224 protein-coding genes, 7 tRNA genes, 1 pseudogene and 1 riboswitch (2 of these 233 cut by a window edge) are annotated in these 224,788 nt (G+C 65.9%); of the genes and pseudogenes, 85 read left to right on the top strand and 147 right to left on the bottom strand.

Annotation, left to right across the window (positions count from 1 at the left end):
* Together lpxK and kdsB are read left to right on the top strand one after the other, a co-directional pair.
* Positions 1-399, top strand: partial view of a tetraacyldisaccharide 4'-kinase gene (lpxK, locus tag DFR31_RS01410; RefSeq protein WP_245971057.1) — the final stretch only. The gene continues 636 nt to the left of window position 1, outside the view; the window shows 399 of its 1,035 coding nt (coding positions 637-1,035); its start codon lies off the left edge, out of view; the stop codon is at positions 397-399.
* Between the two features lie 13 nt (positions 400-412).
* Positions 413-1,180 carry a 3-deoxy-manno-octulosonate cytidylyltransferase gene (gene kdsB / locus DFR31_RS01405; protein ID WP_121440877.1) on the top strand — a complete coding sequence of 256 codons (768 nt, stop codon included), beginning with the start codon at positions 413-415 and terminating at the stop codon, positions 1,178-1,180.
* Positions 1,181-1,224: 44 nt separating this feature from the next.
* Here the strand turns inward: kdsB and DFR31_RS01400 are convergent, their stop codons facing one another.
* A complete protein-coding gene (locus DFR31_RS01400; RefSeq protein ID WP_121440876.1) occupies positions 1,225-1,488 on the bottom strand; it encodes a hypothetical protein in 264 nt (87 codons plus the stop codon).
* 106 nt (positions 1,489-1,594) lie between these two features.
* Between DFR31_RS01400 and DFR31_RS01395 the strand changes: the two genes are divergently transcribed.
* A complete protein-coding gene (locus tag DFR31_RS01395) occupies positions 1,595-2,098 on the top strand; it encodes a low molecular weight protein-tyrosine-phosphatase (RefSeq protein ID WP_121440875.1) in 504 nt (167 codons plus the stop codon).
* Between the two features lie 82 nt (positions 2,099-2,180).
* On the opposite strand, the gene rne is transcribed toward DFR31_RS01395, so the two are convergent.
* Positions 2,181-5,393, bottom strand: coding sequence for a ribonuclease E (gene rne, locus DFR31_RS01390; RefSeq protein ID WP_121440874.1), 3,213 nt, complete (start codon positions 5,391-5,393; stop codon positions 2,181-2,183).
* 435 nt (positions 5,394-5,828) lie between these two features.
* On the opposite strand from rne, the gene DFR31_RS01385 reads away from it, so the two are divergent.
* Entirely contained in the window at positions 5,829-6,779 is a 951-nt protein-coding gene (locus DFR31_RS01385) for an RluA family pseudouridine synthase (protein WP_121440873.1), read from the top strand.
* A 9-nt stretch (positions 6,780-6,788) separates the two neighbouring features.
* Positions 6,789-7,730: a S49 family peptidase gene (locus DFR31_RS01380; protein WP_121440872.1), complete on the top strand. Its 942-nt coding sequence runs from the start codon at positions 6,789-6,791 to the stop codon at positions 7,728-7,730.
* Here DFR31_RS01380 and DFR31_RS01375 read toward each other — a convergent pair.
* Entirely contained in the window at positions 7,727-8,332 is a 606-nt protein-coding gene (locus DFR31_RS01375) for a Maf family protein (RefSeq protein WP_121440871.1), read from the bottom strand. The two genes, DFR31_RS01380 and DFR31_RS01375, sit on opposite strands and share 4 nt — an antisense overlap.
* A 118-nt stretch (positions 8,333-8,450) precedes the next feature.
* Here DFR31_RS01375 and DFR31_RS01370 point away from each other — a divergent pair, with 118 nt between their 5' ends.
* From DFR31_RS01370 to DFR31_RS01310, 13 genes are all read left to right on the top strand, one after another.
* Entirely contained in the window at positions 8,451-8,972 is a 522-nt protein-coding gene (locus tag DFR31_RS01370; protein ID WP_121440870.1) for a YceD family protein, read from the top strand.
* Positions 8,973-9,031: 59 nt separating this feature from the next.
* On the top strand, positions 9,032-9,211 hold the full coding sequence (gene rpmF, locus DFR31_RS01365; RefSeq protein ID WP_121440869.1) for a 50S ribosomal protein L32: 180 nt from the start codon (positions 9,032-9,034) through the stop codon (positions 9,209-9,211).
* Positions 9,212-9,290: 79 nt separating this feature from the next.
* Complete coding sequence (plsX, locus tag DFR31_RS01360) at positions 9,291-10,319, top strand: phosphate acyltransferase PlsX (RefSeq protein WP_121440868.1); 1,029 nt, start codon at positions 9,291-9,293, stop codon at positions 10,317-10,319.
* The gene (locus tag DFR31_RS01355) at positions 10,316-11,287 is read left to right on the top strand and encodes a beta-ketoacyl-ACP synthase III (RefSeq protein ID WP_121440867.1); all 972 of its coding nucleotides are present in this window, start codon (positions 10,316-10,318) and stop codon (positions 11,285-11,287) included. The genes plsX and DFR31_RS01355 overlap by 4 nt, the downstream gene beginning before the upstream one ends.
* Positions 11,288-11,359: 72 nt before the next feature.
* Positions 11,360-12,304 carry an ACP S-malonyltransferase gene (gene fabD, locus DFR31_RS01350; protein ID WP_121440866.1) on the top strand — a complete coding sequence of 315 codons (945 nt, stop codon included), beginning with the start codon at positions 11,360-11,362 and terminating at the stop codon, positions 12,302-12,304.
* Between the two features lie 21 nt (positions 12,305-12,325).
* A complete protein-coding gene (gene fabG, locus DFR31_RS01345; protein ID WP_121440865.1) occupies positions 12,326-13,081 on the top strand; it encodes a 3-oxoacyl-ACP reductase FabG in 756 nt (251 codons plus the stop codon).
* A gap of 128 nt (positions 13,082-13,209) precedes the next feature.
* Positions 13,210-13,449 (top strand): acyl carrier protein, encoded by a 240-nt coding sequence (gene acpP / locus DFR31_RS01340; RefSeq protein ID WP_121440864.1) that lies wholly within the window; start codon positions 13,210-13,212, stop codon positions 13,447-13,449.
* Positions 13,450-13,576: 127 nt separating this feature from the next.
* Positions 13,577-14,815, top strand: coding sequence for a beta-ketoacyl-ACP synthase II (gene fabF / locus DFR31_RS01335; protein WP_121440863.1), 1,239 nt, complete (start codon positions 13,577-13,579; stop codon positions 14,813-14,815).
* A gap of 27 nt (positions 14,816-14,842) precedes the next feature.
* Positions 14,843-15,700, top strand: coding sequence for an aminodeoxychorismate lyase (pabC, locus tag DFR31_RS01330; protein ID WP_211328214.1), 858 nt, complete (start codon positions 14,843-14,845; stop codon positions 15,698-15,700).
* Positions 15,697-16,713: an endolytic transglycosylase MltG gene (gene mltG / locus DFR31_RS01325; protein WP_121440862.1), complete on the top strand. Its 1,017-nt coding sequence runs from the start codon at positions 15,697-15,699 to the stop codon at positions 16,711-16,713. The genes pabC and mltG overlap by 4 nt, the downstream gene beginning before the upstream one ends.
* Positions 16,710-17,363 (top strand): dTMP kinase, encoded by a 654-nt coding sequence (tmk, locus tag DFR31_RS01320; protein ID WP_121440861.1) that lies wholly within the window; start codon positions 16,710-16,712, stop codon positions 17,361-17,363. The genes mltG and tmk overlap by 4 nt, the downstream gene beginning before the upstream one ends.
* Positions 17,363-18,382: a DNA polymerase III subunit delta' gene (holB, locus tag DFR31_RS01315; RefSeq protein ID WP_121440860.1), complete on the top strand. Its 1,020-nt coding sequence runs from the start codon at positions 17,363-17,365 to the stop codon at positions 18,380-18,382. Before tmk ends, holB begins: the two co-directional genes overlap by 1 nt.
* Before the next feature lie 87 nt (positions 18,383-18,469).
* On the top strand, positions 18,470-18,832 hold the full coding sequence (locus DFR31_RS01310) for a PilZ domain-containing protein (protein ID WP_121440859.1): 363 nt from the start codon (positions 18,470-18,472) through the stop codon (positions 18,830-18,832).
* A 50-nt stretch (positions 18,833-18,882) separates the two neighbouring features.
* Here the strand turns inward: DFR31_RS01310 and DFR31_RS01305 are convergent, their stop codons facing one another.
* On the bottom strand, positions 18,883-20,028 hold the full coding sequence (locus DFR31_RS01305; protein WP_121440858.1) for an aminotransferase class V-fold PLP-dependent enzyme: 1,146 nt from the start codon (positions 20,026-20,028) through the stop codon (positions 18,883-18,885).
* A gap of 130 nt (positions 20,029-20,158) precedes the next feature.
* On the opposite strand from DFR31_RS01305, the gene DFR31_RS01300 reads away from it, so the two are divergent.
* A complete protein-coding gene (locus DFR31_RS01300; RefSeq protein WP_245971056.1) occupies positions 20,159-21,169 on the top strand; it encodes a zinc-dependent alcohol dehydrogenase family protein in 1,011 nt (336 codons plus the stop codon).
* Between the two features lie 191 nt (positions 21,170-21,360).
* Here the strand turns inward: DFR31_RS01300 and DFR31_RS01295 are convergent, their stop codons facing one another.
* The gene (locus DFR31_RS01295; RefSeq protein ID WP_121440857.1) at positions 21,361-21,987 is read right to left on the bottom strand and encodes a TetR family transcriptional regulator; all 627 of its coding nucleotides are present in this window, start codon (positions 21,985-21,987) and stop codon (positions 21,361-21,363) included.
* A gap of 143 nt (positions 21,988-22,130) precedes the next feature.
* Here DFR31_RS01295 and DFR31_RS01290 point away from each other — a divergent pair, with 143 nt between their 5' ends.
* From DFR31_RS01290 to DFR31_RS01280, 3 genes are read left to right on the top strand one after another with little or no spacing between them, the layout of a single operon-like run.
* Positions 22,131-23,282, top strand: coding sequence for an efflux RND transporter periplasmic adaptor subunit (locus DFR31_RS01290; protein WP_121440856.1), 1,152 nt, complete (start codon positions 22,131-22,133; stop codon positions 23,280-23,282).
* A 5-nt stretch (positions 23,283-23,287) separates the two neighbouring features.
* Entirely contained in the window at positions 23,288-26,464 is a 3,177-nt protein-coding gene (locus DFR31_RS01285) for an efflux RND transporter permease subunit (RefSeq protein ID WP_121440855.1), read from the top strand.
* Positions 26,457-27,941: an efflux transporter outer membrane subunit gene (locus DFR31_RS01280; RefSeq protein WP_121440854.1), complete on the top strand. Its 1,485-nt coding sequence runs from the start codon at positions 26,457-26,459 to the stop codon at positions 27,939-27,941. Before DFR31_RS01285 ends, DFR31_RS01280 begins: the two co-directional genes overlap by 8 nt.
* Positions 27,942-27,956: 15 nt before the next feature.
* On the opposite strand, the gene DFR31_RS01275 is transcribed toward DFR31_RS01280, so the two are convergent.
* Genes DFR31_RS01275 through DFR31_RS01255 form a run of 5 tightly spaced genes read right to left on the bottom strand, consistent with a single transcriptional unit; the run spans position 27,957 to position 31,831 of the window.
* The gene (locus DFR31_RS01275; protein WP_121440853.1) at positions 27,957-28,544 is read right to left on the bottom strand and encodes a class I SAM-dependent methyltransferase; all 588 of its coding nucleotides are present in this window, start codon (positions 28,542-28,544) and stop codon (positions 27,957-27,959) included.
* 37 nt (positions 28,545-28,581) lie between these two features.
* The gene (locus DFR31_RS01270; RefSeq protein ID WP_121440852.1) at positions 28,582-29,502 is read right to left on the bottom strand and encodes a LysR family transcriptional regulator; all 921 of its coding nucleotides are present in this window, start codon (positions 29,500-29,502) and stop codon (positions 28,582-28,584) included.
* Positions 29,502-30,041 carry a c-type cytochrome gene (locus DFR31_RS01265; protein WP_121440851.1) on the bottom strand — a complete coding sequence of 180 codons (540 nt, stop codon included), beginning with the start codon at positions 30,039-30,041 and terminating at the stop codon, positions 29,502-29,504. The genes DFR31_RS01270 and DFR31_RS01265 overlap by 1 nt, the downstream gene beginning before the upstream one ends.
* A 4-nt stretch (positions 30,042-30,045) precedes the next feature.
* Positions 30,046-30,819 (bottom strand): SDR family NAD(P)-dependent oxidoreductase, encoded by a 774-nt coding sequence (locus DFR31_RS01260; protein ID WP_121440850.1) that lies wholly within the window; start codon positions 30,817-30,819, stop codon positions 30,046-30,048.
* A 49-nt stretch (positions 30,820-30,868) separates the two neighbouring features.
* Complete coding sequence (locus tag DFR31_RS01255; RefSeq protein WP_121440849.1) at positions 30,869-31,831, bottom strand: 2-hydroxyacid dehydrogenase; 963 nt, start codon at positions 31,829-31,831, stop codon at positions 30,869-30,871.
* Positions 31,832-32,194: 363 nt separating this feature from the next.
* Between DFR31_RS01255 and dusB the strand changes: the two genes are divergently transcribed.
* Positions 32,195-33,181: a tRNA dihydrouridine synthase DusB gene (gene dusB / locus DFR31_RS01250; RefSeq protein ID WP_121440848.1), complete on the top strand. Its 987-nt coding sequence runs from the start codon at positions 32,195-32,197 to the stop codon at positions 33,179-33,181.
* Between the two features lie 50 nt (positions 33,182-33,231).
* Here the strand turns inward: dusB and DFR31_RS01245 are convergent, their stop codons facing one another.
* Together DFR31_RS01245 and DFR31_RS01240 are read right to left on the bottom strand one after the other, a co-directional pair.
* Positions 33,232-34,026 (bottom strand): OmpA family protein, encoded by a 795-nt coding sequence (locus DFR31_RS01245; RefSeq protein WP_121440847.1) that lies wholly within the window; start codon positions 34,024-34,026, stop codon positions 33,232-33,234.
* A gap of 4 nt (positions 34,027-34,030) precedes the next feature.
* On the bottom strand, positions 34,031-34,834 hold the full coding sequence (locus DFR31_RS01240) for a motility protein A (protein WP_121440846.1): 804 nt from the start codon (positions 34,832-34,834) through the stop codon (positions 34,031-34,033).
* A gap of 384 nt (positions 34,835-35,218) precedes the next feature.
* On the opposite strand from DFR31_RS01240, the gene DFR31_RS01235 reads away from it, so the two are divergent.
* The gene (locus DFR31_RS01235) at positions 35,219-37,117 is read left to right on the top strand and encodes a propionyl-CoA synthetase (protein WP_121440845.1); all 1,899 of its coding nucleotides are present in this window, start codon (positions 35,219-35,221) and stop codon (positions 37,115-37,117) included.
* Between the two features lie 61 nt (positions 37,118-37,178).
* On the opposite strand, the gene DFR31_RS01230 is transcribed toward DFR31_RS01235, so the two are convergent.
* Entirely contained in the window at positions 37,179-37,955 is a 777-nt protein-coding gene (locus DFR31_RS01230; protein ID WP_121440844.1) for a M90 family metallopeptidase, read from the bottom strand.
* A gap of 138 nt (positions 37,956-38,093) precedes the next feature.
* On the opposite strand from DFR31_RS01230, the gene DFR31_RS01225 reads away from it, so the two are divergent.
* The gene (locus tag DFR31_RS01225) at positions 38,094-39,287 is read left to right on the top strand and encodes a TraB/GumN family protein (RefSeq protein WP_121440843.1); all 1,194 of its coding nucleotides are present in this window, start codon (positions 38,094-38,096) and stop codon (positions 39,285-39,287) included.
* 16 nt (positions 39,288-39,303) lie between these two features.
* Here DFR31_RS01225 and DFR31_RS01220 read toward each other — a convergent pair whose 3' ends face one another.
* Positions 39,304-40,878, bottom strand: a complete 1,575-nt coding sequence (locus DFR31_RS01220; RefSeq protein WP_121440842.1) for a peptide chain release factor 3 — start codon at positions 40,876-40,878, stop codon at positions 39,304-39,306.
* A 122-nt stretch (positions 40,879-41,000) separates the two neighbouring features.
* Between DFR31_RS01220 and DFR31_RS01215 the strand changes: the two genes are divergently transcribed.
* Positions 41,001-41,609, top strand: a complete 609-nt coding sequence (locus DFR31_RS01215) for a hypothetical protein (RefSeq protein ID WP_147436917.1) — start codon at positions 41,001-41,003, stop codon at positions 41,607-41,609.
* Between the two features lie 22 nt (positions 41,610-41,631).
* On the opposite strand, the gene DFR31_RS01210 is transcribed toward DFR31_RS01215, so the two are convergent.
* Positions 41,632-42,171 carry a hypothetical protein gene (locus DFR31_RS01210; RefSeq protein WP_121440840.1) on the bottom strand — a complete coding sequence of 180 codons (540 nt, stop codon included), beginning with the start codon at positions 42,169-42,171 and terminating at the stop codon, positions 41,632-41,634.
* A gap of 85 nt (positions 42,172-42,256) precedes the next feature.
* On the opposite strand from DFR31_RS01210, the gene DFR31_RS01205 reads away from it, so the two are divergent.
* Genes DFR31_RS01205 through DFR31_RS01195 form a run of 3 tightly spaced genes read left to right on the top strand, consistent with a single transcriptional unit; the run spans position 42,257 to position 45,265 of the window.
* On the top strand, positions 42,257-42,724 hold the full coding sequence (locus tag DFR31_RS01205; protein WP_121440839.1) for a YcgN family cysteine cluster protein: 468 nt from the start codon (positions 42,257-42,259) through the stop codon (positions 42,722-42,724).
* Entirely contained in the window at positions 42,721-44,607 is a 1,887-nt protein-coding gene (gene dxs, locus DFR31_RS01200) for a 1-deoxy-D-xylulose-5-phosphate synthase (RefSeq protein WP_121440838.1), read from the top strand. The genes DFR31_RS01205 and dxs overlap by 4 nt, the downstream gene beginning before the upstream one ends.
* 37 nt (positions 44,608-44,644) lie before the next feature.
* On the top strand, positions 44,645-45,265 hold the full coding sequence (locus DFR31_RS01195; RefSeq protein WP_121440837.1) for a trimeric intracellular cation channel family protein: 621 nt from the start codon (positions 44,645-44,647) through the stop codon (positions 45,263-45,265).
* 37 nt (positions 45,266-45,302) lie between these two features.
* Here DFR31_RS01195 and DFR31_RS01190 read toward each other — a convergent pair whose 3' ends face one another.
* The 3 genes from DFR31_RS01190 to DFR31_RS01180 all read right to left on the bottom strand — a co-directional run bounded on the left by DFR31_RS01190 (position 45,303) and on the right by DFR31_RS01180 (position 50,258).
* On the bottom strand, positions 45,303-47,273 hold the full coding sequence (locus DFR31_RS01190) for a transglycosylase SLT domain-containing protein (RefSeq protein ID WP_121440836.1): 1,971 nt from the start codon (positions 47,271-47,273) through the stop codon (positions 45,303-45,305).
* 74 nt (positions 47,274-47,347) lie between these two features.
* A complete protein-coding gene (locus tag DFR31_RS01185; RefSeq protein WP_121440835.1) occupies positions 47,348-48,763 on the bottom strand; it encodes a sigma-54-dependent transcriptional regulator in 1,416 nt (471 codons plus the stop codon).
* A gap of 4 nt (positions 48,764-48,767) precedes the next feature.
* Complete coding sequence (locus DFR31_RS01180; RefSeq protein ID WP_121440834.1) at positions 48,768-50,258, bottom strand: sensor histidine kinase; 1,491 nt, start codon at positions 50,256-50,258, stop codon at positions 48,768-48,770.
* A gap of 215 nt (positions 50,259-50,473) precedes the next feature.
* On the opposite strand from DFR31_RS01180, the gene DFR31_RS01175 reads away from it, so the two are divergent.
* The 5 genes from DFR31_RS01175 (at position 50,474) to DFR31_RS01155 (ending at position 56,646) form a co-directional block, all read left to right on the top strand.
* Positions 50,474-51,055: a DUF4168 domain-containing protein gene (locus DFR31_RS01175; protein ID WP_170153559.1), complete on the top strand. Its 582-nt coding sequence runs from the start codon at positions 50,474-50,476 to the stop codon at positions 51,053-51,055.
* A gap of 137 nt (positions 51,056-51,192) precedes the next feature.
* Complete coding sequence (fabA, locus tag DFR31_RS01170; RefSeq protein WP_121440832.1) at positions 51,193-51,723, top strand: bifunctional 3-hydroxydecanoyl-ACP dehydratase/trans-2-decenoyl-ACP isomerase; 531 nt, start codon at positions 51,193-51,195, stop codon at positions 51,721-51,723.
* Positions 51,724-51,778: 55 nt separating this feature from the next.
* The gene (gene fabB, locus DFR31_RS01165) at positions 51,779-52,996 is read left to right on the top strand and encodes a beta-ketoacyl-ACP synthase I (protein WP_121440831.1); all 1,218 of its coding nucleotides are present in this window, start codon (positions 51,779-51,781) and stop codon (positions 52,994-52,996) included.
* Positions 52,997-53,196: 200 nt separating this feature from the next.
* Positions 53,197-54,588 carry an oxygen-independent coproporphyrinogen III oxidase gene (hemN, locus tag DFR31_RS01160; RefSeq protein WP_121440830.1) on the top strand — a complete coding sequence of 464 codons (1,392 nt, stop codon included), beginning with the start codon at positions 53,197-53,199 and terminating at the stop codon, positions 54,586-54,588.
* Positions 54,589-54,606: 18 nt separating this feature from the next.
* A complete protein-coding gene (locus DFR31_RS01155; protein WP_121440829.1) occupies positions 54,607-56,646 on the top strand; it encodes a BCCT family transporter in 2,040 nt (679 codons plus the stop codon).
* Positions 56,647-56,652: 6 nt separating this feature from the next.
* Here DFR31_RS01155 and DFR31_RS01150 read toward each other — a convergent pair whose 3' ends face one another.
* Positions 56,653-58,470, bottom strand: coding sequence for an ABC transporter transmembrane domain-containing protein (locus DFR31_RS01150; RefSeq protein ID WP_342767641.1), 1,818 nt, complete (start codon positions 58,468-58,470; stop codon positions 56,653-56,655).
* A gap of 167 nt (positions 58,471-58,637) precedes the next feature.
* Between DFR31_RS01150 and DFR31_RS01145 the strand changes: the two genes are divergently transcribed.
* Together DFR31_RS01145 and DFR31_RS01140 are read left to right on the top strand one after the other, a co-directional pair.
* A complete protein-coding gene (locus DFR31_RS01145) occupies positions 58,638-60,830 on the top strand; it encodes a HoxN/HupN/NixA family nickel/cobalt transporter (RefSeq protein ID WP_147436916.1) in 2,193 nt (730 codons plus the stop codon).
* 1 nt (position 60,831) lies between these two features.
* A pseudogene (locus tag DFR31_RS01140) lies at positions 60,832-61,703 on the top strand (SDR family NAD(P)-dependent oxidoreductase).
* Here the strand turns inward: DFR31_RS01140 and DFR31_RS01135 are convergent.
* The 9 genes from DFR31_RS01135 to DFR31_RS01095 form a co-directional block, all read right to left on the bottom strand.
* Positions 61,696-62,325, bottom strand: a complete 630-nt coding sequence (locus tag DFR31_RS01135) for a MarC family protein (RefSeq protein WP_121440827.1) — start codon at positions 62,323-62,325, stop codon at positions 61,696-61,698. The pseudogene DFR31_RS01140 and the gene DFR31_RS01135 overlap by 8 nt on opposite strands.
* Positions 62,326-62,405: 80 nt before the next feature.
* Positions 62,406-62,771, bottom strand: a complete 366-nt coding sequence (locus tag DFR31_RS01130) for a hypothetical protein (protein ID WP_121440826.1) — start codon at positions 62,769-62,771, stop codon at positions 62,406-62,408.
* Positions 62,772-62,801: 30 nt separating this feature from the next.
* Positions 62,802-62,887 (bottom strand) — tRNA-Leu (locus DFR31_RS01125).
* 53 nt (positions 62,888-62,940) lie between these two features.
* Positions 62,941-63,014: transfer RNA gene (locus DFR31_RS01120), tRNA-Cys, on the bottom strand.
* Positions 63,015-63,158: 144 nt separating this feature from the next.
* A tRNA-Gly gene (locus tag DFR31_RS01115) sits at positions 63,159-63,234 on the bottom strand.
* 98 nt (positions 63,235-63,332) lie between these two features.
* Positions 63,333-63,884 (bottom strand): CDP-diacylglycerol--glycerol-3-phosphate 3-phosphatidyltransferase, encoded by a 552-nt coding sequence (gene pgsA / locus DFR31_RS01110; RefSeq protein ID WP_121440825.1) that lies wholly within the window; start codon positions 63,882-63,884, stop codon positions 63,333-63,335.
* Between the two features lie 4 nt (positions 63,885-63,888).
* Positions 63,889-65,724, bottom strand: coding sequence for an excinuclease ABC subunit UvrC (uvrC, locus tag DFR31_RS01105; RefSeq protein ID WP_121440824.1), 1,836 nt, complete (start codon positions 65,722-65,724; stop codon positions 63,889-63,891).
* Positions 65,717-66,364: a uracil-DNA glycosylase gene (locus tag DFR31_RS01100; protein WP_425452490.1), complete on the bottom strand. Its 648-nt coding sequence runs from the start codon at positions 66,362-66,364 to the stop codon at positions 65,717-65,719. The genes uvrC and DFR31_RS01100 overlap by 8 nt, the downstream gene beginning before the upstream one ends.
* On the bottom strand, positions 66,361-66,993 hold the full coding sequence (locus tag DFR31_RS01095) for a response regulator (protein WP_121442122.1): 633 nt from the start codon (positions 66,991-66,993) through the stop codon (positions 66,361-66,363). The genes DFR31_RS01100 and DFR31_RS01095 overlap by 4 nt, the downstream gene beginning before the upstream one ends.
* Before the next feature lie 96 nt (positions 66,994-67,089).
* Here DFR31_RS01095 and DFR31_RS01090 point away from each other — a divergent pair, with 96 nt between their 5' ends.
* Positions 67,090-67,911, top strand: a complete 822-nt coding sequence (locus tag DFR31_RS01090) for a RibD family protein (RefSeq protein WP_121440822.1) — start codon at positions 67,090-67,092, stop codon at positions 67,909-67,911.
* Between the two features lie 27 nt (positions 67,912-67,938).
* On the opposite strand, the gene DFR31_RS01085 is transcribed toward DFR31_RS01090, so the two are convergent.
* On the bottom strand, positions 67,939-69,327 hold the full coding sequence (locus tag DFR31_RS01085; protein WP_121440821.1) for a class II fumarate hydratase: 1,389 nt from the start codon (positions 69,325-69,327) through the stop codon (positions 67,939-67,941).
* A 210-nt stretch (positions 69,328-69,537) separates the two neighbouring features.
* Between DFR31_RS01085 and purB the strand changes: the two genes are divergently transcribed.
* The 3 genes from purB to DFR31_RS01070 are packed head-to-tail and all read left to right on the top strand — an operon-like array spanning position 69,538 to position 72,222.
* On the top strand, positions 69,538-70,905 hold the full coding sequence (purB, locus tag DFR31_RS01080) for an adenylosuccinate lyase (RefSeq protein WP_121440820.1): 1,368 nt from the start codon (positions 69,538-69,540) through the stop codon (positions 70,903-70,905).
* Positions 70,906-70,942: 37 nt separating this feature from the next.
* Complete coding sequence (locus DFR31_RS01075; RefSeq protein ID WP_121440819.1) at positions 70,943-71,440, top strand: DUF7931 domain-containing protein; 498 nt, start codon at positions 70,943-70,945, stop codon at positions 71,438-71,440.
* Complete coding sequence (locus DFR31_RS01070) at positions 71,437-72,222, top strand: hypothetical protein (RefSeq protein ID WP_121440818.1); 786 nt, start codon at positions 71,437-71,439, stop codon at positions 72,220-72,222. Before DFR31_RS01075 ends, DFR31_RS01070 begins: the two co-directional genes overlap by 4 nt.
* A 23-nt stretch (positions 72,223-72,245) precedes the next feature.
* On the opposite strand, the gene DFR31_RS01065 is transcribed toward DFR31_RS01070, so the two are convergent.
* From DFR31_RS01065 to rpoE, 17 genes are all read right to left on the bottom strand, one after another.
* On the bottom strand, positions 72,246-72,854 hold the full coding sequence (locus DFR31_RS01065; RefSeq protein ID WP_121440817.1) for an NUDIX domain-containing protein: 609 nt from the start codon (positions 72,852-72,854) through the stop codon (positions 72,246-72,248).
* A complete protein-coding gene (gene rlmD / locus DFR31_RS01060) occupies positions 72,854-74,194 on the bottom strand; it encodes a 23S rRNA (uracil(1939)-C(5))-methyltransferase RlmD (protein ID WP_121440816.1) in 1,341 nt (446 codons plus the stop codon). Before rlmD ends, DFR31_RS01065 begins: the two co-directional genes overlap by 1 nt.
* Positions 74,184-74,972: a 3'-5' exonuclease gene (locus tag DFR31_RS01055; RefSeq protein WP_121440815.1), complete on the bottom strand. Its 789-nt coding sequence runs from the start codon at positions 74,970-74,972 to the stop codon at positions 74,184-74,186. Before DFR31_RS01055 ends, rlmD begins: the two co-directional genes overlap by 11 nt.
* A gap of 2 nt (positions 74,973-74,974) precedes the next feature.
* Positions 74,975-75,868 carry a cysteine synthase CysM gene (cysM, locus tag DFR31_RS01050; protein ID WP_121442121.1) on the bottom strand — a complete coding sequence of 298 codons (894 nt, stop codon included), beginning with the start codon at positions 75,866-75,868 and terminating at the stop codon, positions 74,975-74,977.
* Between the two features lie 27 nt (positions 75,869-75,895).
* Positions 75,896-76,294: a holo-ACP synthase gene (gene acpS / locus DFR31_RS01045; RefSeq protein ID WP_121440814.1), complete on the bottom strand. Its 399-nt coding sequence runs from the start codon at positions 76,292-76,294 to the stop codon at positions 75,896-75,898.
* Positions 76,291-77,028, bottom strand: coding sequence for a pyridoxine 5'-phosphate synthase (gene pdxJ, locus DFR31_RS01040; RefSeq protein ID WP_121442120.1), 738 nt, complete (start codon positions 77,026-77,028; stop codon positions 76,291-76,293). Before pdxJ ends, acpS begins: the two co-directional genes overlap by 4 nt.
* 33 nt (positions 77,029-77,061) lie before the next feature.
* The gene (gene recO, locus DFR31_RS01035) at positions 77,062-77,814 is read right to left on the bottom strand and encodes a DNA repair protein RecO (protein WP_121440813.1); all 753 of its coding nucleotides are present in this window, start codon (positions 77,812-77,814) and stop codon (positions 77,062-77,064) included.
* A gap of 4 nt (positions 77,815-77,818) precedes the next feature.
* Complete coding sequence (gene era, locus DFR31_RS01030; RefSeq protein ID WP_425452489.1) at positions 77,819-78,766, bottom strand: GTPase Era; 948 nt, start codon at positions 78,764-78,766, stop codon at positions 77,819-77,821.
* Entirely contained in the window at positions 78,756-79,442 is a 687-nt protein-coding gene (gene rnc / locus DFR31_RS01025) for a ribonuclease III (protein ID WP_121440812.1), read from the bottom strand. Before rnc ends, era begins: the two co-directional genes overlap by 11 nt.
* Positions 79,442-79,816: a DUF4845 domain-containing protein gene (locus DFR31_RS01020; RefSeq protein WP_170153558.1), complete on the bottom strand. Its 375-nt coding sequence runs from the start codon at positions 79,814-79,816 to the stop codon at positions 79,442-79,444. Before DFR31_RS01020 ends, rnc begins: the two co-directional genes overlap by 1 nt.
* A gap of 50 nt (positions 79,817-79,866) precedes the next feature.
* The gene (lepB, locus tag DFR31_RS01015; protein ID WP_121440810.1) at positions 79,867-80,640 is read right to left on the bottom strand and encodes a signal peptidase I; all 774 of its coding nucleotides are present in this window, start codon (positions 80,638-80,640) and stop codon (positions 79,867-79,869) included.
* 12 nt (positions 80,641-80,652) lie between these two features.
* Positions 80,653-82,452 carry a translation elongation factor 4 gene (lepA, locus tag DFR31_RS01010; RefSeq protein WP_121440809.1) on the bottom strand — a complete coding sequence of 600 codons (1,800 nt, stop codon included), beginning with the start codon at positions 82,450-82,452 and terminating at the stop codon, positions 80,653-80,655.
* A 125-nt stretch (positions 82,453-82,577) separates the two neighbouring features.
* Positions 82,578-84,023, bottom strand: a complete 1,446-nt coding sequence (locus tag DFR31_RS01005) for a DegQ family serine endoprotease (RefSeq protein ID WP_121440808.1) — start codon at positions 84,021-84,023, stop codon at positions 82,578-82,580.
* 67 nt (positions 84,024-84,090) lie between these two features.
* Complete coding sequence (locus DFR31_RS01000) at positions 84,091-84,528, bottom strand: SoxR reducing system RseC family protein (protein ID WP_121440807.1); 438 nt, start codon at positions 84,526-84,528, stop codon at positions 84,091-84,093.
* Positions 84,525-85,487, bottom strand: a complete 963-nt coding sequence (locus tag DFR31_RS00995) for a MucB/RseB C-terminal domain-containing protein (protein WP_170153557.1) — start codon at positions 85,485-85,487, stop codon at positions 84,525-84,527. The genes DFR31_RS01000 and DFR31_RS00995 overlap by 4 nt, the downstream gene beginning before the upstream one ends.
* Positions 85,488-85,524: 37 nt before the next feature.
* Positions 85,525-86,256, bottom strand: coding sequence for a sigma-E factor negative regulatory protein (locus tag DFR31_RS00990; RefSeq protein ID WP_121440805.1), 732 nt, complete (start codon positions 86,254-86,256; stop codon positions 85,525-85,527).
* Between the two features lie 19 nt (positions 86,257-86,275).
* On the bottom strand, positions 86,276-86,851 hold the full coding sequence (gene rpoE, locus DFR31_RS00985) for an RNA polymerase sigma factor RpoE (protein WP_121440804.1): 576 nt from the start codon (positions 86,849-86,851) through the stop codon (positions 86,276-86,278).
* A gap of 281 nt (positions 86,852-87,132) precedes the next feature.
* On the opposite strand from rpoE, the gene nadB reads away from it, so the two are divergent.
* Positions 87,133-88,770: an L-aspartate oxidase gene (gene nadB, locus DFR31_RS00980; protein ID WP_121440803.1), complete on the top strand. Its 1,638-nt coding sequence runs from the start codon at positions 87,133-87,135 to the stop codon at positions 88,768-88,770.
* Positions 88,771-89,209: 439 nt separating this feature from the next.
* On the opposite strand, the gene DFR31_RS00975 is transcribed toward nadB, so the two are convergent.
* The 6 genes from DFR31_RS00975 to DFR31_RS00950 form a co-directional block, all read right to left on the bottom strand.
* Positions 89,210-89,452 carry an FAD assembly factor SdhE gene (locus DFR31_RS00975; protein ID WP_170153556.1) on the bottom strand — a complete coding sequence of 81 codons (243 nt, stop codon included), beginning with the start codon at positions 89,450-89,452 and terminating at the stop codon, positions 89,210-89,212.
* A gap of 7 nt (positions 89,453-89,459) precedes the next feature.
* Positions 89,460-90,236 carry a succinate dehydrogenase iron-sulfur subunit gene (locus DFR31_RS00970; protein WP_121440802.1) on the bottom strand — a complete coding sequence of 259 codons (777 nt, stop codon included), beginning with the start codon at positions 90,234-90,236 and terminating at the stop codon, positions 89,460-89,462.
* An 18-nt stretch (positions 90,237-90,254) separates the two neighbouring features.
* Complete coding sequence (sdhA, locus tag DFR31_RS00965) at positions 90,255-92,045, bottom strand: succinate dehydrogenase flavoprotein subunit (RefSeq protein ID WP_121440801.1); 1,791 nt, start codon at positions 92,043-92,045, stop codon at positions 90,255-90,257.
* Positions 92,046-92,049: 4 nt separating this feature from the next.
* Positions 92,050-92,433 (bottom strand): succinate dehydrogenase, hydrophobic membrane anchor protein, encoded by a 384-nt coding sequence (gene sdhD, locus DFR31_RS00960; RefSeq protein ID WP_121440800.1) that lies wholly within the window; start codon positions 92,431-92,433, stop codon positions 92,050-92,052.
* Positions 92,433-92,825 (bottom strand): succinate dehydrogenase, cytochrome b556 subunit, encoded by a 393-nt coding sequence (gene sdhC, locus DFR31_RS00955; RefSeq protein WP_121440799.1) that lies wholly within the window; start codon positions 92,823-92,825, stop codon positions 92,433-92,435. The genes sdhD and sdhC overlap by 1 nt, the downstream gene beginning before the upstream one ends.
* 173 nt (positions 92,826-92,998) lie before the next feature.
* On the bottom strand, positions 92,999-93,181 hold the full coding sequence (locus DFR31_RS00950) for a DUF1674 domain-containing protein (RefSeq protein WP_121440798.1): 183 nt from the start codon (positions 93,179-93,181) through the stop codon (positions 92,999-93,001).
* A gap of 73 nt (positions 93,182-93,254) precedes the next feature.
* On the opposite strand from DFR31_RS00950, the gene ygfZ reads away from it, so the two are divergent.
* Positions 93,255-94,244 carry a CAF17-like 4Fe-4S cluster assembly/insertion protein YgfZ gene (gene ygfZ / locus DFR31_RS00945; protein ID WP_121440797.1) on the top strand — a complete coding sequence of 330 codons (990 nt, stop codon included), beginning with the start codon at positions 93,255-93,257 and terminating at the stop codon, positions 94,242-94,244.
* 75 nt (positions 94,245-94,319) lie between these two features.
* On the opposite strand, the gene DFR31_RS00940 is transcribed toward ygfZ, so the two are convergent.
* Genes DFR31_RS00940 through DFR31_RS00920 form a run of 5 tightly spaced genes read right to left on the bottom strand, consistent with a single transcriptional unit; the run spans position 94,320 to position 97,734 of the window.
* Entirely contained in the window at positions 94,320-95,057 is a 738-nt protein-coding gene (locus tag DFR31_RS00940) for an S-methyl-5'-thioinosine phosphorylase (protein ID WP_121440796.1), read from the bottom strand.
* Positions 95,054-95,650: a hypoxanthine-guanine phosphoribosyltransferase gene (locus tag DFR31_RS00935; RefSeq protein WP_121440795.1), complete on the bottom strand. Its 597-nt coding sequence runs from the start codon at positions 95,648-95,650 to the stop codon at positions 95,054-95,056. Before DFR31_RS00935 ends, DFR31_RS00940 begins: the two co-directional genes overlap by 4 nt.
* Positions 95,651-95,680: 30 nt before the next feature.
* Positions 95,681-96,727, bottom strand: a complete 1,047-nt coding sequence (gene nagZ, locus DFR31_RS00930; RefSeq protein ID WP_121440794.1) for a beta-N-acetylhexosaminidase — start codon at positions 96,725-96,727, stop codon at positions 95,681-95,683.
* Complete coding sequence (locus tag DFR31_RS00925; RefSeq protein WP_121440793.1) at positions 96,727-97,260, bottom strand: L,D-transpeptidase; 534 nt, start codon at positions 97,258-97,260, stop codon at positions 96,727-96,729. The genes nagZ and DFR31_RS00925 overlap by 1 nt, the downstream gene beginning before the upstream one ends.
* A gap of 3 nt (positions 97,261-97,263) precedes the next feature.
* The gene (locus DFR31_RS00920) at positions 97,264-97,734 is read right to left on the bottom strand and encodes a CYTH domain-containing protein (protein ID WP_121440792.1); all 471 of its coding nucleotides are present in this window, start codon (positions 97,732-97,734) and stop codon (positions 97,264-97,266) included.
* 106 nt (positions 97,735-97,840) lie between these two features.
* Between DFR31_RS00920 and DFR31_RS00915 the strand changes: the two genes are divergently transcribed.
* From DFR31_RS00915 to moaC, 5 genes are all read left to right on the top strand, one after another.
* Positions 97,841-98,293 (top strand): YiiD C-terminal domain-containing protein, encoded by a 453-nt coding sequence (locus DFR31_RS00915; protein WP_170153555.1) that lies wholly within the window; start codon positions 97,841-97,843, stop codon positions 98,291-98,293.
* A gap of 198 nt (positions 98,294-98,491) precedes the next feature.
* Positions 98,492-99,181, top strand: coding sequence for a 2,3-diphosphoglycerate-dependent phosphoglycerate mutase (gene gpmA, locus DFR31_RS00910; RefSeq protein WP_342767659.1), 690 nt, complete (start codon positions 98,492-98,494; stop codon positions 99,179-99,181).
* 97 nt (positions 99,182-99,278) lie between these two features.
* On the top strand, positions 99,279-99,998 hold the full coding sequence (locus DFR31_RS00905; protein ID WP_121440789.1) for an SDR family NAD(P)-dependent oxidoreductase: 720 nt from the start codon (positions 99,279-99,281) through the stop codon (positions 99,996-99,998).
* A gap of 45 nt (positions 99,999-100,043) precedes the next feature.
* Positions 100,044-100,187, top strand: coding sequence for a DUF3096 domain-containing protein (locus tag DFR31_RS00900; RefSeq protein WP_121440788.1), 144 nt, complete (start codon positions 100,044-100,046; stop codon positions 100,185-100,187).
* The gene (gene moaC / locus DFR31_RS00895) at positions 100,187-100,687 is read left to right on the top strand and encodes a cyclic pyranopterin monophosphate synthase MoaC (RefSeq protein WP_121440787.1); all 501 of its coding nucleotides are present in this window, start codon (positions 100,187-100,189) and stop codon (positions 100,685-100,687) included. Before DFR31_RS00900 ends, moaC begins: the two co-directional genes overlap by 1 nt.
* 56 nt (positions 100,688-100,743) lie before the next feature.
* Here moaC and DFR31_RS00890 read toward each other — a convergent pair whose 3' ends face one another.
* Positions 100,744-101,034 carry a 4a-hydroxytetrahydrobiopterin dehydratase gene (locus DFR31_RS00890; RefSeq protein WP_245971054.1) on the bottom strand — a complete coding sequence of 97 codons (291 nt, stop codon included), beginning with the start codon at positions 101,032-101,034 and terminating at the stop codon, positions 100,744-100,746.
* Between the two features lie 74 nt (positions 101,035-101,108).
* Complete coding sequence (locus tag DFR31_RS00885) at positions 101,109-102,404, bottom strand: glycerate kinase type-2 family protein (RefSeq protein WP_121440785.1); 1,296 nt, start codon at positions 102,402-102,404, stop codon at positions 101,109-101,111.
* 75 nt (positions 102,405-102,479) lie between these two features.
* Here DFR31_RS00885 and DFR31_RS00880 point away from each other — a divergent pair, with 75 nt between their 5' ends.
* From DFR31_RS00880 to glpK, 4 genes are all read left to right on the top strand, one after another.
* Positions 102,480-103,298, top strand: coding sequence for an IclR family transcriptional regulator (locus DFR31_RS00880; protein WP_121440784.1), 819 nt, complete (start codon positions 102,480-102,482; stop codon positions 103,296-103,298).
* 43 nt (positions 103,299-103,341) lie between these two features.
* A riboswitch (TPP riboswitch) is annotated at positions 103,342-103,433 on the top strand.
* 65 nt (positions 103,434-103,498) lie between these two features.
* Positions 103,499-105,394 (top strand): phosphomethylpyrimidine synthase ThiC, encoded by a 1,896-nt coding sequence (gene thiC, locus DFR31_RS00875; RefSeq protein WP_121440783.1) that lies wholly within the window; start codon positions 103,499-103,501, stop codon positions 105,392-105,394.
* Between the two features lie 142 nt (positions 105,395-105,536).
* A complete protein-coding gene (locus DFR31_RS00870) occupies positions 105,537-105,824 on the top strand; it encodes a hypothetical protein (protein ID WP_121440782.1) in 288 nt (95 codons plus the stop codon).
* Between the two features lie 119 nt (positions 105,825-105,943).
* On the top strand, positions 105,944-107,431 hold the full coding sequence (gene glpK, locus DFR31_RS00865) for a glycerol kinase GlpK (RefSeq protein ID WP_121440781.1): 1,488 nt from the start codon (positions 105,944-105,946) through the stop codon (positions 107,429-107,431).
* A gap of 46 nt (positions 107,432-107,477) precedes the next feature.
* Here glpK and DFR31_RS00860 read toward each other — a convergent pair whose 3' ends face one another.
* The 4 genes from DFR31_RS00860 to DFR31_RS00845 all read right to left on the bottom strand — a co-directional run bounded on the left by DFR31_RS00860 (position 107,478) and on the right by DFR31_RS00845 (position 112,825).
* The gene (locus DFR31_RS00860; protein ID WP_121440780.1) at positions 107,478-108,374 is read right to left on the bottom strand and encodes a universal stress protein; all 897 of its coding nucleotides are present in this window, start codon (positions 108,372-108,374) and stop codon (positions 107,478-107,480) included.
* A gap of 70 nt (positions 108,375-108,444) precedes the next feature.
* Entirely contained in the window at positions 108,445-109,605 is a 1,161-nt protein-coding gene (locus tag DFR31_RS00855) for a lipocalin-like domain-containing protein (RefSeq protein ID WP_121440779.1), read from the bottom strand.
* Positions 109,605-112,136, bottom strand: a complete 2,532-nt coding sequence (locus DFR31_RS00850; protein ID WP_211328213.1) for an ABC transporter permease — start codon at positions 112,134-112,136, stop codon at positions 109,605-109,607. Before DFR31_RS00850 ends, DFR31_RS00855 begins: the two co-directional genes overlap by 1 nt.
* Positions 112,136-112,825 carry an ABC transporter ATP-binding protein gene (locus DFR31_RS00845; protein WP_121440778.1) on the bottom strand — a complete coding sequence of 230 codons (690 nt, stop codon included), beginning with the start codon at positions 112,823-112,825 and terminating at the stop codon, positions 112,136-112,138. The genes DFR31_RS00850 and DFR31_RS00845 overlap by 1 nt, the downstream gene beginning before the upstream one ends.
* Positions 112,826-113,005: 180 nt before the next feature.
* Between DFR31_RS00845 and DFR31_RS00840 the strand changes: the two genes are divergently transcribed.
* From DFR31_RS00840 to msrA, 3 genes are read left to right on the top strand one after another with little or no spacing between them, the layout of a single operon-like run.
* Positions 113,006-113,713, top strand: a complete 708-nt coding sequence (locus DFR31_RS00840; RefSeq protein ID WP_121440777.1) for a sulfite exporter TauE/SafE family protein — start codon at positions 113,006-113,008, stop codon at positions 113,711-113,713.
* A 17-nt stretch (positions 113,714-113,730) separates the two neighbouring features.
* On the top strand, positions 113,731-114,708 hold the full coding sequence (locus DFR31_RS00835) for a sigma-54 interaction domain-containing protein (RefSeq protein ID WP_121440776.1): 978 nt from the start codon (positions 113,731-113,733) through the stop codon (positions 114,706-114,708).
* A 31-nt stretch (positions 114,709-114,739) separates the two neighbouring features.
* Positions 114,740-115,279 carry a peptide-methionine (S)-S-oxide reductase MsrA gene (gene msrA, locus DFR31_RS00830; RefSeq protein ID WP_121440775.1) on the top strand — a complete coding sequence of 180 codons (540 nt, stop codon included), beginning with the start codon at positions 114,740-114,742 and terminating at the stop codon, positions 115,277-115,279.
* Positions 115,280-115,319: 40 nt separating this feature from the next.
* On the opposite strand, the gene DFR31_RS00825 is transcribed toward msrA, so the two are convergent.
* Both DFR31_RS00825 and DFR31_RS00820 read right to left on the bottom strand, forming a co-directional pair.
* Positions 115,320-117,077, bottom strand: coding sequence for a SulP family inorganic anion transporter (locus DFR31_RS00825; RefSeq protein WP_121440774.1), 1,758 nt, complete (start codon positions 117,075-117,077; stop codon positions 115,320-115,322).
* 114 nt (positions 117,078-117,191) lie between these two features.
* Positions 117,192-117,560, bottom strand: coding sequence for an ArsR/SmtB family transcription factor (locus tag DFR31_RS00820; RefSeq protein WP_245971053.1), 369 nt, complete (start codon positions 117,558-117,560; stop codon positions 117,192-117,194).
* A gap of 311 nt (positions 117,561-117,871) precedes the next feature.
* On the opposite strand from DFR31_RS00820, the gene yqeC reads away from it, so the two are divergent.
* Genes yqeC through DFR31_RS00805 form a run of 3 tightly spaced genes read left to right on the top strand, consistent with a single transcriptional unit; the run spans position 117,872 to position 119,627 of the window.
* Positions 117,872-118,630, top strand: a complete 759-nt coding sequence (gene yqeC, locus DFR31_RS00815; protein ID WP_121440773.1) for a selenium cofactor biosynthesis protein YqeC — start codon at positions 117,872-117,874, stop codon at positions 118,628-118,630.
* Between the two features lie 22 nt (positions 118,631-118,652).
* On the top strand, positions 118,653-119,273 hold the full coding sequence (gene mobA, locus DFR31_RS00810) for a molybdenum cofactor guanylyltransferase MobA (RefSeq protein ID WP_121440772.1): 621 nt from the start codon (positions 118,653-118,655) through the stop codon (positions 119,271-119,273).
* Positions 119,274-119,279: 6 nt separating this feature from the next.
* Positions 119,280-119,627 (top strand): carboxymuconolactone decarboxylase family protein, encoded by a 348-nt coding sequence (locus DFR31_RS00805; RefSeq protein WP_121440771.1) that lies wholly within the window; start codon positions 119,280-119,282, stop codon positions 119,625-119,627.
* A gap of 125 nt (positions 119,628-119,752) precedes the next feature.
* Here DFR31_RS00805 and DFR31_RS00800 read toward each other — a convergent pair.
* The 5 genes from DFR31_RS00800 to folE all read right to left on the bottom strand — a co-directional run bounded on the left by DFR31_RS00800 (position 119,753) and on the right by folE (position 122,559).
* Positions 119,753-119,828 (bottom strand) — tRNA-Ala (locus DFR31_RS00800).
* Between the two features lie 127 nt (positions 119,829-119,955).
* Positions 119,956-120,031 (bottom strand) — tRNA-Ala (locus tag DFR31_RS00795).
* Between the two features lie 55 nt (positions 120,032-120,086).
* Positions 120,087-121,508, bottom strand: a complete 1,422-nt coding sequence (gltX, locus tag DFR31_RS00790; protein WP_121440770.1) for a glutamate--tRNA ligase — start codon at positions 121,506-121,508, stop codon at positions 120,087-120,089.
* A gap of 87 nt (positions 121,509-121,595) precedes the next feature.
* Positions 121,596-121,976, bottom strand: coding sequence for a dihydroneopterin triphosphate 2'-epimerase (gene folX, locus DFR31_RS00785; protein WP_121440769.1), 381 nt, complete (start codon positions 121,974-121,976; stop codon positions 121,596-121,598).
* Between the two features lie 16 nt (positions 121,977-121,992).
* A complete protein-coding gene (gene folE / locus DFR31_RS00780) occupies positions 121,993-122,559 on the bottom strand; it encodes a GTP cyclohydrolase I FolE (protein WP_121440768.1) in 567 nt (188 codons plus the stop codon).
* A 375-nt stretch (positions 122,560-122,934) separates the two neighbouring features.
* Here folE and DFR31_RS00775 point away from each other — a divergent pair, with 375 nt between their 5' ends.
* The 5 genes from DFR31_RS00775 to DFR31_RS00755 are packed head-to-tail and all read left to right on the top strand — an operon-like array spanning position 122,935 to position 127,201.
* The gene (locus DFR31_RS00775; protein WP_121440767.1) at positions 122,935-123,471 is read left to right on the top strand and encodes a 4Fe-4S dicluster domain-containing protein; all 537 of its coding nucleotides are present in this window, start codon (positions 122,935-122,937) and stop codon (positions 123,469-123,471) included.
* Positions 123,472-123,473: 2 nt separating this feature from the next.
* A complete protein-coding gene (locus DFR31_RS00770) occupies positions 123,474-125,324 on the top strand; it encodes an aldehyde ferredoxin oxidoreductase family protein (RefSeq protein ID WP_121440766.1) in 1,851 nt (616 codons plus the stop codon).
* Positions 125,325-125,344: 20 nt separating this feature from the next.
* Positions 125,345-126,625 (top strand): NAD(P)/FAD-dependent oxidoreductase, encoded by a 1,281-nt coding sequence (locus DFR31_RS00765; protein ID WP_121440765.1) that lies wholly within the window; start codon positions 125,345-125,347, stop codon positions 126,623-126,625.
* Entirely contained in the window at positions 126,625-126,894 is a 270-nt protein-coding gene (locus tag DFR31_RS00760; RefSeq protein ID WP_245971052.1) for a MoaD/ThiS family protein, read from the top strand. The genes DFR31_RS00765 and DFR31_RS00760 overlap by 1 nt, the downstream gene beginning before the upstream one ends.
* Before the next feature lie 37 nt (positions 126,895-126,931).
* Positions 126,932-127,201, top strand: coding sequence for a hypothetical protein (locus DFR31_RS00755; protein WP_147436915.1), 270 nt, complete (start codon positions 126,932-126,934; stop codon positions 127,199-127,201).
* A gap of 69 nt (positions 127,202-127,270) precedes the next feature.
* Here DFR31_RS00755 and DFR31_RS00750 read toward each other — a convergent pair.
* From DFR31_RS00750 to DFR31_RS00735, 4 genes are all read right to left on the bottom strand, one after another.
* A tRNA-Ser gene (locus DFR31_RS00750) sits at positions 127,271-127,360 on the bottom strand.
* Between the two features lie 100 nt (positions 127,361-127,460).
* Positions 127,461-127,883 (bottom strand): secondary thiamine-phosphate synthase enzyme YjbQ, encoded by a 423-nt coding sequence (locus tag DFR31_RS00745; RefSeq protein ID WP_121440762.1) that lies wholly within the window; start codon positions 127,881-127,883, stop codon positions 127,461-127,463.
* Between the two features lie 74 nt (positions 127,884-127,957).
* Positions 127,958-128,416 (bottom strand): small multi-drug export protein, encoded by a 459-nt coding sequence (locus DFR31_RS00740; protein WP_121440761.1) that lies wholly within the window; start codon positions 128,414-128,416, stop codon positions 127,958-127,960.
* Positions 128,416-128,697 carry a hypothetical protein gene (locus DFR31_RS00735; RefSeq protein ID WP_147436914.1) on the bottom strand — a complete coding sequence of 94 codons (282 nt, stop codon included), beginning with the start codon at positions 128,695-128,697 and terminating at the stop codon, positions 128,416-128,418. The genes DFR31_RS00740 and DFR31_RS00735 overlap by 1 nt, the downstream gene beginning before the upstream one ends.
* Positions 128,698-128,885: 188 nt before the next feature.
* On the opposite strand from DFR31_RS00735, the gene DFR31_RS13825 reads away from it, so the two are divergent.
* Positions 128,886-130,826: a methyl-accepting chemotaxis protein gene (locus DFR31_RS13825; RefSeq protein ID WP_170153554.1), complete on the top strand. Its 1,941-nt coding sequence runs from the start codon at positions 128,886-128,888 to the stop codon at positions 130,824-130,826.
* Between the two features lie 20 nt (positions 130,827-130,846).
* On the opposite strand, the gene DFR31_RS00725 is transcribed toward DFR31_RS13825, so the two are convergent.
* From DFR31_RS00725 to DFR31_RS00680, 10 genes are all read right to left on the bottom strand, one after another.
* On the bottom strand, positions 130,847-131,344 hold the full coding sequence (locus DFR31_RS00725; RefSeq protein ID WP_121440758.1) for a DUF6505 family protein: 498 nt from the start codon (positions 131,342-131,344) through the stop codon (positions 130,847-130,849).
* Between the two features lie 107 nt (positions 131,345-131,451).
* The gene (locus tag DFR31_RS00720; RefSeq protein ID WP_121440757.1) at positions 131,452-132,561 is read right to left on the bottom strand and encodes a formate dehydrogenase subunit gamma; all 1,110 of its coding nucleotides are present in this window, start codon (positions 132,559-132,561) and stop codon (positions 131,452-131,454) included.
* A 17-nt stretch (positions 132,562-132,578) separates the two neighbouring features.
* Positions 132,579-132,806 carry a hypothetical protein gene (locus DFR31_RS00715; RefSeq protein WP_121440756.1) on the bottom strand — a complete coding sequence of 76 codons (228 nt, stop codon included), beginning with the start codon at positions 132,804-132,806 and terminating at the stop codon, positions 132,579-132,581.
* 5 nt (positions 132,807-132,811) lie between these two features.
* Positions 132,812-133,402, bottom strand: coding sequence for a formate dehydrogenase FDH3 subunit beta (gene fdh3B / locus DFR31_RS00710; RefSeq protein ID WP_121440755.1), 591 nt, complete (start codon positions 133,400-133,402; stop codon positions 132,812-132,814).
* Between the two features lie 30 nt (positions 133,403-133,432).
* Positions 133,433-136,327, bottom strand: coding sequence for a formate dehydrogenase subunit alpha (locus DFR31_RS00705; protein ID WP_121442115.1), 2,895 nt, complete (start codon positions 136,325-136,327; stop codon positions 133,433-133,435).
* Positions 136,328-136,394: 67 nt separating this feature from the next.
* A complete protein-coding gene (locus DFR31_RS00700) occupies positions 136,395-136,610 on the bottom strand; it encodes a twin-arginine translocation signal domain-containing protein (RefSeq protein ID WP_121440754.1) in 216 nt (71 codons plus the stop codon).
* A 60-nt stretch (positions 136,611-136,670) separates the two neighbouring features.
* The gene (locus DFR31_RS00695) at positions 136,671-137,294 is read right to left on the bottom strand and encodes a TorD/DmsD family molecular chaperone (RefSeq protein ID WP_121440753.1); all 624 of its coding nucleotides are present in this window, start codon (positions 137,292-137,294) and stop codon (positions 136,671-136,673) included.
* Entirely contained in the window at positions 137,291-138,979 is a 1,689-nt protein-coding gene (locus tag DFR31_RS00690; RefSeq protein ID WP_121440752.1) for a 4Fe-4S binding protein, read from the bottom strand. The genes DFR31_RS00695 and DFR31_RS00690 overlap by 4 nt, the downstream gene beginning before the upstream one ends.
* 101 nt (positions 138,980-139,080) lie before the next feature.
* Positions 139,081-139,698 (bottom strand): DUF3306 domain-containing protein, encoded by a 618-nt coding sequence (locus tag DFR31_RS00685; protein WP_121440751.1) that lies wholly within the window; start codon positions 139,696-139,698, stop codon positions 139,081-139,083.
* Complete coding sequence (locus DFR31_RS00680) at positions 139,698-140,225, bottom strand: DUF3305 domain-containing protein (RefSeq protein WP_121440750.1); 528 nt, start codon at positions 140,223-140,225, stop codon at positions 139,698-139,700. The genes DFR31_RS00685 and DFR31_RS00680 overlap by 1 nt, the downstream gene beginning before the upstream one ends.
* A 242-nt stretch (positions 140,226-140,467) precedes the next feature.
* On the opposite strand from DFR31_RS00680, the gene moaA reads away from it, so the two are divergent.
* The gene (gene moaA, locus DFR31_RS00675; RefSeq protein ID WP_121440749.1) at positions 140,468-141,466 is read left to right on the top strand and encodes a GTP 3',8-cyclase MoaA; all 999 of its coding nucleotides are present in this window, start codon (positions 140,468-140,470) and stop codon (positions 141,464-141,466) included.
* Positions 141,467-141,507: 41 nt separating this feature from the next.
* Here the strand turns inward: moaA and DFR31_RS00670 are convergent, their stop codons facing one another.
* Positions 141,508-141,720 carry a DUF6494 family protein gene (locus DFR31_RS00670; RefSeq protein WP_211328212.1) on the bottom strand — a complete coding sequence of 71 codons (213 nt, stop codon included), beginning with the start codon at positions 141,718-141,720 and terminating at the stop codon, positions 141,508-141,510.
* A gap of 47 nt (positions 141,721-141,767) precedes the next feature.
* Between DFR31_RS00670 and moeA the strand changes: the two genes are divergently transcribed.
* The 3 genes from moeA to DFR31_RS00655 all read left to right on the top strand — a co-directional run bounded on the left by moeA (position 141,768) and on the right by DFR31_RS00655 (position 144,684).
* Positions 141,768-143,030: a molybdopterin molybdotransferase MoeA gene (moeA, locus tag DFR31_RS00665; protein WP_121440748.1), complete on the top strand. Its 1,263-nt coding sequence runs from the start codon at positions 141,768-141,770 to the stop codon at positions 143,028-143,030.
* 63 nt (positions 143,031-143,093) lie between these two features.
* Positions 143,094-143,693 (top strand): NAD(P)H:quinone oxidoreductase, encoded by a 600-nt coding sequence (gene wrbA / locus DFR31_RS00660; protein WP_121440747.1) that lies wholly within the window; start codon positions 143,094-143,096, stop codon positions 143,691-143,693.
* Positions 143,694-143,718: 25 nt separating this feature from the next.
* A complete protein-coding gene (locus DFR31_RS00655; RefSeq protein ID WP_121440746.1) occupies positions 143,719-144,684 on the top strand; it encodes a glutathione S-transferase family protein in 966 nt (321 codons plus the stop codon).
* Between the two features lie 24 nt (positions 144,685-144,708).
* Here the strand turns inward: DFR31_RS00655 and DFR31_RS00650 are convergent, their stop codons facing one another.
* Positions 144,709-145,680: an SLAC1 anion channel family protein gene (locus DFR31_RS00650; RefSeq protein WP_121440745.1), complete on the bottom strand. Its 972-nt coding sequence runs from the start codon at positions 145,678-145,680 to the stop codon at positions 144,709-144,711.
* Positions 145,681-145,834: 154 nt separating this feature from the next.
* Between DFR31_RS00650 and DFR31_RS00645 the strand changes: the two genes are divergently transcribed.
* Positions 145,835-147,217, top strand: coding sequence for a hypothetical protein (locus DFR31_RS00645; protein ID WP_121440744.1), 1,383 nt, complete (start codon positions 145,835-145,837; stop codon positions 147,215-147,217).
* Here DFR31_RS00645 and DFR31_RS00640 read toward each other — a convergent pair.
* Entirely contained in the window at positions 147,202-148,500 is a 1,299-nt protein-coding gene (locus DFR31_RS00640; protein WP_121440743.1) for a nucleoside recognition domain-containing protein, read from the bottom strand. The two genes, DFR31_RS00645 and DFR31_RS00640, sit on opposite strands and share 16 nt — an antisense overlap.
* A 118-nt stretch (positions 148,501-148,618) precedes the next feature.
* On the opposite strand from DFR31_RS00640, the gene DFR31_RS00635 reads away from it, so the two are divergent.
* The 3 genes from DFR31_RS00635 to DFR31_RS00625 all read left to right on the top strand — a co-directional run bounded on the left by DFR31_RS00635 (position 148,619) and on the right by DFR31_RS00625 (position 151,065).
* On the top strand, positions 148,619-149,392 hold the full coding sequence (locus DFR31_RS00635) for a hypothetical protein (protein WP_147436913.1): 774 nt from the start codon (positions 148,619-148,621) through the stop codon (positions 149,390-149,392).
* Positions 149,393-149,428: 36 nt separating this feature from the next.
* Entirely contained in the window at positions 149,429-150,094 is a 666-nt protein-coding gene (locus tag DFR31_RS00630; RefSeq protein ID WP_121440741.1) for an energy-coupling factor ABC transporter permease, read from the top strand.
* A 131-nt stretch (positions 150,095-150,225) separates the two neighbouring features.
* Positions 150,226-151,065, top strand: a complete 840-nt coding sequence (locus DFR31_RS00625; RefSeq protein WP_121440740.1) for a DUF2189 domain-containing protein — start codon at positions 150,226-150,228, stop codon at positions 151,063-151,065.
* Positions 151,066-151,190: 125 nt separating this feature from the next.
* Here the strand turns inward: DFR31_RS00625 and DFR31_RS00620 are convergent, their stop codons facing one another.
* From DFR31_RS00620 to DFR31_RS00600, 5 genes are all read right to left on the bottom strand, one after another.
* Positions 151,191-152,030 (bottom strand): thiosulfate oxidation carrier protein SoxY, encoded by an 840-nt coding sequence (locus tag DFR31_RS00620; RefSeq protein WP_121440739.1) that lies wholly within the window; start codon positions 152,028-152,030, stop codon positions 151,191-151,193.
* 84 nt (positions 152,031-152,114) lie between these two features.
* Positions 152,115-153,176 (bottom strand): YeeE/YedE family protein, encoded by a 1,062-nt coding sequence (locus tag DFR31_RS00615; RefSeq protein ID WP_211328211.1) that lies wholly within the window; start codon positions 153,174-153,176, stop codon positions 152,115-152,117.
* A gap of 85 nt (positions 153,177-153,261) precedes the next feature.
* Positions 153,262-154,575, bottom strand: a complete 1,314-nt coding sequence (locus DFR31_RS00610) for an NAD(P)/FAD-dependent oxidoreductase (RefSeq protein ID WP_121440738.1) — start codon at positions 154,573-154,575, stop codon at positions 153,262-153,264.
* Between the two features lie 48 nt (positions 154,576-154,623).
* Positions 154,624-154,983 (bottom strand): c-type cytochrome, encoded by a 360-nt coding sequence (locus tag DFR31_RS00605; protein WP_211328210.1) that lies wholly within the window; start codon positions 154,981-154,983, stop codon positions 154,624-154,626.
* Between the two features lie 216 nt (positions 154,984-155,199).
* On the bottom strand, positions 155,200-156,312 hold the full coding sequence (locus DFR31_RS00600) for a sulfate/molybdate ABC transporter ATP-binding protein (RefSeq protein ID WP_121440736.1): 1,113 nt from the start codon (positions 156,310-156,312) through the stop codon (positions 155,200-155,202).
* A gap of 207 nt (positions 156,313-156,519) precedes the next feature.
* Between DFR31_RS00600 and cysP the strand changes: the two genes are divergently transcribed.
* From cysP to cysW, 3 genes are read left to right on the top strand one after another with little or no spacing between them, the layout of a single operon-like run.
* On the top strand, positions 156,520-157,536 hold the full coding sequence (gene cysP / locus DFR31_RS00595) for a thiosulfate ABC transporter substrate-binding protein CysP (RefSeq protein WP_121440735.1): 1,017 nt from the start codon (positions 156,520-156,522) through the stop codon (positions 157,534-157,536).
* Between the two features lie 32 nt (positions 157,537-157,568).
* Positions 157,569-158,420 carry a sulfate ABC transporter permease subunit CysT gene (gene cysT / locus DFR31_RS00590; protein WP_121440734.1) on the top strand — a complete coding sequence of 284 codons (852 nt, stop codon included), beginning with the start codon at positions 157,569-157,571 and terminating at the stop codon, positions 158,418-158,420.
* Positions 158,421-158,424: 4 nt separating this feature from the next.
* Positions 158,425-159,288, top strand: coding sequence for a sulfate ABC transporter permease subunit CysW (gene cysW, locus DFR31_RS00585; protein WP_121440733.1), 864 nt, complete (start codon positions 158,425-158,427; stop codon positions 159,286-159,288).
* Between the two features lie 32 nt (positions 159,289-159,320).
* Here cysW and DFR31_RS00580 read toward each other — a convergent pair whose 3' ends face one another.
* The 15 genes from DFR31_RS00580 to DFR31_RS00510 all read right to left on the bottom strand — a co-directional run bounded on the left by DFR31_RS00580 (position 159,321) and on the right by DFR31_RS00510 (position 171,523).
* The gene (locus tag DFR31_RS00580) at positions 159,321-159,854 is read right to left on the bottom strand and encodes a gamma-glutamylcyclotransferase family protein (protein WP_121440732.1); all 534 of its coding nucleotides are present in this window, start codon (positions 159,852-159,854) and stop codon (positions 159,321-159,323) included.
* Complete coding sequence (gene pncA / locus DFR31_RS00575; RefSeq protein ID WP_121440731.1) at positions 159,847-160,518, bottom strand: bifunctional nicotinamidase/pyrazinamidase; 672 nt, start codon at positions 160,516-160,518, stop codon at positions 159,847-159,849. Before pncA ends, DFR31_RS00580 begins: the two co-directional genes overlap by 8 nt.
* Positions 160,519-160,587: 69 nt before the next feature.
* Positions 160,588-160,887: a DUF2288 domain-containing protein gene (locus tag DFR31_RS00570; RefSeq protein WP_121440730.1), complete on the bottom strand. Its 300-nt coding sequence runs from the start codon at positions 160,885-160,887 to the stop codon at positions 160,588-160,590.
* Between the two features lie 139 nt (positions 160,888-161,026).
* Positions 161,027-161,683 (bottom strand): adenylate kinase, encoded by a 657-nt coding sequence (gene adk / locus DFR31_RS00565; RefSeq protein ID WP_121440729.1) that lies wholly within the window; start codon positions 161,681-161,683, stop codon positions 161,027-161,029.
* A gap of 160 nt (positions 161,684-161,843) precedes the next feature.
* Complete coding sequence (locus DFR31_RS00560) at positions 161,844-162,620, bottom strand: NRDE family protein (RefSeq protein ID WP_121440728.1); 777 nt, start codon at positions 162,618-162,620, stop codon at positions 161,844-161,846.
* 3 nt (positions 162,621-162,623) lie between these two features.
* Positions 162,624-163,775 carry an outer membrane protein assembly factor BamB gene (bamB, locus tag DFR31_RS00555; RefSeq protein ID WP_170153553.1) on the bottom strand — a complete coding sequence of 384 codons (1,152 nt, stop codon included), beginning with the start codon at positions 163,773-163,775 and terminating at the stop codon, positions 162,624-162,626.
* Between the two features lie 49 nt (positions 163,776-163,824).
* A complete protein-coding gene (locus tag DFR31_RS00550) occupies positions 163,825-164,454 on the bottom strand; it encodes a YfgM family protein (protein ID WP_121440726.1) in 630 nt (209 codons plus the stop codon).
* Positions 164,455-164,456: 2 nt separating this feature from the next.
* The gene (gene hisS / locus DFR31_RS00545; protein ID WP_121440725.1) at positions 164,457-165,746 is read right to left on the bottom strand and encodes a histidine--tRNA ligase; all 1,290 of its coding nucleotides are present in this window, start codon (positions 165,744-165,746) and stop codon (positions 164,457-164,459) included.
* 77 nt (positions 165,747-165,823) lie between these two features.
* A complete protein-coding gene (locus tag DFR31_RS00540) occupies positions 165,824-166,837 on the bottom strand; it encodes a RodZ domain-containing protein (protein ID WP_121440724.1) in 1,014 nt (337 codons plus the stop codon).
* A 3-nt stretch (positions 166,838-166,840) separates the two neighbouring features.
* Positions 166,841-167,593 carry a type IV pilus biogenesis/stability protein PilW gene (gene pilW, locus DFR31_RS00535; RefSeq protein WP_121440723.1) on the bottom strand — a complete coding sequence of 251 codons (753 nt, stop codon included), beginning with the start codon at positions 167,591-167,593 and terminating at the stop codon, positions 166,841-166,843.
* On the bottom strand, positions 167,590-168,672 hold the full coding sequence (gene rlmN / locus DFR31_RS00530) for a dual-specificity RNA methyltransferase RlmN (RefSeq protein ID WP_121440722.1): 1,083 nt from the start codon (positions 168,670-168,672) through the stop codon (positions 167,590-167,592). The genes pilW and rlmN overlap by 4 nt, the downstream gene beginning before the upstream one ends.
* A gap of 34 nt (positions 168,673-168,706) precedes the next feature.
* Complete coding sequence (gene ndk / locus DFR31_RS00525; protein WP_121440721.1) at positions 168,707-169,132, bottom strand: nucleoside-diphosphate kinase; 426 nt, start codon at positions 169,130-169,132, stop codon at positions 168,707-168,709.
* A gap of 176 nt (positions 169,133-169,308) precedes the next feature.
* The gene (locus DFR31_RS00520) at positions 169,309-169,635 is read right to left on the bottom strand and encodes a HesB/IscA family protein (RefSeq protein ID WP_121440720.1); all 327 of its coding nucleotides are present in this window, start codon (positions 169,633-169,635) and stop codon (positions 169,309-169,311) included.
* A gap of 116 nt (positions 169,636-169,751) precedes the next feature.
* Entirely contained in the window at positions 169,752-170,615 is an 864-nt protein-coding gene (cysE, locus tag DFR31_RS00515; protein WP_245971051.1) for a serine O-acetyltransferase, read from the bottom strand.
* 146 nt (positions 170,616-170,761) lie between these two features.
* Positions 170,762-171,523: an RNA methyltransferase gene (locus tag DFR31_RS00510; protein WP_121440719.1), complete on the bottom strand. Its 762-nt coding sequence runs from the start codon at positions 171,521-171,523 to the stop codon at positions 170,762-170,764.
* Between the two features lie 136 nt (positions 171,524-171,659).
* Here DFR31_RS00510 and suhB point away from each other — a divergent pair, with 136 nt between their 5' ends.
* Entirely contained in the window at positions 171,660-172,460 is an 801-nt protein-coding gene (suhB, locus tag DFR31_RS00505; RefSeq protein WP_121440718.1) for an inositol-1-monophosphatase, read from the top strand.
* Positions 172,461-172,490: 30 nt separating this feature from the next.
* Here the strand turns inward: suhB and DFR31_RS00500 are convergent, their stop codons facing one another.
* The 30 genes from DFR31_RS00500 to queA all read right to left on the bottom strand — a co-directional run bounded on the left by DFR31_RS00500 (position 172,491) and on the right by queA (position 204,823).
* Complete coding sequence (locus tag DFR31_RS00500) at positions 172,491-173,711, bottom strand: O-succinylhomoserine sulfhydrylase (RefSeq protein WP_121440717.1); 1,221 nt, start codon at positions 173,709-173,711, stop codon at positions 172,491-172,493.
* A gap of 7 nt (positions 173,712-173,718) precedes the next feature.
* Positions 173,719-175,233, bottom strand: a complete 1,515-nt coding sequence (purF, locus tag DFR31_RS00495; protein WP_121440716.1) for an amidophosphoribosyltransferase — start codon at positions 175,231-175,233, stop codon at positions 173,719-173,721.
* Between the two features lie 19 nt (positions 175,234-175,252).
* A complete protein-coding gene (locus DFR31_RS00490) occupies positions 175,253-175,846 on the bottom strand; it encodes a CvpA family protein (protein ID WP_121440715.1) in 594 nt (197 codons plus the stop codon).
* 77 nt (positions 175,847-175,923) lie between these two features.
* Positions 175,924-176,610: an SPOR domain-containing protein gene (locus DFR31_RS00485; protein ID WP_121440714.1), complete on the bottom strand. Its 687-nt coding sequence runs from the start codon at positions 176,608-176,610 to the stop codon at positions 175,924-175,926.
* A 31-nt stretch (positions 176,611-176,641) separates the two neighbouring features.
* Positions 176,642-177,949 (bottom strand): bifunctional tetrahydrofolate synthase/dihydrofolate synthase, encoded by a 1,308-nt coding sequence (gene folC / locus DFR31_RS00480; protein ID WP_170153552.1) that lies wholly within the window; start codon positions 177,947-177,949, stop codon positions 176,642-176,644.
* Between the two features lies 1 nt (position 177,950).
* Positions 177,951-178,868 carry an acetyl-CoA carboxylase, carboxyltransferase subunit beta gene (gene accD / locus DFR31_RS00475; protein WP_121440712.1) on the bottom strand — a complete coding sequence of 306 codons (918 nt, stop codon included), beginning with the start codon at positions 178,866-178,868 and terminating at the stop codon, positions 177,951-177,953.
* Positions 178,865-179,689 carry a tryptophan synthase subunit alpha gene (gene trpA / locus DFR31_RS00470; RefSeq protein ID WP_121440711.1) on the bottom strand — a complete coding sequence of 275 codons (825 nt, stop codon included), beginning with the start codon at positions 179,687-179,689 and terminating at the stop codon, positions 178,865-178,867. The genes accD and trpA overlap by 4 nt, the downstream gene beginning before the upstream one ends.
* The gene (gene trpB, locus DFR31_RS00465; RefSeq protein WP_121440710.1) at positions 179,686-180,921 is read right to left on the bottom strand and encodes a tryptophan synthase subunit beta; all 1,236 of its coding nucleotides are present in this window, start codon (positions 180,919-180,921) and stop codon (positions 179,686-179,688) included. The genes trpA and trpB overlap by 4 nt, the downstream gene beginning before the upstream one ends.
* Complete coding sequence (locus DFR31_RS00460; protein WP_121440709.1) at positions 180,902-181,546, bottom strand: phosphoribosylanthranilate isomerase; 645 nt, start codon at positions 181,544-181,546, stop codon at positions 180,902-180,904. The genes trpB and DFR31_RS00460 overlap by 20 nt, the downstream gene beginning before the upstream one ends.
* Positions 181,547-181,611: 65 nt before the next feature.
* Positions 181,612-182,397: a tRNA pseudouridine(38-40) synthase TruA gene (truA, locus tag DFR31_RS00455; protein ID WP_121440708.1), complete on the bottom strand. Its 786-nt coding sequence runs from the start codon at positions 182,395-182,397 to the stop codon at positions 181,612-181,614.
* Positions 182,398-182,422: 25 nt separating this feature from the next.
* Entirely contained in the window at positions 182,423-183,094 is a 672-nt protein-coding gene (locus DFR31_RS00450; protein ID WP_121440707.1) for a hypothetical protein, read from the bottom strand.
* Positions 183,095-183,099: 5 nt separating this feature from the next.
* Positions 183,100-185,520, bottom strand: a complete 2,421-nt coding sequence (locus DFR31_RS00445) for a motility hub landmark protein FimV (RefSeq protein ID WP_170153551.1) — start codon at positions 185,518-185,520, stop codon at positions 183,100-183,102.
* A gap of 97 nt (positions 185,521-185,617) precedes the next feature.
* A complete protein-coding gene (locus DFR31_RS00440; protein ID WP_121440705.1) occupies positions 185,618-186,640 on the bottom strand; it encodes an aspartate-semialdehyde dehydrogenase in 1,023 nt (340 codons plus the stop codon).
* A 51-nt stretch (positions 186,641-186,691) separates the two neighbouring features.
* On the bottom strand, positions 186,692-187,777 hold the full coding sequence (gene leuB / locus DFR31_RS00435) for a 3-isopropylmalate dehydrogenase (RefSeq protein WP_121440704.1): 1,086 nt from the start codon (positions 187,775-187,777) through the stop codon (positions 186,692-186,694).
* Positions 187,778-187,810: 33 nt separating this feature from the next.
* On the bottom strand, positions 187,811-188,467 hold the full coding sequence (gene leuD / locus DFR31_RS00430; RefSeq protein ID WP_121440703.1) for a 3-isopropylmalate dehydratase small subunit: 657 nt from the start codon (positions 188,465-188,467) through the stop codon (positions 187,811-187,813).
* Between the two features lie 7 nt (positions 188,468-188,474).
* A complete protein-coding gene (locus DFR31_RS00425; protein ID WP_121440702.1) occupies positions 188,475-188,606 on the bottom strand; it encodes an entericidin A/B family lipoprotein in 132 nt (43 codons plus the stop codon).
* A gap of 73 nt (positions 188,607-188,679) precedes the next feature.
* Positions 188,680-190,095, bottom strand: a complete 1,416-nt coding sequence (gene leuC, locus DFR31_RS00420; RefSeq protein ID WP_121442112.1) for a 3-isopropylmalate dehydratase large subunit — start codon at positions 190,093-190,095, stop codon at positions 188,680-188,682.
* Positions 190,096-190,223: 128 nt separating this feature from the next.
* Positions 190,224-191,369 (bottom strand): MFS transporter, encoded by a 1,146-nt coding sequence (locus DFR31_RS00415; RefSeq protein WP_121440701.1) that lies wholly within the window; start codon positions 191,367-191,369, stop codon positions 190,224-190,226.
* Positions 191,369-192,469, bottom strand: a complete 1,101-nt coding sequence (gene aroC, locus DFR31_RS00410) for a chorismate synthase (protein ID WP_121440700.1) — start codon at positions 192,467-192,469, stop codon at positions 191,369-191,371. The genes DFR31_RS00415 and aroC overlap by 1 nt, the downstream gene beginning before the upstream one ends.
* A 9-nt stretch (positions 192,470-192,478) precedes the next feature.
* Complete coding sequence (locus tag DFR31_RS00405; protein WP_170153550.1) at positions 192,479-193,039, bottom strand: GNAT family N-acetyltransferase; 561 nt, start codon at positions 193,037-193,039, stop codon at positions 192,479-192,481.
* Positions 193,040-193,099: 60 nt separating this feature from the next.
* Positions 193,100-194,668 (bottom strand): SpoVR family protein, encoded by a 1,569-nt coding sequence (locus tag DFR31_RS00400; RefSeq protein WP_121440698.1) that lies wholly within the window; start codon positions 194,666-194,668, stop codon positions 193,100-193,102.
* Positions 194,665-195,957, bottom strand: a complete 1,293-nt coding sequence (locus tag DFR31_RS00395; RefSeq protein ID WP_121440697.1) for a YeaH/YhbH family protein — start codon at positions 195,955-195,957, stop codon at positions 194,665-194,667. Before DFR31_RS00395 ends, DFR31_RS00400 begins: the two co-directional genes overlap by 4 nt.
* 19 nt (positions 195,958-195,976) lie before the next feature.
* Positions 195,977-197,923 (bottom strand): PrkA family serine protein kinase, encoded by a 1,947-nt coding sequence (locus DFR31_RS00390; protein ID WP_121440696.1) that lies wholly within the window; start codon positions 197,921-197,923, stop codon positions 195,977-195,979.
* 107 nt (positions 197,924-198,030) lie between these two features.
* Positions 198,031-198,468, bottom strand: a complete 438-nt coding sequence (locus DFR31_RS00385; RefSeq protein ID WP_121440695.1) for a CBS domain-containing protein — start codon at positions 198,466-198,468, stop codon at positions 198,031-198,033.
* A gap of 258 nt (positions 198,469-198,726) precedes the next feature.
* Complete coding sequence (secF, locus tag DFR31_RS00380; protein ID WP_121440694.1) at positions 198,727-199,671, bottom strand: protein translocase subunit SecF; 945 nt, start codon at positions 199,669-199,671, stop codon at positions 198,727-198,729.
* Between the two features lie 10 nt (positions 199,672-199,681).
* Entirely contained in the window at positions 199,682-201,547 is a 1,866-nt protein-coding gene (gene secD / locus DFR31_RS00375; RefSeq protein WP_121440693.1) for a protein translocase subunit SecD, read from the bottom strand.
* 27 nt (positions 201,548-201,574) lie between these two features.
* A complete protein-coding gene (yajC, locus tag DFR31_RS00370; RefSeq protein ID WP_121440692.1) occupies positions 201,575-202,072 on the bottom strand; it encodes a preprotein translocase subunit YajC in 498 nt (165 codons plus the stop codon).
* Positions 202,073-202,149: 77 nt separating this feature from the next.
* Entirely contained in the window at positions 202,150-202,488 is a 339-nt protein-coding gene (yajC, locus tag DFR31_RS00365; protein ID WP_121440691.1) for a preprotein translocase subunit YajC, read from the bottom strand.
* Between the two features lie 147 nt (positions 202,489-202,635).
* Positions 202,636-203,793: a tRNA guanosine(34) transglycosylase Tgt gene (gene tgt / locus DFR31_RS00360; RefSeq protein WP_425452485.1), complete on the bottom strand. Its 1,158-nt coding sequence runs from the start codon at positions 203,791-203,793 to the stop codon at positions 202,636-202,638.
* Positions 203,786-204,823, bottom strand: a complete 1,038-nt coding sequence (gene queA, locus DFR31_RS00355; RefSeq protein ID WP_121440690.1) for a tRNA preQ1(34) S-adenosylmethionine ribosyltransferase-isomerase QueA — start codon at positions 204,821-204,823, stop codon at positions 203,786-203,788. Before queA ends, tgt begins: the two co-directional genes overlap by 8 nt.
* A gap of 81 nt (positions 204,824-204,904) precedes the next feature.
* Here queA and DFR31_RS00350 point away from each other — a divergent pair.
* Both DFR31_RS00350 and DFR31_RS00345 read left to right on the top strand, forming a co-directional pair.
* Positions 204,905-204,989 (top strand) — tRNA-Leu (locus DFR31_RS00350).
* A 141-nt stretch (positions 204,990-205,130) separates the two neighbouring features.
* A complete protein-coding gene (locus DFR31_RS00345; protein WP_121440689.1) occupies positions 205,131-206,309 on the top strand; it encodes a YbfB/YjiJ family MFS transporter in 1,179 nt (392 codons plus the stop codon).
* A 37-nt stretch (positions 206,310-206,346) separates the two neighbouring features.
* On the opposite strand, the gene DFR31_RS00340 is transcribed toward DFR31_RS00345, so the two are convergent.
* The 7 genes from DFR31_RS00340 to DFR31_RS00310 all read right to left on the bottom strand — a co-directional run bounded on the left by DFR31_RS00340 (position 206,347) and on the right by DFR31_RS00310 (position 215,886).
* Positions 206,347-206,580 carry a hypothetical protein gene (locus DFR31_RS00340; protein WP_147436912.1) on the bottom strand — a complete coding sequence of 78 codons (234 nt, stop codon included), beginning with the start codon at positions 206,578-206,580 and terminating at the stop codon, positions 206,347-206,349.
* The gene (locus DFR31_RS00335; protein ID WP_121440687.1) at positions 206,577-207,332 is read right to left on the bottom strand and encodes a competence/damage-inducible protein A; all 756 of its coding nucleotides are present in this window, start codon (positions 207,330-207,332) and stop codon (positions 206,577-206,579) included. The genes DFR31_RS00340 and DFR31_RS00335 overlap by 4 nt, the downstream gene beginning before the upstream one ends.
* Complete coding sequence (locus tag DFR31_RS00330; RefSeq protein ID WP_245971050.1) at positions 207,325-210,555, bottom strand: efflux RND transporter permease subunit; 3,231 nt, start codon at positions 210,553-210,555, stop codon at positions 207,325-207,327. The genes DFR31_RS00335 and DFR31_RS00330 overlap by 8 nt, the downstream gene beginning before the upstream one ends.
* Complete coding sequence (locus tag DFR31_RS00325; protein WP_170153549.1) at positions 210,552-211,808, bottom strand: efflux RND transporter periplasmic adaptor subunit; 1,257 nt, start codon at positions 211,806-211,808, stop codon at positions 210,552-210,554. The genes DFR31_RS00330 and DFR31_RS00325 overlap by 4 nt, the downstream gene beginning before the upstream one ends.
* 40 nt (positions 211,809-211,848) lie before the next feature.
* Positions 211,849-212,829 carry a YbgA family protein gene (locus DFR31_RS00320; protein ID WP_121440685.1) on the bottom strand — a complete coding sequence of 327 codons (981 nt, stop codon included), beginning with the start codon at positions 212,827-212,829 and terminating at the stop codon, positions 211,849-211,851.
* Between the two features lie 86 nt (positions 212,830-212,915).
* Positions 212,916-214,280 carry a glutamate--cysteine ligase gene (locus DFR31_RS00315; protein WP_121440684.1) on the bottom strand — a complete coding sequence of 455 codons (1,365 nt, stop codon included), beginning with the start codon at positions 214,278-214,280 and terminating at the stop codon, positions 212,916-212,918.
* Between the two features lie 64 nt (positions 214,281-214,344).
* A complete protein-coding gene (locus tag DFR31_RS00310; RefSeq protein ID WP_121440683.1) occupies positions 214,345-215,886 on the bottom strand; it encodes a bifunctional aminoglycoside phosphotransferase/ATP-binding protein in 1,542 nt (513 codons plus the stop codon).
* A gap of 133 nt (positions 215,887-216,019) precedes the next feature.
* On the opposite strand from DFR31_RS00310, the gene DFR31_RS00305 reads away from it, so the two are divergent.
* From DFR31_RS00305 to DFR31_RS00270, 8 genes are all read left to right on the top strand, one after another.
* Positions 216,020-217,141, top strand: coding sequence for an ABC transporter permease (locus tag DFR31_RS00305; RefSeq protein ID WP_170153548.1), 1,122 nt, complete (start codon positions 216,020-216,022; stop codon positions 217,139-217,141).
* Positions 217,138-217,911, top strand: a complete 774-nt coding sequence (locus tag DFR31_RS00300) for an ABC transporter ATP-binding protein (protein ID WP_121440681.1) — start codon at positions 217,138-217,140, stop codon at positions 217,909-217,911. The genes DFR31_RS00305 and DFR31_RS00300 overlap by 4 nt, the downstream gene beginning before the upstream one ends.
* Position 217,912: 1 nt before the next feature.
* Positions 217,913-218,845 (top strand): MlaD family protein, encoded by a 933-nt coding sequence (locus DFR31_RS00295; protein WP_121440680.1) that lies wholly within the window; start codon positions 217,913-217,915, stop codon positions 218,843-218,845.
* A 1-nt stretch (position 218,846) separates the two neighbouring features.
* Positions 218,847-219,473, top strand: coding sequence for an ABC-type transport auxiliary lipoprotein family protein (locus DFR31_RS00290; protein ID WP_121440679.1), 627 nt, complete (start codon positions 218,847-218,849; stop codon positions 219,471-219,473).
* Between the two features lies 1 nt (position 219,474).
* On the top strand, positions 219,475-219,903 hold the full coding sequence (hisI, locus tag DFR31_RS00285) for a phosphoribosyl-AMP cyclohydrolase (protein WP_121440678.1): 429 nt from the start codon (positions 219,475-219,477) through the stop codon (positions 219,901-219,903).
* A 128-nt stretch (positions 219,904-220,031) separates the two neighbouring features.
* On the top strand, positions 220,032-220,679 hold the full coding sequence (locus tag DFR31_RS00280; protein WP_121440677.1) for an ABC transporter ATP-binding protein: 648 nt from the start codon (positions 220,032-220,034) through the stop codon (positions 220,677-220,679).
* On the top strand, positions 220,676-221,980 hold the full coding sequence (locus DFR31_RS00275; protein ID WP_121440676.1) for an ABC transporter permease: 1,305 nt from the start codon (positions 220,676-220,678) through the stop codon (positions 221,978-221,980). The genes DFR31_RS00280 and DFR31_RS00275 overlap by 4 nt, the downstream gene beginning before the upstream one ends.
* Before the next feature lie 16 nt (positions 221,981-221,996).
* Positions 221,997-222,818: an Ig-like domain-containing protein gene (locus DFR31_RS00270; RefSeq protein WP_170153547.1), complete on the top strand. Its 822-nt coding sequence runs from the start codon at positions 221,997-221,999 to the stop codon at positions 222,816-222,818.
* Positions 222,819-222,838: 20 nt separating this feature from the next.
* Here DFR31_RS00270 and znuB read toward each other — a convergent pair whose 3' ends face one another.
* The 3 genes in view from znuB to DFR31_RS00255 are tightly spaced (each overlapping or abutting the next) and all read right to left on the bottom strand, a layout consistent with a single transcriptional unit that may run on beyond the window.
* Positions 222,839-223,660, bottom strand: coding sequence for a zinc ABC transporter permease subunit ZnuB (gene znuB, locus DFR31_RS00265; RefSeq protein ID WP_121440674.1), 822 nt, complete (start codon positions 223,658-223,660; stop codon positions 222,839-222,841).
* Entirely contained in the window at positions 223,653-224,438 is a 786-nt protein-coding gene (locus tag DFR31_RS00260; RefSeq protein WP_121440673.1) for an ATP-binding cassette domain-containing protein, read from the bottom strand. The genes znuB and DFR31_RS00260 overlap by 8 nt, the downstream gene beginning before the upstream one ends.
* Positions 224,426-224,788, bottom strand: partial view of a Fur family transcriptional regulator gene (locus tag DFR31_RS00255; RefSeq protein ID WP_121440672.1) — the 3' portion only. It continues 141 nt past the right edge of the window; only the last 363 of its 504 coding nucleotides appear in the window; the start codon falls outside the window, past its right edge — the gene reads right to left on this strand; it ends in the stop codon at positions 224,426-224,428. Before DFR31_RS00255 ends, DFR31_RS00260 begins: the two co-directional genes overlap by 13 nt.

Here is a 224,788-nt window from a genome sequence, read left to right as displayed (position 1 = left end):
GGGTACGCGCCGGAGTTGACGCCCTACTGGTTTGACCTGGTGCCGGGCGCGATGCGCCCGGTCGCCGCTCAGGCAGTGGGCGCCCCACGGCCAGCGCCCGGGGAAACGGTGAATGCGGTTGCCGGAATAGGGCACCCGGAACGCTTTTTTGCCACCCTGGAGGCGATGGGCTACCGGGTGATCCGGCACAGCTTTCCGGATCACCACGCCTACCGCCCCGATGACCTGGCGTTTGCCGGACAATGGCCCGTGGTGATGACTGAAAAAGATGCTGTCAAATGCGCCGGGTTCGCGGGGGAAAACAGCTGGTATCTCCCCGTAGAGGCCCGCCCGGACGCGCAGACGGCCAGCCAGTTGGACGCCTGTCTGGCGCGACTCAACCGCTGCCAGAGCCGATAACCCGGAGGTCCCGATGAACAACGCCCCCTTCACCGTAATCATTCCTGCGCGTTACGCATCCAGCCGGTTCCCTGGCAAGCCCCTGGCCAGTCTCCAGGGGCGCCCGATGATCCACCACGTCTGCCGGCGGGCGGAGGAGAGCGGGGCAAGTGCCATCTATGTGGCTACCGACAACCGGGAGATTGCGCACGCCTGCGAGCAGGACGGCCAAAAGGTCATCATGACCCGTCACGACCACCGTACCGGGACCGATCGGCTGTCGGAGGCAGTGCAGACACTGCGCCTGGCGGATGAGGAGATCGTGGTCAACCTGCAGGGCGATGAGCCGTTGATGCCCAGCCCACTGATCCGACAGGTGGCACTGGACCTGGCGGCGCATCCCGAGGCGGGGATCGCCACCCTGGCCACGGTGTGCCACGGTAGCGACGAGGTCCGCAGCCCTCATACGGTTAAAGTAGTGCGGGACCGGCAGGGCTATGCGCTCTACTTCAGCCGGGCGACGATCCCGTGGGATCGTGATCGGTTTGCGGAGTCACCGGAGCAGGTACATGAGCCGGCCCAGTGGCTGCGTCACCTGGGCCTGTACGCCTACCGGGCGGGCTTCCTCCGGCGCTATCCAGACTTGGAGCCCGCCCCGCCAGAGGAGTTGGAGGCGCTGGAGCAACTCCGAGCCCTCTGGCACGGCGTGCGAATCCATGTAGGGCTGGCCAAGCAACTCCCCGGACCCGGCGTGGACACGCCGGAGGACATTGTCCGAGTGGAGGCCAAACTGCGGGAATGAGGCCCCGGCGGCGAACTGGTTAACCGACGGGTAAGGTACGGCCGTTACGCCAAGACGATCTCATCCAGCAGCGGGTTGGGGGAGACCCCATCGCGGTCGTGCACCGGTAGCGTCCAGATGCGAGGCGCACGCCGGTGAGCCTCCCCGAATTGGTCCGCTTGTACCTGGCGACCTATCCACTCGCACTCCTCCAGAACCAGTCTGGCGTCCGGTATATCCTCAAGCAACTCGACCACACGCAGCCTCCGCCCCTGGTAAAGCACATCGCGGCCCACCCAGGAGCGCAGTGTTTCCAGTGCCGTTGTCATACTGTGGTTCCTCTGTGAGATACACTCTGTGAGCATAGCCGGGCACCGCGAAAACGGTACTCAAGCGGCAGCATCAACACACACTTGAAGTAAGGGAAATAACCTGATGAGTAACGGCGTAAAACACCGCGTCCTGTTCGTTTGCATGGGCAATATCTGCCGTTCCCCCACCGCTGAGGGGGTGTTCCGGAACCTGATCCGGAAGCAGGGGCTGGATGCCTCTATCTATCTGGACTCCGCTGGCACACACGACTACCACACCGGGAAGTCACCGGATCCCCGAGCAGTGGATGCCGCCAAACGGCGAGGGGTCGATATTACGGATCTGCGGGCCCGACAGGTGAGCATTGAGGACTTCGAGATCTTCGACTTCATCCTGGCGATGGACCACGCCAACTACGCGGACCTCATGCGGGAATGCCCCAAGGTGCACCGCTCGCGGATCAAGATGTTCCTGGATTACGCGCGCAACCACCCAGAGCGGGAAGTCCCCGACCCGTACTTCGGCGGGGGGCAGGGCTTCGAGCACGTGCTCAACCTGGTAGAGGACGCCTCGGAGGGACTGCTGGAGGCCCTTTCCGCGTGCGAGGCCGCTGACACAAAGGCCTGATGGAGGAGGGCAGCGCCTAGATCAATCCGCGGGCCCTGGCGCCGCGCTCCTCAGGAGCGCGGCGCCGCCTTTAGTAAACGCCTCAGCGTCCGTCCTCCGGGGTATCACCCCTGGAGGTTTCCGTTGCCTCCGCCCGTTTATCCGACTTCCCGGGCTGGTTCTTGTCTTCAGACCGTTCCTGGGGCTCCTCAGTGGACGCTGGCTCGGGGGCATCCGACACCGCCGATCCACCTCCCTTGGCGGCGGAGTCACTATCACCCGCAGGGTCCTTACTCTGAGGCGCCTGGGCGGGCTCCGACGCCGCAGAACCGGACCTACCCTGGTTGTCGTTCCCGTCGTCGGCGGGCGCGATGGCCTCACGACTGCTTTCCGGCTCATGCTCAATCCAGGCGGTCGCCTGACCCTCTGTGGGCTCGGGCTCTTTCCGCTGGACCGCCGTCTCTGGCTTGGGCTCATCACTGGGCTTTTCGCTCAGGGCCGGTTCGACCGGCTCAGCATCAGCATTCGACGGCTGCTGCGCTGCAGGCACCTCGGCGTGCCCGGATGAGGTTTCTGCAGAAGACGGCTGCGGAGCGACGGCCTGTTCGGCCTGCGGCTGCTCCGGCGTTGCGGTGGCGGCACTGGCGGCCGGCTGCTGGTCATCGGGCACCGCAGCAGCAGGTTCGCTCTCGGTCGGTTTCACCCGCGGCCGACCGGCACGGACCGGGGGCTCGTTCGGGCCGATGTCCTGCGGCACGACCGGCGGTGCTCCAGAGGGCTTACTACCGGCGGACTTGCGACGCTTCTGCGCTGGCTTGGCTTCGGCAGTCTGCTGCTGGCCATCGGTTGCCGATGCCGGCGTTTCGCTTGCCGGCTCTGCCTGGGAACTGGAGGCCACCTCACTCTCGGGCGCACTCGGCTTTTCACCTTGCGCAGCGGCCTGGGCCTTGACCTTGTCCGGCGCGTTCTTTGTCTGCGGCGGCCAGTCCTTCAGCTGGGGTGTCGCACTCCCCTGGATGTCCTCCTCGCGGACCGTGGGCAGGGCAGGGGCCTGTTGCCGCTTGTCATCGCCTTCGGCCTGCTGCTTCTGATCGGTCGCAGCTTGGGCCGGCTCATCGGAAGCGGCCTTTCCTCTGCTCTCGGGGCCCTTGGAGTGCTGGGCCGCGCTGTCTTTTGCCGGAGTATTCTTGGCCGCCTCTGGCGCCGATTGCTGCTGAGACGCCTGACCCTCGGCGGACTCGTCCTGGCCGCTCCCACCGCTGCGGCGGCGCCGGCGGCCACCCCGGCGGCCCCGGCGGGACCGCCCGCTGCGGGCCGCGGTCTCACCGGCCTCCTGGGCCTCCTGGCTGTCACCACCGGGCTTGCCGCCATCGCCTTGTTTCTTCTGCTCGGCGGACTTGTCCTGGCCCGTGGCTTCGCCGTTCTGGCGGCCCTTTGCGCCATTGCGACCACCCCGGCCCCGGGGTGCCTGCTCGCCCTGCTTTTTGCCCGACCCATCCTGCGTCGGCTTTGCGGTACCGGCGGCCTGCTCGGCGCTGTCGTTATCCGCCTCGCGGCCAAAGAACCCGCGCAGTTTCTGGAACAAGCCGGTCAAACCAGAGTTGGCCTCCGCACCGCCGGCAGCGGGGGCACTCGGGGCCTGGGGCTGAGGCTGTGGCGTCTCCGCCGATGGTGTTTTAGCCGGGGGCTCTGCCGCAGCGGGGGGCGGCGCCGCAGGGGGTTGCACCCGCTGCACTGCCGGCTGCTCGCTACGCGGCGCGCTCTCGCGCTGCATCCAGGTCGGGGAGGGCTCGGGGTGCTCTTCCTTCGCCAGCCGGTAACTCGGATCCTCCGCCGCGTCGTCATCCGTCCGCACCCGCTGCACGTCGTAGTGCGGGGTTTCCATGGTGCGGTTGGGGATCAGCACCACGTCCACCTTGTGGCGCTCCTCGATCTCCGCGATGGACGCCCGCTTCTCGTTGAGCAGGAAGGTGGCCACGTCCACGGGTAGCTGGGCCGTCACAATACCCGTCTTCTCCTTCATCGCCTCTTCCTCGATGATGCGGAGAATGGACAGCGCCAGCGATTCCACGCTGCGGACCGTGCCCTGGCCACCACAGCGGGAGCAGACCTCCTGGTGGGACTCCCCCAGAGAGGAGCGCAACCGCTGCCGCGACATCTCGAGCAGACCGAACCGGGAGATACGCCCGATCTGCACCCGGGCGCGATCCGCTTTCACCGCGTCGCGCAGGCGGTTTTCCACCTCGCGCTGGTTGCGGTTGGGGCCCATGTCGATGAAGTCGATGACGATCAGGCCGCCGAGGTCGCGCAGCCGGAGTTGCCGGGCGATCTCGTCAGCCGCCTCGAGGTTGGTGTTGAGGGCGGTCTCCTCGATGTCCGAGCCCTTCGTGGCCCGCGCCGAGTTGATATCGATCGAGATCAGCGCCTCGGTATGATCAATGACGATGGCGCCACCGGAGGGCAGCCGCACGTCGCGTTGGAACGCCGACTCGATCTGGCTCTCGATCTGGTAGCGGGTGAACAGGGGCACCCGGTCGTCGTAGTATTTCAGCTTCTGCCGGTTATACGGCATCACCTGCTCAATGAACTCAACAGCCTTTTCAAAGACCTGGGGATCATCAATGAGAATCTCCCCGATGTCGGAGCGCAGGTAGTCGCGCAGGGCGCGGATGATGACATCGCTTTCCTGGTAGATCAGGAACGGGGCGGGGTGGCTCCCGGCGGCCTTCTGAATGGCATCCCACAGCTTGATCAGGTAGTCCAGATCCCACTGGAGCTCCTCGACCGAGCGGCCCACGCCGGCGGTGCGCACGATCAGCCCCATGCCCTCGGGCACCTCGAGCTGGCGCAAGGCTTCGCGGATCTCCGCGCGGTCAGAACCTTCGATGCGGCGGGATACACCCCCGGCGCGGGGGTTATTGGGCATGAGCACCAGGTAACGGCCGGCGAGGCTGATGTAAGTGGTCAGCGCCGCGCCCTTGTTACCGCGCTCTTCTTTATCGACCTGAACGACGACCTCCTGCCCCTCGCGCACCGCGTCACGGATGCTGGGGCGGCCGCCGTTGGCCTGAACGCCCTCCCGGTAATACCCCGGGGCGATCTCCTTGAAGGGCAGGAACCCGTGGCGCTCCGCCCCGTACTGGACGAACGCCGCCTCCAGGCTAGGTTCTACGCGGGTGATCGTGCCCTTGTAGATGTTGGCCTTTTTCTGTTCCCGGGAGGGGGTTTCGATATCTAGGTCGTAGAGCTGTTGCCCATCTACCAGGGCAACGCGCAACTCTTCCGGCTGAGTTGCGTTGATCAGCATTCTTTTCATAGGTTTGATGTCTCCGGCATCCCCGCAGTGCCACAAAGGGCCGCTCGCGCTCGAACCGGGACGGGCGCAGCTCGGTATATACCGGGGTACGTACCGGATGGCAGGCCTGGGCCATGGGGGCCAGGATCAGTGCCAGGTAGTGCGTCACCAGCAGGTTCGTCGCGTTCATTCGGGTAGCGATGCGGGGTAGTGTCATTTGGCTTGGCTGAACAGTGCGGCAGTGTTCGGCCGCCGCTGTTCTCATTCGTCCGTTCCCCCGCCTCTTATGTCACGGGCAGGAGAAGCAGGAATCTCTAGGCGCTGCGATGGCATAGCCAGGGCCGACAGGGGCCCAACACAGCGTCTCGGCACTATAACAGTGTCCCCAATTAGCGGCAAACCGGCGCGGCCCGCTCTGGTATCATGCCGGGCCATGTCTGAAGGTCCCGAGGAACGATGAGCGGTGTAAAGCAGGTCCGTATCGGCCCAGAGCAGGCCGGCCAGCGGGTGGACAACTTCCTCATGCGGCAGCTGAAGGGCGTGCCCCGCTCGCTGGTCTATCGCCTGTTGCGCAGCGGACAGGTGCGGGTGGATGGCCGGCGCGTCAAGCCCCCGCGGAAGCTCAATGAGGGCGAGACCGTGCGGATCCCACCGGTTCAGACCCGCGCGGCGCGGGACAGCCAGCCACCGGAGGCGGTCCAGCGCGAGCTCGGGCAGCGCATCCTCTACGAGGACGAGCGCTTACTGGTCGTTGACAAGCCGTCGGGACTGGCGGTTCACGGGGGCAGCGGCTTGCCCTGGGGGCTGATAGAGGCATTGCGCCAGGCCCGCCCGGACGCGCAGTTCCTTGAGCTTGTCCACCGGCTCGACCGGGCCACCAGCGGCTGCTTAATGCTGGCCAAACGCCGCAGCGCGCTCCGTGATCTCCACCAGCAACTGCGGGAGGGCGACGTGCGCAAACGCTATCTCGCCCTGCTCAGTGGCGCGCTGGGCCGGGGCCCCGTGCCCGTCGAGGTGCCGCTGGAGCGGCGGAGCGGCCCGGCAGGCGGGGTGCACGTGTCCAGCGTGGGCAAGGCGGCAAGAACGGTCTTCCGGGCGGTCGAACGCCCCGCTGGGCTCACGCTGGCTGAGGCGGATATCGCCACCGGGCGCACCCACCAGATTCGCGTGCATGCGGCGCATCTGGGCCTGCCGGTTGCCGGTGATGACCGGTATGGCGACCGGGCGATCAATCGCGACCTGAAGCGCCACGGGCTGAAGCGGCTTTTCCTCCATGCCAGCCGCCTGGAACTGACGCTGCCCTGGTCAGGTCAACCGTTGACGATGGATTCACCGCTGCCGCCCGATTTGCAGGCGGTGCTGGAACAACTGGCGGACCAGCCCAAGTTAATAAAGCGCAAGGGGTAATACTGGAAAATGAGCGAACATGACCGCTGGGAACGGGATGCGCTGCGGGAGATCGCGCTGGAGGGTATCAAGGAGCGACGTCGCACCCGCCGCTGGGGGATCTTCTTCAAGCTGGCATTCCTGCTCTACCTCGTCGCCCTGCTGGGCATCTCCACGGGCGGCTTTGACTTCTCCCGGGACCGGCCGGTAAGCGATCACCTGGCACGGGTGGACGTAACCGGAATGATCAGTGCCAACGACCGGGCCAGTGCGGACACGGTCAGCGAGGGCCTGCGCGCCGCCTTCGAAGCCCCCGGCGCCCAAGGGGTCGTGCTCTACATCAATAGCCCCGGGGGCAGCCCGGTCCAGGCCAACCGGATCTTTGTCGAGATCGAACGCCTGCGGGAGAAACACCCGGACACCCCGGTCTACGCGGTCATCGATGACCTGGGTGCCTCTGGCGCTTATTACATCGCGGCGGCGGCCGATGAGATCTTCGTGAACCCCTCCAGCCAGGTGGGTTCCATCGGCGTCATCGCCGGCGGGTTTGGCTTTACCGAGGCCATCGATAAATTGGGCATTGAGCGGCGAGTTTACGCCGCCGGTGATAACAAGGCCTTCCTCGACCCATTTTCGCCCGAGGATGAGACTCACATCGCCCACCTGGACGAGATGCTCGAAGAGGTGCACCAGCAGTTCATCGAGGCGGTGCGCTCGGGACGGGGCGACCGCTTGGTCGAGGAGGAAGAGCTCTTCAGCGGCCTGATCTGGAGCGGCGAACGCAGTGTTGAGCTCGGCCTGGCAGACGGGTTCGGGGACGTCGCCTATGTAGCCCGCGAGGTGGTCGGCGTGGACGACGTGCGGGATTACACGCGCCAGCCGGACCTTCTCCGGGCGCTGGCCGATCGACTGGGGACACGTATAGGCCAGGCCATGGCGGAGGTGCTGGGGGGCGACCGGGAGCTGCGCTAAGCGCTGCCCGGGTCGCTGACCAGCGGATAGCCAAAAGACAGCAGGAAATCGAACAGGCGGATCAGCGGCAGGCCGATCAGGGCATTGGGATCGCCACCCTCCATCCGCTGGAAGAGGACGATCCCCAGCCCTTCGGACTTGAAGCTTCCCGCGCAGTCCAACGGCTTTTCCCGGGCCACGTAGCGACGGATCGTCTCCTCGTCCAGGTTGCGGAAGTGAACGCGATAGGGGACGACATCCGCCTCACGCCGGTCTGTGGCCCCGTGCACCACGGCCAAGCCGGTGAGGAATGTGACACAGCGCCCCGACGCGGCCGCCAGCTGCTCCTGCGCGACGGCCTCGGTGCCCGGCTTGCCCAGCACCCTGTCCCCGAGTACGGCCGCCTGGTCGGAGCCAATCACCAACGCGTCCGGGTGGTCCGCCGCCACGCGTTCCGCCTTGGCCTTGGCCAGCCGGATCACGTAATCATGAGGTGCCTCATCAGGGTGCCGGCGCTCATCAACATCAGCGGGAACCGCCTGGTGGGGGAGTCCGACCTGCCGGAGCAGCTGCTGCCGGTAGGGGGAGCGGGAAGCGAGGATTAGGGGGGGCAATGCGGCCACGGGGCATCTCCTGCGTATCGGGGTAGCAGAACGGGTGAAGGCGCAAAGGCTAGGCAGAGTGCCTCTGGCTGGCAAGCGCTTTGACACCACCGGGGGCCCCAATTATGATTGCGGGCTTATGTCCAACAGCCGATTGCCCGAGCACCTGGTGCACGATATGTTCACCGAGGCTGGCACGCCACTGGAAGGTCGCCTGCCCAGGGCGTTGCTTGCGCGCCTGAGCAAGGCCTCGATGACCGAGGATGCGGGCAGCACCGTCTCGATTGCGCTTCGCGCCTGGCGTGATGACCAAGGCCGAAAGCGACTGTCGGGCTCGGTGCAAGGCCATGTCACACTGCTCTGCCAGCGCTGCCTCCAGCATTACGAACAGCGTCTGGAGGCGGATGTTGAGCTTGCCTTGGTGGCCAGCGAGAAAGAGGCAGAAGCGCTGCCGGTGGAGTTTGACCCTTTGGTCATGGAAACCGGCAAATTGATGCTCGCCTCGGTGGTTGAGGATGAGCTGCTGCTGGCCATGCCGGTCATCGCGCGGCACGCGGACGGCGAATGCACGCCCCCGGGCCACCCGGCAGAACCGTTGTTGGAGACAACACAGGACAACCAGAACCCGTTTGCTGTTCTTGAACGCCTGAAGAAATCCTGAGGTGTCAGCAGCGAGCAGGTTCCGAACCCAGACCCACTTGCTTTTAAGGAGACTGCACCATGGCAGTTCAGCAGAACCGGAAGACCCCCTCCAAGCGCGGCATGCGTCGCTCCCACGACAGCCTGTCTGGCCCGACCCTGTCGGTCGAGCAGCAGACCGGTGAGACCCACCGTCGCCACCACGTGAGCGCGGACGGCTACTACCGCGGTCGCAAGGTCATGCAGGGTCGCGAGGACTGATCACCTCGACAGGGGAAACCCGCCCGCCGTGCCGCCCCGGCACGGCGGGCGGTTTCTTTTTGGTGCACACGACAGCCCAATGACAGAGACGGTAACCATCAGCCTGGATGCGATGGGTGGCGATCATGGCCCCGACGTGGTTGTGCCCGCCGCGCTAGGCGCACTCAAGCGCAACCCGGACCTCAGGCTGATTCTGGTCGGCCAGGAAGAGCCTCTGCGGGAGGCGCTTGCCCGTCACGGTGCCCAGCAGCAGGAGCGGCTCCGGGTCCATCCCGCCACTCAGGTTGTGGGCATGGATGAGGCGCCGTCGCACGCGTTACGCACCAAAAAGGACTCCTCGATGCGGAGCAGCATCCAGCTGGTCAAAGAGGGGGAGGCGGACGCGAGCATCAGTGCCGGCAATACCGGTGCACTTATGGCCACGGCCCGCTACGTGCTAAAGACCCTCCCGGGGATCGACCGCCCGGCTATCATGAGCACCATCCCCACACTGGGTGGGTACGTCCACATGCTCGACCTGGGCGCCAACGTGGACTGTACCGCCGAGCATCTCTTCCAATTCGCTGTCATGGGTTCGGTCTGTGCCGAGGCCATTGATGGCGTCAGCCATCCCCGCGTCGGCCTGCTCAACGTCGGCGAGGAAGAGATCAAGGGCAATGACCAGGTGAAGCGCGCTTGCCAGATGCTCACCGACTCGCCACTCAACTACGTGGGTTACGTGGAAGGAGATGGGGTTTTCAAGGGCATGGCAGACGTCGTGGTCTGCGATGGCTTCGTGGGTAACGTGGCCTTGAAGAGCAGCGAGGGCGTCGCCGGGCTGATCTCGCATTACATGCGCGCCGAGTTCCAGCGCAACTGGTTCACCCGCCTGGCCGGGCTGGTGGCCTTACCAGTGCTCAGGTCATTGCGCCGCCGTATTGATCCGCGCCAGTACAACGGCGCCAGTTTGCTCGGATTGCGTGGTATTGTGCTGAAAAGCCACGGTGGTGCCGATGCCTTCGCGTTCGGTCGTGCCATCGAAACGGCAGTGCTTGAGGTACGCAAGGGCGTGCCCAGCATGATTGATCAGCGCCTCGAGAGCCTGTTGGCCGCGAAGGAGACCCAGTGAGCTACGCGCGCATCATCGGTACCGGCAGCTATATGCCGGACGAAGTGATTACCAATCACGATCTCGAGCGGATCATCGACACCTCGGATGCGTGGATCCGCGAACGCACGGGTATCGCTGAGCGCCGGCGCGTGGCCCCCGACCAGACCTGCGGAGATCTGGCCGAACAGGCCGCGTTGCGCGCATTGGAAGCCGCCGGGGTGCCTGCCAGCAGCATCGACCTGATCATCGTCGGTACCTGTACGCCCGACCGGGTGTTCCCAAGCACGGCCTGCCTGCTGCAGCAACGCCTGGGCATGCGGCACGGCTCGCTGGCGTTCGACCTCTCTGCGGCCTGCTCCGGCTTCGTCTATGGTCTCGGGGTAGCGAACCAATTTTTCCGCACCGGTAGCGTAAAGCGGGCGCTCGTTATCGGCGCGGAGACCATGACCCGCATCCTTGACTGGACAGACCGCTCAACATGCGTTCTGTTCGGGGACGGCGCGGGTGCCACTGTACTGGAAGCGAGCGACGAGCCCGGCATCCTCTCGGCGCACCTGCACTCGGACGGACAGTATTCTGACTTGTTGGGCGTGCCCTGGGGACCAGGGCAGGGTTACGAGAAGCGGGAGCAGGTGGGCCCCTACATCACCATGCAGGGGAACGAGGTATTCAAGGTCGCCGTCCGCACCCTCAGTCGCATCGTCGATGAGAGCCTCGCCGCTAATGGGTTGAAAAAAAGCGATATTGACTGGCTGGTTCCGCACCAGGCCAACATCCGGATCATCCAGGCCACTGCGCGCAAGTTGGAAATGCCCATGGAGCGCGTGGTTGTCACGGTCGACAAGCAGGGCAACACCTCGGCGGCCTCCATCCCCATGGCGCTGGATACCGCCATCCGGGACGGTCGGATTAAACCGGGCGAACTGCTGCTCCTGGAAGCCTTCGGTGGCGGTTTTACCTGGGGCTCCGCCCTGATTCGTTACTGATCGCGGCACGGCAGGGGATGCGCCCTCTGCCGATGCTGGACGCCAAGTAAATCTTCAGAACGAAAGCGACTTATGAGCAATAACAAGGCCAACCTGGCGTTTATCTTCCCGGGGCAGGGGTCCCAGTCCGTCGGCATGATGGACGACCTGGCCGCCCACACCCCGATCATCGAGGAAACCTTCAAAGAGGCCGGTGACGCCCTAGGCACCGACCTCTGGGGCCTTGTCTGTGATGGCCCCGAAGAGACCTTGAACCAAACTGACCACACCCAACCGGCCATGCTCGCCGCTGGCGTGGCGACGTGGCGCGCCTGGAATGAGGCGGGGGGCGCACGGCCGGCGATCATGGCCGGGCACAGCCTGGGCGAATACACGGCCCTGGTCTGCGCCGGTGCGATGGGATTCGCCGATGCCGTCAAACTGGTAGCGCAGCGGGGCCGTTTCATGCAAGAGGCGGTACCGGCAGGGGAGGGTGCCATGGCGGCCGTCCTCGGCCTGGACGATCAAGCGGTGGTGGATGCCTGCGAGAGCGCCAGCGAGGGTGACGTGGTGGCCGCGGTCAACTTCAATGCCCCCGGCCAGGTGGTGATCGCCGGCGCCCGTGCCGCCGTCGACAGGGCCATGGAAGCGTGCAAAGCGGCCGGTGCGAAAAAAGTAATGCCCTTGCCGGTCAGTGTCCCGTCCCACTGCGCGCTGATGGCACCGGCGGCCGAACGCCTGGCCGACGTGCTAAAGGACATTACGCTCGATGCTCCGGCGATCCCTGTGCTGCACAACGTTGACGTACAAAGCACCGATGACCCCGAACAGATCCGGCAAAGGCTCGTCGCCCAACTTTACAGCCCGATACGCTGGGTAGAGACCATACAATCCATGGTGGACCGAGGCGTTGAGCAGATGGTTGAGTGCGGCCCCGGCAAGGTGTTGGCCGGCCTCAACCGGCGCATTCAGCGCCGACTGCCCATCGTCGCCCTTGCGGACACCAAGAGCCTGCAAAAAGCCGCGGAAAATCAATAAACAACAAGGAGCACTTCAGACATGTTCAGTAATCAGGCGCTGCAAGGCGAAGTCGCCCTGGTCACTGGCGCGAGCCGAGGGATCGGCCGGGCCATCGCGCTGCAACTGGGCGCCATGGGCGCTACCGTTATCGGTACCGCGACGTCCGAAAAGGGCGCGCAGGCGATCAGCGACACCCTGGAAGAACAGGGCATCCAGGGCGGGGGCCGGGTGCTGGATGTCACCGATCCGGACCAGGTCAACGAGCTGGTCAAGGCCGTCGCCGCTGATTTCGGCGCGCCGACGGTGCTGGTCAACAACGCCGGCATCACCCGGGACAACCTCATGATGCGCATGAAAGAGGAGGACTGGGGTAGCATTCTGGACACCAACCTCAGCTCCGCTTTCCGGATGGTGAAGGCCTGCATGCGCGGGATGATGAAGGCCCGCAAGGGGCGGATTATCAACATCGGCTCAGTGGTCGCCTCGGCGGGTAACGCCGGCCAGGCCAACTACTGTGCCGCCAAGGCGGGCCTGGAGGGGCTGACGCGCTCCCTGGCCCGTGAACTGGGCAGTCGTGGGATCACGGTCAACACCGTGGCACCCGGCTTCATCGAAACCGACATGACCCGGGACATGCCCGAGGCGCAGCGTGAGGCCCTCGTCGGCCAGATCGCCCTGGAGCGCCTGGGGCAGCCCGAGGACATTGCCGCCACCGTGGGCTATCTGGCCTCACCGGCGGCCGGTTATATCACCGGTAGCACTTTGCATGTCAATGGTGGCATGTACATGGGCTAACGATTCACTCTAGTTTGTGTTAGCGTGCGCGTGGTCGCGGCTGGTGGCACCGCTGGTGGAGTTCACATACAATACCGGCCCGCAGCCTAGCGACTGCGCCAGGAAACCCTTTCGGAGGACGCATCAAAATGAGCAGCATCGAAGAACGCGTTAAGAAAATCGTCGTCGAGCAGCTTGGGGTCAAAGAGGAAGAGGTGAGCGGTGAGGCCTCCTTTGTTGACGATCTTGGCGCTGACTCGCTGGACACTGTTGAGCTGGTGATGGCCCTCGAAGAAGAGTTCGAGTGTGAGATTCCGGATGAAGAAGCCGAGAAGATCACCACCGTTCAGCAGGCAATTGATTACATCAACAAGCACCTGGGTTCCTGACTCGAACCCAGGCTGGCTTCAGTCGTAATCGGCGCCTCAGGGCCGGCCATGCGCCGGCCCTGATTTTTTCTGGCGTCCCCCTGGCCCCGTGCATTGGGAACGGCTGATTGGCTTGAGGGGTGCAACTGTGTCCAAACGTCGCGTAGTAGTTACCGGGTTGGGCCTGGTCTGCCCGCAGGGCAATACCGCGGAGCAGGCCTGGCAGAATATCATTGCCGGAAAGCCGGCGGCCCGAAGCATTGACCGCTTCGATGCCAGTGAATTCTCGGTTCAATTCGCCGCCATGCTTCAGGATTTCGACGTCAGTCAATATCTGACGCCGAAGGAAGCCCGGAAAATGGATCCGTTCATCCATTACGCTATCGCGGCCGGGGTCCAGGCCATGGAGGATGCAGGGCTCGAGGTCACCGAAGCGAACGCGGCACGGATCGGCGTCTCCATCGGTTCCGGCATCGGGGGCATCAGCGGCATCGAGGCCAACATGGCGGTGCTCAGCAAGAGTGGCCCGCGAAGGATCTCGCCGTTCTTCGTGCCCAGTAGCATCATCAATATGGCCTCGGGCCACCTATCCATCCGCTACGGGCTGCAGGGGCCGAACCTGGCCACCGTAACGGCCTGTGCCGCGGGTACGCACAATATCGGCCAGGCCGCGCGGGCCATCGCCTACGGGGATGTGGACGCGATGCTGGCCGGAGGCTCGGAGATGCCCATCTCGCCGCTGGGCCTGGCAGGCTTTGCGGCAGCGCGCGCGCTCTCCAGCCGCAATGATGACCCGAGTCAGGCCAGTCGCCCTTTTGAGAAGGGGCGCGACGGGTTTGTGCTCGGTGAAGGTGCCGGCATTGTCATGCTGGAAGAGATGGAATCCGCGAAGCGTCGTGGAGCGACCATCTACGGTGAACTGGCCGGGTTCGGTATGAGCGGTGACGCCTACCACATCACCCTGCCGGCCGAGGGGGGCGACGGGGCGCGCCGGTGCATGGCGCACGCGCTGCAGGACGCCCGAATCGACCCCGACCAGGTGGACTACATCAACGCCCACGGCACCTCCACGCCCGCCGGAGACCGGATTGAGGTGGAGGCCGTCCAAAAAGCCTTTGGTGCGCACGCCGACAAACTCGCCATGAGTTCCACCAAGTCGATGACCGGGCACTTACTGGGAGCTGCCGGCGGCGCCGAGGCCGTGTTCTCGCTGCTGGCAATACGTGACCGAGTCGCACCGCCCACCATCAACTACGATGAGCCCGATCCGGACTGCCAGCTCGACTTTGTGCCCAACGAGGCGCGGGCAATGGATATGGACGTCGTGCTCTCGAACTCCTTCGGCTTCGGGGGCACCAACGGCAGCCTGGTCTTCCGGCGGGTATGACCCGACGAATACCCGGGCCGGCGCGAAATGATCGCCACCTGGATCAACGGTAAGCCGGCCGACAGGATCAGTTGCGGTGACCGCGGCCTGGCCTACGGTGATGGGCTTTTCGAAACCATCGCCGTGGTGGGCGGCCGGCCACAACTCTGGGACTGGCATATCGAGCGCCTGCTGGAAGGTTGTCGGCGGTTGCGCTTGCCTCCCCCCGACACCGGCCTGCTATGGGAAGAGAGCACACGCCTGTGCCAAGAACTAGACGGCAGCAGTGGTGTCTTGAAGCTCACTTACACCCGGGGCACCGGCGGCCGCGGTTACGCTCCTCCCGGCAACACCACCCCCACGCGTATATTGGCCTTGTCGGCCTGGCCGCAATGGCCTGCAAGCCGTTGGGAGGAGGGCGTTGCGCTGTTCCTCTGCCAGACACGGCTAGCGGAGCAGCCGCAACTGGCCGGGCTCAAGCACTTGAACCGTCTTGAGCAGGTACTTGCCCGCGCGGAGTGGGACGACCCGCAGTGGGCCGAGGGCCTGGTCCGAGACCCCTCGGGCGGTCCGGTGGAAGGCGTATCCAGCAACCTGTTTGCCGTCGTCCATGGACGGCTGATTACCCCGCCTCTGGACCGGTGTGGCGTCGCCGGTGTAATGCGGCGTAATATCATGCAGTTGGCAGATAAATTGGGTGTGCCGGCCGAGGTGCGTGCGCTGAGCCTCCCCGTACTACGCACGGTGGACGAGGTCTTCATGAGCAACAGCCTGGCAGGGATCTGGCCGGTACGGGCGTTATCCGATCGCACGACGTGGACAGCACCAGGGCCGGTTACCCGGCGCCTGCAGTCGGCGCTCCGGCGCCAAGGCGTCGTCCCAGGTCCCGCGCAGGGTGAAAAATGAGCTGGAAGCGTCTGACAATCCTGGCGTTATCGGTCACCATGCTGGCTGCGCTGGCAGCGGCCGGGGCGGCATGGCAGGCATGGGAGCGGTTGAATGCTCCCGGTCTGGTGGAAGAGCCCGGGACAACTATCGAGATTCCCTCCGGGGCCTCCTTCCGCCAAGTTGTCAGCCTGCTGGAGCGCCACTCCGCGTTTGACGATGAATTTGCACTACGGGTCTACGCCCGGTTCACGGGTGCGGACGGCCGGGTGCGTGCCGGTGAATATGCCCTTGAGCCGGAGATGACCGTACTCGATGCCCTGGACCGCTTTACTCGCGGAGAGGTTATCCAGCACCGCATTACTCTGGTGGAGGGGCTGACCTTCCAGCAGATTCGCCAGGTCATCGCCGCCCACCCGGTACTTGAGCAGACCCTGACAGACCTCAGCGATGAGCAGGTCATGGCAGAACTGGGCGCACCGGAACGGCACCCGGAAGGCTGGTTCTACCCCAGTACCTATACCTTCCCCCGAGGTACATCGGACCGCGATCTGCTGTCCCGCGCAATGGGGCGCATGGAACAGCGCCTTGAGCAGGAGTGGGCCAACCGGGCCGATAACCTTCCGCTGTCCGACCCTTACGAGGCGCTGATACTGGCCTCCATTATCGAGCGGGAGACCGGTCGGGACGATGAGCGCGCCAAGGTTGCCGGGGTATTCACCCGACGCCTGGAGAAGGGCATGCGCCTCCAGACCGATCCCACCGTGATCTACGGTATGGGGGACGCATACGATGGCCGCATCCGCACCGCGGATCTGCGGCGTGACACGCCCTACAACACCTATACCCGGCACGGCCTGACGCCGACCCCGATTGCCATGCCCGGGACCGCTTCAATCCGTGCGGCAGTCAACCCGGCGGACCATGATTACCTCTATTTTGTCTCCCGCGGTGACGGCAGCCACCAGTTCTCGCGGACGCTTGCCGAACATAACCGCGCCGTGCGTCGTTACATTCTGGGGGAGGAGGAGTGAGCCGGGGGCGACTGATCACATTGGAGGGCCTGGAGGGCGCCGGGAAAAGCACCGCGCTTGAATGCGTACGGGATACCCTGCGCCGTCGCGGCGTTGATCCGTTGATGACGCGCGAGCCCGGCGGAACCGCGCTTGGGGAGCAGATTCGTGCACTGCTTCTTGGCCAATCGGACGAGCCCATGGCACCGGCCACGGAGGCGCTGCTGATGTTCGCGGCCAGGGCTGAGCACCTGGCCCGGGTCATCCGCCCGGCACTGGACCGAGGTCGTTGGGTGGTCTGCGACCGATTCACTGACGCCAGTTATGCCTATCAGGGCTGGGGCCGGCAGTTGGGCGCGGCGCGAATCGAAACATTGGAGCAATGGACTCAGGGTGATCTGCGACCCGATCTGACCCTGTGGCTGGATGTCCCCGTGGCGACCGGACTGGCGAGGGCCGCGGGCCGTGGTGAGGCGCCGGACCGCTTTGAGCAGGAGCGCCAAGGCTTTTTCGACCGTGTTCACCAGGGCTACGCCACGCTGGCGGCGCAGCACCCGGAACGCATCCGCCGGGTGGATGCGGGGCAGCCCCTGGAGTCCGTCCTGGAGGCCCTGGAGGCCACCCTTTCACACGCCATCACCCCGTGGTTGCCCGACGAGGGGGCATCCTGATGGCGCGCAAAAAGGAACAGGGGACGGCAGAGCATCCAGCCTGGCGCCCGCCGCAGGGTGCGGTACCTGAGTGGCTGCAACCAAAGCTGGATGACCTCGTTGACCAGGCCCGGACCGGGCGCCTGCCCCATGCCCTGCTGCTGGCCGGGCCGGCTGGGACCGGGAAATCGCTGCTGGCCGGCCACCTGGTGCAAGCCCTGATGTGCGGGGCGCCGGGTACCAATGGCACACCTTGCGGGCATTGCGAGCCCTGTCGCGCGCTGGGCCAGGGTTTGCACCCTGACTTCACGCACTTGGCGCCCGAGGATCAACGGACCGTAATCACGGTTGATGCGGTCCGTGGTATCAGTCAGGCACTGAACCTGAGTAGCCGATTCGGCAGCTGGCGAATCGCGTTGATCGACCCGGCGGATGCCATGAACGTCAGTGCCGCCAACAGCCTCCTCAAGACCCTGGAGGAGCCGCCCGAGGGCGCCCTGCTGCTACTCGTCAGTTCGCGGCCCGCCCGGCTGTCGGCCACGATCCGCAGTCGCTGCCGCAGGCTGGAAGTACCGATACCGCCCGCGGACGTGGCGCGCTCCTGGTTCGAAGGGCAGGGCGAGCGGATTTCTCCAAAGGCTTTGGCCCTGACCGGTGGTGCCCCGTTCCGGGCGCTGGCTTGGGATCGTGCCGGGCTGGTCGGGCGGCTGGAGGCGCTGGCCGAAGACCTGGCCGCACTGCGCGCTGCCCGCAAGGATCCGGTGGGGGTCGCAAAGGACTGGGTAGACGCCGGAGTACCGGTGTTTCTCGACCTGCTGGCCACGCTGCTGTCTGAGTTGGCGCGGCTGCAGGCTGCCGGGCCCCGGGCGACCCGGGCAGAGGTCGCGCAGACCATTGGGCCACTGGCGAGCGGTTGGAGCCGGACCGGGGTACTGACCTACCTGGATGAAGTCCAGGTGGCCCAGGGCCGCCAGGAGCACCCATTGAATCCGCAGATGGTCATCGAGGCCCTGCTCATACGCTGCGTCGAGTCACAATGAGCCTGGCAGGGAAACCCGGCGCGCTGCCCGGTTGTTATTCGTTCTGGCGCCATGTGAAACTGAATTGCCATCAGGAGGGCGCAATACATGGCTGAAACCACACGCAGGTCCCGGGGCCGGCACGGCATCCTCTCCTTGTCCATCAAGGACAAATCCGCGCTTTACGCTGCTTACATGCCGTTTTTAAAGAACGGCGGACTGTTCGTGCCCAATAGCAAAAGCTACCAATTGGGTGACGAGGTCTTCATGCTGCTGTCGCTCATGGAAGAGTCCGAGAAGATCCCGGTGGTGGGCCGCATCGCCTGGATCACGCCGAAGGGGGCGCAGGGGAACCGCACGGCCGGGGTCGGCGTGCAGTTCTCGGACAAGGACAACGGCGCGGCCCGACGCAAGATCGAGGAACACCTGGCCGGCTCCCTGGAGTCCGAGCGCCCAACCCACACCATGTAAAACCATGTAAAGCCGGCCCGCCCTGCGGCCGGCACCGGGCTCCCCGGGCGTTACGCCCGGCAGTGGGGCAGGGCGGCCAGCACCTGTTTGCAGGCATACTCCAGCCGGATCGGGTCCGTATAGAAATGCGGTGAGAACCGCACCCCGCCACACCGGCTTGCAGCCACAACGCCCTCGGCCAACAACGCCTTCCACAAGGCGCGAGGGTCTGCACCGGGTGCCCGAAAGGTGACGATCCCCGCGTGCCGGTCCGGCGCGGCCGGGGTGATCAGTTCCAACGCCGGTTGACCGCCCACCCAGTCCATCAGGTGGCGGCTGTTGTCCAGAACATTCTCTGCCACCGTCTCCAGGCCCACCTCAAGCAGCAGCCCAACACTCGCGGACAGGGCCTGCACCCCCAGCATATTCGGGCTGCCACACTCGAACCTCCGAGCGGTGCTCGCTGCTGCCCAATCCTTCCGGTCGTAGTCCCCGGCGTGCTCCACCATGTGCCAACCGAACTGGTATAGCCGCATGGTATCGATCAATTCGCGGCGAACGTAGAGGAAGCCGAGCCCCTCTGGCCCCAGTAGCCACTTGTGGCCGTCCGCGACCAGGAAGTCCGGTTGCAACTCGGCCACATCGAAGGGCAGGGCGCCCAGGCTCTGAATGCCATCAACGCAACAGAAGACGCCGCGCGCACGGCAAGCCTGAATCAGCCGCGCCACATCCATCCGCTCACCGGTGCCGTACTGGACGGTACTCACCGCCAGCAGGCGCGTGTTCTCGCCCATGGCCTCAATCAGGCGCGACTCCGGGTCCGGGTCCCCGACCGACCAGGAGACATCCCGCACGCGGACCCCCAGACGTTCCAACGACTCCCAGACAATCCGGTTGGAAGGAAACTCGTGCCCGTTAATGACCACCTCATCGCCGGGCTGCCAGTCCAATCCCCAGGCCACGACGGACAGGCCCTCGGAGGTGTTCTTCACCAGGGCGATAGAATCAGGGGAGGGCGCATTGATCAGCTCTGCCAGGCGGGCCTTGAGCCGCTGCTCCGCCTCCAACCACCGGGGGTAATCGGTGGCACCACGGCTGACATTCTCCTCGGCGAACCGCGTAACGGCCTCCCTGCTGCACGCCGGCCAAGGACTGACCCCGGCATGATTAAGGTATGCAATGTCCTCGTCCTGTGGAAACTCCGCCTGCCACCACATAAAGCCCTCCGACCACATCCTGCGCGCCGGGCTAACCCGGAGTGATTCATTGTCACAGGGTAGCCGGGATGAGGCCCGTCTGACCATAATCAAAGGGACCCATCGATATAGCGACCTCAGGGGAGCACTCATGGCAGTAAAAGGGCGCAAAGAGATGCTCGTGATGGCACTGGAGGAAACGGGAGAGCCCCTGGTGGCCCGGTACTGGCCGGTGCCCGAACCGGGTCCTGGCCAGGTCCGTCTCCGGGTACGCGCCTGCGCCGTGTGCCGGACCGATCTCCACGTCGTCGACGGCGACCTGCCGGACCCGCAACTGCCGATCGTGCCCGGCCATGAAATCGTCGGGGTGGTGGATGCAGTCGGCAGTGGCTGCGATCGTTACCACGCCGGTGACCGGGTGGGCGTGCCCTGGCTCGGCTATACCTGCGGGTCGTGTCACTATTGTCGGGCTGGCCAGGAAAACCTGTGTGATCAGGCCCGCTTCACCGGCTACCAGTTGCAGGGGGGCTACGCCGAGTATGCGCTCGCCGATGAAAGGTTCTGTTTTCCCATCCCTGAATCTTACGGCGATGCGGCCGCCGCGCCGTTGCTCTGTGCCGGACTGATCGGCCACCGCTCCCTGCACATGGCTGGCCCCCATGCGCAGCGACTGGGCATCTATGGCTTTGGGGCTGCTGCCCACATAGTCGCCCAGGTGGCCCGGCACGAGGGGCGGAGGTTGTACGCCTTCACCCGTCCCGGTGATGAGACCGCTCAGGCTTTCGCCCGCTCACTGGGCGCTCACTGGTCCGGCCCCTCCGACACGCTGCCACCGGAGCCCCTGGATGCTGCCATCATCTTTGCGCCTGTCGGGGCGTTGGTCCCTCAGGCACTCAGAGCCGTCCGCAAGGGCGGCCGGGTCGTCTGCGGCGGGATTCACATGTCCGATATCCCCACGTTTCCCTATGCCTGGCTCTGGGGTGAGCGCAGTGTCTGTTCCGTCGCCAACCTGACCCGTGCCGACGGCGAGGCCTTCATGCGGCTGGCGCCGGCGGTACCCGTGCGCACCGAAACCGTTGAATACCCGTTACGGGAGGCCAACCAGGCGTTGGATGACCTTCGTCAAGGCCGGCTGCAGGGCGCGGCGGTGCTGGTTCCTTGAAGCCGCCTGGGGCCGCTCGCCGGGTGCCGGCTTCAGCGCCGGGTCGGGTCCAGGGGCCTCAGGCCCATCGCCATAGACTGCGCATAATGTATATTATGTTAAATACAGACTATGTGGACTGATGGCCGCAGGAACACATACAGGTGCATGTGCTCCCCCGTTCATCACCACAGATTCCGCAACCGCCGCGCCTACTCGTTGCCAGTGCTCGGTTTCACCAGCCCTCGCAGACAAACACGAACGAGACACTCTGCCTCGCGCTGCATGTCCAGACGGTCCGGGTCCTGCAGCCAGAGATACAAAAGCCCGGTCATGAACGCGATCAGGGCATCCAGGGCTCGCTCCGGCGTTAAACCCGGCTGCAAGCGGCCCTGCTGTTCGGCAGATTGAAAGCAGCTCAGAAAAACGGCTTCTGCTTCTTCTCGATTCTGCTGCTCGGCGGGCTCCCTCGGTTCACCCGGTCGCCGTTCTCGCCGGTGCAAGACGATCGTGTACACCCTCCGGGCGTGGTCGTCATTGAGCAGATGGCGGATCGCCGCCAGGCACAGCTCTTCCAGCACGGCCACAGGATCCCCGTCCAGTTCCCCGTCATAGGCCGCACGCATCGCTTCCAAGGGAAGCTTCACCCGCCGGACCATCTGGTTGTACAGATCGGTCTTGTCACGAAAGTGCCAATAGATGGCCCCCCGCGTCATCCCGGCTGCCTCCGCGATCGCCGCGAGGCTGGTATTGGCCACCCCACGATCAAGGAATACAGCCTCCGCGGCATCCAAAAGTTGATGGCGGGTCCTTTCCGCTTCTGCCTTGGTCTTGCGCATCGATCTAGGAAAAGTTCAATTATTGACTGTGTAGGTTGGCTGTGTAGTATACATACGTTCCTGTATGTATGTGAGTCGGCGCCAACCCGGCGTCTTTTGCTGGCAACAATCACCGAGCCAACCCCATCTGGAGACCCCAGCGCATGTCCTCCGTCACACCCTCTGTTCCCCGGAAGATCCAACGCGCCCTCGCACCACTTTTCATCGGGCTGGCCTTCTGGGTGGTCCCGGCCTACAGCCAGCAGCCGGATGATATGCCCCCACCGCCGGTTACGGTTGCCCCGGTGGAGACCGACACCGTCGACGTGGAAGGCGTCTACGCCGGCCGTGCAAGGGGGTCGCGGGAGGTCGAGGTGCGCGCCCGTGTGGACGGGATTCTCGAGGAGCGGCTCTATGTTGAGGGTCAGGTGGTCGATAAGGGCAACGCCCTCTTCCGCATCGACGAGGAGCCCTACGAAATCGCACTTCGCCAGGCAGAGGCGGAACAGGCCAATGCCCAGGCGGCGTATAACCAGGCGAACCGGGAATGGCAGCGAATCTCCTCCTTGTATGAACAGGACGCGGTGAGTCAGCGGGAGCGTGACCGCGCGCTGTCGGAATTTGAACTCGCCGAGGCGCAGCTGGCGATGGCCCAGGCCGCGGTCCGCGATGCCGAGCGGAACCTGCGCTACACCGAGGTGGAAGCCCCACTGGCCGGCGCAACGGGACTGGAGGTGCTGCCGGAAGGGAGTCTGATCGAACGGGGCACCCTGCTTACCAGCATCACTGAGCACGATCCCATCCATGTGCGGTTCGCGTTGCCCGAAGATGACGCGGCAGTCCAGCGCGCGGCCCGCGAAGCGCGCCTGGCCGCCGGTGATGAGCATGAGTACGAAGCAGAGTTGCGCATGCCCGACGGCAGCACTTATCCGGAATCAGGCACCGTGGATTTCACCGACAGCACCATCGATCCGCGCACCGGGTCGGTGACCGCCCGGGCCGTGTTTCCCAATAAAGAGCACCGCATCGTCCCCGGCCAGTTTCTCCGCGTGAAACTCATCCTGGAGCAGTATGAGGATGCCGTGGTGGTGGATGAGACCGTGGTCAGCGAGGGCCCGGAGGGGCCGCAGGTCTTTGTGGTTGATGAAGAGGACAAGGCTCAGGTAAGACCGGTGGAACTCGGCCCGGTGGTCGATGGGCGTCAGATCATCCTGTCCGGACTGGAGGTCGGCGAGCGATTAGTGGTGAACGGCCATGTCGCCTTGCAGGACGGGATGCCCGTCGACGTCGCCGAAGACCAGGCGGACGAGGAGTAACCCCCATGTTGCGGTTCTTCATCGACCGGCCGATTTTCTCCTCGGTTATCTCGATCATCATCGTGTTCGCCGGGCTGGCCGCTCTGCGCGCGCTGCCCGTTGAACAATACCCGGACGTGGTGCCGCCGGAGATCGTGGTTCAGGCCTCCTACCCGGGGGCCAGTTCGGATGTGCTTGCCGAGGCGGTAGCGGCACCGCTGGAACAGGAAATCAATGGCGTGGACGACATGATCTACATGGAGTCCACCAGCACTGACGCTGGCACTCTGCAGATCTCTGTCTCCTTTGAGATGGGGACCGATCCAGACCAGGCGGAGATCAACGTCAATAACCGAGTGCAAGCCGCCCTGCCCCGCCTGCCCCAGGCGGTCCGTGACCAGGGCGTCCGGGTCGAGGCCCGGTCCACCAACATCTTGCTGGTGAGCACGCTCAACTCGCCAGACGGTAGCCACGACACGCTAGAGCTCAGTAACTATGCCCTGCTGAACATCATCGACGAGCTGGAACGCCTTCCCGGAGTTGGCGAGGCGTCCCTATTCGGCCAGCAGGACTACTCCATGCGTATCTGGCTGCGGCCGGACGCCCTGGCACAGTACGACATGACCCCGGCCGACGTGGCTGCGGCGATCCGCGAGCAGAATGCCCAGTTTGCGGCCGGCCAGATGGGGGCCGAGCCGGCGCCCGATGGCCAGGCCTTCACCCTGGCCGTGACTACCCGCGGGCAGCTGGAGACCATTGAGGAGTTCGAGGACATCATCTTGCGCTCCGACGAGTCGGGCGCAACCCTGCGCCTCGGGGACGTGGCGCGGGCGGAACTGGGTGCCCAGAACTACGCCTTCTCCGCCACCTACAACGGCGAGCCCACCGTACCCATCGGGGTCTATCAGGCACCGGGTGCCAACGCCCTGGAAACCGCCGAACAGGTGCGCGCGGCGCTGGCCGACACGTCGGAGCGCTTCCCGGAGGGCATCGAGTACACCATCCCCTACGACACCACCGAGTTCGTCGAGGTGTCCATCCAGGAGGTCTACACCACGCTCTTTATCGCCGTCGGGCTGGTGGTGTTGGTCACCTTCGTTTTCCTGCAGCACCTGAGGGCAACCCTGATCCCCGTCGCGGCCATCCCGGTCTCCCTGATCGGGACCTTCGCCGGCATGCAGGCGATGGGGTTCTCGGTCAACCTCCTGACGCTATTCGGGCTGGTGCTGGCCATCGGCATCGTCGTGGACAACGCCATCATCGTGATGGAGAACGTCGAGCGGCTGATGCACGAGAAGGGCTTGAAGGCCAAGCAGGCCTCTATCGAAACCATGCAGCAGGTGGCGGGCGCGGTGGTGGCATCGACGCTGGTGCTGGTCGCGGTGTTTGCCCCGGTTACCTTCCTTGGGGGACTGAGTGGCGAGTTGTATCGCCAGTTTGCGGTCACCATCGCCTTCTCGGTGGTCGTTTCCGGTGTGGTGGCACTCACCCTCACGCCGGCCATGTGCGCCCTGCTTCTCGACAAGCAGCCCAAAGAGCCGTGGCTGCCCTTCCGCATCTTCAACCGCGGCTTTGACTATGTCACCCGCGCCTTCGTCGGTGCGGTGGGGTTCCTGGTCCGAAACCGCACGGTCGGCGTATCCCTCTTCGCCGTCGCTGTGGGCGGCGCCGTGTTCCTGCTGGATCGGATGCCCGACGGTCTGGTCCCGCAGGAGGACCAGGGCTTTGCACTGGTCGTGGCGCAGCTCCCGCCGACCTCGGCGCTGGGGCGTACCGAGGAGGTCCGGGATACCCTTGCAGCCCAGCTCCAGCAACTGGACGAGATACAGGAGTTTACGGCCTTCGCCGGCTTCGACATCATCGCGGGGTCGTTGCGGACCAACGCAGCCGTGGGTTTCGTAAACTTCACCGACTGGGCGGAACGCCCGGCGCCAGCGCAGCATGCCGGCGCCATGAGCGAGCAGATTTCGGGCATGGGCTTCGGGTTGCAGGAGGCCAACGTCTTCTCGTTCGTCCCGCCCCCCATCCAGGGGCTCTCGCTGACCGGCGGCGTCGAGGGCTTCCTGCAGACGCGCGAGGACATGAGCCCGGCCGAGTTGGAGGCCCTCGCCAATAAGGTGGTTGAGCGGGCCAACGAACGCCCGGAGTTGGTGGATGCGCAGACCACCCTCGATACCGGCATCCCCCGCTACCGCGCGGAGGTGGACCGCGAGAAGGCCAAGGCAGCGGGCGTTCGCGTGGACGAGGTGTTCAACACCATGCAGGCCACCTTCGGCTCACTCTACGTGAATGACTTCACGCTGGCCGGGCGGCTTTGGCAGGTCAACCTCCAGTCCGAGGACGATTTCCGTACCCACCCGGAAGACCTGCGGCACGTCTTTGTGCGTTCGGAAGGCGGGGAGTTGCTGCCAGTCAGTTCCCTGGTCACCCTGCAGCGCGAATCCGGGGCGGACATCATCAACCGCTTCAATATCTACCCGGCGGCCCGTCTGCTGGCCGATCCCGCGCCCGGCTACACCACCGGCGAGGCCAAGGCAGCACTGGAAGCCGTGGTGGCGGAGATTCAGGAGGAGGAGCAGGCAGACACACTGCTCGGCTGGATCGGCGAGGCCTACCAGCTGGAGGTGGCAGCCGGCGCCGGTGGTACCGCCTTCGCCATGGGGCTGCTGATGGTGTTCCTGATTCTGGCTGCGCAGTATGAGCGCTGGACGTTGCCGCTGGCCGTGGCCAGCGCGGTGCCCTTCGGGGTGCTGGGGGCTGCCGCATTCGCCCTGCTGCGCGGATTCCCCAACGACATCTACTTCCAGGTCGGTCTGCTGGTGCTGATCGGGCTCGCAGCCAAGAATGCCATCCTGATCGTGGAGTTCGCGGCGCAGAACCGGGCCAGTGGCATGACCTCTACCCAAGCCGCCATGGAGGCGGCCCGGCAGCGCTTCCGCGCCATCATGATGACCGCGCTGACCTTTATCATCGGCACCCTGCCGCTTGTGTTCGCTACCGGGGCCGGGGCGGCCAGCCGGCAGGAGATCGGCACTGTCGTGGTGGGCGGCATGCTCGCAGCGAGCACGCTCGCCCTGCTCTTCGTGCCGCTCTTTTACAAGATGCTCGATGACGTGGCCACCTGGCGCACCGAGCGCCGGGACCGGCGTGCGCAGGAAAAAGCGGCGCAATCCGACGACAAGGAGGCCGGGGACCATGCGTAAGGCGATAACCACTGTAGCCACTGCACTGGTACTGGCCGGCTGCGCCGTGGGACCCGACTACCAGGCCCCGGAGATGGACCTGCCGCAGGCGTGGCCGGAGAGCAGCCTGTTGGCCGATGAGGAACGGGAGGCCTGGATCAACTGGTGGGAGCAGTTCGACGACCCCACGCTGAACCAGCTGGTGGAGCGGGCGGTGGCGGATAACCTGGATATCCGCCTGCAAGCGGCCCGACTCGAAGAAGCCCGCGCCCGTCTGGGCCTGGCCCGCGCGGAGCAATTGCCCACGGTGGACCTGCAGGCCGAGGCGGCGCGGGAGCGCAGCCCCGCCACCATGCAACCGGAGTTTCCCGGTGTTGAATCGCAGAGCCGGACCGACAACCTGTTCTCGGTCAGTGGACTGTTGGGGTACGAGCTTGATCTGTTCGGCCGCCTGGCGCGGGAGCGTGAGGCCGCCGAGGCCTTCCTGCTGGAGAACATCTTCAGTCAGGACGCCGTCCGGTTGAACATCATTGCCGACGTGGTCACCACCTACTTCGACCTGCGGGCAGCGCAGCAACAGTTGGCCATCACGGAGAACACCCTGGCCTCCCGGCAGGAGACCTTAGAGCTGGAGCGCACCCGGTACGAGGCCGGCGAGACCGACGAGCTGACCCTGCGCCAGGCCGAGGCGGAACTCCAGACCACCCGGGCGGAGATCCCCATGCGCCAGGAACAGGTGAATACCCTGGAGGGGGTGCTAGGCGTGTTGGTGGGCATGAGCCCCTCAGAATTGATGGCCATAGATGACATGGACCTGGGTGAATACACACCACTCAAGGCCATCCAGCTGCCGGAGGACGTGCCCTCGCTGCTACCCTCGGAACTGCTGGAGCGGCGGCCGGACGTGCGGGCGGCCGAGGCGGAACTGATGGCCGCCAATGCCGCGATCGGGGTCGCCCAGGCAGACCGCCTGCCGCGACTGAATCTGACTGCGCTACTCGGCACCACCGCCACCGATACCAGTGATCTGTTCACCGGGGCCGCCGAGACCTGGGGCATCGGTGCCTCGGTCGCCGGCCCGCTGCTCGACTTCGGCCGCGGGCGCGCGGGCGTGGAGACTGCGGAGGCCCTGGCGGAGCAGTCGCGCACCCGCTACCTGGCCACGGTGACCACCGCCTTCAACGAAGTCCGCGACGCCCTCAGCCTCTACCGCACCAGCGGTCAGCGGGCCCAGGCCATCCGCGAGCAGGTGGAGGCGGTGGAACGCACCCTCCACCTGGCGGAACTGCGGTATCAGGAGGGCTTCATCGGCTTCATCGAGGTACTGGATGCCCAGCGCACGCTGCTGAATGCGGAACTGGCCCTGGCCGAGGCGGTGCGTGACCAGTTGAACGCCACCGCCACGCTCTTCAAGGCCCTGGGCGGTGGCTGGGAGTACCCGGTGGGCGAGATCGATGAGTACGACCAAGAGGCTGCCGGCACGGAGGGCCAGGGCTGAGCGGCCGCATGCGGGTTAGCGCCGGGCGACCCACTGCACCACGTGGGCCAGTCCGGTGTGCCCGACCCCTTCCAGCACCTCCCGCTCGCACTCCCGGGCCACCTCCGGGGTCAGGCCGGAGAACTCATCCCGCAGGGTGGCCAGATCCATCATCATGGCCTTATCCGGCGGCCCCCCCGTACCGTAACCAAGCTGCTTTGGCGTGTAGGCCTCAATGATCACCACACCGCCGGGCCGCAATCCGGCGGCGGCAGCGGCATGCGCCCGCGCCCGCAAGGCAGGCGGCAGGTGGGCAAAGATGCCGACGACGCCGTCCCAGGTCTGAGGGTCGATCCGGTACTCAGCCAGGTCCGCCAGGACCCATTCGACCTCCACACCCCGCATCTCCGCAAGGCGCCGCCCCTTGCCCAGGCCAACCTCTGAGGCGTCCACCGCGGTCACCCGGAACCCCTGACCGGCGAGCCAGACGGCATTACGCCCCTCCCCCTCGGCCAGGCAGAGCACCCGGCCCCCTGCCGGGATCCGCCAGGCCTGAGCGGCCAGAAAGTCATTGGGTTCAGTACCGTAAAAATACGCCTGATTGTCGTAGCGTTCGTCCCACATGCGGGTCGCTCCGGTTACTGATTGCATCGAAATTCATTTAGGTCGCGCCCGACCTCCAGTTCTCCCACACCGGGGTGCCGGACCAGGCCTCAGCCAGGAAGTCGACGAACACCCGCACCTTGGCGGGCAGGTAGCGCTTTGACGGATACACGGCGTAAACGCCCAGAGGCGGCAGGTGGTAATCCTCCAGAAGCGGCGTGAGTCGACCGGCGCGGAGGTCGTCCCGGACGAGGAAGGCCGGTAGCTGCGCAATGCCGTCGCCGGCCAGGGCTGCCGATCTCAGTACATCGCCGTTGTTGGCCGTCAAATAGCCGTCCACGCGCACCGGGATGCTCTCGCCGTCCCGGTGATAGGTCCAGGTCCGGTAGGGGTCTGCCTGGGTGTACAGCAGGCAGCTGTGCTCGCTGAGCTCCTCCGGACTTCGCGGGGCCCCCGCCCGCTCCAGGTACGCTGGTGCGGCACAGGTCACGATGCTGACCGGGGCCAGCTTGCGTGCTACCAGGTGCTCCGGCAAGGAACGACTGATACGGATAGCCAGGTCATGGCCCTCGCCCATCAAATCCACCTGGCGGTCATCCAATGACAGGGCGAGCGCCACCCGCGGGTAGCGGCCATGGAACGGGGAAATCAGCTCCGCCAGGTAGAGGGTGCCGAACGAGGCCGGGGCGGAGACCCGTAACTGGCCGCCAGGCTCTCCGCCCTCCGCACTCACCTCCGCTTCGGCCTCCTCCAGGCGGCCCAGCAAATCCTTGCTGTGCCGGTAGAAGATCTGACCCGGCTCGGTCAGGGTCAGTCGCCGCGTAGTGCGCTGGAACAAGCGCGCCTGCAGGTGCGCCTCCAACTCCGAGATCTGGCGGGAGGTGGTGCTGGTTGCCCGCCCCAGGCGCTCGCTCGCCGCCACGAAGCTGCCTGCCTCCACCACGGCCACAAAGGCCTCCATGGCCAGCAGTCTGTCCATCAATCGTCCCCGTGTCCGTGTTCGTCATCCGCAGCCGATGAACCAGGTTCCGGTAGCGTCCCATGCGCATCTTGGATGGGTTCGTCACCCAGGTTCACGCCGCGTTCCCGGAAGCGAGCATCATACGCGAGCCAGGCCTGGTAAATGTCCTCCGGCCACCAGTCCTGAAAGTAAGCGATAATGGCATCCGCCTCCTCCTCATCGAGCACGGCCCGCCAGGGCGGCATCCCCGGCCCCAGTCCGTAGAGGATGAAGTGGCGCAATTCCGCGCGGGCGTGGTGCCACGCATGCCCGGTGCCGTTCAATGGTGGTGGACCGGTGCGGCCCTGGGCGTCCCGCTGGCGCCAGTCTTCAGCGCCCTCGCCCCCAACCCCGTGGCACTGGGCGCAGTACTGCTGAAAGAGCGCCTCACCCCGGACGACTTGCTCGTCGGTGTACCAGCGTTCGGCGTCCTGGCCCTGCTCGGCACAACCCACCACCACGGCCGCGGCGAGCATCAATCCCCCGGCAGCGCGGAACGGACCCTGCAGTCGCACCATGCGCTTAACGCTGCTGCGCGGTCTTCCACGCCTCGGTATGCGCTTCATCGGAGATGTTCCATTCGGTGGCCGCGTAGCGGTCATCGTCCGTGTCCTGGAGCACCCAGCGGGCGAAGCGTGCCACCTCTACCGCCGGCCTCAACGCGCCGTCCCGGTGCATGGCGCGGAAACGTTCCACCAGCGGGAAATCCTGCCGGGAACTCTCGCGGATACGGGCCTGCATGGGTGTATCCACCACGCCCGGGCGCAGACTGCCCACCCGCACGCCACGATCCCGCAGTTCCTCATCCAGGCATTGGTAGAGCATGTGCAGCGCGGCCTTCGCGGCGCAATAGGCACCCCACCCGGGAATGGGGCTGTGCGCTGCCCCCGAGGATATGTGCAGCACCCGGCCGCCGTTCTGCAGCGCAGGCAGTAGCGCCTGGGTGAGAAACAGCGGGCCCGCCACGTTGATGGCCTGATTGTGCTGCCAATCGTCCGGGGTGACCTCCGCCAGGGGCCGGATCGGCTCAATAACCCCGGCGTTGTGAACAAGGTGGCGAAGCTGGCCACCCTGTGCGGACACCACCGCGACCAGCCGCTGACGCCCCTCGGCATCGCTGATATCCGCCACCACAGGGAGGATCGCCCCCGGCTCTGCCTCCTGGGCGACCTCCTCCAGCGGGGTACTCCGCCGCCCCGTGATGATCACCCGATGGCCACAGGCAGCCAGCTCCAGCGCCAGCGCCCGTCCAAGGCCGCTACCCCCACCGGTGACCAGACTGAGATCTTGTGTCATCGGGCTGTCTCCTGCTCTGCAGTGAATTGTTGGCCGAGGGGCGGGCCGGTCAGTCGACCCCGACAACCCGGACCGGGTGGCCGTCCAGGTAAGCCGTCGCCGCCTCCGCCAGTTGGGCTACGATCCGTTGGCGGGCTTCGCGACTCCCCCAGGCCGAATGGGGCGTGACGATCAGGTTCGGGATATCCCGTGCCAGCAGGGGGTTGCCGTGAACCGGGGGTTCCTCGCTGAGCACGTCCACGCCCGCGCCGCCGATCTGCCCGCTGCGGAGCGCGTCAGCGAGGGCCGGCTCGTTGACTATGCCACCCCGCGCACAATTGATCAGTAGCGAGTGGCTCGGCATCTGCCGGAGTTCCTCGGTGCCGATAAGGTCCCGCGTGGCTTCCGTCAGCGGACAATGCAACGACAGAACGTCCACCTCGGGGAGCAGATCCGTTAGCGGAATCCGGTCGGGCGACGGTGTTGCCGTTCCGGGCCGGGCGGCCACCTTGACCGTCATGCCAAAGGCACGGGCCAGATCAGCGACCCGCCGGCCCAGTTCACCGTAACCGACCAGGCCCAGTGTGCGCCCGGACAGCTCCGATATCGGGTAGTCCAACAGGCAGAACTGGTCGCTGCGGCCCCAGTCGCCCGCCTGCACCGCGTTATGGTAATCCACCAGCCGGGTGCTCAGGGCCAGCATCAAGCCTATCGCATGCTGTGCAACCGCATCGGTGCCATACCCGCGACAATTACAGACGGTGATGCCTCGGGCCCGCGCCGCCTGCAGATCGATGTTGTTGGTGCCCGTGGCAGCAACCAGGATCAACCGCAGGTCGGGGGCGGCCGCCAATGCCTTTTCGTCGAGGACTACCTTGTTGACGACCACCGCATTCAGGTCGGCGACGCGGTCGCCCACCTCGTCGGCAGACGTGCGTTCGTAGTGACGCAGGCCCGGCAAGGCACTATCCAGCGCGGTCAGGTCCAGGTCGCTTTTGTCCAGCGAGTTCCGGTCCAGGAAAGCTGAGCGCATGAGCGTCTCCTTGGTTCAAAGTCAAGGGCATGAGGGGGTTGACAACGAGGGCTTATGCACAAGCCGGCAGTCACTCTCCAAGGGTCAGACATTTCTTGCCGTATCTTTACAAACCCCTTCGAAAAATCGCCTATATGTTTGTTTTTAATTGCGTTTTAGTAATTGGTTGCTGAGTAAACAGAACCGCAGAGAGCGCATAGCAATGCCGGTTACAGCGGCGTTTCCCCCTGTTGTCCACACAGTTATCCACAGGTTCTGTGGATTATCCGGCTTTCCCCAGCCGGCGCGGTAACTTACCGCCGGACTGGTGCAGTCACCGGCCCCGCGGTATCCTCGCGATCAAAATCCCTGACCAAGTTGAACATGAAAATCGGCCCGTGGAAACTCAATGGCCGGGTGCTGCTTGCCCCCATGGCCGGAATCACTGACCTGCCGTTCCGTCGGCTCTGCAGGCGCTGGGGGGCGGCGCTCGCTGCTTCGGAGATGGTGGCGTCGGACCCCACCCTCAGGAACACCCGCAAGAGCCAGTGGCGCAGCACACTGGACAGCGACGAGAGCCCCCGCGTGGTACAGATCGCCGGGGCGGACCCCACCGCGCTGGCCGAGGCCGCACGCTATAACGTCAGCCGCGGCGCTCAGATCATTGATATCAACATGGGGTGTCCGGCAAAGAAGGTCTGTAACCGGATGGCCGGCTCGGCACTGATGGCGGATGAAGCCCTGGTGCGGGAGATCCTGGAGACTGTCGTGGCCGCGGTGGAGGTCCCGGTCACCTTGAAGTGCAGGACGGGTCCTACCGCGACCCGCCGGAACGCGCTTACCATTGCCCGCATGGCCGAGGACGCCGGGATCGCAGCCCTTGCGGTGCATGGCAGGACGCGTGACCAGGCCTACCGTGGCGAAGCCGAATTCCGGACCATCGAGGCCGTTTGCCGCGCGGTGGACATCCCGGTGGTCGCCAATGGGGATATCGAGACCCCGCAGGGGGCCGCGACAGTGCTGCGTGAAACGGGAGCGGACGCGATCATGGTCGGCCGGGGGGCCCAAGGGCAACCCTGGCTGTTCAACGCCATTCACCAGTACCTCGAGACCGGCCAGCATGCCGCACCTCCGGTACTGGCCACGCGGGAACAGACATTGCGCAGCCACTTGCAGGCGATTCACCAGTTCTACGGGGATTGGATGGGCACGCGTATCGCCCGCAAGCACATCAAGTGGTATCTACAGCGGAGTTGGCTGGTCTGCCCCGAACATATCAGGCCACTGATGCGGGCGGCCGACCCGTCGGCACAACTCACGCTGCTTGATAGCGTCATAGCGGAAGTGCCGGCGCGTCCAGAGGCGGCCTGACAACGATCACCCGTGGTCCAGGGTGGCCGCCGACAGGCCCCCGCGTCCGGTCAGTTGACCTGTAGCGGTGGCTCCGGGGCATCCAGCGCCTCCGGTGCGGGCACCGGCTCATCCGGGGCGCGCACGAACTCCTCCAGCCCGGTAATGAACACATCGACCCGCCGGTTACGGGCCCGGTTGTCGCCGGTGGTATTTGGCACCAGCGGCCGCGTGTCGGCGTGCCCCTGGGCGATGAACCGTTCCGAGTTGATGGGTGCGGCATCCATCAACAGGTGCACAACCTCGGTGGCACGGGCCGTTGAGAGCTCCCAGTTGGAACGGAATCTTTCCGTGTCGATCGGTACGTCATCGGTGTGCCCCGAAACCCGGATCGTACCGCCCTGCCCCGCAAGAACGCCCGCCACAGTGTCCAAGATAGGCAGAAAAGACTCGTTCACATCGGCACTACCGGAGGGAAAGGCCGCCTTTTCCGGAAAGCGGATCAGCACGCTCTCATCCTGCCGCTCCACCTCCAGCAATCCCTCGCCGAGCTCCTGCTCCAACTGCTCCTGCAGGTCCTGGGTGATCTGGTCCATGGGGTCCGGAATCGCATCCATCATGTCTTCAAGCACGCTCGGGTCCACCGGCGAGCCCCCGTCGAAATCGATGGGACTGGGGCTCGGGCTGCGTTCGCCCTCGGTGAGCTGGGGCCCGAACGCCGCCCGGATGGACTCGGCAGCAAGCCGGTACTTCTCGGCATCCAGCGAGGAAAAGGCGAAGAGCATGACGAAGAACACCACCAACAGGGCCATCAGATCGGCGAAGGTGGTGATCCAGGGCGGCGGGCAGCGTTTCTTCGCAGCCATGGGTTCAGGCGCTTTCCTGGCTCTGCTGCTCGCTGGCGCGGGCCTCTTCCATCTCGGCCAGCTCGCCACGGGCCTTGGTCGGCAGGTAGGCGCTGAGGAGATCCTCGATCATCCGCGCATTGAACCCCTGGCGGATGCAGTTGATGCCTTCCAGGATCAGCATCTTGTTCGCCCGTTCGTTCTGCGCCCGCAGTTCCAGCTTGTCCGCTATGGGCAGCGCCACAAGCTGGGCGAACATGGCGCCGTAAAGCGTCGTGAGCAGCGCGGTTGCCATGCCTGGGCCGATGGCTGCCGGGTCATCCAGATGGGCGAGCATCTGCACCAGGCCCACGAGGGTGCCGATCATCCCGAACGCCGGGGCTGACTCACCGATGGCCCGGAATATCCGCTGGCCGACCTCGTGCCGCTCCACCGACAGTTCCAGGTCTTCCTTGAGCACCTTGTGCATCAGTTCGGGGTCCACCCCGTCGGCGCACAGTTGCAGCCCCTTTCTGAAGAAGGGGTTCCCGACGTCTGCGTCCTCCAATGCGAGCAGTCCCTTCATCCTTGCCGTCTTGGCCAGGTCCTTCACCTGCAGGATGAGTGTCTTGGGGTCTTCCTCTGAGCGGGTGAACGCCCGCCCAGCCACGCGGAAGGAGTTCATCACGTGATTGAAGGGGAACTTGATCATCGTCGAGGCCAAGGTGCCACCGAAGACAATCAGCAGTGCCGGCGCATAAAGGAATTCGCCGGGCGCAGAGCCCATAGCGATGGCCGAGAAGATGATGGCAATCCCGGCCACCAACCCTAAAAGCGTTGTTTTGTCCAAAAACTGCGCTCCTCCGCGACCGGTGTGATTTTGAACAGGGCAACATCATAGCAGGTTGGTCCGGTCGACCCTAAGGGTTGCCCTTACTCCGCTCTCGCCTCGCGAGGCGGATCGCCTAAACTTGCAGGGTGCACAGAACTGAGGGGCAGGTTGGACGCCATTCATTGTGCGGCGTTATTAACAGCCGATATCCATTAAGCCTTCGCATTATTGACGGCGGCTTACGCATAAGTGTCTGTTTTTCGAAAACACTTTGCCAGCCACCAAGGCTGTGGTTAAGCTAGCCGGAGTATCGGGCAGGCAAGCGGAATCAATAACAGATGCCGTCCGGACTCCGTAACTAACGGGACGTTAAAACCGACTATAAGACTCGGGAGGAGCACCATGGGCTACCGCGATATCCATCGTGAATCCATAGAAGCGCCAGAAACCTTCTGGCGGCGCGAGGCGGAGAAGCTCGACTGGTTCGAGCCGCCGCAAGAGATTCTCAGCCAGGACGAGAAGGGCTTTTACCGCTGGTTCAAGGGCGGCAAGCTCAACATCACTCACCTCGCCCTCGACTACCACTGCGAAAATGGTCGCGGTGACCAGACCGCCGTCATTTACGATTCCCCGGTGACCGAGACCAAGCAGCAGTTCACGTACAACGAACTGCGTGACCGGGTGGCGAAGGCCGCCGGCGCCCTGCGGGAACTGGGCGTGGAAAAGGGCGACCGCGTGGTCATCTACATGCCCATGGTGCCGCAGGCGCTGGAGGCGATGCTGGCCTGTGCCCGGCTGGGTGCGGTTCACTCCGTCGTCTTCGGTGGGTTCTCCCCCAATGAGTTGGCCATCCGCATCGACGATGCCAAGCCCAAGGCCATCATCACCGCCAGCTGCGGCGTCGAATTCACCCGCGTCATCCCCTACATGCCGCTGGTGGACGAGGCGCTTAAGCGCTCTGCCCACCCCCCGGAGAAGGTGCTGGTCGTGCAGCGCGAGCAGGAGCAGGCGGAACTGAAGCCGGGCCGCGACCACGACTGGGACGCACTGTGTGCGCAGGTGAGTCCGGCGGAGCCTGTCCCGGTGGATGCCACCGACCCGCTCTATGTGCTGTACACGTCCGGCACCACCGGCAAGCCCAAGGGCGTCATTCGCGACACCGGTGGCTACGCCGCCGCACTGAACTTCAGCATGGGTGCGGTTTACGACCTCCATCCCGGGGAGGTCTTCTGGACGGCTTCGGACGTGGGCTGGGTAGTCGGCCACTCCTACATTGTGTATGCACCGCTGATTCGCGGTTGCACCACCATCGTCTACGAGGGCAAACCGGTCCGGACTCCGGATGCGGGGGCATTCTGGCGGGTCATTTCCGAATACAAGGTGAAAACCTTCTTCACGGCCCCCACCGCCTTCCGCGCGGTAAAGAAGGAGGACCCGGAGGCCAAGCTGATGGCCAACTACGACATCAGCTGCCTGGAGAAGCTGTTCGTGGCCGGTGAGCGCCTGGACCCGCCCACTTACGAGTGGCTCACCCAGATCCTGGACGTACCGGTGATCGACCACTGGTGGCAGACCGAAACCGGCTGGCCCATCGTGGCCAATCCAACCGGCATCGAACAAAAGCCGGTCAAATCCGGCTCGGCCTCCGTGCCCACCCCGGGCTACAACGTGATGGTGCTGGACGACAGCGGCAAGCCGTTGCCCGCCGGCGAACAGGGCAATCTGGTCGTCAAACTGCCCCTGCCTCCCGGCTGCCTGCCCACCCTATGGGGCGACGACGAGCGGTTCCGGCGCTCCTACCTGGAGCGGTTCCCGGGTTATTACGACACCTCGGACGGCGGCTATATCGATGACGAGGGCTACGTCTTCATCATGGGCCGGGTGGACGACGTCATCAACGTGGCCGGCCACCGCCTGTCCACCGGCGAGATGGAAGAGGTGATCGGCAGCCACTCCGCCATCGCCGAGTGTGCCGTTGTGGGCATCCACGACGAAATGAAGGGCGAACTTCCGGTGGGCTTTGTGGTGCTCAAGGACGGCGTCGAGGTGGACGAGGAAACCCTGGAGAAGGACCTGGTCCAGCTTATCCGCAACGAGATTGGCGCCATTGCCTGCCTGAAGCAGGTGGCCGTGGTGCAGAAGCTACCCAAGACCCGCTCCGGGAAGATCCTCCGCAAGACCATCCGGCAACTGGCCAAGGAGGACGAGGTGGCAGTGCCCTCCACCATTGATGATCCGACCAGCCTGGATGAGATTGGTCGCGCGATGGAGAGCAAAGGCATCGGCCGTCCCACGGCTTGAAGCTACCTGTTAGCGGCCCAAAGGGCCCGGCGGGGGCAAGCCCCGCCGGGCCCTTTGCCTTTCAGGGCAACAAACCCGCCCGTCGGAGTCGGGCTAACGGGTCCTGCCGGTAGAACTCGCGCATCTGCGCATACACGGCGGGAAAGGTCTCGTTCAACGGCGCCGGGTCGGTAAAGAAGGCCTCACTGGCCACCGCGAAGAATTCACCGGGGTTTTCCGCGGCGTACGCGTCGAAGGGCAACCAATCGGCCTGCGCCTCTACCCCCTCGGTGAACCGGCCCCAGGCCTCGCTGAAGGCTTCGGCCCATGCCCCTGCATCCATGTCCGCGTGCAGGGGTGGCTGGCCGTTGGCATCACCGTTACGCATATCGAGCTTGTGCGCACACTCGTGAATGACCACGCTGAACCCCGGCTCGGGGGTTTGCACATCCTCGGCCGAAAGCACCAGCGGGCCGCGTTCCCAGGCCTCACCGACCAACGGGCCCTCCTCCTCGTGGACCACCCCGAACTCGTCCTCCCAGACGTGCCGGGCCACAAACCCCGAGGGGTAAAGGAGCACCGTCACCCAGTCGTCGTACCAGTCCAGTCCCAGGCCGAGCACCGGGAGGCAGGCCTGTGCTGCTACGGCCAGGCGCAGGGCTTCGTCCGGCTCCAGCCCACCCACGCCTTCCCATTGCCGGGATGCAAGGAACTGGCGGGCAAGCGCCTCCAGCGCCGGGCGCTCGTCGGCGCTAAGACCCGGCAATGGCCAGCACTGGGCCATGGCCTCGTGCCAGTGCAGGGTGTTGAGAGGCTCTCCGGGGCGGCTACCGCGCCAGAATCTGTCCAGACGGAACATCCGCCTACCTCCGGGGCCGCCGGGATGCCGGGTTGATCAGCGTCATACCTCCATCTTAACCCATGGCGGGCCGGAGGACTTGGGTTGACCTGCCACATGGGGGATAATCCCGCCTCCGCGCCTAAATCCGGAGCATTGATGAGCACACAAGGCCCCAGACGCACCGTTACCGTCGGTGGGACCACATTCACTCTGCTCGGCACCGCCCACGTCTCCCGTGCCAGTGCCGAGGAAGTCAAGGCCCTGATCCGCAGCGGCGAGTTCGATGCCGTCGCCGTGGAGCTGTGCGACAGCCGCTACCTCAGTCTGACCAATCCTCAGGCACTCGAGCAGATGGACCTGTTCAAGGTACTGCGCGACGGGCGCGGCGGGATGGTGGCGGCCAGCCTGGCCCTCGGCGCTTATCAGCAGCGCCTGGCGGAGCAGTTCGGCATTGAGCCGGGGGCCGAGATGAAAACCGCTGCAGCCGAGGCGAAGGCCGCTGGCGCCCCGTTGATGCTGGTCGACCGGGACATCGGCGTGACCATGAAGCGGCTTTACCGCAATATCCCCTGGTGGCAGCGCTTTACCCTGATCTCCGGCCTGTTCGCGGGGCTGTTCTCGCGGGAGAAGGTCACGGAAGAGGATATCGAACGCCTGAAACAGGGGGATATCCTGGAGTCCACCTTCGCCGAGTTTGCCCAGAGCTCGACCCGACTCTACCAGCCGCTGATCGCCGAGCGGGATCGCTACATGGCGTGTCGGCTGCTCCAGGAGACCGCGGACAAGGCGCACCACAATGTGCTGGTGGTGATCGGTGCCGGGCACCTTAAAGGGCTGGCCGACGCCCTGGAACACCCCACGGCGGACCCGGCCTCGGAACAGGCCGATCTGTCCCAGATGCCTCCACCCAGCCCCTGGCCCAAGCGGATTGCCTGGCTGGTGGTATTGCTGGTCCTCTCCGGGTTCGCCATCGGCTTCTCGCGCAGCCCGGAGTTGGGCATGCGCCTGGTGATGGACTGGGTGCTGATCAACGGCGGGCTATCGGCGGTGGGTGCGGCCATTGCGGGCGGCCATCCGGTGACCGTGCTGGGGGCCTTCTTCGCCGCGCCGCTGACCTCCCTGAACCCCACCGTGGGCGCCGGTTTCGTGGCCGCCGCCATCGAGATGGCCATGCGGCGCCCTCGCGTGGGGGACTTCCGCAGCCTGCGCCAGGCGGTCGGCCGCTGGCAGGGCTGGTGGACCAACCGGGTCTCACGCACCCTGCTGGTCTTCCTGTTCGCATCGCTGGGTTCGGCGGTGGGTACCTACCTGGCCGGGTTCCGTATCTTCGAGCGACTGATCGGGTCCTAGGGGCGGGGTCGTACCTTCAGTGCTCCCGCGTCGCACTGAAGGTCACCTCCGGCCAGCGTTCCTCGGCCAACTGCAGGTTAACGCGGGTGGGTGCCAGGTAGGTCAAGCTCCCCGCGCCATCGACGGCCAGGTTGGACTCGTTGCGGTCCTTGAACTGGGCCAGCTTTTTCTCGTCATCGCAGGTCACCCAGCGGGCCGTGCTGACGTTCACCGGCTCGAAACGGCACTCCACCTTGTACTCGGTCTTCAGCCTATAGGCCACCACATCGAACTGCAGGACACCGACGGCGCCCACAATCAGGTCGTTGCCGAGCATCGGCTTGAAAAGCTGTGACGCGCCCTCCTCGCAGAGCTGTTCCAGTCCCTTGGTGAGGGCCTTGGCCCGCAGCGGGTCCGCAAGCACCACCCGGCGGAACAGCTCCGGGGCGAAGTTCGGCACCCCCGTGAACTTCAACGACTCGCCCTCGGTGAAGGTATCACCGATCTGGATGGTCCCGTGGTTGTGCAAGCCGATGATGTCCCCCGCCCAGGCCTCTTCCGCCTGCTCACGGTCCGAAGCCATGAAGGTGATGGCGTTGGAGATCTTCACGTCCTTGCCCGTGCGGACATGGCGCAGCTTCATCCCCGGCCGGTAGCCACCGGAGCAGATCCGCATAAAGGCAACCCGATCATGGTGTTGCGGGTCCATGTTCGCCTGGATCTTGAACACGAAGCCGGAGAGCTTGTCCTCGGTGGGCGCTACCTCGCGCTCCTCCGCCCGGCGCGCCTGCGGCGCCGGCGCATGCTCGACGAAGTCGTCCAGCAGTTCCTGCACCCCGAAATTGTTGATGGCCGAACCGAAATAGACCGGAGTCAACTCTCCACGCAGGAAAGCCTCTTCATCAAAGTCGTGGCCCGCCTCCCGGATCAGCTCCAGCTCATCGCGGAACTGTTCCGCCTCCTGCCCAAACAGCTCGTCCAGCCGGGGGTTGTCCAGCCCGTCGATGACCTCCCCTTCCTGGATACGCCCGCCGTGGGTGGCGCTGTAAAGGTGGACCCGCTGGTTGCGCAGGTGGTAGACCCCGCGGAACTGCTTGCCCATGCCCAGCGGCCAGGTCACCGGCGCGCAGCGGATCTTCAGCACCTCTTCCACCTCGTCCAGCAGTTCCATGGGGTCGCGCCCTTCACGGTCCAGCTTGTTGACGAAGGTCATGATGGGGGTGTCGCGCAGCCGGCAGACCTCCATCAACTTGATGGTGCGCTCCTCGACGCCCTTGGCCGCGTCGATCACCATCAGCGCAGAGTCGACAGCGGTCAGCGTGCGGTAGGTGTCCTCGGAAAAGTCGGCGTGCCCCGGGGTGTCCAGCAGATTGACGATGGCGTCCTTGTGGGGAAACTGCATGACCGAGGAGGTCACGGAGATGCCGCGCTGTTTCTCCAGTTCCAGCCAATCGGAAGTGGCATGGCGATCCGCCTTGCGGCCCTTCACCGTCCCGGCGAGCTGAATGGCACGCCCGAAGAGCAGGAGCTTTTCGGTCAGCGTGGTCTTACCCGCATCCGGGTGCGAGATGATAGCGAAGGTGCGGCGGCGCTGGATGTCCTGAGTGCTCATGCGATCAGAGTGACTGCGTGGTTAGGCTGGGCGCGCAATTATACAGATCGGGCTATGGCAGACCTAGCGCCGCGGCCCGTCTTCTATATTACGGGAAACGTACTGCAGCGGACTCACACAGCGTGCAACGCCCTTGCCCCCCAATGGCGCGCCGGCTGGCCATATTGGTCCTGGCCGCGTGCCTGAGCCCGTCCACAGCCCTGGCGGAGGCACCGCAAGTCAGTGCCTACGTTGCCCGTTACTCCCCCGAACGGTTGGTCGACATCATCAGCGAGCCCCCGCCCGAACTGACCACTGATGCCCATCTTGCCGCAGTGACCTACGGCCACCCTCTGGGAGACTGGCTCGGATTCGCCTGGGAGGTGGAGGGCCAGTTGGTGCGCCATTGGGGCGAACAGAGCCACTACGAGTTCAACGCCCTGTGGCTTGCACGCTGGCAGCGCTTTCCCTGGGACCGGTGGGTGGACACGCGTATCGCCGGCGGCCACGGGCTCTCCTATGCCACCGAGCGCCCGCCGCTCGAGCCCCGCGCCTCCAGGGAAGACCGTGATTCCACGCGCCTGCTCACCTATCTGATGGCGGAGGTGGAAGTCGCGGCCCCCGGGGCGCAACACTGGCGCGGGTTTCTGCGGGTTCATCACCGTTCCGGGGTCTTCGGGCTGCACTCGGGCGTGCGGGGCGGCTCCAACTTCGTCGGCTTGGGTATCCGTTACCGTTTCCCTGGTCCCTAGCCCGAAGCCCGCCTCAAATCATTCACCAGCTCAGCCGTTTGTAGCAGTCGTCACACATACCATGGGTGATGGCGGGCAGTTTTTCTTGATCATAAAGGTGGAGTCGAACCACGGCCTGCTCCACTGGCACCCACGCCTCATCACACATTATCCGCTTGCACCAACTGCACATGCGAATCAGCCGGTCGTCGTGGCTGGTTATTCGCTTCAGTAATGGCTGTTCGGGCCGGGGCTCTGTGCGAATCAATTCTGTCCTGAATTCTACCCCACCGCCGTCCAGGCCCTTGAGAGACATATTCAGGAAGCGCCGGAGCGAAGGACCATCGCATCGGAAGGGCACTTGAACCAGGTCTCCCTGCCGGGCCCGTGCCATGAAATGTGCATAGAGGTGGCGGGTGGATTCGTCGCAAACGAAGTCCCAAATGGAACGTTTCAGGACAGCCTCGGCGGTGACATCCGGCGCGGCATTGTCCAGGGCAAACCGATCCCATTGTTCAGACACCCGAACGATCACATCGCTCGCATCCACTTCGTAGGTAATCCTCAGATTCCCGACGCTCATGTTCACGCCCCGTGAGGTGGAGGGAAGGCCTTCGACCGTCGCCGCGCTGGCCTGAAGGGGGCCCGCCTTTGTATGATGGCCTGCTATGACTGAATCCGCACGCCCGTTCTGGGAGACCCACTCCCTGGAAGAGATGACGCAGGCTCAGTGGGAAGCGCTGTGCGACGGCTGTGGGCGCTGCTGTCTCCATAGCTTTGAGGATGAGGACACCGGCGAGGTCATCGCCACGCCAGTGGCCTGCAAGCTCCTCGACACCCATAGCTGCCGCTGCACCCGTTACCGGGAACGGCGGCGATTCGTGCCGGACTGCACCCAGCTCACCGCCGAGGGTGCACGAAGCTGGACCTGGCTACCGAAGAGCTGCGCCTACCGTCGTCTGGCGGAGGGCCGAGGACTCGCGGACTGGCACCCGCTGGTTTCCGGTGACCCGGAGAGCGTGCACAGCGCCGGCATCTCGGTGCGCGGCCGGGTGGTGTCCGAGGAGGATCCGGACGCCAGCCAGCGGATTCACCAGTTATTCGCCCGATTACACCCGGGAAAAAACGAAAAATGAGCGTTTCCATCGACGACTATCCGCTGCTGGCCCAGGTACCCGACCCGGAGGCCCTGCGCGCCCTACCCGCGCGCCGTCTACCGGCGTTGGCCAAGGAGTTGCGCCATTACCTCCTGCATAGCGTGGCCCGCAGCGGCGGCCACCTGGCGGCGGGCCTGGGCGCCGTGGAACTCACCGTTGCCCTGCACTACGTCTACAACACCCCGGAGGACCGGCTGGTCTGGGATGTGGGCCACCAGTGCTACCCGCACAAGATCCTGACCGGACGGCGTGACCGCCTGGGAACCATCCGCAAGTACGGCGGCCTGTCCGGCTTCCCGAAGCGGGCCGAAAGCCCTTACGACACCTTCGGCGTCGGCCACTCCAGCACCTCCATCAGCGCCGCACTGGGGATGGCCCTGGCTGCCCGGCAGGCCGGTGAGAAGCGCAAAGCGGTTGCCATCATCGGTGATGGCGGCATGACTGCGGGTGAGGCCTTCGAAGCGCTGAACCACGCCGGTGACGCCGGTGCCGACCTGCTGGTGGTACTCAACGACAACGAGATGTCCATCTCGGAGAACGTGGGCGCCCTCTCCCACCACCTGACCAAGATCCTCTCCGGCCGGTGGTACAATCAACTGCGATCCGGCAGCAAAGAGGTGCTGCGCCACCTCCCCGGCCCGGTGCATGAGTTGGCCCGGCGCACGGAGGAGCACCTCAAGGGTATGGTCGTGCCGGGCACCCTGTTCGAAGAGTTGGGCTTTCAGTACTTCGGACCCGTCGATGGCCACAACGTGGACTCGCTGGTGGAGGTGCTTGGCAACCTGCTCCACCAACCCGGGCCGCGGCTGCTGCACGTGGTCACCTGCAAGGGGAAAGGCTATCGTCCGGCGGAACAGGACCCCATCGCTTACCACGGTGTCGGTCAGTTCGACCCCGGGCAGGGGCTCACTAAATCCTCCGGTGGATCAATACCGTACAACAAGCTCTTTGGGAAATGGCTCTGTGCCATGGCGGAGCAGGACCCCCGTCTGGTTGCCATCACGCCGGCAATGCGCGAGGGATCCGGCATGGTGGAGTACGCCAAGCGGTTCCCGGAGCGTTACCACGACGTGGGGATCGCCGAGCAACACGCCGTGACCCTGGCGGCCGGTCTCGCGTGCGAGTCGGTGAAACCGGTGCTGGCCATCTACTCCACCTTCCTGCAGCGGGGTTACGACCAACTGGTCCACGACGTGGCCATACAGAACCTGCCGGTGCTATTCGCTATCGACCGTGCGGGGCTGGTGGGTGCCGACGGCCCCACCCACCACGGCAGCTTCGACCTTTCTTACTTGCGCTGCATCCCCAACATGACCATCGCGGCGCCGTCCGACGAGGCGGAGTGCTGGCGCCTGCTCAGCACGGGCCACCATCATGAGGGGCCGTTCGCCGTGCGCTACCCGCGCGGTAGCGGTCCCGGCACGCCGCTGCCCGAGCAGGATCTCGAGCCGTTACCCATCGGCAAGGGGGAAATCCGGCGCAAGGGGCACCGCATCGCGTTGCTGGCCTTTGGCAGCATGGTTACCCCGGCGCTGGACGCCGCCCAGTACCTGGACTGCACCGTTGCCGACATGCGTTTCGTGCGCCCGCTCGACCAGGCGTTGATCCGTTCGCTAGCCGCGGAGCACGACCTGCTGATCACAGTCGAGGAGAACGCTGTGGCCGGCGGCGCCGGTTCAGGCGTGGCGGAATACCTCGCGGAAGCCGGTCTCCAGGTACCGATTCGGCACCTCGGCCTCCCCGACCGGTTCGTCGACCATGGCAGCCCGGACGAACTGCTCACCGAGGTGGGACTGGATGCAGAGGGCATACGCCTGGACGCTGAGCGTCTGTTCCAGGCACTGGGCCGCGGTCAGGACTGATCTCGCAATCCGCACACTTTCAATGTGACCCGCTCTGATGGACGTCCCTTACATCTATTGGCTGGACCTGTTCGGTACCGCCGTATTCGCTATTTCGGGCGCGCTGGCTGCCGGCCGCAAAAACCTCGACCTCTTTGGCGTGATTGTGCTGGGCCTGGTGACGGCGGTGGGCGGAGGTACCCTGCGCGATGCCACCCTGGGCGCCACCCCGGTGTTCTGGGTGGTGGATCCGGTCTATATCATCGTGGCCAGCACCGCGGCACTGGTGACCGTGGTACTGGCCCGGCTGGACCGCATCCCACACGGCTTACTGGTGCGCGCGGACGCGTTGGGCCTGGCCACATTCACAGTAATCGGCGCGGACAAGGCGCTCAGCCTGGGGTTTTCGCCGGTGATTGCGCTGGTCACCGGGGTCATGACGGGCTGTTTCGGGGGCATGATCCGCGACCTGCTCTGCGGGGAGATTCCGCTGGTGCTGCAGAAGGAGATCTACGCCACCGCCGCACTCTTTGGCGCCGCGGTATACGTCGGGGCCTGGTTGAGCCCGGCACCCACCGCCGTGGCGATCTGGGGTGGATTGTTCGCGGCGTTGATCCTTCGGCTGGCCGCTATCCGCTGGCACCTGCAACTGCCGGTCTTCACTCACGAAGGCCGATAGCCGCCGGAGAAACCCGTGCGCCCAAGGGCGCACGCCGTCAGCGATCAAGGCTGGCGAAGTGGGTACCGCCGCGCATCTGGGTGGCCACCCGCACGGGCTCCCGCCCAAGCTGCCAGGAGAAGATACTGGTCCAGGCAAGCACATCCTTTACGTAGCCGCGGGTCTCGCGGAAGGTGATCCGCTCTACCCAGACGTCGGCGGGGGCATCCCCGGAGGCCTCCAGCCAGCGGTCCACGTGGCGTGGGCCTGCATTGTAGGCCGCGGCGGCGAGCACGGCGTTGCCCTCGTAGCGGTCCATCATCTCGGCCAGGTAGGCCGTTCCGATGCGCAAACTGGTATCCGGGTCGAGCAGGCTGTAGGTCGAGCCGAGCGGGCGGCCTTGGCGACGGGCCACCTCCCGACCCGTGCCCGGCATCACCTGCATCAGGCCCAGGGCACCGGCGTGGGAGCGGGCATCGGTCATGAAGGCGCTTTCCTTGCGGATGATGGCGAAAACAAACGCCGGGTCCAGGCCGGCCTGGCGGGCGTGGTGCTCGACCTGGTCCCGGAACGGCGTCGGGAAACGCAGGGCCACGTCGTGGTGCAACCCCGCATGGTGCGCCGTGAAGATGGCCCGGTCATGCCAGCCCCAGTCATGCGCCAGCTCTGCCGCCGCCTCGCGCTCCTCGGCCGTGGCCCCCGAGAGCTGTGCCTGCCACTCCCGGCGCGCCTCGGGCCACATGCCCAGCCGGAAGAACTCGTGCGCACGGGCGACCCCGGTCCTGGCCGCGAGCGCCTCTCGTTCCCGCTCGCTGCTGGCCGGCTGACGCGCGTCGGCGGGCATGGCATAGCCGTCCAGCGCGTGGTCGGCGGCCAGAAAGCCGTAATAGCTGCGGGTGTCCGCCAACCGTGAGAAGGCCTCGTTGGCTCCGTGTAGCTGACCCTGCGCCAAATCGGCGCGCGCAGCCCAGTAGCGCCACTTGTCCTGCTCCCGCAGCTCCGCGGGCAGGTCGGCGATAGCGCCCTCCAGCCCCTGCCAATCCTGGCGACCCAGCGCCACGCGGGCACGCCACAACCGCACCTCTTTATTGACCGCGGGGCGCTCCAGCTGCTCAAGGTAGCCCCAGGCCGTATCCCGGTGACTGTAGGCCGCCCGGAGGGCCACATGTCGGCGCAGGTCGTGCACCTGCTCCGCTTTCAGGTGCCCGGCGCGCGCATGGCGATCAAGCGCCTGCCAGGCTTTATCCGGGTCGCGCACCCCCAGCCGCCGCAGGCCGGCGGCCAGAATATCGCCACCCCGGGGATGGGAAAGATCCACGCCGGTCCCATCCAGCAGCCGTGTTGGGTCAGAGTGCAGCCGCTCCCAGGACCGGAAAAGCGCCCGCTCCTCGTCGCTGAGTAGTCGGCGCGCTACAAACCCGGCCAGCCCCACCTGGTCGTTATCCATCGCCTTCTCGATGCGCGCCCAGGCGTCGTCGCCGCGCAGGATGCCACGTTCGTACAACCGGTCGAACACCGGGTCGCAGGCATCCGGCTGGGAGTGCCCCACGGTCCAGAGCGCCCGGGCATCCCGCACCCAGTGCGTGTCCAGCCCGGCGGTCTGCGCCTGCGCCTCCAGGTAATGGCATTCCAACGTAGTGTTGGTCTGCTCCGGTTCGTAGGCCGCGATGAAGCCTTTCCAGTCCCGCTCCGCCGCCTTCTGCCGCAGCCAGGCATTGCGGAGGAACCGGTTTACCGGCAGGTCGTGCGCATCGAGAAAGCCTTGCACCTCGCTGGCACTGGCATCGCTCAGACGGTTACGGAGGTCACGGTAGTGAAGGTAAGGCAGAAGCGGATAATCAGCCAGCTGGTCGCTGATCTGGCCCATGTCCACCGGGCGATTGGCGGCGAGCCGTTCCCAACTCGCCTTGAAAAGCTCCCTTTCCGTTTTTTTGTCATCCGGGGCGGCAACCACCGCTCCGTTAACGCTTACCACCAGGGCCGAGAGCAACATGGCCCGCATCAGTCCCTTAAGCCGCCATCCTGCCATCTAGAGTCACCCACCCGTATGTGCCATGCGCCGATGGCCTGAGCATACACCGGGCGGGGGCGGCTGCAAACGGCTTAATCCTCCGTTTCCAGACGGCGGTAGAGGGTGCGTCTGCCGATATCCAGAATGGCCGCTGCGCGGCGCTTATTGCCATCCACCTGCTCCAGCACGAAGTCGATGTACCGGCGCTCCAGCTCTTGCATCGTGGGAAGGACCGGGCTGCCGGCGACCAGCTGCTGCAGCACCTGGTCGCCCCCGGCACTGGGGAGACCCCCGGCAGCCGTGCCCCGCCCCGCGCCGCCGCTCGCCCGCATGCGGGCAGGCAGATCTTCGACCTGGATTTCATTACCCTCGCAGAACGTGGTCGCCCGCTCGATGGCGTTCTCTAGCTCACGGATATTGCCGGGGTAGTCGTAGTTCACCAGCGCCTTCATGGCGGCGGTGCTGAATCCCTTTATCTTCCGGTCCAGACGGGCGGCAAAGCGGTTCAGGAACCGCATGGCCAGGAGTTCCACGTCCCCGTCACGCTCACGCAACGGCGGCACGTTGAGCGTGAACGTCTCCAGGCGGTAGAACAGGTCCTCGCGGAAGCTGCCCTCGGCCACGCGTTCCTCGATATCCCGGTGGGTGGCACAGACCACGCGCACGTCCACCGCGTAATCCTTCTGCCCGCCCACCGGGCGGATCACCCCGTCCTGAAGCACCCGCAACAGTTTGGCCTGAAGGGCCAGTGGCATCTCCCCGATCTCGTCGAGGAACAGCGTGCCGCCGTCCGCCTGGCGGAACAGCCCCTTGTGGGCCCGCTGCGCGCCCGTAAAGGCCCCCGCTTCATGCCCGAAGAACTCGCTCTCCAACAGCTCAGAGGGGATGCCGGCACAGTTGACCGCCTGGAAGGGCTCCCCGGAGCGCTCACTCTCCTGGTGGATGGCGCGGGCCACCAGCTCCTTGCCCGACCCGCTTTCCCCCAAGATCAGCACCGGACCCGTGCCCCGGGCCAGGCGCTTGATATGGTCGCAGAGAATCCGCATGGCGCGACTATTGCCGACCATGCCGTGGAACTCCGGCTCGTCCATCAGGCGCCGGAACCGCTGCACCTCGCCCCGCAGGCGGCGCGTCTCCAGCAGGCGGTGGACACAGAGCATCAAGTGCTCCAGGTCCAGGGGCTTGGTGAGGAACTCGTCGGCGCCCGCCTTCAGGGCATCCACGGCCTGATCAATGCTGCCGAAGGCCGTGATGATCAAGAAGGCCGGCGGGGCATGGAGGCCGCGCGCTTCTGCCAGCAGCTCCATGCCGTCAGCGCCGGGCAGGCGCAGATCGCTGACCACCAGGTCCGGCTCCCATTCCACCAATAGCGGTGCAGCCTGTTCGGCATCCGCCACGGCCTTGACCTGGGCTTCGCTGTCCTCGAACTCCTCGGCCAGCAGCTCCCTCAAGCCCTCGTCGTCCTCAACGAGGAGAATACGCTGGGATGCAATCGATGAAGCGCTCATCGGCTTACTCCTTGGTGTTATCCGGATTTGCGAGCGGCACCTGCAAGACGAAGCAGGCGCCACCGAGCTCTGCGCTCTCCTCCACCCGCACCTCACCGCCGTGTTCCTGGGCAATGCCGTGCACCACCGCCAGCCCCAGGCCGGTGCCCTCGCCCACCGGCTTGGTGGTGTAAAACGGTTCGAACAGCCGGGCGCGGGCCTCCGGGTCCACACCGGGGCCGTCATCCTCCACCCGGAGCGCGACACTCTCCCCGGTCTCTATCCAACTGATCCGAACGTGGCCGGAGCGGACGGCATGCACGGCGTTCTGCAGCAGGTTACCCAAGGCCTGTTCCAGGCGGATCGGGTGACCAAACACCTTCACATGAGGGTCTCCGGATCCCGCGACCTCGAAATGAACATCGCGGGCCGCTGGCGCCTCCTGCTGCGCATGCACAACCCGAAGCACCAGATCACGCAGTAGCAGGGGGCGCCGCTCGCCGTTGGAGGGCCGACCGAAGTCGAGCAACTGCTTGACGATCTGGCTCATCCGGTCCACTTCGCACCGGATACGACGGAAAGCCTTCACCGCCCGGGGCGAAAGGTCCGGGTCGCGCAGCCCGCGTTGACTCTGACCGTCAATGACGCTCAGCGGCGTGCCCAGTTCGTGCGCAACGCCGGCAGACAGCCGGCCGAGGGCGGCGAGCCGTTTCGAGTGCTCCAACTCGCGCTCCAGGGCCTGCTCGCGATTCGTGCGTTCCAGCAGCTCCTGTTCCGCCGTCTGCACACTGTCCAGCATCTCGTTGAAAGTCCAGGACAACTGCCTCAGCTCGCGGGGGCCGTCCTCACGGGCGCGGTGCTGGCGGTCGCCGCGCCCGACCTGGCTCATGCTCTCCGCCAAGCGCGATACATGCCTCCCGATCGCCGCCCGGTGGCCCACCAATACCAATCCGCTGACAATGAGCGTGGTCAGTAGCGCTCCCAGCACCACCTGTCGCTGAATCTCGCCCACGTAATCGGCAAAATCGCTCTCCCGGCGGGTGACCTGTAACAGGCCGCTGATCCGCCCCCCGGTATCCAGCAGCGGGACAAAGTAGGAGTAGACCTGCTGCCCCTTGATCAGCTCGTACTCACCGGTGTCCCGGCCCTCTTCGGCCAGTCCCTGCAGCCGCTCCCGCTCCGCCAGCGACGGTTTCACGGCGCCCACCGCCGCCACCTGCTGACCATCCCGGTCATAGACGTACGCACCGTAGACCCGCCCGATGGTGAACACCGACTCAAGCGCCTGGCGAACCGCCTCGTCCTCGCCCTCCTCCAGGCTGTGGCTGACGGGCAGCCGGATCGCCCGGGCGATCAATTGCACGTCCTCCTCCAGGCGCTCCTCCAGGCTGGACTCCAGCGCCTTCACCCCGATCCAGGTTGCTGCCGCCGTAAGGAGCGCTAGAGGCACCAGCACCTGGAAGATGAGTGCCAGGCGCAGGCTGTAGACCCGGGAAAGCAATCGTTTCAGCGGCATAAACCTTGTCCCTTATGACACATGTGCCAGTACGACACACGATTTGCCACTTCGGTTCCCGAACAGCTGCCCGCCCGCAACCCATCGGGCCTGCTTTTTTGCACTTTCCGGTCAGTCACTTATGCACGCCCCCCGAATCAAGTCGCCACTTGGCAGGGTGCTTGCAAGACTTAGGCCGGAACGCTATTCGAGCCAGACTTATACAGGAGGCCTCAATGAAGCTTCGCAAGATTGCCCCGACCCTGACCGTCTTCTCCTCCCTGCTCCTCGCCTCCGGCATGGCCGTCGGCCAGACCGGCATGCAGGATGATCCGCAGGGGATGGACCAGCAGCAGGAAATGGAGCAGCAGCAACAGCAGCAGCCCGGCGGCATGGACGAACAGCAGCAGGGCGGCATGGAGCAGCAGCAAGGCGGCATGGAGCAGCAGCAACAGGAGGGCATGGACCAGCAGCAGGACCAGATGGGTCAGGAGCAACAACAGGACCCGGGCATGCAGCAGGACCCGGCCATGGGTGCTGGTGCTCCCGAGCACGACTTTGACGACGACAGCCTGGAGCAGTTCGCTGACGCCTACATCGATATCACCGAGATCCAAGAGGACTACACTCAGCGGCTGGAGGGTACTGAGGATCCGGACGAGGCGCGGAACCTGCAGCAGGAGGCCAACGACGAGATGGTGGACGCCATCGAAAACCACGGCCTGAGCGTCCCGGAGTACTCCGAGATTGCCACCGCTCTGGACACCGACCCGGAGCTGCGCGATGAACTGGCCGGCATGATCCAGGAGCGCCGCTGAACCAGCGCTTCCTGGCGACCAGCCCATGCCGTGTTCCCCGTGGAGGGGGACACGGCTTTTTTGTACGTGTAGTATGGCCTTTTTGCCCGATGGCGTAGGATATGCACCGAGCCGCCACATGACCACAGGTAGGGAGAATGACAAGGCAAGAAAGCTATAATTACGACGAGTTGCTGCTCAGCGGGCACGGACGACTGTTTGGCCCGGGCAACCCGCAACTGCCCGCGCCGAACATGCTGATGTTCCACCGCATCACGCACATTAGTGATCAGGGCGGGGCCTATGACAAGGGCCAGATCAGCGCGGAGCTCGATCTCGATCCGGATCTCTGGTTCTTCCGCTGCCATTTCCCGGGGGATCCGGTCATGCCCGGGTGTCTGGGGCTGGACGCCCTTTGGCAACTCGTGGGCTTCTACCTGGGCTGGATCGGCGGCACAGGGAAGGGGCGCGCCCTCGGCTGCGGGGAGGTGAAGTTCTCCGGCCAGATTCTCCCGGAGCACGAAAAGGTCACCTACGAGATCGCTTTCAAGCGCGTCATTAACCGTCGCCTGGTCATGGGGATTGCCGATGGTTGGGTGTCCGTGGATGGTGAGCAGATCTACACGGCCAAGGACCTGAAGGTGGGGCTGTTTCAGGATCCGGGCGACCTCAGCAAAGGCCGGGGTTAACCTGCTACGGGTTGTAAGTTTCAATAACCACTGATTCAGTTTCGAGGAGTCTACCGTGCGTCGAGTAGTCGTCACTGGAATGGGCATTGTCTCCTGCATCGGCACCGACCAGAGCTCGGTGACTGAGGCCTTGCGTAACGGCAGTTCGGGCATCAAATTCAAGCCGGAATACGAGGAGGTCGGTCTACGCAGCCTGGTGGCCGGGTCCGTGGATATCGATCTGTCCGATCATATACCGCGCAAATCGCTCCGATTCATGGGCGATGCCGCGGCCTTCTCCTACATCGCCATGGAACAGGCCATGCAGGACGCCGGCCTGAGCGCTGAGGCGGTCTCCAGCCCCCGGGTTGGTTTGATCGCCGGCTCCGGCGGCGCCTCCACCGCCAACGTGGTGCAGGCCGCCGAGACCCTCAAGAACCGGGGTGTGCGCAAGATCGGGCCCTACGGTGTCACCCGCACCATGGGCAGCACCGTATCCGCCTGTCTGGCGACCCCTTTCAAGATCAAGGGCCTCAACTACTCCATCACCTCCGCCTGCGCCACCAGCGCTCACTGCATCGGCTCCGCCATGGAGCAGATTCAGCTCGGCAAGCAGGACATGATTTTCGCCGGCGGTGGCGAGGAGGAGCACTGGTCCCTGAGCATGCTGTTCGACGGCATGGGCGCCCTGTCCACCAAGTACAACGACACCCCCGAGAAGGCGTCCCGCACCTACGATGCGGACCGGGATGGCTTCGTCATTGCCGGTGGTGGCGGCATGCTCGTGATCGAGGCGCTGGATCACGCCCTGGCCCGCGGCGCCAAGATCTACGGCGAACTGGTGGGTTACGGCGCCACCTCCGACGGGTACGACATGGTGGCCCCCTCCGGCGAAGGTGCCGCGCGCTGCATGCGCCAGGCGCTGGAGACCGTCGACAGCCCGATCGACTACGTCAATGCCCACGGCACTAGCACGCCGGTGGGCGACCTCGCGGAGCTGAAGGCCATGCGCGAGGTCTTCGGCGAGGACATCCCGCCGGTCAGTGCCACCAAGTCGCTCACCGGACACTCTCTGGGGGCGGCCGGTGTACAGGAGGCCATCTACTCGTTGCTGATGCTCAAGGAAGGCTTCATCTCCCCCTCGATCAACATCGAGAACATCGACCCGGAGGCCAAGGACGTGCCTATCGTCACCGAGGCTCGTGATGGGGTCACCCTGAACACGGTCATGTCCAACAGCTTCGGTTTCGGTGGTACCAATTCCACCCTGATCTTCCGCCGCTACAACGACTGACCGATTCCATCCACCGGGCGGGAGCCCGGGCGGAATTGATCGAAGGCAGGTATGCCGGCAACGCATACCTGCCTTTTTGTTTTTTCAGAAACTCTCATGACCTGAATCAAGACGTAACGGTAACGGGTCCCTTATTTTGAACGCTTATAGCTACAGCGCTCCGCGCTGTGACACCAACTCCCGGCATTGTGCGATTCGTCATGGACCAAACACTGCAATTTGACCCGGCCATGCTGGCCAAATACAACGTCAGCGGCCCCCGGTACACCTCGTACCCCACGGCACCGCAGTTCCACGAGGGGTTTGACGACCAGGCCTACGCCGAAGTTGCCGCACGAAGCAACGAGGACCCGATCCCGCGGCCGCTGTCGCTCTACGTCCACGTCCCCTTCTGTGACACGGTCTGCTTCTACTGCGCCTGCAACAAGATCATCACCGGAAACTACGCCCGCGCAGGCAAGTACCTGGACTACCTCGAAAAAGAGGTGGCGTTGCAGGGCCAGCTGTTTGACAGCGACCGCCGGGTGGAGCAGCTGCACTTCGGCGGCGGCACGCCGACCTACCTGAATGACGAAGACCTGGTCCGGGTCATGGAAATGCTCTCCCGCCACTTCTCCCTGGAGAAGGGCCCGGAGCGCGAGTTCTCGATAGAGATCGATCCGCGTGCGGTCCGCGACACCACCATTGAGCTGCTGGCTGAACTCGGGTTTAACCGCATCAGTGTCGGCGTCCAGGACTTTGACCCGGATGTGCAGAAGGCCGTCAACCGCATCCAGCCCTACGAAACCACGGCCCGCGTCATCAAGAAGGCCCGCAGTTGCGGTTTCCGTTCCACTAACATGGACCTGATTTACGGGCTGCCCCTGCAGACGGTGGAGACCTACGCCCGGACCCTGGACCGGACGCTGGAACTGCGGCCCGAGCGCATCGCCATTTACAACTACGCCCACCTGCCCCACCTGTTCAAGGTGCAACGGCAGATCCGCGACGGCGACCTGCCGGGACCGGACGAAAAGCTCGCCATCCTGGAGCAGACCATCAACCGGCTCACCGAGGCCGGGTATGTTTACATCGGCATGGATCATTTTGCCCTGCCGGACGACGAACTGGCCCGCGCCCAGCGCGCCGGCACGCTGCACCGAAACTTCCAGGGGTACTCCACCCGCGCGGAGTGCGATCTGGTGGGTCTCGGCGTCACCTCCATCGGCAAGGTGGGCGAGACCTACAGCCAGAACCTGCGCGATATCGATGCCTACTACGAGCGACTGGATGCCGGGCGGCTGCCGGTGTTCCGCGGTGTTGAGCTCACCACCGACGACCAGCTGCGTCGGGACGTGATCACCGAGATCATGTGCCACTCCCGGGTGGACTTCCGCGAGGTGGAACAGCGCTACGACATCGTCTTCCATAACTATTTCCGGGATGCCCTGGAACGCCTGCAAGGCATGCAGGCCGATGGCCTGGTTCGCATCGAGGGCAATACCCTGCAGGTTGAGCCCCGTGGGCGTCTGCTACTGCGCCACGTGGCCATGGCCTTCGATGCCTATCTGCATGCCGACAAGGGCGACACCCGCTACAGTAAGGTCATCTGATCGCGCGCCGGGGGCGCCATGAATCCGCGGGTCTTTCTCCCCTCTGCGGGCATCGTGCTGGCGCTGGTCATCAGCGGTGCCGTGTGGACCGAGCCCGTTGGGCGGGCGATGGAGCAACTGAATCGGGTGCTGATCCACCAGTTCGGTTGGGTCTATACCATCGCCGTCGCGGCACTCCTGGTCTTCGTACTGGCGGTATTGCTGCACCCGCGCTTCCGGCGCCTTCGGCTCGGTCCCCAGGATTCACAGCCTGAGTACACCTATCTCTCTTGGTTTGCCATGCTGTTTTCGGCCGGCATGGGCATCGGGCTGTTGTTCTACGGGGTGGCCGAGCCGCTGCTGCACTACCTGGAGCCGCCGCACGGTGAAGGCGGCACGCCGGCGGCAGCCAATGAGTCAATGCGGCTCACCTTCTATCATTGGGGGCTGCATCCCTGGGCCGTGTACATCGTGGTCGCGCTGGCCCTGGCGTTTTTCTCCTACCGTCACGACCTGCCCCTGTCCCTGCGCTCCGCGCTCTACCCGCTGATCGGCGAACGCATCAACGGCGCTGCCGGGGATGTCATGGACAGCCTTGCGGTGATCGGGACAGTCCTCGGGGTGGCCACCTCGCTGGGGCTGGGCGTCATGCAGGTGAACGCCGGGCTGGCCCAGGTAGACCTGCTGGCCATCTCGACCCGCAATCAGGTCATCCTGATCGCGGTGATCATGGGGATTGCCACGATCTCGGTGCTCAGCGGCCTGAACAATGGCATCCGCCTCCTCTCCCGGGCCAACCTCTTCCTCGGCACCCTGCTGATGCTGTTCGTCTTCGCCTTCGGTCCGACGGTGATGGTCCTGTACGGGCTGCTCCAGACCGTGGGCAGCTACGTCCAGGGACTGATCGAGCTGACCCTGCGCACCGATGTCTTTCGCGGGCAGGACTGGCAGGCGGGCTGGACGCTGTTCTACTGGGCCTGGTGGATCTCGTGGTGCCCCTTCGTCGGCATGTTCATCGCCCGGGTCTCCCGTGGCCGCACCGTCGGCGAGTTCATCCTCGGGACCCTGCTGGTACCCACCGGGTTCACCTTTCTCTGGATGAGCATTTTCGGCATCTCCGCCCTGCAACTGGAGATGCAGGCGGGGCAGCTGGGGGCGATCGTCCAGGCGGACAACTCCCGGGCGCTGTTCGCCATGCTGGAGTCCATGCCGGTGGCCGCTATCACGATCCCGTTGGCCACCGCCGTGATCGTCGGCTACTTCGTCACCTCCGCGGACTCGGGGGCGCTGGTCATGAACATCCTCTCCTCTGGAGGCAACCCGAATCCCCCGCTATTGCAGAAGCTCTTCTGGAGCGTGCTGACGGGGGCGGCCGCCGCGGTGCTCCTCCTCGCCGGCGGTCTCCAGGCCCTGCAGACCGCCACCCTGACTGCCGCCCTCCCCCTCTCCATCGTCCTGCTGTTGATAGCATGGGGGCTGTGGACCGCACTGCGCGTCGACGCGGCCCAGGAACAGCAGATCAGCCGGATGCCCGAACCAAGGCTGGACTGGCTGGCCCGCTACCTGCGCGAGAGGCGCCAGCGGGAACGCCCGGTGGGGGAAGGCCCGGGGCTGCGTGCACCGGGGCGCTGGCTCCAACTCTGGCCCCGGCCGGTTCGCCACTGGCTGATCAGGCGGGAACGCTTCAAGGACCGGGCGCGCGCCACCGAGGTACTGGATGAGGCCGAGGCCGAGCTGGAGCAGTGCATGGACGAGATGGTCATGCCGGCACTCAAGGCGGTGCAGGCAGCGCTGGCCGAAGAGGGCCACCCGGTGCGCGCCGAGCGCACGCGCCAGGGTGCCCGCCTCTGCCTGGTGCGGGACCAGCAGGAACTGCCGATCTACGTGGTGGAGGGACGGCTCTACCAGCGTCCCTCGTTCGCGTTCCCGGCACTGCACGGACGCCCCGAGCGGCCACGCCGAAGCACGGTGCATGTCACCAGTGACGGCCTGGCACGGGAGTGGGACGTGGCCCACTGCGACCCGGATACGCTGTACAACGATGCCCTGCGTGAGTGCCGCAAGTGGCTGGCCTGGTAGCGCGACTCAACCCCGACTGTCCGGAAACTGCAACGCCGCCAGGTGGGCATAGAGTGGGCTGCTCCGTAGCAGCTCCGTGTGGGTGCCCTGGGCCTGAAGCCGCCCATCCTGCATCACCAGGATGCGGTCGGCTGCAGTCACCGTGGCCAGCCGGTGAGCGATGACCAGACTGGTCCGGTCGCGCATCAATTGCTCCAGTGCCACTTGGATTCGCGACTCGCTCTCCGCATCCAGGTTGCTTGTTGCCTCGTCCAGAAGCAGCAGTGCCGGGTCCCGCAGAATCGCTCGGGCAATCGCGATACGCTGGCGCTGCCCCCCCGAGAGCTGGACGCCGCCGGGCCCCAGGGGCGTCTCCAGCCCTTGGGGCAAGGCGGATAGAAAGGACATGCAGTGCGCGGCCTCCGCCGCCTTCACGATCGCCTCATCGTCCGCGTCCTCCCGCCCGTAACGGATGTTCTCCCAGGCGGTACCGGTGAACAGCGTGGTCTCCTGGGCTACCAGCCCGATGGCGCTGCGCACATCCGCCGGGTCCAACTCGCGGAGGTCGATATCATCCAGACACACCCGACCCCGGTCCGGATCATAGAAGCGCAGGAGTAGCGCGAACAGCGTGCTTTTCCCCGCGCCCGAGGGGCCGACCAGTGCAACGCGCTCGCCGGGTTCGATGTGCAGATCAACCCCTGAGAGCACCGGGCGTTCGGGGCGCCCCGGATAGGCGAAGCCTACCTCTTCAAGCCGGATTGCCCCGCGGACGGGGCGCGGCAGCTTCTGCGCCCGCGCCGGCGCCCGGATCTGAGGGCGGCTGTTGAGCAGTTCCGTGAGGCGCTCGGTGGCACCAGCGGCGCGGAACAGCTCCCCGGAAACTTCGGATACCGCACCGGTCGCGCCGGCGGCGAGCACGGCGTAAAAGACGAACGCGGCCAACTCTCCGGCAGTCATCCGCCCGGCCAGCACATCGTGCCCACCCTGCCAGAGGATCAGCCCCACGGCGCTGAAAGCCAGTATCAGCGCCATCCCGACCAACCAGGCCCGTTGCCGCACCCGCAGCACCGCCGTGTCAAAGGCGTGATCTACATGCCGGCGGAACCGCTGCCGGTCCACCGCCTCGTGGCAAAAAGCCTGGACGGTGCGTATCCCGTGCAGCGTCTCGCCCGCAAAACTGCCCACGTCGGCTACGCGATCCTGGCTGGCGCGGGAGAGCCGTCGCACCCGCCGGCCGAAGAAAACCACCGGCCCAAGCACCAGTGGCAGGGTAGCCAGCACCAGGCCGGTCAGCCGAGGGCTGGTGATAAACAGCAACACCAGGGCACCGATCAGCAGCAACCCATTGCGCACGGCAATCGAAAAGGAGGCGCCCAGTATGGTCTGTAAAACGCTGGTGTCGGTGGTCAACCGCGACTGGATCTCGCCAACCCCGTTGAGTTCGAAAAACGAGGGGGGCTGACGGGTGACGTGGTCGAACACCGCCTGGCGCAGGTCCGCCGCCACCCGTTCGCCGATCCAGGAAACCAGGTAGAACCGCAGCGCGGATGCCACGGCGAGCAGCAGAATGACCCCCATGGTCACCAGCAACAGCAGGTTGAGCTGCGCCGGGTCATCATCGAGAAAGCCGCGATCCACCACCAGGCGCAGCGTCTGACCGAGCGCCAGTACGCTGCCGGCCGCCACCAGTAAAGCCATCACGGCCAGCCAGAACCGCACCCGATGCCTCGCCAGGAAGCGCCAGAGGACTCTGAGCGCCCACATCCGTCCCTGTTCGGACGGCGCCTGGGTGATCAGGCCCGCAGGCACCGGCCGCTCGCCCTTGTCCTCGCGCGTGCTCATCGCCGTCAGCATAACCGAAACGGGGAGCCCCGGGGACCGTCGAATCCGGCGGCCGGGGTGGCAGCGAGGCGGTTGGCCGATGCAGACTAAGGACCTGCAGCAGGCTGGCTGCGGCCTATACGGCTCGCCGGTGGCACCGTACTCCATTCTTGATCGTCGAGGTCGCTGTGCGCGAACGCATCACGCTGTTCCTGATCATCGCCGTCCTGCTGTTTGGCGGGTACTACGCCTACAACCATTATGCGGCAGGCCTCTATTACCTGGCCGGGCAGTACGACCGAATGATGAACCCGTACGGCACCGACCCGGATGCCCCCGAGCCCACGGCAGCGGACCGGCATCTGCACCAGTCCATGTTCATCGTTGACCTGCATGCCGACACCCTCAAGTGGGAACGCGATCTGCTGGAGCGCTCCATGTTCGGGCACGCGGACGTACCCCGTCTGCGCGAAGGCAATGTCGCCCTGCAGGGCTTTACCATCGTGACCAAGAGCCCCCTGCGAATGCCCTGGAGCGACTCCCTGAGCGCTCGCAGCCCCGACACCAACACCCTGCTCTCCTTTCTGCAAGGGCGGCCCATGTTCAGCCTCCGGGAGCGCGCCTACTACCAGATCGACCGCTATCACGACGCCGTGGCCCGTGCCCGGGCCGGCGAGGGTGAGGGCACCGAACTCCGTCTGATCCTGGACTTTGCAGACCTGGAGGCGCTGGTCGCCGACCGCGAGGCGGGCAAGGACGTGATCGGCGGGTTTCTCGGCATTGAGGGGGGACACTGGATAGGCGGCACCGGCAGCAGCCGCGCCGATGTCGAGGAGGAGATCCAGGCGCTGTTCGACGCGGGGGTGCGCATGTTTGCCCCCACCCACCGCTTTGACAACGCCCTGTCCGGCTCCAATGAGGGCTACGCACGCTACGGTTTGACCGAGCACGGCCGTATTGCACTGGCAAAGGCCGAATCGCTCGGGATCACCGTCGATCTTGCGCACATCTCGAGCGACGGGCTGAGCGATGCCGGGGATTTGCTGGATCAGCCTTTCGTGATCTCCCACACCGGGGTGCGCGCCAACTGCGAACCACCCTGCCGCCCCGACCGCAACCTCAGTGACGACGATATCCGCGTCGTTCTGGCCAACGATGGGGTCGTCGGGGTGGGCTACTGGCCCCAAGCCATCGGCCCCAGTGTCTGGCGCATTGCCGACACCATGGCGCACATCATGCAGCTGGGGCGGGACGCCGGCCTTTCCGACCCGAGCCGCCACGTGGCCCTGGGGTCGGACTACGACGGGTCGGTCACCCCTCTGATCGAGGTCAGCAATCTGGATGTCCTCACGGCGGTCCTGCGTCAGCGCCCGGACCCCTTCACCGAGCAGGATGTCCGGAACATCGCCGGACAGAACGCCTGCCGGGTGTTGGCTACCAACCTGCCCGGAGGGAGTGCCGAGAGGGCGGAGGACCTTTGCGCAAACCTGCGGGCCACCGAACGCGATCCGGCCGCGGCCACCGCTGGCCGCGCCGGCCTGGCCGGAGCGGAATCGCCGGCGCCTGCCCGGGCCCATACGGGCTGGCTGGTCACGGACCTGATCGGGTGGCTGGCGCGCACCCAGTCCGAGATGAACCACAGCCTCCGGGGGCAGTTACAGGCAGCCTCCCAGTCCGGGGCGGCGGCCCCCATCATCATCCTCATCGGGTTTCTATACGGCCTGTTTCACGCGGCCGGGCCCGGCCACGGCAAGGTGGTGATCAGTGCCTGGTACCTGGCGAACCCGGGCCGGTGGCCTTCGGCGTTGCTCGCCAGTTCCGGCATCGCCCTGCTCCAGGCCCTCTCAGCCATCGTGACCGTGACGCTGATCCTTTGGGTGCTGGGGAGCACCGTGACACGCCTGCTGGATCAGGCTGCGGCCATTGAGGCCATAGCGTACGGCCTGCTCGCCTTGCTCGGCCTGACACTGCTGGCACGCGCCATTATCGGCGGTGTGCGCTCACCCTGCTGCCACGGTGATAAGCCGCCGACCGCCGGACGCGGTCTGCTGGCCATGGTGGTCGCCGTGGGCGTACGGCCCTGCTCCGGTGCCCTGGGCCTACTGCTTTTCACCCTCGCGGTCGGGTTGTTCCCCGTCGGTATCGCCGCTACTCTGGCCATGGCGTTGGGCACCGCGCTCACCCTGAGCTTCTTTGCAACGGGCAGTCAGTGGCTGCGCGGGGCCACCGTTGCGTCCGTGACCCGCAGCCGCTGGGGCGACCTGCTTGCCCGTCACGCCCACACCGTCCGCGCGCTGGTCCAGGGCACCGGCGGGTTGATCATCGCCACCACCGGCACCCTGATGCTCATGGCGGCGGTGCTGCGCATGGGGGTGCTGTGAGATGACCCAAGACCTTGCGCCAGCGCCACGCAGCATCCTGATCACCGGCTGCTCCAGCGGCATCGGCTTGGCGGCCACCACCACCCTGCGTGCGCGGGGGTGGCGGGTGTTCGCGACCGCCCGCCAGGCAACGGACGTGGCGCGCCTCCGCGAACAAGGGTTCGAGGCGGTAACACTCGACCTGGATGATGACGCCAGCATCGAGGGTGCGCTGGCGTGGGTTCTCGCCCGTACCGGCGGTGGTCTGGACGCGCTGTTCAACAATGGTGCCTATGGCCAACCCGGCGCCGTCGAGGACCTGACTCGCGCGGTCTTGCGGGCTCAGTTGGAAACCAATCTGCTCGGCACCCATGAGCTGACCCGGCGCGTCATCCCGGTGATGCGGGCGCAGGGCCACGGGCGTATCGTGCAGAACAGCTCCGTGCTGGGGTTTGCCGCGCTGCCCTACCGCGGCGCTTACGTCTGTTCCAAGTTCGCGTTGGAGGGGTTAACGGATACCCTGCGCCAGGAGCTGACCGGCACCGGGATTCACATCAGCCTGATCGAGCCCGGGCCGATCACGAGCCGCTTCCGGGAGAATGCGCACGCGGCGTTTCGACGCCATATCAACCTGGAGCGAAGCGCCCATGCCGAGACGTACCGCGCGGTGGAGGCCCGGCTGGCCGGTCAGGGCGCTGGCACGCCGTTTACCCTGGAGGCCGACGCGGTCGTCCGCAAACTGATCCACGCCCTGGAGGCCCCCACCCCCGGCCCCGGTACTACGTGACGCTGCCGACCTGGCTGTTTGGGGTCTTGCGGCGCGTGCTATCCACCCGCTGGATGGACCGCCTGCTGTTGAGAGCCACGCGGGGCGAACGCCGGCCGCTCAATTAAGCAAACCGCTGTCCGCCAGCCCGTCGAAGATAAACTGGATGGCCAGCGCGCATAGGAGCACACCGAAGACACGGGTCAGCACGTGGGCCCCCGTGGTCCCCAGGAAACGCTGAATCTGCACTGCAATAAGCAGGCAGGCCAGCATCAGCGCCAATACCGTGAGCAGGGCCGCCAGCACTACCCCTTGCGCGGCCCAGTCATCCCCCGCCCGCCCCATCATCAGTACGGCGGCCCCCATGGCCCCGGGCCCGGCAATCAAGGGGGTGGCCAGGGGAAAAACCGAGATATCCTGCCGGCTCATGGCCTCGCGGGTCTCCTCCTCAGTGGCCGAGACCCCACCCGACATGCGGGCGAAGACCATGTCGATGGCGATCAACAGGAGCAGGATACCCCCCGCGGTCTGCAGCGCGGGGAAGCTGATACCCAACCAACTCAGAGTCGCTTCACCAAAGAACAGGATGGGCAGCAGCATGCACGTGGCCAGCAGGGTACCCCGGATGGCCATGCGCCGCCGCTGGCTCATGCCCAGGTGGGCGGTCAGCGCGGCGTAGACGAATGCCACATCCACCGGTCCGATGGTGATGAAGAAGGTCGCGAAGGCAACCGTTGCCAGTTCCAGCACGTGCTTACCCCTGCAGCCCTGGCGTCACCGGGACCAGCCTGAAGCCCGCCACCCCGATGCGCCTGATTATAGCGGCCGATTCAGAGCAGGCCGCTGAAGACCTGTCGGCAGTTCGCCTCGGGACCCTCCAGGATGCGATCACCCACCGCCACGTAACGTATACGTTGCACCAGGCCATCCACCACATGGACATGCAGTTGGCAACTGTAGCTGGTGTCATCGAAGATCGCCCGACGGCTCGGTACGGTCCCCGACCAGCGCCAGACTGTCTCACCCTCAGTCAGCTCGGTTCGGCCCGTCGGCTCGCCCAGGGCCTCCACCAGGTCGTTTACTGGTTGCCCGAGCCAGGCGTTGGTCTGGGCCTCAAACGCACCCACGCGCCCCCCGGCACAGCCAACCAGCAGGAGAAGCATGAACAGGGAGAGGAAAGCGGGGCTTAATCGCATGGGACAATCAGGGCCTAAGCGATCGGGGGATGGTGCCCGGAGCCGGACTTGAACCGGCACGGCTAAAAGCCGGGGGATTTTAAGTCCCCTGCGTCTACCAATTCCGCCATCCGGGCGGGCGCAGCCCTTTGGGGAGGGCCCCGGGGCCGGAGAGTCGAGTAGGAGAAGATGGAGGCTAGGCCCGGAATCGAACCGAGGTACACGGCTTTGCAGGCCGCTGCATCACCACTCTGCCACCTAGCCTTTGCGGAGCAAATAATATCAGCCCGGGGGCCAAATTGCGAGCCCCGCCGGGCGGGGCCGCCTGGCCCCACCCCGCTGCGGTGAAGCGGGTTTCCGGGGGCCATAACGAGAGAAGCCCCGGTCTGGCCGGGGCTTCCTGATGCTTGGAGCGGGAAACGAGACTCGAACTCGCGACCCCAACCTTGGCAAGGTTGTGCTCTACCAACTGAGCTATTCCCGCTGCGTTGTGGGTGCGTATTGTACAGCCTTAAGAAACCGTGTCAACCCTTGTTGTGGGCCGTTTCGGCTTTGCCAGGGCTGGCTGCGGCTTCTGCCGGCTTACGCCAATTGCTCCCAGGCGGCCCTCAAATACAGCGCCATGGAGTATACCGTCAGGGCCGCCGCCACGTAAAGTAGCACAACCCCGATATCGAACAGCGGGATCGGCCCCAGGGACTGCCCGTACAACAACATGATGATAGCGGCCATCTGCGCCGTGGTTTTTACCTTCCCGGCCATGCTCACGGCCACGCTCGCCTGCGCACCCAGGTTAGCCATCCACTCCCGGAGGGCCGAAACGGCGATCTCACGGCCGATAATGATGCTGGCCGGCACAGCCAGCCAGGGCCCCGGGTTAACCGCCACCAGGGCTACCAACGCCACCGCCACCATCAACTTGTCCGCCACCGGGTCCAGGAAGGCGCCGAAGGCGGAGGTCTGCCCGAGCCGCCGCGCCAGGTAACCGTCGAGCCAATCGGTGATGGCCGCTGCACTGAACACCACCACCGCAAGCACATTCAGCCAGGGCGCGGGAAGCAGAAAGCAGAGCCCCAGCACCGGGATCAGCGCGATGCGGAACAGGGTGAGCGCGTTGGGCCAATTCAACTGCATGGTTTTATCCAGACTCTCCGTGATAATGATCGTAAACCTTCTCGGCCAATGCCCGACTGATCCCGGGTGTCCGGGCCAGGTCCTCGACACCTGCGCGGGCGATCGCCTTCACGCCGCCGAAATGCCGCAACAGGGCCTGCCGCCGTTTCGGCCCCAACCCGGGGATATCCTCCAGCGCCGACCGACTGCGCGCCTTGCCCCGCTGGTTGCGATGGCCCGCTATGGCGAAACGGTGTGCTTCGTCCCGCACCTGCTGCAGCAGTTGCAGTGCCGGCGAGTCCGGGCCCAGGGTCACGCTCCGCCCAGCTTCATCCGATAGTATCAGGGTCTCCTCGCCGGGCCGTCGTTCCGGCCCCTTGGCGATGCCCAGCAGGTAAACATCGTCCACCTGCAATTCTTCCAGCACCGCCTCGGCCTGGGCCACCTGTCCCTTCCCGCCATCGATCAGCAGGATATCGGGGAGTATGCCCTCACCCTTTTTCAGGCGTTGGTACCGACGGCTCAGCGCCTGCCGCATGGCCGCATAGTCATCTCCCGGGGTGATACCACGAATATTGAAGCGGCGATAGTCGGACTTCAGCGGTCCCTCCTGGTTGAAAACCACGCAGGAGGCCACCGTGGCCTCGCCCCGGGTATGGCTGATATCGAAGCACTCGATGCGCTCCGGCAGGGCCGGCAGCGCCAGCTCATCCTGCAGCGCCTCCAGCCGGTGCAGCGCCATGGCCTGACTGGAAGCGCGCGCGGAGAGCGCATGGCGGGCATTGGTTAGCGCCATATCGAGCCACCGGCGGCGCTCCTTGCGTACCGAGTGAGTGACCCGGACCTTGTGGCCGGACTCCCGCGACAACGCCTCGGCCAGCAGCGCCCGCTCCTGAATCGGGTGGCTGAGCACCAGTTCCGGCGGGGATTTACGGCCGATGTAATAGCGTGCAAGGAAGGCGGCCACCACCTCCGTCTCGTCCGAGCCCTCGGGGATTTTCGGGAAGAACACCTTGTTGCCCAGGTTCCGGCCCTGCCGGAAGAAAAAGACCGTGACACAGGCGGTCACGCCGTCAGAGACACAGGCGACCACGTCCAGGTCCCCCTTCTCGCCGATGATGTACTGGCGCTCCTGCACTACCTGCAGGGCCTGAATCCGATCGCGGTAGTGCGCGGCCTCCTCGAACGCCAGGCGCTCGGAGGCCGCCTCCATGCGTTCGCCCAATTCCTCCACCACCTGGCTGGACTTGCCCTCCAGGAAGAGCACCGCGTGGCGGACATCCTCTTCGTAGTCCTCGCGACTGATGTAACCGACACAGGGCGCGGTGCAGCGCTTGATCTGGTACTGCAAGCAGGGCCGGGAGCGGTTGGCGAAAAAGGTGTCGCGGCACTGGCGGATCAAAAAGACCTTCTGCAGGGTATTCAGGGTCTCGCGCACGGCGCCACCGCTGGGGAAGGGCCCGAACCAGCGCCCCGGCCCCTTGCGCGCACCCCGGTGGAAACTGAGCCGCGGGAATTCCTGGTGGGAGGAGAGATAGATCCAGGGGTAGGATTTATCGTCCCGCAGCAGCACGTTGTAGCGCGGCCGCAGCTCCTTGATCAGGTTGTTCTCCAGGATCAGCGCCTCCGCCTCGGTGTGCGTGACGGTGATCTGGACATCCTCCACCTGGGTGAGCATGAGCTCGATGCGCGCCGACTTCTGAGAACGGTTGAAGTAGCTGGAGACCCGTTTTTTCAGGTTGCGCGCCTTGCCGACGTACAGCACCTCACCCGACCCGCTCACCATGCGGTAGACGCCCGGCCGCTGGGTCAGGTTGCGGACAAAGGCCTTGGGGTCGAAGGGCGCGGTGGTGTCAGTCATGGTCCGCGATCAGACTGCGGGCGCGCTGAAACACCGCCGAAAACATCTCCGGGGTCAGGCGCCGCGTCTGGGTGTTGTACCGGCTGCAATGGTAACTGTCGAGCAGCTTCAGCCCGCCGGGCAGGGCGTGCTCGGCGCCATGGCCGAAGGGCCAGGCCGCCAGTTTCTCTCCCAGCGCCAGCAGCACGGCCTCGTGGGCGACCCGGCCCAGCGCCAACACCACGCCCCCCTCCCCCACGGACTCCAGCTCATGGCGCAGGTAGGGCAGGCAGTTACGCACCTCCTGGCGAGTCGGTTTGTTCGCGGGTGGCAGGCAGCGTACCGCGTTGGTGATCCGGCAGCCGATAAGCGCCAGTCCGTCGTCCGGGTGCTCGCCCCGGGGCTGATTGGCAAATCCCGTGTTGTATAACGTCTGGTAAAGCAGGATACCCGCATGGTCACCGGTGAAGGGCCGACCGCTGGCATTGGCGCCATGCATACCCGGCGCCAGGCCGACGACCAGCAGCCGGCCGTCCGGATCGCCGAAAGAAGGCACCGGCCGGGCGTGGTAGTCGGGGTTAGACTCAGCCACCTCGTCGAGGAAGCCGGCCAGGCGCGGGCAGCGCCGGCAGTCGGGGTCAAAGGGCTGGGTGCAGCTCAAAATCCTTCCACAATTCCGTTTCTTATGGCCAGATGTGCAAGTTCCACGTCACTATTGGCGCCCAGCTTCTCGTAAAGCCGGTGCCGAAAGGTACTCACGGTCTTGCCCGAAACGCACAGGCTCTCCGCGATCTCGCGGGAGGTGCTGCCCTGGGCGATCATCAACAGGACCTGGAACTCGCGTTTCGTGAGATGGGTGAATAGATCATTGCTCCCGGTGCCGTTGAGCGCCAGGGCGTGGGCGGCGGCCCCGCAGACGTAGGGCCGGCCGGCGGCTACAGTCCGGATAGCGTCAAGGATCTCCTGTTCCGAGCAGTCCTTGTTCAGAAAGCCACGCGCTCCGACCTTCAGCACCCGAGTCGGGAAGGGCCCCGACTCATGCATGGTGAGCACAACCACCTTCACGTCAGGCACGCAGGCGAGCATCCTGCGCGTGGACTCGAGCCCGCCCATACCGGGCATATTCAGATCCATCAGCACCACGTCGGGACGGAAGGAGCGGGTCAACTCCAGGGCGTCCTCGCCGCTACCGGCTTCGCCAACCACCTCGATATCGGGCACCGCCTCCAGGATGCGCCGCACGCCGGTGCGCACCAGGCGGTGATCGTCCACGAGGAGTACGTCTATCATCATCCATCTCCAGCCGAAGCGTGGAACAGTATACTCTGGTTTTCGGTCGGCTATCAGGCCCCCAACCCAGACAGCGCACGGAGCTTCTGCAGATTGATGACGGACAGGCTGATTCCCTTATACCCCCCCACCCATCCGGAACCGGTCCAACTGACCCACCTTTACCGGGACCTGCCGCTGCCCGTCGGCGAAGGGCTGTTTGTCTACGGCAACTTCGTCACCAGCATGGACGGACGCATTGCCCTCGGTGACGGCCTGCCCGCCCAGGCAGTGCCCGGGACCATTGCCAACCCCCGGGACTGGCGCCTTTTCCAGGAGCTCGCCGCGCGGGCTGACATCCTGATCAGCAGCGGGCGCTATTTTCGCGACCTTAAAGCCGGTCGCGCGCAGGATATCCTGCCCCTGGGGCATGATTTCACGGACCTGGTGAAATGGCGGGATCAGCAGGGCCAAGCGCCGCAACCCGACGTGGTAGTGATGAGCGCCAGCCTGGACTTCCAGCTGCCGGCACTGCTCCTGGAACAGGGCCGGCGGGTCTGGGTCGCGACAGTGAGCAGTGCACCGGCCGAGGGCCGGGCCCGCCTTGAACGGCAGGGCGGCCGGTTGCTCGACTGCGGCCCCGGGCCCCGGGTGGACGCCCGATTGATGATGCAGCGGCTGGCCGAGCAGGGCTACCGCCGCGCCTACTCGGTGACCGGTCCCTGGGTCATGCACGAACTGCTGCGCGCCGGCGTGCTGGACACGCTCTTTCTGACCCACCGGTTACGCATCACCGGGGGCGCGGACTACGCCACCATTACCGAAGGGCCGTTACTGGACCCACCGGCCGATTTTGACCTGGCGCATCTTTACTTCGACCCGGAGGGGGATGGCCGTGCGGGCCAACTGTTCGCCCGCTACGATCGGCAAGCCGGCTGATCCGGTGCCCCACCGGGCCACGGGCGGCTATTTCTGGATGCCGCCCCGCGTCAACGCGGCCGGGTCCAGCAGCCGCTGCAGGTCCGCCTCCGAGAGGTCGGTGTGCTCTCGCGCCACCTCCAGGATGGAACGCCCCTCCCGGTAAGCCGTCTTGGCGATCTCCGCGCCCTTTTCGTAGCCGATCACGGCATTCAGGGCGGTGACCAGGATGGGGTTGCGGTCCAACGCCTCGGCGATACGCGCCTCGTTGACGGTGAAGCCGGCAATCGCCTTGTCGCCCAGAAGTCGGCTGGCATTGGCCAGCAGCCCGATACTTTGCAGCAGGTTGTACCCCACCACCGGCAACATGACGTTGAGCTGGAAGGTGCCCGACTGCCCGGCCACCGTGAGCGTGGTGTCATTACCCATCACCTGGGCACAGACCATGGCCACCGACTCCGGGACCACTGGATTCACCTTGCCCGGCATGATGGAACTGCCCGGCTGCAACGCCGGCAGTGCGATCTCACCCAGGCCGGCCAGTGGGCCGCTGTTCATCCAGCGCAGGTCGTTGGCGACCTTCATCAGGCTCACGGCCAGGGTGCGCAGCTGGCCATGCATCTCCACCGCGGCGTCCTGACTGGACAGGGCCTCGAAGCGATCGGAGCAGGCGGTAAAGGGCACCCCGGTTCGCTCGCCGATCAGCGCGGCAACCCGGGCGCCAAACCCCGGTTCGGCGTTGATGCCGGTGCCCACGGCGGTCCCACCCTGGGCCAGCGCCTCGAGCCGCGGCAGACTGCTCCGGACGCGCTCAGCCCCCTGCCCCACCTGCGTCGCCCAGCCCCCCAACTCCTGGGCAAAGCTCACCGGCATGGCATCCATCAGGTGGGTGCGGCCAGTCTTGACCTGCGCCTGCAGGCTATCGGCCTTGTCGCGGGTCACCTTCTCCAGGTGCACCAGCGCGGGCAATAACTGCTCGTGCAGTGCCAGGCAGGCGCTGACGTGGATGGCGGTGGGGATCACGTCGTTGCTGCTCTGGCCCATGTTGACGTGATCGTTCGGATGCACCGGCTGCCCCAGGCGCTCGCTGGCGAGCCGGGCAATCACCTCGTTGGCGTTCATGTTACTGCTGGTGCCGGAGCCGGTCTGGAAGACATCCACCGGAAACTGCCCGTCGTGATCGCCCTGCTCCACCTCGCGTGCGGCCTCGGCAATGGCCTCGGCAATGTCCGGGGCCAACAGGCCAAGCTCGCAGTTGGCGCGGGCCGCGGCACCCTTGATCAGGCCCAAGGCGCGGATGAAGCTCCGGGGCATACACAGCCCACTGACCGGGAAGTTCTCCACCGCACGCTGGGTCTGTGCGCCCCAGAGTGCTGACTCCGGCACATGCAACTCGCCCATGCTGTCCTTCTCGATGCGGAAACCCTGCTTGCTCATCTGTGCAACCTCCCGCTGACAGGTCGGGGCCGGCACCGGGCCGGCCGCCTGGATTGACTGCCTACCAGTGTAGGCCTGTACGCCACCCTGTTGGCGGGCCTTGCCCGCGGATTCAGGGCCCGGATGCAGTTGTGCACTGGGCGCAGTACAATTGGCGGCTTGATCCCCCTACTCCTGAACAGCAGACCAATCGAGACAGAAGAGGCCACCATGGAGCTGACCCGCCTGACCGCCATTTCCCCCGTTGACGGACGCTACGGCAACAAAACGAGCGATCTGCAGCCGATCTTCAGCGAATTCGGGCTGATCCGCCACCGGGTCATCGTGGAAGTGCGCTGGCTGGAGGCCCTGGCCGCCCATCCGGACATTCCCGAGGTGCCGGCGCTCTCCCCGCAGGCGCGCACCTTCCTGCAGGAGCTGATCGACACCTTCGACGTGGAGGACGGCGAACGGGTCAAGCGTTACGAGGCCACCACCAACCACGACGTCAAGGCCGTCGAGTATTACATCAAGGAGCGGCTGGCTGAACAGCCGGAACTGGCTGCAATCCGCGAGTTCGTGCACTTTGCCTGCACCTCTGAGGACATCAACAACCTGGCCTACGCGCTGATGCTGAAAACGGGCCGCGACCAGGTGCTGCTGCCGCTGCTCGACGAGGTTATCGCACAGCTGCGCGCCCTGGCGCACGAACACGCCGAGCAGCCGATGCTCTCCCGCACCCACGGTCAGACGGCATCGCCAACCACCCTGGGCAAAGAGATCGCCAACGTGGTGCACCGGCTGCGTCGCCAGCGCGAACAGCTGGCCGAAGTCAGCGTGCTGGGCAAGATCAACGGCGCGGTCGGCAACTTCAACGCCCACCTCTCCGCCTATCCACAGCTCGACTGGCCCGGCCTGTCCCAGCGCTACGTGGAGGGCCTTGGCCTGGAGTGGAACCCCTACACCACCCAGATCGAGCCGCACGACTACATCGCCGAGGCCTTCGACGCCCTGGCCCGGGTGAACACGGTGCTCATCGACTTCAGCCGCGATGTCTGGGGCTACATCTCCCTCGGCTACTTCAAGCAGCGCCTGGTGGAGGGCGAAGTGGGCTCCTCCACCATGCCGCACAAGGTCAACCCGATCGATTTCGAGAATGCCGAGGGCAACCTGGGGGTTGCCAACGCCGTGCTGGAGCACCTGGCGCGCAAGCTCCCCGTATCCCGCTGGCAGCGGGACCTGACCGACTCCACGGTCCTGCGCACCTTGGGCACCGGTATCGGCCACACGGTCATTGCGCTGCAAAGCCTGCGCAAGGGGCTGAGCAAGCTGGAGGCCAACCCCCAGCGCCTCGCCGAGGACCTGGACGCCGCCTGGGAGGTGCTGGCCGAGGCGGTGCAGACGGTCATGCGCCGGCACGGCCTGGAGCAACCCTACGAACAGCTCAAAGCCTTCACCCGCGGCCGCGCCATCACCGGGCCGGCGCTGCAAGAGTTCATTGGCAAGCTGGACATCCCGGAGGCCGCCCGCACCGAGCTGCTGCAGATGACCCCGGCAGGCTATATTGGTAATGCGGCCGAGCAGGCCCGCCGGGTCTGAACCCCCGAGCATCGCGCAGGTCAGACAGGATATGAGCATGGACATGGACGAACCGCAGCCGGGCTGGAACCCGGTGACCACCGCCAGCGAACACGCCGAGGTGGCGGTGGAGCTGGTCCGGCAGGCCCAGCATGAGGTGGACATCATCTCGGCAGACCTGGACCCGGCGGTATTCAATGACCAAGGCCTTGCGGACGCCCTGCGTAAGCTGGCGGTGAGCAGCCCCAAGGCACGGATCCGTGTCCTCGTGGAACAGGCGAACCCCCTGGTCCGCTGCGACCATCGCCTGCTGACGCTGGCGCGGAAGGTGCCGAGCCGGATGCAGATCCGCCAGCTGGCGCCGGACGCCGAGCTGCCGGAGACCCTCTGGTTGATGGTCGACGGGCGCGCGGTAATGTGGCGGCGCCATCGGGAGGGCTACCGCGGGGGTTGGCATAGTGACGCCGCCGGGGCCTGCCGGGAATGGCGCCGTAAATTCGATACGCTCTGGAATCACTCGGTGGATTCGCCGGAGCTAAGGGTAATCGCACCATGAAACCACTGCGGTGGCGGGGCCGTCTCTTCGTACTGGCCCTGCTGCTTCTGGCACTCCCCCTGGCGGGTGCCGTCGCAATGGAGACGGAGACCCGGGTCATCCAACTCCAGCACCAGCAGGCGGAGGCGCTGATCCCGCTGCTGGAACCCCACCTGGATGAGACCCGGGTCAGCGGCCGTCACTTCCAGCTCCTGCTGCGCGGTCCGGGCGCGGAACTGGATCAGCTGGAACAGCTGCTGCACGAGCTGGACCAACCCGCAAGGTCGGTCACCCTGACATTGCGTTTCGAGGAAGGACCGCCTCGGGAGACGGTGCGCGACGGTACCACCGTGCGCCGGCTGGCCACGGGGCGGACCAGCCGCGAGCAACGGGTCCTGGCCCGGGACGGCAGCGAGGTCATGTTGCGTCTGCACCAGGCGCTGCCCCGGGAGGACCGGCGCATCTACTTGAGCCCACACGCCGTGCTGCTGGAGGACCGGACCTACTACCTGAACGTGGAACAGACCCTGCTGGCCCGCCCCCTGCTCCATGGGGAGGACCGGGTCACGGTGGAGTTGTCGGCCCTTAGCCAGCGTCTGGACCCATCCGATGAGGAGCGGCTGCTCTCCCGCGAGTGGAGCGGCCAGCTCACCGGCACCGTGGGGGAGTGGATACTGCTCGGTGAGACCAGCGCTGACCGGGACCCGGGGCCGGAGGTGCGTGAGCCTGGCCGCATCTTCCGAACGCGCCCGGCGGAGGCCCAGGAGTTGCGCATCTGGCTGCGCGTGGACCCGGCACCCTGATGACCGTAGCGGCCGCGAGCCGTTCAGTCGTTGTCCTGCCAGCGCTCCCGGATCCGTTCCCGGTTTAGCGCCAACCACTGCAACGCGATGATCGGCATGGCCGCATGGATGACGCCCGTTTCCACCATGTCCATGGCCTCTTCGAAGGGCACCACATGGACCTTGATGTCCTCACCCTCGTGATCATGGCCGTGAATGCCGCCGTCCAACCCCTCGCTGTCCATCCTGGCGCAGTACAGGGCAACGGACTCCGACGTTCCCCCGGGGCTGACCAGGTATTCGCATATGGGTACGACCTCATCCAGTCGGCAGTCGGCCTCTTCCACCGCCTCACGCCGGGCGACGTCCACCGGCATTTCCCCCGGTTCCACCATGCCGGCGATGATCTCCATCAGCCAGGCGCCCCGCGGATGCTCCAGGGCACCGACCCGGAACTGCTCGGTGAGCAGCACCTCGTCGCGATCCGCGTCGTAGGGCAACACCCCCACCGAATGGCCGCGCTCGAACAACTCCCGGGTGAGCGGCTCGCCGAGCCCCCCTTCGAACAGCCCGTGGCGCAGTCGGTAGCGAACCATCCGAAAGAAGCCGTCGTAGACGACGGCGCTGTCCAACACTTCCACCCGGTGACTCATCAGGCGTCCTCCCCTTCCCGTTCGAACACCGCCATACTTTCCACGTGAGCGGTGTGGGGGAACATGTCCATCACGCCAGCGGCGGTGAGCCGGTAGCCGTAACGGTTGACCAGTTCGCCGGCATCACGGGCCAGGGTAGCCGGCCCGCAGGAGACGTAAACAATGCGTTTTGGACGCATCGCTGCCACCAGCCCCAGCACCTCGAAGGCCCCCGAGCGCGGCGGGTCCAGCAGTACCCGGTCGAACCCCCGTCCGGCCCAGGGCTGCTCCGAGGCATCCAGAGTCAGGTCCGCACCGTAGAACTCGACGTTGTCCAGGCCATTGTACGCGGCGTTCTCCCGGCCGCGGGCCACCAGCGGCTCCGCCCCCTCCACGCCCACCACCTCACCGGCCCGACGCGCCAGCGGCAGCGTGAAGTTGCCCAGACCGCAAAACAGATCCAGCACGCGGTCTTCGGGTTGGACGTCCAGCAGTTCCAGCGCCTGGTCCACCATGGCGAGGTTGATCCCGGCGTTGATCTGGGTGAAATCGCTGGGCCGGAACCCCAGGCGCACCTGGTGGGCGGGCAATGCGTACTCCAACGGCTGGCCCACCGGGTCCTGGACGAGTGTGATGGTGTCCTCGTTGCCCGGCTGCTGGTAGACCGCGAGCCCACTGTCCTCCGCGAAGGCCGCCAACGCCTGCAGATCCTCCCCGCTGAAGGGTGAGAGATTGCGGAAGACCAGCGCACCCGCCTGGTCGCCCAGCGCCACTTCAATCTGCGGTACCTGGTCGGGGATGGATAGCCCTTCCACCAGCCGGCCCAATTCGGTCAACCGCTCGCCGACCCGGGGGTCGAGTACCGGGCAGCGGTCCATATTGGCCACGAAGGGGCTGTGCTTCTCCCGGAACCCCACCAGCACGCCCCCTTTCCGCGGCACGTGTTTGACCGCCAGGCGCGCCTTGCGCCGGTAGCCCCAGGGACTGTCGGTCAGCGGCGGTAGGACCTGTTCCGGCTGCACACCGCCCATGTGCTGGAACTGCTCCAGCAAAACCGACTGTTTCAATTCCACCTGGCGCTCGGGACTCAGGTGCTGCAGGCTGCACCCCCCGCAGAGGCCAAAGAATGCACAGGCCGGCTCGATGCGCTCCTCGGCCGGCTCCAATACCTCCAGCACCCGTGCCTCGGCCACGCTGCGTCGGCGCTTGGTGTATTCCACGCGCACCCGCTCCCCGGGAAGCGCGCCGTGAACGAACAGCGTCCGGTTGTCGTAATGGCTGATGCCGCGCCCTTCGTGGGAAAAGCCGGTGATCTCGACCTCAAAGGGCTCACGGGGGATACGCCGGCGTCTACGCCCCATCAGTCGCCTCCCAGGCCGCCAGGAAGGCCTCCAGGTGCGGCCGGCCGTCCTCTCGCAGCGTATCCTTCACCCGTTGCTCCTCGTTCGCCAGCCCCTCGGGGCTCAGTTGGCCGCGCATGAGCTGATAGCGCAGCCAGACCAGGTAAGTGTTCAACACGTCCGTCTCGCAGTAGTCGCGCACCGCACCGACCTCCCCGGCCTGAACGGCCTCCCAGACCTTGCCGCCGCTCATGCCCATCTTTCCGGGGTAGCCCAGCAGCGTGGCGATCTCGTCCAGGGGGGCATTGGCCCGCGCCTGGTGGCCCGCAAGCACGTCCATCAGGTCAGTGTGGCGCTCGTGGAAGCGGTTGAGGTAGTTGTTGTACCTGAACTCGCGATCCTCCTGGCCGTTGTCCCAGTAGCGACGGGCGGTAATGCCGTGCAACAGGGCGCGGTAGTGCAGCACCGGCAGGTCGAACCCGCCCCCGTTCCAGGAGACCAGCAGCGGCGAGTACCGCTCGATGCCCTCGAAGAAACGGCGGATAAGCTCCGCCTCGCCGTCGTCGGGATCGCCCAGGGACCAGACCCGAAAGCCGTGCCGGTCGAGAACGGCCACCACCGAGATGGCCACGATGCGGTGGAGGTGCAAGCGTTGAAAGTCGGTGCCCGCGCTCTGCCGGCGCAACGCGAACATGGCCTCGGCCACCTCGTGGTCAGGCAGGTCCGCATCCAGGCCCAGCAGGCGCCGGCCGGCGGTCACGTCCGGCACCGTCTCGATATCGAATACCAGTACGTTCATGATCAGCCCTGAAAGAGGCCGGTGGACAGGTAGCGGTCGCCGCGGTCGCAGATGATGACCACGATGGTGGCATTCTCCACCTCCTGCTCCAGACGCAATGCCGCGTGCAGGGCCCCTCCGGCAGACATGCCAGCCATGATTCCCTCCTCCTCGGCCAGCCGTCTCGTGGTGGCGATGGCATCGTCGCTGCTCACATCGATGATGCGGTCCACCCGGGGCGGTTCGTAGATCTTCGGCAAGTACGCCTCCGGCCAGCGCCGGATACCGGGAATGCTGGAGCCGTCCTCCGGCTGCACACCGACGATCTGCACCGCCTCCGACTGCTCCTTGAAAAAGCGGGAGCACCCCATGATGGTCCCGGTGGTACCCATGGAGCTGACAAAGTGCGTGATCTGGCCCCGGGTATCCCGCCAGATCTCCGGGCCGGTGCCCTCGTAGTGGGCCGCCCAGTTATCCGGGTTGGCAAACTGATCGAGCACCGTCCCCTTGCCCTCGGCAGCCATCCTCGAGGCCAGGTCGCGGGCCCCCTCCATGCCTTCGTCCTGGCTCACCAGGACCAGCTCTGCGCCATAGGCCGCCATGGAAGCGCGCCGTTCAGTGCTCATGTTCTCCGGCATGATCAGCACCATGCGGTAGCCCTTGATGGCCGCCGCCATGGCCAGGGCGATCCCGGTATTGCCACTGGTGGGCTCGATCAGGGTATCGCCGGGCTTGATCTGGCCCCGCTCCTCGGCCCGCCGGATCATGTTCACGGCAGGCCGGTCCTTCACGGAGCCGGCGGGGTTATTCCCTTCCAGTTTGCCCAGCACGATATTATTGCGTTCCGGCGGCACCATGCGTTGCAGCCGAACCAGCGGGGTGTTCCCGACAAAGGCCTCTACGGTGGGGTATTGCATGCAGGCATCCATAGTGAGGGCCCCGGTTCAGTGGCTGTCCGGGTCGCTGGCGGTCAGCACCACGAAAGCCAGGGCATGGGTTTGCTCATCACTGATACTGAGATGGTACGCGGAGACGCCCAGTTGCCGGGCGCGGTTACGAGCCTCGCCATGCAACTGCAACAGGGGCCGGCCCTTGTCGTCGTGGTCAACTTGCAGGTCGGTGAAACGGATTCCGCCGGCAATGCCCGTGCCCAGCGCCTTGGCAGCGGCCTCCTTGGCCGCGAAACGCCGCGCCAGAAAGCGCGCCGCCCGGTCCGGTGCCTGGGGGCACTCCTGCCGCTCGGAGGGGTGCAACAGTCGATCCAGGGCGCGCTCACCGTGACGAGCCAGCATGCGCTCCATGCGTCCGATCTCCACCAGGTCCGTGCCCACCCCAATGATCATGTCTGCCGCGCCTCCTGCATCAGCCGTTTCATCTCGGCCACCGCACCGCCCAGCCCGGAGAAGACCGCGCGGGCGATAATGGCGTGCCCGATATTCAGTTCCTTGATGCCGGTGATGGCGGCCACCGGCTGGACGTTGTGAAAGTGAAGTCCGTGCCCGCCGTTGACCTGAAGGCCGCATTGCAGGCCATGCGCCACCGCAGACCGCAACCGCTCCAACTCCAGCTGCGCATCGCGCGGGTTAGCGGCCTCGGCCCAGGCACCGGTATGCAGCTCCACCACCGGCGCGCCGACCCGCGCGGCGGCCTCCACCTGGGCCGGCTCCGGGTCAATGAACAGCGAGACCCGGGTGCCCGCCTCGCCAAGTCGGGCACAGGCCTCGGCAATGCGTTCCGGCTGGGCCAGCACATCGAGCCCACCCTCGGTAGTGAGTTCCTCGCGACGCTCAGGCACCAGGCAACAGTCCGAAGGCCTCAGCCGGGTGGCAATCCCCAGCATCTCCTCGGTGACCGCCATCTCCAGGTTCATCCGCGTCTGGATGGTCTGTGACAGCAGTTCCACGTCCCGGTCCTGGATGTGGCGGCGGTCCTCGCGCAGGTGCACGGTGATCAGGTCGGCACCCGCCTGCTCCGCCACAAACGCCGCCTGCACCGGGTCCGGATAGGCTGTCCCGCGCGCCTGGCGCAGTGTGGCCACGTGGTCGATGTTGACCCCCAGCAGCAGGGTACGGTCCATGGGGTCATGTTCGGGCACAGGCGTCCTCCTGGTTCAGTGATCGGTGGTCGGGCCGGGAGCGGCGCGCCGCGGTTTGCCGGCCAACTGGCGGTACAGCACTCGGCTCTGCAGGGGGCGCTCGCCCAGGTACAGGGCCAGCGCGGCGCGCATCAGGCGTCGCGCTTCCCGGAGCACCGTCTCCCCGGCCAATGGCATCCGGCCGGCCAGGGCCAGTAGCGTCTCGCCCCGGATCCGCAACCCGTCGCCGTCATTGTGCACTTCGGAATCGACCAGGCGTTCCGGGCCATGCTCCAGATGATACCGATAGACCCCCCCGGCTTGCACAGGGCCGCCTTCAAGATCCTCATCGAGCATCAGTCCGTAACCGAGCGCACCCAGCAGCGCGCACTCGAACCGGCGCAGCACTGCCTCATCCGGGAGGCCGGACAGCGCCTCGCCATATACCGGATAGAGTTCAGGATGGGGGTCGTCCCGACGTAGCAGGCGCATGAGCAGTTCGTTGAGATAGAAGCCGCTGGCCAACGCCGCACCGGTAAGCAGGGGCCGCCCGGCCCCGGGCTCCGCCCCGGAGAGGGTCCGAAGCTCACCCCGGCCCTGCCAGCTGGCCAGCAACGGGGTGAAGGGCTCAAGCAGACCGCGCCAGCGCTTGCCGCTCCGGCCACCCCGCGCCATCACGCCGATACGGCCGTAATCCTGGCTGAAGAGCTCGACGATCAGGCTGTTTTCGCTCCAGGGGCGGCGGTGCAACACCCAGGCCGGCTGCAGCTGAACCCGGCTGCCGGACATAGGGTCAGTCGCCCTCGTAGCCCAGGCTCTGCAGGGCCCGCTCGTCGTCGGACCACCCCTCGCGGACCTTGACCCAGAGCTTGAGGTAGACCCGGGTGCCCAGAAAACGCTCAATCTCTTTACGGGCACGGGAGCCGATCACCTTGAGCCGCTGCCCCCCGTCGCCGATCACGATGGCCTTTTGCCCCGGGCGCTCCACCCAGATCAGACCGCTGATCCGCGTCAATCCCTCTTCCTGGTCCAGCGCTTCCACCTCCACCGCAGTGGCGTAGGGCAGTTCCTCGCCCAGGTGGCGCATCAGCTGTTCCCGGATCAGTTCGGCGATGCGGAACCGGGGGCTGCGGTCGGTGACGTAATCCTCGGGGAACAGCGGCGGTGACTCCGGGAGCTGGCGCAGGATCGCCTCGTCCAACGGGGCCAGGTTCTCGCCCTTCAGCGCGGACAGCGGGATCACCTCGACAAAATCGTGCTGTTGGGTGAGCCACTCCATGTGCGGCAACAGCTGCGCCTTGTCCTTGAGCCGGTCCACCTTGTTGATCGCCAGTATGACCGGTACTTTCACGCGCTTCAGCCGCTCCAGCACCGCCTCGTCCTCCGGCTTGAAATGCAACCGATCCACCAGGAAAACGACCAGGTCCACGTCGGACAGGGCGCTGGCCGCGGTGCGGTTGAGGTAACGGTTCAGCGCCTTGTCCCGGCGTTGATGGAGCCCCGGCGTGTCCACGTAGATGATCTGGGCGCCATCCAGGTGGCGTACGCCGAGGATGCGCTGCCGGGTGGTTTGCGGCTTGCGGGTGACAATACTGATCTTCTCACCCAACAACTGGTTGAGCAGCGTGGACTTACCCACGTTTGGCCGCCCCACCAGGGCCACGTGCCCGCAACGGATCATCGGCAGACCACCCTCGGTCATCGCCGGACCCTGCTCCGGACGCATGGTGTCATTGCTCATCTTTACCCTCCAGCCGGCGCAGCATCACCTGCGCGGCCTGTTGCTCCGCCTTGCGTCGACTACCTGCCTCACCCTCGGCACTCACCTGATCATCCTGGAGCGTGCACGCCACCCGGAAGAGCTGATCGTGGGACTTGCCGGTGACATCCAGCACCTCATACCGGGGCAATGGCCTGCGCACCGCCTGCAGGTGCTCCTGCAGGCGGGTCTTCGGATCCTTGAGTTCTCTCTCCGTGGGCAGCGTGTTCAGCCGCTCCGCGTAGAGGCTGAGAATCGCCTGGCGACTGGCCTGGAAACCACCGTCCAGGTAGACAGCGCCGAAAAGCGCCTCCACGGCATCGGCCAGGATGGAATTGCGCCGCTGGCCGCCGCTTTTCATCTCGCCACCGCCCAGCCGAAGCGACGGTCCGAGATCCAGCTGACGACCCAATTCGGCGAGCGTACGGCCGTTGACAAGGGTTGCCCGTAAGCGGCTCAGCACCCCCTCCGTGGCATCGGGGCGCCGGTGGAAGAGCTCATCGGCGATAACGAAATTGAGGATACCGTCACCCAGGAACTCGAGCCGCTCGTTATCCGGCCCGCTGACGCTCCGGTGGGTCAGCGCCTCGTCCAGCAGATCGGGGTTACTGAACCGGTACCCCAGTTGCGTTTGCAGGGCCTCTTTCGGGGACGACATCAGTCGCGCGGCACCACGGCTGAGGCTTCGAAGGACGCGATGCCATCCAGATTGGCCACCACCGGGAAACGCACCTCGTAACTCAATACCACCGAGGTGCCCCCCGAGACGGACTCGAACTCAAGGTCCTCATCCAGGTCGGGGCCACTGACATTGTTGACCTGGAACTGGCGGTTCAGGCGCTGGCGGATGTCGCGGGAAGACGCACCGCGCAAGTCCGTATCATCCTGCATGCTCTGCATGATACTGCGTACGGTGTTGGCCTCCATGTAGACCGGCACCATCCGGACCGCCAGCAGCCCGATAAAGCCCACGATCGCGATCAGGGCGATGATCCCGAAGAAACCGATACCCCGCTGACGATGCATACTCATCCTGCTATCCATGCGCTGCTCCCCTGTGCTGTGTCTGCCGTCCTGCGGGGTCACTGGATGCCTTCCCCGATCCGCCCCCAATCCACCCGGTTATTATGCACGTCCCAGCTCATCCAGATAAGGAATGCCCGGCCCACCAGGTACTCGTCCGGCACGAAGCCCCACATGCGGCTATCGGCACTGCGGTCGCGGTTATCACCGATGGTGAAGTACATCCCTTCGGGCACCTCCACCGCATCCAATTCACCGGATGGCGACCGCTCGTGCACCAGCACTTTGTAGTCGCCCGCATCCAGGGTTTCCCGGTGCAGCGTGGCCAGGCTGTCCGCATGCAGACCGTCATACTGACCGATCTCCTCTTGCGCCACGGCCTCTCCGTTCACGTAAAGGGTCTTGTTCCGGTACTCGATGGTATCGCCGGGCAGCCCAACCACCCGCTTGATGTAGTCCTGCGAGGGATCTACGGGGTATTTGAAAACCGCCACTTCGCCGCGCTCCGGCGCCCCGTTGCCGATAATCCGGGTGCCGAGCACCGGCCACCGCAGACCGTAGGACGACTTGTTGACCAGGATGAAGTCACCGGTCAGCAGGGTCGGCACCATGGACCCGGACGGAATCCGGAACGGCTCGGCGACAAAGCCGCGGATCAAGAGCACGGCCAGGATCACCGGAAACAACGACTTGGGGAAGTCGATGTACCAGGGTGGCGGCTCGTGCCGCTGGTCCTCGGGCACTCGCTTGCGCCGGTAGAAGCGGTCCCAGGCCCAGATCACGCCCGTGAACAGGGTGAGCAGGACCAGCAGGAGTTCGAAATCGAGATGCACGGCCTTGTCGTCCTATGATTTTTTGTTGTCCACCTGCAGGACGGCGAGAAAGGCCTCCTGCGGGATCTCAACCTTGCCCACCTGCTTCATCCGCTTCTTGCCCGCCTTCTGCTTCTCCAGCAGCTTGCGCTTGCGGCTGATGTCGCCCCCGTAGCACTTGGCGGTGACGTTCTTGCGCAGGGCCTTTACGGTGCTGCGGGCGATGATGTGGTTCCCGATCGCTGCCTGGATCGCCACCTCGAACATCTGCCGCGGGATGATCTCCTTCAGCTTCTCGGTGAGCTCCCGGCCCCGGCTCTGGGCGTGTTCCCGGTGCACGATAACCGCGAGCGCATCGACCTTGTCCCCGTTGATCATCACGTCGACCTTGACCAGGTTGGCGGCCTGGAAGCGCTTGAACTCGTAGTCGAATGAAGCAAAGCCGCGGGAGACAGACTTGAGCCGGTCGAAGAAATCCAGCACCACCTCCGCCATGGGCATCTCGTATACCAGGGAGATCTGGTTGCCCACGTACTGCATTTCCTTCTGCACCCCACGCTTCTCCACGCAGAGCTTGATCACATTGCCCACGTGCTCTTCGGGCACCAGGATGCTGGCCTCGATGATGGGCTCACGGATCTCCTCGATCTTGTTCGGCGCTGGCAGCTCCGAGGGGTTGTGGATGTAGAGCGTCTCCCCGTCGGTGGTCTCCACCTCGTGCACCACGGTGGGCGCGGTGGTGATCAGGTCCAGGTTGTACTCCCGCTCCAACCGTTCCTGGATGATCTCCATGTGGAGCATGCCGAGGAAACCGCAACGGAACCCAAAGCCCAAGGCCTGGGAGGTTTCCGGTTCGAAGTGGAGCGAGGCATCGTTGAGCCGCAGCTTCTCGAGCGCGGTGCGGAAGTTTTCGAAGTCGTCCGAGCTGGTCGGGAAGACACCGGCGAACACCCGCGGCTGCACCTTTTTGAACCCCGGTACCGGCTCGCTCGCGGGCCGCTGCGCCAGGGTAAGGGTATCCCCTACCGGCGCGCCGTCGATGTCCTTGATGCCGGCCACGACGAAACCGACTTGGCCGGTAGCCAGCTTGTCCCGCAGCACCCGTTTGGGGGTGAAGAAGCCCAGCTCATCCACCTGGAACTCCCGCTGGGTGGACATCACGCGGATCCGGTCACCCTTTTTCAGCTCGCCGTCAAAGACGCGGACCAGCGCGACCACGCCCAGGTAATTGTCAAACCAGGAGTCCATGATCAGCGCCTTGAGCGGTGCCTCCGGGTCGCCCTTGGGCGCTGGCACCCGTTCCACCAGCGCTTCCAGCAGTTCGTCGATGCCCTCGCCGGTCTTGGCACTAATCTTCAGCGCCTCCTCGCCGTCGAGGCCGATGATCTCCTCGATCTGCTGGATCACCCGCTCGGAATCGGCCGATGGCAGGTCGATCTTGTTGAGTACGGGGATGATCTCCAACCCCTGGTCCACCGCCGTGTAGCAGTTGGCCACGCTTTGCGCCTCCACGCCCTGGGAGGCATCCACCACCAGCAGCGCCCCTTCACAAGCAAAGAGTGAACGCGAGACCTCGTAGGAGAAGTCCACGTGCCCCGGGGTGTCGATGAAATTCAGCTCGTAAGTCTCGCCGTCCTTCGCCTTGTATTCCAGCGAGACGCTCTGCGCCTTGATGGTGATGCCGCGCTCACGCTCCAGATCCATGGAGTCGAGCACCTGCTCGGACATCTCCCGGTTGCTGAGTGCACCGCTGTTCTGGATGAAGCGGTCCGCCAGCGTCGACTTGCCGTGGTCGATGTGGGCGATGATGGAGAAGTTTCGGATTCGTTTCATGTACACCCTGCTGTGACTGTTTGGGCTCCGAAAGCGCGGCCCTGAGAACGAATTCGGGCGCGCCTCCTGACGGAAGCGCGCCCATTCTACCTGTTCCGGAGCCGGTTTTCTGCCGGCTTCACGCTTCAGGGCACCCGCAACGCAAGGAAACGGGCACCGCCATCACGCAACACCAACACCGGAACGTTGCGGCCGGACTCCAGCTCGTCCGCCAGCTCGCCGAAGTGCTCGACGTCCCGCACCGACTGCTGGTCTATCGCGGTGATCAGGTCACCGCGGCGGATCCCCGCTTCCTGGGCCGGACCGCTTTCCACGCGCCGGACCAGCACACCGCTGTCTACACCCAGCTCCTGCAGCCGCTCGGCCGGTGCCGGCTCAAGCCGCAGACCCAGTCGTTCGCTGGTGCCTTCCTCTGGTTCCGGCTCGCCGCGCTGGTCGCGTTGCGCGCGTTCCCGCTGCTCTTCGGGGAGTTCGCCGATGGTCACATCCACGGTGTGTTCATCGCCCTCCCGCAGTACCTTAACCCGGATCTCCGACCCCACCGGCGTGGCCCCCACCATGGGCGGCAGGCTACCGGAGGTCTCCACCGGTTCACCATCGAACTCGACAATGATATCCCCGGGCTTCAGGTCGGCTTCCAGCGCCGGGCTGTCGGACAGCACCTGGGCCACCAGCGCACCCCGCGGGCGGTCCATCTCGAAGGACTCGGCGAGGTCGCGGGTGACATCCTGGATCACCACACCGAGCCAACCGCGCGCGACCCGGCCCGTCTCCTTCAACTGGGTGGCCACGTCCATCGCCAACTCGATCGGGATGGAAAACGACACGCCCATGAACCCGCCGGTGCGGCTGTAGATCTGGGAGTTGATGCCAACCACCTCGCCATCCAGGTTGAACAGCGGCCCCCCGGAGTTGCCCGGGTTGATCGCTACGTCAGTCTGGATGTAAGGCACGTAGTTGCCGCTGGGCAGGTTACGGCCCTTGGCACTGACGATACCTGCGGTGACCGAGTGCTCGAAACCGAAGGGCGAGCCGATGGCCAGCACCCACTCGCCCACCTTCAGGTCACCGGTCTCACCAATGCGCACGGTGGGCAGGTCTTCGGCGTCGATCTTAAGCACGGCCACGTCGCTGCGCTCATCACTGCCCACCACTTCGGCGATGTACTCGCTGCGGTCGCTAAGGCGCACGGTGACCTCGTCGGCCCCGTCAATGACGTGGTGGTTGGTCAGGACGTAACCGTCGTCGGAGATGATGAATCCGGACCCCAGGGAACGGCCACGGCGCTGGCCCTCCGGCGGCCCCTCGCGGCCCTCACCGAAGAAGCGCTCCATGAAATCACGCAGCGGGTGATCCTCGGGGATGTCAAAATGCTCCGGCACCCCGCGACCGCTGCGTCCCTCCATGGTCTGCCGGGTGCTGATATTCACAACGGCAGGGCTGCTTTCTTCGACCAGGTCGGTGAAGTCCGGCAGCCCGGCACGAACGGATTCGGCGTTGGCATGGCTGGCGAACACCAGTAATGCCAACGCAACCAATGCGGGCAACGACCAGTTACGGGCGTATCTCATTATCCCAACACCTCTTTGTTCTGTTCGGCGACCATGTAGTGGAACAGCCCCGCCGGAAGGAACCCGATTATTCGCAGCGGCGCACCAATCTGGGTTGATCCACTGGGTTGCGGCGCCCCAAGCGACGGGCCGCCCCGAACCCTGCAACCAACCCCAGCACACCGCCCAGAATGGCCAGGCCGTCACCGTTAAGACCCAGACCTGCACTCAGTTGTTCCCCGGCGAGTGCCCCGACAAGCAGGCATAACAACGGCACCAGGTAGAGCAGCGCCGAGCCACGCAGCACCGCACCGTCGGGGATGGCTAGCAGCACCCGCTGGCCGGGTTGCACGCCAATCGGGTCGACCACCCGCAACCGGGTAGTCCCACCGGGGAGCCAGCGACCCAGCGCCCCGGTGCCACAGCCTGCGCTCGCGGCACAGCCACTGCAGGTGCTCTGCCGCCGCACCTCCACCCAGGCGTTACCCTCTTCCCGGGCCAGCACCATGGCCTCCTGCTCAATCACTGCTCCACCTCCGGGGGGCTCGCTGCGGCCAGCCCCTCCGCAAAGCGATGGAGGGTGACCGGCGGGACCTCGCCCACGACCGTGATGACCACGTCGTCGCGGAGCAGGCGCACCGCCCCCATCAGGCCCAACCGGACCCGGCGTTCGCGGGCGCGGGTGCCCTCTTTAGGCGAAACGTATACCGAGACCGAGGCCAGGCCATCACTGAAGTGTAGGTGTTCTACCGGATAATCATGGCCGGCGAGGTGGCGCTGCCGGTGGGAAATCAGAGTGAAACCAGGGGGCGGCTCCGCAATCTGCCAAGCAGGCTCAACCGCATCCGAATCGGGCCGCTCGTCAGGGCGAAGCCAGCTGAAACTCTCGCCCGAGGTACCTGGCTCCAGCCAGGCATCCGGCACGGACTCCACCAGCGAGACCTCGGTGAACATCACCTGCTCCAGCGCCTGGTGCTGATCGTCCAGGAGATCCGCGCGCAATAGCAGTCCGTGCTCGCGGTCGATCCAGAGTTTATGGCCGTAGCGCAGTTCGTCCCGCGGGGCGATGAGCACGGTCTGTGCGTCACGCCCGGCAACGCGATCCATGCCGCCCAGGCTAACTTGATAGGCGGTGTCCAGCGTCTCGGGGCGGTCCGGTATGGCCTCGGAGATGGGATTGCGCAATTGCCGGCGGTCCACAACAACGGCCTCGGCATCGGGGAGGATGCAGATGACCTCGTCGGGCTTGCGGATGACCTCGCGGGGGGTGCCGGTAAGGCTGTAGAAGCGCTCGCTGCGCTCCTGCTCGCTGCCCCCCCGGTGGATCACGCGCAGCGTCTCGAGCTCGCTGCCGTGTCGATAGACCAAGATGCCCTGGTAGTGGAGATGCTCTGCCTGCTCACCGGTCTCCCTGAGCAGGTTTAGCGCCTCCGGGTCGGACTCGTCCGCCCAGATACCGGCGCTGGTGAGGCCAAGGGCCAGCAAAACCAGCCCATGAAGCCACCAGTGGCGGCACCAGCGCCTAGTCGCGGACGTTCTCATTGCCGGTAATGCGTACGTAGTTCAACACACCGCCCATGTGGCCGGTGGACGCATGCTCGGCGTGGTTCAGCATGTACCTGTGCAGCGGATCCTGACTGCCGTCGAGGGTGTCCCACTCGCCGCTGGCCACCGCACTGAAGCCCTGCTGTGGCTGCGACCCCGTACCGCCAGTGGCCACCGGCGAGAGCATTGGCTGTCCGGCGTCTGCCATCGAGCTCGCCTCACGTGCGGCCGGCTCCGGTGACTGCACCGGGACATTACTGACAATGTCCGGCCGGACCTCCGGTACGGCCGCGACCTGGCTTGCACCGGGCGTGGGCGGGGCCGGATCGCCGCTGGCTACCTCCTGACCGGGCTCATCAATGCTGCTGCCCGGCCAGACCAGGACCCCTACCATGGCCACCGAGGCTGCCAGAGCCAAACCGGCGACCGGCCGGATGTAGCGGCTTCCGGGGACCGTACGGTGCCTGACCTGATGCGCCGGCTCATCGCGGATGGCCTCGCGTACCCGGTCCGCAAGACCCAGTTCGACCTCGTCCGCCACCCCCCGCTGCAGGCCATCACGGGCCAAGTAATAACGGGCAAGCCGTGAACGGCGTTCGGGGGATTCATCCAACCTCGCCAGTACCAAGGGCAGCTCGTCCTTGGAAAGTTCGCCGTCAGTGAGCGCGGAAAGCTGCTCTGAAAGCTGGTCTTCTACCTGGTCGCGCATACCCGTCCTACCTTCTGCCTTAGTCAACCAGTGGCCTGAGCCGTTTATCGATGGCCTCACGGGCCCTGAAAATACGGGAGCGGACGGTGCCTACAGGGCAATCCATGGCCTTGGATATCTCCTCGTAGGTCATGCCTTCCAGTTCCCGCAGTGTGATGGCAGTGCGCAAATCCTCAGGGAGGCTCTCAATAGCATCCACCACCGTGCGTTCTATCTCGTCACGCCGGGCATAGCCCTCGGGCGTATCGTGATCGCGCAGGCCGGAATCGATGTCATACCGCTCGGCGTCTTCTGCGTCCACGTCCGAATCGGGTGGCCGCCGGCCCTGCGCCACCAGGTGATTCTTGGCGGTATTGATCGCGATCCGGTACAGCCAGGTGTAGAAACTGCTGTCACCCCGAAAACGCGGCAACGCCCGGTACGCCTTGATAAAGGCCTCTTGGGCGATATCCAGCGCATCGCTGGGCTCGCGCACGTAGCGCGACACCAGTTTCACAACCTTCTGCTGGTACTTGATCACCAACGCGTCAAAGGCCCGCTTGTCACCAGCCTGAGCGCGTTCCACCAGCTCCTGGTCGCTGACGCCGTCAGTCACGAGCCCTTCCCGTGAGGCTGTGGCGCCCCGTGTCTCTTCCGGTAGACAATGTCCAACATCGATAGTTCGCGCGGCCTGGGGTTACGGGTATAGTGGAAGCCATGATTTTCGGGTATGTCCGGGTGAACGGGCACCCGGAACAGCAAGAATAGGGCCCCCCGAGTGGCCTGAGGTTAGCCGATTGCTGATCGGCGGCGCAAGCAAGCGCCCCGGCAGGGGGCCGATTGCGCGCTCCACCCCAGGCCTCCGGCCGTCATTCAAAGCGAAACGAACGACGACTGATGTCCGAGCCATTTGACGTACTGATCATCGGCAGCGGCGTTGCCGGCCTGACCACCGCGTTACGCCTGCCAAACCATTTGCGTATTGCCGTCCTCTCCAAGGGGGAGCTGCACGAAGGGGCCACCCTGTGGGCCCAGGGCGGTGTTTCCGCCGTACTCGATGCGGCCGATTCGGTGGAGAACCACGTCCGTGACACCCTCGACGCAGGGGGCGGCCTCAGCGATCCTGACGTGGCGCGCTTCGTGGCCACCCACGCGCCGGATGCCATTCACTGGCTGCTGGACTACCAGGTCCCCTTCTCCACCCATCCCGGAGACGACGGGCACCCGCGGCTGCACCTGCACCGCGAGGGCGGCCACAGCCACCGGCGTATCGTACATGCGGCCGATGCCACCGGCCGTGCCATCGAGACCACGCTGGTGGATGCGGTCCGGCAGGCGGGCAATATCACCCTGCTCCCCCACCGGGTCGCCGTCGACCTGATCACCGGCCGGAAGCTCGACCTGGACCATGATCGCTGTCTCGGGGCGTACGTGCTACAACCGGACAGCGGCGCGGTGGAAGTGTTGGCCGCCCGCTGCGTGGTGCTCGCCACCGGCGGGGCCAGCAAGGCCTACCGGTTCACCACCAACCCGGACGGGTCTACCGGCGACGGCATCGCCATGGCGTGGCGCGCCGGCTGCCGGGTCACCAACATGGAGTTCAACCAGTTTCACCCCACCTGCCTCTATCACCCGAAGGCCAAGTCCTTCCTGATCAGCGAGGCAGTGCGGGGTGAAGGCGGACGGTTAATCCTGCCCGATGGCGAGCCTTTCATGCACCGCTTCGACGAACGCGGTGAACTCGCCCCCCGGGATATCGTCGCCCGCGCCATCGACCACGAAATGAAGCGACTGGGCGCGCCCTGTGTCTACCTGGACATCAGCCACCGGCCTGCGGAGTTCATCCGGGAACACTTCCCCACCATTCACAGCCGCTGCCTCGAGTTCGGCGTGGACATCACTCGCGAACCCATTCCGGTTGTACCGGCGGCGCACTACACCTGCGGCGGCATCCACGTGGATCAAAGGGCCCGGACTGACATCCCCGGCCTTTACGCGGTGGGCGAGGCAGCCTACAGCGGCCTGCACGGCGCCAACCGCCTGGCGAGCAATTCGTTGCTGGAGTGCCTGGTCTACGCCCGCGCGGCCGCGGTGGACATTGCCGAGAGTCTCCCGGACCTGTGTGCGCCGCCGCCCCTGCCCGCCTGGGACGATAGCCAGGTCACCGACTCCGATGAACAGGTGGTGGTCAGCCACAACTGGGCCGAGCTGCGCCGGTTCATGTGGGATTACGTAGGCATTGTGCGCAGCGACAAGCGCCTGGAACGCGCCGCTCGCCGGGTGGAGCTGTTAACCCGGGAGATACAGGAGTATTACGGCAATTTCCGTGTCAACGGCGACCTGCTGGAGCTGCGCAACCTGGTGGTCGTCGCCGATCTGATCGTTCGCAGCGCACAGCACCGCAAGGAAAGCCGGGGGCTACATTACACGATCGACCACCCACGCCGGTCGCCGGCCGACTCAGCCGGACCCACGATCCTTACCCCGGAGCCACCGTCGCCATTCAGCCACCTGAGCAAGCGGGCCGCCGGGTAACACCGGCTGTTGCCCCGTCCACCCGCCGACGGGCCTCCCCGTACCCAGGCCATGGCGCAACCAACGCCTCAGCCACCGGCGCTCGGCCGGGGACATCCGGTAATGGGGCAAAAGCAGGGGCAACGCCCCTCGCCGGCTGGTGAGAACCAGCAGACAGGCGCCGGGGACGACAGCACCCTGACGTAGCCTGGCGCCGCTGCTCCGTCCATCCGCAAACCGAACCTGTATCCGGCCGCCCGGCGCCAGCGTTATGGACCGCACTCTGCTGCGCCCTCGGGGCCGCAGGTGAATCCAGACAACGCGTAGCACCATCGCCAGCAGCACCATTGCCGAGACCCAGAGCACAGCCCCGGAAAGCAGCTGCACCACCGCCACCATCGCCGCGGCGTAAGGCCCCAGAAGCAAAAGGGCCGATCCCACCGGGGACGGCCCTTTCAACTCACAGCGATGCGTGCCGTATTCGCTGGACCAAAGCATCCAGGTCCCCATCCATGGGTGTTCTCCCGGTCAGCAACCAGGCCTGCAATTGATCATCCTCACAGTCGAGCAGGCGCTCGAAGACCTGTTTTTCGGTGCCGTTCAGCTCGCCATATCCCTTGGCCAAGAACCGCTCGAAGAGGATGTCCAGCTCCTTGGTACCGCGCCGGCAACGCCAGCGCAGCCTTTTCAGCTCGTCGCTCACGACACGATCACCGCCGCATGACCATCATCTTTTTGATCTCGGCGATGGCCTTCGCCGGGTTCAGCCCCTTCGGACAGGTCTTCGTGCAGTTCATGATGGTGTGGCAACGATACAGCTTGAAGGGATCCTCCAGCTCATCCAGCCGCTCACCGGTGGCCTCGTCGCGGCTGTCGACGATCCAGCGATAGGCCTGGAGCAGGATGGCCGGGCCCAAGTAGCGGTCACCGTTCCACCAGTAGCTCGGGCAGCTGGTGGAGCAGCAGGCGCAGAGGATGCACTCGTACAGGCCGTCCAGCTGGGCCCGGTCCTCCGGCGACTGCAGGCGCTCCCGGTCCGGCGGCGCCGGCGTCTGGGTACGGATCCACGGCTTGATGGAGGCGTACTGGGCGTAAAAGTGGGTGAGATCCGGCACCAGGTCCTTGACCACCGACATGTGCGGCAGCGGGTAGATCTTGACGTCGCCCTCGACCTCGTCGATGGCCTTGGTGCAGGCCAGCGTGTTGGTCCCGTCGATGTTCATCGCACAGGAGCCACAGATGCCCTCCCGGCAGGACCGCCGGAAGGTCAGGGTCGGATCGACCTCGTTCTTGATCTTGATGAGTGCATCAAGAACCATCGGCCCGCAGCTGTCCAGGTCCACCTCGTAGGTGTCCAGGCGGGGGTTCTGCCCCGCGTCCGGATCCCAGCGGTAGACCTTGAACTGACGGACGCTGCCGCCGGACTCGGCCTTCCAGGTCTTGCCCTCGCCCACCACAGAGTTGGCGGGAAGCTTGAATTCTGCCATTACCTGTTACCTCCTCGCCTAGTAGACGCGCGCCTTCGGCGGAATGACTTCCATCTCGTCGGTGAGCGTGTACATGTGCACCGGCCGGTAGTCCAGCTTGACCTTGCCGTCCTTGCCGACCCAGGCCAGACTGTGCTTGTGCCAGTTATCGTCGTCACGCTCCGGGAAGTCCTCGCGGGCGTGCGCGCCCCGGCTCTCGAGCCGGTTGATGGCGGACTCGATCGTGGCCACTGCATTGCCCAGCAGGTTCTCCAACTCGAGCGTCTCGACGAGGTCGGAGTTCCAGATCAGGCTCCGGTCACTCACGGACACATCCTCGAAGGACTTGTAGACCTCGGCCATCCGCTTGCAGCCTTCCTGCAGGCTCTCGCCGGTGCGGAACACGGCGGCATAGTTCTGCATGGTTTCCTGCATGCTGTCGCGGATCTCCGCCGTGGGCTTGCTGCCCTTGGCATTGCGGAGCCGGTCCAGGCGCTCCAGCGCCAGGTCGCCGGCACCGGGCTGCAGGGCCCGCTGCACCGTGTCGCCCTCTTTGATGATCTCGGCGGCCCGGATTGCCGCGGCCCGGCCGAACACCACCAGGTCGAGCAGCGAGTTGGAGCCGAGGCGATTGGCCCCGTGTACCGACACGCAGCCGGCCTCGCCAATGGCCATCAGGCCCGGAACCACCTTGTCGGGATCCCCATCCTTGAGGGTGACCACCTCGCCGCGGAAGTTGGTGGGGATGCCGCCCATGTTGTAGTGCACCGTCGGAATGACCGGGATCGGCTCCTTGGTGACGTCCACCCCGGCGAAGATACGCGCGGTCTCCGCAATACCGGGCAGGCGCTGGTGAATGACCTCGGCACCCAGATGCTCCAGGTGCAGGTGAATGTGGTCCTTCTTGGGACCGACACCGCGCCCCTCGCGGATCTCGATGGTCATGGAGCGGCTGACCACGTCGCGGGAAGCCAGATCCTTCGCGTTCGGCGCGTAGCGCTCCATGAAACGCTCGCCTTCGGAGTTGGTCAGGTAGCCCCCCTCCCCACGCACGCCCTCGGTGATCAGGCAGCCGGAGCCATAGACCCCGGTGGGGTGGAACTGCACGAACTCCATGTCCTGCAGGGGCAGGCCGGCACGCAACACCATGCCGCTGCCGTCACCGGTGCAGGTGTGGGCGGAGGTGCAGGAGAAGTAGGAGCGGCCGTAACCACCGGTCGCCAGCACGGTGATCTGACCGATGAACCGGTGGATGGTACCGTCGGCCAGGTTCAGCGCGACCACACCACGGCAGCGGTCATCTTCCATGATCAGATCGATGGCGAAGTACTCAATGAAGAACTCCGCCTGGTGCGCCAGCGCCTGCTGGTACAGGGTATGGAGGATCGCATGGCCGGTGCGGTCCGCGGCCGCGCAGGTGCGCTGGGCGGTGCCCTCACCGTAGTTGGTGGTCATACCGCCGAAGGGGCGTTGGTAGATCTTGCCCTCCTCGGTACGGGAGAACGGCACGCCGTAGTGCTCCAGCTCGATGATGGCCGGGATGGCCTCACGGCACATGTACTCAATGGCGTCCTGGTCGCCCAGCCAGTCCGACCCCTTGATGGTGTCGTAGGCGTGGTAGCGCCAGTCGTCCTCGCCCATGTTCCCCAGCGCGGCGGAGACCCCGCCTTGCGCTGCCACGGTGTGGCTGCGGGTGGGAAAGACCTTGGTGACGCAGGCAGTCTTCAGGCCCTTCTCTGCCATGCCGAAGGTGGCACGCAAGCCGGCACCCCCGGCGCCTACCACCACCACGTCGTAATAATGATCGATGATCTTGTAATCGCCTGCCATTGACTCAGCTCCCCAGCGCGACGCGCAGCACCGCCAGGATGGCGATGGCGGCCAGCAGCACGGTGATGAATTTCATCGCGATCAGGCTCGCGAACTTGGCTTTCTCGTCGTGCACGTAGTCCTCGATGACCACCTGCAGACCCAGCTTGGCGTGCCAGAACAGCATCCCGAGGGCCAGCACCCAGAGCACGGTGGTCGTGGGGTTGGACACCCAGGCCACCGTTGCCTCGTACCCGGCCCCGCTGTAACGGGCAATGCCGAAAGCCAACCAGAGCATGAGGGGAACCAGCGCCACGGCCGTGACCCGTTGCAGCCACCAGTGGCCGACCCCTTCCTTGGCGGAGCCGAGGCCCTGCGCCTGTTTGATATTGCTGCGATAGCTGCTCATTACGCGCCTCCCGTGCTCAGACCGACGACCCAGACCAGCACCGTGAGCACCGCCGCGGCGATGAGCACGAGCTTTCCGGACTTGTAAACCGAGTCCAGATCGAAGCCCCGCCCGGTGTCCCAGGCCAGGTGGCGGATGCCATTGCACAAGTGGTAGAACAGCGCGAAGGTGAACAGGAACATGAACACCTTACCTATGAAACTGCCCACCACGGCGTTGGCGGTGGCGAAAGAGTCCGGCCCGGCAGCCAGGGCGGACAGCCACCACACCAGGATGAGGCTGCCCACGGAGAGCACCACGCCACTGATGCGGTGCGAAATGGACATCACCATGGTGAGCTGCGGCTTGTATACCTGCAGGTGTGGAGAAAGCGGCCTGTTATCCGTCTGCATTATTATGACGCTCCGCTATAGGGGACTTGGGTGATTCTTCGGGCGCATAAGCTAACCCCATGGTGGCGATAAAGCAACCTGATACGTCATTCAGGGCGCCAGCAATCCTATTGTCAATCGTTTAAACTCAACCACTTGTGAAAATCAATTAAGAAACGATCTGAGCGCCAGGTTCAGAAATCGCTGCACCGCCCATTCCGTTCCCAATCCCCGTAACGGGTCGGTTCCGGCCCCTTCGGCCCGCCGATCTCCTTGGCCTTACCGGCACCCTCATCGGTCACCCGGCCCGTGGTATCATCGGGGCGGTCGACCGCCTTTTCATCCGCGGACTGTTGCTGGCTGTCACGTTCAGTCATGGCCGTCTCCTGCAAGGTCTGCTGTTGGCGGCTCTTATTATGCCATAGGCCTGTTTCGCGCTGAGGAGGTCTGATGTCCGTAACGTGGACCGATATCCAAGATGTCGCGCCGGTGCCGCTGAACGCCCTGCCGGATGCGCTGATCACCCCGCTGCCCGACGCCGGCGTTATCGCCGTAGAGGGCCCGGACGCCGCCGAGTTCCTGCACAGCCAGCTGACCCACGACATCAAGGGCATGCCAACACGGAGCTGGCGGCTCGCCGGCTGGTGCAACCCCAAGGGGCGGTTGCTGGCCTTGTTCCGCGTTGTCCGGGATAGCGACCAGCACTTCCGGCTGCTCTGCCCCGGTGAGCTGGTGACCGGGGTCATGCGTCGCCTGCAGATGTTTGTCCTGCGGGCCCGGGTCACCCTCGCGGACCGTTCCGGCGAATTGCTTGCCCTGGGGCTGCACGGCCAATCGGCACTGCAAGCCGCCGCGCAGAGCCTGGATGCAGACCTGCCGGAGGATGGCGTGGCCTTTCAGGCCCACGGCGCCACCCTGCTTCGCCTCGGCGAAACCAGAGGTCTGTTGCTGGCCGGCCCCGACCGAATGAACCGGCTCTGGGAAACGCTGCGTGAACTGCCAGTGGGGGACACCCAGCACTGGCGCCTGTTGCAGATCCGCGAGGGTGAGCCGGAGGTCTTCCAGGACAGCCAGGACCTTTTCATCCCGCAGATGGCGAACCTCGATATCCTCGACGGGCTGACCTTCCGCAAGGGCTGTTATCCCGGCCAGGAAGTGGTGGCCCGGATGCACTACCTCGGCCGCTTGAAGAAACGCATGTTCCCGATCCGCGGCGAGGGCCTACCGCCCCGACCGGGCGACGAGGTGCGAAACAGTGGCGGCAAACGGCTTGGCCATGTGGTTACCGCCGAGGCCAACGGTGCCGAGGGTTATGAGGGCCTGGCCGTACTCAACCTCGATCACGCGGAGGGTGGGCAGCCCCGGATTGATGAGCAACCCGTAACCGTAGGCCCTCTGCCGGAGGCGGCGCAGGAACCACCGGCCAACCGGGCGGAATAGCGCTGCTCTCCCGCCCGCGGGCCGTGGCTCCCGCGCCCAGGCCAGAGGGGCAGGCAGCCGCGGCCCTGCTCGTCGTCACAACTGCGGCACCGCCTTTGCGAGCAGGCTCCGGACCCGCTCCATGCCCTTCACCAGGTTGGCATCGATCTCTTCCATCGTGACCGTCCGCCCGCCGATACCCGCCGCCCAGTTGGCCACCGCCGCGCAGGTGGCGTAGGCCAGGCCGGCCTCCCGGGCCAGTGCCGCCTCCGGCATGCCGGTCATGCCGACCACGTGGCACCCATCCCGGGCGAGCCGGCGGACCTCCGCAGCGGTCTCCAGCCGGGGCCCTTGGGTAGCCCCGTAGGTCCCCCACGGGACGGCGTCCAGGCCCGCGGCGTCGGCAGCGCTGATCAGCGCGTCCCGCAGGGTCTGCTCATAGGGGTAGGTGAAATCGATGTGGACCACGTCCGTGAGGTCCTGTTCGAAGAAGGTGTGGCGGCGGCCGTAGGTGTAGTCGATGATCTGGTCCGGAAAGACCAGCCGCCCCGGCTCCATCTCGTCGGCCAGGCCGCCGACCGCGGCCACGGCGATGACGCGGCGCACCCCCAAGTGGCGCATGGCCCAGATGTTGGCGCGGTAGTTGATCTGGTGCGGGGGAATGGTGTGGGCATAGCCATGGCGGGCCAGGAACATGACCTCGCGCCCCTGCAGGACCCCGTGTATGACCGGGCCGGAGGGCTCACCAAAGGGCGTCCGGACCACTTCCCTGCGAGTGATCTCCAGCCCATCCAAACGGGTCAACCCCGTCCCGCCGATAATGGCCAACGTCATGGATTGCGCTCCTCTGCAGTGGTTGCCGATGCTGCTGCGACAGCGGATTCCCGGACGGCGAAGATGCCCGGGGCGTTGCGGCACAGGCCCTTGTAGTCCATCCCGAGGCCAAAGACATAACGGTCCGGCACCTCGAGTCCGACAAAATCGGCGTGGAGCCCTGGGTGCTTGCGGCCATGCAGCTTGTTGACCAGGACCGCCGTCAGGACCTCTGCCGCCCCCTGGGCCCGCAACGCCTCCACGATGCCGGCGAGGGTGTGGCCTTCGTCCAGAATGTCGTCCACCACCAGTACCACGCGGTCGCGCACCGGCGTACCCGGCTCTGCCCGCCACTCCAGCTCTGCCTGCCCGGTCAGGGCACCCCGGTACCGGGTGGCGTGAACATAGTCCAGCTGCAGCGGGAAACCCAGCCGCGGCAACAGCATACCGGCGGGCACCATACCGCCGATCATGACCCCGAGGATCAATGGTCGGCACCCGTCCAGGCGCCGGGTAATGTCACCCGCCAGGCTGTCGAGCGCGCGGTCCACCGCTGCCTGGTCATGGATCAGGTCCGCCTCGGCGAGTACCTGCTCGGCTTCATCCCACGCCATGCCACTCTACCCTCATGCAATCGCCCATCCTTATACCTCCAGCTCGCCTTCCGGCGATGGGTCCTGCCCCCGCACCCGGGCCACGGTCTCCCGCCAGCGCGGGAGCCGCCGGAGCTTCTCCCAGCTTGCAACCACCGGCCGGCCATGCAGCCGCACCAGACGCATGTCGGACACCGGGTCCGGGTCGGGCAGGCTGCGCAGCACGGCGGGTGCGGCCTCCGGATGGTTGCACAGCAATACCATGTCACACCCCGCCTCCACCGCGGCACGCGCACGCTCCGGCATGCTGCCGGCCTCTGCCGCGGCGGCCATCCCCAGGTCATCACTGAACACCGCGCCCTCGTAGCCGAACTCACCGCGCAACACCCCTGTCACCCAGTACCTGGAGAAGGTGGCCGGATGCGAGTCGATGGCGTCGTAGATGATGTGCGCGGTCATCATGCCCGGCAGCCGGTCGGCGGCCAGCATGCGGAACGGCACCAGGTCCGCACCATCCAGGCGGGCCCGGTCGCGGTGATCGCGGGGTAGTTCCAAGTGAGAGTCGGGGGCTACCGAACCATGTCCGGGGAAGTGCTTGCCAACGGCGCCCATGCCGGCGTCGCGCATGCCCGCCACCCAGCCCCTGGCCAGGTGGACCACGGCCTCCGGTTTGGCGTGAAAGGCGCGGTCACCGATCACCCGGCTTACGCCCCGACCCAGGTCCAGCAGCGGGGCGAAGCTGAAGTCGACACCGCAGGCCAGGAGCTCGGAGGCCATCAGCCAGCCCATGTCGTGGGCCAACGCCCGGGCCCGTTGCGGGTCCTCGTCGTAACGCTCGGCCAGTACGCCGGGGGCCGGCAGCCGGGTGAAACCCTGGCGGAAGCGCTGTACCCGGCCGCCCTCCTGGTCTACCGCGATCAGCAGCGGCGGCCGTCGAAGCGCATGAATTTCCCCTGTCAATTCAGTGAGCTGCCCGGCGGATTCAAAGTTTCGCGTAAAAAGGATGACCCCACCGACCCGCGGATGCCGGAGCAGTTCCCGCTCCCCGGCCGTGAGCCGCGTGCCCTCGATCCCGACCATCAAAGGCCCCAGTAACATCAGCGCCCTCCCCCGGCATCCGTCGGCCGGCCATCGCCAAGCCAGACCCGGGTCCCCGGGCCAACCTGATCGAATAGGGCCATTACGTCCGCGTTACGCATACGCACACAGCCATGGCTGAGCGGCACCCCCATGGGGCACTCGTCCGGGCAGCCGTGGATGTAGATGTACCGGCGCTGGGTGTCCACCTGCCCCCCCCGGTTGTACCCGGGCTCTTCGCCACAGAGCCAGAGAATCCGGCTGAGGATCCAGTCCCGCTCCGGGTGGGCACGGCCCAGCGCCGGGCTGTAGACCTCGCCGGTGGGTCGTCGGCCGACAAACACCGCGCCTGCGGGCGCTTCCCCCCCGATGCAGGCACGGATCCTGTGCCAACCGCGTGGGGTCCGGCCGCTGCCTTCGGCCTCGCCGACGCCGTTCTTCCCGGTCGACACCGGCCACCGGGCCAGCACCTGGTCGCCCTGCAGCAGGTGCAATACCTGCGCCTGCAGGTCCACGACCAGCCACCGCTGTTGTCTGTGATCCGTACGGGCCATCGGCTACTTCCAGGCCCGATAGGGGTGTTTGACCAGGTTGATGTTGTAGTACTTGGGGTCGTGGGAGACCTCCTCCCCGGCCCATGCCGGCATCTCGAACCCCTCGTCCGGGTCATTCAACTCCACCTCGGCAACGACCAGCCCGGCGTTGTCACCCTCGAAGACATCCACCTCCCAGACATGATCGCCCACCGGCACCTCGTAGCGCACCTTCTCGACAAAGGGGCGTTCACACAGCGTATCGAGCATCTCCCGGGCCTCATCCACCGGCACCGGGTACTCGTACTCCTGCCGTTCCACTCCCAGGGTCATGCTCTTGATGTTGAGACGCCCCTCGTCCCCGGAGATGCGCACACGGATCGACGCCCGCCGGGTACCGCCGAAATAGCCCTGCCGGTAGGGGTTGCCCGGGCCCGCCTGTTGCCTCCAGCTGTCGTCCCGGACGAGGAACTTGCGTTCGATTTCTGCGGGCATGCCGCCTCCCTGTTCGCCGCTTGCCTTGACATGCTAACCCAAGGACCCGACCGCGTGCTGTTAGAATCACGGTTTATCAAGGACACCAGTTGCGGGACCGATGACCGTGAGCGACCAGGAAAACGCCAGGCAGGCGCTGCAGTCCGATCTCCACACCCTGATTCCGCTGTCCGGGTACATGGAGATCCGCATCAGCGCATTGGGGCCAGCGCACATCGAGCTGGAGGCGCCGCTGGGCCCGAACCACAATCACGCCGGGACTGGCTTCGCCGGGGCCATTTACTCGGTGGCCGTGCTGGCCGGCTGGGCGCTGCTCCGACACGCCACCCGACAGGCAGGTGTCGACGCCGAACTGGTGATCGCGGACGCGCAGATGCACTACCAGCGCCCTGTCACCGGCGACATCGTGGCACACACGGCCATCACCCCGGAACAGCTCGCCGAACTCACCCATCGGCTGGGTAGCGGGCGCCGGGTGCGGCTGCCCCTGGTCATCCAGGTCGGCGACCCGGAGGACCCGGATGCCACCCTCCAGGGGCGCTATTTCGCCCGCCCGTGACCCGGGGTGCTGCGTCATGGCAGCGGTTCTCGCGCCCCCCACGGGGCACCCAGGCGGCTGGGTCCAGGTCTGGCCCTGCGCCGCCGGCCCGGCTAAACTGCCGGGCCTTCGCCCACGGGCGAGTACCGGATACCCATTCAACAATCCCTTCAAACCGATACCAAGCTGCAAACCAGAGGGCGCAGGCACATGAAAAAACTGGTCTTACTTCGCCACGGCCAAAGCATCTGGAATCAGGAGAACCGCTTTACCGGTTGGCACGACGTGGATCTCACCGACAAGGGCCGCGAAGAGGCCCGGGCGGCCGGTCAGTTGATGCTCCGACACGGCCTGCGGTTTGACCACGCCTACACCTCTGTGCTCAAGCGCGCCATCCGCACCCTCTGGATCGGCCTCGATGAACTGGACCAAATGTGGCTGCCGGTCACCAAGGCGTGGCAGCTGAACGAACGCCATTACGGCGCCCTCACCGGCCTCAACAAGGCGGAAACCGCCGAGGAGTACGGGGCTGAACAGGTCCATATCTGGCGGCGCAGCTACGACACCCCCCCGCCGGCGCTGGAAGAGGACAGCCCGTACCACCCCAAGCATGACCCGCGCTACGCCGGCCTCCAACCGGAGCAACTGCCGGCCACCGAGTCGCTGGCCCTCACCCTGGAGCGCGTTCTGCCCTACTGGAACGAGGCCATCGTCCCCACCCTCAGCGGCTGCGACAACCTGCTGATCGCCGCGCACGGCAACAGCATCCGGGCCCTGATCAAGCACCTGGACCAGCTGGACAACGAGTCCATCATGAAAGTGGAGATCGCCACCGGGGACCCGCTGGTCTACGAGCTGGATGACGCGCTGAACGTCCTGGACAAGTACTACCTTCGGGAGCGCGACTGAGCGCCCGGGGCCGGGCACCCGCTCCGATGGACGCCCGGCTTGACCCCATCGGGGGCCCCCGCTACCGTCAGCCGGATGATTTGATAGGAGTTTCCCCATGACCGCGGAACGAACCGCCCTGGTCACCGGTGGCTGCCGGGGCATCGGTGTCGAGGTGGCGCGCCAGCTGGCCCGCAAGGACTACCGCGTGGTCATCACCAGCCGCGACGGACTGGCCGGCAAGGCGGCGGCCGACAAGCTGCGCAGCGAGGGGTTGGCGGTCTCCCATCAGCCGCTGGAACTCACGCGCCAGGAGAGCGTCCGCCGGTTGGCCGCCTACCTGGCCGAGCACTTTGGCCGACTGGATGTGCTGGTCAACAACGCCGGAGATTTCGTCGACCCGGACCTGGACGACCCGCGCCAGGCCAACGTGCTTCAGGCCCCGCTGAGCCACCTGCAGGACAGCTTCGACACCAACGTGCTCGGTACGGTCCGGATCTGTCAGGCGGTGGTGCCCATGATGCGTCCCCACGGCGGCTGTATTGTCAACGTGAGCTCCGGCTACGGTCAGCTGACCGGCATGCGGGCCGGGTTTCCGGGCTACCGGATCTCCAAGACCGCGCTCAATGCCCTGACCCGGGTTCTGGCCGCCGAGCTGGAGGCGGACGAGATCCGGGTCAACAGCGTGGACCCGGGCTGGACGCGTACCCGGATGGGGGGGCAGAACGCACCGCGCAGCGCGGCGGAGGCGGCGGCGGGTATCGTCTGGGCAGCGACGCTACCCACGGATGGCCCCACCGGCGGGTTCTTCCGCGACGGCACCGCCATACCCTGGTAATATCACCGGATTAGCCAAGGATTATCAGAGGGATACCAACCACTCATGACTATTCACATCTCCTCTTCCACCCTGCCGGCCGTCCTGGCCATCATCGCCGGGATCGGCGTGCTCGTGGCGCCCAGCCAGCAGCGCTACATCTTAGGCGCCTTCCTGATCGCCTTTGGCGTACTGGAGCTGTTCTTCTGATGGCCGGAAAGAGCGACGACCTAACCCACCTGAACCCCGAGGGTGAGGTCCACATCGTCAACGTGGGCGAAAAAGAAGACTCCCGGCGGGTGGCCATCGCCGAGGGCTGGATCGAGATGGCCCCGGAGACGCTGGAACGGCTCATCGCGGGGGATCTCAAGAAGGGTGATGCCCTGAGCGCAGCGCGGATCGCGGGGCTGATGGCCTGCAAACGCACCTGGGAGCTGGTGCCGCTCTGCCACCCGATCGCCCTGACCCATGCATCGCTGGAATTGACGCCGGACCGGGCGAGGAACGCCGTGCACTGCCGCGCCCGCACCGAAACCGTGGAACGCACCGGGGTTGAGATGGAAGCGCTCACCGCGGTGCAGGTGGCCCTGCTGACCGTCTACGACATGTGTAAGGCGATGGACCGGGGCATGCGCATCGATGGTGTGCAGCTGGTCCATAAAAGCGGCGGCCGATCAGGTACCTGGGACCGGGACTGCCAGCCGGGCTGAGGCCCGGCAGCAGCCGCTGTCACCGGCCCGGACAGGCCGGGTTGCCCGGGGCGGGTTCAGCCCCCCGCCGCGTTCCAGGCCTGGTTGATCTTTGCCGCCAGAATGAAATCGTTCTGGTGGAGCCCGCCGATCTTGTGGGTGTACAACTCCACCTCGACAAACCCCCAACCCAGGGTGATCTGCGGGTGGTGGTCCTCTTCCTCCGCCAACGCCCCAATAGTCTGGGTGAAGGCCAGGGCAGAAGCGAAATCCTGGGTCTTGAAGCGGCGCGCGATGCGGGTGTCATCGTGGGTGAGCGTCCAGCCTGGCACCTCGGCCAGGTACTGCCGCGCCTCATTCGAGTCCATGGGTGAAACCCCACCCTCGCACGCCGTACAACGCTTTTCCGTCAATGACATAGAGCGACTACCTCCAGTTACGACTACGCATGCCCACTACCCCCGCCGCCCGTCTCCGGCAGCACCAGAATAGCGCGGAAGTCATTCACATTCGTCAGTGTAGGTCCGGTGACCAGCAAGTCACCAAGTGCGGCGAAAAAACCGTAGGCATCGTTCCGGGCCAGGAAGGCCTGGGGATCCACGCCCGCCTCTTCGGCCGCGCTCAGGGTTGCGGGGCTCACCCAGGCGCCGGCATTGTCTTCGGTGCCGTCGACGCCATCGGTGTCGGCGGCCAGCACCCACGTGCCGGGGCAACCTTCCAATGCCAGCGCCGCCGCCAGGGCAAACTCCGCGTTGGGGCCGCCGCGCCCGTCCCCGGTCACCCGCACCGTGGTCTCGCCACCGGACAGCAGCACACAGGGCGGGGCCACCGGCCCCTGTCCGGACGCAATCTGCCGGGCCAGGGCTGCCTGCTCCCGGGCCACCTCCCGCGACTCCCCGGTGATGGCATCCCCCAGCACCAAGGGGGTGACCCCCGACTCACGAGCCCGCGCCGCCGCGGCCTCCAGCGCCTGGGCCGGTGTCGCCACCAGCCGGTTCTCGACACGTGCCAGTCGGTGATCGCCGGGCGCCGGCGTCTCCCCTCGACCACTGCGCAGGAGGGCATCCACCGCGTCCGGTACCCGTATCGCGTAGCGCTCGAGCACGGCCCGGGCGTCCGCGCAGGTGGTAGCGTCCCCGACCGTCGGCCCGGAGGCGATCACCGCCGGGTCATCACCGGCCACATCGGAGACCAGCAGACCGATGACCCGCGCCGGATGACAGGCCGCCGCCAGGCGCCCCCCCTTCACGGCCGAGAGGTGGCGCCGCACGCAGTTGATCTCGCTGATGTCCGCGCCACTGTGCAGCAGCTGCCGGGAGATGGCCTGCTTGGTCCGCAGGTCGATGCCAGGGGCCGGCTGCACCAGCAGCGCCGAGCCCCCGCCGGAGATCAACGCGATGACCAGGTCCTCCTCGTCCAGGTCCGATACCCAGTCGAGGATCTTTGCCGTGGCGCGCACGCCCGCTTCGTCCGGCACCGGGTGGCCGGCCTCCTCCACCAGGATATGCCGGCAGGGCACCGCGTGCCCGTAACGGGTGACGACGATGCCCTCCAACGGGCCGGGCCACGCGCCCTCCAGGGCCCGCGCCATGGCAGCCGCCCCCTTGCCAGCCCCGATCACCACCGTGCGGCCGCGGGGCGGCTCGGGGAGGTGGGGCGGGAGTGCCCGCTCGGGCTGGACCCGGGCCACGACGGTGTCGAAAAGCGCGCGGAGAAACTGTTCCGGTTGTTCGTCCATGGTTCCAGTTTAAGCACGGGACCGTAGAATAGGCTACCGGCAACCGGTGGAAACAACGGATTCATAGGAGCGGCCATGGCCAGGGTATCGGAGTCCAGCGCAAGCAGTGGTGACACGGTGAAATCCCTCCACCGGGGCCTGCGATTGCTGCAGACTCTGGCCGGGGAGGAGGCCGGCATGACCCTCACCGAACTCGCGGACCACGTTGAGCTGGCCCCCTCCACCACCCACCGCCTGCTGAACACCCTGCTGCGCAGCGGGTTCGTGGAGGTCAACGAGACCACTGGGCTCTGGAGCGTTGGGGTACAGGCGCTGGCGGTGGGCAACGCCTTTTTAAAGGGTCACGACTTCGTCAGCCTGTCCCGCCCCTTTTTGCGCAAACTGACCGACGGCTCCGGCGAAACCAGTAACCTGGCAGTGGAGAATGGCGGACACGCGGTATTCCTCTCGCAGGTGGAATGCCGAGCCATCGTCCGCGCCATGGCCAGGCCCGGCGATCGCACGCCACTGACCTGCAGCGGGGTCGGTCAGGCCCTGCTCGCGTGCATGAGCCCGGAGCGCGTGGAGGAGCTGATCCGCCAGCACGGCATGCCCTGTTACACCCCCAAAACGGTCACCACGCCGGACCAGTTGCACCAGACCCTGGCGCTGGCCCGTGAGCGCGGCTGGGCGCTGGATGACGAGGCACAGGCACTGGGGATGCGCTGTGTGGCCGCACCCTTCTTCAACGCCTACGGCGAGGCTGTGGCGGCCATCTCCATCTCCGGGCCGACCCCCCGCATCAGTGATGCCCGCATCCCCGTGCTCGGTGACCTGGTGGCCCGTACGGCCGCGGAGATCACCCGGCGTATCGGGGGCCGTCCGGCCGACGGCTTTCATGTGCCGGGGACCTGACCGGCATGGCGCGCCAAACATGGCTGTGCTACCTTGCGACGGAGTGACAGAGCGGGGGTGCCCCACGGGGCTGAGAAATACCCTTTGAACCTGACCCGGTTCGTACCGGCGTAGGGAAGCTTTGCCGACCCACCAAGCAGGCCCATGGTGCGCGTCCGCCCTGTCCCGGCAATCATGCCAAGACAGGAGGAGAAGCCACCATGAGCCAGAAGCAAGCAGACCGTGACGTCCAGAACGCCACCCGGGCACTGAACGCCGACGCTACCCGCCCCTTTCCCGCCTCCCGCCGCATCTACCTGCAGGGCAACCGGCCGGACGTGCGCGTGCCCATGCGCGAGATCGCGCTCTCGCCCACCGTCGGCAGCGCAGGCACCGAGGACAACCCGCCCTTCCCGGTCTACGACACCTCCGGGCCGTACGGCGACCCCGAGGTGGAGATCGACCTGGTCCGTGGACTGCCGGCACAGCGCGCCGGCTGGATTGAGGAGCGGGGTGATACCGAGGCGCTCACCGGACCCAGCTCGGAGTACGGCCGCGCCAGGGCCGGCGCATCGGAAACGGCTCACCTCCGCTTCCAGCACGTGCGTACCCCCCGCCGGGCCCGGGATGGGCAGTGCGTCACCCAGATGCACTACGCCCGCAAGGGGATCATTACCCCGGAGATGGAGTACGTGGCCATCCGCGAAAACCAGGCACTGGACCGGCTCGAGGCGCAGGGCCTGCTGACGGCCCGCCACCCGGGCCAGGCCTTCGGGGCGAACCTGCCGGAGCGCTACACCCCGGAGTTCGTCCGTGACGAGATCGCCGCCGGGCGGGCCATACTGCCCAACAACATCAACCACCCGGAGTCCGAGCCGATGATCATCGGCCGCAACTTCCGCGTGAAGATCAACGCCAATTTCGGCAATTCCGCGGTCACCTCCTCCATCGCCGAAGAGGTGGAGAAGCTCATCTGGTCCACCCGCTGGGGCGCGGACACGGTGATGGACCTGTCCACCGGCGATCACATCCACGAGACCCGGGAGTGGATCGTGCGCAACGCCCCGGTTCCGGTGGGCACGGTGCCGCTCTACCAGGCACTGGAAAAGGTCAACGGCGTACCGGAGGACCTCACCTGGGAGGTGTTCCGCGACACGCTGATCGAGCAGGCCGAACAGGGCGTGGACTACTTCACCATCCACGCCGGCGTACGCCTGCCCTTCATCCCGATGACCACTGAGCGCACCACCGGCATCGTCTCCCGGGGCGGCTCCATCATGGCTGCCTGGTGCCTCGCCCACCACCGCGAGAGCTTCCTCTACGAGCACTTCGAGGACATCTGCGAGATCATGAAGGCCTATGACGTGGCCTTCTCGCTGGGGGACGGCTTGCGCCCCGGGTCCATCGCCGACGCCAACGACGAGGCGCAGTTCGCCGAACTGAAGACCCTGGGCGAGTTGACCAAGATTGCCTGGGAACACGACGTGCAGGTCATGATCGAGGGCCCCGGCCACGTGCCCATGCAGCTCATCAAGGAGAACATGGACAAGGAACTGGAGGCTTGCTTCGACGCCCCGTTCTACACCCTGGGCCCGCTGGCCACCGACATTGCCCCGGGCTACGACCACATCACCTCGGCCATCGGCGCGGCGCAGATCGCCTGGTACGGCACCGCCATGCTCTGCTATGTCACCCCCAAGGAGCACCTGGGCCTGCCCGACCGGGACGATGTACGCGAGGGCATCGTCACCTACCGGCTGGCCGCCCACGCCGCCGATCTGGCCAAGGGCCACCCCGCCGCCCAGGCCCGTGACAACGCCCTGTCCAAGGCGCGCTTCGAGTTCCGCTGGGAGGACCAGTTCAACCTCGGGCTGGACCCGGAGCGCGCCAGGGAGTACCACGACGCCACACTGCCCAAGGAGGGCCACAAGCGGGCCCACTTCTGCTCCATGTGCGGGCCGAAGTTCTGCTCCATGAAGATCAGTCACGATGTGCGCGAGTTCGCCCGGCGCAAAGGCCTGGACGAGGCGGAGGCACTGGAGGCTGGGATGAAGGAACAGGCGGTGGCCTTCCGGGCCCGCGGCAGCCGGGTTTACCTGCAGGATGAAGAGCACTGACCTGAACCATCGCGCGCCCCGCTGCACTATCATGGTGCGGCGGGGGGCGTGACATCATCGCAACTTGCTGTTTCTGTTATGGCCGAGGGCTGGCATGCACATTGCGTTATTGTTCCCAGGACTTTGGGACAAGGAGTAGTGCATGTACACACGCGCAACGATCACCCTCGCACAGGCCCTCCGCCGTGAGTTGCGGTGCGAACTGGCTGAGGCCCACCAGGTCAGACTGGCGGAAGCAGACGCGATGGACCGCCTGCTTGCGCTCTCGGCACACTCCACCCGCCGGGTGGTGCAGCACCTGGCCGGGGAACTGCGGGCCAGCCTAGGCCCCTCCGCCCCGGATCAGGACATCGGCGCGAACGACACTGGATCAGCAACGGAGTCCTCACCCCGGCCGCAGCGGGTCTACCGCGGCTGCGTCATCGACTGACCGCCTCCCCCTCACATTGCGCCGGGCGTGGCAGCCCGTTCAGGCCGGTGGCACACTGCAGTCTGTAACCCAACCAGCGCCCCTTCACCCGGGGTCGGCAGCCAGAGGCTACAGACACCATGCAGGCAATACTGGCCCTGGACCAGGGCACCACCAGTTCCCGTGCAATCGTCTACGACAGCCATGGCGGCGTGCTGGGCGCCGCCCAACAGGGCTTTGAGCAGCACTTCCCGCAACCGGGCTGGGTGGAACACGACCCCGGGGAGATCTGGCAGAGCCAGCTCGCGGTGGCCATTCAGGCGGTGGAGCGGGCCGGCCTCAGCCGCGGCGATATCAGCGCGCTGGGCCTGACCAACCAGCGGGAAACCACCCTGCTCTGGGACCGGCAGACCGGCGAGCCGCTGCACCGCGCCATTGTCTGGCAGGACCGGCGCACCGCGCGCCTGTGCGAGGAACTGCGCCGGGACGGCCAGGAGCGACTGTTCCGCGAACGCACCGGGTTGCTGCTCGACCCCTACTTCTCCGGCACCAAACTCCGTTGGCTACTGGACAACATCCCCGGGGCGCGCCGCCGGGCCGAAGCCGGCGAACTGGCCTTCGGCACTGTCGATAGCTGGCTGATCTGGCAACTGACCGCCGGCCGCCTGCACGTCACCGATGCCAGCAACGCCTCGCGCACCCTGCTGTGCAACATCCATGAGGTGGAATGGGACCCAGAACTCCTGGCCGCGCTGGACATCCCGGCAGCGGTGCTGCCGGAGATCATCGACTCCTCCGGTGTCTGCGGGACCACTGCCTGCGAGGGGCTGCCCCACGGCATCCCGATCGCCGGGGTAGCAGGTGATCAGCAGGCCGCCCTCTACGGGCAGGGCTGCCAGGAGGCTGGCCTGGCCAAGTGCACCTACGGGACCGGCGCCTTTCTGCTCATGCACACCGGCGACAAACCCATACCCTCGGCCAACCGCCTGCTCACCACCGTGGCGTGGCGCATCGACGGGCGCACTGACTACGCCCTGGAAGGCAGCGTCTTCATCGCCGGTGCCGTGGTGCAGTGGTTGCGCGACGGCCTCGGCCTGATCCGCTCCTCCGACGAGATCGAGGCCCTGGCCCGCCAGGTACCGGATACCGGGGGCGTTTACCTGGTCCCGGCCTTCGCAGGGCTCGGTGCGCCCCATTGGGATCCGGACGCGCGCGGCATACTGGTGGGCATGACCCGCGGCACCGAACGCCCGCACATCGCGCGGGCCGCGTTGGAAAGCGTTGCATTCCAGGCCACGGAGGTGATCGGCGCCATGGAGATAGACGCCGGCATGGCCGTAAAACAGCTGCGGGTAGATGGTGGTGCCAGCACGAACAACCTGCTTATGCAGTTCCAGGCGGACCTGTTGGGCGCGCCGGTGGCACGGCCAGCCGACACCGAGGCCACCGCCGCCGGCGCTGCCGCGCTGGCTGCCCGCGGGGTCGGCCTGAACGGTTCCTCACCGGCCCGGGACGAGCACCTTACGCGCTTCGACCCACAGCTCTCCCGTTACGAAGTGGAGCAGCGGATGGGCGTCTGGCACCGGGCCGTAGCCCGGGCCGGAGGGTGGGCGCGGGAAGAGGACTGAGCGAGCCCCGGGCCCACACCACCGGGAGGGCGGTGCTGGTCGGGTTTTAGTTCTTGCCGCGGGACAGCAACACGTCGCACCGCACCTGGTGCACCACGCGCCGCGCCACACCGCCAAGCAGCACGTCCTGCCAGTGCTTGCGGCCATGGGTGCCCATGACCAGCAGTTCCGCGTTCAAGGCGTTGGCCGCCTCCTCAATGACCAACGGCGGATAGCCCACCCGAATGGTGGACTCCACCCGGCTCAGGTCCACGTTCGCGTTGGCGAGGAACGCCGACAGGTCCTGCTGCGTCTCGGCCATGGCCTGCTGATGGATGCGGCGGACGGTCTCGTCGTCGGCCCCGGTCCGGTAGATCCGGTCCAGCGGCGCGGTGTTGAAGACGTGCAGCACCTGAACAATGCCGTCCTCCGCCACCGACGTGGTGGCCATCTCCAGTGCATGGCGTGACCGCTCAGAGAAGTCCACCGGCACCAGCACCTTGCGATAGCGCCCCTGGGGCTCGTTCTTGACCACCAGGATCGGCCGATCGGTGTTCCGCACCAGATTCTCGGCCGTGGTGCCGAGGAAGATATCCCGCAGGTGGTGGTGGCCGTGGGCACCGACCACCAGCAGGTCGGCACCGAAGGCCTTGGCCTCGCTGAGAATGGTCTTGTAGCCATTCCCCAATACGGCCCGGCTCTGTACCGAGCCCCCCTCCACCACGCCGAGCTTTTCCATGTGCTCGGCCAGGGCCGAGTCGGTCCCGTCCACCAGCTGCTGGGCAACCTGCTCGGGGCTGCCTCGCATCAGGCGGACCAGGCTTTCCTCCTGCAGGTCCGCCTCGACCACGCTCAGCGCCAGCAGTTCGGCATTGTAGTCGGTGGCCAGTTGCAGGGCGCGGCGACCGGCTCGGTCCGCCCGGCGGGAGAGATCAGTGGCGTAGACGATTTTCTTAATGGTCATGTCCCGTTCGCTCTTGTCCGGATGCTACGCATGTCATGTCGTGCTCTGAGTATTGTTGCATAACTGACAGTCAATATCCGGTCAGTTCCGCATATCCATGGCCACTCACCGGCTGCCCGGCCCGTTCCCCGGACACCGCCAGCGCCCCCTCCCAGTAGCGGAAGACCCCGGCTCGGAGTTCCTGGTCTGCGACCACTGGTCGCAGTTCCAACGCCAATCCCTCTTCCGGGAGCGTCAGCTGCCACCCACCCGGGTAGGTCGCCTGCCCGTCCGGGCTCTGCCATTCGTCGGTGGCTACCAGGTCCACGTCCTCCAGGCCGAGCACCCGGCTGTCGCCCGCCGGCGTCACCCATAGCCCCTTGCTGATGGGGTCGACACCGCCGTCCTCCCGGCGCAAGTGGTAGAACATCAGCTCGTGGCCATCATCCAGTTGCACGGAGAACCAGTCCCAGCCGGCCAGATCCTCGCCCAGGGCACTGGTGCCCCACTCCCGGTCCTTCCAGGCCTGCCCCGCCACACGCCGCTCATCGCCCTCCAGCGTCAGGCGACCCTCCGCCGCCAACCGGGTCCAGGAGAAGTAACGCGACGCGTTGCCCCGCTCCGGCCCCTTCTGGCTGTAGCCGCCATCCCCCTGCAGCACCATCGGCTTCTCCGCCTCCAGCCGCAGGTCGACACCGAAACCATCCTGCTGGAACCGCACCCGCATCGGGAAGGGCCCCGGGCTGTCGTCGTCCGCTGCCAGTGACCAGTCCTCCAGCCAGATGCGGAACGGGTCGGGCTGCCCGCCGGCCAGCTCCAGCGCACCCCGGGAGAGTCGTTCGAAGTGGTGGAACGCCTCGCCCTGGGTATCGGTAATGGCGAAGTGGCCCATCCACAGCTGGTCGGTCGCCCAGGCGGAGGGGCGCTCCGGGGTCGACTCGGGCGCGACATTGAATCGGAATAGGGTCACCTGGAAGCCGTAATGCCGATCCTCGCCGTCAAACAGGTGGCCGGTGACATACCACCACTCATGGCGGTACCCCGGATGGGGACCGTGGTCCCGGGGAAAGACCAGCGGTTCGGGGCCCTCCACACGGGCCAAGCCGGCCACCTGGTCTTCGCCCGAGAGCGCGCCGGTGACTGACATGGGTGCCGGGTCCTCCGGGGGCTCCCGGTCGCCGCACCCCGTTAGCCCGGCGATCGGCACGGCACCGGCCAGCAGTAATGCCGGGAAAAATCGCGCCCGCCCCATCACTCCACCTCCTCGCGCAGTGCGTCGCCCGGCGGGGTGGCGGCCATGCGCCGGGCCGGGTACCACCCCGCCAACAGGGCCGCCAGCACCGCCAGCGCGACCGCCTGCAGGAGCAGCAGGGGGTCCACGTGGACACCGAGGCTCCAGCCGAACGCGCGCTGGTTGATGGTCTGGGTCAGCGCCACCGCCAGGGCCAGGCCCAACGGTAGCGCCAACAGGCCAGACAACCCGCCCGCAAACAGCGATTGACCGAGGATCAGCCGACGGACCTGTTGTACCGAGCACCCCATGGCCCGCAACACGGCCATTTCCCGCGACCGCTCCAGGGCCAGGGCCAGCAGGGCGCCCAGCACCCCCACCACGGCCACCCCCGTGGCCAGCAGGCGCAGCACGTGGGTGATGGTGAAGGTGCGGTCGAAGACATCCAGCGAGATCTGCCGGATCTCCGCACTGGGCCGGTAGCGCAACGCCTGCGCCTCGCCGGCCGCTGACCGCAGGCGCGCCACTAGCTCCGCGGTGTCGGTGCCGGCAGCGGCGTGTACGGCCACGCTGTTCACCGTTTCATCCTCCCAGATCGACCGGTAGCGCTCGGCAGCCATGATCACGGCCCCCTCGCTGGTGGTGTAATCGTAGGTGACACCGACCACGGTGAACGAGCGCTCCCCGGCCGGCGTGGGCAGGGTCAGCGAGTCCCCCGTGCCGACCCCGTGGCGGGACTGAAAGGGCTCGGTGACCAGCACGGCGTCCTCCTCGCGAAGGCGCGCCCACAGGGCCGGGTCACCTTCGCGGAACATGAAGCCATCCGCCCGGTCCCGCCCGAGGTCGTAGGCGCGCAGACGCCAATCCTCCCCGCCCCGGGCCAGGCGCAGGTAGCGCCCGGTGGTAATGCGCTCAACGCCCTCGACGCCAGCGAACGCCTCCGGCAGACCGGGCGCCAGCGGGGGTGACGCCTCGCCGGTGACGCTGGGGGCCGCGATGTAGACATCGGCGGCGAGACTAGCATCCAGCCACCGTTCGAAGGTGCCCCGGAAGCTATCCACCATCACGCCGACGCCGACCACCGTGCTGATCGCGATCATCAGCGCCGCCACGGCCACCGCACTGCGGGAGAGCCCGGCCGACAGGCCGCGCGCCGCCATGCGCCCGGGCAGGCCGAACAGTGCACCGGCCGGACGCGCCAACGCGAGGGAACTGCGCAACACCAACCAGGGCACCATCAGGGCCGCCCCCATCAGGAGCAGGAAAATTCCGACAAAGGCAACCAGTAACGCCGGACTGACCAGGAGCAGCGCGCTGCCCAGGAGGATTGCGCCGACCCCGGCGCCGGCCAAGCGCGGGGCCCGGGCCCGGCTGCGGCCTTCCAGGTCGGCCCGGCTCAGGGTCGCCCGCGGCGGTGACCGGGCTGCCTCGTTGGCGGGCAAAAGGGCCGCCACCAGCGTCGCGCCCATCCCCAGCGCCAGCCCCAAAGCCAGGTTATGCGGGGAGAGCGCCACGCCGCGGACCTGCACTACGAAATAGAGATCGTTGATGGTGCGCGTGACCAGACCCACCAGCCCCTGGGCGAGCAACCACCCCACGACCAGCCCCAGCACGCTCCCGACAAGCCCAACGACAGCCGCCTCCAGCAGCACCAGGCGGAGGATCTGCACCCGATCCACTCCGAGGGCGCGCAGCCGACCGAACAGCGCCCGCCGCTGCACGACAGCGAAGGTCATGGCGTTATAGATCAGGAAGGCCCCGACGAGGAGCGCCAGCAGGCTGAAGGCGGTCAGATTGAGACGAAAGGCGCGGCTCATATCCAGCAGGGCGCTGGACCGGGCCTCGGCCGGGCGCAGCTGCACGCCGTCGGGCAGGTCCTCCGCCAGCGTCGCCGCCCGCCCCTCATCGGGCAGGACCAGGTCGATACGGTCCAGGCGCCCCGTCCGGCCGAGCAGCGCCTGCGCGGCGGCGATGTCCATGATCAGCACATCGTGCAGCCCCTGCCGGTCAACGGGTCGGGCCGTGGCCAGGGTGCCGCCGAGCACTACTGCCCGTTCCCGGCCCTGAACGCGCAAGCGCAACCGGTCTCCCGGCTGCAGGTCCAGCTCGGCAGCCGCATCCTCCAGCATCAACACGTGGTCGTCGCGGCCCATGAACAGCGCGAGATCGGCCTGCCCGGCGATACCCCCCAGCCCCGGGCGCACCTCGGACTCGGCGAAAGCGTCCACGCCGAGCATGCGCCAGACACGCGCAGCCTGGTCGAGATCCTCCGCGTACCCCTCCACTACCGGGCTGGCGCGCCGCTCGCCCTGCTCCACCCGCAGCCAGGGGTAGAGGGCCTCGTCGAAGCCCTCGCTTCCCGCCGTGATGCTGTGCGTTGCCTCCCCGGTGAGGGCGTCGGCAGAAAGCTGGAAGGCCTGCAGGGCGCTGCGGTTGGCCAGGTCCACCGCCGTCACCACGGCCACACCGAGGGTAATCCCCAGGACTGCCAGGGCGACCTGCCAACGATGACCGAGCAGGTAGCGGAGACCCGCACGCCGGAGCAGGTGCATCAGACACGCACCCCTTCCGCCCGATCCACCCACTGCAGTTGCCCCGCCACCAGCCGGTAGACCCGGTCAGCGGCCGCCGCGACCTCCTGGCTGTGGGTCACGGTGATGAGCGTCATGCCCTCTGCCCGAACCAGTTGCTGCAACAGGGCGAGCACCTGGGCGCCGGTCTCGGCGTCCAGGGTCCCGGTGGGCTCATCGGCCAGCAACAGCGCGGGCCGGTGGACCAAGGCGCGGGCCAGGGCTACCCGCTGCTGCTCGCCGCCGGACAGGCGCTCCGGGAAGGCATCCGCCCGGTCGCCCAGGCCCACCGCCTCGAGCAATGTCCTCGCCCTCCCGGAGGCGTGGCGCTCGCCCACCAGCTCCAGCGGTAGCAGCAGGTTCTCCAGGACGGTCAGCGTGGGGATCAGGTTGAAGAACTGGAAAACAAAACCGACATGGTGGCGCCGGAAGCGGGTCCGCTCACCCTCACCCAAGCTGCTCAGCTCGGTATCGCCCAGCAGGACACGGCCCGCATCCGGGCGGTCCATCCCGCTGATCAGGTTCAGGAGCGTGCTTTTGCCGGACCCGCTGCGCCCGATCAACGCCACGTGCTCGCCGGGCGCCACATCCAACGCGGCGCCGTCGAGCACGACGCGTTGCTGGCCGCCCTCCGCGTACCCTTTGCTCAGGCCCTGCAGGCTGACGCGCATCCCCTGTCTCCTGGTGCCGCCGGCACCTTCATCTCCGTGGCAAGCTGTCGCAACCCGCTGCTCGGGAAAAGATGTACCATAACCGCCAAGACAGGCGGTACGGGCCCGGCAGGCCGATCGGTCGCGCCCCGGGCGCACCGCCTGGCGGGGCTAGCTTATCGCGTCAGTCAGGGAGCTGTCTTGGAATACCCTCCGCTCATCATCGCGTTTCTGGTCGGTCTGTTCAGCACGGTGCACTGCCTGGGCATGTGCGGCGGCATCGTCGGGGCGTTGACATTCAGCCTGGCCCCGGAAGTGCGCAAACGGGGCGGCCTGCTCCCGCTGTACAGCACGGCCTACAGCCTCGGCCGGATCACCAGCTACTCCATAGCCGGGGCCATCACCGGGGCACTGGGCGGCACCCTGCTGGTCGGGCTGGGTGGCCAGGGGCAGTTCGTGGTGCAGGTGGTGGCCGCAACCCTCCTGGTGGGGATCGGGCTCTACATAGCCGGCTGGTTCCCGAGCCTGGCCCGGATAGAGCGGGTCGGTCTGCCCCTGTGGCGCCGACTGGAACCGCTGGGCCGGCGCATGCTTCCGGTGCGCGGCGTCCACCAGGCCTATCTCTTCGGCCTTGTCTGGGGCTGGTTGCCGTGTGGCCTGGTCTACTCGGCGCTGATCTTCAGCCTGTCCGCCGGCAGCGCCGTGGAAGGCGCCGCGTTCATGTTCTTTTTCGGCCTGGGCACTATGCCGGCGATGGTCACTGCCGGCGTCATGGCCGGGACATTGGCCCGCTTTGTCCGCAGGCCAATGATCCGACGCATCGTCGGGGTTACCGTTATATTGATGGCAGTGGCAACGGTCACCGTTCCGGGCCACTTTTACGGCACGGAGGCCCTCGGGGGGCCGTAGGAGTCTGGGGTTATACGATGAACAGAATGCTCGGCAAGTCTCCGGAATTGCAGTCGGTCCTGCGCGCGGCACGACTGGTCGCCAGCACCGATGTCACGACACTGATCCTCGGGGAAAGCGGCACCGGCAAGGAACTGCTGGCGCGCACCCTCCACGACGAAAGCCCCCGTGCAGGTTCCCCCTTCATCGCGGTCAATTGCGCGGCGCTGCCCGAAGGCCTGGCCGAGTCGGAACTCTTTGGCCATCGGCGCGGTGCCTTCACCGGCGCGGTCGATGCCCACGACGGCCGGATCGCGGCCGCGGACGGGGGCACGTTGTTTCTGGACGAGGTCGGCGAGTTGCCGGCAGCGGTCCAGGCCAAGCTACTGCGTTTTCTGGAATCGGGCGAGTGTCAGCCCCTGGGGGCCACCCGGCCGCAGGCCGTGGACACCCGGGTGGTGGCCGCGACCCACCGGGATCTCCACGAGGACGTGGCGGCGGGGCGCTTCCGGGCGGACCTCTATTACCGCCTGCAGGTCATCCCGTTGGAGCTGCCCGCCCTGCGCGAGCGGCCCAGCGACATCCCTGCCCTGCTGAGCCATTTCCTGGAGACGCTGGCCGGTCAGCACGGCCTCCCCGGTCCCCGGCTTTCGTGCGCGGCCCGACAATGCCTGGAGGCCTATGCCTGGCCGGGGAACGTCCGTGAGCTGCGCAACACCTGCGAACGCCTCGTCATTCTGCACGCCGGCCAGACCATTGAACCCGACCACTTACCGGCGGCGCTCCGCACCACCGGCGGAGCCGGCAACAGCTTCCGGCTGCCGGCTGAGGGGGTAAGAATGGACGAACTGGAGGCCGACCTGATCCGCCAGGCGCTGGCGCGCACGGAGGGTAACCGGAGCCGCGCTGCGCGCCTTCTCGGGCTGACACGGGATACACTGCTTTACCGCATGAAAAAGTACGGGTTACAGGAAGAGATAGCCGGCATGCAGCGCACGCCGCTGCTCTCTGCCTGACCACCACTCTGCTTGGCTGAGAGGCACACCCATGACTGAGGCAAAACGGGCGCAGGCAACCCTCGGCGGGGGCTGCTTCTGGTGTCTGGAGGCGGTCTTCCAACAACTGCGCGGTGTCCATCGCGTGGTCTCCGGTTACGCGGGCGGTAAACGGCCGAACCCCAGTTACCAGCAGGTCTGTTCGGGGGCCACCGGCCACGCCGAGGTGGTTCAGATCACCTTCGACCCCGATAAAATCAGCTACGCGGACCTGTTGCGGGTGTTCTTCGTGATCCACGACCCGACCACGCTGAACCGCCAGGGTGCGGATATCGGCACCCAGTACCGTTCGGTCATATTTACCCACGACGACCAGCAAGCCGAGACCGCGCGAGAGATCATGGCAGAGGTGGCCGCCGACTGGCCGGCCCCGCTGGTCACCGAGGTCACCGAGCTGCCCGCCTTCTACCCCGCCGAACCGGAGCACCAGGACTACTACCGGCAACACGGTGCCCAGCCCTACTGCAGGATGGTCATCGCACCGAAGCTCGGCAAGGCGCAGGCGCAATTCCGGCACCTGCTGGCCAAATAGAACCACCTGGACGGGCGCGCAAGCGGGGCGCCGCGCCCCATCAGGTGGGGATGACCCACCGGGATCGGGTGCCCAGGGTTTCCATCGCCTGGTGGGTGCTCAAGAAGATCTGCCCGCCACGGAGCTGCTCCGGCAAACCGGCCCGCACCAACCCGTCCATCACCGGGCCCTTCACCTCTGCCAGGTGCAGCGTGACCCCACTGTCCGCGAACTGCTCCGCCAGCTCCTCGAGGGTTTCCAACGCACTGGCGTCGATGAAATTGACGGCGCTGCAGATCAGGACCACGTGCTCCACCCCGCCCTGGCCCCAGACCAGACCCTGCAGCCGGTCCTCCAGATAACGGGTATTGGGGAAGTAGAGGTTCTCGTCCACCCGCACCAGCAGCACCCGGGGGTCCGTCTTCACCTCGTGGCGCTCCACGTTTCGGTAGTGCTCCGTGCCCGGCACCCGGCCGACCACGGCCATGTGTGGCCGGCTGGTCCGCCACAGGTAGAGGCCCAGGGAGAGGAGCACGCCGGCCACGATGCCGGCCTCCACCCCGACCAGCAACACCACTCCGCCGGTGGTTACCAGGGTGAGGAACTCACTGCGGCTGTACTCCCAGATCCGCCGGGGGGTATGCAGATCCACCAGGCCCACCACGGCCACCAGGATGATGGCGGCCAGACTGGCGTGAGGCAGCCAGGCCAGCCAGGGTGTGAAGAACAACAACACCAGCACGATTAACAAGGCGCTGATGACCCCCGCCAGGGGGGTGCGCGCCCCCGCCGTGTAGTTGACCACCGAGCGCGAGATACCGCCGGTGACCGGGTAGCCCCCGGAGAACGAAGCCCCGATATTCGCCAACCCCAGGCCCTTGAGCTCCCGATCAGGGTCTATCCGCTCCCGGTCCTTCGCCGCCAGCGACTTGGCCACGGAGGCGCTCTCCAGGAACCCAACCAATGCAATGAGAATGGCCCCCCAGAGCAGTTCCCGCCAAAGCGGCAAATCAACGGCAGGCATGGCGATGCCGGGCAGGCCTTCCGGTACGGCACCCACCACACTGACCCCGTAGCGTTGGTCCAGGCCCAGCAGCGCAACCGCCGCGGAAGCGAGGACCACCAACACCAGCGGGGCCGTCTTCACCATTAAGCCGGCGATTGCAGCAGACAGGCCCAGCCCGGTCAGAAGCCGCTTGAAGGGCCCCTGCATCAAAAGCAGCAGCGCCACACTGCCCACCGCCAGCAACAACGTGACCGGGTTGATATCTGCTGCCGACTGGGCCAACGCCCAGAGCATGGTGGGTAGGTTATTGCCGCCCCCCTCTACCCCGAGGACGTGCCGCAACTGGCTGAAACCGATGAGAATCGCCGCGGCGGTGATGAACCCGGAGAGCACCGGATGGCTGAGGAATTGAGTCACGAACCCCAGCCGGACCATGCCCATGACCAGAAGCACCACCCCGGAGAGCAGGGCGAGGGCCACCGCCGCGCCCAGGTGCTCGGCGGTACCGGGCACGGCCACCGTCCCCGCCACACTCGCCACCATGAGCGAAACGATGGCCACCGGCCCGACGGCCAGGGCGCGACTGCTGGCGAACAGGGCGTAGGCAATCGGGGGGATAATGCTGGCGTACAGCCCGACGTGCGGGGGCAGGTTGGCCAACATTGCGTAGGCCATGGCCTGCGGCACCAGCATGACGGCCACCACCGCGCCGGCGATTACATCACCGGCGAAATACTCCGAGCGGTAGCCACGCAACCAACCGAACAGGGGCAACCGATGCCCCGCTTTGCTGCTCCCGGAGCGAACCTCCAAGCAAAACCTCCAGTGAAGAATAGCCCCGTAGCGGGCAAAACCCGTGTGAAAAAGGATTAGTCGGCGAGCACCGGTCGCAAAGGAGCAGCACGGGAATCAGCGGCTGAGGGGCCTCTATCGATCCGCCGTCCCGTCCCGTCCGTGGTCTGCGCCACAAAACAACTCGTGCAGCTTGCCCAGCAGCGCCATTGCCTCTTCACTGGCAACGCGGTAGTAGATCGTGCGGGATTCCCTGCGCGTCGCCACCAGCTTCTCTTCGCGTAGCCGGGTCAGCTGTTGTGACAGCGCTGGCTGCCGCATACCCAGCAGGCGTTCGAGTTCGCCCACCGACTTTTCACCCTCCACGAGGTGGCAAAGGATCATCAGACGGCGTTCGTTGGCCAATGTCTTCAGGAAGCGGCTCGCTTGCGCGGCATTCCTGGACATCTGGTCCATATCGAGATCAAGGATCGCGTTCATATTCATATATTCTACTTTTTGCATTGATTGTCAAGGCCTCACAGTAACCACGCCATACCCTGTGGACCTTCCTCTCGCTCCGGCCCCCATCCTGGAAGGGGCACCCAACCCGTTTGGGCAGCCAGTGGTCCACTGGCGCCCGGTGAGTTCGGAAATAATCGTCTCCCTTGATATATTAGCTGGTTACAATCTACCAGATTCACGCCACCGGTCCGACTTAAGCGGCGCAGCTTGAACACCCCTGTGCCAATAGGCATTCTGCAACGCTTGGTCAGGGCGGTCGAATACCGTCATATTAGATGCACATTCCTTTAAGTTAACAACGGTGAGGACGTGTGGCCGAGGATCTGATCGAGACACTGAAAGCAGACCGGGGCATAGTCTGTCTGGTGGGTGCCGGTGGCAAGAAGACCACCATGGCGCGCCTGGCCAGCCTTCAACCTAACCGCGCCGTCGGCCTGAGCAGCACCGTTTTCTGCGCACCGCTGCCCGACTGGCTCTCTCATACAGTGCAGACTGGCGCAGAGACAGCCCTGTTAGAGCACGCCGATGCCTCGCGCGACCAGCGCATCGCGCTGGCCTGGTTCGGCACCTCGGAACGCCCGGACCGACACAGCGGCCTGCCTCCGACCCTGATTCCGCGCCTGCACCAGGTTGCCCGACGCCAGGTGACACTGGTCAAGGCAGACGGCGCCCGTATGCGACGCATCAAGGCCCCAGGCCCCAAAGAGCCGGTGCTGGCCACGCCCTGCGACGCCGTGATTGCGCTACTGTCGATCAAGGCGATCGGACGCCCGCTGGACGAAAAGGTTGCGCATCGCCCCGATCGGATCGCCGACACCACCGGCCTCCGCCGGGGCCAGACCATCGGCGCCACCCACCTGGCCCGGTTGCTGACTCACCCCCATGGGTTGCTTCAGGGTCTGGGTGATACCCCGGTCACTCCGGTGATCAACATGGTGGACAACGCCGAGGCGCGGGCCGTCGCGCGACGCGTCGCCGAAGCCGCCCTGGCGGATACGCGACGCTTCGACCGCGTGGTCCTTGCCAGTATGCGGGCCCCGTCTCCGCTGGTAGAGATCGTCGGCGACTGAGCGCCCCGAGAAGAGGACAAGCATGCACGAAAACAGCAATACACCCCGCGAAAGCGAGGCGATCACGGGAGTCATCCTCGCCGGGGGCCAGGCCCGTCGCATGGGCGGCCAGGACAAGGGGCTGCTGTCGCTGGCCGGGCAGCCGATGATTCACTGGGTCCTGGAAGCCCTGGCACCCCAGGTGGATCACCTGCTTATCAATGCCAATCGGCATCACCATCGCTACCAGCGGTTCGGGCACCCGGTGATCCCCGACCGACTGCCGGACTACCCGGGGCCCTTGGCGGGCATGCTCGCTGGAATGGAGACCGCCGCGACCGGGTTCATAGCCATTGTGCCCTGCGATGCGCCGTTGCTCCCCGGGGACCTGGTGGCCCGACTGGCGCAGACCCGGGACGAGCAGGATGCGGACATCGTGACCGCGCAGTGCGGGGGCCGGCTGCAACCGACCTTCGCTCTTATCCGCTGCACGCTGGCAACAGACCTTTACGAATACCTGACATCCGGCCAGGGGAAGATCGACCGCTGGTACCGGCAGCATCGCCTGGCCGTACTGGATATGGAGGAGCAGGCCGAGGCCTTTATCAATGTGAACACGCCGGAAGAGCTTGAAGACCTCGAAACCCGATTTAGACAGGAGTAAATGCTAATGAGTCAGTACTGGGCGGAATTGGCCGAGTCGATGAGCGGCCGCATGAAGCAGGTAGCAATGGGTGCCCCGGAGATGGCCCGCGGCTTCAACCAGCTGAAGCAGGCCAGTGGCAAGGATGGTGCCCTGGACCCCGCCACGAAATCGCTGATTGCCCTGGCGCTCGGCATTGCCGCGCACTGCGAGGGCTGCCTGGCCTTTCACGCCAAGGCGGCCGCGAAGAATGGCGCAACCCGGGAACAGGTGCAGGAGATGATCGCCGTCGCCGTGCAAATGGGCGGCGGGCCCTCCTTCGTCTATGGCGGTATGGCACTGGAGGCATTCGACGAGTTCGCCGCCGGCCAATGAGGCCATGATGGCTGCCGGGCACTCGCGGCCCGGCAGCCATCGGCAAGCCCGAACGGTGCAAAGCGGCGCGTGCCGCATTTCGGGCACAAAAAAAGCCGGGCATTGTGCCCGGCTTTTTTATCGTTTGGTGGAGCCAGGCGGGATCGAACCGCCGACCTCCTGCATGCCATGCAGGCGCTCTCCCAGCTGAGCTATGGCCCCTTGACTGGCGCTATATGCTACGGATTTGGTCCGTGTCGGTCAAGCACCCCTGGGTGCTTCACTGCTTGTCGAACCGGCACTGCCCTGAAGGCAATGCCCGAGCTGGCGAACTGCCGGCTCGCGTGTTTGGTGGAGCCAGGCGGGATCGAACCGCCGACCTCCTGCATGCCATGCAGGCGCTCTCCCAGCTGAGCTATGGCCCCGTGCAATGAGGCGCGTATGGTAGGCCCCCGCGCCCCATTGGTCAACCCCGGCGGCTCAACCCGCCTCGCCGGTCTGCTGATCGATCCAGTCGATCGCTGCCTGGATTCGCCGCAGGGTGGTCTCCTTGCCAAGCAGTTCCAGGGTCTGGTCGATCGGCGGAGAAACGGGCCCACCGGAGACGGCCACTCGGACCGGCTGCGCCACTTTCCCGAGTTTGAGATCGAGCACCTCGGCGGCCTTGAGCACGCATTCGTGAATGGCCTCACGCTGCCAGTCCTCCAGGTCGGAAAGCAGATCGCGGACCCGGACCAAGGCGGCCTCAGTCGCCGGCTTCAGGTTCTTGCGCGCTGCCTTCGCATCGTACTCGGTGGGGTCGCGGTAAAAGAAGCTGCTGTTGTCCGCCATCTCCACCAGAGTCTTGGCGCGCTCCTGTTGGGCCGCCGCCACCTGCTCCAGCGCCGGCCCCTCGGCGGGGTCGATATCACGCTCACCGAGATGGTGCGCCAGGTAACGGGCCACGTGAGCCGGCTCGGAGCGCATGATGTGCTGCTGATTCAGCCACAGCAGCTTCTGCGGGTTGAACGTGGAGGCGGAGTGGTTGATGTCCTCGATATCGAAGAGGCTGACCATCTCGTCCAGCGAGAAGACCTCCTGGTCACCGTGGGACCAGCCCAGGCGGACCAGATAATTCAACACCGCCTCAGGCAGATAGCCCTGCTCACGATACTGGAGCACACTCACCGCACCGTGCCGCTTGGACAAGCGCTTGCCATCCTCACCGAGGATCATGGGCACGTGGGCGAATACCGGCGGCTCCACGCCCAGGGCGCGGTAGAGGTTGACCTGTCGCGGCGTGTTGTTCAGGTGATCATCACCCCGGACCACGTGGGTGATGCCCATATCCATGTCGTCCACCACCACCGTGAAGTTGTAGGTGGGCGTGCCATCGCCCCGGGCGATGATCAGGTCGTCCAGCTCGGTGTTCTGAAACACCACCCGCCCGCGGACGCGGTCCTCGATCACGACCTCGCCATCCAGCGGGTTGCGGAACCGGATCACCGGCTCCCCTGCCCCGTCCGGGGCCGCCTCAAGGTCACGACAACGGCCGTCGTAGCGGGGCTTTTGCTTGTTCGCCATCTGCTCCTGACGCAACGCGTCCAGGCGCTCCTTGGAGCAGTAGCAACGATAAGCCAGCCCCTGATCCAGCAGGTACTGAATAAGCTCGCGGTAACGGTCGAAACGCTGGGTCTGGTAAAAGGGCCCCTCGTCATAATCCAGCCCCAGCCAGCCCATGCCCTCCAGGATGACATTGACGGATTCCTGGGTAGAACGCTCGCGATCGGTGTCCTCGATACGCAGCACAAAGCTGCCCCCGTGACGCCGGGCATACAGCCAGGAATAGAGCGCGGTGCGCGCGCCGCCAATATGCAGGTAACCGGTAGGACTGGGAGCGAAACGCGTTTTTATCTTGGCCATTGGTCTGCTTTCCACTGATGGACTGCGAATGGCGCGCATCTTACCAGATGCACCACCGGTGACTCTCGCCCACCAGGGGTTGGGTACTCAGCGGCCCGTGTGCTCTCGCCGGGCTGTCATCCGCAGGGCCACCGAATCGGCGAACCGCAGTGCATGGGGCTTGTCCACCTCGACCGCCACCTCTTGCGCCAAAGGATAGGCCATGGCCATTTGCAACAGGTCGTGTACCAGCTTTTCCAGCAGCAGGAATCGGTTGCCCTCCACGTGGGCAATGATCTCCTTGGTAAGGCGCTTGTAGTCCAGCGCCAGCTCCACATCGTCACTGGTGGCAGCCGCCAACGCGTCATACCGGATCTCGACGTTGATGACGACGTCCTGCATTTTCTCCTGCTCCTCCGGCTTGAAACCGATATAGGTGCGAAGGCGCAGGTTCTTGATACGGATCAGTGCCGGTTCCTTCTCAATCATGCGGCGCTCCCTGGCCTCAGTAGGCCGATGGCGTGCGGATCAGCTGCAGGAACTCATCTCGGGTTTTGTGGTTCGAGCGGAAGTCTCCCAGCATGACCGAGGTACTCATCTCGGAGTTCTGCTTCTCCACACCACGCATCATCATGCACATGTGCCGCGCGTTGATGTAGACCGCGACACCGCGACCACCGGTGACCTCCTGGATGGCCAGCGCGATCTGGCGCGTGAGGTTTTCCTGGATCTGCAGGCGGCGGGCATACATATCGACAATGCGCGCCACCTTCGACAACCCGATCACCTTGCCATCGGGCAGGTACGCCACGTGCGCCCGGCCGATAAAGGGCAGCAGGTGGTGCTCGCAGAGGGAGTAGAGCTCGATGTTGCGGACGATCACCATCTCGTCGTTGTCCGAGCTGAATACTGCCCCGTTCAGCACCTCATCCAACGTCTGGTGGTAGCCGCGGGTCAGGTACTGCATGGCCCGGGCGGCCCGGCCCGGGGTGTCCTTGAGGCCCTCGCGATCCGGGTCTTCACCCAGGTCCAGGAGGATCTGCCGGTACGCCGCTTGAATGCTTTCAGTCATGTGAACTCCTCACCCGGACACCGCCTGAATTCGGTCCAGAAACACTAATGTACAAGAGTTGTACAGAATAGACCTGTGGTCTGCCGTGTCAAGCATTTCCTGAATATTCTACCGGGGCCTGGCAGGCGCCGTCGCCCCCGTCGGGGAGTGGTCCACCCAACGCTGCGAATGACGCCTTCGTATCGCCGAGGGCCGTTAAAAATTGCTGCAGTGCGGAAACGTACAGCCAACGGCTTCCTTGCGGTCCTTCCCGCACCTTGACTTCCCCCCGGCCTATTCCATTCTTCTGGAGTGACCGCAGCCGTTTTGCGGCCCGTTTATGTTGCACAACGGAAACCTGCCGGTCGCTCCATCGCATCATCGGAGGGGAGAGCCATGCAGCATGTCCTGAAACTGGAGCCCGCCCTCTGCACGGGTTGCCTGCAGTGCGAGATGGCCTGTTCCTACGAGAACACCGGTGCCTTTAACCCGGCACGCTCCAGAATCAAGGTGTTCACCTTTCACGAGGAGGGCAGCTTCGCCCCCTACACCTGCACTCAGTGTGACGAGGCCTGGTGCATGCACAGCTGCCCGGTGGAGGCCATCACCGTGGACCTCCAGACCGGCGCCAAAGTGGTGGACGAAGATGTCTGTGTCGGCTGCAAGGTGTGCACTATCGCCTGCCCCTTCGGCACGGTGAACTACGAGGAGGCGACCGGGAAGGTGGCCAAGTGCGACCTTTGCGGCGGCGACCCCTGGTGTGCCAAAGCCTGCCCCACCGGGGCCATTACCTGGGTACCGGCGGATACCGCCGGGCTGGAGCGGATGCGGGCCTGGGCATACCAGGCGCCCCGTCCCCAACCAACGGCTACCAAGACACCAAGCGGGAAGCCCGTTCAGACCTACAACCCCGCTCCGACGGGAGGGCAGTAACCATGGCCTGGGCAGGAAAACTATTGCGGGTAAACCTGACTGACGGGACGGTCGGCTCCGAACCCCTCAACATGGAGTGGGCGCGGGACTACCTGGGACAACGCGGGCTGGCCAGCAAGTACCTATATGAGGAGATCGACCCGGCCTGTGACGCCCTCGGGCCGGGGAACAAGCTGATAATGGCGACCGGTCCGCTGACCGGGACCATGGCCTCTACTGGCGGCCGCTACTCCGTTGTGACCAAGAGTCCGCTGACCGGCGCCATCGCCTGTTCCAATTCCGGCGGCTTCATCGGCGCCGAGATCAAGATGGCCGGTTGGGACATGATCATCTTTGAGGGCGCCTCCCCCACCCCGGTCTACCTGTACCTCGAGAATGAAAAGGCCGAATTGCGCCCGGCGGACACCCTCTGGGGTAAAACGGTGTGGGACGCGGATGCGGAACTGCACCGCATGCACCAGGACCCGGAACTGCGCATCGCCTGCGTCGGACGTTCGGCGGAGGCCGGTTGTTTGTACGCGGGGGTCATCAACGACCTCCACCGGGCGGCCGGCCGCTCCGGCGTGGGCACGGTCATGGCCGCCAAAGGGTTGAAGGCCGTCGCGGTGCGTGGCACCCGGGGGGTGGGCAACATCCACGACCCCATGCGCTTTCTGCAGGCCACGGAACAGGGGAAGAAGGTGCTGGCCGACAACGAGGTCACCGGCCAGGGGCTTCCAACCTACGGCACCCAGGTGCTGATGAATGTCATCAACGAGATGGGCGCGATGCCCACTCGGAACATGCGCGAGGTCCAGTTCGAGGGGGCGCACAAGATTTCCGGCGAAGCGATGCATGAGCCGCGCAGCACCGACCAGCGGCCCAATCTCACTACGAACGCCGCCTGCTTCGGTTGCACCATCGCCTGCGGCCGGATCAGCCGGATCGACAACGGCCATTTCACCGTGGAGCACAAGCCCAGGTACTGGGGCAACTCCGGTGGTCTGGAGTACGAGGCGGCCTGGGCCTTGGGCTCCGATACCGGGGTGGATGACCTGGAGGCCCTCACCTACGCCAACTTCCTGTGCAACGAGGACGGTTTCGACCCCATCTCCTTCGGGGCCACGGTGGCTGCCGCAATGGAGCTGTACGAAGCCGGCGCCATTACCGATCGGGACACAGAGGGCCTCGCCCTGCACTTCGGCTCCGCCGAGGCGCTTAGCCGGTGCGCGGAGCTGGTGGCCTCCGGTGAAGGCTTTGGCAAGGACCTGGGGTTGGGCTCCAAGCGGCTTTGCGAGAAGTACGGCCAGCCGGACCTGTCCATGACGGTGAAAGGCCAGGAATTCCCCGCCTATGACCCAAGGGGCATCCAGGGCATGGGGCTGGCCTATGCCACCTCCAATCGTGGCGCCTGCCACTTGCGCGGCTACACCGTGTCCTCAGAGGTTCTGGGTATTCCCGAAAAGACCGATCCGCTCGCCACCGACGGCAAGCCGGAGCTGGTGAAGGCCTTCCAGGATGCGGCCGCCATGGTGGACTCCTCCGGGCTGTGCATCTTCACCACCTTCGCTTGGACGCCGGATGATATCGCCCCGCAGATCGATGCCGCCTGTGGCGGGGGCTGGAACACCGATCGGCTGCTGGAGATGGGGGAGCGGATCTGGAACCTGGAGCGGGACTTCAACCTCCGGGCCGGCCTCACCGGGGCCGACGATACGCTGCCGAAGCGGCTCCTCAAAGAGGCGGCCAAGGTAGGCCCCGCGAAGGGTCGGGCGAATGACCTGGGCAAGATGTTGCCCGAGTACTACCGGGTCCGCGGCTGGACAACCGATGGCCGGGTCACCGATGAAACCCGTAAACGGCTGCGCCTTTAAAGTAGCGTGGGAGAGTGAGCATGCAACACGTGATAGTCGGCGCCGGTCCCGCCGGTGTGGTGGCTGCTGAGCGCCTGCGCAAGCTGGATCCGCAGGCCGACATCAAGCTGCTGACCCGGGAACCGGCGCCCCCCTACTCCCGCATGGCGATCCCCTACTACCTGGTGGAGCAGATACCGGAGTCGGGCACCTGGCTGCGCAAGCAGCAGGACCACTTCGACCGGCTGGGCATCGAGATCGTTGAAGGGGCAGTGAACAGGCTGGACACGGCAGGCCACGAGGCCCATCTCTCGGATGGCCGGACATTGACGTACGACCGCCTGCTGCTGGCTACCGGCTCCAGCCCCGTGATTCCGCCCCTACCCGGCATGGACAGGGAGGGCGTCCACACCTGCTGGACCCTGGCCGATGCCCGCGCCATCCTCCAGCGGGCCCGACGCGACGCCCGCGTGGTCCTGATCGGTGCCGGTTTCATCGGCTCGATCATTCTTGAGGCGTTGGTCACGCGGGGCACCCGGCTGACCGTAGTGGAACAGGGCGACCGCATGGTCCCGCGGATGATGGACGCGGACGCGGGCGATTTGATCCGCCGCTGGTGCGAATCCCGTGGCGTAGCCGTACGCACCAGCGAGACGGTAACCGGAGTGGCGGAAGGGCCGCCCGGCGGACACCCATTGGCGGTCGAGCTGGGGAACGGCGATGCGCTCCCGGCTGACCTGGTCATCGTCTCCGCCGGTGTCCGCAGCAATACCGATTACCTGGGCGGTTCCGGCATTGAAGTAGATCAGGGCATCCGGGTGGATAACCGGCTGCAGACAACCCTGCCGGACGTCTTCGCTGCGGGTGACGTGGCCCAGGGGCCCGACTTCTCCACCGGGGGCTGGTCGGTACACGCCGTCCAACCGACCTCCGTGGACCACGGCCAGGTTGCTGCCAGCAACATGGCAGGCCGGACCCGCCACTACCATGGCAGTCTCCTGATGAACGTACTGGATACCCTGGGCCTGATCTCCACCTCTTTCGGGCAGTGGCAGGGCGTGGAAGGCGGTGACAGCACCGCCCTGCTCGACCGGGAGCGTTTCCGCTACCTCCGCCTGCAATTTCAGGACGACACCATTGTCGGGGCGAACAGCCTGGGGCTCACAGAACATGTGGGGGTGCTACGCGGACTCATTGAGGGGCAGGTGCGCCTTGGCAAATGGAAGGAACGCCTGGAAGCCGACCCCACACGCCTGATGGAGGCTTATCTGGGCTGTACCCAGGCCATCGGTCGCCCTAGCCCAAAGGAGGCGCCCGCCTGATGGATGCGCTGCCAATGAAGATCCAGGTCAAACTGTATGCCAGCCTCTCCGACCGTATGCCGGACGGAGTCCCCCCCCACGAGGGCGCGCTGCTGGATTTACCGGGCGACACCAGCCCCCACGCGTTGATTGACCAGCTGGACGTGCCCCGGGAGTTGGCGCACCTCATATTGCTCAACGGCGTTTACGTGAACCCGGAGGACCGCGACAAACCGGTGCTGAGGGATGGTGACGTGGTCGCCGTCTGGCCCCCTATCGCCGGTGGCTGACCCGGCCGCACCCGGCCCCAGCGTGGTGCGCAAACAGATGGGACTGCGCCCGCCAGCCTTGCTGGCCGGCGTGAAGGCGCTGCCCGCGCCAACGCCCTGGCAACCGGCAGGCGCCGGGGCCCTCGAGGCGGGAGACGACTCCACGGGAAAAGTCCACGTACGGGTGGAGGCCCTGCCCGACCGGCACCTGGGCAGACTGCACTTGCCGGCCAGCCATGTAACGATCACCTTCACCGGGGTCAGCCAGCCGCAACGTGATGCCTTCCTGAAGGCATTTGAACACCGGTTCCAACGCGGCGGGGGGTAATTCAGGCGCACATGGAACGCCGCACGCACTCAAACAGGGGATAAACCCGGGGGGGGGGGGGAATGAATATGGCGGAGAGGGAGGGATTCGAACCCTCGGTACCTGTTAAGGTACACACGCTTTCCAGGCGTGCTCCTTCGACCGCTCGGACACCTCTCCGCTGACTTGCTGCTGCCGCCAACCGGCGACAGGGCGCAAAGAGTAAACCACTTGCCGGTGCGTTGCAATGCCCCGCGGTACCGTCGCCGACCGGGAGCGGTCAGCGCATCCCCTGCACACTGACCGTGACCTTGCGCTCGTGTCCCTGGTACCGGTGCTCCCAGAGGTAGATGCCTTGCCAGGTGCCAAGGGCCAAGCGCCCGTTGGCGATGGGGATGGTCAGATCGTTATGCGTGAGTACCGAGCGCACATGGGCCGCCATATCGTCCGCCCCCTCCACCCGGTGCTCGAACATCGGATCACCATCCTGCACCAGACGGCCGAAGTACCGCTCCAGGTCGCGGCGCACCGATGGATCGGCGTTTTCGCACAACATCAGCGAGGCACTGGTGTGGTGCAGGAAGACGTGGGCCAACCCGCTCAACACGCCGGCCCGCTGAACATCCTCGGCCACCGTTTCCGTGACTTCCAGGGTGCCCCGACCGCAGGTGAAAAAGCTGTGTCGTGTCTGTTGAAAGTGCATCACTGATCCTAAGTGATCTATCCGGCGGACAGAATGCCCTTAAGGACACCGTGGGAACAAGCCCCCGGAAACGGTCAGGAAACGGCCAAGCGGTGAAAGAGTTCGACGCCACCCACCGCAGCCGCCGTGGTGCCCACCGTCCAGACCACCAGGCTGAGCGTCATCCAGACCATGGTCGCCCGGGATTCGGACCGTAGCAACAGCGCCGCCACGGTGGCCAGGTGAATGCCTGTCACCAACGGGCCCAACAGGGCCAGGCCCGGCAGGCCCCACCGGTCCCAGACCCGCTGCACCCTGGGTTTCATGGCCCGGCGCGAGGCACCGGACTTACCCCGCCAACGCAGCCACCACTGCCAACCCGCCACGATGAGCAGCACGGGCAATGCATTTCCCAGCAACGCCACCAGGCCTACCCAGAAGGGTGAGAGGCCCATCGCCACCCCAATGGGAATCACGATCAGTAACTCGAGCCACGGCGTTGCGGCCATCACGAAGATGACCACGTACTGCCAGAGGGCCTCCAACAGCGACATTACCGGTACCTGCCCGCTATCTGTGGAGGCTCCCCGGTGAGCACCCAGGAGGCCAGGGCTGCATAGAGCTGTCCCAGGTACTCGGCTGCATCATGTTCCGTCCGCTGCGCGGGCTCCAGGGGGGCGTCCCCCCGGGGCAGGCGATCCCGGGCGGCATCCAGCAACCCGCCGATCTCATCGGCCCGGGTCCGGTAGAAGACCTCGGCATGCTCCCGTGGGCCATCCAGCACTTCTTCGACTGCGCGCGCCATCCGGCGAAGCGCTTCAGTGTTGTCTGACATCAATAAACCCTGCTCGCTGCTGTGGTAAAAAGGGGCCGTTGGGTGGATGCCCGCAATGCTCAACTTCGGCAAGCCATCGCCGATAACAGCTGTAACGGGTAGGCAGTTACCCGGATAAAGCCAGGCCCAATACAACTTCAATAATACCAATCCTGTGCTCCCCGGGGCATACGGGAAAGATGCCGCCAATGACAGACAATCTGAGCCTCCGGCAACGCCTGATCAAGCTGAACATCAAGCAGAAGCTCGTCCTCCTGGTGCTGACTACCAGCATCATTCCCCTATCGCTGATGGGCGGCTTCACGTTCCATCTGATGAAGGGGCAGCTACAGACCCAGCTGGAGGGGACGCTCGTTGATATGAGCAGCGAGGCCAGTGCCCGAACCGATGACTACCTGCTCCAGGTGGGCGACAAGGCGCGGGTGGTAGCGGAGGACCGCCGGATTGCGATTGGCGGCGGTGCCGTGGCGGAGGATCTACTGGAGCAGTACCGCGATCTCTTCCCCGAATTCGACTGGATAGGGGTCATCGATGCGCAGGGTGAGGCCCGGGCCACGGCCGGCGAGATCATCGGGACACCGGCTCCCGAGGAGCAGCAAGGGCGCTGGGCCGACGCCCTCGACAGTGGCCCCACCGTGGTCGGCCCGGGAGCCGAAGACGGCGTGCCACGCGCCCTGACCCTGCTCCACCCAATTGACCAGGGCAGCCAACGGGAAGCGCTGTGGATCGCTGCACAAATGGACATGGCACTGCTGGATGAGCGCATTGGCGGCGTGCGTATCGGCGAATCCGGGCGCGCCACGCTATTCGACGCCGCCGGCCGGCTCCTCGCCCATGAGGACAGTGACCGGACCGGTTACGACATGAGCCACTACGCCATCATGGGCCCACCGCTGGAACAGGGCGAAGGCCACCCGGGGGCGGTATTCACCAGCGGCGACGGCGAGGAGAAATGGGGCCTCACCGTGATGCTCGAGGGTTTCAACGACCGCTTCGGTGCAAATTGGGGGCTGATCCTCGACCAGACCACCGACGAGATCTATGCGCCGGTCACACTGCTCTGGTGGATGCTGTGGGTTCTCTGGGTGATCGCCTTCCTGGTCACGCTTGCCTTCGGACTCTACTACGCCGGCCTGATCGCCAACCCGCTACGCCACCTGTCCGCGGGGCTGAATAACATCGCTTCTGGCGACGCCGACCTCACGCGGCGACTTGAGGTGGAAAGCCGAGATGAGATCGGGCAAACGGCGGCAGCTTTCAACGCCGTCATGGACCGGCTGCATGAACTGGTCAGCAAGACCGCCCGGTCCGCTCACCAACTCGCATCCGCCACCACCGACATGATGGCCGCCAGCGCACGCACGGGCGACGCCATGGCCACCCAACGCAGCGAGGTGGAACAGGTGGCCACCGCCATGAACGAGATGACAGCCACCGTCCAGGAGGTGGCGCGGAACACCCAACAGGCAGCGGATAGCGCCCACCGGGCGAGCAATCAGGCGGGAGAGGGCCGGCAAATGATGGCCCGCGCCATTGACAGCAACCGCACTCTGGCCGAGGAAGTGCGCGATGCCAGCGGCGTGATGGCGCAATTAAAGGAAGACAGCGACAACATCGGCACCATCCTGCAGGTCATCACCGAGATCGCGGAGCAGACCAACCTGTTGGCCCTCAATGCGGCAATCGAAGCCGCCCGCGCCGGCGAGCAGGGGCGTGGATTTGCCGTGGTCGCCGGTGAGGTCCGCAACCTCGCCCACCGGACCAACGAGTCCACCACGCAGATTCAGGACATTATTGAGCAGTTGCAGACGCGCGCCGAGCGGGCCGAAGCGGTAATGCAGCGCGGCCAACGCCAGGCCGAAGACAGTGTGCACCAGGCGGCGACCACGGGCGAAACCCTCGAACAGGTGGCCGCTCAGATCACCGGCATCAATGACATGAACGCCCAGATTGCCAGCGCGGCGGAGGAGCAGAGCGCCGTGGCCGAGGACGTGAACCGCAGTATCCACACCATCAACGACATCTCCAGCCGCAACGCGCGCGGCTCGGAGGAAATCCGCGCGGCAGCGGAAAACCTCAACAAGCTGGCCGAGGAACTGGAACAGATGGTGCGGGTCTTTAAGGTCTGACCCGCCCTGGTGGGAGCCGGTCAGTCGTCTGAGGCCACCGGCTTCCAGATACGGACCTGCTCGCCCTCCCAGTTGGCCTGCTCGCGCAACGTCCGGTAACTCTCCTCGATACCGGAAGGACCAGCCTGGCGCTGCACCGAGAGCACGGTGTTCACCGGGTGGGCGCAAAGGCTGGCCGCGTACTCCACCTCTTCGCGGGCGTAGGGCAGAGCCTCTGACATCCCGGGCGCGCCGTAGGCCTCGACCAGGTGGTGCGCCACCCGCTCTATCACCGTCTTGTAGGCGGCATCCTCGATCTCCGCCACCACCACCAACGTGGACCATCCGAAGCTCTCGGTACCGAGGAAGCCATTCAGAAAGGCCTGACGATGGCCCCCGGTCCAGATGGCAGGATCCTGCTCGGCAAAACGGAAGACGAAGGCGCCGGGTACCGCCCACTCCCCCACGCGCGCCGCCACGGGGTATACGTGGTCGTCCGTATCATCTAACCGAAAGGTTCGTATCAACTTGCGGGTCATGGGTGCTCCGGGTAGTTTGCTCGACCGGCATAAAAACGCCGGAACCGCCATGCAGGCCGGCTCCGGCGCCCCGTATCCGGCCCTCCCTGGCCGTGCGGCACGGCCCGTCAGGCCGTGGGCTTCTGCCCGGGCACGGATTCGGACTGGGCGGCTGCTTGCCCCCCTTCCTCGGCCGGCTCGGGCTTCACGCCCTGCTGGATCAGCTCCTCGTACCAGAGGTCATGGTGCTGCTTGGCCCAGGCGGTGTCCACCCGGCCCTTGGCCATACCCTCGAACGCCCCCTCGGTACCCAGGGTACCGATGTAGATATGCCCGAAGGCAAAGGCGATCCAGAACATGGCGACCACGGCGTGAAGGATATGGGACCAGGCCATGATCTCCCGGGTCTGCCCCCAGTTGGGGAAATCCAGGATAAACCCGGTGACCACGACGATGGAGCCCATGATCACTACACCCATCCAGTACCAGACCTTCTCACCACCATTGAGCTTGCCAGCCGAGGGGTGCCCCTTGGTGAGCAGGCCGCCGCCCGAGGCGAACCACTTGAGGTCGGTTTTGGTCGGGATGTTGTGGCGGACCCACATCAGGATCATCACCAACAGCGCGACGCCAAAGGCCGGGCCCAGGAAGTTGTGCACATACATCGCTGCCTGGGCATAGCCGGCGAACCCGCCATGACCGAGCAGAGGAATGAGCACATGTCGCCCGAAGAGCAACGACAACCCGGTGATCGCCAGGATGATGAAGCTGATGGCCACGAACCAGTGCACGGAACGCTCGAAAGCGCTCCACCGCGGCACGGTCATGCCCGACCGTCCCCCATCCAGCTTGATCCGGCCCTTGATCAGGAAGAACAGCCCGATGGCCCCCAGAGAGAGTGCCATCACCCAGCTCCCGACCTCTTTTACCGGACCATTACGCAGCTGTCGCCAGTTCTCGCCGATGTTGGAGATCAACTGGTTGGTCACGTAAGGCCCGCTGGCCGTGGTAAACCCCTCCCCGTCGGCCCGAGCGTAGCGCCAGGTGTCCGAGCGGGGATTGGTAGCCCGTTCCTCCGAGAAACGCTCGCCTGCGGGTTGCGCCTCCGCGCCGGGCGTGACCAGGTAGGCCCCCAGTGGCAGCGCCATGGAGAGCACCAGCACCAGGCAGAAGCTCCAGAACATGGACTTCTTGCGCCGGGCCAGCCGCTCCTGGGCTGTGCGTGTATCTGTGGACATAATCAACCCTCCACGCCTCAGCGGTCGGTATGAGCCCGAGTGGCCCGCTCGCGCAAGGCCTCAGCTCGTTCCTCCGAGCCCTCTTTCAGCTCGTCATCACCGCCCTTGTAGACACCCGGCTCGTAGTAGGTGACCTCGCCCGAGCAGGCGGTCAACAGACCGCCGCTCAGGAGCAGTGCCGCTACCAGCGACAGGGGGCGCTTGAAACCCGATCTTCGGGTCTGCCTTTCACCACTATGCATCATCAGTATCACGCCTCCTGTCCGTAGGCCGCCTGCCAGCCCCAGGTCTGGGGCCGCCCGCCGCGCTTGATCAGACGCTTGCGGTAAATGTCGGAAAGAATGTTGCCGTCACCGGCGATGAGCGCCTTGGTGGAGCACATCTCGGCACAGAGCGGCAACTTGCCTTCCTCCAGACGGTTGGTGCCGTACTTGACCTGCTCCGCCTCGGAGTGCGCGGGTTCCGGGCCACCGGCACAATAGGTGCACTTGTCCATTTTGCCGCGCACACCGAAAGCGGTCTGCTGCGGGTACTGCGGGGCGCCAAAGGGGCACGCGTAGAAGCAGTAGCCACAGCCGATGCAGAGGTCCTTGTCGTGCAGGACCACGCCGTCGTCGGTGGTGTAGAAGCAGTCCACGGGGCAGACCGCGGCACAGGGTGCGTCGGTGCAGTGCATGCACGCCACCGACACGGCCTTCTCGCCGGGCACGCCATCGTCCATGACGATGACGCGCCGACGGTTGATGCCCCACGGGACCTCGTGCTCGTTCTTGCAAGCGGTGACGCAGGCCTGGCACTCAATGCAGCGCTCGGCGTCACATAGGAATTTCATTCTCGCCATGATGGCAGTCTCCTCTCTTTATCCGATGTGTCAGGCCGGGACCACGCGGCACAGAGTGGTCTTGGTCTCCTGCATCATGGTGACCGCGTCATACCCGTAGGTGGTGGCCGTGTTGTTCATCTCGCCACGCACGTAGGGCGCCGAACCCTCCGGGTATTTGTCGAGCAGGTCCTCACCCTGGTAGTGACCGGCAAAGTGGAACGGCGTGAATACCGTCCCGGAGGCCACGCGGCGGGTAACCAGCGCCTTGACCCGGATTCGGCCACCCTCGGGGCCCTCCAGCCAGACCCACTCGTTGTTGCGCACGCCGGCGTTGTTGGCGTCGCGCGGGTTGATCTCGACGAACATCTCCTGCTTGAGCTCGGCGAGCCAGGGGTTGGAACGGGTCTCTTCGCCGCCACCCTCGTACTCCACCAGACGACCGCTGGTGTGGATCAGCGGGTAGTCGTCGGAGTAATCCGTGGCCTGCACGGACTCCCACCGGGTGGGCAGGCGGTAGAAGGCCTTGCGGTCCTCGTAGGTCGGGTAGTCCTCGACCAGGTCGTACCGCGGGGTATACAGCGGCTCGCGATGCTTCGGCACCGGGTCCGGGAAGTTCCAGACGACCGCGCGGGCCTTGCCGTTACCGAAGGGCATGCAGCCGTGCTTCAATGCCACCCGGATGATCCCGCCGGATACATCGGTGTGCCAGGCCTTGCCGTCGGCCTTCTCCTTTTCCTCATCGGTGAGTTCATCCCACCAGCCCAGCTGCTTGAGCAGGTCGGAATCGAAGGGTGGGTGCCCGGCCTCCAGTTCCTGCCCCTTGGGCCAGGAGCCTTCCGCCAGCAGGGTCTCACCCTCGCGCTCGGTGCCCCAGTTAACGCGGAAGTTACCGCCCCCCTCCATGACGTGCTCGTTGGTGTCATAAAGAATGTGCGTACCGGGGTGCTTGATCTCGGCGGTCCCCCAGCAGGGCCACGGCAGGCCGTAGAACTCCCCATCACAGGGACCACCCTCGGCCTTGAGCGACACCACGTCGAAGGTGTGCTGGTTTTCCATGTGCTCCTTGAGGCGCTCGGGGCTCTGGCCGGTATAGCCGATGGTCCAGGTGCCCTGGTTGATCTCGCGCAGCACGTCCTCCACCACCGGCTCAGTGCCTTCCACGCTGATGTTCTTGAACATCTCGTCTGCAAAGCCCAGTTTGCGGGCCAGCAGGTAGGCGATCTCGTGGTCGGGCTTCCCTTCAAACAGCGGCTCGATGACCTTCTCACGCCACTGCAACGAACGGTTGGATGCGGTGGCCGAACCACGGGTCTCGAACTGGGTGCAGGCCGGCAACAGGTAGGTGTCGTCCTGGCGGTCGTGCAGCACCGCAGCAGCCGACGGATAGGGGTCAATGATGACCAGCAGGTCCAGGGCCTCCATCGCCTCTTTCATCTCGGGCTGACGGGTCTGGCTGTTGCTGTTGTGGCCCCACATCATCACCGCACGAAGGCGATCCTTCTGGGTGATGTTATCCGGGTCCTCCAGCACGCCGTCGATCCAGCGCGACACGGTGATGCCCGGAGTTTCCATCGGCTTGAGCGTGCCACCCTGACCGTCGTCATACTCTGCCTGGTCAAACCGGCTTGCGAGCCAGTCATAATCCACATCCCAGACGCCACACCAGTGCTTCCAGCCCGCCTCATTGATCGGGTAGTAGCCCGGAAGGTTGTCCGGGTTCGGGCCGACGTCCGTCGCGCCCTGCACGTTGTCGTGGCCGCGGAAGATGTTGGCGCCGCCGCCGGAGACACCCACGTTGCCGGTAGCCAGCAGCAGGCAGTTGTACGCGCGAACGTAGTTGCTGCCGATGGTGTGCTGGGTACCGCCCATGCACCAGATGAAGGTCATGGGGCTGTTCTCGTGGATAATCTTCGCCACTTCATAGAGGGCATCGGGCCCGACGCCGGAGACACGCTCCACCTCGTCCGGGGTCCACTTGGTCATGACCTCTTCCTTGATCTCGTCCATCGCCCAGACACGACTGTCGATGAACTCCTGGTCCTCCCAGCCGTTATCGAAGACGTGGTAGAGGATGCCGAAGATCAGCGCCACGTCGGTGCCGGAGCGCGGGCGAACGAAGACGTCAGCGTGGGCCGCGGTGCGGGTAAACCGCGGGTCCATCACCACCATCTTGGCGCCGTTCTCCTTGCCGCGCAGGATCATCTGCATGGCCACCGGGTGGGCCTCTGCGGCGTTGGAGCCGCACATCACGATGCTGCCCGCCTTGGTGATGTCGTTGTAGGAGTTGGTCATGGCGCCGTAACCCCAGGTGTTCGCAACGCCGGCCACGGTCGTGGAGTGGCAGATACGCGCCTGGTGGTCACAGTTGTTGGAGCCCCAGAAGGCGGCGAACTTGCGCTGCAGGTAGGCCCCTTCGTTGCTGGCTTTGGAGGAGCCGGCAAACCAGACCGAATCCGGCCCGGACTCCTCGCGGATCTGCAGCAGCTTGTCGCCGATCTCGTCGATGGCCTGATCCCAGCTGATGCGCTCCCAGTTGCCGTTGACCTTCTTCAACGGGTACTTGGTACGCCGCCCGGAGTGGCCATGGTTGCGCAGGGCGGCACCCTTGGCGCAGTGGGCCCCCAGGTTAATGGGGCTGTCGAAGTTGGGCTCCTGCCCCACCCAGACGCCGTTCTGCACCTCGGCGATCACGCCGCAGCCCACGGAACAGTGGGTGCAGACGGTCTTTACGAGCTGCACGTCTGCATTCGGGTCGAAGCGCGCACGGTCATCCGACGCTTTGGCCTTCTTGACCATTCGGGGGTGCAGCATGGCGCTGGCGGCGGCGGTGCCACCAACTGCCAGGCCCGTGCCGCGCAGGAAAGTTCTGCGATCCACGGCCCGACCCAGAAAGCCCCCGACTGCGGTGGCCGCGGAGCTGCCTGTCTTCTTGACCAGTTTCATGGTGTTCTCCTCCAGATGCGGACCCATGCCCGCGCCTTCATATCCAAGGTCTCGTTCATCCAGTCACTCAAAATTCGGCCTTGCGGTAGTAGTCCTGGATGTGTGCCGTCTCGTGGTACCCGCGCTTTTCAAGGGAACGGGTCTCCGGCTCAGCCTCCGGCTCAATGGCCAGGGCCTGCCCGCCGGTCATGCCGACACCGACGGCAGCGCCACCCACGGCCATGGTCTTCATGAACTGGCGACGATCCTGACGGACTCCGGACTCTTTTTCTGAATGTTTCATGCTGCTACCTCCGAAGCGTACTCAAGTGAAGCTCAATGGCTTCAAGGACTTGCCTGCTTATCAAACAAGCATAGACAAATAACGGCGTTCCACTGCCAAAAAGCGTTCACCAAACAGCCCTACCGCCCGGTAATCCCTCGCGGTCTTGGCGTGCTGCATGTCGGTGAACAGGTCTCCGATCCAGGGGTCCAGGTGCTCTTGGAAGAACGCGCGCTGTTGCTCAAAGCTCAGTTCTTCGTCCAGCACCACCTGGCCCATCACTTCACACAGCGCCCCGGCGTGATCCTCCGGTTCGCTGATTCCCTCCTGGCGCTCATAGCCCAACATCCGAAGGGCCTGGCGAACACGCACCAGCGGTTTTTCCATCAGGGCACCGCTGATATACCAGGACGCGTAGGGGGTCAGTTCCCCTTCCGGGGCGCCGATAAACAGTGCCTCGTACTCCCGACGCAGGCGGGCCGGCTCTGCGCCCTCGGCCATCTGCTGAAGCGCGCGCCACCCCTCGGCCATGTCATCATCCGAAGGGTCCGCGGCAATGCCCCGCAGGGCCTCCAACACCTGGTCATCGGGCGGCCCTGCCAACAGGGCCCCCAACAGCGACCAGGCCCCGGCCCGCAGTTGATCCTCGTCGGTGATCTGCCGTGGTGTCTGCGGCGCAGTGGCATTGATGGTTTCCATGCTCATTGCTCACCCCCCGCCTGGTACTCCGCCTTGAACATGTCCTTTACCCGGCAGTCGCCGCACATGCGCAGGCGCCGACGCTGTGCCTCGTCCTGAAACATACGGTGGCCTTCCAGGTTCTCCAGCATGCGCTCGATGACGCTGCGGGTCCCGAACGGGGTGCCGCAGGACTCACAGCAAAACGGCTCCTCTTCATTGAGAATGCGCGGCTGCCGGCGCTCGCTCTCGGCGTAGAGGTACCGCGGCTCCAGGGTGATCGCATCCTCCGGGCAAGCCTGTTCACACAGGCCGCACTGGACGCACTGGTCCTCGACGAAACGCAACTGGGGCGCCTCGGGGTTGTCGAGCAACGCGCGGGTCGGACAGACCTGCGGGCAGGCCATGCACAGCGTGCAGGCCTCTGCGTCCACCAGCACCTGCCCGAACGGGGCACCCTCACGCAGCGCCACCGCCGGCGGGGGCGTATCCGGCGCCTCGGCCAGCAGGTGCTCCAGGGCCAGGCGCAACGTGCTGCGCTTCTCATCGAAGGTCTCGAAACCGGCGGGGCGGATCTGCGGGCTGTTCAGTGGCGCCCGGAGCGCCACCAGCAGGGCCTCGGGGCCCGCAGGCTGCAGCCACTCCACGGCCTGTCGCGGATAACCCATGCCGCCCAGGATCGCCCGGGCATGGCCCAGCTCTTCCCGCATCGCCTTGACCACCCGCGGCGGCGTGTCCTGGTGCCCAAGGAGACAGACTTGGGCCGCGCCGTAGGCAAGGGTGGCCAGCCAGGCGTCGGCGCCCAGCGAACCCACCTCCTCCACCGCCACGGGCAATACATGCTCGGGCAGGCCAGGCAAGGCATCCTTTAGCAGCGCACTGCCCGCTTCACGGTCATGGAACAGCAGCACCGGCTTTCCCCCACCCTGCTCACGGTATTGCTGCAGCATCCGCCGCACACCGCGCAGCAGGTCACGAAGCGAGGGGTAGGCATAAGTCATGGCGCCGGTGGGGCAGCTACTCACGCAGACCCCGACGCCTTGGCAGAGATAGGGGTCGACCTCCACCTGGTCGCCGAGTGATTGAATGGCTCCGGTGGTACAGCCGTCCAGGCAACGGGTGCAGCCGGAGAGGCCACTGTTCCCGTGCGCACAAATGTCCGGGTCGTAGTTGAAGAACTTGGGTTTTTCGAACTCGCCCCCCATATCCGGGAGCTCTTCCAACGCCCTGGTGCGCCAATGCGCACCGCGCGCCACGGGGTAGTAACCGAAGGGCGGCGTCTGGAACCCGAGCAAAGGCTGCTCGCTGAAATCAACCACCAGATCGAAATGCGGGCGCGGCAGCCCGGCGAGCTCCGCCACATCCAATTGCTTATCGCCGGCCCCTGAGATGGCTGCGGCATAATGCCCCAGGTACCCGGCCAATTGTGACACTTTGCCACATACCATTCGGGCCCCGCGGGGCTTACCCCCGGCCGGCTGGCCGTCAGTGACAAGCACCGTGGCAGGGACACCGTCGTCGAGTTCCTCGACGAACGGCAGTGCCTGGTCCCCCGGCCCAATCACCAGCACTTCACCCCGTGACTGGTACGAAACCAGTGACGTAGGCGACTGTTCCGTAGATAAAAAGGCCTGAAGGGCCGAGCCTCGTGCCCGCCCGTCCGGGGTCTCTGCTGACAGGTCCTCTAACCAGTTGGCTTCTGCCGTCGTCATCGCATCCTCTTAACCCTTACGATTACCAGGCCGCACCGCCGGGCAACCTTGAAACTGATAAAGTTATAAGCAACGCCTATGCCAGGATAAGCGTTGCCCTATCAGACCCCGGGCTCCCGGGGTGTCGCCTGGCCGTCCACCGCAGCGCTGTCGTCGCCGGTCGATGTCCCGTCCCCGGCCGTTTCGTCGCCGGCGCCGGCTGTCACGGGCTCCTGTTCGCCCTCCGCCTCCACCACGGCATCCCGCGCCTTCTCGGCCAGGCGTTCAGCCTCACGGGCCAATGCGCGCTTCATGTCCTGGGGCACCACATCTCCGAGCGGCTCGAAGTTGCGATAGTCACCGGAATACTCCGCGCAAAGGCACGTCTTGTTGTACTTGGGCAGATGGAACAGCTTCGCCAATGCCTTGTTGCGCAATGCCCGGCTGATGTTCGGCGCCAGGAACGCGCTGAAATCGGCCTCCTCCCCCAGGCTCTCCAGTGGCGGCAGATCCTCGTCCGTAAGCTCGGAATAGAGCTTGCCGGTACGCGGGTCGCGCCGCTCCTGCTCCGCGGCCAGGGATGCGGCTTCTTCGCGCTCGCCCCCCGGCTGGACCGCTGTCGGGCTCAGGTCGTCCTGCTCGGGTGCCTCAACCGCCTCACCGCGCTGCACTTGCTGTTTGCGGCGCGCCCAGCGACTTAACAGCCCCGACTCTGCCACCTGGTCTCCGCGTTCACTCATCACTGTCCTCCTTTTCTGCCCCACTGCTCTTCGGGGTCGGTCCGACGCTTTTTCTTGCCGCCCTTTCGCCTGGGCTTGTAGTTGTCAAGCACGAACCGTTCCAGCCACCGGTACACCTCAGGCGGCATGCCCGTCCGGAGTACCTCTTCGGCGCCGGAACGCAGGTCGGTCGCATCCGAGCCCTGGGCCTCTTCCGGACTGACGGTCACCATTCGGGGCACCGGTACCCCTTCGGCATCGCGGCCACAGACGACAAACAAGGCGGGCGCATCGTCATTGATGTTCAACGCATAATCGTCCACGTACCGCATCCGCAGCCGAAGGTGCAGCCCGGTCCACAGCCATAACTCCGAATCCTCGGCCTGCCGCAGCGGCGCGCGCTGCACCCGGTCACTGGCAAAGCGCTTCCCCACCACGGCCCCGTTCAATTCCCAACGCCCCCCGGTCAGCGCCATAATCACGCCCACCGGCAGCCGGGTCGTCGCATCGAACCCACCCTCGTTCGCGCTCTGGTTTGTCTCTTGCATGGTTCTCTGAAGTGCTCCTTTCTGACTCAACCAAGGCCACCGTGTCAGGCAGCCAAAACAGGCAATCACTCTATCCCTTCAGGATAGGCTACCTACCCAGAATGGTCATGCTGCGGTTCGGAAACGGCATTGCACAAGGGGTTCAATCAATTGATACCCCGGAAGCTTTGGGCGATACTGCGGCCAGACGCCGAAACACGCCCGGTAACCTTTGAGGGCACAAGCACTTGAGGATGGGATTCATGACCAGCGAGAGCCAGCTGATCGACCGCTTCGGACGCCGGGTCACCTACGTGCGCATATCGGTCACCGACCGGTGTGACTTCCGGTGCGTGTACTGCATGAGCGAGGACATGCAGTTCCTGCCCAAGGCCCAGATCCTCACCCTGGAGGAGCTGGCTACCCTGGGCCGGGCTTTCACCGAACTCGGTGTCGGGAAAATCCGTATCACCGGGGGTGAGCCACTGGTGCGCAGCAACGTCATGGGGCTGTTTGAAGAACTTGGGCAGCTACCCGGTCTGCGTGAGCTGGTGATGACCACCAACGGCTCGCAACTCACCCGCTACGCCGACGACCTCCGCCGGGCGGGCGTTCGACGCCTGAACATCAGCCTCGACAGCCTGGACCCGGACCGCTTCCACCGGATCACCCGCACCGGCAAGCTCGACAAGGTGCTGGACGGCATCGAGGCGGCCCGCGAGGCTGGTTTCGAGGGGATTAAGATCAACACGGTGGCCATGAAAAACCGCAACGATGACGAAATCATCGATCTGGTGGATTACGTCGTCGAGCGGGGCCTGGATATCAGCTTCATTGAGGAGATGCCGCTGGGCGAGATCGACGATCACGATCGTGCCGAGGTCTACATGTCCAGCGATGAAGTGCGAGAGCGCATCGCCACCCGCTATGAACTGGTGCCCACCACCGTCAGCACCGGGGGGCCGTCCCGCTATTTCAAGGTAAGCGGCACCGGCAGCAAGGTTGGTTTCATCTCACCGCACAGCCATAACTTCTGCGAGAGCTGTAACCGGGTCCGGGTGACCACCGAGGGCCGGCTGCTCCTTTGCCTCGGGCAGGAGCACTCGATGGATCTGCGCCGCGTCCTGCGCGCCAATCCCGGTGAGTTGGAGCCGCTGAAACAGGCGATCCGCGACTCCATGGCGATCAAACCCAAGGGCCATGACTTCAACCTGGGGGCCAAGCCGGTGATCATGCGTCACATGAACATGACCGGCGGCTGAACGACACTGCCGCCGGTCCGGGCTTGCGCGAAACCGGCCGCTCAGCCCTTGAGTTCCAGGTCCGCCGTGACCTCGTGGTCTACCCCTACGCCGTCGACGGTCAGGCGGACCTTCGCGTGAAGGCTATCACCGAGCTTCAGGCTGCCATCCTCCAGCCCCGCCTGCACCGCTTTTTCGATCTCGCGCTGCGAGGTCACGCCGACCTGCTTGAGGAATTTACGGATCTGCATGTTCAGTGCATCTTCATCCAACATGGTGCAACCTCCTGTCATTCATTCGTGGGAACCGGAACGACTACATCATGAGCCAATCCGCACAAGCTAGCCAATCTTGCTGTGACAACCACGCCGGCGGCCTGCCGGTGGAAGAGGCCCGCGCCCGCATCAAGGCCGGGATTCAACCGGTGACTACGCGCGAGCGCGTGGCCCTGCGTGACGCGCTTAACCGGGTGCTCGCCGAGGACGTTCACTCCCCGGTTCCCGTGCCCGCGCACGACAACTCGGCCATGGATGGTTACGCGGTTCGCGGCCAGGACGTGGCCGGCGACGGCGCTACCGATCTTGAGGTTGTGGGCCGGACGCTCGCGGGTGAAACCTTCGACGGCGAGCTGGGCTCCGGGGAGTGCATCCGCATCATGACCGGTGCCCCCATGCCTGCCGGGGGTGACACGGTGATCATGCAAGAACAGGCCGACCGCGTCGGCGACCGTATCCGTGTCCACGGGCCCCATCCCTCAGGGAACCACGTGCGCCGGGCCGGCGAGGATCTGGCGGAGGGGGAGCGCATCCTCGCGGCAGGGCAGCGAATCGGGCCGGCCGAGTTGGGGGTGATGGCGTCCGCCGGACTGGTGGAGATCTCCGTCTTCCGGCGACTGCGCGTGGCCTTCTTTTCAACCGGTGACGAGTTGCAGGGCGTTGGCCAACCGCTGGGTCCCGGCCAGATTTACGATTCCAACCGCTACACCCTGTTCGCGGCCATGCAGCGCCTGGGCGTGGAGGCAGTGGACATGGGCGTCGTGGGTGATGACAAGGAGAGCCTGGAGCGGGCTTTCCGCGAGGCCTCGGCGTTTGCCGACGTGCTGGTCACCTCCGGCGGCGTGTCCGTCGGCGAGGCAGACTACGTCAAGGACACCCTGGATGCCCTCGGCGAGGTGGACTTCTGGAAGGTCGCCCTGCGCCCGGGTCGTCCGCTGGCCTACGGCCGGCTGGGGCGCGCCCTCTTCTTCGGCCTGCCGGGTAACCCGGTCTCGGTGATGGCCACCTGGTACCAGATCACCCGCCCCGCCCTGCTCCACATGATGGGCGCCCAGCCGGAGCCGGACCAGTACTTCCCGGTCCGGTGTGCCGAGCCGCTGCGTAAACGGCCGGGGCGGATGGAGTTCCAACGCGGCATCCTCAGCTGGAACGAGTCGGGGCAACCGGAGGTGCGCACCACCGGCGCACAGGGCTCCGGGATTCTGAGTTCCGTATCGCGGGCCAATTGTTTCATCGTGCTGCCTTACAATGCGGGAAGCGTGGAGGCGGGCGAAACCGTCATGGTGCAGCCCTTCCACGGTTTGATGTAAGCGTACCGGCCCGCCTTGTGGGCCGGCCTTGCAATCCCCGAACCGCCAAAAGGAGTGTGCAGCATGGCCAAGATTCTAGTGCTCTACTACAGCATGTACGGCCACATCCGGACCATAGCCGACGCTGTCGCCGAAGGCGCCCGCCAGGTCGAGGGCACCCGGGTCGACGTCAAGCGGGTGCCCGAAGTCATGAGTGAGGAGGCGCTAAAGAATGCCGGTGCGCAGCCGGACGACGCCCCGTTGGCTCGGCCGGATGAACTGGCTGACTACGACGGGTTGATCATTGGCTCACCAACCCGCTTCGGCAACATGGCCGGCCAGATGCGCAACTTCCTGGACCAGACCGGCGCCCTCTGGGCCCAAGGCAAGCTGATCGGCAAGGTGGGCAGCGTTTTCAGCTCCACCGGCTCACAGCATGGTGGCCAAGAGACCACGCTAACCTCCATGCAGACCACTCTGATGCACCACGGGATGGTCATTGTGGGTGTGCCCTACAGTTGCGCCGAACTGGCCAACATGGACGAGATCAGCGGCGGCACGCCCTACGGCGCCACCACGCTGGCCGGTCCCGACGGGAGCCGTCAGCCCTCGGAGAACGAGCTGACCATCGCGCGTTTCCAGGGCCGCCACGTGGCGGAAATCAGCCAGAAGCTGGCGGGCTAAGGCCCGCCCCACCGGGAGAGCAGCCATGGGCCTGTTGGTTGATGGTGTCTGGCACGAAGACTGGTACGACACCGAGAGTACGGGCGGTCGCTTCGAGCGGCCGGACACCCGATTCCGCGACTGGGTCACCCCCGATGGGCGTTCCGGCTACCCGGCCGAGCCGGGCCGCTACCATCTTTATGTCTCGCTCGCCTGCCCCTGGGCCCATCGCACGCTGATCCTGCGTCACCTCAAGGGGCTAGAATCCGTTATCGATGTCTCCGTGGTGGACCCCTTCATGGGCGAGGGGGGCTGGCACTTCTCTGATAACCCGGGGGCCACACCCGACCGGGTAAACGGGTGCGAGTACTTGCACCAGGTCTACCTTAAGGCCAAGCCGGACTACACCGGGCGGGTCACGGTACCCACCCTCTGGGACAAGGTGCGCGGCACCATTGTCAATAACGAGTCGGCGGAGATTATCCGCATGCTGAACAGCGCCTTTGACGACCATGGGCGCGCCGACCGGGATTTCTACCCGGAAGCCGTGCGGGACGACATCGACCGGATTAACGCCTTTGTCTACGATCGCGTAAACAACGGCGTCTACAAGGCCGGCTTTGCCACCCGCCAGGAGGCTTACGAGGAGGCCGTTACCAACCTGTTCGAGGCGCTGGATCAGCTGGAGGAGCGGCTGTCCCGACAGCCCTTCCTCGCCGGCGACCGGGTAACCGAAGCGGATTGGCGACTGTTCACCACCCTCGTCCGCTTCGATCCGGTCTACGTGAGCCACTTCAAGTGCAATGTCCGCCGGCTGGCAGACTACCCCAACCTATGGGCGTACACCTGCCAGCTCTACCAGGTGGAAAACGTGGCCGGTACGGTCGATCTGGACCATATCAAGCGCCACTACTTCACCAGCCACCCGATGATCAACCCCACACGGATCATCCCGCTGGGCCCGACGGTGGACTACAACGCACCGCACGACCGCGGCCCGGTCACGTTGTAGCCGTGGGCGATGCTGCGTGCCGGCTCACTCCGGCACGCAGATCTTGCCCGCGCGCGCCGCCTTCAGGGTCATCACCACCAAGGCGATCACCAGCGCCGTGGTCAGCAGCACCAACAGCGCCCCCACCACGGCAAGGAACGTGGACGGCACCATGGACGCCATGGTCAGGGTGGCGATGCTGAAAGCGGCCACCGGGAAGGAATAGGCCCACCAGGACAGGAAAAAGGGCAGCCTGCCAAAGCCCCGTGCCCGGATCACCAGCAGCAGGAAGGTGAACAGCCCCGTGTAGTACAGGACCCGCCCGAAGGCGTTGATGTCACCGCCATTCAGGTCCGTCCAGGCCAGGAAGCCAACCGCCGGGGGTGCCAGCAGGATGGCCAGCGTCGGCAGCAGGCGCTCCGGCAAGGGGTCATGGAAAATGAAGCGGTAGAACATCAGGGTCATCAGAACCAGCCAGAACACCACCCCAACGCTGAAGAAAAACCACGAGAGTTCCACAAAACCCAACGGCACGCCCGCCAGCGGCATCAGCACGTTACCCACCACGGGGATGAACCAGGCGGGGTTGATATGGGCGATCTCGAACTGGCGCTGGCCAATCCAGATGCTCATGACCACCAACGTGAACGTGATATGGAGCGCCGCGCCAAGCAACCAGAAAGCGCCGGCCAGCCAGGTCACGTGCGGCTGGAGCAGCATAGCCACCAACACCAGGCTGATGGAGATGGCCGGGAAGAAGTTCATCTTGACCGGGTGGTGAAACTCCGCCTTGACGGCATCCCGATACCGGACAAACTTCATCACATAAGCTACTGAAAGAAAAGCGAACAGAGCCACCACGAGGACGGTGAGCCCGACGCTGATTCCAGCAGACCAACCCCATGCCCCTTCGGCGGCGCGCCACGCCAGCGCGAGACCAGCGGTACCCATGACGGTGGCGAACAGCGGGATGGGCATGTGCTCCAGGCTACGCCCGGGCAATTGCGACTCGGCCATTAAAACCCCCTCATATACATTCAAGATCAATAAATAATGTTAACGGGTCAGACCATGCTCGCACCAGCCCCAAACCATGATTCGAGCGCGCTAACCGGGTTACACTGCCCGCACTCGGCCTGAACGGCCCAGCGACGCCGGAATACGCCACGCCATGAGCCCCACGGACCTCATCAAAAAACTGCTGAAAGCCAGCGAACGGGACGCAGAGGCGCCGCCGCCGGACCCTGGCGCATTATGCCCGGACAACCCGGGCCATCAAGTGCAACTCCAGGCCTTGGCAATCAGCGAGGAGGATCCGGCACTGCGCGCTTCGGCGATTAAGCGCCTCCGCGACCTGCCCACTGTGCGGCACTGCCTGTCCGAAGACCAGCCACGGGCGGTGCGGGAGGCCGCCGTCGCCCGTTACAGCTATCTGCTCAAGAGCGACGACTGGGGCGGGGACCTGGGGCCGGTGCTGGAAGCCGTCCGGCTTTGCCCGGACCGCACCGTGCTAGCCCACCTGGCCCAGTCCGCGCGGCTGGAGCGGGTAAGGCGCGAGGCGTTGGGCTGCCTGGCCAGCCCACAGGCCTGCCTGCAAGCCGCACTCCACGACCCCGTCCGCCGGCAACGGAAATACGCCGTCAGCCTGTTGGAAGACCCGGAGGCCCTGGAGAGCATTGTCGCACGGTGTGACGATCGCGGGGTCGCGCGGCTGGCACGGCGGCGGCTTGACGAACTGCTGGAGAGCCAGGCCGTTGAAGCATCCGTTCAGGAGCAGGCCGTGGCCTTGTGCGAGGCCATGGAAGGGCTCGGCCGATCCCGGTGGACGGATGACTTGCAGGCACGACGGCAACGACTGGAAAACCAATGGACGCAACTGGAGCCGGCACCGGAGCCGCTGCTGGCCGAACGCTTCGAGCGCGCCAGGACATTCTGTGCTGCCCGCAAAGCACCGCAAGCCACCGAGCATGAGCAAACGCTTCTTACAGCGTTGGAGCAACTGGCCCACGACCTGACTGCAGACCCGGAGCCCACGGAAGAGCGGCTGGGCGCCCTGAAGTGCCGGCTGGCCCGCAGCCGGCGCTCATGGCTGGCGCTCGGGGCGGACCCGACCGCAGAGGCCAGGTACCGCACCCGCTACTGGCGACTGGAGTGCTGGTGCGCGGATGCGCGCCGGTTCCTGGACCAGCATACGGTCATCGCAGGGCTGCTGGACAAGGCCGACCGGCTGGACCCGACCGACGCCACCGCCCTGCTCCGCCACGCGCGGCAACTGCATCAAGCGCTTCGGCAGACCCCCTGGCACAGCGGCTTCCCCCTGCCGGAGCTGCTGCGCACGGCGCAGACGCGGGTCGCGGCCCTGGAGACCGCTGGCCGGCACGCCGGCCGGACCCGCCTGAAACGGCTCGACACTATCCGCCACCTGCTGGCGGACCTCGAACAGGCTGCCGAGGCCGGCGCCTGGCCCCGCGCCCGACGGCTCATCGCCGAGGCCCTGAACCAGACCGGCGCAGCCTCCGAACCGGCCGGCGCCGATCATTACAGGAACAAGTAACTGCAAATGGCCACGGCGGCCACCACCGCCACCACGTCAGCGGTCAGCGCCGCAGCCAGGGTGTGGCGTATCCGTCGCACCTGCACCGCACCAAAGTAAACGGCCAGCACATAGAAGGTGGTCTCCGTGGACCCCTGCAAGGTGGTCACCAGGTAACCGACATAGCTGTCCGGACCAATCGCCGGGTCATTGATGATCGAGGCCATCACCCCATAGGCACCGGAGCCTGACAGGGGCCGTAACAAGGCCATGGGCAGGGCCTCCGCCGGCAGGCCGAATCGGGCGGTGAACCCGCCGATGGCGCCGACCATGGCCTCCATCGCGCCGCTGGCGCGAAACATGCCCACCGCGACCAGAATAGCGACGAGGTAGGGGATGATCCGCAACGCCACCTGAAAACCGTCTTTCGCCCCCTCGACGAACACCTCGTAGATCCGAACGCCGCGCAACGCCCCGAACAGCAGGAAGCCCACCATCAGACCGGGCACGATCCAGGGGGAGATGACCTGCCCGTAGGCCACCGTCAGCGGAATCAGCGCGACCAGTCCGCCCAGCGCCACCAGTGAAACCCACAGCGGGTACCCCTGGCTCGAATACTCGGGGAGCGCCTCTGACTCCGCCTTGTCCTCCACCCAGGGCCGTTCCATCGTGCGCACTGCCGGATCCGGGGGGCCCGCGGGGAAGAACCGCCGGAGCAGGGTCGCGGCGCTGACCGCCGCGATGGTGGCGCAGATGGTAGCCACCAGGGTGGTCGGCAGGATGCCGGCCGGGTCCTCGGAGCCCGCCGCGGCGCGCAACGCAATGACGCCCGTCGGCAGCAGGGTGATGGAGGAGGTATTGATGGCGAGGAACAGGGCCATGGAGTTGGTGGCCGTTCCGGGGTGGGGGTTGAGCTTGTCAAGCTCCTGCATGGCCCGGATGCCGAAAGGGGTGGCGGCGTTCCCCAGTCCCAGGGCATTGGCCGACATATTAAGGATCATCGCCCCCATGGCGGGGTGGTCCGGAGGGACGTCCGGGAAGAGCCGGGTCATGACCGGGCGAATGAGCTTCGCGATAATCGTCAGCAGCCCCCCGGCCTCCGCCACCTTCATCAGACCCAGGAAGAGGGTCATGACGCCAACGAGCCCCAGCGCCAACTCCACGGCGCCTCCAGCAGATTCGATCACGCCGCTGGAGAGCGCCTGCATGGGCGACTCATCCCCCGGGCCGCCGTCAAAGCGGACCTCCCGCCAGGCCGCGGTAGCAAAGGCGATCAGCACGATCGCCAGGAAAATCCAGTTCATTACCTGCCTGCTCCCCTCTCTGTCCCTGGTAGCGGCGCATTGGCGAGCGACGGCGGGCTTGCCAGCAACGACCCCGGCCGATTAGCCTAATCCGCCATTCGCCGACCTGGTACCCGCCTTGACTGACCCGTTGATCCGCTCACAACCGGGCGCACTGCTCAAGGCCGCCGTGGAGCTGCTGCAAGGGGGCTTTCTGCCCCGCGTGATGCTCCCCCTGCTGCTAGGACTCGCGGCTGCCCATTCCGGTGCCCTCGTGTACAGCCTGGCCGCGCCCCTCGGGACCGGTCCGCAGCTGGCCCTGTCGGCCTGGTGGCTGGCCACCTCGGTCACCGCCGTCATGGCGCTCGCCAGTTGGTTATGTGCCGTGGCACTGGGCCTGCCGCCTGCCCACCAGCGTGCCGCACTGCTTCGCGGCGTGCTCGGCGTGATCCTGCAAAGCCTGTTACAGGCCGCGCTGGCCGCGGCCATCACCCTTGCCGCCCTGGCATGGCTACCACAGCTCGTTGGTGGGGTTTGGGATTACGCCCACGAACGCGCCCTGGACCCCTACACCACCGTTCCAGGGCTGGAACTTATTACCGGCCTACTGCTCTACGGGGTTATACAGCTACTGCTCGGCGCATGGCTCTGGCTACCCATGCTCGTGCTGTTGGTTCGTGCCCGCCCCGGCCACACCCTGCGCCGGGCCCGGCGGGCATTGTACGACGGTGGCTGGCTAGATGCTTTTTTTGCCGCCCCGCTGCTACTGACCGGTGCGCTGGCCCTGGTCGACTTTCGCCTCGCCCTGGTGGGCCTGCCCTTGTTCTGTCTGTGGCCGGCCCTGGCCACACGCGCCGTGGCGGAGTCCGCCGGCAATCCCTTCCAGGCCTTGGCCGGGGCGGCTGACCGCTGATCCCGGGCCCGTGTTCAGAGGAGTGAGGCCACACTAATGAATATCCCCGAGGGACTCCTTCCTGCCTGGGTGGCCTGGGTCACCCTGCCGGTATTCGTGAGCCTGGCCATCTGGGCCGTGCTCCGTGCCCCCTGGCGCCTGCTCCAGGAAAACGACCTGCAGCATGTCTTTTTCGGCGCGACCGTATTGCTGGTGCTGCTCTGGCGCATGCAGGCGGGCATCCACGCCGGACTGGAACTGCACCTGCTGGGCATCACCTCGATGACACTGATATTCGGCTGGCGCCTGGCACTGGTGGGCGCCTCACTGGCCCTGCTGGTCCACACGGCCATGGGCTTCTACGACTGGGCCACGCTCGGTATCAACGGGCTGATCGGGGTAGTGCTCCCGGTCATGCTAGCGAGCCGTCTGCACCGTCTGGTGGCCACCTGGCTACCTCGCCACTTCTTTGTCTATGTGCTCGTTTCAGCGCACCTTGCCGCGATGCTTGTCATCGGCGCAACCATGGCAACGGGTGGGCTGCTGCTGGGGCTGTTCGGTGTTTATCCGTGGGAACGGGTAGTCGGGGATTACCTGGTGCTCATGCCCTTGATCATGCTGCCGGAGGGTTTCGTCAACGGCACCACCATGACCATGCTGACGGTCTTCAAGCCCGAGTGGGTGCGCAGTTTTGATGACCGGGACTATATCCACGGAAAATGAACAATCTATAGCGCCATAGCGCGCATTAGAACCGTTTGACAGTCGACCCCCACCTGCCATAGTTCAATTAGGCCCCGGACAACAGGGGCTGGAGATTCGGCCATCTGGCCACAGGCAGGAGGGGAAGGCACATGGTACCAAGCGACACCCTAGGACAGGCTTCAAGTTCCGATAATTTCGCAGTTGAGATCCGCGACGTCTCCATCGAGCACCCGTGGCGCTGGCTGGCTGCCGGAACCAGGGACATGATGCGCGCACCGGTAGTCAGCATCGGCTACGGCCTGGGCATCACCCTGCTCAGCTTCGCCATCACCGCCGCTCTTTTCGCCGGCGGTTTGCAGCACTGGCTTCTGCCGCTCGCGGCCGGCTTCCTCCTGATCGCGCCGGTGCTCGCGGTCGGCTTTTACGACATGAGCCGCCGGTTGGAGCACGGCCAACGCCCGTCGTTTGGAGCCGCCATTTCGGCCTGGCGGTCCAACCCGGTGCAGATCTCGCTGATGGGCCTGACCCTGATGATCTTCTTCCTGTTCTGGGTACGGCTGGCCACGCTGCTCTTCGCCCTGTTCTTTGGCAATATTCCCACCGGGCTGGCCGGCCTGGTGGAAGCCACGTTGAGCACCCAGGGTGTCGCGTTCCTTGCCTTTGGTGGCGCGATTGGCGGGATCCTCGCCTTTCTGGCCTTCGCCCTGAGCGTGGTCAGCGTACCCATGCTGGTGGATCGGCAGGCCACCTTCATGGATGCCATCACCGCGAGTCTGCAGGCGGTGTACCGTAACCTCGACGCGATGCTGCTGTGGGCGGCCCTGCTGGCCGCGCTGACCATCGCGGGGCTGGTGACGTTCTACCTCGGACTGGCGCTCATCCTGCCGCTCCTGGGCCATGCCAGCTGGCACGCATACCGGGACATGGTGGCCGCGGAGGTGCCGAAGAACCCCGTGCCGGGCCAGGAGGAGCCGCCCGCAGAGGCCTGAGCACTGCCGGGGGCTGAAGGGCTTGGCGAGCGCCCCATCGGCCCCGGTTCACCGCTCGTGATAAAGAAGGGCCCCGGCTCAGCACAGCCCGGGGCCCTTTCATTACTGTGACTGACAGTATGATGTCAGCCCGGAGAGACACTCTGCCGGCTCTCGGCCGTCGCACCGCTGTCCTCCTGCCAGAGCAGGTACAGCTCGCCCTCCTCCTCAGCCCGGAAGTAAAAGCGGATGTAAGGGTCGGCTGCCAGCGAACGCGCCAGTTCCGCATCGATTACGGTCTCCCCGTCCAGCTCGGCACGGAAGCGCTCGATAATCCGCTGCGGGATGGTCTCCCCATCAGCATCCTCCCGCAAGCCCGTCTCCATCGGGTGGTTGAGCAGCGTGATGATCTCGCCGGGCTCACCGGCGGCGAGGCGACGCGGCATCCGTACCCGCGGCTCAGGCAAGGTGTCGTCACTGCCGTTGCCGTAGGTTTCTTCCCGGATCAGGCAGCCACTCACGGTCACCCTCGGCCGCTGTTCCGCGACACGGACCGACCCGTCGCTCATCTCGGCCAGGGCGACGACTGTCTGCGACTCGTTGAGCCGGACGCGGGTGGTGATTTCGGCCTTCCCCGCCCGGGGGGTCAGCCGGAAGGTGGCAATCGGCGGTGATGGGTTGCCCAGGGCGTAGAGGTGGATCGCCTCCACGTAATCATCGGAACTCATGGGGCTGTCCACGCTGACCGTGAGCCGCACGGAAGCGCCATCCTCCGATACCGAGGGCAGGTCCAGGGTAATGCCCCGCCCAGTAGGAGTGCGCCCGTCGACAATCGCGCGGGTCTCGTCCAGCCGCTCCCAGGCCTGGCGCCCCCAGGCCACGGAGGGCAGTGCCCAAAGGGCGGCGCCAGCAAGCAGTCCATTAGCGCCGTGTCGCAGCACGGCACGGCGGCTCATCAGGTGGTCATTCCAACGCTTCTGGGGCATAGGGCTGTTCAACTCCAGCGGATTTAACAGGTTTTGATAGGCAGCAAAGCGGCTGGTTCCATGCTTTTTCTTAATATGCTTGTGTCAGATGGGCGGCAGCCGAGTCGGGCCGCGCAGGGCCAGGAAACCGCCCAAGACGATGCCGGCGGCCGCGAACAGTGAAGGCAGTGCCAGTGTCGATAACCCGGTGATGCCCTGGCCAATGGAGCACCCCAACGCCAACGCACCCCCGATGCCCATCAGCGCGCCGCCGCCCATGTAACGGAGCATGCGCAACGGGTGGCTGAAGCCCTCCAGGCGAAAAGTGCCGCTCAGCAACGCGCTGGCCAGCGACCCCAGCAGGATGCCGGCGACCACGGTCACGCCGAAGCCGAGGTCCGTGCCACTGGCCAGCATCAGGTACTGAATGCTATCCCCGATGGGCGCAACGAAGGTCAAGGAAACCACGGCCACGGGATCAAAATCGTCGGCACCCAAGTACCCGGTGACCCACCACCCCGCCGGCACCAGCAGACCGATGAGCACCCCCGCCACCCAGTCACCACGGCTTTGACGGAAGAATCGCCGGTCGGCCAGCACAAAGGCCACCAATGGTACGGCCAGCACGGCCACCATCAGCCAACGGGCCAGCCAGCCCGGCAAGCCCGCACTGGCAAGCCAGGCATCCAGTCCGGCGCCCAGGGCCAGGCGCATGGAGGTGAGGTCCGCCACGGCGAGCCGCCACTGGGCGAAAACCCCCGTCAACGCCATGAAAGCGGCAACGCCCAGGCAGGTCAGCACAACGAAGGCACGCAGATTACCGCTCCCCAGCAGAACCGTCGCCCGGGCACCACACCCGTTGGCCATCACCATGCCGTAGCCGAACAGCACTCCGCCCAGGGGCACCAGCAGCCAGGAGAACTCCGCCCCGAGGTACAGGCTGCGGCTGAGGTCGACCAGACCGAAGCTGGCCAGGAGTTGGGTCCCCACCAGGGCGGTGACCATGGCCAGAACGAAGCTACGCAGCTTGCGGCCGTCCCCGGCCTGGAAGCAGCGCTGAAGCCCGCGGGTGAGGCAAAACCCACTGCGCTGCCCCACCGCCCCGAACAGCAGGCCAATCAGCAGCCCACCCAGGTTCACGATCGTGGTGTGTTCCAATGCCTCCAACAAAACCCCTCCTCATACACACAACACGCCCCGGGCGCGACAGAAGCGCGCCCGGGGCCGGGTCAGTGCAGTCCACCGACAGGGGTCAGCCGCGGAAGCGGGTCCCCCAGGTGTCCTCGCTCATGGCCTCGTACCAGTTGACGGCGTATTCGGCCTCGCGAGCCCGGAATGCCTCGTCGGTATCCCGGGGGCTCACGCCGCCGGAGCCCGGCACCTCGGCAATCTGCCCATCAATCACCTTGTACACCCCGGCCACGGAGATTCCGTACCCCGGTGCGATGAGACTGTAGCAGGTGTTGTTCCAGATTGCGGGCGGCGGCTCATGGCCGGCGAACTCCGAGACAATCGCCGAGGCCACGACCTTGGCCTGGGCATTGGCGCAAAAGCCGGACTTGGGCATGGGCGCGGCGATGGTCGCGTCGCCCACTACATAGATGTCGTCCACCTGGGTGGACTCGAAGGTCTGGGGTTTGACCGGCACCCAACCGCTGTCATCGGCCACCCCGGCGCGGTGCGCGATGAAACCGGCTTGCTGCGGAGGGACGATGTTGAGGACATCCGCCTGGTGCCGGGAGCCGAACTCGGTCTCCACGGTAAGGTTATCGGCATCCACCGAGATCACGTTGCCGTCCTGGGACGCGCCGACCCACTCAATCATGTCGCCGTACACCTGCTCCCAGCCATCCATGAACAGCGGCTGCTTGGAGAAGTTGTCCTTGGCATCCAGCAGCAGGATCTTGGAGCGCGGCTTGTGCTCCTTGAAGTAGTGGGCGATCAGGCTGACACGCTCATAGGGCCCCGGCGGGCAGCGGAAGGGGTTGTCCGGGGCGCGAAGGATGAACAACCCGCCGTCGTCCATCGCTTCCAATTGGCTCCGCAGCAGCCGAGTTTGCTCCCCGGCCTTCCACGCGTGGGGAGCCTTTTCCGCTGCGGCCTCGTCGTAACCATCCAGACCATCCCAGTCGAAATCGATGCCCGGCGATAGCACCAGTTTGTCGTAGCGCACCCGTTCCCCGGTGCTCAGGCGCACCTCGTGCCGATCCCCGTCCACGTCCTCGGCGGTGGCGTGCACCACGTGTACCCCATACCTGTCCTTCAACTCATCGTAGCCGTGGCGGATGTACGCCATCTCCCTGAGACCGCCCAGGTACCAGTTACTGAACGGGCAGGTATAGAAGTGCTCGGAGGCCTCGACCAGCGTCACCTCCACGGCAGGGTTGAAGCGCTTGAGGAACTTGGCGGCCGTCGCTCCGCCGAAGCCACCACCGACCACCACCACATGGCCTGCGCCGGCGGCACGGGCGGTCATCGGCACACCCAGGCTACCCAGGGCAGTGACAGCACCGGTTGCACCCAAAAGGCCAAGGGCCTGGCGCCGGTTGATCAGGGGCTGGTCCATGGAAAACTCCTGTCTGTTCTGCTTATTGTCGCTACGTCCGGCCATGGTTCAGCGCTCCAGGTTGGAGAAGTAGCTGGCCAGGGCCTCGATCTCCTCATCCGTGTACCCCTTGGCAATACGATTCATAACGGTCGTATCCGGTACCTCGTCATCACGGAAGGCGAGCAATTGCGCCTGGAGCACCCGGAAGGACTGGCCCGCGAGCGCCGGAACCTCCTCACCGCGGCGCCCCTCCACGCCGTGGCAGGCAAAGCAGGTGCTCGCCAACAGCTCTTTGTGTCGGAGTTGAATCTCGTCCTCGCTGGCGGCGGCGCCGGGCAGCCCGACTGCGAGGCCTAGCAGGGCACCGACGGCTATGGCGGCCGCCCGGTTATTCAATGGCTTGCTCGACGTTTGCACTTCGCGCATGGCTTCTCTCATCGGTTGTTATTCGCGGCGAGTATCGTTCGATCAAAGGCACGCGGCATCACGCGGTTTCTGCTTGAAAGCGTAGATGCCAATCCAAATTATAAAAAATACAATTTTCCTTTTTGTTTATTCTTTATCGTTTTATACGCGCGCACAGCCTCTCCTCGGACGGCCAGGCGCGCTCGCTTCAGGTGCGTTCCTCCGCCCCGACCGCCTTCAGGCGGCGACCCGCGCCCGACTCTCGGGCGCGGTGGTCTGCACGTCTTCCGCGCCCGGGATTACGAAGGCCCGGCTGGCGTGGGGGCGGAGCCAGAGCGTCTCACCCCCCTCAAGCCCCAGGGCGGCCACTTGCTGGCGGTCCAGCACCACCTCGACCTCGGGTTGCCCCGGCAGTGCGATGGTCAGGCGGGCGTCCGGTCCCACGAAATCGAGGCTTTGCAGGTGCCCTTGCCAGGCGTCATCGGCCGGTCGGGCCCGGCTGATCTTCCACTCGTGGGGCCTTACGTAAACCCGCACCTGGGCCCCGTCCGGTGCCGCTCGAGCCGGCGGAGGCAGGGAGACACTGCCCACCCGACTGCGCCCGCCCTCCAGGTGGCCGGCCAGCTGGGTGGCTTCGCCCATGAATTCGCAAACAAAGGGTGTAGCCGGGTGCTGGTAGACCCGGTCCGCATGGCCGACCTGCTCTATTCGCCCATGGTTCATGACCACCAGGCGGTCGGCCACCTCCAGGGCCTCCTCCTGGTCGTGGGTGACGAAGACGGTGCTGACGTGGATCTCCTCGTGCAAGCGTCGAAGCCACTGCCGCAACTCCGCCCGCACCCGCGCATCCAGGGCGCCGAAGGGTTCGTCCAGCAGTAAAACCCGGGGATGGGTGGCGAGGGCGCGCGCCAGCGCGATGCGCTGACGCTGTCCGCCGGAGAGTTGGGACGGGTACCGGTCCGCAGTCCATTCCAGCTGCACCAGCTCCAGCAACGACATGACGCGTTGCCGGACCGCCGCCCGTCGCGGGCGCTGCCGTCGGGGCAACACCTTGAGCCCGAAGGCCACATTCTCGAAAACGGTCATGTGCCGGAACAGCGCGTACTGCTGAAAGACGAACCCCACGCCGCGCTGGCTGGCATGGCGGAGGCTGACGTCTTCGCCATCCAGGCGCACCTGCCCGCTGTCTGGGTGCTCCAGACCGGCGATGATGCGCAGCAGCGTGGTCTTGCCCGAGCCTGAGGGGCCCAACAGAGCGCTGAGTTGGCCCGTTGGCAGGTCCAGCGAGATATCGTCCAGGGCGTGGAAGCGCCCGAAATGCTTCTGGATGCGTTCGACCTGAATACCCATTGCGCACTCCTTCTGTCTACTCACGGCAGACTAGCCAGCGCGGGTAAGCTCGTAAAAGATTGAAATTCGCTATTTTGATTCTTTTTGGCTATATCAATGCCTGCTCTATATTCTTTTGACTTCTTTCTCTGTGACTAGAAATTATTTTTCGTTCTTAACAACGGCGCTTATCGTGGCCTCCATTGCCAAAAAGCAAGGAGCCTCATCATGACCCAGCGCCACCCACTGACGACCACCCTGTTCCTCAGTGCGCTACTGCTCTTGCCCGCCGGGGCCGTGGCGGAGAAGACGCTGCTGAACTCCTCGTACGATATCGCACGGGAGCTGTTCCAGGACGTGAACGAAGCCTTTCTCGACCACTACCAGACGGAAAGGGGTGAGGCGGTGACCATCCGCCAGTCCCACGGCGGGTCGTCCCGCCAGGCCCGCAGTATCCTCGAAGGCATGAACGCCGACGTGGTGACCTTTAACCAGACCACCGACGTGGAGGCCCTGGTGGATGGCGGTGTGGTCAGTGAGGACTGGCGCGAGCACTTCCCCCATAACGCCTCGCCGCACTACTCCCTGCCCGCCTTCCTGGTCCGTGATGGCAATCCCAAGGGCATCGAGGATTGGGGGGACCTGGCCCGCGAGGATGTCTCCATCGTCTTCCCCAATCCCAAGACCTCCGGTAATGGCCGCTACACCTACCTGGCGGCGTGGGCCTGGGCGGAGCGCAAGTACGATGGCGATGAGGCGCAGGTACGGGATTTCATGCGCGACCTGCTCGCCAACGTGCGCGTGTTCGATACCGGTGGCCGCGGGGCGACCACCAGCTTCGTGGAACGCCGCCTCGGGGACGTACTGATCACCTTCGAGTCGGAGGTGCACGGTATTCGCGGAGAGTATGGCGAGGACGCCTTCGAACCGGTGGTGCCCAGCCTCTCGGTGCTGGCGGAGTTTCCGGTGGCGGTGGTGGAACGCACCGTGGCGCGTCGCGACAGCCGCGAGCTGGCGGAGGATTACCTAGAGTTCCTCTATAGCACAGCGGGGCAGGAGATCCTGGCACAGCACCATTACCGGGTCCGCGACGAGAACGTGGCCAAAGCGTATGCGGACCGCTTCCCCGAGGTGGAACTTGTGCGGGTGGAAGACGTCTTCGGCAGCTGGCGCGAGGCTCAGGCGGAGCACTTCGCCTCGGATGCCACCATGGACCAGCTTCAGAGTCGCCGGGGCCGCCGCTGAGGCGCGCAGCGGGAGCCATCGCGAGAACGGCCATGAGCGTCAGCCTGCCCCTGATCCGCCCACGGGCGAAGCGTGTCCTACCCGGGTTCGGCCTTACCCTGGGCACCACTCTGCTCTTCGTGGCGTTGGTCATGCTGCTGCCCCTGGCCGCGCTGCTGGCCCAGGCCAGCAGCCTCGATGGCCCGGCATTCTGGGCGATCGTCACCAGCGAACGGGCCCTGGCCACCTACCGGGTGACGCTTTCAGCGGCCCTGGTAGCCTCGCTCTTCAACTGCTTCTTTGGCCTCCTGCTGGCCTGGGTGCTGACCCGCTACGATTTCTTCGGTCGGACTGTGCTCGACTCGGTGGTGGATATGCCCTTCGCACTGCCCACCGCCGTGGCCGGTCTGTCGCTGGCCACCCTGTTTTCGCACAACGGCTGGATCGGGCAATGGCTGGCCCCCTTGGGCATCGAAGTCGCCTACACCTGGTGGGGCATCGTCGTCGCCATGGCCTTCACCAGTGCACCCTTCGTCGTGCGCTCGGTACAGCCGGTGCTGGAGGACCTGGAACCGGAACTGGAAGAGGCCGCCATGAGCCTGGGTGCCGGCCCGGTGAATACCTTCCTGCGGGTCATCTTCCCCCTGCTACTCCCGGCATTGATGGCCGGCTTTGCCCTGTCGTTCGCCCGCAGCCTCGGTGAGTTCGGCGCCATTATCTTTATCGCGGGGAACATCCCCTACGAGACGGAGATCAGCGCCCTATTGATCATGATCCGGCTGGAGGAGTACGACTATGCCGCCGCCTCGGCCATCGCGGTGGTCGTTCTGGGGGCCGCCCTGGCCCTGCTGCTGACCATCAACCTGCTGCAGGCACGGAGCCTGCGGTACCTGCAGAGGGGCTGAGGCCATGGCACTGCCCGATCAAGCGCCGCAAACGCACGCCCCGCCGCGACACGCCAGCCCCTGGGTGGGGAGACTGCTGATCGCACTGGCCCTGGCCCTGACCGTGCTGGTAGTGCTGCTCCCCTTCGCCGCGGTCTTCGCCCAGGCCTTCAGTCGGGGCTGGGCGGTCTATGCCGAGAACCTGCTGCACCCGGACACGTTGCATGCCATCCGGCTCACACTGATCGCCGCCGCCATCGCGGTACCGGTGAACACCCTGTTCGGCGTGGCAGCGGCGTGGGCCATTACCCGCTTCCGCTTCCCCGGCAAACGGGTGTTGCAGACCTTTATCGACATCCCCTTTTCCATCTCGCCGGTGGTGGCGGGGGTGATGTACCTGATGCTCTACGGCGGTCAGGGTTGGGCCGGTCAATGGCTGGGGCAGTACGACATTCAGCTGATGTTCTCGGTCGCGGGTGTGGTGATGGTAACCATCTTCGTGACCAGCCCCTTCGTGGCCCGCGAGCTCATCCCCTACATGCAGGCACAGGGCAGCGAAGAGGAGGAAGCCGCCCGGGTGTTGGGCGCGTCCGGGTGGCAGACGTTCTGGCACGTCACTCTGCCCAATATCAAATGGGCGCTGATCTACGGGGTGATCCTTTGCAACGCCCGGGCCATGGGTGAGTTCGGCGCCGTGGCGGTGGTCAGCGGCAATATTCGGGGCGAAACCAATACCTTGCCACTGCACATTGAGTTGCTTTATCAGGATTACAACGCCACCGGCGCCTTCGCGGCCGCCTCCCTGTTAGCCCTGCTCGCTGTGGTAACGCTAGTGCTCAAGACCGTGGCCGAGTGGCGGGCACGGCGCGCCTTCGCCCGCGGGGGCTAGCCGCGGAGCGCCTCACTCCCGGGGAAGCGGGCTCAGGCCTCGGCCGGGCGCCAGTTGAGGCAGTCACGGACCAGCTCGTGCTGCCGCGCCCGCCGTGCCGGGTCCGGGTCTTCCCAGACCGGCCGCCGAGCGATGGATTGCACGTAATCGGCCGGAAATCCGTGGAAACGGGCGCCGGCGGCGACGATATCCCGGTACCAGCAGTAGGGCTGCACCGTCGGGTCCAGGCGCTCCGGATTGGCCACGTAGGTGAAGGCCTCCACCTGCTCACCCGCGGCATTGAGCACCTGCACGTCCTCCAGGAAATACCCCACGCCCAGGCTTTCGGCCCGATCCAAGTAGGGCCGTTCGTCCGCGCGCAGTGAGAACAGCACACCGTGCACCCGGCAATCCGGCTCGGCACCGATGCGGCACTTTCCGGAGCCATCGGTCACGCTCTTTTTATCAAAGTGCAGAGCGTGGTCCGGCAGCACCGCGCAGCCCAGGGGGCGGCTCGAGGGCACCCGCTTCAGCAGGCGCAGGGGGTGGAGATTGGAGCCATAGGCAAAATAGATCAGTTCAGCCATTTTTCGCCGTCAGTTGTCTGGATTCAATAAGCGAGACCCCAGCGGTGGAGAGGTCCGCGCGGACCGACTCATCCGCCGCCGGGTCGACGGCCCGCGTGAGGTCCCACAGGAAGTGGCAATCGAACCCCTCCGCGGCGCCGTCCTCGGCGCTCCACTTCACGCAGTAATCCCGGGCCAGACCACAGAGAAAGACCTGGGTGACCCCGTGGTCGCGGAGGTACCCGGTCAGCCCGGTGGGCGGCCGGCTGCCGTCCGGGCCGTGGTTACTACGGAACGCGCTGTAGGAGTCGACCCCGGGGTCCGTCGCCTTGCGCAGGATCAGGGTGGCGTGGCGCCAGTCCAGGTCTGGGTGCAGTGCCGCACCCGGCGTACCCTGCACGCAATGGTCCGGCCACAGCACCTGCGGCTGCCCGTACAACTCGATGGACTCGAAAGGCTTACGGCCCGGTTGTTGACTGGCGAAGGAGACGTGGTCGGCCGGATGCCAGTCCTGGGTGGCCACGATATGCCGGAAAAGGCCGCTGGCCATCAACTCCGAGACAGGCCGAACCAACGCATCACCCTCCGGCGCAGCCAGCGGGCCGCCGGGCATGAAATCGGGTTGCATATCTACCACCAGCAGGGCCGCTTTATCCGGGTCCACAGTGACCGATGGCTGAGTCATGCCGCGTCCCTCCCGATCCGTAAGGTTCATCCACTAACCATGGGGGCGGGCCGGGCGTCGGTCAAGGGCTTACTGCGGCTCCTGCACCAGTACCCAGGGGGCCACTACCACGCACCAGAGGCCTGCATCCGACGCCGCCCACCGGCGCGCCTCGTCCTCGGTGGTCCTCCGGATACGGTCGTTGTCCAACCACTGCTGGACCGCCGGCTTGTCGTCCTCGATAAAGCGCGCGCCTACTTCCACCAGGTCCAGGTCAGGGGCCACGGTGACCATGGCGCCACTGGCAAAATGGCGCTCCAGTTCCGACCAACCGATGCGGGCGGTCTCGGTGTTGAGAAGGCTGCGGGGATCCGGGTTCTCGCTGGCCATAGAATCACCTCCGGTAGACTGAGCGAGGAGTTGAATGCAGGAACCCCCGCACCCGGCCTGGCCTGTCGGCCGGCTGGGACACGGGGGCTCCAGAGCGGCACCGCCCTGACCGGGCAGTGCAACTGCAACCGGTCGCGCCTCAGCGCTCCAGTTCGTTCAGGATGCGGCTGCGGATATCGTCCACGCCGCCAACGCCCTTGATCACGATGTAACGCGGGGCACCCTCACCGCCCTTGGCCGCCCAGTCGGAGTAGTACTCGACCAGGGGCTGGGTCTGTTCGTGGTAGACGCCCAGGCGCTTGCGCACGGTTTCTTCCTTGTCGTCATCACGCTGGACCAGCGGCTCGCCGGTCACGTCGTCCTTGCCCTCATCCTTCGGCGGGTTGTGCTGCACGTGATAGACGCGACCAGAGCCCGGGTGAACACGGCGGCCGGCCATGCGCTCGACGATCTCTTCGTCCGGTACCTGGATCTCCACCACGGCGTCCACGTTGATGCCCTCTTCCTTCAGGGACTCGGCCTGGGCGATGGTGCGCGGAAAGCCGTCGAACAGGTAGCCGTTGGCGCAATCCGGCTCGGCGATACGCTCCTTGACCAGGCCCATGATGATGTCATCGGAGACCAGCTCGCCGGCATCCATGACCTTCTTGGCCTGCTGGCCCAGGGGCGTACCGGCCTTCACGGCGGCGCGCAGCATGTCACCAGTGGAGATCTGCGGAATGTCGAAACGATCACAGATGCCTGCCGCCTGGGTGCCCTTGCCGGCGCCCGGGGGGCCGAGAAGAATGACTTTCATGAGAATGTCTCCCGTCGTCGTTGATGTTATTTATTGGTTTTGAAGAATTATTCTGTTCCTGGACGGCCATCCGAGGCGGCCCTGGCCATCTACGGCTGCCGCGGAGCCCGTTAACGGGCCCGAGCCTATCATCGGCCCCGTCGGCCTGCAACGCGAGGACTCAGGCCCGGAATTGGAAATGCCTGGTACCCTGCGGCTCGCCCCCGGCATCGAACCACCGCTCGGCGAAGTGCACGCTGCCATCAGCACCCATCAACAGGAGTGTCGAGCAGCGGGTCCCATACTCGGGGCTGCGAATGAACATTGGTGCCAGGCGCCGCTCCCAGGCCAGGCTGACCCCGGTGTCCACCAGTTCGTGGTCCGGCGGGCACCAGCGGTCACGGAGCAGGGTAAAAAGCGGCTCGGTCTCGGGCCCATCAATAGTATGGTCCAACGCTTCGGGAAGGGCCTGCTGCAGCGCATCGCAGCCCCGATGAACCTTGGGCCAGGGGTCGTTGAGCAGGCCGTTACTGAGCCCGTGGAACCCGGGTGCCAACCGGCGCAGGGGCCGGTCCCGGTTGGATACGTAAAAGAGGTGGTGGCGGTCACCAAATAGCAGGTTGAACCCGTCGTAATCGGTTTGCAGTGTGTCGGGGTCGAGGTTGGCGCGGAAATCCTCTGGCGAGTGCCCTAGCGCATCGAGGACCAGTCGCCCGCGGCTACGCCAGCCTTTCCGGGGCCGGCTGGGCTCCCGGTAGTTGGTCAAACCGGCCCACTGCCCCCCTTCGGCGACCCCCATCCAAGTCCCACCGGCCTGCTCATCGCGACCGGCCAGTACTCGGGGGCTGGTCCACCACTCCGCCCGACGGGCCGGGCGGGCATGGAACTCGTCCCGGTTGGCCGCCACCACGAGCGGCCATCGTGGGTGCTGCTGCCAGGCCACCAGCAGCAGGCACATGGCTCAGTCCTCCGCCACCTTCAGGGCGGTCAACTGGCCGTTGGCCGCAAGGGTGTAGAGCACACCATCCACCAGCACGGGTGCATGGTGAATCGCCTGGCGCGCGACCCGGGTCCGCCCCACCAGATCGCCGTTCTCCGGGGCAACCCAATTCAGGTAACCCTCTTCATCGGCCAGCACGATGTGTTCGCCCACCACCACCGGAGCGGTCAGGCGCGTACCCTCCAGCCGATCCAGGCGCCAGACCGTGGCGCCGTTGTTGCGATCCAGTGCCCAGAGCCGCGATTGGCGGTCCACCACGTAGACCTGGCTGCCATCCGCACCCATACCAGTGTGACCCGGAATCTCACGGCTCCAGCGTTCACGGCCGTCCCCCATGCCCACGGCGGCGATCTCGCCCTGGTAGGCCTGCCCATACGCCACGCCACGGAAAACCAGTGGATTGGCGTGCAGGTCCACCATGCGCTCCAAGTCGGAGCGACCACGCGGCACCGACACGGGCGCCTCCCAGATGACCTCGCCCTCCTGCAGATCCAGGGCGACGAGGCGGCCGTTGTCCTGCCCCACCACCACGCGGTTACCCACGATCGCGGGATTGCTGCTGCCACGCAGGGTGAGCACGGGGACGCTGCGGTCGTGAATCCAGAGCCGGCGCCCCGTCAGCCCGTCCAAGCCGTAAACGCGGCCATCGGCGCTGCGGGCCACCACTATGTTGCGGCCAATCTGGGGCACTGCAAGGATCTCGCTGGACAGCCCAGAGATCCAACGCTCCTCACCGGTCTCGGCGTCCAGGGCCAACAACTGGCCCTGCCGGTCACCCACCAGCACCAGCCCGGCGCCCGAGCCCGGCCCGGCGGACAGGCGTCGCCCGGTGTCCACTCGCCAGAGCCGTTCCCCGGTTTCCGCATCCCAGGCGGTCACCCGCCCGCGGCTGTCCGCACCGAACACCCGACCATCGTCAACAGCAGGCACCAGACCGTATGCCGAAGAGTCGCTCCCGGACCCGGTAGACGCCGTCCACAGGGTTTCGGTGGGAACGGTGTCGTCAACGTCGGAAAGATCCGGCAGTTCCCGGCCACTGCCGCAAGCGGCTAGCAGCAACAGCGTGGCCAGCGTGGCCAGGATACGGAGGGGGGTGTGGTTGTACCGCTTCATCAGCTGTATTCCGTTTGGACGGCTGCACCCTGGGGCGGCAGCAGGGGCGTCACGCCCCGCTGCCCAGGTCATCCAGCTTGATCTGGATCAGTTCCCGCTGGGTGGGAGAAATGTCATCGTGGTTCAGCGCGGCGCGATAGGCTGACCGGGCCTCGTCCTCCCGCTCCAGCTCCAGCAGGATATCGGCACGCAGTTCCGCCATCTGGCCGGCATAGGCGCCACCGTTATCCAGCTTTTCCAGCGCTGTCTCGTGCTGGCCGTCTGCCGCCAACGCCCTCGCCAGCCGCAGCCGGGCCAAGCTGCGCATGGCCTCGCTGTCGGCGTTATCCGCTGCCCAGCGCAGGCTCTCGGCCGCCGCTGCCGGATCGCCCTCCTGCATGTGCAGTGCGCCCAGCTGCAGCGCCGCCATCGTGGCATACAGGCTACGACCGTGATTCTCGAGTACAAGTTCGCCGCGCCGGACCGCTGTCTCGTACTCCCCTTGGTTGGCCGGTGCCATGAAGTCCGCATAGGCATTGGCGGCGTCCACGGCGGCCCGCTCCTGCCAGGCACCCCAACCCCACCAGCCGCCCACGGCACCGGCGCCCAGGATCAGGCCGATGATGATAGAGCGGCCATTCTCCTGCCACCACCGCTTGACGGCCTCTAACTGTTCCTCATCGCTGGGATGCCGTGCCATTGCTAATCCACCACCTCTGTTGCTGCCAGTTCAGGCCAACGCCGGGCCAGGTATTCTTCCAGTTCATCCAGGGCAAGCGCCTGCTGCTCGGCCTGCCCACGCAGGTCTTTCACGCCAAAGCGCCGCCCTGCCAGCTCCTCGTCGCCCAGCACCAGGGCAACGCCGGCCCCACTGCGGTCCGCACGCTTGAACTGGCTGCGGAAACTGCCGCCGTCCGTCTGCATCTGCAGCCGAAGCGCAGGCAGGCGGTCCCGCAGGGCCTCCACCAGCGGCAGGGCTTTGAGGCTATCGGTACTGACCACGAAACAGTGCGGGTCGTTCGCGCGCCCCGCGCCCCCGGACTCCTCGAGCAACGACACCAGGCGCTCCAGCCCCAGTGCGAAACCCACCGCCGGAGTGGCCTTGCCGCCGACCTGTTCGACCAGCGTATCGTACCGCCCACCCGCGAGCACGGTCCCCTGGGCACCGAGGCGGTCAGTAATCCACTCGAAGACGGTCCGGCTGTAGTAATCCAGCCCCCGCACCAGCCGGGGATTGATCCGGTAGCTGATACCCGCCTGATCCAGAACGCTACAGACCGCCTCGAAGTGCTCCCGTGAGGCGTCGTCCATGTAATCCATGAGCCGGGGCGCCGCCTCGACGAGATCCTGCATCTCCGGGTTTTTGGTGTCCAGGATGCGAAGTGGGTTCGTGTGCAGGCGCCGCTTAGCGTCCTCGTCGAGGCGGCCCTCCTCGGCCTGAAGATAGGCCACCAACGCCTCCCGGTGGGCGGCACGCGCCTCGGCCGTCCCCAGCGTGTTCAACTCCAGGCGGACATCTTCCAGACCCAACCGTTTAAGCAGTCGGGCGGTCATCAGGATCATCTCGGCGTCCACCCCCGGACCGGTTTCACCGTAGACCTCCGCCCCGATCTGGTGAAACTGACGGTAACGCCCCTTCTGCGGCCGCTCGTGCCGGAACATCGGCCCGGCATACCAAAGACGCGGCTGGGCGCCGTGGAACAGGCCGTTCTGGATCCCGGCCCGCACACAGCCGGCGGTGCCCTCCGGGCGGAGGGTCAGACTGTCGCCGTTACGGTCGTCAAAGGTGTACATCTCCTTTTCGACGATGTCGGTGACCTCGCCGATGGAGCGGCTAAACAGTTCCGTCTTCTCGACGATCGGCAGGCGGATCTCGCGGTAGCCATACGCTTCCAGGGTCCCCCTGATGGTTGCTTCCACGTGCTGCCACAAAGGGGTCTGATCCGGCAGGATATCGCTGAAACCGCGGATACTTCGTATACCTTTCGCCACGCGTTCCTCCTGAAAAAAGGCCGGCGGCGCGCTGCCCGCAGGGGCTCTCGCCTGGCCGGCCACTGGGCGTTCGTTCGTTAAGGGACAGTCAAGCGGGCTACGTTGCCCCGGGTGTGGGGCCCCAGATCGACAGACTCACCGTCGTACTCCACGCGGACCTGCCCGGCGTTGCCGATCACCAGGGCGTAGGGCGCCTCCCCTTCCAGGTGGTGCGTCTCATCGCCGGAGTAATTGCCTACCATCAACCGGTCACCGGAGGCGTCCCTGACTTCCAGCCAAGTGTTCCCGGAAATGTGCAGCACGAGTGCCCCCTCGGGCTGTGCCGCCGGCTGGCCATTCTCCGCTTCGCCGTCATCAGCGGCGGGGGCCGCCTCCTCATCCAGGGCCAACTCCGGCACGCTCACGGGTGTGTCCGCCGGTGCATCGGGCTCAGGGGCGGCCTCCGGTTCTTCACTGACCGCCGGGTCGCTCCCCTCTTCCTGTGCGAGATCGTCCAGCGTCCCGGGTTCTGTTGCCGGGACGTCCGAGACATCCATCTCGCTTGACTCCGGAGTGACCTCCGCTGACTCTTCCGGCCCTTCGACCTCTTCCACCGGCTCAGCGACGGTGGGTTGGGATGGGGTCCCGGTCGAGAAACCGTTGTCCACCAGCCAGAGCCAAGCCAGAACGCCGACGGCGACCAGCACGGCCACGCTGCTCAGCCCAAGCAGCCAAGGTCGCCGGCCGGGCGACCGCTCCACCCCGACCCCTTTGGCCTCCCGTACCGGGGTGTCCCGGGGGGCGTGCGGCTCCGCGTTCTCCAGGTTCAGTCGTTTCAAGGCATCGCGGAGGTGCTCGGGATCTAACTCGAGCAGCTGGGCGTAGGCCCGCAGATAGCCTTTTACAAAGGTGAGCGGAGGCAGCTTGTCGTAGTCGTCCGCCTCCAGTGCCTCCAGCGTCCTCAGCGGCAGGTTAAGCGCGTCGGCTGCCGCCTTACGGCTAAGCCCCTGGGCCTCGCGCCCCCGGGCCAGCAGTTGTCCCGGCGTTTCTTCCGGGTAACCGCGCCGGTCTTCCGCACTCGGGGCCAACCGGCTGTCGTGGTCTGAACTCATGTATCAGCGGCTCTCACGGTAAAGACGGGCTTCCCGGGAGTCGGGAAACCGGTTACGCAGGCTTAAGCCGAAGCTGGCCTCCGCATCGGCATCGCCCAGTTCCCGCGCCAACCGGACGCCCAACCACAGGCTGGCCGGGGTTTGCTGAGCCTCCGCCCGGTAACGGGTGAAGTAATCCTGCGCACCCTCATAATCCTCTGCCTCGTAGCGCAACTGGGCGACGCGCAGTAGCGCGGGAGCAAAGCGACTGTTCTCGCGCAAGGCCTCCAGAAAATAGTCTTCGGCGCGCTCGTTCTGGCCGTCACGCATCAGGCAGACACCCGCGTTGGTAAGCGGGATCTCAGGGGTCCGGTAGAGCGGGTTTTCCACCGCGGCATCGAATTGATCCAGGGCGCGCTCCAGCTCCCCCTGCTCGCAGAGAAAGCGCCCGAAGTTGTTGCGCGTGCTGGAACTTTCGCCGTCCAGCCGGACCGCACGCCGGTAGTGCCGTTCGGCGGCATCCTCCTCCCCGAGTCGCTCCTGCAACAGGGCCATCGCCGCTTGCGCCGGGGCATAGCGGCGGTCCATGTCCAACGCCCGCTTGAGACGACGGTCCGCCTCCTCGTATTCGCCTTCCTGCAGGTAGCCGAGCCCCAGCTCGGTGTTGATCTCCACGGCCCTTTCGCTGCCCTCGCGGCTGGATTGGCCCGTGGTGCCACACGCCGTCAGCGTTGCGCCCAGCAGCGCGACGAACAACAGTTGCCAGACCCTCGTCATCGGCCCTCCTGGCGGATTTCACGCCTGACCAGGCGCTGCTGACGTCGGGTCCGGTCCTTGACCTTACCCACCAACTGCCCGCAGGCGCCGTCGATATCCTGGCCACGCGTCACGCGGGTGGTGACGGTCAGGCCGTGGCTTTGCAGGATCCGGACAAAACGCAGGATCCGGCCCCGCGGGCTGCATTGATACCGCGCCCCCGGGAAGGGATTGAACGGGATCAGGTTGACCTTGCTGGGGATGTCACCCAGCAGCTCCGCCAACTGGTGGGCATGGTGATCCTGGTCGTTCACCCCATCCAGCATCACGTACTCCCAGGTGATCCGGCGGTGGGGTTTATCGGCGATGTACTCGGCGCAGGCCGGGATCAGCCGCTCCAGCGGGTGCTTGCGGTTGATCGGAACCAGCTCGTCGCGCAGCTCGTTGTTGGGCGCGTGCAGGGAGACCGCCAGGCTAACGTCGGTCTCCTCGCGCATGCGCTCGAGCATGGTGACCACGCCCGATGTGCTGATCGTCACCTTGCGCTTGGAGAGCCCGTAGGCGTCGTCGTCGGTCATCAACCGGACGGCGGGGATGACCGCGTCCATGTTGAGCAGCGGCTCCCCCATGCCCATGAACACCACATTGGTGATGTGCTCGTCGGTGCCGGTGAGCTGATCATAGGCCACGTAGTACTGGCCTATGATCTCCGCCGTGCTCAGGTTGCGGTTGAAGCCCTGCTGGGCGGTGGAGCAGAAGGTGCAGTCCAGCGCGCAGCCCACCTGCGATGAGACACACAGCGTGCCCCGCCCGTTGTCCGGGATAAACACCGTCTCAATGGCCTGGCCACCGTCCAGGCGAAGTAGCCATTTCCGGGTGCCGTCTTCGGACAACTGCTCGGTGATGACCTCGGGCAGGCGAAGCGACACGCGCTGTGCCAGCCGCGCGCGCAGCGCCCTGGAGATATCGGTCATCTCCTCGAAGCCGGTCACGCGGCGCTGGTGCACCCACTTGAGTACCTGCGTGGCGCGAAAAGGCTTTTCGCCCATGTCAGCGAAAAGCCTTTTCAGCCCCTGCCGGTCGAAATCCAGCAGGTTCATGGGCTGCTCACCGCCCTTCGGCGTTTGCGCCTTTTCAGCGACTGCAGAGTTCATCGGCCTTGAAGAAGAACTCGATTTCCTGCTTGGCGGTCTCCGGCGCATCCGAACCGTGCACGGCGTTGGCGTCGATGGTTTCGGCGTAGTCGTGACGCAGGGTGCCAGCGGCGGCCTCGGCCGGGTTGGTGGCGCCCATGATCTCGCGGTTCTTGGCGATGGCGTTTTCGCCCTCAAGCACCTGGACCATGACCGGACCGGAGATCATGAAGCCGACCAGGTCGTTGAAGAAGGGGCGCTCCTTGTGCACGGCATAGAAACCCTCCGCCTGCTCACGGCTCAGATGGATCATGCGGGCTGCCACAATCTTCAGGCCGGCCTTCTCAAAGCGGTTGTAGATCTCGCCGATGACGTTCTTGGCGACGGCGTCGGGCTTGATGATGGAGAGGGTACGTTCCACTGCCATGCAAGGACTCCAGTGTATCTGTCAGGGATTGAAGGTTGGGATGGACTGGCGGGGATGACCGCTTGCGGTGCACCACGGCCGCCCGAGCCGGCGGGCCGTCCCGCGCGACTCGCGCAAGTGTACCTGCTGACCGGGTACCGGGCAATTTGCCTGACCACCCCGCGGGGCAACCGGACTCAGACCGTGAAACTCTCGCCGCAGCCGCAGGTGTCTTTCACGTTGGGGTTGCGGAAATCGAAGCGGTGGTTGAGGCCTTCGCGGATGAAGTCCACCTCGGTGCCTTCCAGAAAGGGCAGGCTTTTCCGGCTGATCAGCAGCTTGATGCCATCCTGCTCGATCACCTCATCGGTCTCTTCGACGCTCTCGGCGTAGTCGACCGTGTAGGCAAAGCCCGAGCAGCCCGTGGTCTTCACGCCCAGACGCAGACCGACACCGCCCTCATGACGGGCCAGATAATCTTTGACGTGGCGGACTGCAGTGTCAGTGAGACGGATATTTGCCATGGTTTGCCTCCATTGGCTTGCCCGGGCGAAGCAACACGCCGGGCCTGCGGGATTCATCGGCTAATGATACTGATTACCGGAACCGGGATCGAGTTCCCTGCTGCGCAGCGGCCAGCTCAGGAGCCGGTCCGGTCGCGGAACCGTGCATCTGCCGCGTCGCTGGCATGATCGGAACTCGCGCCGGGTTTCCGGGCGCCATCAGTCACCTCTGCCTCGCGCTCCGATTTGCCGCAATCCAGTTCCTCGACCTCCACATCGGGGATGCGGCTGTCTTCCACATCGCCGCCCATGCCGCGGATGGCCTGGCACATCTGCTCCAGGCGCGCATCGGTGACATGAATGTGGTCGAGGATGGCGTTGACGGCATTGGCCACCGGATCGGGCATATCGGTGGTGCCGTAGGCGTCAAAGCCGATCTTGCGTGCCACCGCGGCCCGCCGTTTGTCCTCGGCGCTGTCGGGCGTGGGCCGGACACCCGCCACCCGCGCGGGTATACCCACCATGGTGGCGCCCTCCGGTACATCGCGCAGGACCACGGCATTTGACCCCACCCGGGCGCCACTGCCGACACTGATCGGGCCGAGAATCTTGGCGCCGGCGCCGACCACCACATCGTCGCCGAGCGTTGGATGGCGCTTGCCCTTTTCCCAACTGGTACCGCCCAGTGTCACGCCGTGGTAGAGGGTGACGTCATCGCCCACCTCGGCGGTTTCGCCGATCACCACCCCCATCCCGTGGTCGATAAAGAAGCGTCGACCGATCCGTGCACCCGGGTGGATCTCGATGCCGGTCAGCCAGCGGGCGATGGTGGAAAAGAACCTGGCCGGCCAGCGCAGCCCCTTGCCCCAGAGCCAGTGGTTGCAGCGGTGAAAGATCAGTGCGTGCAGCCCAGGGTAGGTGGTCAGCACCTCGAACGCGTTACGGGCCGCCGGGTCGCGGTCCATGACGCAGCGGATGTCCTCTCTGATCCGTTTGAACATGGACAGTCAGCTCTGTCGGGTGAATGGCGGGGTTACAGAACGGGGGGCCGGCGCCGGCCGGTCAGGTGCCGACCGACCCGCTGCTACATCGGTACGAGTAGGCATAAAGCTGAGTCATGTGTCCTAGTTTACGCCCCCCGGAAGGTTTAATCACCACCCCCGCGGGCTTGCCTCTCCCCGGCCTGCGGCAGCTCAGGCAGGCGCTTTTCCACGTTGGCCAACAGGCCGCGCAGCATCTGCAGCTCATGGTCATCGGGTGCGGCCCGGTAGAAGAGCTGGCGCAGGCGTCTCATCAGGATCTCCGGGTTGTGCTTGCGCAGGAAGTCCACCTTGTCCGCAACCCGGGCCAGGTGCTCATAGAAGTATTCCATGTCCTGCGCACTGGCCGGCAGGCGATCCGGGGTGACCACCTGTGCGCCCAGCGCCATGTTGACCTCGTGGCAGACCACCTGGACCGCCGCGGCAAGGTTCAAGGAGCTGTAATCGGGATTGGCCGGAATGTGCACCAGTGCCTGGCAGCGATCCAGTTCGGCATTGGTCAGGCCCGAGCGCTCCCGGCCGAAGAGCATCGCCACCGGCCGTTCGGCCGCTTCGGTGACCACCCGGCGGCCCGCCTCGCGCACATCCAGCACCTCGGCGCTGGTGATCCGTCGCGGCCGTGCGGAAAGACCCATGACCAGGCCGCAACCGGCCAGCGCGCTGTCCAGTGACGCGTGCCGCCCTGCGCCCTCCAGCACGTCGTCGGCCCGGGAGGCGTTGGCAGTGGCCTGCTCATGCGGAAAATCACACTCCGGGGCGACCAACTCCAGCCGGTTCAGCCCCATGGTCTTCATGGCCCGGGCAACCGAGCCGATATTACCCGGATGGCTGGTGCCCACCAGCACAATTCTGAGGTTAGAAGGCGTCATCCCACTCCCATAAGGTCCGCTGTGAAAGGGCCGGCGGTACAGCCCGGGCGGGTTTCCTGTTATGCTTCGCGGCGTCTGACCGCCGTTGAGCGGTCCACCGATCCAGACCCACCCATCCTGGCTAGCGAAGACCACCATGCACGCAACGGTAAACATGGCCGTCCGGGCCGCTCGGGCCGCCGGCGACGTTATTGTACGCAACCTCGACCGTCTGGACCGCGTCCAGGTGGACAACAAGGGCCGCAACGACTTCGTCAGCGATGTGGATCGCATGGCCGAGGAGCAGATCATCCACATTCTGCGCCGCGCCTACCCGGACCACGCCATCCTCGGCGAGGAGTCGGGCAGCCACGGCGAGGCCGACTTCGAGTGGGTCATCGACCCGCTGGACGGCACCACCAACTTCCTCCACGGCTTCCCCCACTACGCAGTCTCCATCGCCCTGCGCCATCGCGGCCGCCTGGAGTCCGGGGTTATCTACGACCCGCTGCGCCAGGAGCTGTTCACCGCCCGCCGCGGCGCCGGTTGCCAGCTGGACGGCCGCCGCCTGCGCGTCACCCGCGCAAAGACCATCGACGGAGCGCTGCTCGGTACCGGCTTCCCCTTCAAGAACCAGCACCTGCTCAACCCCTACCTGGACATGTTCCGGGATGTGAGCGGGCGCGCCTCCGACCTCCGCCGGGCGGGGTCCGCGGCGCTGGACCTGGCCTACGTGGCCGCCGGCCGGCTGGACGGGTTCTGGGAGCTGGGCCTGCAGCCCTGGGATATGGCGGCCGGCGCCCTGATGGTGAAAGAGGCCGGTGGCCTGGTGGGTGATGTCACCGGGGGCGAGAACCACATGCAGACCGGACACATCGTGGCCGGCAACCCCAAGCTCTTCGCTGACCTGTTACGGACCATCCGGCCCCATTACAACAGCGAGACCATGGGCGGCTGAGGTACCGCCGCCCCGGCCTGTGCCTGCGGATCAAGCCTTCAGCGGGGCCAATGCCGCCTCCAGGTCGGCGCGGATATCCACCACAGCCTCCAGGCCCACCGAAATACGCACCAACGATTCCTTGATGCCGGCCGCCGCGCGTTGTTCCGGCGTATTGCGGCCGTGGGTCGTGGTGGCCGGATGGGTGATGGTGCTCTTCGCGTCACCCAGGTTGGCGGTAATGGAGAGCAACCGGGTGTTGTCGATGACCTTCCAGGCGGCCTCCCGGCCCCCCAGCACCTCGAAGCTGACGATCCCGCCAAAGGCGGATTGCTGACGCGCCGCCAGCTCGTGCTGCGGGTGGTTGCCGAGGCCCGGGTAATGCACTCGCTCCACCGCCGGGTGGGCAGCCAGCCACTCGGCCAGCACTCCGGCGCTGCGACAGTGGGCCTGCATCCGCAGGTCCAGGGTTTCCAACCCCTTGAGGAACACCCAGGCATTGAACGGGCTCATGCTCGGGCCGGCCGTGCGCAGGAACCCGAACACCTGTTCACCCACAGTCTTGGCATCACCGCAGACCGCCCCACCCACGCACCGGCCCTGCCCGTCCAGATACTTGGTCGCGGAGTGGATGATCAGGTCCGCGCCCAAATCCAGGGGCCGCTGCAACGCCGGGGTGCAGAAGCAGTTGTCCACGGCCAGCAGCGCGTCGTGCTCATGGGCCACGTCAGCCAGGGCCGCAATATCCGCCACCTCGGTCAGCGGGTTGGAGGGCGTCTCCAGGAAGAGCATGCGGGTCTCGGGGCGAACGGCGTCCCGCCAGGCCTGCACATCGGTCAGCGGGACGACGGTCACCTCGATGCCGTAGCGCGGTAGATAGTTGGCGAACAGCGAGGCCGTGGCACCAAAGAGCCCGCTGGAAGCCACGATATGGTCACCCGCCCGCAGCAGCCCGAGGGTGCTGGCCAGCACCGCCGACATGCCCGAGGCCGTGGCCACGCAGGCCTCCGCACCCTCCAGGGCGGCCAGCCGTTCCTCGAAGGTGCGCACCGTGGGGTTGGTGAAGCGGGAATAGATGTTTCCGGGGCTCTCGCCGGAGAAGCGGGCCGCCGCCTCGGCGGCGCTCCGGTAGGTAAAGCTGGAGCTGGCGTAGATCGGCTCGCTCTGCTCCTGTTCCAGCCCCCGGGTCTGGCCGGCGCGCACCGCCCGCGTGGCGGCGGCCCAATTGCCGGGGTGACGCGGGTCCTCTTTGGGCAGTTGGTTGTCGCTCATGGCGGCCTCAGCGGTGGTTGTGCAGGCTTACGGCGCCCGCCTCGGCAGAGGCCTTCCGCTTGCCCCGCGCATCATCGCCGCGCTCCGCCTGCAGCCCCTCCAGATAGTCACTATCCACGCCCCCGGTCACGTACTCCCCGTCGAAGCAGGAGCAGTCAAAACGGTCGATGCGTCGGTTGCCATAGTGGACGGCGTCCTTCAGATCATCCAGGTCCTGGAATATCAGCCGGTCTGCCCCGATCACCGCAGCGATCTGGTCCACCGTGCGATTGTGGGCAATCAGCTCCTCGGCGGAGGGCATATCGATACCGTAGACGTTGGGGTGGCGCACCGGTGGGGCCGCCGAGGCAAAGTAAACGTTCTTCGCCCCGGCATCACGGGCCATCTGCACCAGCTGCTGGCAGGTGGTGCCCCGCACGATGGAGTCGTCCACCAACAGCACGTTCTTGTCCTTGAACTCCAGGTGAATGGGGTTCAGCTTCTGGCGAACGGACTTCTTGCGCAGGGTCTGCCCCGGCATGATGAAGGTGCGGCCGATGTAACGGTTCTTGATGAACCCCTCGCGGTACTTGACCCCCATGTGATTGGCCATCTCCAGTGCCACGGTACGGCTAGTATCGGGGATGGGGATCACCACATCGATGTCGTGGTCCGGCCATTCACGCTCCACCTTGCCGGCCAGTTTCTCGCCCATCCGCAGCCGTGATTTGTAGACTGCCACCTCGTCGATGATGGTGTCGGGCCGGGCCAGGTAGACGTACTCGAAGATGCAGGGGGAATACACCGGGTTTTCCGCGCACTGCCGGGTATGCAGCACCCCGTCCATGTCGATGAATACCGCCTCCCCCGGCGCAATATCGCGCACCCGGGTAAAGCCGAGCACGTCCAGCGCCACGCTCTCGGAGGCAATGATGTACTCCTTGCCCATGTCCGTGGTGCGCTCCCCGAAGCAGATCGGCCGGATGCCGTTGGGATCGCGGAAGCCGAGGATGCCGTAGCCATTGATCATCGAGACCACGCCGTAGGCGCCCTTGCAGCGCCGGTGCACCTCGCCCACGGCGTCAAAGATGTCGTCCGGGGTAATCCGCATCTTTCCACTACGGCCCAGCTCGTGGGCGAGGACATTGAGCAGGATCTCGGAATCGGACGAGGTGTTGATGTGACGCAGGTCGGAAAGGAACAGCTCGCGCTTTAGCTCTTCGGCATTGATCAGGTTACCGTTGTGCGCCAGCGAAATGCCGTAGGGGCTGTTGACATAGAAGGGCTGTGCCTCGGCCGAAGTGTCACACCCGGCAGTGGGGTACCGGACGTGGCCGATCCCCATGTTGCCGGCCAGCTGCTGCATGTGACGCGTGCGAAACACATCGCGCACCAGCCCCTTGTCCTTGCGCAGGTGCAGGTGGCCGTTGTCGTAAGTCATGATGCCGGCAGCGTCCTGCCCCCGGTGCTGCAGCACGGTCAGTCCGTCATACAAAGCCTGGTTGACCGGCTCCCGGGCCACCATTCCAATCACGCCACACATGGAGCAAGTACCTCTCGGTTCAGATTTCCTCGGGGACGATCACGGCATCGGCGGGCGGGATGCCCGGCTCGTCACCCGCGCAATAGGTTTGCCAATACGTCTCTTCCGGCAACAGCGCCTCGTCGGGGCCACCCAGTGCCAGCAGCCGGTCCATCCAGCCGTCGGCGCCGACCCGGCAGACCCAGGGCTCCATGCCCTGGATCATCACCGACTCCTGCCAGACCCGCTCTTGCGGCATCGGGCTCAGTCCCAGGATGAGCATCACCAGGGCGACCACCACCAGTCCGCGCAGCACGCCAAAGATCATCCCGAGCAGGCGATCGGTCCCGGAAAAGCCGGTTGCGCCGACCAGTTTACCGATGAGCAGGTTGACCAGGGCGCCGACCAGCAGCACCAACACGAAGACCCCCACAAAGGCCGCGCCAAGCCGCAGCGTGGGGGAATCGATCCAGGAGGACAGGAATTCCGATGCGGGGGCAGCCAACACCAGCCCAGCCCAGATGGCCAGCACCCAGGCGAGCAGGGAGACAACTTCCCGGGACAGGCCCCGGATCAGGCTGAGCAGCGCCGAAACACCGACGACGCCCAAGATGGCGATATCAAGCCAATTCATTCACGGCCCCGCGCCGCACCGCCGAAAGGCGGTGAATATTACCAAAGCGTAGCGGTTGGAGAAAGCGCGCGCGCCGCTCACGGGTGGCCAGCCACCAGACCCTCCAACCCCTGCTCCTCCTCCAGGCGATCCAGCATCCGCTGCGCCTCCTCGCGGGTCTCCATCGGCCCCACCCGTACCCGGTAGAACGTCCGGCCCGCCTCGGTATCGACCCGGTCGGCGAACACCTCCAGGCCGTCCTCACGCAGGCGGTCCCGGAAGCCCAGGGCGTTTTCCAGGTTGCCGAAGCTGCCCACCTGGACCACCCAGTCGCCGCGGTCGGGTGGGATGATGTCGAGCCCCTCTTCCGTGGTCCGGGGCTCCTCGGTCACTTCCGGCTCCGGTTCCGGCTCGGGCGCGGCTTCAGGCTCCGGCTCGGCCACATCGGGCACGGGCTCGGGTTCCGGCTCTGAGACGGGCGGCTCTTCGGCCTCCGGCTCGGCCGGCGTCTCATCGGGCTCGTCGGACCGGGGCGCTGCCAACTCTTCCTCAGCGGGCAGCTCCGGCTCCGGCAAGGGCTCCGGGCGCGGCGCCTCCACCGGCGCCTCCCCATCCCGGGCTTCCGGTACCGGCACCTCGCTCACCTCCGGTGCCGGCGGAATGTCCAGGGGCATATCCAGCTCACTGTGCTCACCGTTGCCACTGAACAACCAGGGCAGGATGATGACTGCAAGCGCCACCAGGATGACAGCGCCGGCCAGGCGGTGCTTGATGTGCTGTTCCAAGTCTATCCCTCTCCCGCTCGTCGGCCAGGGCTCAATCACAAAGACGGCGCGCCCGCATCACGGCCTCGACCGTCCGGTAGGAGCCGAATACCACAACCCGGTCCGCCGGGCGCGCACGTCGGCGCAGTCGTTCCAATGTCTCGGTCAGGCTGCCGACCTTCACGCTCCCGCTACCGCGGCGCTGCTCCAGCGCCCGGGCAATGACGTTTGGCGGCTGTGCCTGCTCGTCCGCCAGCTCGGGTAACAGCCATTGGTCGATCACCCCGTGCATGGCGTCGAGGATACCGGGCAGGGCCTTCCGTTTCATGGCGGCGAATACCGCGATCACCTGCCCGGCCAGGGGTTCGGAGCGCAGCGTCTCCGCCAGCACGCGCGCGCTGTCCTCGTTATGGGCTACATCGAACAGCCACTCCACGCCATCCACGTGGAGGCGTTCCATATGGCCCGGCAATCGTGCGCTGCGCAGCCCCCGGGTGATGGCCCAGCGGTCAACGGGCAGCCGCCCGGACAGTTGCCTCAGGCCGGCGATAGCGGCAGCGGCGTTGTCGATCTGCACGTCGCCGGCCAACGCGGGGAGCGGCAGGTCATTGATGCGTTTCTCGATGCTGATCCAGTCCCAGCCCTGGGGTTGCTTGCGCCAGCGGAAATCCACCCCGGCCGCCACCACGGGCGCGTTCAATTCCCGGGCCCGGTGGCGCACGCTTAGCGGCGGTTTCGCCTGGCCCAGGCAGACCGGCCGGCCCGGACGCATGATACCGGCCTTTTCGGCACCGATCTGCTCGCGGTCATTACCGAGCCATTCGGTGTGGTCCACGCCGATACTGGTAATGATAGCCAGGTCAGGGTCCACCGCGTTGACCGCGTCCAGCCGCCCGCCCATACCTACTTCGAGTAGCCAGACATCGCAATCCGCGGCGGCGAACACGCTCAATGCAGCCAGGGTACCGAACTCAAAATAGGTCAGGGGCACCCCTTCACGGGCTCGGTCCACCCACTGAAAGGCGGCAGTGATGATCTCGTCATGAACCGCCTCGCCGGCCACCCGGATCCGTTCGTTGTAACGCAGAAGGTGGGGCGAGGTGTAGACCGCGGTGCGGTAACCGGCCGCGTTGAGGATCGCCTCGAGGTACGCAGTCGTGGACCCCTTGCCGTTGGTCCCGGCCACCGTGATGACCGGGCAGGCCGGGTTCAGCACACCCAACCGCGAGCCGACCTCCTGAACCCGGTCCAAGCCCGGGTTGATCTCCACCGGGCTCAGGCCCTCCTGCCAGCGCAGCCAGTCGGCGAGGCCCCAGCGGGCGGCCGCCGGCGTACGTTCCGGGGCACAGGGGTCCGCCATATCAGTCCCAGTGCTCCGCCACCTCGTCGGCGGTGGGCTCAGGCGCATCCGTGGCAGGCAGTGGCGTCTGATGGGTCAGCATGCTGAGGATGGCGTGCAGACGCTCGGCCATTTCACGGCGGTCGATGATTTGATCGATGGCGCCATGCTCCAACAGGAACTCACTCCGCTGGAAGCCTTCCGGCAGGGTCTCGCGCACGGTCTGTTCGATCACGCGCGGTCCTGCGAAGCCAATCAGTGCGTCCGGCTCGGCGACTACCAGGTCGCCAAGCATTGCGAGACTGGCGGAAACCCCGCCCATGGTCGGGTCGGTGAGCACCGAAATGAACGGGACACCCGATTCCGACAGCCGGGCCAGCACCGCGCTGGTCTTGGCCATCTGCATGAGGGAGAAGAGCCCCTCCTGCATCCGCGCACCGCCGCTGGCGGAGAAGCAGATCAGCGGCACGCCCTGCTCCAACGCCGTTTCGGCGGCCCGCACGAAACGCTCGCCGACCACCGAGCCCATCGACCCGCCCATGAAGGAGAACTCAAAGGCCACCGCGACCACGGGCATCCCCTTGAGCCGCCCCTGCATGGCGACCAAGGCGTCCCGCTCCCCGGTCGCCTTTTGCGCCTGGGCCAGCCGGTCCTTGTACTTCTTGCTGTCGCGGAAGCGCAGGGCATCCACCGGCTGCACCTCGGAACCGATTTCATGCCGGTCCTCGGCATCCAACAGCCATTCCAGGCGCTGGCGCGCACCGATTCGCATGTGATCGCCACACTTGGGGCAGACCTCCTGGTTCCGCTCCAGCTCCGGTCGGTAGAGCACAGCGTCACAGTGGCCGCACTTGGTCCACAGCCCCTCCGGTACGCTGCGGCTTCGCTCCGTGGCCTCGGTGCGGATCCGCGAAGGCATCAGCTTCTGGAACCAGCTCACGACGTTACCTCCTCCGCCACCCCGTCCAGGGCCTGGCGCATGGCACCCAGCGCCTCTTCCAACTCCGGTGCGATCCGTTCCGGCTCGTCCGCATGCTCGGCGATGCGCTTGACCAGCGCACTACCGACAATAATGGCGTCCGCCAACGCCCCTATGCGTGCCGCACTGTCCGCATCCCGGATCCCGAAACCCACTCCCACCGGGAGGTCGGTCCGGGCCTTCACCGTCGCCACTCGGCGCCGGATGTCGTCGACGTCCAGGTCGGCGAAACCGGTGACGCCCTTGATGGCAACGTAATAAATGAAGCCCCTGGCAGCCCCGCAAATGGCCTCCAGGCGTTCCGGCGCGGTGGTGGGTGCCACCAGGAAAATGGGGGAGAGCCCCTCGCTCTCGTAAGCCTGGGTGAACGCCCCGCCCTCTTCCGGCGGCAGGTCCACCGTCAACACACCGTCCACACCGGCGGCGGCCGCCTCCTCGGCGAACACCTCCGGCCCCAGGTACTCGATGGGGTTCATGTAACCCATCAGGACCACAGGGGTCTGGTCGTCCTCCTCACGGAACTGGCGGACCATCTCCAGGACATCGCGCAGGGTGGTCCCGTGCACGAGGGCGCGCTCGCACGCCGCCTGGATGACCGGGCCGTCGGCCATCGGGTCGGAAAAAGGCACGCCCAGTTCGATGATGTCGGCACCGGCCCGCACCAGCGCGTGCATGATGCCCACCGTATGCTCCGGTGCCGGGTCACCGGCGGTGATGTAGGGAATCAAAGCCTTCCGGCCGGCCTTGCGGCAGTCGGTCATACGCTTTTCCAGGCGATTCATAGCTCGATACCCTCCAGGTCGGCCACGGTGGCGATGTCCTTGTCACCCCGGCCCGACAGGTTCACCACGATGCTCTGTTCCGGGCTCATCTCGGCGGCCAGCTTGCGTGCATAGGCCAAACCGTGGGCCGTCTCCAGCGCGGGCATGATGCCCTCGCAGCGGGTGACCTCGTGGAACGCCTGCAGCGCCTCGTCATCGGTGACGCTGACGTACTGGGCACGGCCGGAGTCCTTCAACCAGGCGTGCTCCGGTCCCACTCCGGGGTAGTCCAGCCCGGCGGAGATCGAGTGCGTGCCCTGGATCTGCCCCGATTCGTTCATCATCAGGTAGGTGCGGTTACCGTGCAGCACCCCGGAACGGCCTTTACAGAGCGGAGCGGCGTGGCGTCCGGTCTCCACGCCCTCACCGCCGGCCTCGACGCCGTAGATGGCAACGGACTGGTCCGCCAGGAAGGGATGGAACAGGCCGATGGCATTGGAGCCCCCACCGACGCAGGCCACCAGGGCGTCGGGCAGCCGGCCCTCGCGCTCCAGCATCTGCCGGCGCGTTTCCCGCCCGATAACGGATTGAAAATCGCGGACCATCATCGGATAGGGGTGGGGGCCTGCCACGGTGCCGATGATGTAGAAGGTATCATCCACGTTGGCCACCCAGTCGCGCATGGCCTCGTTGAGCGCGTCCTTGAGGGTCCGGGTGCCGCCGTCCACGGCGCGCACCTCAGCGCCCAGCAAGCGCATGCGAAAGACGTTGACCGACTGGCGTTTGACATCGTCGGCACCCATGTAGACCACGCACTGCATGCCCAGGCGCGCGGCCACAGTGGCGCTAGCCACGCCGTGCTGGCCGGCACCGGTCTCGGCGATCACCCGCGGCTTGCCCATGCGTTTCGCCAACAGCGCCTGGCCGACGGTGTTGTTGATCTTGTGCGCACCGGTGTGGTTGAGATCCTCGCGCTTGAAGTAGATGCGCGCGCCCCCCACCCGGCTGCTCCAGCGCTCCGCCAGGTAGAGCGGCGTCGGGCGACCCACAAAGTCCTGCAGGTCGCGATCGATTTCCGCCAGGAACTCCGGGTCGTTGCGGAAATGCTCGTAGGCCCGCGCCAGCTCATCCAATGGGGCCATAAGGGTCTCGGAGACAAAGCGGCCTCCATAGGGCCCGAAGTGCCCCGTCTCGTCGGGGTAACGGTCGAACCCCGGAATGCGTTCGATCACATCAGTCGGCTTGGTGGACATTGCTCACCTCGTTGATGAATGCGGCCATGAGCTGCGGGTCCTTCACGCCGGGAGCCGATTCGACCCCCGAGCTCACGTCCACCGCGAACGGTCGAGCCTGTTTGACGGCATCGCCCACGTTATCCGGGCTCAGCCCACCGGCCATGATCAAAGGGACGCCGGCATCATGGGGCACCCGAGCCCAGTCGAACACCTCGCCGCTGCCGCCACTGGTGCCGCGGCTATGGCTGTCCAGAAGGAACCCCACCGCGGAGGGGTAACGGGCCACCCAAGCCTTCGGGTCCCCCGACTCGCCCATCGGGATGGCCTTGATGTACCGCCGATGGAATCCTTCGCAGAACTCGGGGGCCTCATCGCCATGGAACTGCAGGAGGTCGATGCGCAGTTCGCTTAGCACCTGGCGCACGAAAGCCGCCTGGGGGTCCTGGAACAGGGCAACCACGGTCACGAACGGGGGCAGCGCGTCGATGACGGCTTGCGCCGTGGCGCGATCCACCGCCCTGGGGCTGCGCTCGTGAAAGACCAGCCCCACGGCATCAGCGCCCAGGTGGGCGGCATCGCGGGCGTGTTCAGGGCGGGTGACCCCACAGATCTTTACTCGGGTTCGAAAGCTTTTGGCGCTCACAATTATCGCGTATCCGGATGAGAACTTGAATGGATAGCCGTTCATGCTAACCCGCGGCGGGTTACTCAGGCAAAGCGCGGTCGCCACCCCTGCAGCGGCAACCCGTGCACCTCCGGGTATTCCACCCCCACCAGGTACAAGCCCTCCGCAGGTGCCGTTGCGCCGGCGACGGTGCGGTCACGGCCGGCAAGCAACTCGGCCGTCCAGGCCACCGGGCGCTCCTGGCGGCCGATCAATGAGAGCGTGCCGGCGATGTTGCGCACCATGTGGTGCAGGAACGCGTTGGCCGTGATGTCCAGGTAGATGAACGGCCCTGCTGCTTGCACGGTCAATGCCCGGACCGTACGGACCGGGTGCTTGGCCTGGCAGGCCACGGCGCGGAAGGCGGAGAAGTCGTGTTCGCCCAGCAACGCGCCGGCGGCCTTGGCCATGAGCGAGGCATCCAGTGGGTACTTGGACCACGCCACCCGCCCCCGCAGCAACGCGGGCCGGGCGCGTCCGCAGCACCAGATGTAGCGGTAGCTCCTGGAAGTGGCGCCAAAACGGGCATGGAAGGTGTCGTCCACCGGCCGCGCCCAGCGCACCGCTACCCCACCGGGCAGATTCGAGTTGGCACCCAACACCCAGGCATGCTCCGGCCGGTAGGCGGCGGTTTCGAAGTGGACCACCTGCTCCGTGGCGTGCACCCCGGTATCGGTCCGGCCCGCGCAGGTTACGGTGACCGGCTCATCCGCCACGCGGGAGAGTGCCTTCTCCAGGGCCTCTTGAACCGACGGCGCGTGGTCCTGGCGTTGCCAGCCGCAGAAACCACTACCGTCATACTCCAGCCCCAGGGCCAGTCGAAAGATCATCGGGACTCCATGGCTGCCGGCTTGATCAGAACCAAAAGAGCAGGGCCGCGGTAACGCCAACCACCGGGGTCAACTGCCATAGCGGAGGGCGGACATCGTGCGGGACCCATACCCGCGGCGGCGGTCGGCGCTCCGCATGCACCATGGCCCGGGCGAAAACCCGGGCACCGAAGACGGCCGGTTGCCGCCAGGGACTGCCGCGGGCCCAGTCCCTCCGGGTGGCTGCCACCATGACCCGCAAGCGCGGCACGGTCTCCAGGGTGAGGACCAGGCGGACGGCCACCCGGTCGACGTCCAGCCCGACCAGGCGCAACGGTCGCAACACCCAGCCCAGCCCTGCGATCAGGTCGGCGCGCGACTGGCTTCGCATCAGCCAGTGCACGGCCGCCACCAGCGCCGCAAGGGCGAAAACGCGCAATAGCCCCTCGGCAAGCCCCTCACGGCTGGGCACCGCCCCGGGTTCACCGCCCGGCCAGAGTGCCTGCCCGGGCGTGAGGAAGAGGTAGAGCACCGCGATGGAGAGAAACAGGAACTTGAGTTGCCACAGCCCGCGCGCGAGCCTGCGCCAACCCGGGGCGTCCCGCCAGGGCAGCAACCCGGCTACCAGCACCCCGGCGATGGCCACCTGGGCCATGGACGCCCGCGCCAGGACCGTTGCCAGCGCGATCACCAGCAGGACGCGGGTGGCCGGGTGCATGTCGCTCAGCCGAGGCTGTCCAGCAGCGCCTGCGCTTCCTTCTTCTGCTCGGGACTGCCGACCGAGACCACCTCGTTCAACAGTTCCCTGGCGCCGTCGGGATCACCCAGGTCCACGTAGGCCCGAGCCAGGTCGAGCTTGGTGGCAATCTCTTCTTCGTCGGCCTCCGCCCCCGGCTCGGGCTCGTCGTCGGCAGCCCGGTCATCGGTCGGCGCCGCAGTCCCATCGTCCGAGGCATCCTGGGCCGCCACGTCATCCAGGTTCAGCCCACCGAAATCCAGGTCAAACTCGTCGTCCCGGGCCTTGTCGGCGCCCTCGGCCTGCTCGGCAGACTCTGCCCTGTCTCGCCAACTGTCGTCGACCTCGAAGTCCAGTGACAGATCGCCCATTCCTTCGCCCTCCGACCGCTGCGAGACGCCTGCATCAGCGGCCTTACCATCGTCGGCATCCGGTTCATGCGGTTCGCTGCCCTGACGGGTTTCCGCCCCGTCGGCGGAGCGCTCTGTCTCCGGCAAGTCCAGGTCAAACGCCAGGTCGCCCCCGAACGGCTCGTCACTGCGCTTTAAATCACTCTGGTCCTCTGCCGCGGCATCGGGTTCACCCAGCGTCGGCAGCGTCGCCGTACCCGACGCATCCTCTACCTCCGGCGCACCGGCTGCAGACTGGTCGCCACCAAACAGCGGGTTATCCGGCGCGAACGCCTGCCCGATGGTGACGGCCCGCACCCAGTGCGGGTCGGACTGGCCGTCCACGCGATCCCAGAGGGCCTGCGCCTGCTGATCAAAGGCCTGCCGATCACCCGTCTCGGAAAGCACCTCGAGGAGACGCAGCCGGTACTCGCTACGTGCCGGGGTGTTGTTGAGCGCTGCAATCAGGGTCTCCCGGGCCCCATCCAGGTCGCCGGCCTCCGCCAGGCGATCTGCCTCCTTCAGGGGATCGGCCTCGTCGGCAGCGCCCTCGCCGGCCGCCGCCGCAACAGCCACACCGCCCGCAGCGACGCCGGCCTCACGGGCCGGCGGTTCAGCAATCGGTACTTCCTCGGCAGCCACACCGGTCTCACCACGACGGCGGCGCAACAACATCAACGCCAGCAGCCCGATAAGAATGGCGAGACCACCAATCGCCAGCGGCAGGCTGAGCCCGTCCAGCCAGCCCGTTGGCCGGGGTTCGGTTCCCGTCGGCGGCTGGGCGGGTGCGGCTTCCTCGTCCTCTTCCGCCAGGGCGTCATCCTCGACGGCAGGCTCGGCATCCGCCACGTCCGGGTCGGTAGGCGCCGTTTCGGGCTCCTCCTCCGGCGCCTCGGTGGTCACCTCGCTATCGGCAGGGTCCACAGGCACGGGCACCCCTTCCTCCAGCTCGACGGTAACCAAACGTTCCAGGCGGGCGAGTTCGTCCTGCATATCCGCCAGGCGCGCACGCAGGTCCTCATTCTCGGATCGAAGGCTCGCCTGCTCTTCCCGGGCGCGGATCAGCTCTTCACGCAACGCCCCGATGTTCTCTTCGCTCGGCTCGATATCGCCATCCAGCAGGTTGGCGATCTCTTCCTCATTGCGGTCCGATTCGGCGACTATCTGCAGTTGCTGATCCAGCTGCTCGCTATCCAGGACATCGGCAGGCGGCTCAGTCTCGGCAACGTCCGCATCGGGCTCATCGGTAACGGGCGCCTCTGCAGGGGCGCTGGCCAGTTGCCGGAACCGCTCCCTCGCCTGATCCGCATCAAGCTGGCGGGCCTGGTTGGCGGAGGGCACCTCCAGGGTGGCGCCCCGACGCAAACGGTTGATATCGCCATCGACGAACGCTTCGGGGTTCGCCTCGAAAAGGGCCACCGCCATCTGGTGGGCGTTCACCCCTTCGGCCCGGGCCTGTTCAGCGATCGCCCAGAGGGTTTCGCCGTCGCCGACCGGGCCGTATTGGCCATCACGGACTCCCGGCTGGGCCGATGGCGCACGCTCCGCCTCGGCGATCGGCACTCCTTCCACTTCCCGTCTTTCAGTAGCCGGGGCCGTGGGCGGGGCCGGCGCCTCGTCAGAATCACGGGGCGGGTCCAGCAATAGGGTGTACTCTCGGATCAACCGGCCCTGGGGCCAGTTAAGTTCCACCAGGAAGTCGACAAAGGGCTCGCGGAAGGGATTGCGGGTGTAGACCCGGACATGCGGGCCATCAGCGTCGTCCTCGACCACCTCGAAACGGATATCCCGCAGGTAGTGGGGCCGGTCCAGCCCGGCGCGGTCGAAGACCTCTTCCGGCGCCATCGTCACCTGCAGGTCTTCCAGCTTATCCCGGTCGCTCGCCTCCAGCGGTATGCGCGCCGACAACGGCTGGTTGAGGAATGAATCCTGCTCGATAGTGCCCAGCCCCAGTGCCAAGGCGGTGGAGGAGAACGTCAGACCGGCAACGGTGGTGATAATGGCCCGTTTTAGTAGCATCCCAATCCCTGAGTGATGATGCGCGGGCGGGCCTTGCACCCACCGCGCTGCGTTTCCTGATGCCCGCCCCACTTCAGGGGCGGGCATCCCCCGGACCTCAAATGTACTCGCGAATCAGTAGTTCAGCAATCTGAACACTGTTCAGGGCAGCGCCCTTGCGCACATTGTCGGCCACGACCCAGAGGTTCAGGCCGCGGGGATGGGAGATGTCCTCCCGGATACGACCCACGTAGACCGGGTCGTGAGTGGCGGCCTCGGTCACCGCCGTGGGGTAACCACCCGGTTCGCGGTCGTCCAGCACCTCAATGCCTTCGAACTGGCTCAGCAGCTCACGGGCCTTGGCCTCGGTGAGCTTCTCGCGGGTCTCGATATGCACGGCCTCGGAGTGACCGTAGAAGACCGGTACGCGGACCGCCGTCGGGTTCACCAGAATGCTCTCGTCGCCGAAGATCTTCTGGGTCTCCCAGACCATCTTCATCTCTTCTTTGGTGTACCCGTTGTCCAGGAACACATCGATGTGCGGCAGGCAGTTGAAGGCGATCTGCTTGGGATAGGCCTCGCACTCGACGGGCTTGCCGTTCAGCAGATTCGCGGTCTGGGTGGCCAGCTCCTCGATGGCCTCCTTGCCGGAGCCCGACACCGCCTGATAGGTGGCCACGTTGATCCGCTCGATGGTGGCAGCCTCGTGCAACGGCTTCAGCGCCACCAGCATCTGGATGGTGGAGCAGTTCGGGTTGGCGATGATGTTGCGCTTGGTGTAACCGGCCACGGCGTCCGGGTTAACCTCCGGGACCACCAGCGGGATATCCTCCTCGTAGCGGAAGTGCGAGGTGTTGTCGATCACCACGCAGCCCGCCTCGGCGGCCTTGGGCGCATACTCGGCGGAAATCGAGCCCCCCGCGGAGAACAGGCCGATCTGCACCTTGGAGAAATCAAAGGTGGCGAGATCCTGGATCTCGACCTGCTTGCCCTTGAACTCGATGGTCTTGCCCGCGGAACGGCTGCTGGCCAGCGGGTAGATGTTGCCTACGGGGAAGTCGCGCTCGGCCAGGATGGACAGCATGGTCTCGCCGACTGCACCGGTGGCGCCGACTACAGCGACATCGTAGGTCTTGCTCATTGGGTCGTCCCCTTTTCGCTTACAGAATTGGTTGATCGGTGATCCTGGGCCTCAGTCCCGGGCGCGCAGCGCGGCCACGACCGCATCGCCCATTTCGGCGGTGCTGACGGTTCGGGACTGGCGGGCGGCGATATCCGGAGTGCGCAGGCCTTGGTCCAGCACGTCGCCCACCGCCTGCTGTACCCGGTCCGCCAGCGCCCCCTGATCGAGACTGTAGCGCAGCATCATCGCCACGGACAGAAGCGTCGCCAGCGGATTCGCCAGCCCCTTGCCGGCGATATCGGGTGCGGAGCCGTGCACCGGCTCGTACAGCCCCTTGCTGTGTACGTCCAGCGAGGCGGAGGGCAGCATGCCGATGGAGCCGGTGAGCATGGCCGCGCAGTCGGAGAGCACGTCACCGAACAGGTTGCTGGTGACCATGACGTCGAACTGCTTGGGCGCCCGCACCAGTTGCATGGCGGCATTGTCCACGTACATGTGGCTCAACTCCACGCCGGGATAGTCACCGGCCACGCGCTCCATCACCTCGCGCCAAAGCTCGGAGACCTCCAGCACATTGGCCTTGTCCACGGAGCAGACCCGGCTACCGCGCTTGCTGGCGATGTCAAAGGCCAGACGGCCCACGCGGTCGATCTCCGACTCGCTGTAGACCATGGTGTTGTAGCCCTGGCGCTCGCCGCTCTCGAGCGTGCGGATTCCCCGCGGCTCGCCGAAATAGATGCCCCCGGTGAGCTCCCGCACGATCATGATGTCCAGACCGGCCACCACGTCGTGCCGCAGGCTGGAGGCGTCCGCCAGTTGCGGGTAGAGAATGGCCGGCCGCAGGTTGCCGAACAGGCCCAGCTCGGCCCGGATGGCCAACAGGCCGCGCTCGGGCCGCAGCGGGCGGTCCAGCTGCTCCCAGCGCGGGCCACCCACCGCCCCCAGCAGGATGGCGTCGGCATCGCGGGCCAGGGCCAGGGTCTCGTCCGGCAGCGGTTTGCCGTGGGCCTCGTAGCCAGCACCGCCGATAGGGGCCTCTTCCAGATTGCAGTCGAAGCCGTAGTCGTCGCGCAGGGCCTCGAGGAGCTTGCGCGCCTCGGCCACGATCTCCGGGCCGATGCCATCGCCCGGGGTAATCAGGATATCAGCAGTCATGCAGGGTCCTTTGCGGGGTCGTGGAGGCCAGCGTCAGCTGCCCTCTTCCAGGTCGGTGAAGAGCCACGGCGCCTGCTCGCGGCGGCGGGCCTCATAGGTGCGGATGTCCTCGGCGTGCTTCAGGGTCAGGCCGATCTCATCCAGCCCCTCGAGCAGGGCGTGCTTGCGGAAGCCGTCAATCTGGAAGTCAAAGGCCTCACCGGAGGGCGTGCGCACCTGCTGCTCGGGCAGGTCGACCTCCAGTTGGTAACCCGGCGTGTCTTCGACCTCCTTGAACAACTGGTCTACCTGCTCCTCGGTGAGCACCAACGGCAGCAGGCCGTTCTTGAAGCAGTTGTTGTAGAAGATATCGGCGAAGCTGGGGGCGATGATGGCGCGGAACCCGAAGTCCTTCAAAGCCCAGGGCGCGTGCTCGCGGGAGGAGCCGCAACCGAAGTTCCGCCGGGTCAGGAGGATGCTGGCGCCTTCATAGCGGGGCTGGTTCAGGACGAAATCCGGGTTGACCGGGCGCTGGCTGCAATCCATGTCCGGCTGACCCTCGTCCAGGTAACGCCATTCGTCGAACAGGAAGGGACCAAACCCGGTACGGCGGATGGACTTGAGAAACTGCTTGGGGATGATGGCGTCGGTGTCCACGTTAGCCCGGTCCAACGGCGCCACTACCCCCTTGTGCGTGATGAATGGTTCCATGAGGCGATCAATCCTCTTCGGTATCGGCTTCTTCCTGGATGACTTCGCCGGTCTGCTCAATGTCCTCTCCGGCGCCCTCGATGGTGGCACAACCGCTCACCAGCAGGCCCAGCAGCATGAGAATCGCGAAGTAACGCATGGTCCGACCTCCAGGGGAGAATAAAGTCAGCCGGTGGCCCCTGAGGCCCACCGGCTCCGGGATCAATGCGGCATCACTGCTGTTCGGGCCAGTGTCGCACGTCCACAAAGTGGCCGGCGATGGCCGCGGCCGCAGCCATGGAAGGGTTGACCAGGTGCGTCCGGCCGCCCTGCCCCTGCCGCCCCTCGAAATTCCGGTTCGAGGTGGAGGCGCAACGCTCACCGGCCTGCAACCGGTCGGCGTTCATGGCCAGGCACATGGAGCAGCCCGGCTCGCGCCATTCGAAACCGGCCTCGATAAAGATCTTGTCCAGGCCTTCCTTCTCGGCCTGGGCCTTCACCACCCCCGAGCCGGGAACCACCAGCGCCTGGGTCAGCGTGTCAGCCACCTTGTGACCGCGGACCACCTCGGCGGCGGCGCGCAGGTCCTCGATCCGGGAGTTGGTGCAGGAGCCGATAAAGACGCGATCCAGCTGGATTTCCTTGATCGGCGTACCGGGCTGCAGGCCCATGTAATCGAGCGCACGGCCCATGCTGCTGCGCTTGACCTCGTCCTGTTCCTCGAAGGGGTTCGGCACCCGGCCACCCACCGGCACCACCATCTCCGGGGAGGTCCCCCAGGTGACCTGCGGCTCGATCTCGGCGGCATCCAGCACCACCACCCGGTCGAACTCAGCGTCCGGGTCACTGTGCAGGGTCTTCCAGTACTCGACCGCCTTGTCCCAGTGCTCGCCCTTGGGTGCGAAGGGGCGGCCGCGCACGTACTCGATGGTCTTGTCGTCCACTGCCACCATGCCGCAGCGGGCACCGCCTTCGATGGACATGTTGCAGATGGTCATCCGGCCCTCGACGGAGAGCGAGCGGACGGCTTCACCACCGAACTCGATGGCGTAGCCGGTGCCCCCGGCAGTGCCGATCTTGCCGATGATGGCCAGGACCACATCCTTGGCAGTGACGCCCCGGCCCAGCTGGCCGTCCACGCGGACCAGCATGCGTTTGGCCTTCTTCTGCACTACCGTCTGGGTGGCCAGCGCGTGCTCCACCTCGGAGGTGCCGATCCCGAAAGCGAGGGCACCCAGGGCGCCGTGGGTCGAGGTGTGCGAGTCGCCACAGACCACCGTCATGCCGGGCTGCGTCGCACCCTGCTCCGGCCCCACCACGTGGACGATCCCCTGGCGCCGGTCCAGCATGCCGTACTCGGTAATGCCGAACTCCTCGCAGTTCTTGTCCAGCGTCTGCACCTGCACCCGGGAGACCGGATCAGCGATACCCTGGGCCCGATTGGTGGTGGGCACGTTGTGGTCGGTGACCGCCAGGTTGGCCTCTACCCGCCAGGGCCGGCGGCCGGCCAGGCGCAACCCCTCGAAGGCCTGCGGCGAGGTCACTTCGTGCAGCAGCTGGCGATCCACATACAGCAGCGCAGAACCATCGGGGTTCTCACGCACCACATGGGCTTCCCAGAGCTTGTCGTAAAGGGTCTTGCCAGACATAGCGATCACCATCAGTGTCTTGCGGGACAAACGGGCGGCGCGCTGCACCGCCCTTGATTCAGCGCTCCAGTATATCGAAATCGCGCTATTGATTCATATCAGGGCAAACGGGCACCGGGAACCAGTGCTCAATGCGCCTCGCGTTGCAGGCTCACCCATGCCAGCACCGCGGCCACTGCCGCCACCAGCGCCCCCAGGTAGTAGGTATGGCCACCCCAGTCATCCCACAACCACCCGGCCACCAGGCTGCCCAGCGCCACCCCGGCCCCAAAGGTCAGGCTGCTGTAGAGCGCCTGCCCCCGGCCCTGGTTGCCGCCGACGAAGTAACGGTTGATGGTGTGGATGCCCACCGCGTGGTAGACGCCGAACGTCGCCGCATGCAGCGTCTGCGAGAGCGCCACCAGGGCAAGACTGTCCACGAAGGCGCCGAGCAGCAGCCAACGCACCACCGCCAGCACCAGGGCAATGGTGAGCAGCAAACGGGGGCCGTAACGGGGCAATAACCGGTGCATGACCAGGAACAGCAACACCTCGGCGACCACGCCCACCGCCCACAGGATCCCGATGGTGCTACCGGAATAGCCATGATCCTCCAGGTAAATGCTGAAGAAAGCGTAGAAGGGCCCGTGGCTGGCCTGCAGCAGCATGCAGGCGAGCAGAAAGCCCAGCACGTGGGGCTGACGCAGGACCGCGAGGAACGGCGGATGATCCCCATTACCCTGGCCATTGCGCCCCTCCGGCGCGATCAGCGCAGAGATCCAGAGCCCGGCGAACAGCAGCAAAATGCCCCAGGGCAGGAGGTCCAGACCGAAGTGATCCACCGCCCGGCCAAAGCCGATCACCGTGACGATGAACCCTACCGAACCCCACAGCCGCACCAGGCTGTAGACCTGAGGACGCTGCCCCAGGTGGTTGAAGGTGTTGGCCTCGAACTGAGGCAGAGCGGCGTTCCAGAAAAAGCTGAACCCGGCCATGACCAACGCCATCCACCAAAACCCGCCCTCCACCAGGGCCCCGGCGAACAGCAGGAGCGCCGCCAATGCCGCCAGCCGCACGATGAGCATGCGCCGGCCCAGGTGATCGGCCAACCAGCCCCAGAGATTCGGGGCGATGATCTTGGTGGCGTGCAGAATGGCCAGCAGCTGGCCTATCTCGGCGGAACTGAAGCCGAGTTGCCGCAGGTAAGGGCCCCAGTAAGGTACCAGGGCACCCAGGGCGGCAAAGAAGAAAAAGTAAAAGCTGGATAACCGCCAGTAGGGTAATGCTGAGGCCATCAGCGGTTGCTGGCGGGTATCGTCGGCGTCTCGGCGTTTACGTCGGCGCACTGGGCGCGGTGGCGCAGCCAGTGATCCATGAGGGTCAGGGCCATCATGGCCTCGGCGATGGGTACGGCACGGATACCCACGCAGGGGTCGTGCCGCCCCTTGGTGACCACCGGCACCGGTTCGCCGGCAGCATCGATGGTCCGGCCCGGCACGAGGATGCTGGACGTGGGCTTGAGCGCGATGCGGGCGACTACATCCTGCCCAGTGGACAGCCCACCCAGCACACCACCGCTGTTATTGCTGGTGAAGCCCTCCGGGGTGAGCTCATCACGGTGTTCACTGCCATGTTGCATGACACTGGCAAACCCCGTCCCCAGCTCAACCCCCTTGACCGCGTTGATGCTCATCAGTGAGTGGGCCAGGTCCGCATCCAGGCGGTCGAAGACCGGCTCACCCAGACCCGCAGGGCAGCCACGGGCCACCACGGTAACCGCAGCGCCAATGGAGTTGCCGGACTTGCGCAGGTCGTGCATGAACGACTCGAGATCCGGCACCCGCTCCGGGTCGGCACTGAAGAAAGGGTTCTGATCCACCGCCATCCAGTCCTTGATGCACAGTTCGATCGGTCCGAGCTGGGTCAGGCAGCCCTGGACGGTGATACCCAGCCGCTCCCGCAGGTACTTACGGGCAATCCCTCCAGCGGCCACCCGCATGGCGGTCTCCCGCGCCGACGACCGGCCACCGCCGCGATAGTCACGCACGCCATACTTCTGGGTGTACGTGTAATCGGCGTGACCCGGCCGGAAACGCTGGGCGATTTCGGAGTAGTCCTTGGAGCGCTGGTCCTGATTCTCGATAAGCAGCCCGATGGGCGTGCCGGTGGTGTACCCCTCGAAGACCCCCGACAGGATACGGACCTGGTCGGGCTCCTTGCGCTGCGTCGTGAACTTGGACGTCCCCGGGCGACGGCGATCAAGATCGTGCTGGAGATCGGCCTCGCTCAGTGGCAGCCCGGGTGGACAACCATCGACAATCGCCCCCAGCGCAGGCCCGTGGCTCTCGCCGAAGGTGGTGACGGTAAACAGTTTGCCTAACGTATTTCCTGACATGCCGCTATTCTAACCGCTTTTGCGGTCGGTTGCCGGCCCCGCTGCTTGCTCCAGGCTCAGGGCCATGACGTAGTCATCCATCACGAACCCGCCACCGATCTCCTTGCACTGCTGCCCCTGGCAGACAAACCCTGCGCGCCGGTAGAAGGCCAGGGCTTCGTCATTGGAGCGGTTCACCGTGAGGGTCAGAGCGCTGTGGCCTGCATGGGTCACCTGCCGGGTTACCGCCTCCAGCAGCAGCATGGCCCCTCCGCGGCGCTGGTGATCAGGGTGAACGTAAAGCTTGTGCAACCGCGCCGCAGCGCCATCGTGGGGCGCCCAGGCGGCGAACCCCGCCACCGCCCGGTCAACCCTGCGGACCAACAGCAGCCAGTTGACAAGCCCCTGCAACTCGCGACGCAGCAACTCCGGGGCGTACATCCAGTCAAGCATGTACCGGATCTGCCCGTCACTGATCATTCCCCGGTAACACTGCCACCAAGTCTCGGCGGCCACGCGCCGGACCACCGGGATGTCATCGGTGGTGGCGGGCCGCCAGTCGAAATAATCGTCCGAGGTGCCTTGTCGCATGATCAGCATCCGTGCCCGGGGGTATGAAGAAGCCGGCAGGACCGGCGGCGGCCTGCCGGGTCAGGCCCCGTCAACCAGGGGGTCGTCCGGCTCTACCTCCGGATACTCGTTGACCACCCGGTCGCTGCGGGCGTCCCGCTCCAGCAGGATCACCCCGTAGCCCCAAAGATTGGCCAGGTGCCGCAGCACCTGCAGCGTGCTGGCGGAATCCAGGAGCACGCCGTCCACCACCCGATGCTCCAGGATCAGCTTGCGATCCCCCACCAGGTCCACATCAACCACCTGCAGATCCACTTCCTGGCGCGCCAGATCGTACTGTGCCGCCAACGACTGGCGCAGTTCCCGGTAACCGGCGTCATCGTGGATGGCAGTGACCTCCAGGTCGGGGTCCTCGGCGTCGTTGTGGATACGGAACAACCGCCACTGGCGCATCAACCGCGGACTCAGGAACTGCTGGATGAAGCTCTCGTCCCGGTACTCCGCCCAGGCGTGCTTCCAGGTGCCCAACGGGTCCTGGTTACCGGCGATGTCCGGGAACCAGCGCCGGTCCTCGTCGGTGGGCGACTCACAGATCCGTTTAATGTCCTGAAGGATGTCAAAACCGAGGGCATAGGGGTTGATGCCCGAGAACCGGGGGTCGTCGAAGTCCGGTTGCGCCACCACGTTGGTATGGTTGTGCAAGAACTCAAGGTAGGCGCCATCGTCAATCTGACCGGACTGGTGCAGACGGTTCATGATGCTGTAGTGCACCGTCGTGGCGCAGCCCTCGTTCATCACCTTGGTCTGCTTCTGCGGATAGAAGTACTGCGCCACCTGCCGCACGATGCGCAACACCTCGCGCTGCCAGTGATGCAGCCGCGGCGCCCGCTTTTCCAGGAAGTAGAGCAGGTTCTCCTCGGGCAACCCCAACCGGCGTTGGCGCGCATCCAGCGCCTGCAGTTCCGGCGGGGGACTCCCCCCGGACTCGGGCGTGGGCACCGTCCGCCAGAGGTCGTTGAAAGTGGCCTCCAGGTACTGCCGCCGCGCCTCCTCCCGCTCCCGTTCCTGGCGCAGGTTGAGCCGGCCCTTGCGCGGGAAACGGTGGACCCCGTGGCTCATGAGCGCATGCGCCGCATCGAGCAGCCGTTCCACCGCCTGCACCCCGTAGCGCTCCTCGCACTGGGTGATGTAGCCCTTGGCAAAATCCAGGTAGTCCAGAATGCCCTCGGCGTCGGTCCAGGTCCGGAACAGCTGATTATTCTTGAAGAAATGGTTGTGGCCGAATGCGGCGTGGGCGATCACCAGCGTCTGCATGGTCATGGTGTTCTCTTCCATGACGTAGCTGATGCAGGGGCTTGAGTTGATAACGATCTCGTAGGCCAGCCCAGTCAGGCCCTTGCGGTAGTGCATCTCGTCGCGGGCGAAATGCTTGCCAAACGACCAGTGCCGGTAGAACAGCGGCATGCCGAGGCTGGAGTAGGCATCCAGCATCTGCTCGGAGCTGATCACCTCGATCTGATTGGGGTAGGTGTCCAACCCCAGCTCCTCGTGGGCGATGCGCTCCACGGCATCATGGACCCGCTTGAGTTTGTCGTAGTCCCAATCCGCCCCGCGATAGAGCAGCCGGGCACTCTCCTCCAACCTCGTCATAGGCCCGCTCCCAGCTTATCGACAGGCGTAAACAGCTCGCGGAACACCGGGAAGATCTCGTCCCGGCGGCGTACCCGCCGCATGGCCATGACCGGCTGGGTACTGGCCACCTTCTCGTAGGCGCGCCACAGGTCCGAGGCCATGTGCAGCCCCTGCCCCCCCACCTCGATGTAGGCGAAGTACTGGCAGAGCGGCAGGATGGTCTCGCGCATCGTCTGGATGACGCGAGGGTTGTCCGCCGGGGTGTTATCGCCGTCCGAGGCCTGCGCCGCGTAGATGTTCCAACGTTCCTCCGGGTAACGGTCCCGTTGCACCCGGTACATCTCGTCCAGCGCCGGCGAGACCAGGGTACCGCCGGTCTCCCGGCTGTAGAAAAAGGTCTCCTCGTCCACTTCCTGGGCGATATGCGTGTGGCGAATGAATACGACGTCCACGTGCCGGTAACGCCGCTCCAGGAAGAGGTAAAGGAGCATGAAGAAGCGCTTGGCCAAATCCTTCATGTCTTCGGTCATGGAGCCGGAGACGTCCATCAGACAGAACATGACCGCCTGCGATACCGGCTGCGGCACCGGCTCGAAACGGTTGAAGCGGATGTCGATGGGGTCGATCCAGGGGATCTGCCGTGCGCGCCGGGTTTGCCGGTCCAGCTCCTCCACCAGTGCGCGGAGCCGCTCTGGATCGCTGCCGCTGCGCTCCAACCGGTCGATCTCCAGCTCCAGGTCGCGCAACGCCTCGCGCTTCGGGCGGCGCAGCGCAATCCGCCGCGACAGGCTATTGCGCATGGTACGGGTCAGATTGAGGTTGGAGGGCGAGCCGCTCACGCTGTAGCCGGCCCGCTGATTGGCGAAACGCTCGGTCTTTTTCAGATCCTTCTTGACCAGGTCCGGCAGGGCCAGGTTCTCGAAGAAGAGGTCCAGGAACTCATCCCGCGAGACCATGAACTGAAACTCGTCCTGCCCTTCGCCATCCGGACTGCCTTCGCCGCGTCCACCGCCACCCCCGCCCCCTTCGGGCCGGGGGATGACATCACCCACGCGGTATTCCTTGTTGCCGGGCAGCACGTGCTCGCGGGCGCCCGAATCGCTCCCCTTGCGGAAGCTCGGCTCACCGAGGCCATCTGCAGGGATACTGATCTGCTCCCCCTCGCCACGCATGTCCTTGACGCTGCGCTTGGCGGAAGCATCGCGCACGGCGTCCAGAACCTGCCGCTTGGCCCGGCGAAGAAACCGCTGCCGGTTGGCCAGGCTTTTGTCCTTGGGGTTGAGCCGCCGGTCGATGATATTGACCACGGGCTGACCTCCCCGGGGATTACCCGGCCTGTTTGACTCGCATGTACCACTCCACCAGCCGGCGGACCTGGCGCTGGGTATAACCGCGCTCCACCATCCGCTGAACGAACTCGGTGTGCTTGCGCTCGGTCTCGGAATCGGCCTTGCTGGCAAAGCTGATCACCGGGAGCAGGTCCTCCACCTGGCTGAACATACGCTTCTCGATCACCTCGCGGATCTTCTCGTAGCTGGTCCAGCGGGGCATGTCGCCACCGCGCTGCGCCTGGGCGCGCAGGGCAAACTTGACCACCTCGTTACGAAAATCCTTCGGATTGGCGATGCCTGCCGGCTTCTCCGTCTTGGACAGCTCCTGGTTCAGCGTCTGGCGGTCCATCAGCTGGCCGGTATCGGGGTCCTTGTAGTCGTGGTCCTCGATCCAGGCGTCTGCGTACGCCACATAGCGCTCGAACAGGTTCTGCCCGAAGTCACTGTAGGACTCCAGGTAGGCCTTCTGGATCTCGTTGCCGATGTACTCCGCGTAGCGCGGTGCCAGCTCAGCCTTGATCAACTCGAGGTACTTGCGCTCGGTTTCCTCCGGCAGCTGCTCGCGCTTGATGGCCTGCTCCAGCATGTACAACAGGTGGACCGGGTCGGCAGCCACTTCACGGGTGTCGTAGTTGAAGGTCTCCGAGAGCACCTTGAACGCGAAGCGCGTGGACACCCCGCCCATGCCCTCGTCCATGCCCGCCTGGTCGCGATACTCCTGCATTGACTTGGCCCGCGGGTCGGTGTCCTTGAGGCTCTCGCCGTTGTAGACCCGCATCTTTGAGTACAGGCTGGAGTTCTCGTGCTCCTTCAACCGGGTCAGCACCGTGAACCGCGCCAGCATGTCCAGCGTGCCCGGGGCACAAGGCGAGTCGGCGAGCTCACTGTTCTGAATCAGCTTGCCGTAAATAAGCTCCTCTTCGTCCACCCGAAGGCAATAGGGCACCTTGATCACCGAGATTCGGTCGATAAAGGCCTCGTTATTCTTGTTGTTGCGGAAGGTCTGCCACTCCGCCTCGTTGGAGTGGGCCATGACGATCCCCTGGAAGGGAATGGCCCCGATGTTCTCGCTGCCCACGTAATTGCCCTCCTGGGTGGCGGTGAGCAGCGGGTGAAGCATCTTGATAGGCGCCTTGAACATCTCCACGAACTCCAACAGGCCCTGGTTGGCGCGGTTGAGCCCGCCGGAATAGCTGTAAGCATCGGTGTCGCTCTGGCTGTAGAGCTCCAGCTTTCGGATATCCACCTTGCCCACCAGCGAGGAGATGTCCTGGTTGTTCTCATCGCCCGGCTCGGTCTTTGCGATGGCTATCTGGCGCAGTTTTGAGGGGTATACCCGCGCCACGCGGAACCGCCCGATGTCGCCGCCGAACTCATCCAGCCGTTTCACCGCCCAAGGGGAGATCAAGCCGGTGAGCCGCCGACTCGGGATGCCGAAACGCGACTCCAGCTCCTCGCCCATGGTCTCGGGATCAAACAGCCCGAGCGGGCTTTCGAACACCGGAGAAAGCTCGTCGCCCGCCTTGAGCACATAGATGGGGTAGTGCTCCATCAGGCTCTTCAAACGCTCGGCCAGTGATGACTTACCTCCGCCCACCGGACCCAGCAGGTAGAGGATCTGCTTGCGCTCTTCCAGCCCCTGGGCCGCGTAGCGGAAGAACCCCACGATGCGCTCAATGGTCTCCTCCATGCCGTAAAAGTCATGGAAAGCCGGATAGAGCTTGATGGTGCGGTTCATGAAGACCCGGCCCAGACGCTCGTCTTTGGCCGTGTCGACCACTTCGGGTTCCCCTATGGCCTCCACCAGCCGCTCCGCGGCCGTGGCATACATCAAGGGATTGTCGCGGCATTGCTCGAGATACTCCGCCAGGCTCATCTCATGCTCCTGGCGTTTTTCATAGGCCCTGGCGTACTGTGCGATCAGCGCTTCGGCAGAATCCATAAGCGACCCTCCTGAGGTCCGGCTCGCTAAGTCGCGGGCCACGTCTGATTGGACGTGGCCGTCGGTTCACAGTTCCCCGCAGGGCGGCAGCAATGTCACACTGCGGACTAACGACCCACGTAGATGTACTGAATCAGGTCATCGATCATGTGCTTCTGATCACCGATGACCCAACGCATCAGGTCCCCGCTGGAGACCACGCCCTCCAGGTCAGCGCCGTCGTAGACCGGCAGGTGGCGCACACGGCGCTCCAGACAGACGGCCATGGCCGCCTCGATGGTCATGGTCGGTGGCACCACCGCAACCTCCCGGGTCATGACTTCCGAGACGGGGGTCTTCTCCGGATCCTTGCCGCCATGCACCACCCGGGTCATGACGTCCCGCTCCGTGAAGATGCCCCTCAAACTCCCCTTGTCCATCACCAGCACACTGCCCACGTGCCCATCCACCATGGTATTGATGGCCTCGGTCACGGAGGCTTTGGCATCAACGCTGTAAAGTGCCACGCCCTTGTCCTTCAGGACGGCATGCAGGGTGTTATCCATTGGTCGTTCTCCTGCCTATTGTCGGGTGGTGTGTCATTAAAAGCATAGACCACAGGGCCGGGAAACCACCCCCCGAGGTGGATAATTTTTCTGCCGAGACGAGTTGAAATAGGTCCGGGAACCCGCTGATTTGGCGCTTCTATCGCCAGGAAAGTTTCCCCGTTTCATGCACCTGTACGGGATCGAGACACAAAAAAGCCCCGGGCAACAAACGTGCACCGGGGCCCCTGCGTGCGGAACAGCGGAAAAACCTGAGCGTCAGGGCCGCTCCCCCTGCTCCTCGCCCTCCTTCTCCTCCTTTTCCGGGGGCAGGAGGTCCTGCTTGGTTACCCCGAGCGCCAGCGCCGAGGCACTGGCCACATATATAGAGGAGTAAGTACCAATCAACACGCCCACCGCGAGCGCCGTGGCGAAGCCACGAATCAGTTCCCCCCCGACGACCATCAGCGAGCCGACCACCAGCAGGGTGGTGAACGAGGTGACCAGGGTCCGGGACAGCGTCTGGTTGATGGAAATGTTCATCACCTCGCGCGACCCTGCCTTGCGGATCTTCAGGAAGTTCTCCCGGATCCGGTCGAAGACCACGATGGTGTCGTTGAGCGAGTAGCCGATGATAGCCAGCACCGCCGCCAGCACTGTGAGGTCGAACTGCATGCGGGTGATGGAGAAAAAGCCCAGCACCAGGATGATGTCGTGCAGCAGCGCCGCCACCGACCCGATGGCAAAGCGGTACTCGAAGCGGAACGCCACATACAACAGGATGCCGCCAAGCGCATAGAGCATCGCCAGCAGCCCCTGCTCCGTGAGTTCACGACCCACCTGTGGACCGACAAACTCCACCCGACGCAGGTCGACGTCGGCATTATCCGACTGCAGGGCGTCCAGAATCTCCTCACTGATGGTGGCGCTCTCCGCATCCTCACGCGGCGGCACCCGGATCATCACGTCCCGCTGCGTCCCGAAGAACTGGACGGCCGCATCGCCGTAACCGGCCTCCTCCAGCACCGACTCGATACGGTCCAGATCGGCCGCCTCGGGGTAACCCACCTCCACCACCGTCCCACCGGTGAAGTCGATGCCCAGGTTCAGCCCTTGGTATGCGAGCGAACCGATCGAGGCAAGCAGCAGCACCACCGACAGCACCAACCCCAGCCGGCGCTTGCCCAGAAAGTCGATCCGGGGTTCTCGTTTAAATAACTCCATATCGCCCCCGTCAGATCTTCAGCGCTTCGACGCGCTTGTTGCCGCCGTAGATGAGGTTAATAACCGCCCGCGTGCCCAGGATGGCGGTGAACATGGAGGTCACCAGCCCGATGGACAACGTCACCGCAAAGCCCTGAACCGGGCCGGTGCCGAACACGAACAGCACGACGGCGGCGATCAACGTGGTCACGTTGGCGTCCGCAATGGTGGAGAAGGCCTTGCCGTAGCCCTCGCTGATCGCCCTCTGAATACTGGATCCGGCGTGCAGCTCCTCGCGTATTCGCTGGAATATGAGGACGTTGGCGTCCACTGCCATCCCCACCGTGAGCACGATGCCGGCAATACCAGGCAGCGTCAGGGTCGCCTGCAGCAGCGACAGGATGGCGACGATGAGCACCAGGTTGGTGATCAGAGCCAGATTGGCCACCAGGCCAAACACCCGGTAGTAGAGCGCCATGAAGACGACCACCAGGGCGAACCCGATCACCACGGCCAGGAAGCCCTGCCGGACGTTCTCCGCACCCAGGCTCGGGCCGATGGTCCGCTCCTCGACGATGTCGATGGGCGCGGCCAGGGCACCGGCACGCAGCAGCAGGGCCAGGTTGCGGGCCTCGGAGCTGCTGTCCAGGCCGGTGATCCGGAAGCTCGAACCCAATGGCTCCCGGATGTTGGCCACGCTGATCACCTCGCGAACCTCGGTGACCTCGCGCTGCGGTTCGTCGTTCACCAGCACCATTTCCGATTGGCGCTCAATGAACACCACCGCCATCAGGTCACCCACGTGGTCGCGGGTGATGCGGTTGAACTGCCGACCCGCGGCACCGGACAGCCGGATGTTGACCTGTGGCCCGCCGGTCTCCTGGTCGAGCCCGGAGGCGGCGTGCACGATGCGGTCACCGGTCATCATCACGTCCCGCTGCAGCACCACGTGGCCGCCATCACGCTCCTGGAAGAGTTCGGAGGATGGCGGGATGCGGGGCGAGTCCGGATCGCCGTCAAACGGGTAGTTCTCCATATCCACCAGCCGGAACTCCAGCGTGGCAGTGGCGCCCAGAATCTCCTTGGCCCGCGCCGGGTCCTGCACGCCGGGCAGCTGGACCACGATGCGCTCGGCCCCCTGGCGCTGGATCACCGGCTCGGCCACGCCCAGCTCATCGACCCGGTTCCGCAGGGTGGTGATGTTCTGGCTGACCGAGAACTGAATCAGTTCGTCCAGCTCCTCCTCACTGACCCGTGCGATCAGGTAGAAATTGCCGTCGGACTCCTCCTGATCGAACTCCAATTCGTCGAAGTCCTCCTGCAGGAGGCGCTGGGCCTCCTCGCGCGCAGGGGCTTCACGGAAGGAGACCCGCACCGCCAGGTCGTCATAGGCCTCGACCTGCCCGTAGCGGATGCGATTCTGCCGAAGCACCGTCCGGAAGTCGTTGACGTGGCGCTCGACCGTTTGCTCCTTGAGCGCGTTCACGTCCACCTCCAGCAGGAAGTGGACGCCGCCCCGGAGGTCCAGCCCCAGGTACATGGGCTCCGCATTCAGCGCACGCAGCCAGTTGGGGGTGGCCGGGGTCAGCGTCATGGCGACCGTGTAGTCACGGCCCAGTTTGGCGGAGACCCGGTCCGCCGCCTCCATCTGGTCGTCCACGCTCTCGAAGCGGATGAGGTACAGCCCTTCCAGGGTCTCGGCCCCGGTCGGGTTCAGCCCCTCCTCCTCCAGGAAACGCAGCAACTCCTGCTGGGTCTCCTGGTCCGGTGGCTCGCCATCCGCGGTGGAGATCTGCAGGGTGGGGTCCTCACCGAACAGGTTTGGCAGGGCGTAGAGCACGCCGATGCCAATCACCACGATGAGAATCAGGTACTTCCAGAGGGGGTAGCGGTTCATTCTGCCTCCGCCAACGGGCGCAACCTGTTACTGCGCCGGCCGGTCCTTGTCCTGGGTGGCATCCTCAGAGCCCTCGGCGCCCTTCTCGGTCTCTTCGGCCGAAGCCTCCTCGGCAGGAGCCGGCTCGTCAGACTGGTCGTCGACCTGGGGCTGCTGCTCCTGCTTCTTGGCATCCTTCTTCGCCTGCTGCGCGGCCTTTTCCTGCTCCTTGATCGTCCCCTTGGGCATCACGTTGGCCACGGCATTCTTCTGCACGCGCACCTGCTGGCTCTTGGAGACCTCCAGGGTGATGAAAGTTTCACCCACGGCGGTCACCCGGCCCAGCACCCCGCCGTTGGTGACAACCTCATCACCGCGGGAGAGTTCGCCGACCATTTTCTGGTGCTCTTTCTGGCGCTTCTGCTGCGGGCGGATGAGCAAAAACCAGAAAATGGCCATCATCAGGACCAAGAAGATGATCCCGAAAAGCGGATTGCCCTGCTCGCCGCCCCCTTGGGCCATGGCAGTGGAAATGAAAAAGTCCATCACGCGCTCCTGTCTTTATCTTGATCGGTTCCGGCTGCCCCGGCGGAATGCACCAGTGCAGACGGCTGCCAGCGGCTTCAGTCCTGCTCCCAGGACTGCTCCACGGTGCCCTTGGGCATCTGGTGGGCCACGAACTGGCGCTGCACCACCCACTCCTGCTCAGGGGTGACCTGCAGCCCCATCCAACTGTCACTCAGCCAGGTGATCCGACCCAGGTCGCCACCGTTGGTGACCACCTCGTCGCCCTCGTTCAACTCGCTAAGCATCTGGCGATGGGCCTTCATCCGCTTCTGTTGAGGCCGGATCACCAGGAACCAGAACACCGCGATGAGCACCAGGGTGAAGACCAGGAAGCTCATGCCGCCGCCTCCGCCGGCTCCACCCTGCGCCATGGCAGGGGAGATGAAAAAGTCCATCCGTTCTCCTCCAGCTTTACCGGGCGCGGCAGGCGCCCGGTCCCAAAAGGGGGCTATTATGGCACAGCCCCGCACTTACTCGAACCTCGACTGGGACTCGCCTTTGCACTCAGGGCCTTGGGGCGAAAAGCGTAGCTGCAATCCCAATCAGCCGGCGCGCGAGGGCGCCGGTGGCGCCGTCTCGCCACGCAGCCCATAGAATGTCTCCACCCACGCCTCGAGGCGGCCCTCGGCAATGGCTTGGCGCATACCCCGCATCAGGTCCTGGTAATAGTGCAGGTTGTGGATGGTGTTCAGGCGCGAGCCCAGGATCTCGTTACATTTATCGAGATGCCGGAGGTAGGCGCGCGAGAAATTGCGGCAGGTGTAGCAGTCGCAGTGCGGGTCCAACGGGCCGGTGTCACGCGCATGCTTGGCGTTGCGCAGGCGGATGAGCCCCTCGTGGGTGTAGAGGAACCCGGTGCGGGCATTGCGGGTCGGGATCACGCAGTCGAACATGTCCACGCCCCGCCTCACCGCCTCCACGATATCCTCCGGCTTGCCCACGCCCATCAGGTAGCGCGGACGATCCGTCGGCAACTGGCCCGAGAGGTGATCCAGCACCGCCACCCGCTCCTCGTGCGGCTCCCCCACGGACAGCCCGCCGATGGCGTAGCCATCGAAACCGATCTCCAGCAACCCCTCCAGGGACTCACTCCGCAGGTCGGGGTACATGCCCCCCTGGACGATGCCGAACAGCGCCGCCGGGTTGTCACCGTGGGCGGCCTTGCTGCGTGCCGCCCAGCGCAGGGACAGGGCCATGGAGCGGCGGGCGGTTTCATGGTCCGCCGGGTAGGGCGTGCACTCGTCGAAGATCATGACGATATCGGAGCCCAGGGCCCGCTGCACCGCCATGGACTCCTCCGGCCCCATGAACACCCGCGCGCCATCCACCGGGGAGCGGAAATGCACCCCCTCCTCGGTGATCTTGCGCAGATCCCCCAGGCTGAACACCTGGAAGCCCCCGGAATCGGTGAGGATCGGCCCCTGCCAGTGGCAAAAGTCGTGCAGGTCGCCGTGCTCGCGGATGATGTCGGTGCCGGGCCGCAACCAGAGGTGGAAGGTGTTGCCCAGGATGATCTGCGCCCCCATGCCCTCCAACTCTTCGGGGGTCATGGCCTTGACCGTACCGTAGGTGCCCACGGGCATGAAGGCAGGCGTATCGATCTGCCCCCGGGGCAGGTGGATCCGGGCACGGCGGGCCGCGCCGTCCGTGGCCATCAGGTCGAAGCCCAGACGCGCCTGGTCCGGCTGCTGCTCACTCATCGGCGGCCCCCTTGGCCAGGAACATGGCATCTCCGTAACTGAAGAAGCGGTAATGTTCAGCCACCGCATGGCGGTAGGCCGCCAGCACCCGCTCGCGCCCGGCAAAGGCGCTCACCAGCATGAGCAGCGTGGAGCCGGGCAGATGGAAGTTGGTCACCAGGGCATCGACCGCCTGAAAACGGTACCCCGGGTAGATGAAGATATCCGTCTCGCCCTGGTAGGGGCGCAAGGCCCCATCGCCGGCGGCAGTCTCCAGGGCGCGGACCACGGTGGTCCCGATGGCCACCACCCGGCCGCCCCGTGCCCGGGCGCGCTCGACGGCCGCGCAAGTGGTGGCAGGCACATCCAGCCACTCGCTGTGCATCCGGTGCTCACGCGGGTCGGTCACCCGCAGCGGGGCAAACGTGCCCGACCCCACATGCAGGGTCACCCAGGCGGTATCCACGCCGCGGGCACCGATCCGCGCCAGCATCTCGTTGTCAAAGTGCAGCCCGGCGGTAGGCGCGGCCACGGCCCCGGGTTTGCGGGCGAACACGGTCTGGTAGCGCTGCCGGTCAGCGGCCACGTCCTCCCGCCGGATATAGGGCGGCAGCGGCATGTGACCGTGCTGCTCCAGTATCTCCAGCACGGTCCGCTCCCCGGCAAAGCGCAGGGTGAAGAACTCGCCCTCCCGGCCGGTAACCTCCGCCTCGGCCCCACCCTCGAGGTGAAGTACCGTGCCCGTCGAAGGGGTCTTGCTGGCACGCAGGCGGGCCAACACGCGGTGCGGGTCCAGCGGCCGCTCCACCAGCACCTCCACGCGCCCGCCCGTCGGCTTCTGGCCGAACAGGCGCGCGGGGATCACGCGGGTGTCATTGAGTACCAGGAGGTCTTCCGGGCGCAGCAGCCCCTCCAGGTCCGGGAACCGGCGGTCCGCGATCGCGCCGGTCTCACGGTCCAGACACAAGAGTCGGCTGTCCCGCCGCTGCTCCGGGGGGTGGTGCGCGATCAGCGCCTCGGGCAGATCGAAATGAAAGTCATCCACGTGCATGGCGCGGGATGTTAGCAGATGCGCCACGCCAACGGACGAAAATTGCTTGGCGCCGGTAACGCCCGTATACTGTGCGCCGCTGCCGCCCTGGTGGAATTGGTAGACACGAGGGATTCAAAATCCCTTGCCTTCGGGCGTCCCGGTTCAAGTCCGGGGGGCGGCACCACCTTCTCTCCCAGCAAGCACCTGCCCCGTCCCCTGAGGAGGATCGCGTGCACAAGCGGCTCTTCCCGCTCCCCTGTGCCCGACGCGCGGGCCACGCCCCCGCACCCCAGAACGCCGCGCTTCCGACCGCACGCCCCCGCCCATGCGCCTGATTCCGCTGCCGTTGCTCCGCCTGGCCCTGGCCGGCCTGGCAGCCACACTGGTGGGCGTGGGCCTGGCACGGTTCGCCTACGCCCCGTTGATCACCCCGATGGTGGAACAGGGGTGGTTCAGCGCCACGCAGACCGCGTGGCTGGGCGCGGCCAACCTGCTTGGCTACCTGATCGGCGCCCTGGCCGGGGCGCCGCTGGCCCGACGTTTCGGTCCGGCCCGTGTCATCCGCGTCAATCTGATTCTGACCACCGTTGCCTTGGCCGCCTGCTTGTGGCCCTGGGGGTTCGCCTGGTTCGCCCTCTGGCGGGGTGTCGCCGGCGTCGGCGGCGCCATCCTGATGGTGGTGGCCGTCTCCGAAGCCCTGAGCCGGACCCCGGCCGCCCAGCGACCCGCCGTGGGGGCCATCATCTTCAGCGGTATCGGGATCGGGGTGGCGCTCTCGGGCATCGTGCTGCCCGGAATGGCGGACCGGCATGCGGCCATGGGCTGGGCCGTGCTTGCGGGGACCGCCCTGCTGGCCACGGCCATCAGTTTGCGTGCCTGGGGCCGGAACCGGCCCGGGGCGCACGCAGACCCCGGCCAGGCCAAGGGTCATTGGCGCCCGGGCGGGCAGGAAGGCCGCACGGCAATCCTGTTGCTCGCGGCCTGTTACTGCCTGGTGGCAGTGGGCTACATCCCGCACACGGTCTTCTGGGTGGATTACCTGGCCCGCGAGGTGGGTATGGGCCTGGGCCAGGCCAGTGCCTACTGGACCCTTTTCGGTCTGGGGGCACTGATGGGCGCTCTGCTCGCCGGCTCGGCCGCGCGTCAGCACGGCTTTGCCCCCACCCTCGCCCTCACGTTGGGCCTGATGGCCCTGGCCACCCTGCTGCCCTCAGTGTGGCACTTCGGTCCGCTGTTGTTCGCCTCGTCGCTGTTCATCGGCGCCACCACGCCCGGCATGGTGGTGCTGGTCTCCGGGCGGTTGGCGGAGCTCTGCCCACCCGGGCAGCAGGCACGGCTGTGGGGGCGCCTGACTGCAGCCTTCGCCCTTGCCCAGGGCGTGGCCGCCTGGGCCCACTCCGCCCTCTTCGGCTGGGCGAACAGCTACCAACCGCTCCTCTGGCTGGGCGGCGGGGCGCTGCTGCTCGCCACGCTGCTCGCCGGCTACGGCCTGCGGCGAAAGTGATTGCCCCAGGCTGCGCGATGGCAATGGGGCGTTGTGGTCACTCGCCGGTGTGGTTCCGCCGGGCCATGCCCCAGAGCACCAGGGGCAACAGCAACCCCGCCAGCACGACCATTACCGGCCAGTGATCCCCGGGGCTTCCCAGCACTGCCTCACCGCGTCCAAGCAGCCCGAGCACCCCGTTGCCCAGCAGCACCACCGTGACCACCAGGCAAGCGGCGCAACCCAGCGCAAAGCCCACGCCGATCAACCAGTCCACCGGACGCAGCCTCACTCCCGCACCTCGTACCCCATCGCGGTAACCGCAGCCCGAAGCGCCTCCATGGCCGGCTCCACCTGGTCGGCCTCACCGCGCAACCCCAGCTCCACCTCGAAACCCTTGGCATCGGAACGCGGCAGGCAGGACAGGCGCAGCTCCGGGTAGCGCGCGACGAACTGCTCCATCAACGGGATAAGGTCGCCCTCGCGGGCCCCCGGCACCCGGAACGTCTGCTGCACCCGGACTCCCGGAGCGTGCCAGCGCGCGTAGTGGTGATCCAGCACCCATTCCACCATCGGCCAGGCCATCTTGGGGAAACCCGGCACGAAGTGGTGGTGGCGGATGGAGAAGCCGGCCACCCGGTTCACCGGGTTGGGGACCAGTTCGGCCCCCTCCGGGAACTCCGCCATGCGCAGCCGCTGCGCCGTGGCGCGGTCGCCGAACTGTTCGCGGATCTCACGCTCACCCTCCGGGTGCAGAACAAGCGGTAGGTCCAGGGCCTCGCCGGCGCACTGCCGGGTCCGGTCGTCGGGGGTGGCACCGATCCCCCCGAAGCTGAACACCACATCGCCGGAGCGGAAGGTCTCGCGCAGGTTCTCGGTGAGCAGTTGCGGGTCGTCGCCCACGATCCGCGCCCAGGACAGTTCCAGCCCGCGCGCATCCAGCCGCTCGATAACCGCCGCCATGTGTTTGTCCTGGCGACGGCCGGAGAGCAGCTCATCTCCGATAATCAGCACCCCGAAACGGGGCTCCCACTGCTCAGCCATGGTCTGTTGCCTCCCGGAATCGGTTGTCGGCGCCGCCGTTCAGGCGCTCCGCGGCGCTCTCGTAGACGGACAGCATGGCGGGCACCAGGAACAGCACCAGCAGGGTGGCCCCCGCCAGACCGCCGGCAATGGACACCGCCATGGGAATCAGGAACTGGGCCTGCACCGAGGTCTCGAACAGCAGGGGCAGCAGCCCGCCGATGGTGGTAAGAGAGGTGAGCAGTACCGGTCGTAACCGCTGGCGCGAGGCCTCCACCAACGCCCGGTCCGCCGACATCCGCCGTTGTTCTCTCAGCTGTCGGTAGAAGACCACAAGGATGATGGAATTATTGACCACGATCCCCGTCAAGCCGAACAGCCCGAAGAGCGAGAGGATGGTCAGGTCCAGCCCCATCACCCAATGGCCCAGGAAGGCCCCCACCAGGCTGAAGGGGATCACCGCCATCACCACCAGCGGCCAGCCGTAGGAGCCGAAGATCCAGGCCAGGATGATGTAGATCAGGGTCAGTGCCAGCACCAGCCCGGTCCGCATGTCGGCGAGGGTCTCCTCCTGATCCTGTGCCCGTCCCCCGAACGAGTATTCCAGCCCGTGCTGGGCAGCCAGGTCGGGCAACGCACTCGCCTCCAGGTCGGCCAGGATGCGATTGGCATTGGCCACGGCGGCGTCCACGTCAGCGGTCACAGTGACCGCCTGACGGGCATCAATATGGCGCAGGGCCTCGAAGCCCCGCCGGCTGTCGATCTGGGCCACGCTGTCCAGGGGCACGGCGCCCCCGTCGGGCAGTTGGACGCGGAAGTCGGACAACGCCGCCAGTCCCCGCCGTTCGCCCTCGTCCAGACGGACGCGTACCTCCACTTCGTCACGCCGCTCGTGGAAGATCTGGACCAGCTCGCCCAGATAGGTGGCCCGCAGCTGGCTACCGATCTCGGCCACGTCCAGCCCCAGGGCGCGGCCCTCTTCGGTCAGGCTGTAGATCCACTGCTCCTGGCCCCAGGGCAGGTCGTCGCTGATCGCCGAGACACCGGCGTAGCTGGCCAGCGTCTCCTGCAGCGCCTCGGAAGCGGTCTTGAGCTGGTGGATATCCGGGCCGATCAGCCGGATATCCAAGTCATCCCCCGGTGGGCCAGCCATCCGCTCCTGGATCACCAGGTCCTCCAGGCCGGCGGCCGCGGGGACCCGTTCCCGCCACTCCGCCATGAACTCGCTGTTGGAGACATCGCGCGCATCGGGCGAGACCAGTTCGACCATGATGGACCCGTAGTGGTCGCCGCGGTCCTGGGTGCCGGTTCCATCGCTCAGTTTCTTGCCCACGTATACGAGGTGGCCGCGCAGCAGTTCACCGCCAAGCGCCTCCTCGGTCTCCAGCAGGGCCGACTCCAACCGCTCCAGGTAGGCTTTGGTACGCTCCCTCGGGGTGCCGGCCACGAAGCTGGTGTTGGCGTTGAGGATGGTGCCTTCCACGTTGGGGAAGAAGGTGAACGCGATCCGACCACCTGCCACCAGCCCCACCGAGCCGATCACCAGGGCCACCCCGACCGCGATGGTGGTCCAGCGAAAGGCCAGCGCCCGCTGCACGGCGGGGATGAAGTAACCGTCCCGGAAGCGATCAAATGCCCCGTCGATGCGGCGGCGCACCGGCCCCGGCCCGGGCCGCAGCGCCCGCCCCGCCTCATCCACCGCCGGCGGCTGCGATCGTTGCCGGGTGAATAACCGCCAGATCCGGCCCGGCCACCCGCCGTCGGGGCGTTGCATCGCCTCGAATGACCGCCGCAGGTGGCCCGGCAACACCAGGAAGGCCTCCACCAAGGACGCGATGATCACGCAGACCACGACCAGCGGGATGTCGAACAGAATATTGCCGATCACGCCCCCCACCGCCATCAGTGGCAGGAAGGCGGCGATGGTAGTGAGTGACGAGGCCACCACCGGGGGCAGCATGCGCCGTGCGCCCCCCTCGGAGGCACGCCACGGGCCCTCACCCCGTTGATAATGCGCGAGGCCGTCCTCCCCCACGACAATGGCATCGTCCACGATGATGCCCAGTGTCATGATGAGCGCGAACAGGCTCATCATGTTGATGCTGCCCCCGACCAGCCACAGCACGGTCAGGGCCGCGAGGAAGGAGGCGGGGATACCTACCGTGACCCAGAAGGCCACCCGTCCGGACAGGAAGACGAACAGTATCCCCACCACCAGGAGCAACCCGCTGAGGCCGTTTTTAACCAGTAGCCCGATGCGCTCGCTGATCAGCTCCCAGGACTCGTCAAAGACCTGCAGCTCCACCCCCGGTGGCAGGGTGGGTTGGGTCTCCGCCACCCAGTCTTCGAGAATCCGGGCACTGTCCAGGGCATCCTCCTGCTCCGCCCGCTCCAGCAGCAGCTCCACCGCGGGGCGGCCCTGGTAGTAGACTTCGATCTCACCGTCGCGGGGCAGCCGCTCCACGCTGGCGATGTCGCCGAGCATGATGTTGCGCCCATCGATGGAGAGTTGCAGGTTTTCGAATTCGGCAACGCTGCGGCGCTGCTCCAGGCTGCGCAACTGCCGCGCCACGTCCGCCTCCCCCACCTCACCGGCGGGCAGGTCGCGGCTCTGGCTGCCGATTAGGCCAGCAAACCGGTCGAAGGAGAGGCCCAGGTCCAGCAGCTGATCATTGCCGGTGGTGATCCGGATTTCCTCGTCCGGCAGGCCGGTTACCTGCACCCGGGCGACCCCGCTCTGGAGCAGGCTCTCCTCCAGATCGCGGGCCACGCCGCGCAGTTCATCCGGCTGTAGATCGCCCGTGAGAAGTACGCGGGCGATGGGATCGTAGCGGGTGACCCGATTGATGGTGGGCGTCTCGGAATCCGGCGGCAGGTTACGCACCCGACCCACCCGCTCCTTGGCATCCTCCACCGCCTGAGCCATGTCCGTGCCCTCGGAGAACTCCAGGGTGATGACGGAGATGCCTTCGGCGGAGGTGGAAACCATCTCGCGCAACCCGTCCAGGTCGCGCAGTTCATCCTCCAGCGGGCGGGTGATACCGTCCGCCACGTCCTCTGCGGTGGCACCCTGCCACTCCACCTCGACGTTGACGATGTCGAGTTCGAAGTTGGGGAAGAACTGGGTGTTCAACTGGCTGAGGGCGTACAGTCCGCCCACCACCATCAGCAGGAGCACCAGGTTGGCGGCGACCGCATGCCGGGAGAACCAGGCCAGGCTGCCGGCGGTGGCCCTACGACTCACGGCTGCTCACTCCCCAGGTCACGCACCCGCAACCCGTCCATGGCCCGCGGGATCTGGGTGACCACCACCCGGGTCCCCGCGGTCAGCTCCCGGCTGCGCACCAGCATGCCGCGGCGGCCATCCGCCAACGGGGCCTCGCCAAGGCGCTCCACTTCCACCGCGCGCATGCGCTCATCGTCCAGCCGGTAGACCCGGCGAGTCCCGTACAGGGCCTCGAAGGGCAGCACTACGGCGTCCGGTTCCGCCGGCAACAGCGCCTCCAGCGCCACGAAGCGGCCCAGCGGCAGGTCCTCGCCCCCCTCGACCACGCGGAACAGACCGGCCACGCCGCCCTCCCCCCGTTCGGAACGGCCACTGAGCCGGTCCAACTCCAGGCGCAGTGACTGGGCATCCACCATCGCCGTGGCGGACAGGCCGTCCTCTAGAGCCAACACCCGACGCACGGGCCCGATCTTGCCGGCCGGCAGGTGGGCACGGACCTCCAGCGCCCGGGTGTCATAGACCTGGACCAGCTGCTCGCCGGGGCGGACCCGGTCCCCGGGGCTCACGTGGACCTCGGACAACCGGCCGGTGAAGGGGGCGCGCACGGTGGTCCGGCCCAGGTCGCGGGCGAACCGGTCGCGCACGGCCTCGGCCCGGTCCAGTCGGGCCGCCAGCTGCTCCAGCCGGTTCTCGGCGGAATCCACTGCCAGTTGCCGCCCGCTGAGCGACATCTGCTGCTGCTCCAGCTCCCGGCGGCGGGCATCCACGTCGGAGCCCGAGGCCATGTCCCGGTCGGCCAGGCGCTGCACACGGTTCAGCTCCCGCTCGGCAATGGCCACCAGCTCCCGCTCATTGGCCAGCTCCCGGCGGTCCGCTTCGATCTGGCGTTCCTCCAGCGCCCGCTGGGAGCGCAGATCGTTGACCTCCGCGGTCTGTTCCCGCAGCTGCAGTTCCAGGTCGGCCCGGTCCAGCTCCACCAGGACATCGCCGGCCTCCACCCGGCGCCCCTCCCGCACCGGCACCGACGCCACATCCGCTTCCACGGCGGCCGTCAGCATGCTGGTCCGGGGGGATTCCAGGTAGCCGGAAAGGCGCAGCCGGGGCGGGACCGGCGTAGGGCTGACCTCGACGCTTTGCACGGCCCAGGCCGGCTCCTCCACCGGCTGGGGCTCGGTCTCCGGCGCGGTCGCCCGCAGTAGCAGGAACAGCGCCACCCCCGCGGCGATCACCAGCGGGGGCAGTAGTGCTTTCAGAAGTCGGTTGCCGCTCACTCGATCATCGTCCTTGTGGTCCCGGTGGCCCACCCCCCGGTCAGATGGCATTCCAAAGGCCCAGGCCTGCCGGCTGCCAGTCGAGATAGAGCTGGCGCTGGATGTAGGGCTCCGGGTGCTTGCGGAAGTGGTGCCGGAACAGCGTCACCGGCACGATGAGGGGGACCCGCCCCTCCCGGTAATCGTGGATGAGCTCCACCGCCTCCGCCTTTTCGTCGCTCGCCAGCGTCCGCTTGAGGTAACCCAGCAGGTGGAAGAGCACATCGGTATGCCTGCGCCGGGTGGCCTTGTGGCCCAGGGTCTGCATGAAGAGTTCGCCGTAACGCGCTGCGAGAGCGTGTATATCACCCTCCCCGGCCTGGGCCACCAGCTGGCCCAGCTCGCGCAACCCCTGGCGCCCGTGCGCCATCAGGATCAGTTTGTGTGCCGTGTGAAACGCCACCAGCCGTTCGGGCGTAACGCCCTCCGCGAGCAGGGTCTGCCAGCGGTGGTAGGCGTAGACCCGGCCGATGAAATTCTCGCGCAAAACCGGGTCGTTGAGCCGCCCCTCCTCTTCCACAGGCAGCAGCGGATTGGCCTCGGTGATCGCCGCCGCGTAGAGGCCGCGGCCCCGGGTGGAGGGCGACTTGCCGGGCGCACCGTAGACCTTCACGCGGAACAGGCCGCAGCTCGGTGACTTGCTCTTGAAGATGTAGCCACTGATGTAGTCCAGCTCACCAGCCATCTGCTCGCCGTAGGCCCGCAAGGGCTCGGTGACGTCCTTGTCCGGGTCACTGACCCCCACGGCACGGGGGTTGTCCGGGTCACCGCTGAGCCGGATGGGCGGTCGCGGCACCCCGAGCCCGATCGCTACCTCCGGGCAGGCCGGGCGGAAATCGAAATATTCGGCCAGGATGTCGGTGATAAAGCTGCTGCGCTTGTGGCCCCGGTCATAGCGCACCGGCTCACCCAGAAGGCAGGAGCTGATACCCACGGGAATTTTGCTGTTGTCGCGGGGCGGCATAAAACTGGCCTGAGTCATGGTGATCCCTCCGGATCAGATTGTACAAGTCTTGTACAATGCTAGTCCCGCCAGGCAGACAACGCAATGCCCGCCCGGCTAGCCACTCAGTAGGCGAACTCCCTGAAGACCGGGTAGACCTGGTGATCCCAGCGCTGCTCCCAGGCTTCCAGCAGTTCCTCTGCCGGCGTCCGGCCCGACTGCGCGATCCCGTCGAGCAGGTCCAGGAAATGCCCTTCGTCCCGGCCCCGGCGGTCCAGCCGCGCCCGGTCCGCCAAACCGCGCCGACTGATGGCCAACGCCTCCAACGCCACGTCGCGCAGCGTCCCGCCGCGAAAGGGGGTGTCCAGCCCTTCGCGGGGCACCCGGTCACGCAGTTCGCTAATCTCGGCCACGTCCCAATCCGCGATCAGCTGCACCGCCTCATCCAGCGCCGACTCGCTGTAAAGCAGACCGACCCAGAAGGCGGGCAAGGCGCAGAGCCGGCCCCAGGGGCCACCATCCGCACCACGCATCTCGATGAAACGCTTCATCCGCACTTCCGGGAACAGGGTGGACAGGTGGTCCTCCCAATCACTCAGGCTCGGGTACTCCCCGGGCAGGCCGGGGAGCCTGCCCTGCATGAAGTCGCGGAAGGACTGGCCGGCCACGTCGATGTACCGCCCCTCCCGATAGACGAAGTACATGGGGACGTCGAGCACATGCTCCACGTAGCGCTCGAAGCTCATATCCCGGTCGAAGACGAAGGGCAGCATGCCGCAGCGGTCGTTATCGGTGTCCGTCCAGACGTGGCTGCGGTAACTCAGGAAACCGTTGGGACGCCCCTCGACGAAGGGGGAGTTGGCGAACAGCGCCGTGGCCAGCGGCTGCAGGGCCAGGCCCACCCGGAACTTGCGCACCATGTCTGTCTCAGAGCTGAAGTCCAGGTTCACCTGCACGGTGCAGGTCCGCAGCATCATGTCCAGGCCCAGGGTGCCGACCTTGGGCATGTAATTGCCCATGACCCCGTAGCGCCCCTTGGGCATCCAGGGGATCTCGCTGCGCTTCGCCGTGGGGTGGAAGCCCAGGCCGATCATGCCCAAATCCAACTCCCGCGCCACCTCATCCACCTGGCGGAGGTGCTCCTGCACCTCGCAACAGGACTGGTGGATGTTCTCCAGGGGCGCGCCGGAAAGCTCCAACTGCCCGCCGGGCTCCAGGGTGATGCTGGCCTGGTCCTTCTTGAGGGCGATGGTGTTTTCGCCCTCGCGCACCGGTGTCCAGCCGAAGCGCTGCATTTGCCCCAGGAACTGGCCGATGCCCCGCTCGCCTTCGTAAGGCACCGGGCTCAGGTCCCCCCGGTGGAACACGAATTTCTCGTGCTCGGTGCCGATTCGCCAGTCTTCCAGTGGCTTGCACCCCGCCGCCATCCACTCCACCAGCGAGTCGACACGGGTGATCGGCTCGGCGACAGGCTTGTCGGGTGCGGACATCTACATTGTCTCCAAGAAAATCGGGTAACGGGCAGCCGCCCTGTGGTTTGGGCCCTGCGGCCAGCTAGTCGTCGGTGCGGATCACCTGCGCGAGGGCCGCCTCGTCACCGGACAGCGGCTCGTAGTCCGCCAGTTGGTGCTCCAGCACGTCCACGGTCGCATCGGAGGCATCAGCCCCTGCGCGGGCACGCGCCCGCACCCGCTCGCGCAGAACGTCTGGCGCGGCCTGCACGTCCAGGATCCGGAACCCGCATTCCAGCTCCTCGGCCAGTGCCCGGAAGGCCTCCCGGTGACGGGGGTCCAGGAAGGCCGCGTCCACCACCACTGACCAGCCCGCCTCGAGCATCTCCCGGGCCAGGCCTTCGAGGTGGCTGTAGGTCCGCTCGGTGGCCTCGGGGGTGTAGAGACCCGCCTCGGGTTCATCGTCCCGGCGTTCCTCGGGCGCAACCCCGAACAACCGCTTGCGCTCCACGTCCGACCGCAGCCGCAGGTGCCCCTCCGCCGCTACCAACTCGCCCGCCACCTGGGTCTTGCCGGAGCCCGACAGCCCGTGGGTAATGACCAGTTCGGGCCGACGCAGCTGGGTGTAGCCCTGGGCCAGGGCCATGTAGGCCGTGACCTGTTGGCGCGCGGCCTGGCGCGCCTCGCTACCCTCCTCCGCCTGGCTGGCCATAAAGCCGTTGATCTTGGCGCGCACCATGGCGCGGTAGGCGGCATAAAAGCGCAGCAGCCGCATCATGCCGTAATCGCCGGTGTGCTCCAGGTAGGCATTCAGAAAGCGGTGACGGTGGTCGTAGGCACCCCGGTGGTCCAAGTCCATGACCACGAAAGCCACTTCGTTGGCCACGTCGATCCAGCGCAGGTAGGGCTCAAATTCGATGGCATCGAAGACGATCACCTCGTCCTCGTGCCAGGCGATGTTCCCGAGGTGCAAATCCCCGTGGCACTCGCGGACGAAGCCACCTTGGAAACGGGCGTCGATGAGTTCACCCAGCTCTTCCCCCTGGGTCTGGACCCACGCCTCCAGGGCGTCCAACACGGCCGGGTCAGCCCCCGCGGCATCGAGCTCGCGCAACTGCTCGAAGTTTTGCAGCATCGGTGCCAGCACGGAGTCGACGGTGCCGTAATCGGTGTCCGGACCAGCCGCCGGGATCTCTGCGTGGAACTCCGCCACCACCCGGGCCAGGCCATCCATTACGTTAACGGGCAGCTCGCCGCGGTCCAGTCGTGCATCCGCGAGCGCCGACTGCGGGAAGCGGCGCATCAGCACCCCCCACTCCAGCGGCTCGCCCCCGCCCTCAATCTCGGGGGCAGCGACTGTTCCGCTGATGGGGACGGGGCGCAGGTACCAGTCCGGCGCCAGCCGGCTGTTCAGGCGCACCTCCTCCTCGCAGAACCAGCCCCGGCGCTCCAGGGTGCTGAAATCGAGAAAGCCCAGGTCCAGCGGCTTCTTTATCTTCAGCACGTGGTCGCCCGCCAGGAACACCGTGGAGATGTGGGTCTCGATCACCTCTACTGCGTCCACCGGCCAAGGGTAGATAGCGGGGTCGCGTAACGCTGCTAGCAGCTCTGATTGGGGGGGCGTGGCGTTACTGCCGTTGCTCACTTCACACCTCTAGCGATAACTTACCCGTGCGAATGGTAGCACCAAAGCACTTTTCACGGATGACTCCCATCCGGCCCACACGGGTGAACCGACCGGACAGCAAATCGGGAACGATGACGCAGTGACAATGCACATGCAACCGCCGACGGCCGGGCTGGACTGGGACGAGGACCGCGGCCTCATCCTCTGTAGCGGTGACTGGACCAGCACCGGGCTGGCCGCCTTCAACCGCCGCACCCTGCAGGCCCTGCCGCCGAAGCGGTCGCAGGGGTGGACCCTGGACGCCAGCGGCATGACCCGCCTGGACCTCACCGGGGCCCGGCAACTGCACCGCCTGCAGGAGCGCCTGGAAGCGCGTGGAGAGATGGTCCTCCTGGGCGCGGAACGGCCGGATCAGATGGACGGCCTGCTCGCCTTCACGCGCCAGGCGGTCAGCGAGCGCCAACCGCAACCCCGCGCCCCGGGCCTATTGGAGCGGATCGGCCGGGACACCGTAGGCCGGCTACAGCAGAGCGGGGCCTTCCTGAGCTTCATCGGCGAGATCACCCTGGAGGCGCTGCCCCGTCTGCTCCGCCCCTGGACCATCCGGTGGAAGCAGCTGGCCGCCGAGATCCAGAAGGCGGGCGTCCAGGCCCTGCCCATCATCGGCCTGCTGGCCTTCCTGGTCGGGCTGGTCATCGCCTACCAGGGTGGCGAGACGCTGGAGCGGTACGGTGCCAACATCTTTCTGGTGGAGCTGATCAGCGTCACCATGCTGCGGGAGATGGCGCCGCTGCTCACCGCCATCGTGGTAGCCGGCCGCACCGGCTCGTCCTGGGCGGCTCAGCTGGGGACCATGAAGATCACCGAGGAGATCGACGCGCTGCGGACGCTGGGCATCAGCCCCTACGACATGCTGATCCTGCCCCGGCTGATGGCGCTGATCGTCGTGCTCCCGTTGCTCACTATATACGCCGACGTGCTGGGCATCGTCGGCGGGATGCTCGTCGCCGACCTGATGTTCGGCCTGCCCACCCATGAATTCATCAACCGGCTGCCCGAGGCCATCGCCGCCTCCCATCTCTGGGTGGGGATCATCAAGGCACCGGTATTCGCGCTCATCATCGTCGGTATCGCCTGCTTCCAGGGCATGCGGGTCCAGGGCAGTGCCGAAAGCGTCGGCCGCGCCACCACGGTCACCGTGGTGCAGGCCATCTTCCTGGTGATCGTCGCCGATGCGGTCTTCTCCATTCTCTTCAACCTGGTGGGCCTATGAGCGGTAGCGACAGCGACAATGCCGTTGCCGTCACCGGGCTGGTCAACCGCTTCGGCAGCAACACCGTCCACGAGGACCTGAACCTGGAGGTACGACGGGGCGAGATCATGGGCCTGGTCGGCGGCAGTGGCTCAGGCAAGACCGTGCTGCTGCGGAGCATGCTGTTGCTGCACCGCCCCCATGCTGGCGAGATCAGCCTGCTGGGTACGCCCACGCAATCGCTGGGGCGTGCCGAGGAGAAGCGGCTGCGCCAGCGCATGGGCGTGCTCTTCCAGCAGGGCGCCCTGTTCACCGGCCTGACCGTCAAGGAGAACGTCAGCCTGCCGCTGTGGGAGTACACACCCTTCGACGCCGCCACCATCGAAGACCTGGCCATGCTCAAGATCCAGCTGGCCGGCTTCCCGCTGGACGCGGCCAACCGCTACCCCAGCGAACTCAGCGGCGGTATGGTCAAGCGGGCGGCACTGGCCCGGGCGCTGGCCCTGGACCCGGAGCTGCTGTTCCTGGACGAGCCTACCGCCGGCCTGGACCCGGTGAGCGCCGGCGCCTTTGATGAACTGATCGCGGAATTGCACAAGCTGCTGGGCCTTACGGTTATCATGGTGACCCATGACATGGACGCCCTGTGGGCCACCACGCACCGCGTGGCCTTTCTGGGCGACCGCCGGGTGCTGGCAGTGGAGCCGATCGATCGGCTGACCCACAATGAACACCCGCTGATCGAGTCCTACTTCGGTGGTTCCCGTACCGCCGCCTGGAGAGACCGCTGAGATGGAAACCCGTGTGAGCTACACCCTGGTGGGCCTGTTCGTGATTGTGCTCACCTTTGCCGTCATCGGCGCCGGCCTCTACCTGGGGGGCGACATCCGCACCACGCCACACCGGGACTTCGCCCTCTACATGGACGAGTCCGTGGCCGGGCTGAACGTCAGCGCCCCCGTGCGCTACCACGGTGTCGACGTCGGTCGGGTGCAGGGCATCTCGCTCAACCCGGAACACCCGGACGAGGTGCGCGTGGTGATCTCCGTGGAAGAGGGCGTCCCAGTTGGCCGTGAAACGGTTGCCACCATCCGCTCCCAGGGGCTCACCGGCATCTCCTTTATCGAACTGAGCGGCAGCACCACCGAGCCGGTCACACCAGACCCCCGGGCCGGTGACACCCTGCCCGAGATCACCACCACGCCCTCGTTCGGCGCCCGGGTGGAGCAGACCGTTGACGAGGCCCTGGGGGTGATGAGCGTGATCGCCGACGAGGTCCGCGACCTGCTGCGGGAAGAAAACCGCGAGCGCGTCTCCCGTCTGCTGCACAACGCCGAAATCCTGAGTGGCAACTTGGCGGACAGTACCGGCGAACTGGACCAGACCGTGGCCCGCGTCAACCGGCTGCTGGAGCAGGGCAACCAGACAGCCGAGCGGCTGCCGGACAGCATGGACCGCCTCGATGCCACCCTGGACCGCTGGGCCGGTCTGGCCGATGACCTGGGCGAGACCGGCGAGGCCCTGGGCACGCTGGCCACCCGGGGCGAAACCACGCTGATCGACCTGAACCAGAGCGTGATCCCGGAACTGGGCACCCTGCTCTACGACATCCAGCGGTTGTCGCGGGACCTGGATCGGACTCTGGAGGAATTCAGCGACGAGCCCCAGATGCTGATCTACGGTCGCCAGCCCATCCCCCCCGGCCCTGGAGAGGAAGCGCGTTGACATGAGCCACCGACTGACGGTCCCGATCACCGCCCTGGCCCTTGCCCTACTGCTGACCGGCTGCGGCCTCATGCTACCGGAACCGGCAGAGACTCCGCGCACCTACAGCCTGTCCTGGAACCCGGACGACCGCCCCCGGGCTGAGGACCCCATCGCGGGCGCGGTCAGGATCATGCCCACCCAGGCCCAACCCGGCTACACCAGCACGGCCATGCGCTACCGCCGGGATGACTGGGAACTGCAGCGCTTCGCTCACCACAAGTGGGTGGAGCCGCCGGCGCGCATGCTCACCCCGGCCCTGGTCACCGCACTGGAACACGACGGCCCGTTCGAACAGGTCGTACACGGCTCCGGTGTCGTAAGCACCCCTCTGCGCCTGCACACCGAGCTGGAACGGCTCGAGCACCGCTTCGAGGATGACGATGACCCGGGTCGCGTGCTGTTAACGTTGCGCCTGCAACTGCTGGACGGCGATGCCGGCCGGGTGGTGACCACGCAACGCTTCCATGCCGAGGTGCCCGCTGACACCCGCGACCCCGTGGCCGGCGCCCGCGCGGCCAACCTGGCCCTGGCCGAACTGCTGCCACAGATCACCGATCACCTGCGCGAATCCCTGGAAAGTCGCTGATATGTTCAAAGCCCTCGAAAAAGCCGCCCCCGGCACCCGCCGCCCCCTCGCCGACGTTCTGGACGCGCTTCCCTGGAACGAACAGGGGCTGTTGCCGGCCATTGCCCAGCAGCATGACACCGGCGAAGTGCTGATGATGGCCTGGATGAACCGTGAGGCGCTGGAGGAAACCCTGCGAACCGGCCGGGTGTGTTACTTCTCCCGGTCGCGGGGCAAGCTTTGGCGCAAGGGGGAGAGCTCTGGCCAGGTGCAGCAGCTGGTGGAAATGCGCCTGGACTGTGACGGCGACACCCTGCTCGCCCGGGTGGACCAGACGGGCCCCGCCTGCCACACCGGGCGGCGCAGCTGCTTCTACCACCGCCTGGAAGGCGAGGTCATGGAAGTGATCTCCGCCCCGGAGGTGGACCCCGCCACCCTCTACAGCCGCTAGGCGGTGGCACCTCGGAATGGCCCCTCTTACCGCCCAGTTGGTGCGGCAATCGGAACGCTTTGCATCCGAAACGTTATCACATAACATCAACGACCCTGACCCTATCGGATGCCGAGGCAAGAGGGACCATGCTGCAGATCAAAGACCTGGCCTACCGCTACCGTGATGGCCAACCGCTCCACTTCCCGGACTGGCGGGCGGAAGCCGGAGAACACTGGTGGCTATCCGGCCCGTCGGGCACCGGCAAGACGACCCTGCTCCACCTCCTGGCCGGCCTGCTCTCCCCCAGCAGCGGAGCGGTCCGGGTGAACGAGCAAACCATCACCGACTTCCCGTCAGCGGCCCGCGACCGTTTCCGGGGCCGTCATATCGGTCTGGTCTTTCAGCGGCTCCACCTGCTGCCGGCGCTAACGGTGGCCGCCAACCTGGAACTCGCGCGCTACCTGGCCGGCCTCCCGCGTGACCACGCCCGGATCGAGCAGGTCCTGGAGCGTCTGGGCCTTGCGGACCTGGCCGGGCGCAGGGCACATCAGCTTAGCCAGGGTCAGGCGCAACGCGTCGCCATTGCCCGCGCCGTGGTCAACCGCCCCAGCATCCTGCTGGCCGACGAACCCACCGCAAGCCTGGATGACGAGAACGCCCGGCGGGTGGCCGAGCTGCTGTGCGAACAAGCCGCAGCCTGCCGCGCTACCCTGGTGGTGGCCAGCCACGACACCCGCCTGGCCCGGTGGTTGCCCCACCGGCTCGACCTCGCGGAAGGGAGGGTCGCGGCATGAACGCCTTCCGCCTTACCCTGAACTGGCTCCGTTTCCGCCCACTGACCGCCCTGCTCAACCTGTTGCTGATGGCACTGGGCACCGGCACTATCGCCCTGTTGCTGCTGTACGGCCACCAGCTGGACCGGCAGTTCACCCGGGACGCCGAGGGCATCGACCTGGTGGTCGGCGCCAGCGGCAGCCCCCTGCAGCTGATCCTCTCCAGCGTTTACCACCTGGATGTCCCCACGGGGAACATTCCGGAACAGGCGGCCCGCGACCTGCGTGACAACAGGCTGGTGCGCGAGGTGATCCCGCTGGCCTTGGGCGACAACTACCGCGGCCACCGGATCGTGGGCACTGAGGCCTCCTTCGTGGACCTTTACGGGGGGACCCTCTCAGATGGCCGTCTCTGGGAGGGAAGCATGGAGGCCACCCTGGGCGCCGAGGTGGCGGCTCGCCACGGCCTCGCGATCGGCGACGAAATTGTCGGCGCACACGGGCTGGGTGGGGGTGACGGGCATGTCCATGACTACGCGCCCTACACTATCGTCGGCATCCTGGCGCCCACCGGTACGGTGATGGACCGCCTGGTGCTCACCTCAGTGCAAAGTGTCTGGGATGTCCACGACCCGGATCACGACCATGGTCATGATCATGAAAACGTACATCAGCACGAGCACGAACACGAACACGACCATGGGCATGGGCATGGGCATGGGCATGGGCATGAAGGCGAGCATGCTGGCCACGGGCATGAGCACGAGGCGGCAGAAGATCAGGAACTCACCGCGCTGCTGGTCCGTTATCAATCGCCGATGGCAGCCATGCAATTGCCGCGTAGCATCAATGCCGAGCCGGGGCTGCAGGCCGCCGCGCCGGCCTATGAGAGTGCCCGGCTGATGAGCATGCTCGGGGTCGGGCTGGACACGCTGAAGGCCTTCGGTGGCATCCTGCTGCTGGCCGCGGGCGTCGGGGTGTTCATCGGTCTGTATAATGCCCTGCGAGAGCGACGCCACGACATCGCCGTGATCCGCAGCCTCGGGGCCTCCCCCCGGCTGGTCAGCGGGCTGATCCTGCTGGAGGGGCAGCTGCTTGCCCTGGTGGGCACGCTGCTCGGCCTGGCGGGTGGTCACCTGGCCGCCGAGCTCATCGGCCGCTGGATCGGCGCCGATCGCCCGCTGGAGCTCACCGGGTTGATGTGGGTGCCCAGTGAGGGTTGGCTGCTGCTGATTGCCTCCGGTATCGGTCTGGTCGCCGCCCTCCTGCCCGCGTGGCAGGCCTACAGGAGCGATATCGCCCTGACATTGTCCGAACGCTGATTGCGGAGGGAGCACCATGCCGTCTATTGCACCGAAATGGCTCGGTGCAGGGATGCTTATCGCCACCCTCGCCCTGGCCGGTTGCCTGGGCGAGGGGCCGGAGACAGAACAATCGGACCGGGGAGCGATCAGCAGCTACCTGGACGGGAACCTGGAGCTGGGTGAAGTCGAGGCCCTCAGCCTGGATGCCGGCGACCAGGTCAACCTCGCCTTCCGACTCACCGACGCGGACGGTCGCCCCGTCGCGGGCGAGCGGTTGGCGGTCCTCTCCCGGGCCGGCAATCTGATCACGCACCCGGCCCCCAGGACCGACGACGACGGTTACGCCCGCACCCGCCTGCTGGCGCAGCGCGGCGGCCAGGACACCCTGGAGGTCACCGCGCCCGGCGATATCAAGGGCGAGTTGCGCCTGCGTGTCGGTGGCGACGAAGCCAACGGCCACGAGGATCACCAGGTGGGCGAGGCGCAAGTGCCCGAGCGGGAGGACGTGGTCAGCTGGAGCCGCCTGGGCGCCCTGGAGACCTGGGAGGAGGACGACCTGCTGGCGGCGGAGTTCCCCGACGACATCCAGGCGCTGGAGGGCAGGACCATCCGCGTGCAGGGTTTCATGATGCCGCTGGAGCAAGGCGACCGCCAACGCCACTTCCTGCTCAGCAAGAGCACGCCCAGCTGCTTCTACTGCGCCCCCGGCGGGCCTGAGAGCGTGGTGGAGATCAAGGCCGACCGTGGACTGGCCTTCACCTTCGATGCCCTCGTCCTGGAGGGCGAGCTGGAGTTGCTGGACCCCAACGAGATGGGCATGTTCTACCGGCTGAAAAACGCCCGCAAGGCGGACTGAAGCACCGGTGACGGGGCAGGCTATCCGTCTGCCGCCTGCTCACGGCGAACCACCAGGCGCCAGCTGGACGTCACCACCATGGCCAGGCTGAACAGCAGCGTTGCCGCCACCACGATCGCTGGCCCCGTGGGCAGGTCCCAGTTCCAGGAGCCCCGCAACCCGCCGGCCACCGCCACGCAGCCCAGCAACGCGGCCAGCACGGCCATCTGCTCCGGCGTGCGGGCGAACAGCCTTGCAGTCGCGGCCGGGATGATCAGCAACGAGGTGACAAGCAGGATGCCCACAATGTTCATGGCGATGGCGATCACCCCCGCCATCAGCGCCATGAACAGCAGTTGCAGCGGCAGGATGGGCACACCCTCCGCACGGGCCAGCTCCTCGTGCAGTGTCATGGTCAGCAAGGGCCGCCAGATCAGCACCAGCACCGCCAGCACGGCCGCTCCCCCCAGCCAGATCCACCAGAGCTCCATCTGCCCTACCGACAGGATATCCCCGAACAGGTAGGCCATCAGATCCACCCGCACGTGCTCCATGAAGGCCAAGGCCACCAGCCCCAGCGACAGACTGCTGTGGGCCATGATGCCGAGGATGGTGTCATCCGCCAGACGCTGTCGGCTACGCAAAACCACCAGCAGAACCGCCAGTGCCCCGCAGACCAGCACGATGCCGAAATTGATATTCAAGCCGACCAGAAACCCCAGCGCCACGCCCAGTAGTGCCGAGTGCGCCAGGGTATCGCCGAAGTAGGCCATGCGCCGCCAGACCACGAAACTGCCCAATGGCCCGGCCACCACAGCCAGCCCGAAGCCCGCCAGCATGGCTCGGATCAGGAAATCATCCATGACTGCAATGCTCCCCAGGTTCATGGTCGTGGGCGTGGGGGAATACCGCCGTCTCCGGCCCGAGGTGCGAGCCGAACAGCGCCAGGTACTCCGGGTGCGCACGCACCGACTCCGGCGCCCCGCGGCAGAGGATGTGTCCCTCACTGAGGCAGAGCACCTGGTCGGTGGCCGCCATCACCAGGTTCAGGTCGTGAGAGACCACCAGCACCCCGCACCCGTAGCGCTCGCGGATGTGCCGGATGAGCCGGTAAAGCTCCCCCTGGCCGCGCTGGTCGAGCCCGGCCGCTGGCTCATCCAGCGCCAGCAGGTGGGGCCGGGAGAGCAGTGCCCGGGCCAGCAGCACCCGCCGCAGCTCACCACCGGAGAGCCCCTGCATCGGCCGTTCCAGCAGGTGGGCCACCCCGGCATCGGCCACGGCCGAGTCCCAGTTGCCATGTCGCCCCCGTGGGGCCAGTTTCATAAACCGACGTGCGGTAATGGGCAGGTTCCGATCGATGCGAAAGTGCTGCGGCACGTAGCCCACCCGCAAGCCGTCACGGTGCCGGACCTGGCCCTGGTGATCGCGAATCAGGCCGGTAAGCACCTGGACCAACGTCGACTTGCCCGAGCCGTTGGGGCCCACCAGGGTCACCACCTGACCGGCCTTGACCGCCACGTCCACGTTGCACAGCACCGGCTGCTGCCCCCGGGTTACCGTCAACCGTTGCGCCGCCACCAGCGTGTCGTCATCCACTGCAGGGCCCGCGCTTGCGCGCCGACCGACCGTCAGACCGAACATGCCGACCCCGAGCACCTCGGGCAGAGCCCGCTGAGTTCGATGGTCTGCCGCGCCATCCGGAAGCCCATTTCCTGCGCCTTGCGGTCAATCAACTGGCTGATTTCGTTATCGGAGAGTTCAGCCACCGACTGGCACCGTTCACAGATCAGGAACTGGCAGGCGTGGGGCCGTTGCGGCGCGCCGCAGCCCAGGTAAGCCGTGAGGGATTCGAGCCGGTGGATGAGCCCCTGCTCCAGCAGGAACTCCAGGGCGCGGTACACCGTGGGCGGCGCCACGCCGTCGCGCTCCCGGCGCAGCTGCTCCAACAGATCATAGGCCTTGACCGGCTCGTGGCTGGCCCAGACCAGCTC

This window comes from Alkalispirillum mobile (assembly GCF_003664325.1).
Classification (GTDB): Bacteria; Pseudomonadota; Gammaproteobacteria; order Nitrococcales; family Halorhodospiraceae; genus Alkalilimnicola; species Alkalilimnicola mobilis.
The sequence above is the reverse complement of the archived record's forward strand: the minus strand, read 5'-3'. Positions and strand labels throughout refer to the sequence as shown.

Bases quoted from the DNA above. Each gene is read 5' to 3' on its own strand.
- DFR31_RS00850 (WP_211328213.1), bottom strand. From the start codon at position 112,136: ATGCACCTGCTCCGGCGTGCGGGTCTCCGCTACCTGCTCGGTCATCGT.
- DFR31_RS00685 (WP_121440751.1), bottom strand. From the start codon at position 139,698: ATGAGTGAACGCGGAGACCAGGTGGCAGAGTCGGGGCTGTTAAGTCGC.
- DFR31_RS00415 (WP_121440701.1), bottom strand. From the start codon at position 191,369: ATGGCCTCAGCATTACCCTACTGGCGGTTATCCAGCTTTTACTTTTTC.
- DFR31_RS00805 (WP_121440771.1), top strand. From the start codon at position 119,280: ATGAGTCAGTACTGGGCGGAATTGGCCGAGTCGATGAGCGGCCGCATG.
- DFR31_RS00855 (WP_121440779.1), bottom strand. From the start codon at position 109,605: ATGGGGCGGGCGCGATTTTTCCCGGCATTACTGCTGGCCGGTGCCGTG.
- cysE (WP_245971051.1), bottom strand. From the start codon at position 170,615: ATGTTCAAACGGATCAGAGAGGACATCCGCTGCGTCATGGACCGCGAC.
- DFR31_RS00560 (WP_121440728.1), bottom strand. From the start codon at position 162,620: ATGTGCCTGCTGCTGGTGGCCTGGCAGCAGCACCCACGATGGCCGCTC.
- nadB (WP_121440803.1), top strand. From the start codon at position 87,133: ATGTCCGAGCCATTTGACGTACTGATCATCGGCAGCGGCGTTGCCGGC.
- DFR31_RS00820 (WP_245971053.1), bottom strand. From the start codon at position 117,560: ATGCAAAAAGTAGAATATATGAATATGAACGCGATCCTTGATCTCGAT.
- moaC (WP_121440787.1), top strand. From the start codon at position 100,187: ATGGCCGGAAAGAGCGACGACCTAACCCACCTGAACCCCGAGGGTGAG.
- DFR31_RS00970 (WP_121440802.1), bottom strand. From the start codon at position 90,236: ATGGCAGAATTCAAGCTTCCCGCCAACTCTGTGGTGGGCGAGGGCAAG.
- purB (WP_121440820.1), top strand. From the start codon at position 69,538: ATGGAGCTGACCCGCCTGACCGCCATTTCCCCCGTTGACGGACGCTAC.
- DFR31_RS01075 (WP_121440819.1), top strand. From the start codon at position 70,943: ATGGACATGGACGAACCGCAGCCGGGCTGGAACCCGGTGACCACCGCC.
- folX (WP_121440769.1), bottom strand. From the start codon at position 121,976: ATGATTGAGAAGGAACCGGCACTGATCCGTATCAAGAACCTGCGCCTT.
- DFR31_RS00885 (WP_121440785.1), bottom strand. From the start codon at position 102,404: ATGGACGAACAACCGGAACAGTTTCTCCGCGCGCTTTTCGACACCGTC.
- DFR31_RS00520 (WP_121440720.1), bottom strand. From the start codon at position 169,635: ATGGCAAATATCCGTCTCACTGACACTGCAGTCCGCCACGTCAAAGAT.
- rlmD (WP_121440816.1), bottom strand. From the start codon at position 74,194: ATGGGGCGTAGACGCCGGCGTATCCCCCGTGAGCCCTTTGAGGTCGAG.
- gltX (WP_121440770.1), bottom strand. From the start codon at position 121,508: ATGGCCAAGATAAAAACGCGTTTCGCTCCCAGTCCTACCGGTTACCTG.
- sdhC (WP_121440799.1), bottom strand. From the start codon at position 92,825: ATGCAGACGGATAACAGGCCGCTTTCTCCACACCTGCAGGTATACAAG.
- cysP (WP_121440735.1), top strand. From the start codon at position 156,520: ATGACCCAGCGCCACCCACTGACGACCACCCTGTTCCTCAGTGCGCTA.
- DFR31_RS01070 (WP_121440818.1), top strand. From the start codon at position 71,437: ATGAAACCACTGCGGTGGCGGGGCCGTCTCTTCGTACTGGCCCTGCTG.
- DFR31_RS00315 (WP_121440684.1), bottom strand. From the start codon at position 214,280: ATGTCCGCACCCGACAAGCCTGTCGCCGAGCCGATCACCCGTGTCGAC.
- leuD (WP_121440703.1), bottom strand. From the start codon at position 188,467: ATGGAACCATTCATCACGCACAAGGGGGTAGTGGCGCCGTTGGACCGG.
- DFR31_RS00760 (WP_245971052.1), top strand. From the start codon at position 126,625: ATGGATGCGCTGCCAATGAAGATCCAGGTCAAACTGTATGCCAGCCTC.
- secF (WP_121440694.1), bottom strand. From the start codon at position 199,671: ATGGAGTTATTTAAACGAGAACCCCGGATCGACTTTCTGGGCAAGCGC.
- queA (WP_121440690.1), bottom strand. From the start codon at position 204,823: ATGCACGTGGATGACTTTCATTTCGATCTGCCCGAGGCGCTGATCGCG.
- DFR31_RS00755 (WP_147436915.1), top strand. From the start codon at position 126,932: ATGGGACTGCGCCCGCCAGCCTTGCTGGCCGGCGTGAAGGCGCTGCCC.
- DFR31_RS01270 (WP_121440852.1), bottom strand. From the start codon at position 29,502: ATGGACAGACTGCTGGCCATGGAGGCCTTTGTGGCCGTGGTGGAGGCA.
- DFR31_RS00735 (WP_147436914.1), bottom strand. From the start codon at position 128,697: ATGTCAGACAACACTGAAGCGCTTCGCCGGATGGCGCGCGCAGTCGAA.
- suhB (WP_121440718.1), top strand. From the start codon at position 171,660: ATGCACGCAACGGTAAACATGGCCGTCCGGGCCGCTCGGGCCGCCGGC.
- hemN (WP_121440830.1), top strand. From the start codon at position 53,197: ATGGACCAAACACTGCAATTTGACCCGGCCATGCTGGCCAAATACAAC.
- DFR31_RS01155 (WP_121440829.1), top strand. From the start codon at position 54,607: ATGAATCCGCGGGTCTTTCTCCCCTCTGCGGGCATCGTGCTGGCGCTG.
- DFR31_RS00835 (WP_121440776.1), top strand. From the start codon at position 113,731: ATGAACAGAATGCTCGGCAAGTCTCCGGAATTGCAGTCGGTCCTGCGC.
- DFR31_RS01300 (WP_245971056.1), top strand. From the start codon at position 20,159: ATGGCAGTAAAAGGGCGCAAAGAGATGCTCGTGATGGCACTGGAGGAA.
- DFR31_RS00670 (WP_211328212.1), bottom strand. From the start codon at position 141,720: ATGTTGGATGAAGATGCACTGAACATGCAGATCCGTAAATTCCTCAAG.
- DFR31_RS01305 (WP_121440858.1), bottom strand. From the start codon at position 20,028: ATGTGGTGGCAGGCGGAGTTTCCACAGGACGAGGACATTGCATACCTT.
- glpK (WP_121440781.1), top strand. From the start codon at position 105,944: ATGCAGGCAATACTGGCCCTGGACCAGGGCACCACCAGTTCCCGTGCA.
- DFR31_RS13825 (WP_170153554.1), top strand. From the start codon at position 128,886: ATGACAGACAATCTGAGCCTCCGGCAACGCCTGATCAAGCTGAACATC.
- DFR31_RS00500 (WP_121440717.1), bottom strand. From the start codon at position 173,711: ATGAGCGACAACCAACTGCCCAAAGAGGACCCGCGTCACCCCGGCAAT.
- yajC (WP_121440692.1), bottom strand. From the start codon at position 202,072: ATGGACTTTTTCATTTCCACTGCCATGGCCCAAGGGGGCGGCGAGCAG.
- nagZ (WP_121440794.1), bottom strand. From the start codon at position 96,727: ATGTTACTGGGGCCTTTGATGGTCGGGATCGAGGGCACGCGGCTCACG.
- DFR31_RS00540 (WP_121440724.1), bottom strand. From the start codon at position 166,837: ATGAGTTCAGACCACGACAGCCGGTTGGCCCCGAGTGCGGAAGACCGG.
- DFR31_RS00335 (WP_121440687.1), bottom strand. From the start codon at position 207,332: ATGGCTGAGCAGTGGGAGCCCCGTTTCGGGGTGCTGATTATCGGAGAT.
- DFR31_RS00600 (WP_121440736.1), bottom strand. From the start codon at position 156,312: ATGGGTATTCAGGTCGAACGCATCCAGAAGCATTTCGGGCGCTTCCAC.
- sdhD (WP_121440800.1), bottom strand. From the start codon at position 92,433: ATGAGCAGCTATCGCAGCAATATCAAACAGGCGCAGGGCCTCGGCTCC.
- DFR31_RS01395 (WP_121440875.1), top strand. From the start codon at position 1,595: ATGAGTAACGGCGTAAAACACCGCGTCCTGTTCGTTTGCATGGGCAAT.
- DFR31_RS01195 (WP_121440837.1), top strand. From the start codon at position 44,645: ATGGACGTCCCTTACATCTATTGGCTGGACCTGTTCGGTACCGCCGTA.
- DFR31_RS00905 (WP_121440789.1), top strand. From the start codon at position 99,279: ATGACCGCGGAACGAACCGCCCTGGTCACCGGTGGCTGCCGGGGCATC.
- recO (WP_121440813.1), bottom strand. From the start codon at position 77,814: ATGTCCGGCAGCCGGGTTCAGCTGCAGCCGGCCTGGGTGTTGCACCGC.
- DFR31_RS01130 (WP_121440826.1), bottom strand. From the start codon at position 62,771: ATGCGATTAAGCCCCGCTTTCCTCTCCCTGTTCATGCTTCTCCTGCTG.
- DFR31_RS01310 (WP_121440859.1), top strand. From the start codon at position 18,470: ATGGCTGAAACCACACGCAGGTCCCGGGGCCGGCACGGCATCCTCTCC.
- DFR31_RS01380 (WP_121440872.1), top strand. From the start codon at position 6,789: ATGAGCGAACATGACCGCTGGGAACGGGATGCGCTGCGGGAGATCGCG.
- cysW (WP_121440733.1), top strand. From the start codon at position 158,425: ATGGCACTGCCCGATCAAGCGCCGCAAACGCACGCCCCGCCGCGACAC.
- pabC (WP_211328214.1), top strand. From the start codon at position 14,843: ATGATCGCCACCTGGATCAACGGTAAGCCGGCCGACAGGATCAGTTGC.
- cysM (WP_121442121.1), bottom strand. From the start codon at position 75,868: ATGCAATACCCCACCGTAGAGGCCTTTGTCGGGAACACCCCGCTGGTT.
- thiC (WP_121440783.1), top strand. From the start codon at position 103,499: ATGAGCCAGAAGCAAGCAGACCGTGACGTCCAGAACGCCACCCGGGCA.
- DFR31_RS00630 (WP_121440741.1), top strand. From the start codon at position 149,429: ATGAATATCCCCGAGGGACTCCTTCCTGCCTGGGTGGCCTGGGTCACC.
- fdh3B (WP_121440755.1), bottom strand. From the start codon at position 133,402: ATGGCGAGAATGAAATTCCTATGTGACGCCGAGCGCTGCATTGAGTGC.
- kdsB (WP_121440877.1), top strand. From the start codon at position 413: ATGAACAACGCCCCCTTCACCGTAATCATTCCTGCGCGTTACGCATCC.
- fabG (WP_121440865.1), top strand. From the start codon at position 12,326: ATGTTCAGTAATCAGGCGCTGCAAGGCGAAGTCGCCCTGGTCACTGGC.
- DFR31_RS00510 (WP_121440719.1), bottom strand. From the start codon at position 171,523: ATGACGCCTTCTAACCTCAGAATTGTGCTGGTGGGCACCAGCCATCCG.
- DFR31_RS01205 (WP_121440839.1), top strand. From the start codon at position 42,257: ATGACTGAATCCGCACGCCCGTTCTGGGAGACCCACTCCCTGGAAGAG.
- DFR31_RS00320 (WP_121440685.1), bottom strand. From the start codon at position 212,829: ATGACTCAGGCCAGTTTTATGCCGCCCCGCGACAACAGCAAAATTCCC.
- DFR31_RS00900 (WP_121440788.1), top strand. From the start codon at position 100,044: ATGACTATTCACATCTCCTCTTCCACCCTGCCGGCCGTCCTGGCCATC.
- DFR31_RS00990 (WP_121440805.1), bottom strand. From the start codon at position 86,256: ATGCGCGACCAGGTAGAAGACCAGCTTTCAGAGCAGCTTTCCGCGCTC.
- DFR31_RS00610 (WP_121440738.1), bottom strand. From the start codon at position 154,575: ATGGACCAGCCCCTGATCAACCGGCGCCAGGCCCTTGGCCTTTTGGGT.
- DFR31_RS01085 (WP_121440821.1), bottom strand. From the start codon at position 69,327: ATGAGCAAGCAGGGTTTCCGCATCGAGAAGGACAGCATGGGCGAGTTG.
- DFR31_RS00625 (WP_121440740.1), top strand. From the start codon at position 150,226: ATGGTACCAAGCGACACCCTAGGACAGGCTTCAAGTTCCGATAATTTC.
- secD (WP_121440693.1), bottom strand. From the start codon at position 201,547: ATGAACCGCTACCCCCTCTGGAAGTACCTGATTCTCATCGTGGTGATT.
- DFR31_RS01290 (WP_121440856.1), top strand. From the start codon at position 22,131: ATGTCCTCCGTCACACCCTCTGTTCCCCGGAAGATCCAACGCGCCCTC.
- DFR31_RS00860 (WP_121440780.1), bottom strand. From the start codon at position 108,374: ATGACCATTAAGAAAATCGTCTACGCCACTGATCTCTCCCGCCGGGCG.
- sdhA (WP_121440801.1), bottom strand. From the start codon at position 92,045: ATGGCAGGCGATTACAAGATCATCGATCATTATTACGACGTGGTGGTG.
- DFR31_RS01385 (WP_121440873.1), top strand. From the start codon at position 5,829: ATGAGCGGTGTAAAGCAGGTCCGTATCGGCCCAGAGCAGGCCGGCCAG.
- DFR31_RS01065 (WP_121440817.1), bottom strand. From the start codon at position 72,854: ATGAGTCACCGGGTGGAAGTGTTGGACAGCGCCGTCGTCTACGACGGC.
- DFR31_RS00950 (WP_121440798.1), bottom strand. From the start codon at position 93,181: ATGACTGAACGTGACAGCCAGCAACAGTCCGCGGATGAAAAGGCGGTC.
- aroC (WP_121440700.1), bottom strand. From the start codon at position 192,469: ATGTCAGGAAATACGTTAGGCAAACTGTTTACCGTCACCACCTTCGGC.
- DFR31_RS01090 (WP_121440822.1), top strand. From the start codon at position 67,090: ATGACGGACAGGCTGATTCCCTTATACCCCCCCACCCATCCGGAACCG.
- pgsA (WP_121440825.1), bottom strand. From the start codon at position 63,884: ATGCAGTTGAATTGGCCCAACGCGCTCACCCTGTTCCGCATCGCGCTG.
- DFR31_RS01295 (WP_121440857.1), bottom strand. From the start codon at position 21,987: ATGCGCAAGACCAAGGCAGAAGCGGAAAGGACCCGCCATCAACTTTTG.
- DFR31_RS00935 (WP_121440795.1), bottom strand. From the start codon at position 95,650: ATGGCGTGGGATGAAGCCGAGCAGGTACTCGCCGAGGCGGACCTGATC.
- rlmN (WP_121440722.1), bottom strand. From the start codon at position 168,672: ATGAACCTGCTGGATTTCGACCGGCAGGGGCTGAAAAGGCTTTTCGCT.
- msrA (WP_121440775.1), top strand. From the start codon at position 114,740: ATGACTGAGGCAAAACGGGCGCAGGCAACCCTCGGCGGGGGCTGCTTC.
- adk (WP_121440729.1), bottom strand. From the start codon at position 161,683: ATGAAAGTCATTCTTCTCGGCCCCCCGGGCGCCGGCAAGGGCACCCAG.
- DFR31_RS00450 (WP_121440707.1), bottom strand. From the start codon at position 183,094: ATGCACCCGGCCACCCGCGTCCTGCTGGTGATCGCGCTGGCAACGGTC.
- DFR31_RS01370 (WP_121440870.1), top strand. From the start codon at position 8,451: ATGTCCAACAGCCGATTGCCCGAGCACCTGGTGCACGATATGTTCACC.
- DFR31_RS00920 (WP_121440792.1), bottom strand. From the start codon at position 97,734: ATGCCCGCAGAAATCGAACGCAAGTTCCTCGTCCGGGACGACAGCTGG.
- folC (WP_170153552.1), bottom strand. From the start codon at position 177,949: ATGGCGGACCCCTGTGCCCCGGAACGTACGCCGGCGGCCGCCCGCTGG.
- DFR31_RS01280 (WP_121440854.1), top strand. From the start codon at position 26,457: ATGCGTAAGGCGATAACCACTGTAGCCACTGCACTGGTACTGGCCGGC.
- DFR31_RS01190 (WP_121440836.1), bottom strand. From the start codon at position 47,273: ATGGCAGGATGGCGGCTTAAGGGACTGATGCGGGCCATGTTGCTCTCG.
- DFR31_RS00260 (WP_121440673.1), bottom strand. From the start codon at position 224,438: ATGTTCGGTCTGACGGTCGGTCGGCGCGCAAGCGCGGGCCCTGCAGTG.
- DFR31_RS01180 (WP_121440834.1), bottom strand. From the start codon at position 50,258: ATGCCGCTGAAACGATTGCTTTCCCGGGTCTACAGCCTGCGCCTGGCA.
- DFR31_RS01175 (WP_170153559.1), top strand. From the start codon at position 50,474: ATGAAGCTTCGCAAGATTGCCCCGACCCTGACCGTCTTCTCCTCCCTG.
- DFR31_RS00440 (WP_121440705.1), bottom strand. From the start codon at position 186,640: ATGAGCAAGACCTACGATGTCGCTGTAGTCGGCGCCACCGGTGCAGTC.
- cysT (WP_121440734.1), top strand. From the start codon at position 157,569: ATGAGCGTCAGCCTGCCCCTGATCCGCCCACGGGCGAAGCGTGTCCTA.
- DFR31_RS01210 (WP_121440840.1), bottom strand. From the start codon at position 42,171: ATGAGCGTCGGGAATCTGAGGATTACCTACGAAGTGGATGCGAGCGAT.
- DFR31_RS00345 (WP_121440689.1), top strand. From the start codon at position 205,131: ATGCGCCTGATTCCGCTGCCGTTGCTCCGCCTGGCCCTGGCCGGCCTG.
- tgt (WP_425452485.1), bottom strand. From the start codon at position 203,793: ATGAGTGAGCAGCAGCCGGACCAGGCGCGTCTGGGCTTCGACCTGATG.
- DFR31_RS01055 (WP_121440815.1), bottom strand. From the start codon at position 74,972: ATGAACGTACTGGTATTCGATATCGAGACGGTGCCGGACGTGACCGCC.
- DFR31_RS00705 (WP_121442115.1), bottom strand. From the start codon at position 136,327: ATGAAACTGGTCAAGAAGACAGGCAGCTCCGCGGCCACCGCAGTCGGG.
- DFR31_RS00490 (WP_121440715.1), bottom strand. From the start codon at position 175,846: ATGAATTGGCTTGATATCGCCATCTTGGGCGTCGTCGGTGTTTCGGCG.
- DFR31_RS00305 (WP_170153548.1), top strand. From the start codon at position 216,020: ATGCAACCGCCGACGGCCGGGCTGGACTGGGACGAGGACCGCGGCCTC.
- moeA (WP_121440748.1), top strand. From the start codon at position 141,768: ATGAGCCAATCCGCACAAGCTAGCCAATCTTGCTGTGACAACCACGCC.
- rne (WP_121440874.1), bottom strand. From the start codon at position 5,393: ATGAAAAGAATGCTGATCAACGCAACTCAGCCGGAAGAGTTGCGCGTT.
- DFR31_RS00775 (WP_121440767.1), top strand. From the start codon at position 122,935: ATGCAGCATGTCCTGAAACTGGAGCCCGCCCTCTGCACGGGTTGCCTG.
- DFR31_RS01285 (WP_121440855.1), top strand. From the start codon at position 23,288: ATGTTGCGGTTCTTCATCGACCGGCCGATTTTCTCCTCGGTTATCTCG.
- DFR31_RS00695 (WP_121440753.1), bottom strand. From the start codon at position 137,294: ATGAGCATGGAAACCATCAATGCCACTGCGCCGCAGACACCACGGCAG.
- rpmF (WP_121440869.1), top strand. From the start codon at position 9,032: ATGGCAGTTCAGCAGAACCGGAAGACCCCCTCCAAGCGCGGCATGCGT.
- DFR31_RS00295 (WP_121440680.1), top strand. From the start codon at position 217,913: ATGGAAACCCGTGTGAGCTACACCCTGGTGGGCCTGTTCGTGATTGTG.
- DFR31_RS00725 (WP_121440758.1), bottom strand. From the start codon at position 131,344: ATGACCCGCAAGTTGATACGAACCTTTCGGTTAGATGATACGGACGAC.
- lepA (WP_121440809.1), bottom strand. From the start codon at position 82,452: ATGAAACGAATCCGAAACTTCTCCATCATCGCCCACATCGACCACGGC.
- DFR31_RS01400 (WP_121440876.1), bottom strand. From the start codon at position 1,488: ATGACAACGGCACTGGAAACACTGCGCTCCTGGGTGGGCCGCGATGTG.
- DFR31_RS00700 (WP_121440754.1), bottom strand. From the start codon at position 136,610: ATGAAACATTCAGAAAAAGAGTCCGGAGTCCGTCAGGATCGTCGCCAG.
- folE (WP_121440768.1), bottom strand. From the start codon at position 122,559: ATGACTGAAAGCATTCAAGCGGCGTACCGGCAGATCCTCCTGGACCTG.
- DFR31_RS00650 (WP_121440745.1), bottom strand. From the start codon at position 145,680: ATGGCCGAGTCGCAATTGCCCGGGCGTAGCCTGGAGCACATGCCCATC.
- DFR31_RS00765 (WP_121440765.1), top strand. From the start codon at position 125,345: ATGCAACACGTGATAGTCGGCGCCGGTCCCGCCGGTGTGGTGGCTGCT.
- rnc (WP_121440812.1), bottom strand. From the start codon at position 79,442: ATGTCGTCCCCGAAAGAGGCCCTGCAAACGCAACTGGGGTACCGGTTC.
- era (WP_425452489.1), bottom strand. From the start codon at position 78,766: ATGAGCAATGACACCATGCGTCCGGAGCAGGGTCCGGCGATGACCGAG.
- DFR31_RS00300 (WP_121440681.1), top strand. From the start codon at position 217,138: ATGAGCGGTAGCGACAGCGACAATGCCGTTGCCGTCACCGGGCTGGTC.
- DFR31_RS00690 (WP_121440752.1), bottom strand. From the start codon at position 138,979: ATGACGACGGCAGAAGCCAACTGGTTAGAGGACCTGTCAGCAGAGACC.
- DFR31_RS00580 (WP_121440732.1), bottom strand. From the start codon at position 159,854: ATGGCTGAACTGATCTATTTTGCCTATGGCTCCAATCTCCACCCCCTG.
- DFR31_RS00645 (WP_121440744.1), top strand. From the start codon at position 145,835: ATGAGCCCCACGGACCTCATCAAAAAACTGCTGAAAGCCAGCGAACGG.
- wrbA (WP_121440747.1), top strand. From the start codon at position 143,094: ATGGCCAAGATTCTAGTGCTCTACTACAGCATGTACGGCCACATCCGG.
- DFR31_RS00745 (WP_121440762.1), bottom strand. From the start codon at position 127,883: ATGCACTTTCAACAGACACGACACAGCTTTTTCACCTGCGGTCGGGGC.
- DFR31_RS00270 (WP_170153547.1), top strand. From the start codon at position 221,997: ATGCCGTCTATTGCACCGAAATGGCTCGGTGCAGGGATGCTTATCGCC.
- DFR31_RS00845 (WP_121440778.1), bottom strand. From the start codon at position 112,825: ATGCGCGTCAGCCTGCAGGGCCTGAGCAAAGGGTACGCGGAGGGCGGC.
- DFR31_RS00740 (WP_121440761.1), bottom strand. From the start codon at position 128,416: ATGTCGCTGTTGGAGGCCCTCTGGCAGTACGTGGTCATCTTCGTGATG.
- znuB (WP_121440674.1), bottom strand. From the start codon at position 223,660: ATGGATGATTTCCTGATCCGAGCCATGCTGGCGGGCTTCGGGCTGGCT.
- fabD (WP_121440866.1), top strand. From the start codon at position 11,360: ATGAGCAATAACAAGGCCAACCTGGCGTTTATCTTCCCGGGGCAGGGG.
- DFR31_RS00280 (WP_121440677.1), top strand. From the start codon at position 220,032: ATGCTGCAGATCAAAGACCTGGCCTACCGCTACCGTGATGGCCAACCG.
- DFR31_RS01005 (WP_121440808.1), bottom strand. From the start codon at position 84,023: ATGAGATACGCCCGTAACTGGTCGTTGCCCGCATTGGTTGCGTTGGCA.
- holB (WP_121440860.1), top strand. From the start codon at position 17,363: ATGGCGCGCAAAAAGGAACAGGGGACGGCAGAGCATCCAGCCTGGCGC.
- DFR31_RS00390 (WP_121440696.1), bottom strand. From the start codon at position 197,923: ATGGATTCTGCCGAAGCGCTGATCGCACAGTACGCCAGGGCCTATGAA.
- DFR31_RS00275 (WP_121440676.1), top strand. From the start codon at position 220,676: ATGAACGCCTTCCGCCTTACCCTGAACTGGCTCCGTTTCCGCCCACTG.
- DFR31_RS01255 (WP_121440849.1), bottom strand. From the start codon at position 31,831: ATGCGCTCAGCTTTCCTGGACCGGAACTCGCTGGACAAAAGCGACCTG.
- DFR31_RS01260 (WP_121440850.1), bottom strand. From the start codon at position 30,819: ATGACACAAGATCTCAGTCTGGTCACCGGTGGGGGTAGCGGCCTTGGA.
- DFR31_RS00400 (WP_121440698.1), bottom strand. From the start codon at position 194,668: ATGACGAGGTTGGAGGAGAGTGCCCGGCTGCTCTATCGCGGGGCGGAT.
- DFR31_RS00770 (WP_121440766.1), top strand. From the start codon at position 123,474: ATGGCCTGGGCAGGAAAACTATTGCGGGTAAACCTGACTGACGGGACG.
- pncA (WP_121440731.1), bottom strand. From the start codon at position 160,518: ATGACTCAGCCATCGGTCACTGTGGACCCGGATAAAGCGGCCCTGCTG.
- DFR31_RS00715 (WP_121440756.1), bottom strand. From the start codon at position 132,806: ATGATGCATAGTGGTGAAAGGCAGACCCGAAGATCGGGTTTCAAGCGC.
- acpS (WP_121440814.1), bottom strand. From the start codon at position 76,294: ATGATCATTGGGGTGGGCACGGACCTGGTGGAGATCGGACGCATGGAG.
- moaA (WP_121440749.1), top strand. From the start codon at position 140,468: ATGACCAGCGAGAGCCAGCTGATCGACCGCTTCGGACGCCGGGTCACC.
- DFR31_RS01150 (WP_342767641.1), bottom strand. From the start codon at position 58,470: ATGAGCACGCGCGAGGACAAGGGCGAGCGGCCGGTGCCTGCGGGCCTG.
- hisI (WP_121440678.1), top strand. From the start codon at position 219,475: ATGTTCAAAGCCCTCGAAAAAGCCGCCCCCGGCACCCGCCGCCCCCTC.
- fabA (WP_121440832.1), top strand. From the start codon at position 51,193: ATGACAAGGCAAGAAAGCTATAATTACGACGAGTTGCTGCTCAGCGGG.
- plsX (WP_121440868.1), top strand. From the start codon at position 9,291: ATGACAGAGACGGTAACCATCAGCCTGGATGCGATGGGTGGCGATCAT.
- DFR31_RS01230 (WP_121440844.1), bottom strand. From the start codon at position 37,955: ATGTTCCGTCTGGACAGATTCTGGCGCGGTAGCCGCCCCGGAGAGCCT.
- DFR31_RS01235 (WP_121440845.1), top strand. From the start codon at position 35,219: ATGGGCTACCGCGATATCCATCGTGAATCCATAGAAGCGCCAGAAACC.
- DFR31_RS00405 (WP_170153550.1), bottom strand. From the start codon at position 193,039: ATGCGACAAGGCACCTCGGACGATTATTTCGACTGGCGGCCCGCCACC.
- DFR31_RS00870 (WP_121440782.1), top strand. From the start codon at position 105,537: ATGTACACACGCGCAACGATCACCCTCGCACAGGCCCTCCGCCGTGAG.
- ygfZ (WP_121440797.1), top strand. From the start codon at position 93,255: ATGTCCGTAACGTGGACCGATATCCAAGATGTCGCGCCGGTGCCGCTG.
- DFR31_RS00570 (WP_121440730.1), bottom strand. From the start codon at position 160,887: ATGGCCAGCGAGAACCCGGATCCCCGCAGCCTTCTCAACACCGAGACC.
- dusB (WP_121440848.1), top strand. From the start codon at position 32,195: ATGAAAATCGGCCCGTGGAAACTCAATGGCCGGGTGCTGCTTGCCCCC.
- DFR31_RS00925 (WP_121440793.1), bottom strand. From the start codon at position 97,260: ATGGCCCGTACGGATCACAGACAACAGCGGTGGCTGGTCGTGGACCTG.
- truA (WP_121440708.1), bottom strand. From the start codon at position 182,397: ATGATCTTTCGACTGGCCCTGGGGCTGGAGTATGACGGTAGTGGTTTC.
- ndk (WP_121440721.1), bottom strand. From the start codon at position 169,132: ATGGCAGTGGAACGTACCCTCTCCATCATCAAGCCCGACGCCGTCGCC.
- acpP (WP_121440864.1), top strand. From the start codon at position 13,210: ATGAGCAGCATCGAAGAACGCGTTAAGAAAATCGTCGTCGAGCAGCTT.
- mltG (WP_121440862.1), top strand. From the start codon at position 15,697: ATGAGCTGGAAGCGTCTGACAATCCTGGCGTTATCGGTCACCATGCTG.
- DFR31_RS01225 (WP_121440843.1), top strand. From the start codon at position 38,094: ATGAGCACACAAGGCCCCAGACGCACCGTTACCGTCGGTGGGACCACA.
- pilW (WP_121440723.1), bottom strand. From the start codon at position 167,593: ATGACGAGGGTCTGGCAACTGTTGTTCGTCGCGCTGCTGGGCGCAACG.
- DFR31_RS00940 (WP_121440796.1), bottom strand. From the start codon at position 95,057: ATGACGTTGGCCATTATCGGCGGGACGGGGTTGACCCGTTTGGATGGG.
- DFR31_RS01185 (WP_121440835.1), bottom strand. From the start codon at position 48,763: ATGAGCGCTTCATCGATTGCATCCCAGCGTATTCTCCTCGTTGAGGAC.
- DFR31_RS00550 (WP_121440726.1), bottom strand. From the start codon at position 164,454: ATGGCACGGCATCCCAGCGATGAGGAACAGTTAGAGGCCGTCAAGCGG.
- leuB (WP_121440704.1), bottom strand. From the start codon at position 187,777: ATGACTGCTGATATCCTGATTACCCCGGGCGATGGCATCGGCCCGGAG.
- purF (WP_121440716.1), bottom strand. From the start codon at position 175,233: ATGTGTGGCGTGATTGGAATGGTGGCCCGGGAGCCGGTCAACCAGGCT.
- DFR31_RS00680 (WP_121440750.1), bottom strand. From the start codon at position 140,225: ATGCAAGAGACAAACCAGAGCGCGAACGAGGGTGGGTTCGATGCGACG.
- DFR31_RS01265 (WP_121440851.1), bottom strand. From the start codon at position 30,041: ATGGTGCGACTGCAGGGTCCGTTCCGCGCTGCCGGGGGATTGATGCTC.
- DFR31_RS01220 (WP_121440842.1), bottom strand. From the start codon at position 40,878: ATGAGCACTCAGGACATCCAGCGCCGCCGCACCTTCGCTATCATCTCG.
- DFR31_RS01245 (WP_121440847.1), bottom strand. From the start codon at position 34,026: ATGGCTGCGAAGAAACGCTGCCCGCCGCCCTGGATCACCACCTTCGCC.
- DFR31_RS00620 (WP_121440739.1), bottom strand. From the start codon at position 152,030: ATGCCCCAGAAGCGTTGGAATGACCACCTGATGAGCCGCCGTGCCGTG.
- uvrC (WP_121440824.1), bottom strand. From the start codon at position 65,724: ATGACTGACACCACCGCGCCCTTCGACCCCAAGGCCTTTGTCCGCAAC.
- DFR31_RS00655 (WP_121440746.1), top strand. From the start codon at position 143,719: ATGGGCCTGTTGGTTGATGGTGTCTGGCACGAAGACTGGTACGACACC.
- DFR31_RS01020 (WP_170153558.1), bottom strand. From the start codon at position 79,816: ATGAGTATGCATCGTCAGCGGGGTATCGGTTTCTTCGGGATCATCGCC.
- DFR31_RS00605 (WP_211328210.1), bottom strand. From the start codon at position 154,983: ATGCGCGAAGTGCAAACGTCGAGCAAGCCATTGAATAACCGGGCGGCC.
- DFR31_RS00290 (WP_121440679.1), top strand. From the start codon at position 218,847: ATGAGCCACCGACTGACGGTCCCGATCACCGCCCTGGCCCTTGCCCTA.
- trpB (WP_121440710.1), bottom strand. From the start codon at position 180,921: ATGTCCACCAAGCCGACTGATGTGATCGAACGCATTCCGGGGTTCGAC.
- dxs (WP_121440838.1), top strand. From the start codon at position 42,721: ATGAGCGTTTCCATCGACGACTATCCGCTGCTGGCCCAGGTACCCGAC.
- leuC (WP_121442112.1), bottom strand. From the start codon at position 190,095: ATGTCTGGCAAGACCCTTTACGACAAGCTCTGGGAAGCCCATGTGGTG.
- DFR31_RS01275 (WP_121440853.1), bottom strand. From the start codon at position 28,544: ATGTGGGACGAACGCTACGACAATCAGGCGTATTTTTACGGTACTGAA.
- DFR31_RS00720 (WP_121440757.1), bottom strand. From the start codon at position 132,561: ATGTCCACAGATACACGCACAGCCCAGGAGCGGCTGGCCCGGCGCAAG.
- yajC (WP_121440691.1), bottom strand. From the start codon at position 202,488: ATGGACTTTTTCATCTCCCCTGCCATGGCGCAGGGTGGAGCCGGCGGA.
- DFR31_RS00425 (WP_121440702.1), bottom strand. From the start codon at position 188,606: ATGCGTTACTTCGCGATTCTCATGCTGCTGGGCCTGCTGGTGAGCGGT.
- DFR31_RS00445 (WP_170153551.1), bottom strand. From the start codon at position 185,520: ATGCTACTAAAACGGGCCATTATCACCACCGTTGCCGGTCTGACGTTC.
- DFR31_RS00890 (WP_245971054.1), bottom strand. From the start codon at position 101,034: ATGGACTCGAATGAGGCGCGGCAGTACCTGGCCGAGGTGCCAGGCTGG.
- mobA (WP_121440772.1), top strand. From the start codon at position 118,653: ATGCACGAAAACAGCAATACACCCCGCGAAAGCGAGGCGATCACGGGA.
- bamB (WP_170153553.1), bottom strand. From the start codon at position 163,775: ATGAAGCGGTACAACCACACCCCCCTCCGTATCCTGGCCACGCTGGCC.
- pdxJ (WP_121442120.1), bottom strand. From the start codon at position 77,028: ATGGACCGTACCCTGCTGCTGGGGGTCAACATCGACCACGTGGCCACA.
- DFR31_RS01095 (WP_121442122.1), bottom strand. From the start codon at position 66,993: ATGATAGACGTACTCCTCGTGGACGATCACCGCCTGGTGCGCACCGGC.
- DFR31_RS00880 (WP_121440784.1), top strand. From the start codon at position 102,480: ATGGCCAGGGTATCGGAGTCCAGCGCAAGCAGTGGTGACACGGTGAAA.
- trpA (WP_121440711.1), bottom strand. From the start codon at position 179,689: ATGAATCGCCTGGAAAAGCGTATGACCGACTGCCGCAAGGCCGGCCGG.
- DFR31_RS00385 (WP_121440695.1), bottom strand. From the start codon at position 198,468: ATGGATAACACCCTGCATGCCGTCCTGAAGGACAAGGGCGTGGCACTT.
- DFR31_RS00640 (WP_121440743.1), bottom strand. From the start codon at position 148,500: ATGAACTGGATTTTCCTGGCGATCGTGCTGATCGCCTTTGCTACCGCG.